212 protein-coding genes and 2 tRNA genes (2 of these 214 only partly in view) are annotated in these 225,301 nt (G+C 61.9%); 116 read left to right on the top strand and 98 right to left on the bottom strand.

Translation table 11 applies throughout. The features are described 5' to 3' along the window. The 5 genes from ACI3GR_RS03835 to ACI3GR_RS03855 form a co-directional block, all read left to right on the top strand. On the top strand, positions 1-508 hold the 3' portion of the coding sequence (locus tag ACI3GR_RS03835) for an AAA family ATPase (protein ID WP_407492716.1). Its footprint begins 401 nt before the window's first position; 508 of the gene's 909 nt are visible here — the last part of the coding sequence; the start codon falls outside the window, past its left edge; its stop codon occupies positions 506-508. A gap of 119 nt (positions 509-627) precedes the next feature. Next, positions 628-1,890: a vWA domain-containing protein gene (locus ACI3GR_RS03840; RefSeq protein WP_407492717.1), complete on the top strand. Its 1,263-nt coding sequence runs from the start codon at positions 628-630 to the stop codon at positions 1,888-1,890. A gap of 97 nt (positions 1,891-1,987) precedes the next feature. Beyond that, entirely contained in the window at positions 1,988-3,925 is a 1,938-nt protein-coding gene (locus ACI3GR_RS03845) for an OmpA family protein (RefSeq protein ID WP_407492718.1), read from the top strand. A 248-nt stretch (positions 3,926-4,173) separates the two neighbouring features. Further along, positions 4,174-5,139 (top strand): XdhC family protein, encoded by a 966-nt coding sequence (locus tag ACI3GR_RS03850; protein WP_407492719.1) that lies wholly within the window; start codon positions 4,174-4,176, stop codon positions 5,137-5,139. Next, entirely contained in the window at positions 5,136-6,137 is a 1,002-nt protein-coding gene (locus ACI3GR_RS03855; protein WP_407492720.1) for a molybdopterin-binding protein, read from the top strand. The genes ACI3GR_RS03850 and ACI3GR_RS03855 overlap by 4 nt, the downstream gene beginning before the upstream one ends. On the opposite strand, the gene ACI3GR_RS03860 is transcribed toward ACI3GR_RS03855, so the two are convergent. Continuing rightward, positions 6,134-6,727, bottom strand: coding sequence for an SAM-dependent methyltransferase (locus ACI3GR_RS03860; protein WP_407492721.1), 594 nt, complete (start codon positions 6,725-6,727; stop codon positions 6,134-6,136). The genes ACI3GR_RS03855 and ACI3GR_RS03860 overlap by 4 nt on opposite strands. Positions 6,728-6,812: 85 nt before the next feature. Further along, positions 6,813-7,307 (bottom strand): translation initiation factor IF-3, encoded by a 495-nt coding sequence (gene infC / locus ACI3GR_RS03865; RefSeq protein WP_497204825.1) that lies wholly within the window; start codon positions 7,305-7,307, stop codon positions 6,813-6,815. A 225-nt stretch (positions 7,308-7,532) separates the two neighbouring features. On the opposite strand from infC, the gene ACI3GR_RS03870 reads away from it, so the two are divergent. Further along, a complete protein-coding gene (locus ACI3GR_RS03870; RefSeq protein ID WP_407492722.1) occupies positions 7,533-8,375 on the top strand; it encodes a hypothetical protein in 843 nt (280 codons plus the stop codon). 58 nt (positions 8,376-8,433) lie between these two features. Here the strand turns inward: ACI3GR_RS03870 and ACI3GR_RS03875 are convergent, their stop codons facing one another. Further along, positions 8,434-8,895: an Lrp/AsnC family transcriptional regulator gene (locus ACI3GR_RS03875; protein ID WP_407492723.1), complete on the bottom strand. Its 462-nt coding sequence runs from the start codon at positions 8,893-8,895 to the stop codon at positions 8,434-8,436. Between the two features lie 143 nt (positions 8,896-9,038). On the opposite strand from ACI3GR_RS03875, the gene ACI3GR_RS03880 reads away from it, so the two are divergent. The 6 genes from ACI3GR_RS03880 to ACI3GR_RS03905 are packed head-to-tail and all read left to right on the top strand — an operon-like array spanning position 9,039 to position 14,017. Then, positions 9,039-10,034 (top strand): NAD(P)-dependent oxidoreductase, encoded by a 996-nt coding sequence (locus ACI3GR_RS03880; protein ID WP_407492724.1) that lies wholly within the window; start codon positions 9,039-9,041, stop codon positions 10,032-10,034. After that, positions 10,034-10,333: a DUF2849 domain-containing protein gene (locus ACI3GR_RS03885; protein ID WP_407492725.1), complete on the top strand. Its 300-nt coding sequence runs from the start codon at positions 10,034-10,036 to the stop codon at positions 10,331-10,333. The genes ACI3GR_RS03880 and ACI3GR_RS03885 overlap by 1 nt, the downstream gene beginning before the upstream one ends. A gap of 1 nt (position 10,334) precedes the next feature. Continuing rightward, positions 10,335-12,008, top strand: a complete 1,674-nt coding sequence (locus ACI3GR_RS03890; RefSeq protein ID WP_407492726.1) for a nitrite/sulfite reductase — start codon at positions 10,335-10,337, stop codon at positions 12,006-12,008. Continuing rightward, positions 11,998-12,759, top strand: a complete 762-nt coding sequence (locus tag ACI3GR_RS03895) for a phosphoadenylyl-sulfate reductase (protein WP_407492727.1) — start codon at positions 11,998-12,000, stop codon at positions 12,757-12,759. Before ACI3GR_RS03890 ends, ACI3GR_RS03895 begins: the two co-directional genes overlap by 11 nt. Then, positions 12,756-13,136 (top strand): DUF934 domain-containing protein, encoded by a 381-nt coding sequence (locus tag ACI3GR_RS03900; RefSeq protein ID WP_407492728.1) that lies wholly within the window; start codon positions 12,756-12,758, stop codon positions 13,134-13,136. Before ACI3GR_RS03895 ends, ACI3GR_RS03900 begins: the two co-directional genes overlap by 4 nt. A 53-nt stretch (positions 13,137-13,189) precedes the next feature. Continuing rightward, positions 13,190-14,017, top strand: a complete 828-nt coding sequence (locus tag ACI3GR_RS03905; RefSeq protein WP_407492729.1) for a ferredoxin--NADP reductase — start codon at positions 13,190-13,192, stop codon at positions 14,015-14,017. A gap of 238 nt (positions 14,018-14,255) precedes the next feature. On the opposite strand, the gene ACI3GR_RS03910 is transcribed toward ACI3GR_RS03905, so the two are convergent. From ACI3GR_RS03910 to ACI3GR_RS03960, 11 genes are all read right to left on the bottom strand, one after another. Then, positions 14,256-15,470, bottom strand: coding sequence for a DegT/DnrJ/EryC1/StrS family aminotransferase (locus tag ACI3GR_RS03910; RefSeq protein ID WP_407492730.1), 1,215 nt, complete (start codon positions 15,468-15,470; stop codon positions 14,256-14,258). Positions 15,471-15,560: 90 nt separating this feature from the next. Continuing rightward, positions 15,561-16,865 carry an NAD(P)/FAD-dependent oxidoreductase gene (locus ACI3GR_RS03915; RefSeq protein WP_407492731.1) on the bottom strand — a complete coding sequence of 435 codons (1,305 nt, stop codon included), beginning with the start codon at positions 16,863-16,865 and terminating at the stop codon, positions 15,561-15,563. Positions 16,866-16,944: 79 nt separating this feature from the next. Then, on the bottom strand, positions 16,945-18,306 hold the full coding sequence (locus tag ACI3GR_RS03920; protein WP_407492732.1) for a glutamine synthetase family protein: 1,362 nt from the start codon (positions 18,304-18,306) through the stop codon (positions 16,945-16,947). Further along, the gene (locus tag ACI3GR_RS03925) at positions 18,303-18,983 is read right to left on the bottom strand and encodes a type 1 glutamine amidotransferase (RefSeq protein ID WP_407492733.1); all 681 of its coding nucleotides are present in this window, start codon (positions 18,981-18,983) and stop codon (positions 18,303-18,305) included. The genes ACI3GR_RS03920 and ACI3GR_RS03925 overlap by 4 nt, the downstream gene beginning before the upstream one ends. Positions 18,984-19,047: 64 nt before the next feature. Next, a complete protein-coding gene (locus tag ACI3GR_RS03930) occupies positions 19,048-20,364 on the bottom strand; it encodes a glutamine synthetase family protein (RefSeq protein ID WP_407492734.1) in 1,317 nt (438 codons plus the stop codon). A gap of 3 nt (positions 20,365-20,367) precedes the next feature. Then, positions 20,368-21,207, bottom strand: a complete 840-nt coding sequence (locus ACI3GR_RS03935; RefSeq protein ID WP_407492735.1) for an ABC transporter permease — start codon at positions 21,205-21,207, stop codon at positions 20,368-20,370. After that, the gene (locus tag ACI3GR_RS03940) at positions 21,204-22,079 is read right to left on the bottom strand and encodes an ABC transporter permease subunit (protein ID WP_407492736.1); all 876 of its coding nucleotides are present in this window, start codon (positions 22,077-22,079) and stop codon (positions 21,204-21,206) included. Before ACI3GR_RS03940 ends, ACI3GR_RS03935 begins: the two co-directional genes overlap by 4 nt. 40 nt (positions 22,080-22,119) lie before the next feature. Next, positions 22,120-22,851: a transporter substrate-binding domain-containing protein gene (locus ACI3GR_RS03945; protein WP_407492737.1), complete on the bottom strand. Its 732-nt coding sequence runs from the start codon at positions 22,849-22,851 to the stop codon at positions 22,120-22,122. A gap of 144 nt (positions 22,852-22,995) precedes the next feature. Further along, entirely contained in the window at positions 22,996-23,787 is a 792-nt protein-coding gene (locus ACI3GR_RS03950) for an ABC transporter ATP-binding protein (protein WP_407492738.1), read from the bottom strand. A gap of 101 nt (positions 23,788-23,888) precedes the next feature. Beyond that, the gene (locus tag ACI3GR_RS03955; protein WP_407492739.1) at positions 23,889-24,641 is read right to left on the bottom strand and encodes a phosphate/phosphite/phosphonate ABC transporter substrate-binding protein; all 753 of its coding nucleotides are present in this window, start codon (positions 24,639-24,641) and stop codon (positions 23,889-23,891) included. Then, positions 24,638-25,075: a tellurite resistance TerB family protein gene (locus ACI3GR_RS03960; RefSeq protein WP_407492740.1), complete on the bottom strand. Its 438-nt coding sequence runs from the start codon at positions 25,073-25,075 to the stop codon at positions 24,638-24,640. Before ACI3GR_RS03960 ends, ACI3GR_RS03955 begins: the two co-directional genes overlap by 4 nt. Positions 25,076-25,287: 212 nt before the next feature. Here ACI3GR_RS03960 and ACI3GR_RS03965 point away from each other — a divergent pair, with 212 nt between their 5' ends. Further along, positions 25,288-25,824, top strand: a complete 537-nt coding sequence (locus tag ACI3GR_RS03965; RefSeq protein ID WP_407492741.1) for a hypothetical protein — start codon at positions 25,288-25,290, stop codon at positions 25,822-25,824. Positions 25,825-25,905: 81 nt separating this feature from the next. On the opposite strand, the gene pyrG is transcribed toward ACI3GR_RS03965, so the two are convergent. The 3 genes from pyrG to ACI3GR_RS03980 all read right to left on the bottom strand — a co-directional run bounded on the left by pyrG (position 25,906) and on the right by ACI3GR_RS03980 (position 28,627). After that, on the bottom strand, positions 25,906-27,549 hold the full coding sequence (gene pyrG / locus ACI3GR_RS03970) for a CTP synthase (RefSeq protein ID WP_407492742.1): 1,644 nt from the start codon (positions 27,547-27,549) through the stop codon (positions 25,906-25,908). Between the two features lie 170 nt (positions 27,550-27,719). Beyond that, complete coding sequence (gene secG, locus ACI3GR_RS03975; protein ID WP_407492743.1) at positions 27,720-28,088, bottom strand: preprotein translocase subunit SecG; 369 nt, start codon at positions 28,086-28,088, stop codon at positions 27,720-27,722. Positions 28,089-28,231: 143 nt separating this feature from the next. Then, positions 28,232-28,627, bottom strand: a complete 396-nt coding sequence (locus ACI3GR_RS03980; RefSeq protein WP_407492744.1) for a DUF6524 family protein — start codon at positions 28,625-28,627, stop codon at positions 28,232-28,234. 163 nt (positions 28,628-28,790) lie between these two features. Between ACI3GR_RS03980 and ACI3GR_RS03985 the strand changes: the two genes are divergently transcribed. The 3 genes from ACI3GR_RS03985 (at position 28,791) to ACI3GR_RS03995 (ending at position 31,684) form a co-directional block, all read left to right on the top strand. Then, complete coding sequence (locus ACI3GR_RS03985; protein WP_407492746.1) at positions 28,791-30,086, top strand: adenylosuccinate synthase; 1,296 nt, start codon at positions 28,791-28,793, stop codon at positions 30,084-30,086. Positions 30,087-30,174: 88 nt separating this feature from the next. Further along, positions 30,175-30,390: a DUF2842 domain-containing protein gene (locus tag ACI3GR_RS03990; protein WP_407492747.1), complete on the top strand. Its 216-nt coding sequence runs from the start codon at positions 30,175-30,177 to the stop codon at positions 30,388-30,390. Positions 30,391-30,481: 91 nt separating this feature from the next. Then, positions 30,482-31,684, top strand: coding sequence for a multidrug effflux MFS transporter (locus ACI3GR_RS03995; RefSeq protein WP_407492748.1), 1,203 nt, complete (start codon positions 30,482-30,484; stop codon positions 31,682-31,684). A gap of 8 nt (positions 31,685-31,692) precedes the next feature. Here the strand turns inward: ACI3GR_RS03995 and ACI3GR_RS04000 are convergent, their stop codons facing one another. Both ACI3GR_RS04000 and ACI3GR_RS04005 read right to left on the bottom strand, forming a co-directional pair. Further along, entirely contained in the window at positions 31,693-32,631 is a 939-nt protein-coding gene (locus ACI3GR_RS04000) for a class I SAM-dependent DNA methyltransferase (protein ID WP_407492749.1), read from the bottom strand. Between the two features lie 99 nt (positions 32,632-32,730). Beyond that, the gene (locus tag ACI3GR_RS04005) at positions 32,731-35,877 is read right to left on the bottom strand and encodes a valine--tRNA ligase (RefSeq protein WP_407492751.1); all 3,147 of its coding nucleotides are present in this window, start codon (positions 35,875-35,877) and stop codon (positions 32,731-32,733) included. A gap of 233 nt (positions 35,878-36,110) precedes the next feature. Here ACI3GR_RS04005 and ACI3GR_RS04010 point away from each other — a divergent pair, with 233 nt between their 5' ends. Continuing rightward, the gene (locus tag ACI3GR_RS04010) at positions 36,111-38,396 is read left to right on the top strand and encodes a xanthine dehydrogenase family protein molybdopterin-binding subunit (protein WP_407492752.1); all 2,286 of its coding nucleotides are present in this window, start codon (positions 36,111-36,113) and stop codon (positions 38,394-38,396) included. Beyond that, the gene (locus tag ACI3GR_RS04015) at positions 38,386-39,459 is read left to right on the top strand and encodes a T6SS phospholipase effector Tle1-like catalytic domain-containing protein (protein ID WP_407492753.1); all 1,074 of its coding nucleotides are present in this window, start codon (positions 38,386-38,388) and stop codon (positions 39,457-39,459) included. The genes ACI3GR_RS04010 and ACI3GR_RS04015 overlap by 11 nt, the downstream gene beginning before the upstream one ends. On the opposite strand, the gene ACI3GR_RS04020 is transcribed toward ACI3GR_RS04015, so the two are convergent. Both ACI3GR_RS04020 and metF read right to left on the bottom strand, forming a co-directional pair. Further along, complete coding sequence (locus ACI3GR_RS04020; RefSeq protein WP_407492754.1) at positions 39,456-39,908, bottom strand: PaaI family thioesterase; 453 nt, start codon at positions 39,906-39,908, stop codon at positions 39,456-39,458. The genes ACI3GR_RS04015 and ACI3GR_RS04020 overlap by 4 nt on opposite strands. Positions 39,909-39,976: 68 nt before the next feature. Further along, on the bottom strand, positions 39,977-40,843 hold the full coding sequence (gene metF / locus ACI3GR_RS04025) for a methylenetetrahydrofolate reductase [NAD(P)H] (protein ID WP_407492755.1): 867 nt from the start codon (positions 40,841-40,843) through the stop codon (positions 39,977-39,979). A 93-nt stretch (positions 40,844-40,936) separates the two neighbouring features. Between metF and ACI3GR_RS04030 the strand changes: the two genes are divergently transcribed. Together ACI3GR_RS04030 and ACI3GR_RS04035 are read left to right on the top strand one after the other, a co-directional pair. Then, the gene (locus ACI3GR_RS04030; RefSeq protein WP_407492756.1) at positions 40,937-41,842 is read left to right on the top strand and encodes a LysR family transcriptional regulator; all 906 of its coding nucleotides are present in this window, start codon (positions 40,937-40,939) and stop codon (positions 41,840-41,842) included. Positions 41,843-41,961: 119 nt separating this feature from the next. Further along, positions 41,962-42,750, top strand: coding sequence for an inositol monophosphatase family protein (locus ACI3GR_RS04035; protein ID WP_407492757.1), 789 nt, complete (start codon positions 41,962-41,964; stop codon positions 42,748-42,750). A gap of 77 nt (positions 42,751-42,827) precedes the next feature. Here ACI3GR_RS04035 and ACI3GR_RS04040 read toward each other — a convergent pair whose 3' ends face one another. Further along, positions 42,828-43,574, bottom strand: a complete 747-nt coding sequence (locus ACI3GR_RS04040) for a rhomboid family intramembrane serine protease (protein ID WP_407492758.1) — start codon at positions 43,572-43,574, stop codon at positions 42,828-42,830. 140 nt (positions 43,575-43,714) lie between these two features. Here ACI3GR_RS04040 and ACI3GR_RS04045 point away from each other — a divergent pair. The 3 genes from ACI3GR_RS04045 to ACI3GR_RS04055 all read left to right on the top strand — a co-directional run bounded on the left by ACI3GR_RS04045 (position 43,715) and on the right by ACI3GR_RS04055 (position 47,069). After that, positions 43,715-43,800: transfer RNA gene (locus tag ACI3GR_RS04045), tRNA-Leu, on the top strand. Between the two features lie 118 nt (positions 43,801-43,918). Further along, positions 43,919-44,482 (top strand): hypothetical protein, encoded by a 564-nt coding sequence (locus ACI3GR_RS04050; protein ID WP_407492759.1) that lies wholly within the window; start codon positions 43,919-43,921, stop codon positions 44,480-44,482. A gap of 28 nt (positions 44,483-44,510) precedes the next feature. Further along, complete coding sequence (locus ACI3GR_RS04055; protein ID WP_407492760.1) at positions 44,511-47,069, top strand: methyl-accepting chemotaxis protein; 2,559 nt, start codon at positions 44,511-44,513, stop codon at positions 47,067-47,069. A gap of 67 nt (positions 47,070-47,136) precedes the next feature. Here the strand turns inward: ACI3GR_RS04055 and metG are convergent, their stop codons facing one another. From metG to ACI3GR_RS04070, 3 genes are all read right to left on the bottom strand, one after another. Further along, entirely contained in the window at positions 47,137-48,849 is a 1,713-nt protein-coding gene (gene metG / locus ACI3GR_RS04060) for a methionine--tRNA ligase (protein WP_407492761.1), read from the bottom strand. Positions 48,850-48,940: 91 nt separating this feature from the next. Further along, the gene (locus ACI3GR_RS04065; RefSeq protein WP_407492762.1) at positions 48,941-50,170 is read right to left on the bottom strand and encodes an MFS transporter; all 1,230 of its coding nucleotides are present in this window, start codon (positions 50,168-50,170) and stop codon (positions 48,941-48,943) included. A gap of 89 nt (positions 50,171-50,259) precedes the next feature. Beyond that, a complete protein-coding gene (locus tag ACI3GR_RS04070) occupies positions 50,260-50,991 on the bottom strand; it encodes an ImuA family protein (protein WP_407492763.1) in 732 nt (243 codons plus the stop codon). Between the two features lie 135 nt (positions 50,992-51,126). Between ACI3GR_RS04070 and ACI3GR_RS04075 the strand changes: the two genes are divergently transcribed. The 4 genes from ACI3GR_RS04075 (at position 51,127) to ACI3GR_RS04090 (ending at position 55,628) form a co-directional block, all read left to right on the top strand. Beyond that, complete coding sequence (locus ACI3GR_RS04075; RefSeq protein ID WP_407492764.1) at positions 51,127-52,173, top strand: aldo/keto reductase; 1,047 nt, start codon at positions 51,127-51,129, stop codon at positions 52,171-52,173. 123 nt (positions 52,174-52,296) lie between these two features. Continuing rightward, positions 52,297-53,214, top strand: coding sequence for a beta-keto acid cleavage family enzyme (locus ACI3GR_RS04080; protein ID WP_407492765.1), 918 nt, complete (start codon positions 52,297-52,299; stop codon positions 53,212-53,214). Then, positions 53,211-54,683 carry a carnitine 3-dehydrogenase gene (locus ACI3GR_RS04085; RefSeq protein ID WP_407492766.1) on the top strand — a complete coding sequence of 491 codons (1,473 nt, stop codon included), beginning with the start codon at positions 53,211-53,213 and terminating at the stop codon, positions 54,681-54,683. Before ACI3GR_RS04080 ends, ACI3GR_RS04085 begins: the two co-directional genes overlap by 4 nt. 54 nt (positions 54,684-54,737) lie before the next feature. Beyond that, entirely contained in the window at positions 54,738-55,628 is an 891-nt protein-coding gene (locus ACI3GR_RS04090) for a DMT family transporter (RefSeq protein ID WP_407492767.1), read from the top strand. An 11-nt stretch (positions 55,629-55,639) separates the two neighbouring features. Here the strand turns inward: ACI3GR_RS04090 and ACI3GR_RS04095 are convergent, their stop codons facing one another. Together ACI3GR_RS04095 and ACI3GR_RS04100 are read right to left on the bottom strand one after the other, a co-directional pair. Next, positions 55,640-56,371, bottom strand: coding sequence for an NUDIX hydrolase (locus ACI3GR_RS04095; protein ID WP_407492768.1), 732 nt, complete (start codon positions 56,369-56,371; stop codon positions 55,640-55,642). A 39-nt stretch (positions 56,372-56,410) separates the two neighbouring features. Next, positions 56,411-56,821: a DUF983 domain-containing protein gene (locus ACI3GR_RS04100; protein WP_407492769.1), complete on the bottom strand. Its 411-nt coding sequence runs from the start codon at positions 56,819-56,821 to the stop codon at positions 56,411-56,413. Positions 56,822-57,053: 232 nt separating this feature from the next. Here ACI3GR_RS04100 and ACI3GR_RS04105 point away from each other — a divergent pair, with 232 nt between their 5' ends. The 4 genes from ACI3GR_RS04105 (at position 57,054) to ACI3GR_RS04120 (ending at position 59,197) form a co-directional block, all read left to right on the top strand. Then, entirely contained in the window at positions 57,054-57,584 is a 531-nt protein-coding gene (locus tag ACI3GR_RS04105) for an EF-hand domain-containing protein (protein WP_407492770.1), read from the top strand. A 98-nt stretch (positions 57,585-57,682) separates the two neighbouring features. Beyond that, complete coding sequence (locus ACI3GR_RS04110) at positions 57,683-58,276, top strand: RNA polymerase sigma factor (protein ID WP_407492771.1); 594 nt, start codon at positions 57,683-57,685, stop codon at positions 58,274-58,276. A gap of 7 nt (positions 58,277-58,283) precedes the next feature. Next, positions 58,284-58,667 (top strand): hypothetical protein, encoded by a 384-nt coding sequence (locus tag ACI3GR_RS04115; protein WP_407492772.1) that lies wholly within the window; start codon positions 58,284-58,286, stop codon positions 58,665-58,667. Then, positions 58,664-59,197: a periplasmic heavy metal sensor gene (locus ACI3GR_RS04120; RefSeq protein WP_407492773.1), complete on the top strand. Its 534-nt coding sequence runs from the start codon at positions 58,664-58,666 to the stop codon at positions 59,195-59,197. The genes ACI3GR_RS04115 and ACI3GR_RS04120 overlap by 4 nt, the downstream gene beginning before the upstream one ends. Before the next feature lie 106 nt (positions 59,198-59,303). Here ACI3GR_RS04120 and ACI3GR_RS04125 read toward each other — a convergent pair whose 3' ends face one another. Then, positions 59,304-60,746, bottom strand: a complete 1,443-nt coding sequence (locus ACI3GR_RS04125) for a diguanylate cyclase domain-containing protein (RefSeq protein ID WP_407492774.1) — start codon at positions 60,744-60,746, stop codon at positions 59,304-59,306. Positions 60,747-60,877: 131 nt separating this feature from the next. Here ACI3GR_RS04125 and ACI3GR_RS04130 point away from each other — a divergent pair, with 131 nt between their 5' ends. After that, positions 60,878-61,156 (top strand): DUF3572 domain-containing protein, encoded by a 279-nt coding sequence (locus ACI3GR_RS04130; protein WP_407492775.1) that lies wholly within the window; start codon positions 60,878-60,880, stop codon positions 61,154-61,156. Between the two features lie 4 nt (positions 61,157-61,160). Here the strand turns inward: ACI3GR_RS04130 and ACI3GR_RS04135 are convergent, their stop codons facing one another. After that, positions 61,161-61,631: a MarR family winged helix-turn-helix transcriptional regulator gene (locus ACI3GR_RS04135; protein ID WP_407492776.1), complete on the bottom strand. Its 471-nt coding sequence runs from the start codon at positions 61,629-61,631 to the stop codon at positions 61,161-61,163. An 89-nt stretch (positions 61,632-61,720) separates the two neighbouring features. On the opposite strand from ACI3GR_RS04135, the gene ACI3GR_RS04140 reads away from it, so the two are divergent. The 4 genes from ACI3GR_RS04140 (at position 61,721) to ACI3GR_RS04155 (ending at position 65,732) form a co-directional block, all read left to right on the top strand. Then, positions 61,721-62,416, top strand: a complete 696-nt coding sequence (locus ACI3GR_RS04140) for an HAD family hydrolase (protein WP_407492777.1) — start codon at positions 61,721-61,723, stop codon at positions 62,414-62,416. A gap of 90 nt (positions 62,417-62,506) precedes the next feature. Next, positions 62,507-64,063, top strand: coding sequence for a trimethylamine methyltransferase family protein (locus tag ACI3GR_RS04145; RefSeq protein ID WP_407492779.1), 1,557 nt, complete (start codon positions 62,507-62,509; stop codon positions 64,061-64,063). Between the two features lie 98 nt (positions 64,064-64,161). Further along, positions 64,162-64,749: a heme NO-binding domain-containing protein gene (locus ACI3GR_RS04150; RefSeq protein WP_407492780.1), complete on the top strand. Its 588-nt coding sequence runs from the start codon at positions 64,162-64,164 to the stop codon at positions 64,747-64,749. Further along, on the top strand, positions 64,746-65,732 hold the full coding sequence (locus ACI3GR_RS04155; RefSeq protein ID WP_407492781.1) for a diguanylate cyclase domain-containing protein: 987 nt from the start codon (positions 64,746-64,748) through the stop codon (positions 65,730-65,732). Before ACI3GR_RS04150 ends, ACI3GR_RS04155 begins: the two co-directional genes overlap by 4 nt. Before the next feature lie 4 nt (positions 65,733-65,736). Here the strand turns inward: ACI3GR_RS04155 and ACI3GR_RS04160 are convergent, their stop codons facing one another. Next, positions 65,737-66,750 carry a siderophore-interacting protein gene (locus ACI3GR_RS04160; RefSeq protein WP_407492782.1) on the bottom strand — a complete coding sequence of 338 codons (1,014 nt, stop codon included), beginning with the start codon at positions 66,748-66,750 and terminating at the stop codon, positions 65,737-65,739. Between the two features lie 236 nt (positions 66,751-66,986). Here ACI3GR_RS04160 and ACI3GR_RS04165 point away from each other — a divergent pair, with 236 nt between their 5' ends. Next, a complete protein-coding gene (locus tag ACI3GR_RS04165) occupies positions 66,987-68,153 on the top strand; it encodes an acyl-CoA dehydrogenase family protein (protein WP_407492783.1) in 1,167 nt (388 codons plus the stop codon). 18 nt (positions 68,154-68,171) lie between these two features. Further along, positions 68,172-69,383: an acetyl-CoA C-acetyltransferase gene (locus ACI3GR_RS04170; protein ID WP_407492784.1), complete on the top strand. Its 1,212-nt coding sequence runs from the start codon at positions 68,172-68,174 to the stop codon at positions 69,381-69,383. 56 nt (positions 69,384-69,439) lie between these two features. On the opposite strand, the gene ACI3GR_RS04175 is transcribed toward ACI3GR_RS04170, so the two are convergent. Together ACI3GR_RS04175 and ACI3GR_RS04180 are read right to left on the bottom strand one after the other, a co-directional pair. Continuing rightward, on the bottom strand, positions 69,440-70,969 hold the full coding sequence (locus tag ACI3GR_RS04175) for a long-chain-fatty-acid--CoA ligase (protein ID WP_407492785.1): 1,530 nt from the start codon (positions 70,967-70,969) through the stop codon (positions 69,440-69,442). 30 nt (positions 70,970-70,999) lie between these two features. Then, on the bottom strand, positions 71,000-72,559 hold the full coding sequence (locus ACI3GR_RS04180; protein ID WP_407492787.1) for a class I adenylate-forming enzyme family protein: 1,560 nt from the start codon (positions 72,557-72,559) through the stop codon (positions 71,000-71,002). Between the two features lie 230 nt (positions 72,560-72,789). Here ACI3GR_RS04180 and ACI3GR_RS04185 point away from each other — a divergent pair, with 230 nt between their 5' ends. Continuing rightward, entirely contained in the window at positions 72,790-73,650 is an 861-nt protein-coding gene (locus tag ACI3GR_RS04185) for an IclR family transcriptional regulator (protein WP_407492788.1), read from the top strand. An 84-nt stretch (positions 73,651-73,734) separates the two neighbouring features. Beyond that, the gene (locus ACI3GR_RS04190; protein WP_407492790.1) at positions 73,735-75,303 is read left to right on the top strand and encodes an AMP-binding protein; all 1,569 of its coding nucleotides are present in this window, start codon (positions 73,735-73,737) and stop codon (positions 75,301-75,303) included. Between the two features lie 68 nt (positions 75,304-75,371). Here the strand turns inward: ACI3GR_RS04190 and ACI3GR_RS04195 are convergent, their stop codons facing one another. After that, the gene (locus tag ACI3GR_RS04195; protein ID WP_407492792.1) at positions 75,372-76,571 is read right to left on the bottom strand and encodes an acetyl-CoA C-acetyltransferase; all 1,200 of its coding nucleotides are present in this window, start codon (positions 76,569-76,571) and stop codon (positions 75,372-75,374) included. A gap of 99 nt (positions 76,572-76,670) precedes the next feature. Between ACI3GR_RS04195 and ACI3GR_RS04200 the strand changes: the two genes are divergently transcribed. Next, the gene (locus tag ACI3GR_RS04200) at positions 76,671-78,797 is read left to right on the top strand and encodes a 3-hydroxyacyl-CoA dehydrogenase NAD-binding domain-containing protein (protein WP_407492793.1); all 2,127 of its coding nucleotides are present in this window, start codon (positions 76,671-76,673) and stop codon (positions 78,795-78,797) included. After that, positions 78,794-79,939: an acyl-CoA dehydrogenase family protein gene (locus ACI3GR_RS04205; protein WP_407492794.1), complete on the top strand. Its 1,146-nt coding sequence runs from the start codon at positions 78,794-78,796 to the stop codon at positions 79,937-79,939. The genes ACI3GR_RS04200 and ACI3GR_RS04205 overlap by 4 nt, the downstream gene beginning before the upstream one ends. Positions 79,940-79,944: 5 nt before the next feature. On the opposite strand, the gene hpaR is transcribed toward ACI3GR_RS04205, so the two are convergent. After that, positions 79,945-80,427 carry a homoprotocatechuate degradation operon regulator HpaR gene (hpaR, locus tag ACI3GR_RS04210; RefSeq protein WP_407492795.1) on the bottom strand — a complete coding sequence of 161 codons (483 nt, stop codon included), beginning with the start codon at positions 80,425-80,427 and terminating at the stop codon, positions 79,945-79,947. An 87-nt stretch (positions 80,428-80,514) separates the two neighbouring features. Between hpaR and ACI3GR_RS04215 the strand changes: the two genes are divergently transcribed. The 6 genes from ACI3GR_RS04215 (at position 80,515) to ACI3GR_RS04240 (ending at position 86,072) form a co-directional block, all read left to right on the top strand. Then, on the top strand, positions 80,515-80,895 hold the full coding sequence (locus ACI3GR_RS04215; RefSeq protein WP_407493595.1) for a 5-carboxymethyl-2-hydroxymuconate Delta-isomerase: 381 nt from the start codon (positions 80,515-80,517) through the stop codon (positions 80,893-80,895). Positions 80,896-80,898: 3 nt separating this feature from the next. Then, positions 80,899-82,410 carry a 5-carboxymethyl-2-hydroxymuconate semialdehyde dehydrogenase gene (hpaE, locus tag ACI3GR_RS04220; RefSeq protein WP_407492796.1) on the top strand — a complete coding sequence of 504 codons (1,512 nt, stop codon included), beginning with the start codon at positions 80,899-80,901 and terminating at the stop codon, positions 82,408-82,410. A gap of 56 nt (positions 82,411-82,466) precedes the next feature. After that, positions 82,467-83,447, top strand: a complete 981-nt coding sequence (hpaD, locus tag ACI3GR_RS04225; protein ID WP_407492797.1) for a 3,4-dihydroxyphenylacetate 2,3-dioxygenase — start codon at positions 82,467-82,469, stop codon at positions 83,445-83,447. 192 nt (positions 83,448-83,639) lie between these two features. Then, positions 83,640-84,506: a fumarylacetoacetate hydrolase family protein gene (locus ACI3GR_RS04230; RefSeq protein ID WP_407492798.1), complete on the top strand. Its 867-nt coding sequence runs from the start codon at positions 83,640-83,642 to the stop codon at positions 84,504-84,506. Then, the gene (gene hpaH, locus ACI3GR_RS04235) at positions 84,503-85,300 is read left to right on the top strand and encodes a 2-oxo-hept-4-ene-1,7-dioate hydratase (protein ID WP_407492799.1); all 798 of its coding nucleotides are present in this window, start codon (positions 84,503-84,505) and stop codon (positions 85,298-85,300) included. The genes ACI3GR_RS04230 and hpaH overlap by 4 nt, the downstream gene beginning before the upstream one ends. A gap of 10 nt (positions 85,301-85,310) precedes the next feature. Continuing rightward, positions 85,311-86,072 carry an aldolase/citrate lyase family protein gene (locus tag ACI3GR_RS04240; protein ID WP_407492801.1) on the top strand — a complete coding sequence of 254 codons (762 nt, stop codon included), beginning with the start codon at positions 85,311-85,313 and terminating at the stop codon, positions 86,070-86,072. Between the two features lie 52 nt (positions 86,073-86,124). Here the strand turns inward: ACI3GR_RS04240 and ACI3GR_RS04245 are convergent, their stop codons facing one another. The 7 genes from ACI3GR_RS04245 to betI form a co-directional block, all read right to left on the bottom strand. Beyond that, complete coding sequence (locus ACI3GR_RS04245) at positions 86,125-87,192, bottom strand: quaternary amine ABC transporter ATP-binding protein (protein WP_407492802.1); 1,068 nt, start codon at positions 87,190-87,192, stop codon at positions 86,125-86,127. Next, positions 87,189-88,223 carry an ABC transporter permease gene (locus tag ACI3GR_RS04250; protein ID WP_407492803.1) on the bottom strand — a complete coding sequence of 345 codons (1,035 nt, stop codon included), beginning with the start codon at positions 88,221-88,223 and terminating at the stop codon, positions 87,189-87,191. Before ACI3GR_RS04250 ends, ACI3GR_RS04245 begins: the two co-directional genes overlap by 4 nt. 59 nt (positions 88,224-88,282) lie before the next feature. Continuing rightward, entirely contained in the window at positions 88,283-89,251 is a 969-nt protein-coding gene (locus ACI3GR_RS04255; RefSeq protein ID WP_407492804.1) for an ABC transporter substrate-binding protein, read from the bottom strand. 181 nt (positions 89,252-89,432) lie between these two features. Continuing rightward, entirely contained in the window at positions 89,433-91,139 is a 1,707-nt protein-coding gene (betA, locus tag ACI3GR_RS04260; protein ID WP_407493596.1) for a choline dehydrogenase, read from the bottom strand. Positions 91,140-91,147: 8 nt separating this feature from the next. Then, on the bottom strand, positions 91,148-92,605 hold the full coding sequence (betB, locus tag ACI3GR_RS04265) for a betaine-aldehyde dehydrogenase (RefSeq protein ID WP_407492805.1): 1,458 nt from the start codon (positions 92,603-92,605) through the stop codon (positions 91,148-91,150). Beyond that, positions 92,605-94,113, bottom strand: coding sequence for a choline-sulfatase (betC, locus tag ACI3GR_RS04270; RefSeq protein ID WP_407492806.1), 1,509 nt, complete (start codon positions 94,111-94,113; stop codon positions 92,605-92,607). The genes betB and betC overlap by 1 nt, the downstream gene beginning before the upstream one ends. Next, positions 94,110-94,697, bottom strand: coding sequence for a transcriptional regulator BetI (betI, locus tag ACI3GR_RS04275; RefSeq protein WP_407492807.1), 588 nt, complete (start codon positions 94,695-94,697; stop codon positions 94,110-94,112). The genes betC and betI overlap by 4 nt, the downstream gene beginning before the upstream one ends. A gap of 257 nt (positions 94,698-94,954) precedes the next feature. On the opposite strand from betI, the gene ACI3GR_RS04280 reads away from it, so the two are divergent. After that, entirely contained in the window at positions 94,955-96,442 is a 1,488-nt protein-coding gene (locus ACI3GR_RS04280; RefSeq protein WP_407492808.1) for an aldehyde dehydrogenase, read from the top strand. Positions 96,443-96,484: 42 nt separating this feature from the next. Here ACI3GR_RS04280 and maiA read toward each other — a convergent pair whose 3' ends face one another. Both maiA and ACI3GR_RS04290 read right to left on the bottom strand, forming a co-directional pair. Continuing rightward, positions 96,485-97,102, bottom strand: coding sequence for a maleylacetoacetate isomerase (gene maiA, locus ACI3GR_RS04285; RefSeq protein WP_407492810.1), 618 nt, complete (start codon positions 97,100-97,102; stop codon positions 96,485-96,487). After that, positions 97,099-97,548, bottom strand: coding sequence for a MarR family winged helix-turn-helix transcriptional regulator (locus tag ACI3GR_RS04290; RefSeq protein ID WP_407492812.1), 450 nt, complete (start codon positions 97,546-97,548; stop codon positions 97,099-97,101). Before ACI3GR_RS04290 ends, maiA begins: the two co-directional genes overlap by 4 nt. Positions 97,549-97,721: 173 nt before the next feature. Between ACI3GR_RS04290 and hmgA the strand changes: the two genes are divergently transcribed. The 6 genes from hmgA (at position 97,722) to ACI3GR_RS04320 (ending at position 103,932) form a co-directional block, all read left to right on the top strand. Further along, on the top strand, positions 97,722-99,077 hold the full coding sequence (gene hmgA, locus ACI3GR_RS04295) for a homogentisate 1,2-dioxygenase (RefSeq protein ID WP_407492813.1): 1,356 nt from the start codon (positions 97,722-97,724) through the stop codon (positions 99,075-99,077). A 119-nt stretch (positions 99,078-99,196) separates the two neighbouring features. Beyond that, positions 99,197-100,447: a fumarylacetoacetase gene (fahA, locus tag ACI3GR_RS04300; protein ID WP_407492814.1), complete on the top strand. Its 1,251-nt coding sequence runs from the start codon at positions 99,197-99,199 to the stop codon at positions 100,445-100,447. Positions 100,448-100,526: 79 nt separating this feature from the next. Further along, complete coding sequence (locus ACI3GR_RS04305; RefSeq protein ID WP_407492815.1) at positions 100,527-101,477, top strand: MBL fold metallo-hydrolase; 951 nt, start codon at positions 100,527-100,529, stop codon at positions 101,475-101,477. Positions 101,478-101,558: 81 nt separating this feature from the next. Continuing rightward, positions 101,559-103,187, top strand: a complete 1,629-nt coding sequence (locus ACI3GR_RS04310) for an FAD-dependent oxidoreductase (RefSeq protein ID WP_407492816.1) — start codon at positions 101,559-101,561, stop codon at positions 103,185-103,187. A gap of 3 nt (positions 103,188-103,190) precedes the next feature. Continuing rightward, positions 103,191-103,412 carry a DUF2783 domain-containing protein gene (locus tag ACI3GR_RS04315; protein WP_407492817.1) on the top strand — a complete coding sequence of 74 codons (222 nt, stop codon included), beginning with the start codon at positions 103,191-103,193 and terminating at the stop codon, positions 103,410-103,412. A 16-nt stretch (positions 103,413-103,428) separates the two neighbouring features. Then, positions 103,429-103,932, top strand: coding sequence for a MarR family winged helix-turn-helix transcriptional regulator (locus ACI3GR_RS04320; RefSeq protein WP_407492818.1), 504 nt, complete (start codon positions 103,429-103,431; stop codon positions 103,930-103,932). Positions 103,933-104,067: 135 nt separating this feature from the next. On the opposite strand, the gene ACI3GR_RS04325 is transcribed toward ACI3GR_RS04320, so the two are convergent. The 4 genes from ACI3GR_RS04325 to ACI3GR_RS04340 all read right to left on the bottom strand — a co-directional run bounded on the left by ACI3GR_RS04325 (position 104,068) and on the right by ACI3GR_RS04340 (position 107,743). Then, positions 104,068-104,142: transfer RNA gene (locus tag ACI3GR_RS04325), tRNA-Glu, on the bottom strand. A 100-nt stretch (positions 104,143-104,242) separates the two neighbouring features. After that, a complete protein-coding gene (gene recJ / locus ACI3GR_RS04330) occupies positions 104,243-105,985 on the bottom strand; it encodes a single-stranded-DNA-specific exonuclease RecJ (protein WP_407493597.1) in 1,743 nt (580 codons plus the stop codon). Between the two features lie 114 nt (positions 105,986-106,099). After that, positions 106,100-107,386 carry a homoserine dehydrogenase gene (locus tag ACI3GR_RS04335; protein ID WP_407492819.1) on the bottom strand — a complete coding sequence of 429 codons (1,287 nt, stop codon included), beginning with the start codon at positions 107,384-107,386 and terminating at the stop codon, positions 106,100-106,102. 96 nt (positions 107,387-107,482) lie between these two features. Next, on the bottom strand, positions 107,483-107,743 hold the full coding sequence (locus ACI3GR_RS04340; protein ID WP_407492820.1) for a hypothetical protein: 261 nt from the start codon (positions 107,741-107,743) through the stop codon (positions 107,483-107,485). Positions 107,744-107,838: 95 nt separating this feature from the next. Between ACI3GR_RS04340 and ACI3GR_RS04345 the strand changes: the two genes are divergently transcribed. Continuing rightward, entirely contained in the window at positions 107,839-108,426 is a 588-nt protein-coding gene (locus ACI3GR_RS04345; RefSeq protein WP_407492821.1) for a TetR/AcrR family transcriptional regulator, read from the top strand. 107 nt (positions 108,427-108,533) lie between these two features. Here the strand turns inward: ACI3GR_RS04345 and ACI3GR_RS04350 are convergent, their stop codons facing one another. Next, a complete protein-coding gene (locus ACI3GR_RS04350) occupies positions 108,534-109,445 on the bottom strand; it encodes a pirin family protein (RefSeq protein ID WP_407492822.1) in 912 nt (303 codons plus the stop codon). A gap of 168 nt (positions 109,446-109,613) precedes the next feature. Here ACI3GR_RS04350 and ACI3GR_RS04355 point away from each other — a divergent pair, with 168 nt between their 5' ends. Next, positions 109,614-110,099 carry a hypothetical protein gene (locus ACI3GR_RS04355; protein WP_407492823.1) on the top strand — a complete coding sequence of 162 codons (486 nt, stop codon included), beginning with the start codon at positions 109,614-109,616 and terminating at the stop codon, positions 110,097-110,099. A gap of 15 nt (positions 110,100-110,114) precedes the next feature. Here the strand turns inward: ACI3GR_RS04355 and ACI3GR_RS04360 are convergent, their stop codons facing one another. The 3 genes from ACI3GR_RS04360 to ACI3GR_RS04370 are packed head-to-tail and all read right to left on the bottom strand — an operon-like array spanning position 110,115 to position 112,682. Next, entirely contained in the window at positions 110,115-110,723 is a 609-nt protein-coding gene (locus ACI3GR_RS04360) for a TadE/TadG family type IV pilus assembly protein (RefSeq protein WP_407492824.1), read from the bottom strand. A gap of 7 nt (positions 110,724-110,730) precedes the next feature. Further along, positions 110,731-111,270: a TadE/TadG family type IV pilus assembly protein gene (locus tag ACI3GR_RS04365; RefSeq protein ID WP_407492825.1), complete on the bottom strand. Its 540-nt coding sequence runs from the start codon at positions 111,268-111,270 to the stop codon at positions 110,731-110,733. Continuing rightward, positions 111,270-112,682 carry a TadE/TadG family type IV pilus assembly protein gene (locus ACI3GR_RS04370; protein WP_407492826.1) on the bottom strand — a complete coding sequence of 471 codons (1,413 nt, stop codon included), beginning with the start codon at positions 112,680-112,682 and terminating at the stop codon, positions 111,270-111,272. Before ACI3GR_RS04370 ends, ACI3GR_RS04365 begins: the two co-directional genes overlap by 1 nt. Positions 112,683-112,970: 288 nt before the next feature. On the opposite strand from ACI3GR_RS04370, the gene ACI3GR_RS04375 reads away from it, so the two are divergent. Continuing rightward, the gene (locus ACI3GR_RS04375) at positions 112,971-114,410 is read left to right on the top strand and encodes a Glu/Leu/Phe/Val family dehydrogenase (protein WP_407492827.1); all 1,440 of its coding nucleotides are present in this window, start codon (positions 112,971-112,973) and stop codon (positions 114,408-114,410) included. A gap of 5 nt (positions 114,411-114,415) precedes the next feature. Here the strand turns inward: ACI3GR_RS04375 and ACI3GR_RS04380 are convergent, their stop codons facing one another. After that, positions 114,416-115,165: a hypothetical protein gene (locus ACI3GR_RS04380; protein WP_407492828.1), complete on the bottom strand. Its 750-nt coding sequence runs from the start codon at positions 115,163-115,165 to the stop codon at positions 114,416-114,418. A 195-nt stretch (positions 115,166-115,360) separates the two neighbouring features. Here ACI3GR_RS04380 and ACI3GR_RS04385 point away from each other — a divergent pair, with 195 nt between their 5' ends. The 11 genes from ACI3GR_RS04385 (at position 115,361) to ribD (ending at position 127,341) form a co-directional block, all read left to right on the top strand. Next, on the top strand, positions 115,361-116,614 hold the full coding sequence (locus ACI3GR_RS04385; RefSeq protein ID WP_407492829.1) for a sarcosine oxidase subunit beta family protein: 1,254 nt from the start codon (positions 115,361-115,363) through the stop codon (positions 116,612-116,614). Between the two features lie 62 nt (positions 116,615-116,676). Next, the gene (locus ACI3GR_RS04390; RefSeq protein WP_407492830.1) at positions 116,677-116,925 is read left to right on the top strand and encodes a sarcosine oxidase subunit delta; all 249 of its coding nucleotides are present in this window, start codon (positions 116,677-116,679) and stop codon (positions 116,923-116,925) included. Then, complete coding sequence (locus ACI3GR_RS04395; protein WP_407492832.1) at positions 116,922-119,849, top strand: sarcosine oxidase subunit alpha family protein; 2,928 nt, start codon at positions 116,922-116,924, stop codon at positions 119,847-119,849. The genes ACI3GR_RS04390 and ACI3GR_RS04395 overlap by 4 nt, the downstream gene beginning before the upstream one ends. Then, complete coding sequence (locus ACI3GR_RS04400) at positions 119,842-120,393, top strand: sarcosine oxidase subunit gamma (RefSeq protein WP_407492833.1); 552 nt, start codon at positions 119,842-119,844, stop codon at positions 120,391-120,393. Before ACI3GR_RS04395 ends, ACI3GR_RS04400 begins: the two co-directional genes overlap by 8 nt. A gap of 61 nt (positions 120,394-120,454) precedes the next feature. Next, positions 120,455-122,389, top strand: a complete 1,935-nt coding sequence (dnaG, locus tag ACI3GR_RS04405; RefSeq protein WP_407492835.1) for a DNA primase — start codon at positions 120,455-120,457, stop codon at positions 122,387-122,389. A 134-nt stretch (positions 122,390-122,523) separates the two neighbouring features. Next, positions 122,524-124,506, top strand: a complete 1,983-nt coding sequence (gene rpoD, locus ACI3GR_RS04410; RefSeq protein ID WP_407492836.1) for an RNA polymerase sigma factor RpoD — start codon at positions 122,524-122,526, stop codon at positions 124,504-124,506. 115 nt (positions 124,507-124,621) lie between these two features. Continuing rightward, entirely contained in the window at positions 124,622-124,855 is a 234-nt protein-coding gene (locus ACI3GR_RS04415; protein WP_407492837.1) for an RND transporter, read from the top strand. Between the two features lie 81 nt (positions 124,856-124,936). Further along, positions 124,937-125,218, top strand: coding sequence for a hypothetical protein (locus tag ACI3GR_RS04420; protein ID WP_407492838.1), 282 nt, complete (start codon positions 124,937-124,939; stop codon positions 125,216-125,218). A gap of 38 nt (positions 125,219-125,256) precedes the next feature. After that, a complete protein-coding gene (locus ACI3GR_RS04425) occupies positions 125,257-125,670 on the top strand; it encodes a secondary thiamine-phosphate synthase enzyme YjbQ (protein ID WP_407492839.1) in 414 nt (137 codons plus the stop codon). Between the two features lie 97 nt (positions 125,671-125,767). After that, a complete protein-coding gene (gene nrdR, locus ACI3GR_RS04430; protein WP_407492841.1) occupies positions 125,768-126,235 on the top strand; it encodes a transcriptional regulator NrdR in 468 nt (155 codons plus the stop codon). A 2-nt stretch (positions 126,236-126,237) separates the two neighbouring features. Then, positions 126,238-127,341 carry a bifunctional diaminohydroxyphosphoribosylaminopyrimidine deaminase/5-amino-6-(5-phosphoribosylamino)uracil reductase RibD gene (gene ribD, locus ACI3GR_RS04435; protein WP_407492843.1) on the top strand — a complete coding sequence of 368 codons (1,104 nt, stop codon included), beginning with the start codon at positions 126,238-126,240 and terminating at the stop codon, positions 127,339-127,341. A 72-nt stretch (positions 127,342-127,413) separates the two neighbouring features. Here ribD and ACI3GR_RS04440 read toward each other — a convergent pair whose 3' ends face one another. From ACI3GR_RS04440 to ACI3GR_RS04450, 3 genes are all read right to left on the bottom strand, one after another. Next, the gene (locus ACI3GR_RS04440; RefSeq protein WP_407492844.1) at positions 127,414-129,432 is read right to left on the bottom strand and encodes a capsule polysaccharide biogenesis protein; all 2,019 of its coding nucleotides are present in this window, start codon (positions 129,430-129,432) and stop codon (positions 127,414-127,416) included. 3 nt (positions 129,433-129,435) lie between these two features. Further along, entirely contained in the window at positions 129,436-130,560 is a 1,125-nt protein-coding gene (locus ACI3GR_RS04445; protein WP_497204827.1) for a polysaccharide biosynthesis/export family protein, read from the bottom strand. A gap of 106 nt (positions 130,561-130,666) precedes the next feature. Further along, positions 130,667-131,959: a capsule polysaccharide biogenesis protein gene (locus tag ACI3GR_RS04450; protein ID WP_407492845.1), complete on the bottom strand. Its 1,293-nt coding sequence runs from the start codon at positions 131,957-131,959 to the stop codon at positions 130,667-130,669. A 136-nt stretch (positions 131,960-132,095) separates the two neighbouring features. Between ACI3GR_RS04450 and ACI3GR_RS04455 the strand changes: the two genes are divergently transcribed. From ACI3GR_RS04455 to ACI3GR_RS04465, 3 genes are all read left to right on the top strand, one after another. Continuing rightward, positions 132,096-132,689 (top strand): riboflavin synthase, encoded by a 594-nt coding sequence (locus ACI3GR_RS04455; protein WP_407492846.1) that lies wholly within the window; start codon positions 132,096-132,098, stop codon positions 132,687-132,689. Then, entirely contained in the window at positions 132,690-133,256 is a 567-nt protein-coding gene (locus ACI3GR_RS04460) for a hypothetical protein (protein WP_407492847.1), read from the top strand. A 78-nt stretch (positions 133,257-133,334) separates the two neighbouring features. Continuing rightward, the gene (locus tag ACI3GR_RS04465) at positions 133,335-134,315 is read left to right on the top strand and encodes an MBL fold metallo-hydrolase (protein ID WP_407492848.1); all 981 of its coding nucleotides are present in this window, start codon (positions 133,335-133,337) and stop codon (positions 134,313-134,315) included. A 59-nt stretch (positions 134,316-134,374) separates the two neighbouring features. On the opposite strand, the gene ACI3GR_RS04470 is transcribed toward ACI3GR_RS04465, so the two are convergent. Next, positions 134,375-135,646, bottom strand: coding sequence for a serine hydrolase domain-containing protein (locus ACI3GR_RS04470; RefSeq protein WP_407492849.1), 1,272 nt, complete (start codon positions 135,644-135,646; stop codon positions 134,375-134,377). 225 nt (positions 135,647-135,871) lie between these two features. On the opposite strand from ACI3GR_RS04470, the gene ribB reads away from it, so the two are divergent. From ribB to ACI3GR_RS04505, 7 genes are all read left to right on the top strand, one after another. Continuing rightward, entirely contained in the window at positions 135,872-137,002 is a 1,131-nt protein-coding gene (gene ribB / locus ACI3GR_RS04475; RefSeq protein ID WP_407493599.1) for a 3,4-dihydroxy-2-butanone-4-phosphate synthase, read from the top strand. After that, positions 137,003-137,527 carry a 6,7-dimethyl-8-ribityllumazine synthase gene (locus ACI3GR_RS04480; RefSeq protein ID WP_407492850.1) on the top strand — a complete coding sequence of 175 codons (525 nt, stop codon included), beginning with the start codon at positions 137,003-137,005 and terminating at the stop codon, positions 137,525-137,527. A 7-nt stretch (positions 137,528-137,534) separates the two neighbouring features. Continuing rightward, positions 137,535-138,035, top strand: coding sequence for a transcription antitermination factor NusB (nusB, locus tag ACI3GR_RS04485; RefSeq protein ID WP_407492851.1), 501 nt, complete (start codon positions 137,535-137,537; stop codon positions 138,033-138,035). 50 nt (positions 138,036-138,085) lie between these two features. Next, a complete protein-coding gene (locus tag ACI3GR_RS04490; protein ID WP_407492852.1) occupies positions 138,086-139,336 on the top strand; it encodes a sigma-54-dependent transcriptional regulator in 1,251 nt (416 codons plus the stop codon). Between the two features lie 238 nt (positions 139,337-139,574). Continuing rightward, positions 139,575-140,576, top strand: coding sequence for a DctP family TRAP transporter solute-binding subunit (locus tag ACI3GR_RS04495; RefSeq protein ID WP_407492854.1), 1,002 nt, complete (start codon positions 139,575-139,577; stop codon positions 140,574-140,576). Between the two features lie 92 nt (positions 140,577-140,668). Further along, positions 140,669-141,340, top strand: a complete 672-nt coding sequence (locus tag ACI3GR_RS04500; RefSeq protein ID WP_407492855.1) for a TRAP transporter small permease — start codon at positions 140,669-140,671, stop codon at positions 141,338-141,340. Positions 141,341-141,343: 3 nt separating this feature from the next. Next, the gene (locus tag ACI3GR_RS04505; RefSeq protein ID WP_407492856.1) at positions 141,344-142,738 is read left to right on the top strand and encodes a TRAP transporter large permease; all 1,395 of its coding nucleotides are present in this window, start codon (positions 141,344-141,346) and stop codon (positions 142,736-142,738) included. Between the two features lie 245 nt (positions 142,739-142,983). Here ACI3GR_RS04505 and tpiA read toward each other — a convergent pair whose 3' ends face one another. Then, the gene (gene tpiA / locus ACI3GR_RS04510; RefSeq protein WP_407492857.1) at positions 142,984-143,733 is read right to left on the bottom strand and encodes a triose-phosphate isomerase; all 750 of its coding nucleotides are present in this window, start codon (positions 143,731-143,733) and stop codon (positions 142,984-142,986) included. 119 nt (positions 143,734-143,852) lie between these two features. On the opposite strand from tpiA, the gene ACI3GR_RS04515 reads away from it, so the two are divergent. Further along, positions 143,853-144,752 carry an isopenicillin N synthase family dioxygenase gene (locus tag ACI3GR_RS04515; RefSeq protein ID WP_407492858.1) on the top strand — a complete coding sequence of 300 codons (900 nt, stop codon included), beginning with the start codon at positions 143,853-143,855 and terminating at the stop codon, positions 144,750-144,752. Positions 144,753-144,834: 82 nt separating this feature from the next. Here the strand turns inward: ACI3GR_RS04515 and ACI3GR_RS04520 are convergent, their stop codons facing one another. The 7 genes from ACI3GR_RS04520 to ACI3GR_RS04550 form a co-directional block, all read right to left on the bottom strand. Further along, positions 144,835-145,221, bottom strand: coding sequence for a TfoX/Sxy family protein (locus tag ACI3GR_RS04520; protein WP_407492859.1), 387 nt, complete (start codon positions 145,219-145,221; stop codon positions 144,835-144,837). Then, positions 145,221-145,571, bottom strand: a complete 351-nt coding sequence (locus tag ACI3GR_RS04525) for a HesB/IscA family protein (RefSeq protein WP_407492860.1) — start codon at positions 145,569-145,571, stop codon at positions 145,221-145,223. The genes ACI3GR_RS04520 and ACI3GR_RS04525 overlap by 1 nt, the downstream gene beginning before the upstream one ends. Positions 145,572-145,598: 27 nt before the next feature. Next, complete coding sequence (locus ACI3GR_RS04530; protein ID WP_407492861.1) at positions 145,599-146,333, bottom strand: DUF3307 domain-containing protein; 735 nt, start codon at positions 146,331-146,333, stop codon at positions 145,599-145,601. Further along, positions 146,330-146,950: a MarR family transcriptional regulator gene (locus tag ACI3GR_RS04535; protein ID WP_407492862.1), complete on the bottom strand. Its 621-nt coding sequence runs from the start codon at positions 146,948-146,950 to the stop codon at positions 146,330-146,332. Before ACI3GR_RS04535 ends, ACI3GR_RS04530 begins: the two co-directional genes overlap by 4 nt. 65 nt (positions 146,951-147,015) lie before the next feature. Continuing rightward, on the bottom strand, positions 147,016-147,378 hold the full coding sequence (locus ACI3GR_RS04540) for an SUF system Fe-S cluster assembly protein (RefSeq protein WP_407492863.1): 363 nt from the start codon (positions 147,376-147,378) through the stop codon (positions 147,016-147,018). A 102-nt stretch (positions 147,379-147,480) separates the two neighbouring features. After that, positions 147,481-148,896 (bottom strand): 30S ribosomal protein S6--L-glutamate ligase, encoded by a 1,416-nt coding sequence (rimK, locus tag ACI3GR_RS04545; RefSeq protein ID WP_407492864.1) that lies wholly within the window; start codon positions 148,894-148,896, stop codon positions 147,481-147,483. Beyond that, positions 148,893-149,090: a hypothetical protein gene (locus ACI3GR_RS04550; protein WP_407492865.1), complete on the bottom strand. Its 198-nt coding sequence runs from the start codon at positions 149,088-149,090 to the stop codon at positions 148,893-148,895. The genes rimK and ACI3GR_RS04550 overlap by 4 nt, the downstream gene beginning before the upstream one ends. Between ACI3GR_RS04550 and tgt the strand changes: the two genes are divergently transcribed. From tgt to ACI3GR_RS04580, 6 genes are all read left to right on the top strand, one after another. Further along, positions 149,089-150,219 (top strand): tRNA guanosine(34) transglycosylase Tgt, encoded by a 1,131-nt coding sequence (tgt, locus tag ACI3GR_RS04555; protein WP_407492867.1) that lies wholly within the window; start codon positions 149,089-149,091, stop codon positions 150,217-150,219. The two genes, ACI3GR_RS04550 and tgt, sit on opposite strands and share 2 nt — an antisense overlap. Positions 150,220-150,435: 216 nt before the next feature. After that, the gene (locus ACI3GR_RS04560; protein ID WP_407492868.1) at positions 150,436-151,470 is read left to right on the top strand and encodes a cobalt-precorrin-5B (C(1))-methyltransferase; all 1,035 of its coding nucleotides are present in this window, start codon (positions 150,436-150,438) and stop codon (positions 151,468-151,470) included. Between the two features lie 13 nt (positions 151,471-151,483). Continuing rightward, positions 151,484-152,209 (top strand): cobalt-precorrin-6A reductase, encoded by a 726-nt coding sequence (locus ACI3GR_RS04565; RefSeq protein ID WP_407492869.1) that lies wholly within the window; start codon positions 151,484-151,486, stop codon positions 152,207-152,209. Then, positions 152,206-152,823 carry a DNA-3-methyladenine glycosylase family protein gene (locus ACI3GR_RS04570; RefSeq protein WP_407492870.1) on the top strand — a complete coding sequence of 206 codons (618 nt, stop codon included), beginning with the start codon at positions 152,206-152,208 and terminating at the stop codon, positions 152,821-152,823. The genes ACI3GR_RS04565 and ACI3GR_RS04570 overlap by 4 nt, the downstream gene beginning before the upstream one ends. Next, positions 152,820-153,485 (top strand): alpha/beta hydrolase, encoded by a 666-nt coding sequence (locus ACI3GR_RS04575; RefSeq protein WP_407492871.1) that lies wholly within the window; start codon positions 152,820-152,822, stop codon positions 153,483-153,485. The genes ACI3GR_RS04570 and ACI3GR_RS04575 overlap by 4 nt, the downstream gene beginning before the upstream one ends. Before the next feature lie 70 nt (positions 153,486-153,555). Further along, a complete protein-coding gene (locus ACI3GR_RS04580; RefSeq protein ID WP_407492872.1) occupies positions 153,556-153,855 on the top strand; it encodes a putative quinol monooxygenase in 300 nt (99 codons plus the stop codon). Between the two features lie 36 nt (positions 153,856-153,891). On the opposite strand, the gene ACI3GR_RS04585 is transcribed toward ACI3GR_RS04580, so the two are convergent. Beyond that, positions 153,892-154,314 (bottom strand): VOC family protein, encoded by a 423-nt coding sequence (locus ACI3GR_RS04585; RefSeq protein WP_407492873.1) that lies wholly within the window; start codon positions 154,312-154,314, stop codon positions 153,892-153,894. Between the two features lie 152 nt (positions 154,315-154,466). Between ACI3GR_RS04585 and ACI3GR_RS04590 the strand changes: the two genes are divergently transcribed. Together ACI3GR_RS04590 and ACI3GR_RS04595 are read left to right on the top strand one after the other, a co-directional pair. Then, entirely contained in the window at positions 154,467-154,769 is a 303-nt protein-coding gene (locus ACI3GR_RS04590) for a DUF1330 domain-containing protein (protein WP_407492874.1), read from the top strand. Positions 154,770-154,977: 208 nt separating this feature from the next. After that, positions 154,978-155,562 (top strand): HNH endonuclease, encoded by a 585-nt coding sequence (locus tag ACI3GR_RS04595; RefSeq protein ID WP_407492876.1) that lies wholly within the window; start codon positions 154,978-154,980, stop codon positions 155,560-155,562. On the opposite strand, the gene ACI3GR_RS04600 is transcribed toward ACI3GR_RS04595, so the two are convergent. The 5 genes from ACI3GR_RS04600 to ACI3GR_RS04620 all read right to left on the bottom strand — a co-directional run bounded on the left by ACI3GR_RS04600 (position 155,529) and on the right by ACI3GR_RS04620 (position 159,547). Beyond that, entirely contained in the window at positions 155,529-155,972 is a 444-nt protein-coding gene (locus tag ACI3GR_RS04600) for a PACE efflux transporter (RefSeq protein WP_407492877.1), read from the bottom strand. The two genes, ACI3GR_RS04595 and ACI3GR_RS04600, sit on opposite strands and share 34 nt — an antisense overlap. 178 nt (positions 155,973-156,150) lie before the next feature. Then, positions 156,151-156,708: a bactofilin family protein gene (locus tag ACI3GR_RS04605; RefSeq protein WP_407492878.1), complete on the bottom strand. Its 558-nt coding sequence runs from the start codon at positions 156,706-156,708 to the stop codon at positions 156,151-156,153. Next, a complete protein-coding gene (locus tag ACI3GR_RS04610) occupies positions 156,698-158,035 on the bottom strand; it encodes a DUF5930 domain-containing protein (protein WP_407492880.1) in 1,338 nt (445 codons plus the stop codon). Before ACI3GR_RS04610 ends, ACI3GR_RS04605 begins: the two co-directional genes overlap by 11 nt. A 199-nt stretch (positions 158,036-158,234) precedes the next feature. Further along, the gene (locus tag ACI3GR_RS04615; RefSeq protein WP_407492881.1) at positions 158,235-159,062 is read right to left on the bottom strand and encodes a ferritin-like domain-containing protein; all 828 of its coding nucleotides are present in this window, start codon (positions 159,060-159,062) and stop codon (positions 158,235-158,237) included. Positions 159,063-159,073: 11 nt separating this feature from the next. After that, positions 159,074-159,547: a peroxiredoxin gene (locus ACI3GR_RS04620; protein ID WP_407492882.1), complete on the bottom strand. Its 474-nt coding sequence runs from the start codon at positions 159,545-159,547 to the stop codon at positions 159,074-159,076. Between the two features lie 84 nt (positions 159,548-159,631). On the opposite strand from ACI3GR_RS04620, the gene ACI3GR_RS04625 reads away from it, so the two are divergent. The 6 genes from ACI3GR_RS04625 (at position 159,632) to ACI3GR_RS04650 (ending at position 168,130) form a co-directional block, all read left to right on the top strand. Beyond that, a complete protein-coding gene (locus tag ACI3GR_RS04625) occupies positions 159,632-162,994 on the top strand; it encodes a YhdP family protein (protein WP_407492883.1) in 3,363 nt (1,120 codons plus the stop codon). Positions 162,995-163,002: 8 nt separating this feature from the next. Continuing rightward, positions 163,003-164,049: a tRNA preQ1(34) S-adenosylmethionine ribosyltransferase-isomerase QueA gene (gene queA / locus ACI3GR_RS04630; protein ID WP_407492884.1), complete on the top strand. Its 1,047-nt coding sequence runs from the start codon at positions 163,003-163,005 to the stop codon at positions 164,047-164,049. Positions 164,050-164,094: 45 nt separating this feature from the next. Beyond that, on the top strand, positions 164,095-165,369 hold the full coding sequence (locus ACI3GR_RS04635; protein ID WP_407492886.1) for an MFS transporter: 1,275 nt from the start codon (positions 164,095-164,097) through the stop codon (positions 165,367-165,369). Positions 165,370-165,458: 89 nt separating this feature from the next. After that, on the top strand, positions 165,459-166,037 hold the full coding sequence (locus ACI3GR_RS04640; RefSeq protein WP_407492888.1) for a DUF924 family protein: 579 nt from the start codon (positions 165,459-165,461) through the stop codon (positions 166,035-166,037). A 136-nt stretch (positions 166,038-166,173) separates the two neighbouring features. Beyond that, positions 166,174-167,565 (top strand): dihydrolipoyl dehydrogenase, encoded by a 1,392-nt coding sequence (gene lpdA, locus ACI3GR_RS04645; protein ID WP_407492889.1) that lies wholly within the window; start codon positions 166,174-166,176, stop codon positions 167,563-167,565. A gap of 4 nt (positions 167,566-167,569) precedes the next feature. Beyond that, positions 167,570-168,130 carry a methyltransferase domain-containing protein gene (locus ACI3GR_RS04650; RefSeq protein WP_407492890.1) on the top strand — a complete coding sequence of 187 codons (561 nt, stop codon included), beginning with the start codon at positions 167,570-167,572 and terminating at the stop codon, positions 168,128-168,130. A 12-nt stretch (positions 168,131-168,142) separates the two neighbouring features. Here the strand turns inward: ACI3GR_RS04650 and ACI3GR_RS04655 are convergent, their stop codons facing one another. Then, positions 168,143-168,496: a rhodanese-like domain-containing protein gene (locus ACI3GR_RS04655; protein ID WP_407492892.1), complete on the bottom strand. Its 354-nt coding sequence runs from the start codon at positions 168,494-168,496 to the stop codon at positions 168,143-168,145. Between the two features lie 161 nt (positions 168,497-168,657). Between ACI3GR_RS04655 and uvrA the strand changes: the two genes are divergently transcribed. Continuing rightward, positions 168,658-171,546 carry an excinuclease ABC subunit UvrA gene (gene uvrA / locus ACI3GR_RS04660; protein ID WP_407492894.1) on the top strand — a complete coding sequence of 963 codons (2,889 nt, stop codon included), beginning with the start codon at positions 168,658-168,660 and terminating at the stop codon, positions 171,544-171,546. Between the two features lie 38 nt (positions 171,547-171,584). On the opposite strand, the gene ACI3GR_RS04665 is transcribed toward uvrA, so the two are convergent. The 7 genes from ACI3GR_RS04665 to ACI3GR_RS04695 all read right to left on the bottom strand — a co-directional run bounded on the left by ACI3GR_RS04665 (position 171,585) and on the right by ACI3GR_RS04695 (position 177,780). Further along, complete coding sequence (locus ACI3GR_RS04665) at positions 171,585-172,022, bottom strand: hypothetical protein (protein WP_407492895.1); 438 nt, start codon at positions 172,020-172,022, stop codon at positions 171,585-171,587. An 84-nt stretch (positions 172,023-172,106) separates the two neighbouring features. Further along, entirely contained in the window at positions 172,107-172,520 is a 414-nt protein-coding gene (locus ACI3GR_RS04670; protein ID WP_407492896.1) for a hypothetical protein, read from the bottom strand. 89 nt (positions 172,521-172,609) lie between these two features. Continuing rightward, positions 172,610-173,482 (bottom strand): 3-hydroxyisobutyrate dehydrogenase, encoded by an 873-nt coding sequence (mmsB, locus tag ACI3GR_RS04675; protein ID WP_407492897.1) that lies wholly within the window; start codon positions 173,480-173,482, stop codon positions 172,610-172,612. Further along, positions 173,479-174,507: an enoyl-CoA hydratase/isomerase family protein gene (locus ACI3GR_RS04680; RefSeq protein ID WP_407492898.1), complete on the bottom strand. Its 1,029-nt coding sequence runs from the start codon at positions 174,505-174,507 to the stop codon at positions 173,479-173,481. Before ACI3GR_RS04680 ends, mmsB begins: the two co-directional genes overlap by 4 nt. Further along, positions 174,504-175,643 (bottom strand): acyl-CoA dehydrogenase family protein, encoded by a 1,140-nt coding sequence (locus tag ACI3GR_RS04685; RefSeq protein WP_407492899.1) that lies wholly within the window; start codon positions 175,641-175,643, stop codon positions 174,504-174,506. Before ACI3GR_RS04685 ends, ACI3GR_RS04680 begins: the two co-directional genes overlap by 4 nt. Before the next feature lie 84 nt (positions 175,644-175,727). After that, the gene (locus ACI3GR_RS04690; RefSeq protein ID WP_407492900.1) at positions 175,728-176,147 is read right to left on the bottom strand and encodes a hypothetical protein; all 420 of its coding nucleotides are present in this window, start codon (positions 176,145-176,147) and stop codon (positions 175,728-175,730) included. A 133-nt stretch (positions 176,148-176,280) separates the two neighbouring features. Continuing rightward, complete coding sequence (locus ACI3GR_RS04695) at positions 176,281-177,780, bottom strand: CoA-acylating methylmalonate-semialdehyde dehydrogenase (RefSeq protein ID WP_407492901.1); 1,500 nt, start codon at positions 177,778-177,780, stop codon at positions 176,281-176,283. A 101-nt stretch (positions 177,781-177,881) separates the two neighbouring features. Here ACI3GR_RS04695 and ACI3GR_RS04700 point away from each other — a divergent pair, with 101 nt between their 5' ends. The 3 genes from ACI3GR_RS04700 to coaD all read left to right on the top strand — a co-directional run bounded on the left by ACI3GR_RS04700 (position 177,882) and on the right by coaD (position 179,906). Then, on the top strand, positions 177,882-178,811 hold the full coding sequence (locus ACI3GR_RS04700) for a LysR family transcriptional regulator (protein WP_407492902.1): 930 nt from the start codon (positions 177,882-177,884) through the stop codon (positions 178,809-178,811). Positions 178,812-178,828: 17 nt separating this feature from the next. Next, positions 178,829-179,263, top strand: coding sequence for a CBS domain-containing protein (locus ACI3GR_RS04705; protein WP_407492903.1), 435 nt, complete (start codon positions 178,829-178,831; stop codon positions 179,261-179,263). Positions 179,264-179,411: 148 nt separating this feature from the next. Continuing rightward, positions 179,412-179,906 carry a pantetheine-phosphate adenylyltransferase gene (gene coaD, locus ACI3GR_RS04710; RefSeq protein WP_407492904.1) on the top strand — a complete coding sequence of 165 codons (495 nt, stop codon included), beginning with the start codon at positions 179,412-179,414 and terminating at the stop codon, positions 179,904-179,906. On the opposite strand, the gene ACI3GR_RS04715 is transcribed toward coaD, so the two are convergent. The 4 genes from ACI3GR_RS04715 to tkt form a co-directional block, all read right to left on the bottom strand. Next, positions 179,872-180,870, bottom strand: a complete 999-nt coding sequence (locus ACI3GR_RS04715; RefSeq protein WP_407492905.1) for an alpha/beta fold hydrolase — start codon at positions 180,868-180,870, stop codon at positions 179,872-179,874. The two genes, coaD and ACI3GR_RS04715, sit on opposite strands and share 35 nt — an antisense overlap. Positions 180,871-180,898: 28 nt before the next feature. Further along, a complete protein-coding gene (locus ACI3GR_RS04720; protein ID WP_407492906.1) occupies positions 180,899-181,042 on the bottom strand; it encodes a hypothetical protein in 144 nt (47 codons plus the stop codon). Positions 181,043-181,147: 105 nt separating this feature from the next. Then, a complete protein-coding gene (gene gap / locus ACI3GR_RS04725; protein ID WP_407492907.1) occupies positions 181,148-182,149 on the bottom strand; it encodes a type I glyceraldehyde-3-phosphate dehydrogenase in 1,002 nt (333 codons plus the stop codon). Positions 182,150-182,729: 580 nt separating this feature from the next. After that, positions 182,730-184,748: a transketolase gene (tkt, locus tag ACI3GR_RS04730; RefSeq protein ID WP_407492909.1), complete on the bottom strand. Its 2,019-nt coding sequence runs from the start codon at positions 184,746-184,748 to the stop codon at positions 182,730-182,732. Positions 184,749-185,021: 273 nt separating this feature from the next. On the opposite strand from tkt, the gene ACI3GR_RS04735 reads away from it, so the two are divergent. Further along, positions 185,022-185,438 carry a hypothetical protein gene (locus ACI3GR_RS04735; RefSeq protein WP_407492910.1) on the top strand — a complete coding sequence of 139 codons (417 nt, stop codon included), beginning with the start codon at positions 185,022-185,024 and terminating at the stop codon, positions 185,436-185,438. Beyond that, the gene (locus ACI3GR_RS04740) at positions 185,438-185,854 is read left to right on the top strand and encodes a cell division protein ZapA (protein ID WP_407492911.1); all 417 of its coding nucleotides are present in this window, start codon (positions 185,438-185,440) and stop codon (positions 185,852-185,854) included. The genes ACI3GR_RS04735 and ACI3GR_RS04740 overlap by 1 nt, the downstream gene beginning before the upstream one ends. Positions 185,855-185,935: 81 nt before the next feature. Here ACI3GR_RS04740 and ACI3GR_RS04745 read toward each other — a convergent pair whose 3' ends face one another. From ACI3GR_RS04745 to ACI3GR_RS04765, 5 genes are all read right to left on the bottom strand, one after another. Continuing rightward, entirely contained in the window at positions 185,936-187,270 is a 1,335-nt protein-coding gene (locus ACI3GR_RS04745) for a flavin monoamine oxidase family protein (RefSeq protein ID WP_407492913.1), read from the bottom strand. A 162-nt stretch (positions 187,271-187,432) separates the two neighbouring features. Next, positions 187,433-187,795, bottom strand: a complete 363-nt coding sequence (gene grxD, locus ACI3GR_RS04750) for a Grx4 family monothiol glutaredoxin (protein WP_407492914.1) — start codon at positions 187,793-187,795, stop codon at positions 187,433-187,435. A gap of 37 nt (positions 187,796-187,832) precedes the next feature. Beyond that, positions 187,833-188,069, bottom strand: coding sequence for a BolA family protein (locus ACI3GR_RS04755; RefSeq protein WP_407492915.1), 237 nt, complete (start codon positions 188,067-188,069; stop codon positions 187,833-187,835). Positions 188,070-188,316: 247 nt separating this feature from the next. Then, positions 188,317-190,476 (bottom strand): phosphoribosylformylglycinamidine synthase subunit PurL, encoded by a 2,160-nt coding sequence (purL, locus tag ACI3GR_RS04760; RefSeq protein WP_407492917.1) that lies wholly within the window; start codon positions 190,474-190,476, stop codon positions 188,317-188,319. A gap of 507 nt (positions 190,477-190,983) precedes the next feature. Beyond that, positions 190,984-191,889: a LysR family transcriptional regulator gene (locus ACI3GR_RS04765; protein WP_407492918.1), complete on the bottom strand. Its 906-nt coding sequence runs from the start codon at positions 191,887-191,889 to the stop codon at positions 190,984-190,986. A 153-nt stretch (positions 191,890-192,042) separates the two neighbouring features. On the opposite strand from ACI3GR_RS04765, the gene ACI3GR_RS04770 reads away from it, so the two are divergent. From ACI3GR_RS04770 to ACI3GR_RS04820, 11 genes are all read left to right on the top strand, one after another. Beyond that, positions 192,043-195,465: an indolepyruvate ferredoxin oxidoreductase family protein gene (locus ACI3GR_RS04770; protein ID WP_407492919.1), complete on the top strand. Its 3,423-nt coding sequence runs from the start codon at positions 192,043-192,045 to the stop codon at positions 195,463-195,465. A 390-nt stretch (positions 195,466-195,855) separates the two neighbouring features. After that, positions 195,856-196,782, top strand: a complete 927-nt coding sequence (locus tag ACI3GR_RS04775) for a lysophospholipid acyltransferase family protein (protein WP_407492920.1) — start codon at positions 195,856-195,858, stop codon at positions 196,780-196,782. Between the two features lie 10 nt (positions 196,783-196,792). Then, the gene (locus ACI3GR_RS04780; RefSeq protein ID WP_407492921.1) at positions 196,793-197,605 is read left to right on the top strand and encodes a glutamate racemase; all 813 of its coding nucleotides are present in this window, start codon (positions 196,793-196,795) and stop codon (positions 197,603-197,605) included. 65 nt (positions 197,606-197,670) lie between these two features. Further along, positions 197,671-198,699 (top strand): N-acetyl-gamma-glutamyl-phosphate reductase, encoded by a 1,029-nt coding sequence (gene argC / locus ACI3GR_RS04785; RefSeq protein WP_407492922.1) that lies wholly within the window; start codon positions 197,671-197,673, stop codon positions 198,697-198,699. 7 nt (positions 198,700-198,706) lie between these two features. Then, entirely contained in the window at positions 198,707-199,153 is a 447-nt protein-coding gene (gene ccmE / locus ACI3GR_RS04790; protein WP_407492923.1) for a cytochrome c maturation protein CcmE, read from the top strand. Between the two features lie 263 nt (positions 199,154-199,416). After that, positions 199,417-200,028, top strand: coding sequence for a holin-associated N-acetylmuramidase (locus tag ACI3GR_RS04795; protein ID WP_407492925.1), 612 nt, complete (start codon positions 199,417-199,419; stop codon positions 200,026-200,028). Further along, complete coding sequence (locus ACI3GR_RS04800) at positions 200,019-200,534, top strand: holin family protein (RefSeq protein ID WP_407492926.1); 516 nt, start codon at positions 200,019-200,021, stop codon at positions 200,532-200,534. Before ACI3GR_RS04795 ends, ACI3GR_RS04800 begins: the two co-directional genes overlap by 10 nt. A gap of 260 nt (positions 200,535-200,794) precedes the next feature. After that, positions 200,795-202,756 (top strand): heme lyase CcmF/NrfE family subunit, encoded by a 1,962-nt coding sequence (locus ACI3GR_RS04805; RefSeq protein WP_407492928.1) that lies wholly within the window; start codon positions 200,795-200,797, stop codon positions 202,754-202,756. Beyond that, on the top strand, positions 202,753-203,214 hold the full coding sequence (locus tag ACI3GR_RS04810; RefSeq protein WP_407492929.1) for a cytochrome c-type biogenesis protein: 462 nt from the start codon (positions 202,753-202,755) through the stop codon (positions 203,212-203,214). Before ACI3GR_RS04805 ends, ACI3GR_RS04810 begins: the two co-directional genes overlap by 4 nt. A 63-nt stretch (positions 203,215-203,277) precedes the next feature. After that, a complete protein-coding gene (locus ACI3GR_RS04815) occupies positions 203,278-204,057 on the top strand; it encodes an enoyl-CoA hydratase-related protein (protein ID WP_407492930.1) in 780 nt (259 codons plus the stop codon). 134 nt (positions 204,058-204,191) lie between these two features. After that, on the top strand, positions 204,192-205,337 hold the full coding sequence (locus tag ACI3GR_RS04820) for a Hint domain-containing protein (RefSeq protein ID WP_407492931.1): 1,146 nt from the start codon (positions 204,192-204,194) through the stop codon (positions 205,335-205,337). A gap of 336 nt (positions 205,338-205,673) precedes the next feature. On the opposite strand, the gene gltA is transcribed toward ACI3GR_RS04820, so the two are convergent. Next, positions 205,674-206,969: a citrate synthase gene (gltA, locus tag ACI3GR_RS04825; RefSeq protein WP_407492932.1), complete on the bottom strand. Its 1,296-nt coding sequence runs from the start codon at positions 206,967-206,969 to the stop codon at positions 205,674-205,676. Between the two features lie 87 nt (positions 206,970-207,056). After that, the gene (gltX, locus tag ACI3GR_RS04830) at positions 207,057-208,475 is read right to left on the bottom strand and encodes a glutamate--tRNA ligase (RefSeq protein ID WP_407492933.1); all 1,419 of its coding nucleotides are present in this window, start codon (positions 208,473-208,475) and stop codon (positions 207,057-207,059) included. A gap of 159 nt (positions 208,476-208,634) precedes the next feature. Between gltX and ACI3GR_RS04835 the strand changes: the two genes are divergently transcribed. After that, the gene (locus tag ACI3GR_RS04835) at positions 208,635-210,623 is read left to right on the top strand and encodes a ComEC/Rec2 family competence protein (protein ID WP_407492934.1); all 1,989 of its coding nucleotides are present in this window, start codon (positions 208,635-208,637) and stop codon (positions 210,621-210,623) included. Here the strand turns inward: ACI3GR_RS04835 and lexA are convergent. After that, positions 210,617-211,321, bottom strand: a complete 705-nt coding sequence (lexA, locus tag ACI3GR_RS04840) for a transcriptional repressor LexA (protein ID WP_407492935.1) — start codon at positions 211,319-211,321, stop codon at positions 210,617-210,619. The genes ACI3GR_RS04835 and lexA overlap by 7 nt on opposite strands. Before the next feature lie 195 nt (positions 211,322-211,516). On the opposite strand from lexA, the gene ACI3GR_RS04845 reads away from it, so the two are divergent. After that, complete coding sequence (locus tag ACI3GR_RS04845; protein ID WP_407492936.1) at positions 211,517-211,927, top strand: hypothetical protein; 411 nt, start codon at positions 211,517-211,519, stop codon at positions 211,925-211,927. Here ACI3GR_RS04845 and ACI3GR_RS04850 read toward each other — a convergent pair. The 6 genes from ACI3GR_RS04850 to trpD all read right to left on the bottom strand — a co-directional run bounded on the left by ACI3GR_RS04850 (position 211,924) and on the right by trpD (position 217,641). After that, positions 211,924-213,123: a CaiB/BaiF CoA transferase family protein gene (locus ACI3GR_RS04850; protein ID WP_407492937.1), complete on the bottom strand. Its 1,200-nt coding sequence runs from the start codon at positions 213,121-213,123 to the stop codon at positions 211,924-211,926. The two genes, ACI3GR_RS04845 and ACI3GR_RS04850, sit on opposite strands and share 4 nt — an antisense overlap. Positions 213,124-213,486: 363 nt before the next feature. Further along, complete coding sequence (locus ACI3GR_RS04855; protein ID WP_407492938.1) at positions 213,487-214,671, bottom strand: molybdopterin molybdotransferase MoeA; 1,185 nt, start codon at positions 214,669-214,671, stop codon at positions 213,487-213,489. After that, positions 214,668-215,144 carry a cyclic pyranopterin monophosphate synthase MoaC gene (gene moaC / locus ACI3GR_RS04860; RefSeq protein ID WP_407492939.1) on the bottom strand — a complete coding sequence of 159 codons (477 nt, stop codon included), beginning with the start codon at positions 215,142-215,144 and terminating at the stop codon, positions 214,668-214,670. Before moaC ends, ACI3GR_RS04855 begins: the two co-directional genes overlap by 4 nt. Beyond that, positions 215,141-215,965 (bottom strand): indole-3-glycerol phosphate synthase TrpC, encoded by an 825-nt coding sequence (gene trpC, locus ACI3GR_RS04865; RefSeq protein WP_407492941.1) that lies wholly within the window; start codon positions 215,963-215,965, stop codon positions 215,141-215,143. The genes moaC and trpC overlap by 4 nt, the downstream gene beginning before the upstream one ends. After that, positions 215,962-216,618, bottom strand: a complete 657-nt coding sequence (locus ACI3GR_RS04870; RefSeq protein WP_407492942.1) for a uracil-DNA glycosylase — start codon at positions 216,616-216,618, stop codon at positions 215,962-215,964. The genes trpC and ACI3GR_RS04870 overlap by 4 nt, the downstream gene beginning before the upstream one ends. 3 nt (positions 216,619-216,621) lie before the next feature. Then, the gene (trpD, locus tag ACI3GR_RS04875; protein ID WP_407492943.1) at positions 216,622-217,641 is read right to left on the bottom strand and encodes an anthranilate phosphoribosyltransferase; all 1,020 of its coding nucleotides are present in this window, start codon (positions 217,639-217,641) and stop codon (positions 216,622-216,624) included. Positions 217,642-217,926: 285 nt separating this feature from the next. On the opposite strand from trpD, the gene ACI3GR_RS04880 reads away from it, so the two are divergent. From ACI3GR_RS04880 to guaB, 3 genes are all read left to right on the top strand, one after another. Beyond that, positions 217,927-219,648 (top strand): divergent polysaccharide deacetylase family protein, encoded by a 1,722-nt coding sequence (locus ACI3GR_RS04880; protein ID WP_407492944.1) that lies wholly within the window; start codon positions 217,927-217,929, stop codon positions 219,646-219,648. Between the two features lie 81 nt (positions 219,649-219,729). Continuing rightward, positions 219,730-220,608, top strand: coding sequence for an NAD(P)-dependent oxidoreductase (locus tag ACI3GR_RS04885; protein ID WP_407492945.1), 879 nt, complete (start codon positions 219,730-219,732; stop codon positions 220,606-220,608). 379 nt (positions 220,609-220,987) lie between these two features. Further along, on the top strand, positions 220,988-222,436 hold the full coding sequence (gene guaB / locus ACI3GR_RS04890; RefSeq protein ID WP_407492946.1) for an IMP dehydrogenase: 1,449 nt from the start codon (positions 220,988-220,990) through the stop codon (positions 222,434-222,436). A 104-nt stretch (positions 222,437-222,540) separates the two neighbouring features. On the opposite strand, the gene ACI3GR_RS04895 is transcribed toward guaB, so the two are convergent. Both ACI3GR_RS04895 and gspD read right to left on the bottom strand, forming a co-directional pair. Then, positions 222,541-223,356 (bottom strand): DUF4198 domain-containing protein, encoded by an 816-nt coding sequence (locus ACI3GR_RS04895; RefSeq protein ID WP_407492947.1) that lies wholly within the window; start codon positions 223,354-223,356, stop codon positions 222,541-222,543. A 112-nt stretch (positions 223,357-223,468) separates the two neighbouring features. Continuing rightward, positions 223,469-225,301: the 3' portion of a type II secretion system secretin GspD gene (gspD, locus tag ACI3GR_RS04900; protein ID WP_407492948.1), read on the bottom strand. 99 nt of this gene lie beyond the right edge of the window; the window shows 1,833 of its 1,932 coding nt (coding positions 100-1,932); the start codon falls outside the window, past its right edge; the stop codon is at positions 223,469-223,471.

A 225,301-nucleotide genomic window follows, 5' to 3' on the forward strand; every position in this document is an offset into this window, starting at 1 on the left:
GCTGATCGACGAATTGGACCGCACCGACGAACCGTTCGAGGCCTTCCTGTTAGAGGCTTTATCGGATTTTCAGGTCACGATCCCCGAGCTTGGCACCATCAAGGCACCAGAGCCGCCGATCGTCATCGTGACCTCCAACCGGACCCGAGAGGTGCACGACGCCCTCAAACGCCGTTGCCTGTATCACTGGGTCGATTACCCCGACTTCCCGCGCGAAATGGAGATCCTCCGCGCCCGCGCGCCCGAAGCCTCTGACGCCCTGTCCCGCGAAATCGTCGCCTTCGTTCAGCGCCTGCGCACCGAAGATATCTTCAAAAAACCGGGGGTCGCGGAAACCATCGACTGGGCGAAATGCCTGCTGGCACTCGATGTGGTAGAGCTTTCCCCCCAGACCATCGCCGACACGCTGGGCGCGATCCTCAAGTATCAGGACGACATCGCCCGCCTCGAAGGATCCGAGGCCAAGCGCCTGTTGGATGAGGCGCGGGCCACGCTCGCCCCCGCCTAAGATGCCGCGCCCTCACTATACCTTCTTTGGTCCCGGAAATATCCCCGGGGGTGAATTGGCCCATGGGGCCAAGAGGGGGCAGGCAGCCCCCTTTGCTGACGGCCAAGCGGGGCAACACCATGGTTGAATACCCAACGCCCGACCTGCCCGAAAACCCGAGGCTGGCGGAAAACATCACCCATTTCGCCCGTGCCCTTCGCAAGGCAGGTCTGCCCATCGGACCTGGGCGCACGATGGATGCGATTCGTGCGGTGCAGGCGGCAGGGTTCACGGACAAACGTGATTTCTACTGGACGCTGCATGCCTGCTTCGTCTCGAAACCTCAGCATCGTCAGACATTTGCGCAATTGTTCCGGCTGTACTGGCGCGATCCGCGGTATATGGAACACATGATGTCGATGATGTTGCCGGCTGTCCGTGGTGTGCAGGAAGAACGCACCGCCGAAGCCGCGGAAAAACGCGCAGCAGAGGCATTGTTGGACGGTGCGGACGCGCCTGTGGAGCAGCCCGAAACAGACGAGACCGAAGAAGAAACCCGTATCGACATCGACGCGTCCCTGACCATGTCCGAAGAGGAACGGCTGCGCACGCTCGACTTTGAACAGATGTCCACCGAAGAAGTTGCCCGCGCCAAACGGATGTTGGCGCGCCTGACCCTGCCGGTGAAACCCATGCCTACGCGGCGCGGCAAGGCATCGCCTCGGGGCGCGCGCATCGACACGGCGCGCACGCTGCGTGCGGCCATGCGGACGGGCGGCGATATCCAGCGGCTGCATCGCACCACGCCCAGACCCCGCTGGCCTGCCCTGATCGCGCTCTGCGATATATCCGGCTCCATGTCTCAGTATTCGCGCATGGTGCTGCATTTCCTGCACGCGGTTGCGAATGAAAAGGGGGCGGGCTGGGCCAAGGTTCACGCATTCACCTTTGGCACCCGGCTGACCAATATCACCCGCCACCTGAACAACCGTGACGTCGATCAGGCGCTGGCCATGGCGGGCGCAGAAGCACAGGACTGGGAAGGCGGCACCCGGATCGGTGATTGCCTGCACGAATTCAACCGCGACTGGTCGCGCCGGGTCATGGGGCAGGGCGCCGTCGTTCTGGTCATCACCGATGGGTTGGACCGGGGCGATCCCGATGCCTTGGCGCATGAAATGAAGCGCCTGCATCTGTCAGCCAGACGATTGATCTGGTTGAACCCCCTGTTGCGGTGGGACGGGTTCGCCCCAAAGGCGCGCGGGATTGCGGCCATGCTGCCGCATGTGGACAGTTTCCGGGCAGGCCATTCGATCGGGTCTATCGAAGACCTTGCCGATGCCCTGTCCCGTCCCGACGATCGCGGAGAAAAAGACCGACTGATGTCCGCGTTAAGGGACTGATTTCATTACTGCTATCCAATAACATCGAACTTTTTGACGATGTGCGGCGTTATGCCTCCGAACACCCGCACAGAAGCGGTGTCGAAAGGATAGACAAATGAACAACAAGTTTCTGAAATCCACGACGGCGATCGTGTTGAGCCTGAGCCTCACCGTTCCGCACGTCGCCATGGCGCAGACCGCCGCCGAGCTGGAAGCCGAAATGGGCGTCAATACCGAGGGCATGACTGAAGCCCAGTTGGAAGAGCTGCGCACCCAGCTTTCCGAACAGCGCGCCGCTGCTGCCACCACGGCAGAACAGTCCGCCGATCAGGCAGAACAAACCGCAGAACAGACGGCTGAAGAGTCTGAATCGCTGCTGGACCGTGCCGTTGGGGCCGCGACCGAGCAGCTGAATGAGCTGACCGGCAACTCGGACGCTGAAGCCACCGCCGATGCGACGGCCGAAACGCCTGCAGCTGATGCGAACGCACAGGCCGAAACCTCGGCCGAAGCGGACGCAGCGCCTGAAGCCGCCGTTGAAACGACCGAAAACACCGCCGAGGCCGCCGTCGAAGCGACTGAGGAAACCGCCGAAGCTGCTGCTCAAGCAACCGAGGAAACAGCTGAAGCCGCTGCCGACGCAACCGAAGAGACGGTTGAAGAAACCGCCGATGCTGCTGCAGATGCCGCTGCCGACGTGACCGAAGAAACGACTGCAGACGCTACCGCAGAAGCCGAAGCGACCACCGCCCCGGCGGACGAGTCTGCCGTGACCGCAGAAACCACTGCAGAGCCGGTTGATGCCGACGCGGCCGCAGCCGCTGACAGCACGGCTACCGCAGACGTGGAAACGACTGCCACCGCAGACAGCACCGAAACTGCAACCGCCGAAGCGACTGCAGAAGAAACCGAAATGACGGCCGAAGCGACGACTGCCGCACAGGCTGAAACCGAAGCCGCTCAGGCGCAGGAACAAGCCGGTTCCATGGCCGCGCAGGCCGAAGGCACTGAAGGCGCACAGGTTGTCGAACAGACGCTGACCGAAGAAAACACGCGGTCTTCCTCGGAAGAATTCGAAACGACCGTGACGGCGACGGATGGCAATGCACAAGCCAACACGCAGACGACCGCAACCAACGATACTTCGTCCAACAACGACGGCTTGGATACGCTTGGTAAGATCGCTCTGTTCGGTCTGGGCGCACTTGCCGTTGGTCAGATTTTGAAAAACGGTAGCGAAGTCGTGTCGAACTCTGGCGACCGTGTGGTCGTACAGCAGCCCGACGGGTCCTACCGCGTGCTGAAAAACGATGACGTTCTGATGTTCCAGCCGGGCACGGACGTGAAGACCTATGCCTATGACGACGGCTCGACCCGCACGATCGCAACCCGCGAAGACGGCACGCAGATCGAAACCATCCGCGCCGCAGATGGTACCGTGCTGCGCCGGACCCGGATCCTTGCGGATGGGTCGACTGTGACCCTGTTCGATGACACACAAGTCGCCCAGCAGGTCGAAGTGAACGAACTGCCGCAGGTGACCGACTCTCGGAACACGATCAACTTCCAGGAAGCCGAAGCTGACGACCTGCGCCAAGCGCTGGTGGCCGCTCAGGTTCCCCAAGGTGTTGATCGCCGCTTCTCGCTTAGCCAGGTGCGCAACATCAATAGCGTGCGCGAATTGGTGCCCGAAATTGACGTGGACAACATCAATTTTGAAACCGGTTCGTCCGTCATCCGCCCTCAGGAAGCCGAAGAATTGGCTGAATTGGGTACGCTGATGCGCGAAAGCATTCGCGAAAATCCCGGTCAGGTGTTCCTGATTGAAGGTCACACCGATGCCGTCGGCTCGGCCGGGTATAACCTTGCCCTGTCTGACCGCCGCGCGGAAAGCGTCGCACTGGCACTGACCGAATACTTCGACGTGCCGCCAGAAAACATGGTTGTGCAGGGCTATGGTGAATACGACCTGAAGGTCCGTACCGCCGAAGCTGAACGCGCAAACCGTCGCGCGGCTGTGCGTAACATCACGCCGCTGCTGAGCGGGTCGTAATCGACGAGCGTTCTAAGCAAATAGCGACATAAATTTGAGGCCGGGCAATCACTTGCCCGGCCTTTTCGCGACCCATTAGGGGAGGAGGCGCATCATTTGATGCAGTCGGATCGCACGGCCTATGTCTCATATCCTGAAACTTCGCACTTTGATCTGTATCATTCCCGGGATCGCCAAACGCCGCGCCATTGCGTGCGGGCCATCGCGCCCATAGATTTGCACCAAGATTAGGGGAAGGAGGCGACCCAATGGACCAGATACCCGAACAGGCACTGGACTGGCACCGGCAAGGCAAAGGTGCGGCACTGGCCACGGTGGTCGAAACCTGGGGCAGCGCACCCCGGCGCGTCGGTGCAATGCTGGCGGTCTCGGGCGAAGGCGATCTTGCTGGGTCCGTCTCGGGCGGTTGTGTCGAGGGGGCGGTTGTCACCGAAGCCTTCGATGCGCTGGAGTCTGGCAAAAGCGTCGTGCTGAGTTATGGCGTGTCGGATGACGATGCCTTCGCGGTCGGTCTGGCCTGTGGCGGCACCATCCGCATCCTTCTGCAACCTGTTGGCGGGGCCTCTGGCCTGCCGGTCGACACGCTGGAAAACTTGGTCGAGGCGCGCGCCGCCCGCCGGCCGGTAGCGCATGTCGTCGACACCAGCGACTGGAGCGGACAGGTCGTCGAAGCCAACGTTTATCCAGACCGCTTCCGCGCCGATAGGTCCGGGTTCGAAGAAGACGGCACCACCTTCGTCGCGATCCACAACCCGCCACTGCGCATGGCCATCGTTGGTGCGGTCCACATCGCGCAGGCCCTTGTGCCGATGGCCCGCCTTGCCGGGTACGACCCGCTGATCATCGACCCGCGCCCTGCCTTCGCCTCTGACAGCCGCTTTCCCGGCGAAGACATTCGCGATGCTTACCCGGACGAAGTATTGGATGGACTTCTTGACACCCGCACCGCGCTGGTCCTGCTGACGCATGACCCCAAAATCGACGACCCCGCGCTGGAAATCGCCCTGCGCTCGGACGTGTTCTACATAGGCGCACTTGGGTCGACACGAACCCATGCCAAGCGGGTCACCCGGCTGAAGGAAAAGGGTTTTACAGAAGACGAAATCGCCCGCATCCACGCGCCTGTCGGATTGAACATCGGCGCTGCGGGCCCTGCGGAAATCGCCATCGCCACGATTGCCCAGATCACTCAGGTCTTGCGGACAGACGCATGAAATTCGGCCCCATTCCGTTGGATCAGGCCGAGGGCGCGATCCTCGCTCACTCGGTCAGCCTGCCGTCAGGGCGCCTGCGTAAAGGCGAGGTCCTGACCCAAGACCACTTGACCGAAATGGCGGGGCAGGGGATGGACAGAGTCATCACGGCGCGCCCAGACCAAGGTGATGTCACAGAGAATGAGGCCGCCGCCCGGATCGCCGCAGCTCTTGCGCCCGATCCCGCCGCGCTGAACCTGCGTGTGACAAAGGCGTTTACCGGCCGTGTGAACCTGATCGCCGAGGGGCCGGGTGTCGTAGAACTGGATGTCGAACGGCTGCAGGCGTTGAACCGGATCCACCCGATGCTGACGCTGGCGACGGTGCCGCAGTATCAGCAGATGGCAAAGGGTGGCATGATCGCGACGATCAAGATCATCGCTTACGCGCTGCCGGGCACGGCGGTCGAGACGGCCGAAAATCTCTTGGCCTCTGACCCCGCGATCCGGCTGTGCGCTCCGACCCTTGGCTCCGCGCGGCTGATCGTCACGGAAATCCCCGGCGGCGCAGGCGAAAAAGGCGTCGCAGCGATCGAGGCGCGCCTAACCGCGCTGAACATGCGGCTGACGCAGGTGGACACGGTCCCTCACGAACAATCCGCCCTGACCAAGGCGCTGCAGGCGGCGTCAGACACTGACCTGACTTTGATCCTAACCGGCTCTGCCACCTCGGACCCACACGATGTCGCGCCAGAGGCCGTCCGCCAAGCGGGCGGTCATGTGGACCGGTTCGGCATGCCCGTTGATCCGGGCAACCTTTTGTTCCTAGGGGGGGTACAGGGCCGCCCCGTCATCGGCCTGCCTGGGTGCGCACGATCACCGGCCCTGAACGGGGCGGATTGGATCCTGTCACGCGTCGCTTGCGGCATCGCAGTCACGGGCGATGACATCGCAGGCATGGGCATTGGCGGATTGCTAAAGGAAATTCCAACCCGCCCGCAGCCCCGCGCAGGGCGTTAAGGTTTGCGCGCCACGAAATCGATCAACGCCGACCGGCCAGAGTGGCCTTTGCCTTCGCTCAGTTCTTTTTCGTAATCGCGGTTTTCCACGATGTCCCACCCACCGAAAAGGTCCTCCAAAATCTCTGGCGTATAAAGGTTTTCCAACGCGCTTGGCCCGCCGGTTTTGTATTCTAGCTGTTTCGGCGTGTAGCCGTGCAGCGCGATCATCCCGCCGGGCGCCACAGCCGCCTTCATCTTGTCGAACAAACGCTTCCGATCGTCCGGGCCCACGAACTGAATGAAAACACCCAGAACATGGTCAAATTTGTCTGTAGGCCAATCCCAATTGAAAACATCCGCTTCTTCATGCGTCAGGCTGACATTCTGATCTGCTGCGAGCTTGCGGGCTTTTTCCACGGCCGAGGGCGCGAACTCCAGCGCCGTGACATTCAACCCCCGTTTCGCAAGCCAGACCGAATTCCGCCCCTCGCCATCGGCGACGCTCAACACCGACTCTCCGGCTTGGAACATCTTTTCATGGCTTTCCATGAACAGCGCCGGCGCTTTGCCGAACACATAGTCATCGGTCGAAAATCGCTCTTCCCACATCGATTTGCCCTTTAAGGTTATCAAATGAAAAACGGCCCCGCAGGGCCGTTTAATACGCGTTCATCAATCAGATAGACCGGCGGTCTTACTTTGCCACGGGCCCGATCATCATGATCATCTGGCGGCCTTCCATCTTGGGCATGTTCTCGACCTTGCCGACTTCTTTGATGTCTTCAGCCACACGTTCCAGCAATTCACGGCCAAGGTTCTGGTGGGCCATCTCGCGGCCGCGGAACCGCAGGGTCACCTTAACCTTGTCGCCTTTTTCCAAGAATTTGAAGACGTTGCGCATCTTGACTTCATAGTCGTGCGTATCGGTGTTGGGCCGGAATTTGACCTCTTTCACCTCGATGATCTTCTGTTTCTTACGCGCCTCGGATTCCCGCTTTTGCTGTTCGTATTTGAACTTGCCGAAGTCCATGATCTTGCAGACAGGCGGGTTGGCGTTGGGAGAAATCTCAACCAGATCAAGCTCGGCCTGTTCGGCCAGTTGCATTGCTTTTTCCGGGGTCACGACGCCGATATTCTCCCCTTCAGCGCCGATAAGGCGCACTTCGGGGCAGCGGATTTTTTCGTTCACGCGGGGGCCAGTATCTCGTGTCGGCGGCGCGTTGTGAGGTCTGCGAGCTATAACTAATGTCCTTTTATGGCCAAGTCTTCGTGAGCGCGTAAACTAGTGCCGCCAGCCCTTTCTTTCAAGCGGCAAATAGGCGATCTCTCCGGCGGGAGGCGAATCTTTTACGCGAACCTAAACGCGTGAAAGGTTTCGGAAATTAATGTGAACACATCATCAAGGATGAAACCAATGGGTAAAATTCTGGGAATTATCGTCGCCCTTTTGGCAGTGGGCGGCATTCTCTATGCAACGGGCAATTTGCCGTACGGCTCTGACGACATGGCAGACGCCACCGTCGCGACCGAAGAAGCAGCCATCGCAGCCCCTGAAGAACTGGAGAGCGCAGCAGAGGCCGCAGAAGACAGTGCCGCCTCGATCTCGGACGCGGTCAGCGATGCGGTCGACGCCGCCTCTGACACCGTGGCTGAGGCCGCAGGCAGCGCCGCCGCCATCGCCGCAGACACCGTCACCGACGCAGCCGAGGCCGCTGAGGATGCGGGCAACGCTGCCGCTGATGCCGCGTCCGAGGCTGCAGAAACTGCTGAATCTGCAGCCAACGCTGTTGCCGAAGCCGCTGCGGAAGCTGCTGAAGAGGTTGCCGAAACGGCAGGTGAGGCCGCCAGCGCAACGGCAGAGGCTGTCGCCGAAGCAACCGCTGAAGCAGCCGATACGGCGAGCGACGCGGCCAATGCGACGGCAGAGGCCACCGAAGCCGCAGCATCTGAGGCGGCTGAAGAAACCGCAGAGGCTGTCGACGCCGCAACTGACGCCGCTGCCAACACGACCGACGCTGTGAGTGAGGAAGCACAGGCAATTGCGGACGAAACCGGCATGACGATCGCCGAGCTGCAAGACCTGCTGACGGTCGAGGGCTTTGATTTCGACAAGGTGGCAGAGATGATCGACGCGTCGAACATCAACGGGATGCAAAAGACCATGCTGAAAACCGGGGTCGAGCAGGTTCGCAACAACCCCGATCAGCTTAACGAAATCCTGATGCAGGTGCGGGAACGCCTCGGCTTCACCGAGTAAGCTACTGACAAACAAGAAAAGGCCAGCGGTTGCGCTGGCCTTTTTTACATGTGCAGACCTACAATGGCAGCGCGCTGGTCGATTTGATCTCTTCCATCGACAATAGCGCGGTCACGTTGTGAATTTTCACTTCGGTTATCAGCGCCTGATAGAATTCGTCGTAGGCGCGGGCGTTCGGAACGCGGACCTTCAGGATATAGTCGATATCGCCCGCCAGCCGGTGCGCTTCCTGAACTTCTGGCCTTTCTTTCAACGCCTTAAGGAAGGCATTTTGCCAGCCCTGATCATGCTCTGACGTTCGGATCAGCACGAAAAAGCAGGCCTCGAACCCAAGAGCCTCGGCATCGAGTACCGCGACCTCTCTCTTGATGATGCCGCGATCGCGCATCTTGCGGATCCGATTCCACACCGGCGTCTTGGATGACCCGACAGTCTTGGCGATTTCCTCGATGGATGGGCTCGTATCCTTTTGCAGCTGCAAAAGGATTTTCCGGTCCAGATCGTCTAAACGGTCTCGCATTCCTGTTTCGTCCTTCTTCCAAGGAATCCCGTCCCTGCAGGCTATCTGCTTGGAACGCGGTTCTTATTCTGCGGGGCACCTAGCGTCCAAGCGGGAATATTTCCTATTTTGAGGGTAGTCAATCAACGTTTGAGGCCGCGCCAATGCAGCACTTCCCGATTTTTGTCGCTATGGAAAATGCCCGCGTCGTCCTGTCCGGCGGCGGTCCTGCCGCACTTGCGAAACTGCGGCTCCTGCTGAAAACCCCAGCCCGGATCGAGGTGTTCAGCGCTCGTCCAGCCGCTGAAATCGTCGCATGGGACTGGCAGGGCAAACTTCACCTGACCGATCGTGATCTTCAGCCCGATGACATTCCCGGCGCAACGCTGGTTTATGCTGCCGACGAAGACGACGACTTGGACGCCCATGTGCGCAGCATGGGACATGCTGCCGGCGTCATGGTTAACGTCGTCGACAACTTGGCCGCCTCCGACTTCATCACGCCGGCAATGGTGGATCGGTCGCCAGTCACCGTCGCCATCGGCACGGAAGGCACGGCGCCCGTTCTGGCGCGCAAGATCAAAGCCTCTCTTGAGCAGAGCCTCCCGACCAAGCTAGGAGAGCTCGCCTCTGCCGCGGCAGCGTTCCGCGGAAGGGCCGAGGTTTTGCCGCATGGCGAAGCGCGTCGTGCGTTTTGGTCTGATTGGTTCGATCGTGACGGGCCGAAAGCGTCGGCAGAGAATTCCGATTTGAACCAAACACTTACCGATTTGCTGGATCGGCACACGCAAGACACATCCCGGGCCGATCGGGTCACGCTGGCCTGGACCGGTTACGATGATCCGGACATGCTTGTCATGAAAACGCGCCGCGCGTTGGATCAGGCGGATGTTGTGGTTCACAGCGCCGGCATTTCCCCGCAAGTGCTTGAACTGGCACGTCGGGAAGCGGATTTTATCACTCTGCATCATACGGCGACTGTTCCGCCACTTCCGCGCCTTTTGGCTCAACAGGCCAAGGGGGGACGGCACGTCCTTTACCTTGCCGACGCAGAGTTCGGCCCCGCTTTGGCCGCCGCGATCCGTGCAGCCGGTGTAGAGGTGTCGGCAATCCCCGGCCTCTCTCCTCAGATTATTCCTCAAAAACAAGGGCAAGCCTGATGCCTCGCGCCTTTACCCCCAAAGTCGTTACCGCCAATGCGTTGCTGGAAGGCGACGTAGTTTATTTGACCGCCGATGACCGCTGGACCCGGGATCTGACCGAGGCCGAGCTGATCACGGACGAAGCCGTCGCTGAATTGCGTTTGCTGGACGCCGAGCGCCGCCAAGGCGAAGTGGTCGGGCCCTATCTTGCCGATATGGCGCCCGGTCAAACTGGGCCCCAACCTACTCATTTTCGGGAAGATTTCCGGCGGACCGGCCCCTCGAATTACCACCACGGCAAACAGGCAGAGGTGTAAAATGTACCGCTACAACGAATTTGACCGCGCCTTTCTGGCCGAGCGGAATGAGCAATTTCGCCAGCAGGTTGCCCGTCGCATCGACGGCTCTCTGACAGAAGAAGAGTTTCGTCCCCTGCGGCTGATGAACGGCCTTTATCTGCAGCTTCACGCTTACATGCTGCGCGTGGCAATTCCTTACGGAACGCTGAATTCAGCGCAGATGCGGCAGCTGGCCTACATTGCGGAAAAGTTCGACAAAGGTTACGGCCACTTCACCACAAGGCAAAATATTCAGTATAACTGGCCGAAATTGCCGGATGTTCCGGATATCCTCGACGCCTTGGCCGAGGTACAGCTGCACGCGATCCAGACCAGCGGCAATACGATCCGTAACGTGACCGCCGATCATTTCGCGGGCGCTACGCAAGACGAAATTGCTGACCCTCGTCCGGTCGCCGAATTGCTGCGCCAATGGTCGACGGACCACCCGGAATTTCAGTTTCTGCCGCGTAAGTTCAAGTTTGCCGTTACCGGCAGCCCGAGAGACCGTGCCGTGACCCGCGCACATGACATCGGTATTCGCATGATCCGAAACGATCAGGGCGAACCGGGCTACGAAGTGCTGGTCGGTGGTGGTCTGGGCCGCACGCCGATGATCGGCAAAGTCATCCGGGACTTCCTGCCGCCCGAGGATCTGCTCCCCTATGTGGAGGCGATCGTCAGCGTGTATAACCTGCTGGGTCGCCGCGATAACAAGTACAAGGCGCGGATCAAAATCACTGTTCACGAAAATGGTCTGGAAGTGTTCCGCGATAAAGTGGAGGCGCGCTTTGCCGAACTGAAATCGCGTTTCTCTGGCGTCGATCAAGAGAGGCTCCGCGACATCGAGGCACAGTTCGCACCTCCAGAATTTCAGATTTCTGACGTGTCGGCGTTTGACGCGGCCTATCAGGATAATCCATCGTTCAGGTCCTGGGCCGATACCAATCTGACGCCGCATAAGGCTGACGGATACGCCATTGTTACGGTATCCTTGAAAAAACAAGGGGATACGCCCGGAGATGCAACCGCGTCTCAAATGCGAACTCTTGCAGACCTAGCGCAGACCTACGGTCATGATGAACTGCGTATTAGCCATGAACAGAACGTTATCCTACCTCATGTTCACAAATCGGACCTTCCTGACGTTTATGCCGCGCTGAAGCAGGCGGGCCTTGCAACGGCCAACGTCGGGCTGATTTCGGACATCATCGCTTGCCCCGGCATGGATTACTGTGCACTGGCGACGGCGCGATCGATCCCGGTTGCGCAAGAGATTGCCAAAAAGTTTGACAGCTTGAAGCTAGAGCATGACATTGGCCCACTGAAACTGAAGATTTCGGGGTGCATTAACGCATGCGGGCATCACCACGTCGGCCATATCGGCATTCTTGGTTTGGATCGCGCAGGGGTCGAAAATTACCAGATCACATTGGGTGGAGATGGCTCCGAAACGGCAGAGATCGGCTCTAGGACGGGACCGGGGTTTGCCTATGACGAAATCACTGATGCCATTGAACGGATCGTTTACGCCTATCTGGAGCTAAGAGACTCTGCCGAGGAAACCTTTCTGATGGCTTACCGCCGTTTGGGTGCTGAACCCTTTAAGGCTGCTTTGTATCCTGAAAATAAGGGAAAAAGTCATGCCGCCTGAAGCAGCGATGGATTTTGCCGCGCAGGGTCTTCCTCATCAGGAAGAACGCGTCCGCCGTTTGAACGAGCGCTACCGCCACCATGCCGCTACGGCCGTGTTGGAGGGCGCCTTGCGCGACCCCGACGCTGGGAAAATCGCCATGGTGTCGTCGTTTGGGGCGGAAAGCGTCGCCCTGCTGCATCTGGTTTCAATGGTCGACCCTGAAACGCCGATCCTGTTTATCGACACGGAAATGCTGTTCGCGGAAACGCTCGAATACCAGATGGAATTGACCGAACGTCTGCGGTTGAAGAACCTGCGCGTGATCCGTGCGGCCGATCAGGACCTGGAAGCCGAGGACCCGGATGGGACGTTGCATCAATTCAATACCGATGCCTGCTGCGACTTGAGGAAAACCCGTCCGTTGCAACGTGCGTTGGGTGAATTCGACGGTTGGATCACTGGGCGCAAACGCTTTCAGGGCTCAACCCGCGCTACGCTAGAGTTCTTTGAGGCGGACGGTCCTCATCGCATCAAGGTTAACCCCTTGGCGCATTGGACGCCCGAGGACGTTCGCAACTATATGGACGAAAATCGCCTTCCCCGGCACCCGCTGGTCGCCAAGGGATACCCTTCGATCGGCTGTGCGCCATGCACATCGCCCGTCAAACCCGGTGAAGACCCTCGGGCAGGGCGCTGGCGGGGCGAAGACAAGAACGAATGTGGTATCCACTTCGTCGATGGAAAAATGGTCAAAGGAGACGCATCATGACTGTACTGGTTACTGACAAAGGGTTTACGCCGTTACAGTCGGACGCGCAGGCCAGCGTGCAAAGTCTTGATCTTGAACCAGACGCAAATCCAGAAAGCGTGGATTTCGGGGGCCATGACCTCATCCGCGTGAACTTTCCGAACTTTGCGGATGGCCGTGGATTTACGATTGCGGCCGTCCTTCGCCGTCGTGGCTATGAAGGAACGCTGCGGGCCGTGGGTCACGTGATCGCGGATCAATACGCAATGGCGCGCCGTTCTGGCTTTGATGCCGTTGAAATCTCTGACGATTTGGCGGCCAGACAACCAGAAGAGCAATGGGTTTTCCGATCCGATTGGAAAGCCCACGACTATCAGTCGCGCCTTCGCGCCAGCTGATACACTTTCCATTAATTGAATAAAACGTTAGAGGGGCTGCGAAGCCGAAAACCATGACCGAGGCGACCGTGACCGAAACAACCAAACCCAAGGTTCCGCTGCTGCCGGACTCTCAGACAGTCACCTACGTAAAGCATTGGACGGATAGGTTGTTTTCCTTCCGTGTGACGCGACCTGCGTCCCTGCGGTTCCGGTCAGGAGAGTTCGTGATGATCGGTCTGATGGGCGACAACGGTCGGCCGCTGTTGCGGGCCTATTCTATCGCGTCTCCGTCTTGGGACGAAGAGTTAGAGTTCTATTCAATCAAAGTTCAGGACGGTCCGCTGACGTCGCGCCTTCAACATCTTGAAGTCGGAGACGAGATCATCTTGCGCCCTAAACCTGTCGGCACCTTGGTCCACGACGCACTGCTGCCGGGCAAACGGGTTTGGTTCTTTGCCACAGGCACCGGATTTGCGCCTTTCGCATCGCTTTTGCGAGATCCGCAAACCTACGAGGACTACGATGAGGTCATCATCACGCATACCTGTCGGGAAGTCGGCGAACTGGCTTACGGCGCTGAATTGATTGAGACAATTCGCACCGATGAAATGCTGAATGAGCTGATAGGCCCCGAAAACCTTGCCAAGTTGCGGTATTATCCGACCACCACCCGAGAAGAGAGCGCCAAGATGGGGCGGATCACCGACTTGATGCGGAGTGGCGAAGTCTTTGAAGACCTTGGGATCGACCCGATCGCACCGGAAACGGACCGCGCAATGGTGTGCGGCAACTTGGCCTTCAACCTTGAGATCAAAGAGCTTTTGGAAGGCTATGGTCTGCGTGAAGGCGCGAATTCGGAGCCTAAGGAGTATGTCGTCGAAAAGGCGTTCGTCGACTAAACCCGGGTTACCAATCGGCTATTGGAAAGGCGCCCTTGGGCGCCTTTCTTTTTGCGTTACCTTATGTGGTGAAATGAATTCTTAGGTAGGATGAAGAATTCGTTTCTTCGGCTTATGCAGTGCACGAACGCCATTAGGAATTGGATCATACTGATGATCAAAGCGTTGCCGCCGTTCATGTGGAACGTGAACAAAAGGCGACCGCAGGGTCGCCTTTTGTTTGTGAGTGATCGACTGTTCAGGTGCCGTAAGCTTTTACCTGGCCCATCACGTCCTCGGCAGCGGCGACCAAAGCGTCGGCCACAACAGCGCACTGCTCCAACGTCAGACGGGCGGGGAGGCGCGTATCGCAGGCGCGCATCAACATTGCGCGCGTTTTAGGAAGGTCTGGCAGATCGCCCAGAAACTGCCAATTCCAGAAGGCGCGGGCGTTGTCGGTGGACATACCGAACACCTGAACCTTGACGCCCCGTGCGGCTGCGGCATCTTGGAAGGCACGCGTTTCATCATCCGTCAAACCGTCAAGATTGAACTGCAAGGAGTCCGGCGCACGATCCTCGGCAGCCAATTTCTCGGGTACTGTAATCCAAGGCGATTGTGAAATGATTTCAGCGACATGGTCGTGGTTGCGACGGCCATCACGCACCCGACGATCAAGCTCGGGCAGCTGGGCGCGGGCGATGGTCGCGCTCATATTAGACAGTCGCAGATTGTAGAGCGGCAGCTTGTTTTGCCAACGCTCCAATGCCTCAACCAGATCGTTGGAGTTTTCGCCGCGGCGCGCTTTGTGCTTTTTCCACATATGTTCGTAGGCGCCGGACATGATGATCGCGCGTGCGACGGCGTCGGCGTCGTCGGTGATCAGAATGCCACCTTCGCCAGAGTTCACCATTTTATAGGATTGGAACGAAAAACACCCGATTTGGCCGATGGTCCCGATTTTTCGGCCATTCCATAGCGTTCCAAGCGAATGCGCCGCGTCTTCGATGACAGGGATACCCGCGGCATCGCAGGCCTGCATGATCGCATCCATATCCGAGGTGTGACCACGCATGTGAGAGATGATAACCGCCTGAACAGACGGCAATTTTGCAAGAAAATCGTCCAGATCGATGCGGTAATTGTCACCGCATTCGCACAACACCGCCTCGCAATCCGCATGCACGATCGACGACGGAACGGCCGCGAAGGTAAAGGCGGGGATCATAACCCGCGCCCCGCGGGGTAGGCCAAGAGCCTTGAGCGACAGGAAAAGTGCCGCAGAACAAGAGGATACCGCCAAAGCGTAGCGCGTTCCCATTATTTCGGCGAATTCCGTTTCCAGAAGCGTTACGGGCGCGTTTTCCGGGGCCGTATAGCGGAACAGATCGCCTGATTGCAGCAGCCGCTCAATCTCCTCTCGGGCGGCTTCGGGGATGGGCTCTGCGTCATAGACATTCGGCGGGAGAGTCATCTTTTCGGCTTTCCTGAAGTTAGTTTTCGGGAAATCTAAACGATGCGCCTCAGACAGCCAAATGAAATCTATGCGACAGAGCCGCGCGGATCACACGCCAAGCCGGTCCCGCAGCGCGAACCAAGACATTGCCGCAGCAAGGAATGGGGTGCGCAGGGCTGGGCCGCCGGGGAAAGGCAGGTGCGGCAGTGATGCCATCGCGTCAAAGCCCGAAGCTTGTCCCTGAATCGCCTTTGCCATCAGCCAGCCCGCGTGGGTGGCGGTGCCGACGCCATGGCCGGAGTACCCCGATGCCGACAGGACGTTGGCAGATAGCCGAGCAAAATAAGGCATGCGTTTCATGGTGATAGCAAGCGTTCCGCCCCAAGCGTAATCAATTCGTACATCGCGCAGATGCGGGTAAATATCGGTCAAAGGCTTACGCACTTTAGCTGCGATATCGCGGGGGAATTTGTAGCCATAGCTTTCGCCGCCGCCAAAAATCAGACGCTTGTCGGACGACAAACGGTAGTAGTTGACGACGAACTTGCTGTCGGCGACGGCGATGTCTTCGGCCAGAACATCTGCTGCGGCATCGCCTAAAGGCTCCGTCGCGATGACGTAATTGTTAATTGGCATGACGCGAGCGGCGACACGGCGCTGCAGTGTGCCTAGGTAGCCGTTGCAGGCCAGAATGACGTGGTCCGCCGTCACATGGCCAGCGCCGGTGCGGATTGTCGCCGTGGCACCTTCGACCAGATCATGCACTTCCGATCTTTCGAAAATCTGAACGCCCGCATCACGCGTAGCACGGGCCAGCCCGAGTGCGAATTTCAAAGGATGCAGATGCGCCCCGTCGCGGTCGACCACTCCTCCGACGTAGGCGGGCGAGGGGATGATGCGGGCGAAATCGCTGTCGTTTAAAACTTCGACATGCGGGTAATCGTAGCGCGCGTTCAGGTGCGCGGCGTAATCGTGCAGATGGAGGAGGTCTGATTTGCCAAGAGCGGTCCAGGCAATTCCAGGTTGCAATTCCGCATCTATGTTATGTTTAGAAATCAGAGACTTGGTGAAGTTCTTTGCCTCTTCCCCCAAGGTCCAAAGTCGCCGGGCGTCGTCAAGGCCCACCATGGATTCCAAGGCTTGTTGATCCTGCCGCTGGCCAGAACCTAATTGACCGCCGTTTCGCCCTGAGGCGCCAAAGCCAACGCGTTGCGCCTCTAGCAGGATGACTGACAGCCCTGCCTCTGCCGCATGCAGCGCGGCGGAGAGCCCGGTGTAGCCCCCGCCGACAATGCAGACGTCTGCCTTATGCGCGCCTTTGAGTACGGGAAACGGCGGCAGGGCATCGACCGTGGCAGCGTAATAGCTGTCGGGATAGCGGCCCGGGCGATCGTTGGCGTGAAGAAGGTTCATGATCGGTTACTTGCGTTCGCCCGTGGCGGAGACACCTTTTTGCAAGGTGCTGAGAAACGGAAGAAATCACCCCAACCCATCAAACGTTCAGCAGAAGGTGTTCGCGTTCCCAAGGGGAGATTACGCCAAGGAATTCTTCGTATTCCGTGCGTTTCACGATGGAATAGACGCGGCAGAATTCTTCGCCCAACACTTCGTTAATGCCCGTCGCGTCGGTCATGGCATCCAGCGCTTCGCCCAAGGTGCGGGGGAAATCGCCGTCCCCTTCGTAGGCATCCCCACGGAATTGCTTTTCCGCCCGCTCTTCGCGCATCAAACCTAGGTAGCCAGCCGCCAGCGAGGCGGCGATGCCGAGATAGGGGTTGCAATCCATACCTGCCACACGGTTTTCGACGCGGCGCGCTTCTGGCGATGAGATGGGCACGCGGATGCCGGTGGTCCGATTGTCGCGCCCCCATTCCAGATTGATCGGGGCTGCATGGTCCTTAACGTAGCGGCGATAAGAGTTAACATAGGGTGCAAGCAGCGGGATCACTTGTGGAAGGTGATGCTGTAAGCCCCCGATAAAGCTGTAGAATGCGTCTGTTTCGCCGCCCTGAGGACCGGTAAAGATATTCTTGCCAGTCTCGGCATCTAGGATCGAATGGTGGATGTGCATGGCCGATCCCGGCTCGTCCCCGATGGGTTTCGCCATGAAGGTGGCAAAGCAATCGTGGCGCAGCGCGGCCTCGCGGATCAGGCGTTTGAAGTAGAACACTTCGTCGGCCAGCTTCACCGGATCGCCGTGGCGCAGGTTGATCTCTAGCTGTCCGGCGCCGCCTTCTTGGGTAATGCCGTCGATCTCGAACCCCTGCGCTTCGGCAAAGTCATAGATGTCGTCGATCACCGGCCCGAATTCGTCGACGGCGGTCATCGAATAGGCCTGACGCGCGGCGGCCGGACGACCCGAGCGGCCCATCATCGGCGAAATCGGCTTGGCCGGGTCGATGTTGCGGGCGACGAGGTAGAATTCCATTTCGGGCGCGACGACGGGCTTCCATCCCTGATCCGCATAAAGCTGGCACACGCGCTTGAGCACGTTGCGCGGGCTGAACGGGATCGCATTGCCCTTCCGGTCATAAGCATCGTGGATCACCTGCAGCGTCCAGTCGCCGGTCCATGGCGCGGCCGTTGCAGTGGTGTAGTCCGGGCGCAGGATCATATCCGGCTCAATAAACCCTTCCTCACCCGCGGCTTCACCCCAATCCCCTGTAATCGTTTGAAAAAAAATAGAATTTGGCAGGTGAAAGTAGGATTGCCGCGCGAATTTGGAGGCAGGGACCGCCTTGCCGCGGGCGATGCCCGGCAGGTCAGAGATGATGCATTCGACCTCGTCCAGGCGGCGGTTCGTTAGGTATTCCTGCGCCGCTTCGGGGATTTGCGTGGTCCAGTCGTCGCTCATGCGGGAACCCTTTGAAAAAATTGTGTGACGCGTTCTGCGATGGTGGGGTTGTCGACGGGGATGGCAAGGTCGGCGTGCGCTTTGGCCATGTCTTCGTCGCTCAGGACATCGACGCCTTTGATGTCCAGAAGCCCCGACATCTCGGGCGGGCCGAATTCGGGGTGCGGCTGCAGCGTGAACACGTGATCGCCGTAGGCCAGCGCAGCATAGCGACAGGTGTCGGACGAAGCGAGCAGCTTGGCCTCTGGGGGCGGCGAAACGATCTGGTCCTGATGCCAAGCATTCAGCGCGTAAGTACCTTCGGCGAAACCATAATCCTTGCGTCCAATGGCCCAGCCGCCCGCGAATTTCTCAACCTTACCGCCAAGCGCCTGCGCGATGATCTGGTGGCCGAAACAAATCCCAACCAACGGACGCTTGCTGGCGTGAATATCCCGGATCAGGGCTTCTAGCTTGGCGATCCAGGGGTGGTCTTCGTAGGCCCCATGTTTGGAGCCGGAGATCAGCCAGCCGTCACAGGCCTCGGCCCCGTCGGGAAAGACGTTGTCGCAGACAGGGTAGACGGCGAAATCGAACCCGCGCCCTGCCAGAAAGCGTTGATAAATCTCACCATAATCGCCGACCTCCCCGTGAAGATCCTCGGGAAAGTGGCCGCATTGCAGGATGCCGATCAGCATAAATCACCAGATGATTGGGGTCGCCCAGACGGTAGTAGACAGGCCGTGGCGCGACAAGGGGGGCTTAGACGGATTCCAGATAGGTTTTCCAATGCATCTGGGAAGGGATCTCGTCCAACCGCTCCATTTCCTGCCGCTTGGTCAGGGTCAGATTGTGGATCAGAGCGGGCTCAAAAATCTTGGCGATCATGGGATCGGTTTCAAACGCCTCGATCGCGGACAGCCAATCGGCTTTCAACTGCGGCAGGTCCATTTCATAGGCGTTTCCGGTGATTGGCGGCGGGGCGATCATGCCATCCTCCATCCCGGTGAGAGCGGCCCCAAGGATCGCGGCCAGCGCGAGGTAGGGGTTGTTGTCCCCCCCGGCAACACGATGTTCGATCCGGCGGGCGGCTGGGGCCCCGCCGGGAATGCGCAGCGCGGCCGTGCGGTTTTCATAGGCCCACGCCGCCCCGGTGGGTGCATGGCTGCCGGGCACGAAACGGTCGTAGGACGGCCCATGCGGCGCGAAAACCAGCGTCGATCCGGGCAGCGCCTCAAGGCAGCCAGCAACCGCCTGATCCAGCATAGGTGTGCCCTCGGGCCCGCCGTTATCGAAGATGTTGCGCCCGTCGCGGTCCATGACCGAAAAATGGACATGCATTCCCGATCCGGCCTCATCCGCCAGCGGCTTGGCCATAAACGTTCCGGCCATGCCGTGTTTGCGTGCCATCCCCTTGATCAACGCTTTAAAAAGCCAGGCGTCATCAGCGGCGCGCAGTGCTTCGCGGTGATCAAGATCGATTTCGAACTGGCCCAGACCAGCCTCGGAAATTGTGGATTGGGCGGGGATTTCCATATCCTCGCAGGCCTCATAGACGTCCGAGATGAACCCGTCGAACGCGTCCAGCTGACGCAGCGACAGGATCGCGTTGCCCTGCAGCGGGCGGCCTGACTGAGGGTTCTGCGGCGGCTGCAGCATCGCGCCGCTGTCATCGATCAGATAGAACTCCATCTCGATCCCGGCGCGCACGGTCCAGCCGTTGCGGGCGTAGCGGGCCAGCACATCGCGCAGCGCATGGCGTGGATCGCCGGGAAAGGGCGCGCCGTTGTCATAAAACATCTCCATCGGGACGAGCGCCGAAGGCGTGTCGAGCCAAGGCATCGGCACGGGCCCGCGTTCGGTGGGCAGCATGACCCCGTCCGCATCGCCGGTTTCAAACACCAATGGGCTGTTCTTGATGTCCGCCCCCCAGATGTCGACGTTCAGAACGGACAAGGGCATGCGGGTCGTCCCATCCGCCAGCTTGTCAAAAGCCGAGCGGGGCAGGCGTTTGCCGCGCATCTGACCGTTCAGATCAGACGCCGCGACGCGAAAGGTTCGAATGTGGCCGAGGCTCATGGATTAGCGCACCATCTGGGGGCGGGCCCGCAGCCGGGGCCGCTTATCTTGTGGCAGGTGTCGGTTCAGATACCGATAAACCCGACCGTAGGCAAAGATAATCAGAAGGCTTAGCAGGATGAAATAGAACGCCAAGATCGGGTAAGGAATGAATGGGTTGAAGGTCTTGTCGGCGAAATAGCTGGCGTAATACAGCGCGTCGCCTTTCTGCTGCCATGCCGGGAAAGACGAGAAAAAGACAAGCGTCGTGGCATGGGTCAGAAAGATCGCTTCGTTCGTGTAGGCGGGCCAGCCAAGACGCATCATGGTCGGGAAGGTGATGCGGCGGAATTTCTTCCAGCCGGTAAAGCCATAGGCGTCGGCGGCTTCCAGATCACCCTTGGGGACGGACCTCAGGGCGCCATAGAAGATCTCCCCTGCGTAGGCCGATGTGTTAAGGAACAGGACGATCAACGCCCCTGCGGCCGCGCGTGTCAGCCAGCGGGTTTCGGCGGTCAGCACGGTAAAGCCAAGGTTCAGCTCGATCCCGTTTTTCGGCAACAGCGTGAAGGCCTCGTAGAACAGGAAGAATTGGATAAACAGCGGCGAGCCGCGGAAGATGAAGATGAACCATTCCACCGGTTTACGCACCCATGCGGACGCAGAATTTCGCCCTAGGGCCAGCAAAACGGACATCGCAAACCCAAGCGTCAGCGCGCAGAGGGCGAAGTAGATATTCCAGATCAGGCCAGAGCCGATCAGCGTAAATTGCTGACACAGAGTGAAATCGGTCTTTGGCAACAGCCGTTCACCGATCCCGATCGACCGAAGGCCATAATCAGCAATGGTTTGAAGACAGCTCATGCGCGGGCCTCTTCCATCCCGGCCAGCGTTGCCTGTCCGCGCGTCAGGCGGCGGGTCAGGCGGGCAAAGCCAATCTCGGACACTTTGGTCAGCAGCAGGTAAAAGACCAGCAGCACAAGGAAATACCACAGCCGCCAGTCAGGGTGAGGGTATTCATAGGCACTGGTCTTCCGACCGCCCAATTCCCGCGCCCAGAAAACCACGTCTTCGATGCCCAGCAGGAACAGCAGCGGCGTGGCCTTGATCAGGATCAGCCACAGGTTGGACAGGCCGGGCAGGGCATAGACCCACATCTGCGGCACCAGAATGCGCCACGTGGCTTGGCGGCGTGTCATGCCATAGGCCTCGGCCGTTTCCATCTGCGCGCGGGGTACCGCGTTCATCGCGCCGGCCAACACGAAGGCCGCGAAGGCCCCAAACACAAAGGCAAAGGCGCCCATACCCAAAGCCACGCCGTAATATTCGTGAACCCATTGAGGAGAAGACGACAAAGGCAGCTTGGCCTGCGCACAGACGACGAAATCGCTGCCCTGCCGGATCGGTTCTTCCCAGTCGGGACATTTCGCCTTGTGCCGCAGCCATTCCAGCCCCTGATCCAGCGCCAAGGGCATAAAGAGGAAAAAGGCGATGTCAGGCACGCCGCGCACCAGTGAGGTGTAGCCAAGCCCAATCCAGCGAACCGGTGTGACATGAGAGCGAGAGGCCAGCGCACCTGCAAAGCCGACCGCCAACGCGATTGGCGCGGTCACCAGCATCAGCGCGATCACGAAAAAGAAGCTTTTATAAAACAGCAGGTGCTTGCCTGTGGTCAGGTAGCACGACAGCCACTTAAGGCCTTCCAGCGTTTTCGGATCTGCGCAGTATTCGAACATTCAGGTAAGGGGCGGGGCCGTAAAGCCCCGCCCGCTCGTCTTAGTAGGTCAGGGCGTCTTCGCCGAACCATTTGATGATCAGCGGGTTCAGCGTGCCATCGTCCTTCATGGACTGGATCGCGGCGTCGAACTTGTCGCGCAGTTCCGTGTCGCTTTCGCGCAGGCCCATGCCGACGCCACCACCAAGCGGAACGAAATCGCCGACGAAGGTGAACTCACCATCCGATTCAGCGACGAAGGGCTTCAGGTAGTCGTGGTCGGCCATGACCGCGTCCGCTTCGCCGTTCTGCACGGCCGCGATGGTTTCGTCGGGCGTTGCAAACTCCACCAGCGTCGCGCCGGTTTCAGCCACATGAGCGGCCTGAATCGTGCCGGTCTGCGCGGCGATCACGCCACCCATGATGTCGACGTCATCAGACAGCGCCATGTAGGCCGAGTTCGACGGCGGCGTGTAGTTCTGCGTGAAATCAATCACTTCGTCACGCTCGTCAGTGATGGACATGCCCGCGATGATCACGTCGTAGTTGCCCGAAACGAGGTTCGGAATAATCGAATCCCAATCGTTGGTAACCCATTCGCAGGTCAGTTCAGCGCGTTTGCACAGCTCATCGCCCAGCTCACGCTCGAAACCGTCCACTTCGCCTTGGTCGTTGATGAAGTTGAAGGGCGCATAGGCACCTTCGGTCCCCAGACGCACGGTTTTCGCGTGGCTTTCCGCCATGACCATACCCGCGCTGAGGACAAGTGCACTCGTCAGTAGAAGCGTTTTCATATCGTTTTCCCTGTTAGTATGCCGGCGTTGTGCCGGTCGTGATGGCACAGCCTTGGACGGTTTTTGCGCTATGACAAGAGGCACACGCCTCAAATTTACGCAAATCCGCCGCTGACGATGCGTCAGGCTGATTAGACAGGCAGATTAAACGCCTGTCGCGGGCTCTGGCGTTTTGGTGGCCGACAGGAACTGCTGCAGGCGTTCGGATTTGGGCGCGCCAAAGATCGCTTCGGGCGCGCCTTCCTCTTCGATCAGCCCCTGATGAAGGAACACGACTCGATCAGACACATCCGCCGCCAGACGCATGTCATGCGTCACCAGAATCATGGTGCGTCCTTCGGCAGCCAGATCCTTGATGACCTTGACCACCTCCTGTTCCAGTTCGGGATCAAGCGCCGAGGTCGGTTCGTCGAATAGCAGGGCCTCAGGCTCCATACACAGCGCACGTGCGATGGCCGCGCGTTGCTGTTGGCCGCCAGACAGTTGCGCAGGCCATGCGTCGGCCTTGTCGCCGATCCCCACCTTGGCCAGATATTCGCGCGCCTTCGGCTCGACCTCGGACTTGGACCGGCCCAGCACGGTAACCGGCGCTTCCATCACGTTTTGCAGGATCGTCATATGCGACCACAGGTTGAACTGTTGAAAAACCATCGACAGATTCGTGCGGATACGCAGCACCTGTTTGGCATCGCCCGGACGCCGCCCCATGCCCGTTCCGCGCCAATGCACGCCTTCGCCTTTGAACAGGATATCGCCCTGCTGGCTGTCCTCCAAAAGGTTGGCGCAGCGCAGTAGCGTCGATTTCCCTGATCCCGACGACCCGATCAAAGAGACGACGTCCCCCCGATGCGCGGTCAAAGAGACACCTTTCAGCACCTCCAGTGCGCCGTAGCTTTTGTGAAGGTTGCGGATTTCGATGACTGGGTCGTTTTTCAAGGCGGTCCATCCGTTTAGGTGGCCCTAACTAGGAAGCAAACTAGCCGTGAATGCAACCATTGGGGCGGGCCTTACGTCACGCCACGGGGGGCGCGTATCGATCATGCCTGCGGTGTAGGCACCGCAAGGTAGTCGTCCGCAGGCACATCGACGACATCGCGGATGTTCAGCTGCGCGCGATCATCATCCGCCATCGCTTTGACCGCAGACACCACAGCAGCATGGATCGCAGCCACCTGATCCGCATTGCGGTGTATCGCCGTGATAAGGGGCAGACCCGGGGTAGGCACGGTCTGGTCGATAACCTGCAGGTCGTTGGCCCAAGGATCATAGGCGCTGATCATCCGCCACGTCTGGGCATCGATGCAGGCAATGTCCGCCCGGCCTTCGGCCACGGCGCGCGACGCTTCGATATGCGATCCCATTTCTGTGGCAGAGGCGAAATCGGTCCCCAAATCCGCAGCATGGTTCAGCATCGCCGCCCAACCGGATTGCGACCGCAGCTCGTTAAACGCCATGCGTTTCTGGCGCCATGCTTCTGGTGCCGTGTCTTCGTCGGCCTTGCGAACAACGATCTTCGACGCGTAATGGCCGGGCGGGCAGCCTTCTAGCCCGTGATCCAGAACCGCCACGATCTGCGCCTTCCCGTGCAGACGCGCACGATAGGGCAGGCCGCAGGTCTGCGACAACAGCAGGTCCGGTGATTCCCAGTGTTCCCAAAGGTCACCATCGCGGGTGAGCTGATCGGGTGCATCAACGCCATCAGCGCGCAGCTTAGCCGCGATCACCGCCCAAAAACGATCCAGCGCCGCCGAGGTCTCGGGCCGGTCGTACATCGGCAAGGACGCGATCACCCGCGTGCAACCCGCAGCCGTGCGGCGTTGCTGTCCTGATCGGTGATGCCGAGCAGGGACGACGCCAAGCGCAACAACGCATCCTCTTCGGGATCGCGCGACCCATCGGCCAATACGACTGACCAAAGCGCTTCGATGACGCCAAGGCGGTCTTCGTAGGCGACGCTGTCCTTGATGGCGCGTGTAAAACGCACGGTATCCGGCGCTTCGGCTTCCAGTTGTTCCGCGCGGGTCAACAGGTCTGTCGTGGCCGCCGCGTCCAGCCCATAACGGGTCTGCGCGATCTGGCGAATGACCTCGCGCTCGGACGCGGCATAGACCCCGTCACTTTGCGCGACACGGACCAGAAGGGCCGTCAGCGCAAGTTGCGCATCAAGTTCGGTAAGCGGAGCGGGGTCGGGACGCACCAAGCGCGTTAAGAAGTCTGCAAACATTCTGCCGATATAATCAGAAGCAACGGAGAGGCCAATGGGTGCTGCATGACATGCCTGCGATCACACCGAAAAGAAAAGAAGGTTACTAAAGGGTAAATTTTCTCTCCCTTAGGTTGCGCTGCCCAATTTTTGCCGCAATCGCTGGTAAATGTCAGGCTCAGGTGGAACCGCCAGAATGATAAAAATAACCTCAAAGAGGGAAGGCCCCGCACATGCTTGCAGTCGTGCATAAAGACTGGATGGCCATGCCATCCGACCGCCAGATCGCAATTCTGAAAAAACTTAAGCCTGAAATGCTGTGCACTTTCGTGCGCAAGATTGATCCGCTGAAAACCGATGTATCGGTCCTGCGCTGGATCGCCGCGCGTCAGGAACTGGACCTTGGCACCGCGCTGACCTTGTTCTTTAACTTCGAACCGTCGCGTTTGAACCTGCTGCCGCGTGACAATTATCCGCGCGACCTGCGCGACTATTGCGCCGTCATGGACGTATTGTGCCAGCGGATCAATTGCGGGTTCTACATCCCCATCGCCGCCCGCCGGATGGAAGATCCGTCGCTGGTGTCCGAATGGCTGCGCCGTCAGGACGAAGATCAGAACCTGGGCCGCCGTGGTCGTTGGGTTCTGAACGGCAAGCTTCTGGCGCCGATGACCGCGCAACCGAAAACCAAAAGCTACCAGATGCGCAGCGGTCAAAAGCGCAACCTGATACAGGGGTTGTTCACACCGCTGTTCGTGGCAGGGCGCTAAGCCAACCGGGTCGTTAAGGTATCTTATCAAGCAAAAGGGCCCGCCTAGGCGGACCCTCGGGATCGGATTTACCTGTCCGGCTTAAACCAGACGCGACACGTCTTTGGCCGCGCGCACGAAGTCTTTGAACAGCGGGTGCGGATCGAAAGGCTTGGATTTCAGCTCCGGATGGAACTGCACACCGATGAACCAAGGATGGTCCTTCACCTCGACGATTTCGGGCAGGCGACCATCGGGCGACATGCCGGAAAAGTGCAGACCACAGGCCTCGAGCTTCTCACGGTATTTCACGTCCACTTCGTAACGATGGCGGTGCCGTTCTTCGATCGATGTCGTGCCATAGGCCTGCGCCACCCGCGACCCTTCGGCGAGCGTGGCGTTGTAGGCGCCCAGCCGCATTGTGCCGCCCTTGTCATCCGACACGCTCCGCTTGACCGAGTGATTGCCCTGAATCCATTCCTTTAGGTGGTAAACCACTGGCTCAAAACGCTTTTCGCCAGCCTCGTGGTCAAACTCCTCTGACCCGGCGGTTTCCAGCCCGGCCAGATTGCGGGCCGCTTCGATCACCGCCATCTGCATCCCAAGGCAGATGCCTAGGTATGGGATCTTGCGTGTCCGCGCGAATTCAGCCGCCTTGATCTTGCCTTCGGTCCCGCGTTCGCCAAAGCCGCCGGGGACAAGGATCGCGTGATAGCCTTCCAGATGGGGTGCGGCGTCTTCATCTTCGAACACCTCCGCGTCGACCCATTCGACATTCACCTTGATCCGGTTGGCCATGCCACCGTGGATCAGCGCCTCTTTGATCGATTTATAGGCGTCTTCCAACTGGGTGTACTTGCCCACGACCGCGACATTCACCGTACCATCCGTGTTGTGAATGCGGTCGTAAACGTCCTGCCAGACCGACAGATCAGGGCGGGGGGCAGGGGCGATCTGGAAGGCATCCAGAACCGCCTGATCCAACCCTTCGCGATGGTAGGCCAGCGGGGCTTCGTAGATCGATTTCAGATCATAGGCCGCGATCACCGACTCCGGGCGCACGTTACAGAAAAGCGCCAGCTTTTCGCGTTCCTTGTCCGGGATCGGCTGTTCGGAGCGACATACCAGAATGTCCGGCTGCAACCCGATCGAACGAAGTTCCTTGACCGAGTGCTGGGTCGGTTTGGTCTTCAACTCACCGCTCGCCGCCAGCCAAGGCAGCAGAGTCAGGTGCATAAAGATACACTGGCCGCGCGGTTTGTCTTGGCTGAATTGGCGGATCGCCTCAAAGAAAGGCAGACCTTCAATGTCGCCGACTGTGCCGCCGATTTCGCACAACATGAAATCAACCTCATCATCGCCGATATTGATGAAGTCTTTGATTTCATTGGTCACATGCGGGATCACTTGGATCGTTTTGCCCAGATAATCGCCGCGCCGCTCTTTCTCCAACACGTTGGAGTAGATCCGGCCCGAAGACACCGAGTCGGTCATCCGCGCCGCGACCCCCGTAAACCGTTCATAGTGACCAAGGTCCAGATCGGTTTCCGCGCCATCGTCGGTCACGAACACTTCGCCATGTTCAAAGGGCGACATCGTGCCGGGATCGACGTTCAGATAGGGGTCAAGTTTGCGCAGCCGCACCGAATATCCGCGGGCCTGCAGCAATGCGCCAAGGGCCGCCGAGGCAAGACCTTTTCCAAGGGACGACACGACACCGCCCGTGATGAAAATGTATCTCGCCATGTGCGAAAGCTCCCGTGACTAAAGTGCGAATTGTCGCAAATCTGATCGGAATGCATTGCCGAAACAACGCATACTCACGGGGTTTAAGCCCTAACAGATTCGCGAATGATTGTCCATCCGCACCGCAAGATGATGTTAACCTTGCGGGCGCATGCTCAAGGGGTGGTGGATCAGTCGGCCGAAGGTGTCAACTCGCCACCGGTCGTCGGCGACGGCGGCAACAGCGACCCGCCACCGGGCAGGGCCGGCGCGTCCTCTGCCGGTTCGCTGGTCGACGCGCCCGGCGCCAGACGATCCAGAACCGATGCGTCAGCCGATTTTTCAGCCGCAATGATCGTCAGCGCGATGGAGGTGCCGATGAAAGCCGCCGCAAGGAACCATGTCACCTTGCCCAAGGCGGTCGCCGCGGCGCGGCCCGACATGGCACCGCCACCACCGCCGCCCATCCCAAGGCCGCCGCCCTCAGACCGCTGAAGCAGCACCACGCCGATCAGCGCAAGCGCCAGAATCAGGTGGACGATAAGGACGACGTTTTCCATGTGGACGGACCTATTGTGTGTCTTGCGCAGACCATGACCCCGGATGGGCGGACCTGCGGATATGCGGTTTCGCGGCTAGATAGGCGTTTCGCGTCCGGGCCGCAAGGCTTTTGCCCCGTCCGGCGGCTTCTGTCTGCCCATGACTATTCGTCGACGTCGTCCACATCCGCCTGACCCGACAGCTTGCGCCGCACAAGGCTCCAGCTAAGGCCGATGCCCAGAACCAGCGACAGCGCAAAGATCGCCAGCCAGGTATTGGCACCGGGATTATCCAAACGGATCAGCCCGAAATCCACCAGCACCCAGATCAGCGCGGCAAAGACGGCGATCACCAGCCCCATGCCGAAAGGGCCGATCGACCGCAGGGTGGCGCGCAGATAGATGACGTAGCCTACGAACAGCAACAGCCCCAGAAGCACGGCCAGAGGCATCTGATCGGGCCAGGTGCGATCCACCCAGGCCGTGTAATTCCAAGGTGTCGGATTATAGGTGGCCGCAATCAGCCCCAATGCTGCCAGCCAGCGCAAGATAAAGCCCATGTGCCCTCCGCTTGATCGGGGGCAGAGTTCCGCAACTCGCCGCGACTGTCCAGCTTTTCCGCCCGATTTCCGGCCAATCCGACGCAGGCGTGAAATCAGGGTTTCGGTCCCCCGGGGCTTTGGCTAAAAGGACGCCGTTTGGACCAATGCCGGAGGATGATCCATGGCCAATGTCGTTGTTGTCGGTGCCCAGTGGGGTGACGAAGGAAAAGGCAAGATCGTCGACTGGCTGTCGGAACGCGCCGACGTGGTCGTGCGCTTTCAGGGCGGCCATAACGCCGGCCACACGCTGGTGATTGACGGGAAGGTCTATAAGCTGCACGCGCTGCCTTCGGGCGTTGTTCGTGGCGGCAAGCTGTCGGTGATCGGCAACGGTGTCGTGCTGGACCCTTGGCATCTGGTGAAAGAGATCGAGACGGTCCGCGAGCAGGGTGTTGAGATCACGCCCGAAACGCTGATGATCGCCGAGAACACCCCCCTGATCCTGCCGATCCACGGAGAGTTGGACCGCGCCCGCGAAGAGGCCGCGTCCAAAGGCACCAAGATCGGCACCACTGGTCGTGGCATCGGCCCGGCTTACGAAGACAAGGTCGGCCGCCGCGCCGTGCGCGTTGCCGATCTGGCGGACGAAGCGACACTGGAAGCCCGCGTAGACCGTGCGCTTCAGCACCACGATCCGCTGCGCAAAGGTCTGGGGATCGAGCCCATCGACCGCGCCGCGCTGGTCGCGCAACTCAAGGAAATTGCATCGCAAATCCTGCCTTACGCCGCTCCGGTCTGGAAGGTGATGAATGAAAAGCGCAAGGGCGGGAAACGTATCCTGTTCGAAGGCGCGCAGGGCGCGCTGCTGGACATTGATTTCGGCACCTACCCCTTTGTGACGTCGTCCAATGTGATCGCGGGTCAGGCGGCAACCGGCACCGGGATCGGCCCGGGCGCGGTGGATTTCGTTCTGGGCATCGTCAAAGCCTACACTACCCGCGTCGGCGAAGGCCCGTTCCCGACCGAGCTTCTGGACGAAGACGGCGAACGCCTTGGGACCCGTGGGCACGAGTTTGGCACGACGACAGGCCGCAAGCGTCGCTGCGGCTGGTTCGATGCGGCCCTGCTGCGTCAGACCTGCGCGACCTCGGGTGTGAACGGAATTGCCCTGACGAAATTGGACGTGCTGGACGGGTTCGAGACGCTGAAAATCTGCGTCGGCTACGATCTGGACGGCGACCGCTTGGACTATCTGCCCACCGCGGCGGACCAACAGGCGCGCTGCAAACCGATTTACGAAGAAATGCCCGGCTGGTCCGAATCCACCGAAGGCGCGCGCAGCTGGGCCGACTTGCCCGCCAATGCGATCAAATACGTCCGTCGCGTGGAAGAGCTGATCGAATGCCCCGTCGCGCTGCTGTCAACCAGCCCCGAGCGGGAAGACACGATTCTGGTCACGGACCCCTTCGCGGACTAAGTCCTGTGAGGGGGGCGATGGGGCAGGGGGCGCTGCCCCCGTCCTGCGGGCTCCCCCGGGATATTTCTGGCAAGAGGATGAGGACGGTATGGCACTGAGTTACAAAGCACGGCGCAGATGGTCGCTGATCATTCTGCTGGTGGGGTTGCCGCTTTATATCATCCTGGCTATCGGCCTGATCGGTTTGTTCGAACGGCCCTCCATCCTGCTGGAACTGGCCATCTATGTCGGCCTTGGCATCCTTTGGGCTTTGCCTTTCAAATTCGTTTTCAAAGGCGTCGGTAAAGAAGACCCCGACGCCTGAAACCCCGGGCCTGCACGGGGCGGTGGGACAATCGGTTTGCCTTTCTGACGGTTTGACGGTCTGATGCGGCATCGATTTGGAAACGTTTCACATGCGCGCCGCCTCTACGCCGCCCCATCTGTTCACGCTAATCTTGCTGACGGGCAATTCTGTTCTGACGTTGAACATGTTCCTGCCCTCTCTGCCGAACATGGCGCAGGATTTCGGCGTGAGCTACGCGATGATGAGCCTTGCTGTGGGCGGCTATCTTTTGGTCACGGCGTTCACGCAGTTGGTCATCGGGTCGCTATCGGATCGCTATGGCCGACGGCCAGTGATCTTAGTGGGGCTGGCGCTATTCACCGCAGCCTCGGTCGTTTGTGCCCTGACACAGGATTTCACGATCTTTCTGATGGCGCGGCTGTTCCAAAGCGCTTCGGCCACCGGAATGGCGTTGTCGCGGGCGATTATCCGGGATCAGTTCGACGACCGCGAATCCGCGGCCAAGATGGCTACCGTGGCGATGATCATGGCGGTGGCGCCGATGCTTGGTCCCAGTATCGGCGGGTTTCTGGATGCGGCCTTCGGATGGCGGGCCAGCTTTTGGCTATACGCGGCTTCGGGCGTTGCGCTGCTGGTCTTGACGTATGTGGATTTGGGCGAAACCCATATGCACAAATCCGCCAACTTCGGCGCGCAGTTCCGCGAATACCCCGAGTTGTTCAAATCGCGCCGCTTCTGGGGCTATGCGATCTGCGCCAGCTTTTCTGTTTCGACCTTCCACATCTTCGTATCTGGTGCGCCACTTGTCGTCGCCGCCGCCTTCGGCATGGGCCCGGCCGAGCTTGGGATGTACATGGGCACCATCACCCTAGGCTTCATCATCGGGTCGGCCATCGCACGTCGCACGTCGATGCTGTACCAATTGTCGACGATGATGATCGCGGGCCGTTTGGTTGCGGTGATCGGGCTTGGCCTTGCGGCGCTGGCAATCCTTGGCGGACAGCTGTCGGTGCCCTTGTTCTTTGGCGCGATGATCCTGTCCGGCGCGGGGAACGGGATGACCACACCCAATGCCAACGCAGGCATCATGTCGATCCGCCCGCATATCGCCGGCAGTGCGTCAGGACTGTCGTCCGCCATGATCGTCTTTGTCGGCGCCTTCGCCACGACCATCACTGGCGCATTGGTTACCGAAGAGACGGGCGCCTTCACCCTGACGGCGCTGATGTGTCTGGCCAGCGTCATCGGATTGTTCGCCGCGCTGAGCGTCCGCGCGATCGACCTTAGGGAAGCCCGAAGCCTGAGAACCTGAACCGTGCGTCAGGCGAAAGCGGCGTCCTCTCCGTCCCCTTGATGGTCGGGCGTCATGCCTGCGGTCAGACGGGCGTGAACGATCAATCCCAAAATCGGGGCGCCACGGTCCAAGCGCAGCTGCGCGGTCTGGATCGTCGCCTCAAACCCAGCCGTTTGCAGCAAGGCGGCGATGGCGCCGCGCGAATGTGCATAGCGGCGAGAGTCACGCAGGACATAGGCTTCAGGCCCATCATGCCATTCAACCGTAAAGGCAAAGTGCCCGCCGGGCTTCAATGCGCCGGCAACCCAGCTGACGATCTGTTCCAACGCCCCAAGATAGGCGAACACATCCGCTGCCGTGATCAGGTCCCATGTCGGATCGGTCGGGGGCAGGGCGGCAAGGTTGCGCTTGGCCAGGTGTTCGTACAGGCTCTTGTCCTCAGCCTCTCGCAGCATTTCGCCCGAGATGTCCCAGCCTTCCAGCCAATTGGTGATCCCGCGCAGTTCCGCGCCCATCAGTCCGGTGCCACAGCCCAAATCCAACGCGCGGTCGTAGCGTTTGGACAGGCCCGCGCGCAGCAATTGGGGCGCCCGGTAGTCCAGCCTGCCCACAAGGGCGGCGTCGAAACCCGCAGCGTATTGATCGAACAGCGTCTCCACAAAAGCTGCGGGCATCGTGTCGGCCAGCGAACGATCCCGAAGGGTATCCAGCATCAGCGCCGCACCCAGTTGGTCCTGCGGATCAAGCGTCAAGGCCCGGTCAAACGCCGCGGCCGCGGCATGGCGGTCGGTTTCTCGCAGCATTTCGCCCAGCCGATACCAGCCCGCGACCCAATCTGGGGCCAATTCCAAGGCCTGTTGCATGACCTGAGCAGCGGAAGAAATATCGTCGGGCAGCATCGCCTCGGCATAGGCGGCGCGGCGGTCGGCGATCAGATCGCCGGAGCTTAACAGTAGCGGGGTCATTCAGGGTGGCCATGGAACAGGCCGGACATCTGCGTCCGGCCCGCGCCATTTACGCCTGCGGCGGATTTAGTCAAGCGGTCTTGTCTGCCGCCGGATGGCTTAGCCGAGTTCGGCCATCCGCTTAAGTGCGGCCTGCAATTTAGCGGCCTCGTCCTGCCGTGCGGCAAGGTTTTCGCGGGCTTCCGCCACGACCTCGTCCGGGGCGCTTTCGACGAACTTGGGGTTCTTCAAACGCCCCTCAAGACCACCGATTTCCTTGTTCAGTTTCGCCAAGGATTTCCCCAACCGGTCCTTTTCGGCGCTGACGTCGATGATATCGGCCAGCGGCAGGCCAAAGGTCGCGCCCTCGGCTGCGATGGTCACGCAGCCTTTGGGGAAGGTTTCGACCCAAGTGAGGCTTTCGACACGAGCAAGCTTTTTGATCAACGCTTCGTTGCGACCCCAAGCGGCTTGTGCGGCATCGTCCCAATCGGTGACGACCAGCGACACGTGCAGACCTGCGGGCACGTGCATCTGGGCGCGGGCCGACCGGATGTCTTCGATCAGAGAGACCACCCAGTTCATTTCGCGATCCGCAGCCGCGTCGATCAGATCGCTACCATAGGTCGGCCAATCCGCATGGATCAGCATCTTGGCGCGGTCGCCGGTTTCGCCCCAAAGCTCTTCGGTGATGAAGGGCATGATGGGGTGAAGCATGATCATGCACTGGTCCAGCACCCAGCCCATCACGCGCTGGGTTTCTTCACGTTCGCCCGCGTTTTCCGCCAGCAGGGGTTTCGAGAATTCGACGTACCAGTCGCACACCTTACCCCAGACAAAGCGGTACAGCGCCTGCGCCGCGTCGTCGAAACGATAGGCCGCCAGCGCCGCATCTACCGTTTCACGGACGCGTGCGGTTTCGCCGATGATCCAGCGGTTCACCGTGGCCACCGCATCGGGAACTTCGGAAGCAGGGGCACCGCGTTCGTAGACGCCGTTCATTTCCGCAAAGCGGGTGGCGTTCCACAGCTTCGTGCCAAAGTTCCGATAGCCCGCGATCCGCTGCGCATCCAGCTTCAGCACGCCGCCAAGCGACGCCATGGCCGCATTGGCAAAGCGCAGCGCATCCGCGCCGTATTCGTCAATGATTTCTAGCGGGTCGATGACGTTGCCGACGGTTTTGGACATCTTCTTGCCCTTAGCGTCGCGCACCAGACCATGCAGATAGACATCGTGGAACGGGATCTGATCCACCACCGCCAGCTGCATCATCATCATCCGCGCGACCCAGAAGAACAGGATGTCCTGCCCGGTCACCAGCACCGACGTCGGGAAGTATTTCGCCAGCGCCTCGGTCTGATCGGGCCAGCCAAGCGTGCCGATCGGCCAAAGGCCCGAGGAAAACCACGTATCCAGCACGTCGCTGTCACGCCAGACCGGATAGACCAAGTCGATCGGGTTCTGGCTGGCGGTGTAATCGGCCAGCGACTTGGCCAGTGTTTCGCGGGCAGTGGCGCGGTCGGCCACCTCGACCACGCGGGCATGGTTCAGCGGCGTGGGCAGGCGCGACAGCACATCGTCGAACCGGCCTTTCACGGCGTCGAAGTCATGAGCGCAATGCAGGTGCTCTTCGCCGCGCATCAGGTGCTGATCGGACAGCAGGCGGGTGATTTCCACCATGTCCAGCGCGCCGTCGGCCTCGTCATCCTTGAACCCTTCACGGGCCAGATCAAAGCCGTACCAGACAGGGATCTGATGGCCCCACCACAGCTGGCGAGAGATACACCAAGGCTCAATATTCTCAAGCCAGTGGTAATAGGTCTTCTCTCCGCTCTCGGGCATGATCCGCACGTCGCCATTGCGCACGGCATCCAGTGCGGGCCCGACGATCTTTTCCGCATCCACGAACCATTGGTCGGTCAGCATCGGTTCAATCACGACCTTGGACCGGTCACCAAAGGGCTGCATGATCGCCTTCGCCTCGACCAGCGGGACGGCCATATGGGCGTCTTCGGCATCGGGTTTCAGCGCGGCCTTGCCCAGACGCGGATCATCCGCGCGGGTCATGACGGCCAGCCCTTCGGCGGTGATCTCTTCGACCACTTTCGCGCGGGCTTCCATCCGGTCCAAGCCGCGCAGATGGTCGGGGACAAGGTTCAGCGTGTCGACCTCGCTGCCCGTAAACTCAGCACCGTTGGCGATCTCCTGCGCGCGGGCAGCGCAGGTGGCGTAGTCTTCGCCAGCGTCACGCATCTGCGCACGCGCATCCATCAGACGATACAGCGGGATTCCACCACGCTGCGCGACGCCATAGTCGTTGAAATCATGCGCACCGGTGATCTTCACTGCGCCAGACCCGAAGTTTTTGTCCGGATATTCGTCGGTGATGATCGGGATCAGGCGGCGGTGCTCTTTGGGACCCACCGGAATTTCACACAGCTTGCCGACGATGGGGGCATAGCGTTCATCGCTGGGATGCACCGCAACCGCGCCGTCGCCCAGCATCGTTTCGGGCCGGGTCGTCGCGATCGAGATATAGTCCCGCGTCTCGCGCAGCGTGACGTTCCCGTCTTCGTCCTTCTCGACGTATTCGTAGGTCTCGCCTCCCGCCAGCGGGTATTTGAAGTGCCACATATGGCCTGCGACTTCGACGTTCTCGACCTCGAGGTCCGAGATCGCGGTTTCGAAATGCGGGTCCCAATTCACCAGACGCTTGCCACGATAGATCAACCCTTTATCGAACATATCGACAAAGACCTTGATGACGGCATCGTGGAAATTGGCAGTGACGGTGTCACGATCTGGATCGCCCGCGGCGCCACCCATTGTGAAGGCCTCGCGCGACCAATCAGCCGACGCGCCCAAGCGTTTCAACTGACCGATGATCGTGCCACGGGTTTTGACCTTCTGTTCCCAGACGCGTTCGATGAACTTCTCGCGGCCCATTTCGGTGCGCGAAGGCTCTCCGTTTGCGGACATTTCGCGTTCGGTCACCAGCTGGGTCGCGATGCCTGCGTGGTCGGTCCCGGGCTGCCATAGCGTGTCAAAGCCCTGCATACGTTTCCAGCGGATCAGGATGTCCTGAAGCGTATTATTGAACGCGTGCCCGACGTGCAGCGATCCGGTCACGTTCGGCGGCGGGATCATGATGGAAAACGCATCGTCCCGGCTGGCATTCGCACCGGCCTTGAACGCACCGCTGTCTTCCCACGTCTTGTAGATCCGGTCTTCGGCCTCGGCCGCGTTGAAGGTTTTTTCCATCGCCATAATCGCAACCCTTATCGTCTTTGGTCGCGCAACCGCGCGGCCCCATGCGTCTGGCACGAGATAGCGCTTATGATCCCTAAGGGGAAGGGCGGGTGGCAAATCCTTGGATCGCGCTGGAAAAGCGGCGCAAGAGGCTGTCTTTTCGCGCAAAGTAAAATTTGCGCTGCGTGACGCTGGACTCCGGGGGCCGGGCCGCTAGTCTCCGCAAGAGAGACCGAGGGAGGGAGCAGCCCGTGGAAAAGTTCGGCAAAAGTCAGTCCATTTCGCGTACCGAAGATATCCGTCTACTGACGGGGCATGGCCGTTACGTGGATGATATCCCGCCCGAAGGTGCGCTGCACCTTTACGTATTCCGGTCGTCCGTGGCGCATGCCACCATCACCGAACTGAATTTGGATGCCGCCCGCGAACTGGACGGCGTCATGCTGGTGGCAGGTGTCGAAGACCTGCACAGCTTTGGCATTACAGAAGGTCTGGGCTGCGTCACGATCAAGAACCGCGACGGCAGCCCCGCCGCCAACCCCAAGCATCCGATCCTTGCCGAAGACCGTGTCTACTGGGTCGGACAGCCGGTTGCCGTTGTCGTGGCCGAAACGCCCGAGGCCGCCCGCGACGCCGCTGAGCTGATCGAGTTCGACTACGAAGACCTGCCCGCCCAGATGCGTCTAGCCAAAGGCGATACCGACCTGCACGAAGAGGCGCCTGGCAACCTTGCTTTCGACTACCTTCTGGGGCGCGAGGCGGAAACACATGAGGCGTTCAAGGACGCCGCGCACATCGTGCGTGCCGACGTGGCCGATAACCGGGTCATGGTCGCCTCGCTAGAGCCGCGGGGCTGTTTCGCCGAATGGAAGGATGATCGCATCCACCTGTCGATGAACGGGCAGGGTGTCTGGGGTCCCAAGCGGGAACTGGCCCGCATCATGGGGCTGGAGCCGGAACAGGTTCATGTCACGACTGATGATGTGGGGGGTGGCTTTGGCATGAAGGCCAAGCTGTATCCCGAATACGTGCTGGCCGCCTATGCCGCTCGTCTGCTGGATCGGCCCGTCCGCTGGATGTCCGACCGGACCGAGGCGATGTTGTCCGACAACGGTGCCCGTGACCTGACACACCAGGTGGCGCTGGCCTTTGACGGCGATCACAAACTGATCGGCTATCACGTAAAGACCAAGGCCAACCTCGGGGCGTTCAACTCGAACTTCGGGCAACTGATCCAGACGTATCTGTTCGGCCGTGTTCTGATGGGCGTCTACGATTGCCAGAACGCCCTGCTAGAGGTCGAAGGCTACTATACCAACACCACCCCGACCGACGCTTATCGTGGCGCGGGCCGGCCCGAGGCGAACTACCTTCTGGAACGCGGCATGGAATACGCCGCGCGCGAACTGGGCGTCGACCCATGGGAACTGCGGCGCAAGAACTTCATCAAACCGCAGCAGATGCCCTACAAGACTGTCACGGATGAACTCTACGATGTGGGTGAATTCGCGCGTCTTCTGGATCACGTCGCCGAAAAAGCCGATCGCGCCGGGTTCGAAGACCGCCGCGCCCAGTCCGAGGCGAACGGCAAGCTGCGCGGGCTGGGCCTGTGCTATTACATCGAAAGTATCCTGGGCGACCCGTCCGAAGGCGCAACCGTCGAATTCAACGCCGACGGCACCGTGAACATCTACGTCGGCACGCAGTCGAACGGGCAGGGGCACGAAACTGTCTATGCCACCTTCCTGTCTGATCAGTCCGGCATCCCGATGGAGGATATCCGCGTTATCCAAGGGGACAGTGACCGCATCGCGCAGGGCGGCGGCACCGGCGGCTCGCGCTCGGTCACGACGCAATCGAATGCCACGCTGGCGGTGGTCAGCACGATGGTTGAGAAGTTCACCGCTTACCTCGCTGACAAGATGAACGTTGATCCCGAAGACGTCAGCTTTGACGACGAAGCGTTCCGGATTAAAGGATCAAACGCCGCGCCCACGATGAAAGACGTGGCCGACATGGCGCGTGACGATGGCAAGACCGAGTTGCTGAAGCACGAGGCCCGCGCGACGCTGCCGGGCCGATCCTACCCCAACGGCGCCCATGTGGCCGAGGTCGAGGTCGACCCCGACACGGGTCACACGCAGGTCGTCGCCTACACGGTCGTCGACGATTTCGGAAACCTGATCAACCCGATGCTGGCTCAGGGTCAGGTGCACGGCGGCGTTGCGCAGGGTCTTGGTCAGGCGCTGGTCGAAAACGTCACCTATGATGAAGATGGTCAGCTTTTGACCGCCAGCTTCATGGACTACGCGATGCCGCGAGCGAAGGATCTGCCCTTTATCGGATTTACCGCCGATCCTGTTCCATCGACCGCCAACCCGATGGGCATGAAAGGCTGTGGTGAGGCCGGGACCGTCGGGTCCATGGCGGCAACGGCCAACGCGGTGCTGGATGCGCTTTGGTCGCGCGGCGTGCGGCGGGCCGACATGCCTTTGACGCCACAGCGCGTGTGGGAACTTTTGGAAAATGCTCACTAGGCTCAGCAGAGGCCTCTTATCGGCGATCCGCCCGCGCTGGTTGTTTCGGGCGCAGCGGAACACGCCGGGGGTCCGACGCGGCTCTGTCACACATGTCATTATCCTTGACGGCACGATGTCGTCGCTCAAGCCCGGCGAAGAAAGCAACGCCGGGCTGATCTACAAGTTATTGTCGGAACAGACCGGCGCTGATCTGTCGGTCTACTACGAGGCCGGGATCCAGTGGCGCAACTGGCGCAACACTCAGGACGTGATGATGGGCCGAGGCATCAATCGCCAGATCCGTCGCGCCTATGGCTATCTGGCGTCGCGCTATCGCCCCGGCGACCGGATATTCCTGTTCGGCTATTCCCGCGGGGCCTATGCGGTCCGGTCGCTTGCGGGCATCCTTGATCGGGTCGGACTGTTGCGCCCCGATCAGGCGACGGAACGGAACGTGCAATTGGCCTACCGCCATTACGAGGCCGGTGGCACCAGCCCGGCCGCCCATGCCTTTGCGCGCCAGCATTGCCACGAAGATGCTGTCGTGGAAATGATCGGTGCCTTCGACACGGTGAAATCGCTGGGCCTACGCCTGCCGCTGATGTGGAAACTGACCGAACCGCGCCATTCGTTTCACAATCACGCCCTGTCGCGCTGCGTCCGGGCCGGGTTTCATGCCCTTGCGATAGAAGAACGACGCGCGGTCTATGCGCCGGTCATGTGGCACAGCGATCCCGAATGGTCGGGCCGGTTGGAGCAAGTCTGGTTCGCAGGTACCCATGGTGATGTGGGCGGCCAGCTTGGTGGCATGACCGAATCGCGGCCCTTGGCAAACCTGCCGCTGGTCTGGATGCTGGAACAGGCCGAAGCCTGCGATCTGCCTTTGCCCGAAGGCTGGCGAAGACAATTCCCCACCGACCCCGATGCGCCTTCGATCGGCATGTGGCGTGGGTGGAGCAAGCTGTTCCTGATCCGCCAGAAACGCTTTGTCATGCTCGACCCGTCAGAGCGTTTGCACGAAAGCGCCATCGCCCGGGGACTGACTGCCCCGCCCGCACCCGCACCAGTGGCGTCCGTCTAGCCGGGCAGCTTCATCACGATACAGGTGGTCGATCCGCTGGCGTAAAGCTTGCCATCTTCGACGCCCCGGATTTCACCGTTCGCGATACCGGTCGATCGGCCCACGTGTTGCGCCACGCCGCGCGCCACGATTTCCATCCCGACGGGGATCGGGCGGATAATATTCACCTTGTATTCCAACGTGGTATAGGTCGAACCCTCTGGCACCCGCGTGGCGACGGCACAGGCCATGCAGCTATCCAGAAGCACGCCGTACCAGCCCCCATGCACTGCGCCCATCGGATTGCAGAACTCGGGTTTCGGCGTGCCGGTGAATTCCACCATGCCATCTTCGACCGTCGCGATGGTGTAGTTCATGACCTCGGCGATGGGCGGCCCGGAGGTATCGCCCGTCAGCATGCCCTGCAGTGCCGCAAGGCCGTTGTGGTTCGATATATTAGATGCGCTCAATGAAAAATCCTCCCGACGTGACGCTAATTGCGCCACGCGGAAGGATCAACCGCAATGCGAAAGTGGCCTTAGGCAACGTTTTCCAGCTGGACCCGTGGGGTCACGCCAAGCGCATGGCAGACGTCGCGGGTCAGTTCCGGACGGTTCAGCGTGTAGAAATGCAGCTTGTCCACGCCTTCCGCGATCAGATCGGTGCACATCTCGGTGCACAAAGCGGTCGCCAGCAGGTCCTGACGGTTGTCACGCTCGGCCTTGTCGAACGCCTCGTCTAGCCATGCGGGAACATTGGCGCCGCAACGCAGGGCGAAATTGCGCATACCTTTCCAGTTCTCGATCGGCAGGATGCCGGGAACGATCGGTGCGGTGATCCCCGCCTTGTCACAGCGATCACGGAACCGCAGGAAGGTCTCGGTCTCGAAAAAGAACTGGGTGATGCCTTCGGCCGCGCCTGCATCCAGCTTGCGCTTAAGATAGTCGATGTCCGCTTGTTCGCTGGCCGCATCGGGGTGACGTTCGGGGTAGGCGCCGACGCGGATGGTGAACTTGCCAGTCTTGGAAAGCGCTTCAATCAGCTCGACCGAATTGGCGAAACCATCGGGATGCGGCGTGAATTTGCCCTGACCTTTCGGCGGATCGCCCCGCAGCGCAACGATTTCGGTCACGCCTGCCTCGGCAAAGCTGTCGGCGATGGCCAGCGTCTCTTCACGGGTCGCGTTCACGCAGGTCAGATGCGCAGCCACGTTCAGGCCCGCGTTCTTGTGCAGGGTGGCAACGGCGTCGCGGGTCAGGTCACGGGTCGTGCCACCGGCACCATAGGTGACCGAGACAAAGCGCGGATCAAGAGGGGCCAGAACCTGAACCGTGTCCCACAGACGGAAGGACGCTTCGAGGTTTTGCGGCGGAAAGAATTCGAACGAGACAGCAGGCGTTTTCATGTTTTTATCCCCTTGGGTTTGATCCCTTGTCTCAGATTGGCCAATGTGAGACAAGCTCATAACTTTCACGAACATCATGAAGCAAACTCACAAATGCATATCGAGTTCCGTCATCTGCGGACAATAAAAGCGATCCACGACACCGGCGGTTTGCAGAAGGCTGCGGACATGCTGCACATCACTCAATCCGCCCTGTCGCATCAGATCAAAGGGCTAGAGGATCAGGCGGGGGTCGAGCTGTTCGTTCGGCGGTCCAAACCGCTGAAACTGTCGGCAGCGGGTCAACGCATGTTGCGCCTGGCCGAAAAGATCCTTCCCGAGATCGACGCCCTGCAAGCCGAATTCGAAGCCTTGGAAGAAGGCAGCGCTGGCCGCCTGCACATCGCCATCGAATGTCACGCTTGTTACGATTGGCTCTTCCCGGTTTTGGAACAATTCCGCCGCGCCTGGCCCGAAGTGGACGTGGACATCCGGCCGGGCCTGTCCTTCGACGCGTTGACCGCCTTGCGGAAAGAAGAGGTCGACCTCGTCATCTCCTCCGACCCGGAAGAGGACGCCGGCACGACCTTCGCCCCGCTGTTCGACTATTCCCCCGTCCTGATCGCTCCGGCCACGCACCCCATGGCGCAAAAGGCCTTTGTCGAGGCTGAGGACTTTGAAGGCGAAACCCTTCTGACCTATCCCGTCGATCGCACGCGGCTGGACATCTATAAACTGCTGCTGCACCCCGCGGGCGCCGAACCCGGCGCGATCCGTCAGGTAGAGCTGACACCGATGATCCTGATGCTCGTCGCCTCTGGCCGTGGCGTAACGGTCTTGCCTGATTGGGTCATGACGTCCCAGCCACACCGCTCTGAACTCGTCACGCGTCCGCTGGGGCCCAAGGGCATGACCCGCCGCATGTACGCCGCGGCCCGCAAGGAAGAAGCAGGGAAACCCTATCTGGCGCATTTTATCCGGCTGGCCCGGACCGAGGCGGTCAAACTGCAGCGCGGATGATCCCTTCATCTTTCCAGAAATACTCTCGCCGAAGGCCTCGCGCCCATGGCGCGACCAACCCCCCTTGGCATATCGCGCCACCCGGTCTATACGCGCGACCTGATCCAACGGAGCCCGACATGACCCTGAGCGCCAATATCAACATCATGAAAAAAGCCGCCCGCAAGGCCGGCCGGTCTCTGGTCAAGGACTTCCGCGAGGTCGAGAACCTGCAGGTGTCGATGAAAGGCGCAGGCGATTTCGTCTCTCGCGCCGACATCGCAGCAGAAGAGATTATCAAGGCCGAACTGATGGAAGCCCGCCCGACATATGGTTGGGTGGCCGAAGAGGGCGGCGAAGAAACCGGCAGCGATCCGACCCGCCGCTGGATCGTCGATCCGCTGGATGGCACCACGAACTTCCTGCACGGTCTGCCGCATTGGGCGATTTCCATCGGTTTGGAGCACAAGGGTCAGATCGTGGCCGGTGTGGTCTACGACCCCGCCAAGGACGAGATGTTCTTTGCCGAAAAAGGTGAAGGCGCCTGGATGAACGAAACCCGCATCCGCGTGTCCGGTCGCCATCGCATGATTGAATCGATCTTCGCCACCGGACTGCCCTTTGGCGGTCGTAGTGATCTACCCAAAACGCTCAAGGATTTGGGCCGCATCCTGCCCGCCTGCGCCGGTGTACGCCGTTTCGGCTCTGCCGCGCTGGACTTGGCGTATGTGGCAGCAGGCCGATACGAAGGTTTCTGGGAGCGGCGTCTGAACGCTTGGGACATGGCTGCGGGGATCATCATCCTGCGCGAAGCTGGCGGTTTGGTCGAACCTTTGACCCCCGGGGCGGACATCCTGTCCAGCGGCGAGGTCATCGGCGCGAATGAAGCGATCTTTGACCAGTTTGCCAAGGTCATCCGCGACGTCTAGGCGGCAGGTTCTGGCAGGCGGATCGACGCCTCCGGCGGGGATATTTTCAGCAAGATGATGGGCGTAAACCGCGTCGATCAACGACGGCGGCGCACGCTTGGGACGTTCGTGCCCGACAACCGGTATTCCGCAGGCGGATGGTCCGGATGGCCTTCGGTGCGGTTCCAGAATTTTGTGCCACCAAGACGCAAGAAGATCGGCAAGGTCAGCGCAAAGCCCACGATGAAACCGCCCGCATGGGCCCAATACGCGACGCCCCCGGCATTCAGGTCCGCACCGACACCGTTCACGAATTGCAACGCGAACCACGCCCCCAGCATGACCCAGGCGGGCACGGGGATGATTTTGAAGAACACGATAAAGATGAACAGGATATCGACCCGCGCCTTAGGGAATAGCAGAAGATATCCCCCCATCACGCCCGCAATCGCCCCCGATGCCCCGACCATCGGCACGCCGGAATAAGGGGCTGCAAGGTACTGCGCCAGCGCCGCGCCAATCCCCGAGGCAAGATAGAAGGCCAGAAACCCACCGTGCCCCATCTCGTCTTCCATGTTGTCGCCGAAGATCCATAGAAACAGCATATTGCCACCAAGGTGCATCAAGCCGCCGTGCAGAAACATGGATGAGATGAAGGTAAAGAACCCGTCGCCCGATGAGATGCGCGCCGGGATCAGCGCATAGCTGCCAAAGAACGCATCGATCGCCCGGGGATCGGAAAACATCATCGAATAGGACAGGAAAATCAGCACATTGGCCGCAATCAGCACCCAAGTGATATAAGGTGTCCGGCCGGACGGGTTGTGATCGCGCAAAGGAAACATGCGCTCAAGCTGGGGCGGGGGGCATCAGAGGTCAAGCAAAAGCCTTCGATTGATCTTTGGCGTAGCGTTTTTTCCAGTCAATTCCCGGTCATAAGGGTCTTTTACCCGTCCCGAAGCATCGCTAATGTCGCCGGACCCGTGCCCGCGTGGTGGAATGGTAGACACAGGGGACTTAAAATCCCTAGGCCGAGAGGCCGTGCCGGTTCAAGTCCGGCCGCGGGTACCACTTTTCAGACATTTTGACGAAATATCGGGCCTTTCGGCACGGGTTTTCCATGTTGTGTTAAGTAGGCCTCAACGCTTCGCCGGGATGATGTCGTGACGAAATCCTTAGGAGTGACCCGATGAAATACGCCATTTTTGCCCTGTGCTGTGCGGCAGGGGCGGCCCAAGCCGACCAATATTCCGAAGTTATGAACAGCTATGCCCGCGAAACGGTGCAGGCGTGGACGTCGGACCCCATGCTGGTCAATGCGATCAAGTCGCAGAACGCGCGCACGGGCGGCTTGTCGCAGGACCAGATCGATGAAATGGATCGCCAGTGGCGTAACGAAGTCGGTATGTCCGACCGTCCGATTGTCGACCCGGTTCTGTTCAATCCGGTGTCAGACCACCTGCGCAATCTGGTCAGCGGGTCCGCGGGCGCCGTAACAGAAGTCTTTATCATGGACGGCAAAGGGCTGAACGTCGCCGCCTCTGACGCGACGTCTGATTACTGGCAGGGCGATGAGGAAAAGTTCACTGAAACCTATGCTGTGGGGCCGGATGCACTTCACATCAGCAATATCGAGTTTGATGAATCCACGCAGACCTATCAGGGCCAGATTTCGATGCCGATTTCCGACCCGGAAAGCGGTGCCGTGATCGGCGCAATGACCGTCGGTCTGAACGCAGAAATGCTGTTCTGACCACATTCCAATAGCATAGGCCCGTCCAATGACCGAACTTGCCGCCGTGGCGCGCCCGCCATTGTTTAAACGATCCTTCTTTGTAAGCTCCCTCGTGGTGGCGATGGCAATCCTTCTGGTCGTCACGATTGTCGAGGTGGTCTCTCACCGGCGGGCCGTCGCGACGATCGAAACGCTGGTTGCCCTGCGCGCGGCAGAGAATACGACATTCCTCGCCGATCAGGTCGCAGGCATGACCAAATTCGGCAAGATCGATCAGATCGAGGGGGCCTTTGCCAAGCTGATGGAGACCGCCAAGGACGAGGTGCAGGGCGCGCTGGTTCTTGGGGCCGAAGGCGATGTGCTGACAACTGCCGGGGACATGGCCTTGTCCCCGGCGATGACGCGTCTGGGTGAACAGGCCCTTGCGACGCGGCAGATGGTGATCAGCGATGATGGGTTTACCGTCGCTGCACCGATGAACTTTGGGCGCGATGCAGGGCTTGTCGGCGTGGCCGTCACAGCATGGTCGCCTGAACCCAAGCTGGCTTTGCTGAAGGCAGAATTGCCGTTGATGATGATCACGTCGGCTGTGGTGTTCGTCGCCGCCCTTGGTTTGGTCGCTGGCTTCTTCTGGGCTTGGGTATCGCGCCCCTTGTCGCGGACCGACCGGGCCATGCGGAAAATGGCCGGGGGAGATCTGGACACCCGCATCGGGTACCAGTCACGCTCGGATGAGATCGGGGGAATTGCGCAATCTCTGGCCGATTTTCAGGCCAAGCTGCAACAGGCCCGGATGGTTGAGGCCGAAAACGCCTTCCGCTCTGCCGCGGTCACGGGCTCCGGCTCTGCCGTGATGCTTCTTGATACGGATGGGACCGTCAATTTCGCCAACCCTGCATGTGGCGATCTGATTGACGCCTTCTCTCGCAAAGCCGGGGGCGTATGGAAAAAGGCGGGGCTATCCGGGCAGGCCCTGAAAGGCGTAGCTGCTGCCAAAATTCCCGGATTTGACGCCATCATGCGTGACCTCTCAAAAGGAGAGGTCGACCTGCCGGTGACCCGTCAGAACCGCTGGGGGCAGGCGCGTCTGATGATCCGGATCGGAGAGGTCACGGACGCCGAGGGGGATGTGATCGGCTACAATGTCGAGCTGAAGGATGTCTCGGACGAGGTTCTGAATGCCGCTATCCTGAAGGCCATCGACGAAAACCAGGTCCGCATCGATATCGGTGAGGACCGCTACGTCACGGATTGCAACGCGGCGGTTCTGGAACTGACCGGCATGTCGCTGAACGATCTTCAGAAAACTTCTGGCACGGATATGTTCAAATCTCTCAACAGTTCGGCGGATGAAAGAGACGCAAGGGCCGACGATCTGAGGCAGGGAAACCCGATCAGTGGCCGTTTCGAACTGCCGTCGATGAAGGACGTCAACCCAGTCGTCGAAGGGACACTGACGCCAATCATGGCCTCAGATGGATCGGTCCAGCGCGTAGTCTTTATCGGTACCGATATCACTCAGGCATATATGGAACGTATCGCCGCCGAAGAAAACCGTATCGCCAGAGAGCGGGAGCAGCAGGACGTCGTAAATGCGCTCAAGGTCGGCTTGGACAAGCTGGCGTCGGGTGACTTGACCATCAGCCTGCTTGAGACGTTCAGCGGCGATTACGAACAGCTCCGCAACGACTTTAACGCCGCCGTGCGCAGCCTCCACGATGCCATGGCTGCCGTCGTTACGAACGCCGCCGCCATTCGCGGGGAAGCGGGGGAAATCACGACGGCGGCTGACGATCTGGCAAGGCGCACGGAACGTCAGGCCGCGACTTTGGAAGAAACCGCGGCGGCGCTGGACCAGTTGACCGCGTCCGTCAGTTCGGCCTCCGCCGGCGCGGTCGAGGCCAGCAAGATCGCGCAGACGACCTTGGAACAGGCTGAAACAGGGGGCACGGTCGCCCGAAAAGCCGTTGACGCCATGGATGCCATCCGCGCGTCGAGCGGCGAGATCTCAAAAATCACCAGCGTCATCGACGACATCGCGTTCCAAACCAACCTTCTGGCGCTGAACGCTGGTGTCGAAGCCGCCAGAGCGGGAGAGGCGGGACGCGGGTTCGCCGTTGTGGCGACAGAGGTTCGGGCATTGGCCCAACGCTCGTCTGATGCGGCCCGAGAGATCAATGATCTGATCACGGCCTCTGGCCAGCAGGTGAAATCCGGTGTGAACCTTGTCGACCAGACAGGGGAGGCATTGGCGCGCATCGTCGAAGGGGTCTCTGACATCTCGACTCGCGTGTCCACAATTGCTGTCTCGGCACAGGAGCAATCGGTTGGCTTGAATGAAATCAACACCGCGGTGAACGATCTTGATCAGGTTACGCAACAGAACGCCGCCATGTTCGAAGAAACGACCGCCGCCAGCCATGCCCTGACGTCCGAGGCAGAGTCGCTTGTCAACGCATCCGGCCAATTCCGCTTGCTGTCTCAGCCTGCACGCGGGCGTACGCCAACGGCGTCGGGCTCAGCTCGCGCGAAGGAAAAGGTCGCGGTCAACGGGGACGCGAGGCAGATCGCGCCGGGTGATGACCGCGGTTGGGAAGAGTTCTAAGCTAGATAAAGGGGCCCGAAATCGGGCCCCTTATTTGTTTCGCTTTACGGAAGAAAATCCAAGCAGGTCACCGCGTACCAGCGTAACGCTCTTTCCACTCCGCGGTTTCTTCATCCGTGATCTTGCGGAACAGGTTTTCCGGAACAGTGAAGGCCTGACCCTCGGCCAAGGTCGACAGCGCATCACTCAAAGGAGCTTCCGGCCAATCTCGGCTGTCGATCGCCATGGCTTCGGCCAGTGAATCGCAGGCGTCGGGGATGAAGGGCGACGAAACGATCGCGTAGAACCGGATCAGGTTCAGCGATAGCCGGACAATCGCTGCTGCGCGATCCGGGTCTTCCTTGAATGCGGCCCATGGGGCGGCGGTCTGCAGATATTCATTCCCCGCGACCCACATTGCGCGCAGTTCCTGAGAGGCTTTGCGCACCTCCATGGCTTCCATGTGCGCTTCGTAGGCCGACAGGCGCGTGGTCAGTTCAGCGATCAGCGCCTCTTCGTCCGCGCCATAGCTTCCGCCCTCGGGCACCACTTCACCGAACTTCGACCGGCAGAACTTGGTCACGCGGGACACGAAGTTGCCCAGCACATCCGCAAGGTCCTTGTTCACCGAGGCTTGGAAATTCTCCCACGTAAATTCCGCATCCGAGGATTCCGGTGCATGGCTCAGCAGCCACCAGCGCCAGTAATCCGCAGGCAGGATGTCCAGCGCCTGATCCATAAAGACGCCGCGCCCGCGCGAGGTCGAGAACTGGCCGCCTTCGTAGTTCAGGTAATTGAACGACTTGATGTAATCGACCAGCTTCCACGGCTCACCTGACCCCAGCACGGTTGCGGGGAAGCTCAGCGTATGGAACGGCACGTTATCTTTGCCCATGAATTGGGTGTAGGTGACGTCATCCGCCCCTTTGTCAGTGCGCCACCAGCGTTCCCAATCCGTGCCTTTGCCAGCGTCGACCCATTCCTGCGCGCAGGCGATATATTCGATCGGTGCATCGAACCAGACGTAGAAGACTTTGCCCTCCATTCCCGGCCAATCCTCGGACCCGCGTTTGACCGGGATGCCCCAGTCCAAATCCCGCGTGATCCCGCGGTCTTGCAGACCGTCGCCGTCATTCAGCCATTTCTTGGCGATCGACGTGGTCAGGATGGGCCATCCCTCACGGGTGTCGATCCATTCTTCCAACTGGTCCTTCATCTGCGACTGGCACAGATAAAGATGCTTGGTCTCGCGCATCTCCAGGTCTTTCGAGCCGGAGATCGTCGAATGCGGATCGATCAGATCGACTGGATCAAGCTGCTTGGTGCAATTGTCACACTGGTCGCCCCGCGCCGAGTCGAAACCGCAGTTGGGGCAGGTGCCCTCGATATACCGATCTGGCAGGAAACGGCCGTCGGCATGGGAATACATCTGCGTCTCAGAGACTTCGCGGATCAACCCGGCCTCGGCCAGTCGTCCGGCGAAATGCTGCGTCAACGCATGGTTCTGCGGGCCCGAAGAGCGACCGAAATGGTCAAAAGACAGACGAAAGCCTTCGGCGATTTTGGCCTGAACCTCGTGCATCTCGGCGCAATATTCGGCGACGGGTTTGCCGGCCTTGGCGGCAGCCAGCTCAGCAGGCGTACCATGTTCGTCGGTGGCGCACAGGAACAGAACCTCGTGCCCGCGCCCACGCTGATATCGCGCGTAAAGGTCCGCGGGCAATTGCGACCCGACGAGGTTACCCAGATGCTTGATCCCGTTGATATAGGGGATGGCCGAAGTGATCAGATGCCGTGCCATGATGCGCCTTTTGTCCCGGTGTTCGGCGCTATGTAACGCCCAAGTCCCGTCAGGGCCAGAGGGTGCGGCGCGCTTGGCAGGTTTGCTTGGCCTATTCGCCGGGTTTGGCGCGCGCCCATCGGGTCAGCCGACCGATCAGGAAAGAGGTGCGCGGGGCCCAGACATAGGCGGTACGCGCCCTTGGAACTCGGCCGACGCGGATGCGGCCCAAAGAGAAGATCAGCAGGAACACATGCCCTGCAGCGATCATCACGAACAGCGCGGATGGCCCATAGCCTGTGACCAGCCACGCGGCAACGTAGGGCGCGAAAATCGCCCCGATTGCATAGTAGAAAAGCAGGGCTGCCGACAGCTCTGCCCTTTGCGTATCTTCAACAAAATCATGGGCATGGGCGGCGGCCACGGAATAGACTGGGTAGGTGGCCAGCCCAAAGAAAAAGGCGTTGATCTGTGCGGCGGATGCACTCGCCCCGCCGGTCAGGGACGAGGCCGCGCAGGACGCGATCGAGGCCAGAGAGATCCCCACAAGCACGCGGCGGCGGTCAAACCGATCGGCCAGCCAGCCCACGGGGATTTGCGCCAGCGCACCGCCCAAGACGAAAAGCGCCAGGAACCACGCGATCTGGCGTGCGTCCAACCCGACGGCCTGACCGTAAAGCGGACCAATCATACGGAAAGTCGCCGCCGACAGGGCCGACACGATGACGGCGACCGCGGCCAATGGAGAGGTCCGCCAGGCGATCACGGGCCGCAGCCGGGGTGCCTCTGGCATGGCAGGCTGGGCGGCAGTGGTCAGGGTCAGGGGCAGGATTGCCGTCATGCAGACCAGTGCGAGGATCGTGTAGGATGCATAGCTGGCCGGGGTCAGGAACCCGATCAACAGCTGCGACGTCAGCGATGCGCCCATATCCGTCAGGCGGTAAACGCCGGTCAGTCTGCCCCTTGTTTCCTTGGTGATGCGGACCATCAGCCAGCCCTCGATCACCGTGTAGCTGCCGGCGATGCACAGGCCCGACAGGATCCGCAGGCCGGCCCAGACATAGGCGTTGACGATCAGCATATGCGCCATCAGCCCGATCGCGCCAAAGACCACGAAGGCCGCGAAGGCGCGGGCGTGTCCCACGGTGCCCATCAGGCGCGGTGCCCACCAGCAGCCTAGGAAAAAGCCCAAGAAATGGGCCGAGCCGAGCAGCCCGATCTGCTGGCTGGAAAACCCTTCGGCCAAGCCAGAGAGCGCGTCCAGCGGGCCAAGCCCGCCTGATGACAGTTGCAGCAACACAACCGACAGCAAAAGGGGGGCAAGGGACAGGATCAGACGCATAGAATGTCAGTGCCGCGACTTTTTCGGCGATGCCAGCCTTATTCCGACCCGCAATGTCGTTTATGCGCGGATCGGGTAGGCCTTGGCGTTCAGGCCATGGCGGGTTCGGTCTGGGGCGGAGCAGGGGTCAGCGTCAGCCCCGCGCGGCGGCTGCCATTCTGCGGATCCTGTCCGCCCCAAGTGGCCCGCCAGCTGCGCGGCGGGTCCATCCGGGCGCGCAGTCGGTCCAACCGCCAGCCGGGTTGCCCCGCCGCATGGTCCGGCGCGCAATGCCAGCGGCTTTCCACCCCTTGGGCCCCGCCGGGCCCGGGCGTCAGGATCAGCCCAAGCGGCGCGGGTCCGTTCTCTGCCCCCGTTTCAGCCGCCAGATGCAGCCGCCGCACGGCTGTCAGGCTGGGCAGGCCGGGGATATCCGCCACCGCCAGCCGCGCAGTGCCGCTGCGCAGGATTTCTTCCAGCGTCCACAACACGTCTTCGGCCCGTTTGGGTCGGACAAAGATCAACCGCTCTGGCGGGATGAAAGAGGCCACCCCTTCGGCATGAAGCTGGTCGGACTGCCAGGCAGGTGCGATCCACCAGATCGGCCCGTCCCAGATCGCCCCGCCCGAGGTCGCCCCGGAACGGCCCCCACTGGTTCCGCCATCCATCCCGCTGACCGCCGGACCGGCCAGCATCTGTGCCGCCAACAGCATGGCAAAGCTGCGCCGCGCCGGGCCGCAGCCTTCGTGCAGCCGCGCCAGCGACAGCGTCGCACCGTGCCCCAAAATCACCGCCGGGGCAGGGCGGTGAGGGCGGCGCGACAGCAAGGGATGGGCCTGCATGGACATAGGCTAAGGGTAAAATGTTCACAAAATGTTCTCAAGATCGAAAAGCAGGAATTTTCCCGCTCTGGGCTTTCCTGTCAGACTTTCGGTAACATTTACCCGCTACACCACGATCAACAGGAAAGACCCCGGATGCAGAAAAATCGCCTTGGCCGCACGGAAATTCAGGTGTCGCACTATTGTCTGGGGTCAATGACATGGGGCCGCCAGACGGCCGCCCGTGCCGCCCATGCGCAGATTGATCTGGCGCTGGATCATGGCATCAACTTTATCGACACGGCCGAGATGTATCCCGTGAACCCCGTCAGCGCCGAAACTGTCGGGCGCACGGAACGGATCATCGGGCTTTGGTTTGATGCCAACCCATCTCGCCGCGGGGATGTGATCTTGGCCAGCAAACACACAGGTGCCGGGTCCAAGGCGGTGCGCGACGGCGCGCCCATTACCGCGAAAAGCATCCGCGACGCGATCGAAGGGTCTCTGCGGCGGCTCAAGACCGATTATATCGACATCTATCAATTCCACTGGCCCAACCGCGGCTCTTACCACTTCCGCCAGAACTGGACCTATGATCCTTCGGGGCAGGATCGGCGGCAGGTTCTGGACAACATGGCCGAATGCCTCCACCAGCTTGAGGAGGAGCGTCAGCGCGGCACCATCCGTTACTTTGGCCTCTCCAACGAAACCGCTTGGGGGGCTGTACAATGGCTGCGCCTGTCCAAGGCGACCGACACGCCGCGACCGGTGACAATTCAGAACGAATACAACCTCTTGTGTCGTCATTTCGACACGGACCTGGCCGAGGTCGCGTTGAACGAAGACCTAGGCCTGATCGCCTATTCCCCCTTGGCGGCGGGTCTGCTGACGGGCAAATATCAGGGTCATGCCGTGCCCAAGGGGTCCCGGATGGACCGCGTTCCGGAACTGGGCGGACGCAAGACGCCTCGTGCCTTTGCCGCCGTCGACGACTACCTCGACCTTGCGTTCAAACATGACCTCGACCTGATCCAGATGGCGAACCAATGGGTCGCGACACGGCCCTTCAGCACCGCCGCTATCATCGGGGCGACGACGCTGGATCAGTTGAAACTCATCCTTGCCGGCGCCGATCTGAAGCTAAGCGATGAGGTTCTGAAAGACATCGACATCGTCCATCGTGACCACCCGATGGTGTACTGATCAGGGCTACACAACCAAGAAGGGTGGCCCCGTTACAACACTTCGACGCTCTTCGCCGTGGCGGGGGCGACGGTCGCTTGCCTGCGCCTGCTCTGCGCGCCTCACTGAGGGCGGAGGGATGTCATGCCACTGTCGATGTCGTCGGAGGTGTTTATCACCTGTGCCATGACCGGATCGGGTCAGACACAGGATCGGTCCCCGCATGTCCCGCGCAGCCCAGAACAGATCGCACAGGCGTCGATCGCAGCCGCCCGCGCCGGGGCGGCCTGCGTGCATATCCACGTGCGCGACCCGAAGACGGGCGCGCCATCGCGTGATCCGCAACTGTACCGAGAGGTCACCGACCGCATCCGCGACGCTGATGTGGATGTCGTTCTGAACCTCACCGCCGGTATGGGCGGTGACCTGATCTTTGGCGGAACGGACAGCCCTTTGCCGCCAGCAGAGGGCACCGACATGATCGGCGCGGCCGAGCGTCTGGTGCATATCGCAGAGTGTCGGCCCGAGATCTGTACGCTGGATTGCGGCACAATGAACTTTGCCGAAAACGACTATGTCATGATGAACACGCCCGGGATGCTGCGCGACATGGCCCGCCGTATCGCCGATCTGGGCGTCCGTCCCGAGGTGGAATGTTTCGATACCGGCCACCTGTGGTTCGCACGCCAATTGGCCGACGAAGGCCTGCTGGAGACTCCGGCCTTGGTGCAATTGTGCATGGGCGTGCCATGGGGGGCACCGGACGACCTGACCACGCTTGGCGCGATGGTCGCGAATGTACCCCACGATTGGACCTTTTCCGCCTTTGGCCTTGGCCGCCACCAGATGCCCTACGTCGCGGCGTCCGTACTGTCGGGCGGTCACGTGCGCGTTGGGTTGGAGGACAACCTGTGGCTGGCGAAGGGTCAACTGGCGACCAATGCGGACCTGGTTGAACGCGCTGTTACGATCGTGGAGTCGCTTGGCGCGACGGTGATGACGGCGCAGCAAATGCGCGACAAATTGAGTTTGGTTAAACGGTTGCCGATGGGTGGGGCATGAAGACAGTTGCGATTATTGGGGCTGGGGTGATCGGTGCGGGCTGGGCCGCACGGTTTCTGTTAAATGGCTGGGACGTCAGGGTTTTCGACCCTGAACCGGCAGCCCGAGACAGGGTAGAGGCCGTGTTGCAGGCCGCCCGCCTTGCCCTGCCGGGCCTTGGCGATGTGGCATTGCCAGCCGAAGGGCGCCTGACATTCTGTCCGCTGATGTCCGAAGCCGTACAAAGCGCGGACTGGGTTCAGGAAAGCGTGCCAGAGCGGATCGAGCTGAAACAGAAGATGTTCCAGGCGATCCAGTCGACCCTTGATCCGGATGCGATCCTTGCCTCTTCGACGTCTGGATTTACCCCGACCGAACTGCAGGCAAGCTCCAACCGTCCCGAACAGATCATCGTCGCGCATCCCTTCAATCCGGTGTACCTGTTGCCGCTGGTCGAAGTGGTGCCAAGCGACAAGACCGCCCCCGAGGTGACAGAGCGCGCGCTTCAAGCCCTGCGCAGCATCGGCATGTCTCCCTTGCCAGTGTCGCAAGAAGTGCCCGCCCATATCGCCGACCGCCTGCTGGAAGCCGTGTGGAGAGAAGCGCTGTGGCTGGTCAAGGACGACGTGGCCACCACCGCCGACATCGATGAGGCGATCCGGCAGGGTTTTGGCCTGCGCTGGGCGCAGATGGGCCTGTTCGAAACCTATCGCATCGCGGGTGGCAACGGCGGCATGGCGCATTTCCTGTCGCAGTTTGGGCCCGCTTTGAAATGGCCGTGGTCCAAACTGACCGACGTGCCCGAGATGGACGAGGCGCTGATCCAGAAGATCGCAAGCCAGTCCGACGATCAGGCGCAGGGGCGCAGTATTGAGGCGTTAGAGGCGCAGCGGGATCGCAACCTTGTTGGCATCCTGCGGTCACTGGCGGCGCAGGGGTGGGGCGCCGGGCAGGTGGTGAATCAGGCCGACGCTGCGCATCTGGAAAAATCTCAGGTGCCGCAATCCTTTGACCAGATCGGTGATCTAACGGCCCCGGTCTGTACCCTTGACCGCGCGGTGCCCTTGGATTGGCTGGATTACAACGGCCACATGACCGAGGCGCGATACCTCCATGCCTTTGGTGACGCGACGGACCGGATGATGATCCTGATCGGCTGTGACCGGGACTATGTTGCGGCTGGGCAAAGCTTTTTCACGGTCGAGACGCATATCCGCCATATCGACGAAGTCACCGCTGGCGCGCCCCTGAAGGTAATGACCCGTGTGATCTCGGCGGGGGGTAAAAAGATGCACCTGTGGCACGAGATGCTGTCGGGCGACCGCCTTCTGGCCACGGCAGAACATATGTTGCTGCATGTGGACCTTGGCACGCGCCGGTCGACGCCGATGCCTGCCTTGCTGGCGGATCGGTTGGATCAACTGGCCAATGCGCAGGCCCATCTAGCGACACCGCAGGGGCTGGCGCGTGCGATTGGCGATCCGCTCTGACAATGCTGGCTGACGGGGCTGGCGCTTGGCCCCGCAATCGGTCATAGCGTTTACATGTTCGAGTCATGGATTTTCTTCGCCCTTGCGGCGACGGTGTTTCAGACCGCCCGCTTCATGTTGCAGAAAATCCTTGCGACGAGCGGGCTTAGCGCTGGTGGGGCGACCTTTGCGCGGTTTTTCTATTCGGCCCCGTTTGTCTGGATCGCAATCTTTCTGATCCCTGACTGGCCCGCGCTTGGCCCCACCTTCTGGCCCTTTGCCATTGCCGGTGGGCTGGCGCAAATCTTGGCGACGGTATGCGTCGTGCTGCTGTTTCAGACCCGCAACTTTGCCGTCGGGATCACGCTAAAAAAGACCGAAGTGCTGTTGACCGTTCTGGTCGGCATCGTCCTTCTGGGCGAAGGTGTCAGCTGGGCCGGATTTGGCGCCATGGTCGTCGGCGTCTTTGGCGTGCTGCTGTTGTCGGACCCGCCGAAGGTGGGGCAGGCGGGCTGGCGGTCGGTTCTGTTCAGTCGCGCCGTGGTGCTTGGCCTGATCTCTGGCGTGTTCTTCGGCGTCTCGGCTGTCAGCTATCGCGGCGCCACGCTCGAAGTCGCCGCCGACCCTGCCATCCGCGCAGTCTTTACTTTGGCCTGTGTGTTGTTGGTGCAGGTGACGTCGCTTGGCCTGTGGCTGCTGGTCCGCGAAAGCGGAGAGATCACCCGCGTCGCCCGCGACTGGAAACGTGCAGGATGGATCGGCCTGACCTCCTTGGGGGGATCGCTGTGCTGGTTCACGGCCTTCACGCTGGAAAACGCGGGCTATGTCTTTGCTGTCGGCCAGATCGAGGTGATCTTGTCGTTGATCGCCTCTGTCCTGATTTTCAACGAAAAGGTCACGTCGCGCGAAGGCATTGGCATCGCGCTGATCACCCTGTCGGTTGTTGTGTTGATCGCCGTAACCTGACGCACGACGCCTTAGTCGGCGCGCCCGGCCGAATCCACCAGACCACGCAACCGCCGGAACGCCCGGTTTTCGTTGTTGTTGGCAAAGAAGGGCACGCTGGCCGGTGGGCGCGGGTCGGCGGCACGCTGCTGCACTTCGGCCAGAACGACCTCTGTGATGAATGGCAGGTCAAAGCTGCGCGCCTCGGTCAGGGGGATCCACTGCAGGTTCGACAGCTCATCACAGGCGGCGGTGAAATCGTCCAGATCGCTGGCTACCGATTGATCCGCATCGACCACGAAGAATCGCGCATCGAACCGGCGCGGGCGTCCCGGCGGCGTGATGGCGCGGAACACGAACCGCAAGGCCGAGGCGTCGGGGATATGTCCTGTTGCCGCGAAGGTTTCCCAGTCGGGCGGCGGCGTGGTGTCCCAGCTGCCGGGACGTCCCAGCACAAGACCGGTTTCTTCCCACAACTCACGGATCGCCGCTGCGGCAAGTGCATTCACCAGATCGCCGCCCGCATCCTCTAGCAAACGATCGGCGCAGGGCTGCGGGATTGGCGCGGCCAGCGGGATGTCCGCATCGCCCGCGTCGACCGCGCCACCGGGGAACACCACCTTGTTCGGCATGAACACCGCCTTGGACCCGCGCTGGCCCATCAGAACCTTGGGGTTGGTCGCGCGGTCGCGCAGGGCGATCACGGTCGCGGCGTTACGGATTTGCGACTTATCGATCGCGGGTGCGGTTTCGGGTGATGTCATGCCTCGTCCTCCTCTGGCGCGGATTGCGCCCTCGGGGGACTATCGGCTGGCTTTTCCGAACCCATGCATCAGCCGGGCCCATTGAAACGCGACCAGTGCCCCCTTCAATCTGGGAAGAAGGTAAAGGGACAATGTGACAGTGCCAATAGCGAAACCAGTGAACAGTACCAGCGGCTCGGGCTGGTACATCGTGAAGACGGTCAGCAATGCGGGCGCCATGAGGTGGCCGACGATCAGGATCGTCATATAGGCCGGGCCATCGTCGGCGCGGTGGTGGTGCAACTCTTCGCGGCAGACGGGGCAATGATCGCGCACCGTCAGATAGCCTTTGAGCATCGGACCAGACCCGCAGTTCGGACACTTGCGCCGGAACCCGCGCCAGACCGAAGGCCACAGCTCCCGCTCTGCCACGGCGGTGTCTTCGACGTAATCGTTCTGTGTATCTTTCATGCGGGGGTCCGTTTCGGCCATGGCATCTGGGGTTCAATGCTGCAATGCGCCCCAAGATGATCAATGCGGCCCCCGATATAAAGGGGACGGAATGTCCTTGCGGCGGGATGTCGCGCAAAAAGGATGAAAAAATTTTCGACACAGGCGACGGAAACCTGTCGCTGCCCCGTTTCATAGTCACAAAGCCAGACAAGACAGGCTTTCAAACGCAGTCAAGAAACGGAGACATCCTATGAAACGAGCACTTGCCCTGAGCACCGCCATGATCATCGGTCTGACCGCAAACGCCCTGCCAGTGATGGCGCAGGACGGCCCCGGTCCCCGCGGTCCGCGCATGGACTTTGCCACCATGGACACCAACGGTGATGGCCAGATCACGCAAGAAGAGCTGACGGCCTCTGCCGCCGCACGCTTTGCCGAAGCTGACACCAACGGTGACGGCAGCCTGAGTGTCGAAGAAATGGTCGCCCGTATGCAGGCACGCGCCGAAGAACGTCAGGACGACCGCCTTCAACGCGGTGCCGAACGGATGATGAACCGCATGGATCAGAACGACGATGGCGTTCTGTCCGCAGACGAAATGCGCCCCCGCAATGCGGACCGGATGTTCGCCCGGCTGGATGCGGATGACAACGGTTCCATTTCCGAAGAAGAGCTGAGCCAGGCGCGCGAGCGTATGGGCAAGCGCCATGAAATGGGCGGCAAACGCCACGGTGGCGATCACGATCACGGTCACGGCCAAAAGCGCAAGCTTCAGGACTGACCCTGAGGACGGTCCCGGGGGCGCGTCCCCCAAGCCTTGCCCCGGGACCGATCCATCGCAGTTGCCCGCCCGCCTGAATATGGTTACGCCCGCCGGATATGACGGACATGCCCTTTGACGATCTGACGCGTTTGGACGACGATGCCCTGATGGTGTTATACGCCAACGGGGACGCCGCGGCCGCGCATGTGCTGACGCATCGTCTGGCACCGATCGTCATGGCGCACGCCACACGCCTGACTGGCAACCGGGCCGAGGCCGAGGATATCACCCAAGAGGCTATGTTGCGGCTGTGGAACGTGGCCCCGGACTGGCGGCAGGGCGAAGCGAAGGTGACCACGTGGTTGTACCGCGTGACGGCCAATCTGGTGACGGACGGGTTCCGGCGTCAGCGCGGACGCGTCGATTTCGATGCCATCCCCGAGCCCGAGGATGACCAGCCCACTGCCGATCATGTCATGCAGGACAAGGCACGGGTAGCGGCGCTGGACGCGGCTTTGCAAAGCCTGCCCGACAGGCAGCGGCAGGCGGTGGTTCTGCGGCATATCGAAGGATTGACCAACCCCGAGATCGCCGAGGTCATGGATATAGGCGTCGAAGCGGTGGAAAGCCTGACCGCGCGCGGCAAACGGGGGCTTGCAAAGGCGCTGGAGGCGGAAAAGAACACTTTGGGGTATCAGGACGATGACTAGGAAAGACATGCACGATCAGATCGATGATCAGGGGCTTGATCTCTTTTTCGACGCCGCGCGCCGAACGCCTGCGCAGCCGTCCGAGGATGTTTTGGCGCGGATCGCCGGGGATGCGGCGCGCGTCCAGGCCGGGTTCGGCGCTACTGTGCTAAGGCCTCGGCGTGCGGGACGCGTGTCGCAGTTTCTTGCGGCGATTGGCGGCTGGCCTGCCATGGCCGGTTTGGCAACCGCTGGGGTTGCCGGCCTGTGGATCGGCGCGGTGCCGCCTGCTTTTGTCGAAACCCTGACCAGCGGGGTCATCACCACCGCTGACACAGCGGACGACGATTTGTACTTGGTGGACCCTTTGCCGGGCTACGCCGTGACCTATGCGCTGGAGGATAGCCAATGACCGGAAACCCTCAGACCTCGGCCCCTCAGGGCCCGGCCTCACGCAAGCTGGGGTGGTTGCGGTGGATCCTTCTGCCTTCGCTGGCGCTGAACCTGCTGGTGCTCGGATTAATCGCCGGCCATGTGATTTTCGATGAACCCGATCGCCGTGTCCCGCGTGTCGATAGGATGGGGGGACCGCTGACCTTCGCGCTAAGCCATGAGGACCGCCGCGAAATCGGGGACGCGCTGCGCCGTGAATACCGCGACGCGCGCCCGTCGCGGGCAGAATTGCAGGCGCAATATCAAGACGTCATCGCCGCGCTGCGCCAAGACCCCTATGACCGGGCCGCGATTGAACAGGCCTTTGCCGATCAACTCGACGGTGTGACACAGCGCGTGGCCGTGGGGCAGAAGGTGCTGCTGGACCGGATCGAGTCGATGTCGGCCGACGAAAGGTCCGCCTTTGCTGATCGGTTAGAGGAAGGGTTGAAACGCCCCGGCCGTGACTTTGGCCGTGGGGACGGGCCGCCGAAACTGCCGCGACCCTAATCGGTACGGCGGATGCCGGGATCAAAACGCAAGAAGGCGCAGTATCGGGTGTCTTCGGGTCTTTCGGGGCGAGACACTGTTGACCCTCAACCCAAAGTGACCGCGCTTATCCCGCCAATTGTCCCGGGACCGTCCGGCGCCTGTCGGCAGAGCGAGCAATGGGACGCGGTCCGCCTTTCAGATGCACATCCTGCATAACGCAGTCCCGGCCCGCAGCCTTCGCGCCATAAAGCGCGCGATCCGCGCGGGTCATAAGCGTGGCTGCCGCATCCGCAGGATCGAGGGGCAGGGCGATGCTGGCATCCGCGGTTGCGACGCCGATGGACATGGTCACGCACAGCCCTTCGGGCGCGGCGGGATAGGGGGTTATCAGTTCACCAACAGCCTGACGCAGTTCACGGGCAAAGCGCGCGGCGGCGACGCGACCACAGGCGGGTAGGGCGATCAGGAATTCTTCGCCACCGATCCGGGCCGCCAGACCCATGCCCCCAAGGTGGTCCCGCATCACCCGCGCCACGGTTTGCAATACGGCATCGCCCGCAGCATGCCCGAAGGTATCGTTGATCCACTTGAAGTGATCCAGATCGCACATCAACAGGGCCGAAGGTCGGCCACTGGCGGCAACCTCTGCCATCATCGCTTCAACCCGCGGCAGGGCGTAGCGTCGGTTGAACAGCCCGGTCAGCGGGTCGGTCATCGCAGATTGCAGGCCGACGCGCAGACTGTCGCGTAACTGCGACAGCCGTTGTCGGCGGGCGTGTAGCAGGCCGATGCGCGCGATCACCTCTTCGTTCGTCGGGGGCTGACGCACCACGCCACCCGCGCCAATGTCCAAGGCCTGAGCGATCACGTCGCCCGACAGCGTGCTGGTCGCAATCAGAACTTCCGGCGCGTCATCGCCGCGCATGCCCCGCGCAGTCAGCCGCACGGTCGCTTGGGCGCCAAGGTCGTCACCGTCCAGCATAAGCACATCAAGACCCTTCGGCAGCGCCTCGATATCGTGGATCACGCGAACCTGCGCGCCACCCAATTGCCGGCCAATCTCTCGGGCCCAATCCGCAGCGGACTTCACCCGGCTAAGGATCGCCACACGCGCCGGACGGGTAAAGCCGCCAGCCGCTTCGGCCAGCCCATGTGGCCGCAGCGACCCGACACCCTGCATCGACAGATCGCTGACCCGGGCGCGATGGTCGAACAGGCGTCGCACCCGCGCCAGCATTTCCGTATCACTGCAGGACCGGCTGATGACCTCGTCCGCGCCGGATGCGATCAGCATCGCTGCGCGCGCAGGATCATCCCGGTCGGTGATCACGATCCGCAATAAATCGCTGCAATCGGACGCGCGCAGCGCCTCGCAAAGACCAGCGGCACCGGGGGCGTCCAGCCCATCGCTAAGCAGTACGGCGCCGGGGCGTTCGGTCCGGGCGATCTGCACCACTTCTGACGCGCGATCAGATTGAAGAATGTCGTAATAGGCGCCGCTGAACAGCGCGCTTAGCATCAGCCTGCTGGCAAACCTGTCGTCAGCGATCAGAATTCTTCCGGGCATCGCTTGCAGCCTCCTTCCGGTTGCGTAAGGACATGATTTGACCAAAGTGGTTAAGAAACCGTTGCCATGATCAGGTCATTGCGACAGACCGGCAAAAACCGCGCAGATGTCCGCCTAGAAGGAGACCTCAGATGCAGACAGACAGGGCCATGATCATCGCGCTGCAATCGCTGAACTGGTTGATAGCAAACGACGATCTGCGCGATGTCTTTCTGGGGTCCAGCGGTTTGTCACCCGACGATCTGAAATCCAGCGCGGGCGATCCGCACCTGCTGGGATCGGTGCTGGACTTTATCCTAATGGACGATCAATGGGTCATCGCCTGCTGCGATGCGCAATCGATACCTTACGAGGACCTGCAGCAGGCGCGGTTTTCCCTGCCCGGTGGCGAACAGGTGCACTGGACCTGACGGATCAGATCGCTGGCAGATCGGCGGGCGTGCCTTCGATGATGATGTCGAGCAGCCGCAGCAGCTCTGCATGGTCCTGATCGCTGAGCAGTTCCGCCATCAGCCGACCATTTTCGCGCGCATAGGGCGTGGCCTTGGCGACCGTCCGGCGCCCTTTGTCTGTCAGGGTAATCCGGCGCGTGCGACGGTCTTCGTGACCCGAGGCGCGCGCGACCAGCCCATCATTTTCCATCCCACGAAGCGCACGAGACGTTGCGGTGCGGTCTATGCCCACGAAGGTCGCGATATCAGAGGGTTGGGTCAGATTTTCGTTGCCGATCGCCAGCAGGATACACCATGTCGTCCGGTTCAATCCGACCATCCGAAGCCGATCCTCCAGACGCCGTTCCTGCCGCCGGGCCGCCAGCGACAGATGATAGCCAAGCGATTCATGCAGGCGGTAGGGTTGGGCAGAGGTTTCAGGCGTATCCGACATAAGCAGAGAGGGCCGCAGCCCAAGCGGCTTGTCAAGCCGATAGCCCCCCGGCAAGGTCGCCGCGACGGGATGCAACGGCGGGCGGGATCATGACCCTGGGCGGAATACTTTTTGACAAGGACGGGACGCTGTTCGATTTCGGGGCCACTTGGAACGCTTGGGCCGTAGGGTTGATCCAGCACCTGTCTGAAGGCGATCTGCGCACAGCGCGCCGGATCGCCGAGGTGACGGATTTCGATCTGGATGCCGGGGTCTTTCGACCGACCAGCCCGATCATCGCAGGCACCGGACGCGAGGCGGCGGAATGCGTTTCCCGTGCGCTGCCGGACGCGCATATCGACGCGCTCGAGGCAGTGATGAACGACCACGCCGCCCGCGCACCGCAGGTTCCGCCAACCGATCTGGTGCCATTGCTGAACGATCTGGCCGGGCGCGGGCTAAACCTGGGCGTCATGACCAACGATAGCGAATATGCCGCCCGCGCACATCTGACGGCGGCCAATGTGCTGGACCGCTTCGATTGGATCGCCGGGTTCGACAGTGGACATGGGGCGAAACCCGCGCCGACGCCCTTGCTGGCCTTCGCGTCGCAGATGGACCTTGATCCGGCGCGCGTCGCCATGGTGGGGGACAGCACCCACGACCTGATCGCAGGGCGCGCGGCGGGGATGGTGGCGATTGCCGTGCTGACGGGACTGGCTGACCATGACACTCTGGCGCCCTACGCCCACGCCGTGCTGCCGCACATCGGACACCTGCCGGACTGGCTGAACGCGTCTGGATGATGCGACAAATGCGACGGGAAACGTCGCGTTCTTAACAGAATTGCACCCGCCTCGCGCCTTTGCTGGACCCATCAGCAGGGCGAGGGCACCATGAACGATATCCCAAGGCGTAAACGCACCGGCGGCCGGACCGGACATGCCGACCGTCGCGGACCGGCGGTGATCCAGCAGGCGCCTTGGACCGTTCCTGTAAACCCCGACCGCCCGACGGAGCCGATCCCGCCCGAGGGGGTGGAGGCGATCCACGACACCGCAATGCGCGTGCTGGAGGAGATCGGGATCGCCTTTCTGAATCCAGAAGCGCGGGACATCCTGAAACAGGCGGGCTGCCGGGTTGACGGAGACATTGTCTATATGGACCGCGTTTTCGTGACTGAAATGTTGTCACACGCGCCCGAAACTTGGACGATCACGCCCCGTAACCCGGATCGGAAGATCACCATCGGCGGGTCGCATATGGTGTTTGGCAACGTCAGCTCTCCGCCCAATTACTGGGATATGATGCTGGGCCAGAAAATCCCCGGCACGCGGGCGAAGTGCGCGGATTTCTATAAGCTGACGCAGTACTACAACTGCATGCATTTCGTCGGCGGTTATCCGGTCGAGCCGGTAGATTTGCACGCATCGACCCGCCATCTGGACGTGCTCTTTGACAAGCTGACCCTGACCGACAAGGCCCCGCATGCCTATTCGCTGGGGGCCGAACGGATCGAAGACGGCATGGAAATGGTCCGCCTTGCCGCTGGCCTGTCGCAGGAAGAATTCGACGCAACGCCACGCATGTTCACGAACATCAACTCGACCTCTCCGCTAAAGCATGACTATCCGATGCTGGACGGCTGGATGCGGATGGCGCGGCGGGGGCAGGGGCTGATCGTGTCACCTTTTACGCTGGCCGGGGCCATGGCACCCGTGACGATGGTCGGGGCCGTGGCGCAATCGCTGGCCGAGGGGCTGGCGGCCATTGCGCTGGCCCAGTACATCAACCCCGGCGTACCCTGCGCCTTTGGCACCTTCACCTCGAATGTCGACATGAAATCCGGTGCGCCCGCCTTTGGCACGCCCGAATACATGCGCGCCACGCAGATCACCGGGCAGATGTGCCGGTATTACGGGTTGCCGATGCGGTCCTCGGGCGCGTGTGCGGCGAACGTGCCGGACGGTCAGGCGATGTGGGAAACGTCGAACAGCCTCTGGGCGGCGGTGCAATCGGGCAGTCATATCGTCTATCACGCGGCTGGTTGGTTAGAGGGCGGTCTGATCGCCAGTACCGAAAAGTTCGTCATGGATTGCGAGGTGATTAGCCAGATCCTGAGGTATTTCGACCCCGCGATCTGGCGCACCGACCCCGGCGATCTGGCCTTCGAGGCCATGGCAGAGGTCCGCCACGATGGCCATTTCTTCGGTATTCAGCATACGCAGGATCGGTATCAGACGGCGTTCTGGCAGCCCTCGGTCAGTGATTGGCGCAACTTTGAAGCCTGGCAGGCACAAGGCGGCGTTTGGACGGCTGAGCGCGCGCATACCATCGCCAACCGTATCCTTGCCGAATACCAGCCGCCGCCGATGGATGACGCCGCGCGGGGCGCGCTAATGGATTTTGTTGAAAAGCGCCGGGCCGAAGGCGGCGCGCCCACGGACTTTTAACCAGAATATACCGACAATTGCATCTGTTCGGCCCTTGTTAAGGCCCGTGAGTCAGACTGCGCCCAGGATTGATTTGGGGCTATGGGTCTGGGACCACGATGCACGGGCTAATGAACAGGGCAATTCAGTGTTTTGTCCGCGATACCTACGGCCCGCAGGCTTGGTCGCAGGTCGTGTCGCGCGCTGGCCTTACCATCACTGACTTTGAGGCGATGCTGACCTACGACGACCCGTTGACGGATCAGGTGCTGGACGCGATCTGTGATGTGCTGTCGAAACCTAGGGCGACGGTACTGGAAGACATCGGCACCTACCTTGTGTCGGATCCCAAACTTGAAGCGCCCCGCCGCCTTTTGCGGTTCGCCGGGATCACTTACGAAGATTTTCTGCATTCTCTGGATGATCTGCCCGGGCGTGCGCGATTGGCCGTGTCGGACCTGATCCTGCCGCGGCTGGAACTGCGCAGCCATCCCGGCGGGCGCTACATGCTGATGGTCGACGGACAGCCCAAGGGGTTTGGCCACGTGATGATCGGCATCCTGCGGGCCATGGCCGACGATTACGGGGCGCTGGTCATGCTGGACCACCGCGGTACCCGCCAGTCGCGGGAAGAGATTGAGGTAACCCTGGTCGAGGCCGCCTTTAGCGAAGGCCGCGCCTTTTCACTGGGGATCAGCGGCGCATGATCGCGGTCGATCCCTTTGATACACTTATGGCGATGGATACGCTGTGTCCGATGCACTGCATTCTGGATGCGGGTGGGCAGATCGTGCACGCTGGTCCGACGCTGCAAAAGTTGCGCCCTGATACGCCGATGCCCGGTCGCGCCTTTCTGGACCTGTTCCAGACCACGCATCCGCCGAACGTCACCACCATGCGCGACCTGCGCGCCGCCGCGGGTCGCCGCGCAAGGTTGCGCATCCGGTTTCGATCCACGCCGCGGACGGACCTGCAAGGCGTTCTGGTCCCGCACGGGCATGGCGGTGCCATCGTGAACCTGTCGTTCGGGATCTCGATCCTCGACGCGGTGCGCGACTATGCGTTGACCAACACCGATTTTGCCGCCACCGACCCCACGGTCGAAATGCTGTTTCTGGTCGAAGCAAAATCCGCCGCGATGGAGGCGTCGCGCAAGCTGACCCGACAATTGCATATCGCCAAGATCGCGGCCGAGGAGCAGGCGTTTACTGACACGCTGACCGGCTTGAAAAACCGTCGGGCGCTGGATCACGTGCTGGAAAGGATGATCGACGCGGGGCAGGAATTCGCGCTGATGCATCTGGATCTGGACTTCTTCAAGGACGTCAACGACACGCTCGGCCATGCGGCGGGCGACCACGTGCTGGAACATGTCGCGCGGATCATGGTCGAAGAAACCCGCGCCGATGATGTCGTGGCCCGCGTGGGTGGGGACGAATTCGTCCTATTATTTCACCGCCTGTGTGATCGCGCCCGGATTGATGAGATCGCCAATCGCCTGATCAATCGGCTGGAACGTCCTATCCCATGGCAGGACCAAAGCTGCCGGGTGTCGGCGTCGCTGGGGACGACCCTGTCCACCGACTATGCCGAACCAAGGGCGGATCGGATGCTGGCCGATGCAGACGTCGCCCTTTACGCCGCCAAACGGGCGGGCCGGGCGCAGCATCGGTTCCACGCCCCGGTTTAAGGTCTTAGCTTGCGCTCCAATACGACGCGGCAAGGAATTCCCCCCGCACCAGCCCTTTGGCGGTCAGCGCCTCTTTGGCGGCAGCGGCCTCTGACTTCTCGGCTGCGAACAGAACATAGCGGTCGCTATCGGGCAGGTTCAGCCGGTTCACTGCATCCACAGGCGTTTCATCCGATCCGCGCAAGACCCAGTCGATGGTTATTCCCGGCGGCGCCGTCAGGTCTTGGACGTCTTTATGGTCTTGCACGAACAGGATGACCTGTCCTTCCGCGTCTATGGGCCAATCCGCCAAAATGCGCGCGGCAACCGGAACAGCGGTTTCATCGGCGATGATCGCCAGATAGCCCGCAGGCTTGGGCATGGCAGACCCGCTGGGGCCCATAATCGCCACCTCATCCCCCGCGCCAAGGCCAGAGGCCCAGCCGGGTGTGCGCCCGCCGTCATGCAGGAACACGTCGAAGGTCAGCCGCCAGTCGTCACCTACCTGCTCCAGCGACCGGGTGGTAAAGACCGGACGATGCCAGGCCGCGATGCCTTCGGGCCAACGGGTCACGCCGCCTTCGTCCGTGTAGGGCCAGCCCGCGCCTTCGGGGCCTTGGGGTAGCGTGAAATGCAAACCGCCAGATGCGAACCGCGACAGATCGGTGCCCCGAACCACAAGGCGATGAAAGGACGGCGAAATCTGTTCCGAGGTCTCGACCGTCGTCAGGCTGAGGTTCGCAGGCAAGCCGCGATCCCGCTGAACTGCCCACTGCAAGGTCATTCCCATATCCGCCGCCATCGTATCCAACAGGTCGCGCAGAACCTGCCCGCCGATCGCGTCGACCTCGAACAGGGTGACGGAACTGCGGGACCCATCCGCATCGAGGCGGATCGTGCCGCGCGACAAGGTCACTTCGGCGTGGTCGTCATGTTCAGCCAGCTTCATGCCTTTGGACGTGACCGCCGTGCGGAACGCAGGAAGGACATCATTATAGGGCTGGTCGAATGCGGCGCGGTCGGACGGGGTAGGGGACACGTGATCCTCGGTCTTGGGGGCAGGTTTCGCCCCTATGCCGAATTCGCTGCGGTAGGTCCATCAAAGATGCGGCGGAACCTTGAAGGTAACCGACAGTCACATCGACGGCGCCGCAATTTGTTCTGCTAGGCGGTATTCCGTATTGTCATTTTGAAACTATGCTGACACAAGGTCTCAGGCTTCAGAACGCGTCGGGCCCGTCCCGCCGCCCGGATGATCAAGGTGAGGAGACGTCGATGGCGATGGATGATGACAGCTTTCAGCAGGTTCTGGATACGGTGGCGCGCTTTGCCCGCGAACGGCTGATCCCGGCGGAAAATCAGGTCGAGGCGCTGGACGACATTCCCGAGGACATCGTGCAGGAAATGCGCGATCTGGGCCTGTTCGGTCTGTCCATCCCTGAGGAATTCGGCGGGCTGGAGCTAAGCGTGCTGCAGGAAAGCCAGGTGGTTGAGGCGCTGTGTTATGCGTCGATGTCGTTTCGGTCACTGGTGGGCACGAATGTGGGCATCGGCGCGCAGGGCATCGTGATGGAGGGCACCGACGCGCAGAAACAGCAGTATCTGCCCGGCCTCGCCTCTGGCGAGTTGATCGCATCCTTCGCCCTGACCGAACCTGACAACGGGTCGGACGCGTCGCATATCAAAACCTCGGCCCGTAAGGATGGCAGCGACTATGTCATCAACGGCACCAAGCGCTATATCACCAACGCGATCCGCGCCAATGTCTTTACCTTGTTCGCCCGCACGAACCCGGACGACAAGGGCGCTGGCGGCGTTTCGGCGTTCCTGCTGCCTGCCGATACGCCGGGCATCACCATCGCGACGCCGGATCGCAAGATGGGGCAGAAGGGCACCAAGACCTCTGACGTCATTCTTGAAGACGTGCGCATCCCCGAAGAATTCATTGTCGGCGGCCCGGGCAATGTGAACCGCGGCTTCAAAACCGCGATGAAGGTGCTGGACCGTGGTCGCGTGCATGTGTCGTCGATGGCCGTCGGCACGGCGCAGCGGATGCTGGACGAGGCGCTGCATTATTCCATAGACCGCAAGCAGTTCGGCGTGCCGATCTGCGAACATCAGTTGGTGCAGGGCCTTTTGGCCGATTGTCAGGCCGATCTGGCCGCCGGGCGGGCACTGGTCCGCGATGCGGCGCGCAAATACGACGCAACCGGCGCGGCGGTGCTAGAGGCGTCCTGCGCCAAATATTTCTGTTCCGAAATGGCAGGTCGCGTGGCCGACCGTGCCGTTCAGGTGCACGGTGGTGCGGGCTACATGGCGGAATACGCGATCGAGCGGCTGTACCGTGACGCGCGCCTGCTGCGCATCTACGAAGGCACCAGCCAAATTCAGCAGATCATAATCGCGCGCAATATCGTCAAAGCCGCGCAAGACCGCATGTAAGCGGTAGGGAGAGAGCACATGCTACAAGACGTCGTTATCTGCGAACCGGTTCGCACCCCCGTCGGCCGCTTTGGTGGTCAGTTCAAAGACCTGCATGCGCATCAGCTGGGTCGCACGGTGATTGAGGGTCTTCTGGCCCGCACCAACCTGCCGGGTGACCGCGTCGATGACGTGATCTTTGCCCAGTGCTATCCGTCGATGGATGCACCGGCTTTGGGCCGCGTCGTCGGGCTGGACGCGGGCCTGCCGCAGACGGCGGGCGGCTATCAGCTGGATCGTCGTTGCGGTTCGGGTCTGCAGGCCGTGCTGAACGCGGTGATGCAGGTTGCGACCGGCGGATCGACTTTGGTGATTGCGGGCGGTGCGGAGTCCATGTCGAACGCGCCGTTCTATTCGACGAAGGGTCGCTGGGGCATCAAGGGCACCGCGATGGTCTTTGACGATGCGCTGGCTAAGGGGCGGGTCACCGCCGGCGGCATCAACCATCCTGTGCCGGGCGGCATGTTGGAAACGGCCGAGAACCTGCGCCGCGAATATCAGATCACGCGCGACGCGCAGGACGAATTCGCCGTCGAAAGTCATCGCCGTGCCGTGGCCGCGCAAGAGGGCGGGCTGTTCGATGATGAAATCATCCCGGTCACCGTGTCGTCGCGCAAGGGCGACACGACCTATGACAAGGACGAACATCCCCGTCCCGACGCCACGCTGGAAAGCATGGCCAAGCTGCGCCCGATCCGCGGCGGCGTGGACGATCAGGCCACGGTGACCGCGGGCAATGCCAGCGGTCAGAACGACGGGGCATCGGCCAGTATCGTGACGACGCGGGCCGTCGCGGATGAATTGGGTCTGAAAGCCTATGCCAGCATCAAGGCTTGGGCCGTGGCGGGCGTCGGACCCGAGGTTATGGGGATCGGTCCTGTCCCGTCGGTGAACACCGCGCTGGACCGTGCCGGTCTGACCATGTCCGACATCGATCTGATCGAACTGAACGAAGCCTTCGCCGCGCAGGTTCTGGCCTGCACCAAGGCCTTTGGCTTTGGCGATGACGACTATGCGCGGATGAACGTGAACGGGTCGGGCATCTCTTTGGGTCACCCGGTGGGGGCGACTGGCGGGCGCATCATGGCAGGCCTGCTAAGGGAGATGGAGCGTCGCGACGCCAAATACGGGATCGAGACGATGTGCATCGGCGGCGGTCAGGGGCTGGCGGCGATTTTCGAACGCGCCTAATCTGACCTATGAATTGACAAGGCCGCCTGTTCGGGCGGCCTTTTTCTATGCGCGGTTCATTTGCCTGCGATTGCGGCCCGCAGCGCGACCTTGTCGATCTTGTTGACCTTGGTCAGCGGCAGCTCTCCGTCCCAGAAGGTCACGCGGCTGGGGCATTTGTAATGCGCCAGTCGGTCACGGCAGTAGGCGATCAGATCATCTGCACTGACGGACTGCCCAGGCACCGGCTCTAGCACCGCGTGCACCCGCTCTCCCCATTTGTCGTCAGGCGACCCGATCACGGCCACGGCCCGGACGGCTGGATGGTGGGACAGCACCTGTTCCACTTCGATCGGATAGACGTTTTCGCCGCCTGTGATGATCATGTCCTTGATCCGGCCCGAGACGTAGAAATACCCGTCCTCGTCCATGTATCCGGCGTCGCCTGTATGGTACCAGCCGTCCTTCAGGACCTCGGCGGTCAGGTCCGGTTGGTCCCAGTATCCCAGCATGATGTTTGCGCCACGCGCCGCCAGCTCTCCGATTTCGTTGGGGGGCAGGGGGGTGCCATCTTCGCCAAGCGCGACCATGTCGACAAAGGGCACCGGACGCCCCACGGAATGCAGACGCGGTGACGTGGGCTCGTCGTGATCTTCGGGGTTCAGCAGCGTCAGGATCGGAGAAGCTTCGGTCATGCCGAAGGCCTGTCCAAACTTCACGCCCGGAAACGCCTTCATCGTGCGCGCCAGCAGCGCGGGCGGCATGGGGGCCGCGCCATAGGTGATCATCCGCAAGGAAGACGTGTCGTAGCGACCGAACGCAGGGTGATCGAGGATCATGGCGATCATCGTCGGCACGAATTGCGCGATCTCGATCCGGTGGCGTTCTATCAGGCGCAGCAGCCCTTCGATGTCGAAGTTGGGCTGCATGACCACATGCTGACCGGTAAAGGCCGCACCATACATGCGCGCCCCCGCGGCAGAGTGGAAGAGCGGCCCTGTCATGGCATAGGGCGTCGCCTCGCTGATGTCCCAGTTCGCCAAGATGCCCATGGCGTTTGAATAGATGTTAGTGTGTGACAGCATCACGCCCTTGGACCGGCCCGTGGTGCCACCCGTGTAGAAGATCACCAGCATCTCATCCCCGCCCGAGGGGCGGCGGTCGGCGGGTGTTGCCGTATCGCGGGCCTGCGCAAGGTCTTCCATACCGTCCAACGGCGCTTCGGACAGAACGACCTTGACCGACGGGCAGGAGGGCAGCAGCCGCGCCAGCATATCCGTATGCGTCGCATCGACGATCACCGCAGTGGGGCGGCAATCGTTCAGCATGTCGATCAACTCACCATCCGCTAAGCGATAGTTCAACGGCACCGCTGCGGCGCCGATCAAGGGTGCGGCGAACAGCGTTTCGACGCCTGAAATGCCGTTGAAGCCCAGATAGGCCACCCGGTCGCCCGTTTTCACACCCCGCGCGGCCAAAGCGTCGGCCAAGGCCCCGGCGCGCGCCGCAAGCTGTGCCCAAGTGACCGAGCCGTCGGGCCAGGACACTGCAGGGCAGTCGGGCCACTGGCGCGCGGCCTTGGTCAGAACATCCGAAAATCGGAACATGTCGGTATCTCCTGATCGGTTTGCGCGGGCTCAGAGCCTGTCTTTCAACAGTGCTTTCTGGATCTTGCCGGTCGGGCCAATGGGCATCTTGTCGATCACGATGATCTCTGAGGGGACTTTGTAGGCGGTCAGGCTGTCCCGCGCGGCGGCCATCAGGTCATCGGTGTCGATGCTGTGCCCCGGCGCGGCGGTGACGAAAGCCACGACCTCTTCATTTCCCGGAACCGCGCGGCCGATCACGGCGGCCTCCATCACGCTGTCATGGGCGGTCAGCGCGGCCTCAACATCGGTGGGATAGACGTTAAAGCCAGACCGGATGATGATCTCTTTCTGCCGTCCGACAATCGCCAGCATCCCATTGGGGCGGATCTCACCCAGATCCCCCGTCGCCAGCCAGCCGTCCGGTTTCATGACCTTGGCGCTTTCGTCAGGGTTGCGGAAATAGCCCTTCATACAGAACGGCCCCCGCGACCAGATCTCTCCGCTTTCGCCCTGCGGAACGTCGTGGCCATCGGCATCCACGATCCGCACTTCAACCCCCGGAGAGGGCAGGCCAACCACGTTGCTGTCGGCCTCCATCCCGATGGGGACGCGCGTGACCGGCACGAATTCTGTCGCGCCATAACCGTTGGACAGGGTGACGCCCATGACCTGCTTGACCCGCGCTTTCAGGGCCGGGTCCAAAGGCGCGCCGCCGGATGCGCCGACCCGCAGGCGGCAGTTCGACATATCAAGGTTTTCTTCCGCGATATATTCCAGCATCCGAGTGTAAAGCTGCGGCACCGCCACCACCATCGTGACATCCCCCGCCGCGATCTTTTGCACCAGATCGGACACGGCAAACCGGGGCGTCACATGCAGCCGCGCGCCCGAGGCAAAAGCCGACAAAAGGTTCGACGACAACCCGATCGAATGCGCCAGGGGCGACACAAGGTAGATCGCATCGTCAGCGGTCAGTTCGCGGTTGATAACCTGTGCCTCGCCCTGCGTCAGAAGCGTGCGGTTGGTCAGCATCACGCCCTTCGGCGTTCCCGTCGTGCCAGAGGTGAACATGATCAGCCCCAGATCCTCGCTAGGGTCGTCCTGCGAGGGGTTGGGGGTGGAGTCGGCCGTTGGGCAGACCTTGATCGTCCCAAAGAACGTAGAGGTGATCAGCGGCGTCGCCCCAAATTCTTCAGCCAAGGCCCCGGCCGCGTTTGATATCGCGGGATCGACCACGGGGAAGGCTATGATGCGCGGTTCGGCAAAGTCTGCGATGGCGCGGATTTCGGTGGCGGTCATGCGGGCGTTCAAGATCGAACAGCAGGCCCCAAGCCGGTTCGCCGCCGTGATCAGCACGATGGCCGAGCAGGAGTTTTCCGCAACAATCAGAATACGGTCGTTTTCGCGCAGGCCCGCATCTGACAGGCTGGCGGCGGTGTCGTTCACCAGATCGTCCAGCTGACCGTAGGTGATCGTGCGGTCGCCTTCGATCAGGGCTGGCGATTTCGGCGCGACCTCGGCCCAGTGGGCGACAAGTTCGTGAAATCTGGCAAAGCGATCGGCAAGCGGTTCTTGCCCCGCGGCCTCTTGGTGCTGCGCGTGTGTCATGTCGGTCCCCTCCTCCTGACGACCTGTCGTGATCGCTTATCATGTCCGGAAAGGCATGGCCATTGATACCGCACAGTGAAATTAAGAATTGTGTTTCTGGAACAACCCTGCCATTCATTTGGGCCGCATCTGGTGCTTTAAGCGGTATTCCGATGCCGGGGTCTGGCGTGTTCGGACCCGGGGCCGATAAGGTCTTGAAGGTCAGGCAGTCTGATCGAAAAGGGAACGGAATGACAAAGACCACCGCGCAGACCACACAGGCGGATCCGCATCCCAAAACGCCGGCGCGCGTGTTCGCGTCGCGCTCTCTCGCCTCGCTCGAAGAGGAATATGGTGAGGATCGCAAATTCATCTGGTCGGTCGCGCGGGCCATGCAGATCCTTCAGGCGTTCCGTTTGCGCGACGGGGCCATGGGCAACAACGAATTGTCCGAAAGCACCGGCATCGCCAAGGCAACGGTGACGCGGCTGACCCATACGTTGACCGAACTGGGCTATCTGAAACGCAATTCGTCGCGGAAATACTATCCTTGCCCATCGCTGCTGACGCTTGGCTACACCGTTCTGGGCAAGCTGCGAGTCCGGCAATTGGCCCAAGCGGGAATGCAGGAAATCGCTACGGCGTCCAACGCGTCCGTTGCGTTGGCATGGCCCGAAGAAGACACGATGGTCTATGTCGCCGCCAGTTCGGCCCCCGGGGCGGATGGTTTGTTGCTGGACGTCGGATCGCGCGTCAGCATGGCCAGCTCTGCCGTCGGGCGTGCCTATCTGGCCTGCCTGACCGAGGCGGAACTGCAGGAAAAGTTCGACCGCTGGGAAATCATCTATGCAGCGGAATGGCCCGCCCTGCGCGCCCGGATCGAAGCCAGCATCAAAGACGTGCGCACCAAGGGGTTCTGCGTCGTGGACCGCGAATGGCGCGCCAATGTGCGTGCGGTGGCCACGCCGATTTATGACGCGGATCACCAGACGTATATGTCCATGAACTGCGGTGGGCCGTCCTTCGTTTTGGATATCCCCCGGCTAGAGGAAGAATTCGGCCCAAGGTTGCTGCATCTGGCGGCGAAGTTGGGCTGGCGCTCTCCTTGGTAGGGCGCGCCGCGGAGGGAGATCGCAGCAGCAAAATCAATGACGGGGGACGCGCCGCTGTCAGGTGCTAGCGGAGGGAGGACCGCGATGACCGATATCGAACCACAGGTGAACCTGCAGGAAAGCCCGACCGATGCGGCGTTGGCCCTGCGGGCATTGCGGCGCTATCCTGACCGGATCGCCTTTCGCTGGGACGGAGGAGAGTTAAGCTATCGCCAGACGGAGCAACTGATTGCGGGACTTCAGGCCGAGTTGCGGGATATGGGCGTGGGCCCGGGCCGCAACGTGGCGATCCTGTCGGCCAACCGTGTCGAAGCCTGGTGCACCGTCATCGCAGCACAAGCCCTTGGCGCGGCGATCAGCAACCTGCATCCCCTTGGCGCGGCAGACATGCACGTCGCGCAGGTGCGCGAACTGGCCCCGGCCGTGGTGGTGTCCGACGCTGACAGCCATCGCGAAACCGCCGCTCAGATCGCTAAGACCTGTCCAGAACCGCACCACGTATTCTTGGGCGGTGGCGGCGCGGATGATCTGGTGGCACGGGCGAAAGCCAGAGCCGATGTCACGATCACGCTGGTTGAACGCTTCGATTTGCCGGGCACGCTGAACTTTACCGGTGGCACCACCGGGCGGCCCAAGTCGGTCGTGCGGACGCAGGGCGCTATCGGACAGATGACACTGAACATCCTTGCTGATTTCCATTTGCCCAATGCGCCGCGCTATCTGGCCGTCGCCCCGATCAGCCACGTGGGTGGGGTCAAGCTTGTGGCGACGCTGTTGCGTGGGGGGATGATCTACATGGTGCGCGGGTTTGATCCCGCGCGGGTGCTTGAGCTGATCGAGACGCAGCGCATTTCCTACACCGTTCTGGTGCCGACGATGATCTACGCCTTGCTAGACCACTCTGACATCGATCGCCGCGACCTGTCGTCGCTCGAGCTGCTGCTTTACGGGGCCTCACCCATGTCGCCATCGCGGCTGCGGCAGGGGATCGACCGTTTCGGCCCGATCTTCGCGCAGTTCTACGGTCAGACCGAATGCTATCCCATCACGTTCCTCGACCCCGAAGACCATGATCCCGACCGGCCGGAGCTGCTGCTGTCCTGTGGTCGTCCTGCGACGGGTGCCGTGGTCAAGCTGCTAGATGACGACGGACAAGAAGTCCCGGTGGGGGAGGCCGGAGAGATCTGCGTAAGATCCCCGACCGTGATGATCGATTACCGCGACCGTCCCGAAGAAACGACTAAAGCGCTGTACGGCGGGTGGCTGCACACTGGCGACATCGCCCGCGCGGATGCAGAGGGGCGGCTATATATCGTAGATCGCAAGAAGGACATGATCGTCTCGGGCGGGTTCAATATTTACCCAAAGGAACTTGAGGACGTGATCTATGAAGACCCTGCCGTGTCGATGGCCGCGGTCATCGGAGTCCCGCATGAAAAATGGGGCGAGGCGGTCGTCGCCTATGTGGTTCCGCGTGCGGGGCAGGAGATCGACACGGACCGTCTGCACCAGACGATCAAATCGACCAAAGGCGCGATCTATTGCCCCAAGGCGATCGAAGTGGTGACAGAGATGCCGCAGACGCCCTTGGGCAAGATCGACAAAGTGGCCCTGCGCGCCCCGCATTGGGAAGGGCAGGCACGGCAGGTTTAAGGTCGGCCGCACCAAACAAAAACGCCAGCCGCGACGGGCTGGCGTTTTCCGTGTCTCGGGGCTTGGCCTCAGATCCGTTCGATGACCGCTGCCGTTCCCATGCCGCCTGCAACGCAGAGCGTGACAAGGCCCACGGATTTGTCCTGACGCTCCAATTCATCCAGCACGGTCCCCAATAGCATCGCCCCAGTAGCGCCAAGCGGATGGCCAAGCGCGATGGCCCCGCCGTTCACGTTGACCTTGGCATGATCCAGCTTCAGCTCTTCCATCGTGAACAAGACGACCGAAGCGAAGGCTTCATTCACTTCGAACAGGTCGACATCCGAGATTTTCATGCCTGCCCGCTTCAATGCGGCCTCGGCAGCAGGGACGGGGCCAGTTAGCATGATCGACGGTTCTGACCCGACTGTGGCCCAAGACCGCAGGCGGGCGCGGGGTTTCTTGCCCAAGGTACCGCCCGCCGTCTCTGTACCCAGAAGAACGGCTGCCGCACCATCCACGATGCCCGACGAATTGCCGCCAGTGTGCACGTGGCTGACGGCTTCAAGTTCGGGATATTTGAACCGGATACGCTGATCGAAGGCGGCCTTGCCTGCGGCCTCAAATGCGGCGGGCAGCTTGCCCAGCTTTTCCACCGTCGTGCCGGGGCGCATGTGTTCGTCGCGATCGCATTCCACAAGACCGGCGGAATTCTTGATCGGCACGATCGACTTGTCGAAGCGTCCGCCCTGAACGGCCGCCGCTGCCCGCGCTTGGCTTTCGGCGGCATAGGCGTCCACGTCCTGACGGGAAAACCCGTATTTCGTGGCCAGAACATCCGCCCCGATTCCCTGCGGGACATAGTGCGTCATGTACGTCTCTGACGGGTCAGACGCCCAGGCCCCACGATCCGCGCCCATTGGAACGCGGCTCATGCTTTCGACGCCGCCGCCCACCGCCACATCGACCATGCCAGCCGCAACCTGACCCGCAGCCTGACCGACAGCATCAAGGCCCGATCCGCAGAATCGGTTCAACTGGACCGCCGGGACATCCTGCGACCAGCCCGCCGCCAGAACTGATGCGCGGGCGATGTCGCCGCCTTGCTCTCCGACCGGGACGACGCAGCCCAGAACCACGTCGCCGACGGTGTTATCGGCGATGTCATTCCGCTCCGCCAGCGCACGCAGGGGGGTGGCCCCCAGTTGGATCGGCGTGATCGACGCCGCCCCGCCATTGCGTTTCCCGCGCGGCGTGCGCACGGCGTCATAGATGTACACGTCGGTCATGAAATTCTCCCTTTGTGTGAAATATAAATTTCACCACGCGGTATTGCAAACAAGAAATCGGCTGGGTATCCCAATCAAAGACCGTGGAGGAGGACCATAATGTCGAAGTTTATTCGGGTTGAAACGGATGACACCGGGATCGCCACGCTGATCTGGGATATGCCCGACAGCAAGGTGAACGTTCTCTCCCCAGAGGCACGCAAAGAATTCGTCGAGGCCGCGACCGCGCTGATCGAAGATGACGCCGTGCGCGGGATCATCATCACCTCGGCCAAGGACAGCTTTATCGCGGGCGCCGATCTGCGGTTCATCCAGTCACTGCGCGGTCGCCCGGCAGAAGAGGTCGCACCATTGATGGCCCCGGTCCGGGATATGCTGCGCAAGATCGAGACCAGCGGCAAGATCACCGTGGCCGCGCTGCCCGGAACGGCACTGGGCGGCGGTTTGGAAATCGCGCTGGCCTGCCGGTATCGCATCGCCGCTGAAAACCCCAAGGCGCTGTACGGCTTGCCGGAAAGCACTCTGGGCCTGTTGCCGGGGGCAGGGGGCACGCAACGCCTGCCGCGCCTTGTGGGGATCAAGAAGGCGCTGGACATCATGCTGACCGGCAAACCATTTGATGGGCAGGCCGCCGTGGACATGGGGCTGTTCGAAAAGATTGTGCCGCAGGCCGATCTTCTGGCCGAGGCGCGGGCTCTGATCGACGCCTGTGATGACCCCGCCCAGCCGTGGGATCGCAAGGGCTGGACCCTGCCGGGCATAGACATCGAAAGCCGCGACGCTCAGGCCTATTTCCAAATGGAAAGCGCCAAGCAGCACACCAAAACGCGCGGCAATTTCCCCGCGCCCATCGCCATCCTGTCCTGCGTCTACGAGGGCCTGCGCACCAATATCGACATCGGCCTGCGGGTTGAATTTGCCAAGGTGCTGGAAATCTTCCCGGGCGATGTGGCGCAGAACACTGTGCGCACGTTCTTTTATTCCCAGAACGCCGCCCGCAAGGCCGACATGCGCCCCGATGCGCCAGAGCTGACCGTGACCAAGCTGGGCATCCTTGGCGGTGGCACCATGGGCGCAGGCATCGCCGAGGTCGCCGCCAAGGCGGGGGTCGAGGCCATCGTGATCGAGCGTGATGAAGACAGCGCCCGCGCAGCCTTTGACCGGATGAAGGCCGGGTTGGACAAAACCGTCGCTCGCGGCTTCCTGACCGAGGCAAAGCGCGACGACATGCTGGGCCGCATCACCTTTACCCATGATTTCAACGCGCTGGCCGGTGTGCAGGCGGTGATTGAGGCCGTTTTCGAAGACCGGGACGTCAAACGCGACGCCACGCAAAAGGCGCTGGCGGTCACGGGCGACGACATCTTCTTTGGGTCCAACACCTCAAAAATCCCGATCACGCAGTTGGCAGAAAATACCACCCGCCCGGATCGGTTCATCGGGATGCACTTCTTCTCTCCGGTGCCGCGCATGCCGTTGCTGGAAATTATCCGTGGGGCTGAGACGTCGGACGAAACGCTGGCGCATGCGCTGGACATCTCAAAGCTGTTGAAACGCGTGCCGATCGTGGTGAACGACGGCCCGGGCTTCTTTACCTCGCGTTGCGTGTCGTCCTTTGTGAACGAAGGCATGGCCCTGCTGCGCGACGGGGTGATGCCCGCGATGATCGAAAACGTATCTTCGGCCGCCGGGATGCCTGCGGGTCCCTTGATGCTGGCCGATGGTGTCGGGCTGGATCTGATGTTGGCCGTGCGCAAACAAGAAGCCGCCGACCGGGGCACTCCGGACGAAATCACACCCGAAATCGCCGTGCTGTCGACGTTGGTCGAGGCAGGGCGTCTGGGTCGCAAGAACGGCAAAGGGTTCTACGATTACACCGACGCGGGCGCGAAGCTGTGGCCCGGTCTGGCCGACAACTGGCCGCTGAAAAACATCCAGCCAGAGCCTGACGAGATCCGCAAACGTATCCTGCACATTCAGGGGATCGAGGCGATCAAATGCTTTGACGAAGGGGTCATTGATCGCCCTGAAACGGCGGACCTTGGTTCGGTCCTTGGCTGGAGCTTTGCCAAACATACGGGGGGCGTCTGTTCCTACATCGACATGATCGGCAGCCAGCAGTTTCTGGAAGATTGCGAGTCGCTGGCCGAGACCGCAGGCGCGCGCTTCACGCCGCCCAATACGCTGCGCCAGATGGCGGCTGACGGAAAAGGATTTTACGCATGAACTTTCTGACGTTCCCGCGCCCCTACCGTGAAGATCACGAGATGTTCCGCGACAGCGTGGCCAAATTCGTTGCCGCAGAAATCGCGCCGCACCACGACCAATGGGAACGCGACCATCGTGTGTCTCGCGAGGCGTGGCTGAAGGCCGGGCAGGCGGGCCTGTTGCTGACCTCACAGCCCGAGGAATACGGCGGCATGGGCGGCGACTTCGGTCATTCCGCGATCATCATCGAAGAATTGGCCAAGGTGAACGCCAGCGGCCCCGGCTTCAATCTGCATTCCGACATCGTCGCGCCCTATCTGATGAACTACGGCACGGAAGAGCAGAAGAAACACTGGCTGCCCCAGATGGCCCGCGGTGAGGTCATCACCGCCATCGCCATGACCGAACCCGGCGCAGGGAGCGATCTGGCCTCGATCCGGACCACGGCGACGAAGGATGGCGACGACTATGTCATCAACGGCCAAAAAACGTTCATCACCAACGGCCACAACGCCGATCTGATCATCCTTGTCACCAAGACAACCCCGGATGCGGGCCGCAAAGGCGTGTCGCTGTTTCTGGTTGAGGCGACGCGTGACGGATTTTCCCGCGGTCGATCCATCGAAAAGCTGGGCCAGCACGCGCAGGACACGGCAGAGCTGTTTTTCGACAATGTCCGGGTGCCCGCCAGCAATATGCTGGGCGAACCGGACCGCGGGTTTTACTACCTGATGGGAGAGTTGGCGCAGGAACGGCTGATTATCGCCCTGCGCGCCGTCGCGACGATGGAGGCGATGCACGCCACCACCACGGCCTACACCCATGAGCGCAAAGTCTTTGGCCAGTCGGTGTTCGATTTCCAGACGGCCAAGTATCGTCTGGCCGAAGCTGCTGCTGAAATCGCCATGTGCCGCACCTACATCGACCAATGCCTCGCCGCGCATCTGGAACGAAAGCTAAGCCCCGAACAGGCGGCGGCGGCCAAGCTGACCTCGACCGAGATGTCGGGGCGGGTGCTGGACGTCCTGCTGCAATTGCACGGCGGCTATGGCTACACCCGCGAATACGACATCGGCCGCGCCTGGGCCGATGCGCGCGTCACCCGCATCTACGGCGGCAGTTCCGAGGTGATGAGAGAGATCATCAGCCGTAAGCTGTGACCCGGCTATTTCGGGTCCGATAGCTTTACGATCAGCGTGTCGATTTCGTCGATCAGCGCCTCGATCCGGTCGCGACCGACCAGCGCCTCGATCTCGGCATAGATCTGGGCGCTTTCGGGCGCGGCCTCGGCCAGAAAGGCGCGGCCAGCGTCGGACAGGTTAATCAGCGTGCGACGCCCGTCGGCCTGATCCTTGCGCACCTCGATCAATCCGCGTGCCTCTAGCGTTTTCAGGATACGTGACAGGGACGGGGCAAGGATCGCCGCCCGCTCGGCCAGTTCAGACGCATCCAGTGCCTCGGCCTCATCCAGAACGCGCACGACCCGCCACTGCTGTTCGGTGATGTCGTGCCGATGCAGCAGCGGGCGGAACCGTTCCATCACAGTTTCCCGTGCGCGCAGCAAGGCGATCGGCAACGTCCGGCGCGTCCGGGCAAGGGTCGCCGTAGACGCGGTGCTGGGTGCGGTTGTGGAAGAGGGCTTCGTCATTCGGGTATATTATTTCACATGTTAATCATTGACAACCAATCAGATCATTAACATGTTAAGCGAAGGGAGGGGCGATTCGTGCCACATATGCACATCGAGTATTCTCGCGGCTGTGACGCCGACGACGCGATCAACCGCCTGTGCCGCGCCATCTATGACGCGATGAAAGCGGCGGGCATTTTCCCATTGGCCGGAATCCGCGTCCGTGCCTTTTGTGCTGATGTGGCCATTGTCGCCGACGACGTGCCGGAAAATGATTTCGTCGCCATGACCCTGTCGGTCGGCGCTGGTCGATCGACCGAGGTGCTGAAAGCAGCAGGCGACCAGATTTTTCAAGCCGCCCAAACGGCGCTGGCCGACCGGCTGGCCGCCCCCCATTTCGCCCTGTCGCTGGAGATCCGGGAAATCAATTCGGACCTCAGCTGGAAAGACACGCCGATCCACGCGCGGCTAAGCAAGAAGGACTAAGACATGAGTGTTCTTGACGACAATATCGCCAAAGCCCAAGGCTACATGGCCGCATTCCGCGACGGCGGCGTGATGAACCACATCGACGGCCAGTCCGTCCCGGCCGCCTCTGGCGCGACCTTCGAAACCGTGTCGCCGGTCGATCTGTCGATTCTGGCCAATGTCGCCAAGGGCGGGGCCGAAGACATCGACCGCGCTGTTGCAGCGGCCAAGGCGGCCTTTCCGGCGTGGTCCAAGACCCCCGGCGCGGACCGGCGCAAAATCCTGATCAAAGTGGCCGAGGCGATCGAAGCCCGGGCCGAGGAGATCGCCTTTACCGAATGCATGGACACCGGACAGGCCCTCCGCTTTATGTCCAAGGCGGCGATCCGCGGCGCGGCGAATTTCCGGTTCTTTGCCGATCAAGCCCCACATGCGGAAAACGGTGAGGTCACCCGCACGCCCACGCAGATGAACACCACCTCGAAACGGCCCATCGGCCCGGTCGGCGTCATCACCCCGTGGAACACGCCTTTCATGCTGTCGACGTGGAAGATCGCCCCGGCGCTCGCCTCGGGCTGTACCGTGGTGCACAAACCAGCCGAGTTCAGCCCGATGACCGCAAAGTTGCTGGTCGAGATCGCGGAAAGCGCAGGCCTGCCCAAAGGCGTGCTGAACGTCGTGAACGGCTTTGGCGAAGACGCGGGCAAACGCCTGACCGAACACCCCGACATCAAGGCCATCGCCTTTGTCGGTGAAAGCCGTACCGGTTCGATGATTATGGCGCAGGGGGCGGCGACGCTGAAGCGCGTGCACTTTGAATTAGGCGGCAAGAACCCGGTCATCGTCTTTGATGACGCCGACATCGACCGCGCCGTCGATGCCGCAACCTTCATGATCTATTCGCTGAACGGCGAACGCTGCACCTCGTCCTCGCGGCTGTTGGTTCAGGACACGATCTATGACGAAGTGACCAAGCGCGTGGCCGAGGTTGCAGGCCGGATCAAGGTGGGCCACCCGCTGGACCCGGACACCGTGGTCGGCCCGCTGATCCACCCCGAACACGAAGCCAAGGTGCTGTCCTACTTTGACAAGGCGCGGGCAGAGGGCGCGACCATCGCCGCAGGGGGCGAAAAGGTCGGCGACACAGGCTGTTTCGTGGCCCCCACGCTGTTCACCCAAGCCAGCAACGACATGTCGATTTCGCAAGAAGAGATCTTTGGCCCCGTGCTGACCGCGATCCCCTTCAAGGACGAAGACGAAGCGCTAAGCATCGCAAATGACGTGCAATATGGTCTGGCGGCGTATCTTTGGACCAACGACCTGAACCGCGCCATGCGCATGACGGACGAGTTGGAAGCCGGGATGATGTGGGTGAATTCGGAAAACATCCGTCACCTGCCCACGCCCTTCGGTGGCGTCAAAGCCAGCGGCATCGGCCGTGACGGCGGCGACTGGTCGTTCGATTTCTACATGGAAACCGTGAACGTCAGCTTCCCCCGCGCCACCCACAAAATTCCCAAGCTGGGCGGCTGATCGCCCGGCACACGTCGTCCCCACGTCTGTAAATCTTTCTAGGGAGGAGACCCAGAATGCCAATTCCAGCCCCGAACCTATACCCGCCGTTCAACATCATCCGCCTTAGCCATGTCGATTTCGGCGTCAAAGACCTGGAGGCATCCAAGGCATTCTATGTCGACACGCTTGGCCTTCAGATCACGGATGAAGACGACCAGACGGTGTATCTGCGCGCCATGGAAGAACGCGGTCACCACTGCATGGTTCTGCACAAATCCGACACGTCCCACGCGAAGTGCCTGTCCTACAAGGTGTTTGACGAAGGTGAATTGGACAAGGCGCACGATTGGTTCCTGTCCAAGGGCCATAAGGTCGAGTGGGTTGAACGCCCCTATCAGGGCCGCACGCTGGCCACCCACGATCACCTTGGCATGCCGATGGAGTTCTATTTCAAGATGGATCGCCTGCCGCCGATCCACCAGAAATACGCGCTGTACAAAGGTGTGAAGCCGCTGCGCATCGACCACTTCAACTGCTTTGTCCCCAACGTGGATGAAGCGGTGTCGTTCTACAACGAAATCGGCTTCCGCGTGACCGAATACACCGAAGACAGCGAAAGCGAACGGTTGTGGGCCGCATGGACGCATCGCAAGGGCGGCGTGCACGACATCGCCTTTACCAACGGTCTGGGCCCGCGCCTGCACCACACCGCCTTCTGGGTGCCGACGCCGCTGAACATCATCGACCTGCTCGACCTGATGGCCACCACCGGGTACGTCGACAACATCGAACGCGGGCCGGGGCGGCACGGGATTTCCAACGCCTTCTTCCTGTATATCCTCGACCCCGATGGCTACCGGATCGAGATCTACTGCTCGGACTATCAGACGGTCGACCCTGACCTAGAAGCGATCAAATGGGACCTGAAAGACCCGCAGCGCCAAACGCTCTGGGGCGCGGCTGCACCGCGGTCTTGGTTCGAACACGGCTCGACCTTCGAAGGGTTGGAGCCTGTGCCCTCGACCCTTGGCGCATCGCCGATCATCGCACCATAAGGCACCTACGCTTGGCGTTTCGCCCCGAAACGCCAGGCCCGACCTCCCCCCAGGGAGGGCCTCCCACCTTGCAAAAAGCACCGCCGCCGCACATGACACGACCTAACGCCTCATCCGCAACGAACGCCGCCCTCCCTAGGTCGGGCCTGCCGTTTCGGGGCCGGCGACGTCGAACCTAAAGGAGATCAGACCATGACCCGCCTTGCCGCTTTCCACGCTGACGGACAGGACCGTTATGGCCTTGTCACCGACGATGGGCTGATCGACCTGACGCCGGATTTCGGCGATCAGTACAAAGGCCTGAAAGAGGTGATCGAAGCCGGCGCGCTGAAGGACCTCTTCGTCGCTGCTAAGGGCCGCACACCGGATTTTACCGAAGATCAGGTGACCTACCTCATCCCCATCGCGAACCCGGAAAAGCTGATCTGCATTGGCGTGAACTTCCCCGACCGGAACGCTGAATACAAAGACGGCACCACGGACGCCAAATCCTATCCGTCCATGTTTATCCGTTTCCCCCGGTCCTTCGTCGGCCATAACGAGGCGCTGGTGCGCCCGCCAGAAAGCGAACAGCTGGATTACGAAGGCGAGGTGACCATCGTCATCGGCAAAGGCGGCCGCCGCATCGCGAAAGAGGACGCCTACGACCATATCGCGGCGATCACGCTGTGCAACGAAGGCACCATCCGCGACTGGGTGCGCCATGCGAAATTCAACGTGACCCAAGGCAAGAACTGGGACAAATCCGGCGCGATTGGCCCTTGGATCGTGCCCTTCACCCATCCCGCCCAGCTGGACGATATCAAGCTGGAAACCCGCGTGAACGGGGAGGTCCGCCAACAGGACCGCACGGGCCGGATGATGTACGATTTCCGCTATATCGTGAACTACGTCTCGACCTTCACCACTCTGGTCCCCGGCGATGTGATCGTCTGCGGCACGCCCACGGGCGCGGGCGCACGGTTCGATCCGCCGATCTGGCTGAAACCCGGTGACGTGATCGAGGTCGAGGCCGAAGGCATAGGCATCCTGCGCAACACGGTGAGGGACGAAGAATGACGCCTGACGAAATATCTGCCGCCGCAGCCGACCTGCTAAACGCCGAAGACACCCGACAGCAGATCGGTGTCTTGTCGGTGAAATACCCGGGTATCACGCTGGACGACGCCTATGCGATCCAATCTGCACAGATGGCGCAGAAACTGGCCGCAGGTCGGGACATCGTCGGCTGGAAAATCGGCTTGACCTCAAAAGTCATGCAAGAGGCGCTTGGCATCGACACGCCGGACTCGGGCGTGTTGTACGATGACATGTTGTTCGAAACCGGCGGCCGCGTCCCTGCAGGCCGCTTTATCCAACCAAGGGTAGAGGCAGAGATCGCTTTTATCATGAAAGCCCCGATCGATGGCGACGTGACCCGTGAACAGGTGCTGGCCGCGACAGAGGCCGTTGTGCCATCGTTGGAAATCCTCGACACACGCATCCTGCGGGTTGACCCGGACACCGGACAGGCGCGCAAGATTTTCGACACTGTATCCGACAATGCCGCCAACGCGGGCATCGTTCTGGGCAAGGAACGCCATGCGCCGGACGCCCAGGATTTGCGCTGGACCGGGGCCATCGTGCGCAAGAACGACGAAGTGGTCGCCACAGGGTTGGGCGCTGCCGTATTGAACGATCCGGTGATGGGCATCGTCTGGCTGGCGCGCCGGATGGGGCAATACGGCCAGCGGATCGAGGCCGGGCAGGTCATCCTTTCGGGCAGTTTCATCGCGCCGCTGGAATGCCCGTCAGGCACCGTGATCGATGCCGATTTCGGCGCCTTCGGCTCTGTCTCTATTTCTTTCGACTAAGGACGATCCCATGCCAGCACCGACCAATACGTTCAAATCGCGGCTTGCCGCCGGGGAAAAGCAAATCGGCCTTTGGGTCGGACTTGGCGATCCGTCTGTTGCCGAACTGGCCGCGGGCTGCGGATTCGACTGGCTTGTCATCGATGGGGAACACGGTCCAAACCAGTTGCGCGATGTGCTGGCGCAATTGCGTGCGGTTGGCGACAAATCCCACGCGGTCGTCCGCACCCGCGACGACAACCGGGCCGAGATCAAGCAAATGCTGGACATTGGCGCGCAGACCCTTCTGGTGCCGATGATCGAAAGCGCCGATCAGGCGCGTGAGGTGGTGAAATCCGTGCTCTACCCGCCGCAGGGCGTCCGGGGCGTTGGGGCCGCGCTGGCGCGGGCCTCTGGCTACAATGCGGTGCCCGATTATTTGCAAACAGCGAATGATCAGATTTGCCTGTTGCTTCAGGTGGAAAACGCCGCCGGGATCGCCGCGCTGGACGATATCCTGACAGTCGACGGCGTGCATGGCGTGTTCATCGGCCCCGCCGATCTGGCTGCCGACATGGGGCATCTGGGCAACCCCGGCGCGCCAGAGGTGCAGGAGGCCGTCAACGACGCCCTGCAGCGCATTCAGGCGGCAGGGAAGGCGGCGGGCATTCTGACTTCGGACCGTGCCTTGGCGCAGGGCTATCTGGATGACGGCGCGAGTTTTGTGGCCGTCGGGTCCGACGTGGGCGCGCTGCGGACCGGATTGATAGGTCTGCGCAACCACTTCGCATGAAAAAGCCTGCCCCCGACGCGCGGGGGCAGGCCATATCACTTGCCTGTGGCGCTTACTGCGCTGCGGTTTGACGTTCCTCTGATGCCGCGTCTGTGGGCACCAAGGCCAGAACCACATCCTGCATCGACAACGTCCCGACCGGTTGATCATCCTGCATAACGCGGAAGGATTTGTCGGTCCGCCCCTCTGCCAGAGAGATCACAGATTCCAGCGTCGCTTCGCTGTCGACGTCCCCGGCAACGGTGCCCGCATCGGGGATCGCGTCCGTCATCACGGTCCGCGCCCGCAGCACGCGGGCCCGGTTAATGTCGGCAATGAAGTCCACGATGTAGGGGTCTTCGGGATGCATCAGGATGCGCTGCGGTTCGCCCTGCTGCACGATCTCACCATCCTTCAGGATGACCAGATGGTCTGCCAGCTTCAGTGCCTCGTCTAGATCATGGGTGATAAAGACGATGGTCTTGTGCAGTTCGGCCTGAAGCTCCAGTAGCAGGTTCTGCATATCCGTCCGGATCAGCGGATCGAGGGCCGAGAAGGCTTCGTCCATCAGCATGATGTCCGAGTTCGACGTCAGTGCCCGGGCGATGCCCACACGCTGCTGCATCCCGCCAGATAGCTGGTGGGGATAGCTGTCTTCGAACCCGTCCAGACCGACACGCGCCAGCCATTTGCGGGCTTCGTCGTGGCGTTCCTTTTCGTCGACGTCGCGCACCTCTAGCGGCATGGCGGCGTTGTCCAGAACCGTGCGGTGCGGCAGCAACGCGAACTTCTGGAACACCATGGACATCCGCGTCTGACGCATCTCGCGCAGGGCGGCAGGGCCTTTCTGCATGACGTCTTCGCCGTCCACCATGATCTCTCCGGCGGTGGGATCGATCAGACGGTTCAGGTGGCGGATCAGGGTCGATTTACCCGACCCTGACAGCCCCATGATCACGGTCGTTTTGCCGGGCATCATATCGATGTTGATATTGCGAAGCCCGACCACGTGGCCGTATTTCGACAACAACTCGGCCTTGGACATGCCCTTGCGAACATACTGCAGCATCTCTTCGGCCCGAGAGCCGAAGATCTTGTACAGCCCGCGAATGCGGATTTGCGGTTGAACGGTATCGGTCATCGCGAGCTCCTCGAGACATCGACGCGGGCCAGCGCGGCTTTGGACACGCGATCCAGGATCACGGCCAGAAGCACGATGCCCAGACCGGCGATCAGGCCGACGCCAATTTCAAGGTTCCGAATGCCGCGCAGGACCAGAACGCCCAGACCCGGTGCAGACACCAGCGATGCGATCACGACCATGGCGAGGCTCATCATGATGGTCTGGTTCACACCAGCCATGATGTTGGGCAGGGCCAGTGGGATTTCCACCTTGAAGAGCTTCTGGCGCGAGGTCATGCCAAAGGCATTCGCGGCCTCTATCACGTCCTGATCGACCAGTCGGATGCCAAGGTCCGTCAGGCGGATCACAGGCACGATGGCATACAGGATAATGGCGATACCGTAGAGTTTGGATTCCGTCACGCTGAACAGGAAGATCAGCGGGATCAGGTACACGAAGGTTGGCAGCGTCTGCAAAAGGTCCAGCACGGGTATGCCGGATTTCTGCAATCGGTCATTTTTTGACATGGCGATGCCTATGGGCACGCCGAACAGGACGCATAGCCCCGTACAGACAAAGATGATCGAGAGCGTCTCGATCGCGACCTCAAGGTGGTCGATGGCACCAAGGAAGGCGAAGGCGATGATCACGAAGACCGTCACCGGGCGCGACCGCGAGACGTACCAGCACAGGGCCACCAGCATCGGGATCAGCACCCACCACGGGATCGAGGTGAACAGCCACAGCGCGCCGTCCAGCATCCACGACAACGGCTGTGTCAGCGGGTCCAGCACCAGTTTCAGGTTGTCCTTGATATCAAGGAAAAAGCGTTCCAGCCCGGCGGTCACTTCGCGTGTCTGCGGGATTTTGGCGCAGGCTTCGTGCAATGCGTCAAGCGACGGGAAGGGCAGTGGGCCGGTGGTGGCCCCTTCGTCCTGTCCCTGCGCGCGTGCCAGAAGTTGCGCCATTGTCATCGGGCCATCGTTACCGGCGCTGTCGCACCAGTCACGCAGTCCCAGGGCGTTAAAAACGCCGTCGTAATGAGCCATCTATCCGTCCCCTAATGGAAAAAAGGCGGGCTCTTTTCGTGGCCCGCCTTTCCGATTTTTTACTGGATCAGCGCCGCAAGCTTTTCGCGGGCTGCGTCGTTCAGCCAATTGGCCCAGACGTCCTTGTAGGTGGTCAGGAAGTAGACCGCCGCCTCATCCGGGGAGGCGTTGTTTTCTTCCTGCCATGCCAGCACGCCGTTCATCTGATCGTTGGTGAACTGCATCTTGGACAGCATGTCGGTCACCTCGGGATTGTTTTCCGAGAAGCTGTCGGTCACGACGGTCAGAACCTTGGCGGCCGGGAAGGGCGACAGTTTGGGGTCTGCGCAGTCTTCTTTGGCGTTACAGGCGTGTGCTTCGGCGTCGAATTCACCCACGTCGACGCGGGTCATCGGGTACTGACCCAGAACCGAGGTCGGGGCCCAGTAGTAGCCGAACCAAGGCTCTTTGTCCTGGAACGCTGCGGCGATCGAGGTCGCCATGGTTTCACCGGAACCGTGCTGGAAAATCTCGATGCCAGCTTCTTCCAGACCTGCGGCCTTCACGTTGTTGCCGTTCACGGTCTTACAGGCCCAGCCATCCGGGCACTGGTGGAAGCGGCCGCCGACCAGTTCGGGGTTCGCCAGAACGCCTTCCAGCGTCGCCAGTTCGGGGTGCTCTTCCACCAGATAGGTGGGCAGCCACCAGCCTTCGACGCCGCCATCGGACAGCACGTCGGTCAGCGGCTTCACTTTGCCTTCGGCGGCCAGACGGTCATAGACCGGGGCTGCGTTGACCCAAAGTTCAGTCAGAATGTCGGGCTCACCAGTTTCCGCGACCGAGGTGATGGCAGGGTTGGTGGACGACGGGATCTTGGTGACGTCGCAGCCATAGCCCTGTTCCATCAGGAACTCGCCCACGGCGGTGACAACGGCGGCGGACGCCCAGTTCATTTCGGTGATCGATACTTCACCGCAAGAGCCGTGGCTTTCGGCAAAGGCCGGTGCGGCAAGGGCGGTAAAGGCTGCGCCAAGTAGTAGCTTTTTCATGTGTTTTCCCTGTTTGGTTTTACGTTTCTATAGCACACGACCCATCTGGATCGGCACCTTGGTGTTTTTGTCGTGGCAGCTTATCAGCATGGACACGCGGAAGGTAAGTGTTCGTAAGTGTTAAACGACATTTTTTTGTCGTTTTTTGCCTAGTCTGCGCCTCCTCTCTGCTTGGTGTAGGTCATGCGACGCCTCTGTCGACGCTCTTATTGGTCAGAGTGCGATCATTTACCCGCTGGCGGGTCTGCCATTCGGGATCAATCCACGGCTCTGCGTTGTCGGGGGCAAGGCTGTTTCGCCCCAGAATGTGGTCCGATGCCTTTTCGCCGACCATGATCGACGGCGCGTTCAGATTGCCGTTGGTGATGCGCGGAAAGACCGAACTGTCGGCCAGCCGCAACCCGTCCACGCCAATCACGCGACACTCCGGATCGACGACGGCCATGGGATCATCCTTGGCCCCCATCTTGGCGGTGCCGCAGGGGTGATAGGCGCTTTCCACGTGCTGACGGATGAAATCGTCCAGCTCATCATCGGTCTGACAATCTGCGCCGGGCTGAATTTCGTGCTTGTAGAAAGGCGCGAAGGCGGGCTGGTCAAAGATTTCGCGGGTCAGGCGGATGCAGCGGCGGAAGTCTTCCCAATCCTGCGCATGCGACATGTAGTTGAAAAGGATCCGGGGCGCGTCCTTCGGATCGCTTGATCGCAACGTGACTGCGCCGCGCGACGGCGACCGCATCGGGCCAACATGCGCCTGAAACCCGTGCCCTTCGGCGCTGGCCTGACCGTCGTAACGGATGGCAATCGGCAGGAAGTGGTACTGGATGTCCGGATAATCGACACCCGCGTGGCTACGTACGAAAGCCGCGCTTTCGAACTGGTTGGACGCGCCGGGGCCTGATCGGTTCATCAACCAGCGTGCCCCGACATAGGCTTTGCCCAGCAGGTTCCAGTACTTGTAGAGGCTGACCGGCTGGCTGGCTGCGGCCTGCACGTAAAGCTCCAGATGATCCTGAAGGTTCTGTCCTACGCCCGCGCGGTCGGCGACGACATCGATCCCGTGTTCGGAAAGATGCGCGGCAGGCCCGATGCCCGACAGCATCAACAGTTTCGGAGAGTTGATGGAAGATGCCGCAAGGATCACCTCTTTCCGGGCGGTGACGACCTCGACCCGGCCGCCCCGTTCGACTTCGACGCCGACGGCGCGGCCGTCTTGCATGACGACGCGGCGGGCGAGGGCGCGGATCAGGTCACATGTGTCGCGTTGCAAGGCGGGCTTCAGGTAGGCATTGGCCGCAGACCAGCGCTGACCCTTCCAGACGGTCATGTCGAAGGGTCCGAACCCTTCCTGCTGATGCCCGTTGTAATCGCCAGTGACGGGATAGCCCGCCTGTTCCCCAGCCTCGACAAAGGCGCGCGTCAACGGGTTATCGCGCGACCCGCGCGTGACATGCAGCGGGCCGTCGGTCCCGCGCCACGCAGGATCGCCGCCATGCCCACCGTCGTGCCAGTTTTCCAGCCGTTTGAAATAGGGCAGCACATCCGCATAACCCCAGCCCTGCGCACCGCTGTCACGCCAATGGTCATAGTCCCGCGCATGGCCGCGCACGTAGATCATCCCGTTGATCGAAGACGATCCGCCGATCACCTTGCCGCGCGGGCAGGCCAGTTGGCGACCGCCCAGATGCGGCTCTGGCTCGGACTGATAGCCCCAGTCATACCGCGACATGTTCATCGGATAGGACAGGGCGCCCGGCATCTGGATGAAGGGGCCCCAGTCGGTGCCGCCATGTTCGATGACCAGCACGGATTTCCCCGCCTCGGACAACCGATAGGCCATGGCGCACCCTGCGCTGCCCGCGCCGACGATGACGTAATCTGCCTGCATCGACGCCATCAGAACGGGGCCTCCACATCGCCCATGCGGACGTAGACGGATTTCATCTGGCTGTAGTGATCCAGCGCCGCCTTGGAGTTCTCGCGCCCCACGCCCGACATCTTGACCCCGCCAAACGGCGCCTCGACCGGCGCGTCGTTGTAGGAGTTGATGAAGCAGCTGCCCGCCTGAAGACGGCCGATCACGCGATGCGCACGGGACAGATCGCGGGTAAAGACGCCCGCCGACAGGCCGTAAGGCGTGGCATTGGCGCGGGCGATGACGTCGTCTTCGTCGTCAAAGTCGAGCACGGCCATCACAGGGCCAAAGATCTCTTCCTGCGCGATGGTCATGTCGTCGGTGACGTCGGCAAAGACCGTGGGCGCTATGTAGAACCCGTCGCGATCCAGCCGTTCGCCGCCGCAGACCAGACGCGCGCCGTCTTCGCGGCCCTTGTCCAGGTAGCCCAAAACGATGTTCATCTGCGCCTCTGACACCATCGGGCCGATCGACGTCGCGTCGTCGCGCGGGTCGCCGATCACGGCCTGCGCGGTACGCTCGGCCAGACGCGTCAGGAATTTCTCTTTGATTGCGCGATGTACAAAGACTCGGGTGCCGTTCGAACAGATTTGTCCCGTCGAATAGAAGTTGCCCAAGATCGCACCGCCCACGGCGTTTTCGATATCCGCATCTTCGAAGACGATCATCGGGGATTTGCCCCCCAACTCCATCGTCACATGCTTCATCTCGGCCGCGGCGGCGGCGTAGACCTTTTTGCCCGTCGGCACCGAGCCTGTCAGCGACACCTTGTTGACGCGCGGGTCCGTCACCAGTTGCGCGCCCGTTTCGCCCATGCCTTGAACGACGTTGAACACGCCCTTCGGCAGCCCGGCCTCGATCAGGATTTCCGCGATTTTCAGCGCGCATAGGGGCGTCGTTTCCGAAGGCTTGAAGACCATCGCGTTGCCACAGGCCAGCGCGGGCGCGGCCTTCCAGCAGGCGATCTGTGTGGGGTAGTTCCACGCGCCGATCCCGACGCAGACGCCCAAGGGTTCGCGCACCGTATAGACCCAGTCTTCGCCCAAGGGGATGTGTTCGCCGGTCAGCCCGGCGGCCAATCCGCCGAAGTATTCCAGCGCATCCGCCGCGCTGGTGGCGTCGGCTACGCGGGTTTCCTGAATGGGTTTGCCGGTGTCCAGCGTTTCAAGCTGGCTCAGCTCTTCATTGCGGTCGCGTATGATCTGCGCGGCGCGGGTCAAAACGCGCCCCCGGTCCCGGGGCGACCACGCCACCCATTCGGCCTGTGCCGCCTTGGCTGCAGCCAGCGCCTGATCGACCACATCCGGCGTGCCCGCATGAACTGTGGCAATCCGTTTTCCGGTTGCGGCGAAGACCACGGGGATTTCCGCCCCGGAGGGGTCTTCGACGTACTGGCCGTTGATGAAGTGGCTGGCGGTGGGTTGGGCGTCGATGCTCATCACTCACCCCGCGGGAAGCGTTGGTTTTCTTCCACGACGTTCAGGTCCATGTGGTTGCGCATAAACCGTTCGGACGCCTTTTTCAGCGGCTGGTAATCCCACGGATAATATTCGCCGTTGCGCAGTGCCTCATAGACGATCCAGCGCCGCGCCTGAGAGCGGCGGACCTCATCGTCGAACCGCGCTAGATCCCAGCGTGCCTCGGCCTGCGCTTGGAAATCCGCCAGCGCCTCTGCATGGGCGGGGTCGTCCACAAGGTTCGTCAATTCGTGCGGGTCGGCCTCTAGGTCGAACAGTTGGTCAGGGTCCAATGCACAGCGGTTGAACTTGTACTTACCCTGCCGCAGCGACACGAGCGGGGCATAGGATGCCTCTGCCGCGTATTCCATGGCGACCGGGGTGGTCCGCTCGGCTCCGCTGGCCAGTGGCAACAGCGACTCCCCCTGCGTCCAAGGCGCAACTTCCTCCATCGAGATGCCAGCCAGATCGCACAGCGTCGGGCAGACGTCGATATTGCTGACGGGCGTGGATTCGTGGCGCGGCTCCACCCCCGGGGCGCATAGCATCATTGGTACCCGAGAGGAGCCTTCGTAAAAGCTCATCTTGAACCACAATCCACGCTCTCCCAGCATGTCGCCGTGGTCCGACACGAACAGGATCACCGCCTCCTGCCGGGTGCGTTCCAACGTGTCGAGGATCTCTCCGATCTTGTCGTCGAGGTACGAGATATTGGCGAAATACGCGCGGCGCGACCGTTTGATATCTTCTTCGGTGATATCGAATTGGCGCCAATTGTTGGCGTCGAAAATCCGCTTGGAATGCGGGTCGTGGTCGTCGTAATCCATCGCCGGGACGGGGGGCAGCAGGTGCTCGCAATCCTCGTAAAGGTCCCAGTATTTCTTGCGCGCGACGTAAGGGTCGTGCGGGTGGGTGAAGCTGACGGTCAGGCACCACGGTCGGTCATCATGGCCGCGCGACAGATCATATAGCTTGCGCGTGGCCTCATAGGCGACCTCGTCATCATACTCCATCTGGTTCGAAATCTCGGCCACGCCTGCGCCGGTCACGGACCCCATGTTGTGGTACCACCAATCAATCCGCTCTCCCGGTTTGCGATAATCCGGGGTCCAGCCGAAATCGGCGGGGTAAATGTCGGTCGTCAGGCGTTCTTCGAACCCGTGCATCTGGTCCGGGCCGACGAAATGCATCTTGCCCGACAGGCAGGTCTGATATCCCGCGCGGCGCAGATGATGCGCGTAGGTCGGCAGGTCAGACGGAAACTCTGCCGCGTTGTCATAGACGCCCGAGATCGACGGTAACTGACCCGACATGAACGACGCACGCCCCGGCGCGCAAAGGGGTGAGGCGGTATAGCAATTCTCGAACCGGACCGATTTGGCGGCCAAACGTTTCAGGTTCGGCGCATGCAACCACTCGGCAGGGCCGTCGGGAAACAAGGTCCCGTTCAGTTGGTCGACCATCAGGATCAGGATATTCGGTTGAGTCATTTTGCGTGTTCTATTTCTGCTTCTAGCGTTGCAAGGACTTGGTTCATGGCCGGCCGGCCGTCGCGGGCCGAAGACAGCGTGGCGCTGCGAAGGTACAGCCCGTCGATCAGCCCGCCGATGCGGTCGGCGATGGCGGGGGCCTTGTCGCCCACAAGGGGGCGCAGGTCATGGACCAGATTGGATTGAAGCCGCCGGTGATAGACCGCCAGCAGCCGCCGCGCCTCTTCCGAGGATTGGGCAAGTACGTAGAAATTCAGCCATGCCGAGATGACCTCGGGCCGGAAGTTGGAGGTGCTGAAGTTCGCGCCGATCAGCGCGGTCAGCCGGTCGCGCGGGGTCTGTGCGGTCAACAGCGCGCCGCGCACCTCTGCACTGTAAAGCGACATGACATGGCGCATGGCCGCAAGGAACAGATGCGTCTTGTCGCCGAAATAATGAAAGGCCAGCCCCGACGACACGCCCGCACGCTTGGCAATCTTTCCGACAGTCACGTTCAGGCTGCCGGCCTCGCCGATCTCGTGGATCGTGGCCTCTGCCAGCTGAATGCGCCGGGTCTGTTCGGATTCGATTGTGCGCGGTTTCATGGCGGGCAGGGTATCGTAATTGACTGATCAGTCAATCAATCTTTTGAGGCGCGCGGAGGTGCCTGTATTGACTGACAAACCCCAAGAGCATGGGTCTGCGAAATGATGATCCCTCAAAGGTCGTTGCAAATGCAATAAGCTGAGCTATTGTCTCGCCACCCTGTGGGAGGAGGGCGCTGCCAGCCGGGCGCAATAAGCATCTGGGTGGCCATCCCGTCTGCAGGCCTTGCAGTTCCTGAGGTCGGAGGAGGCCCCATATGCTTGACCAATCCGCAATCGAAACACTGCGCCACGCCGAAGTGGCTGCGGGTGCGCATATCATCGACGGCGAAAAGCGACCGGCCTCTGACGGTGGCACGATGGAGGTGATTTCGCCGCTGGACGGGACAGTACTGACGACGATCGCTAAAGGTACGGCCGCCGACGCCGAAGCCGCCATCGCCTCGGCCCGGGCGGCGTTCGACGATGGGCGATGGTCAGATTTGGCGCCCGCGGCACGTAAGGCCGTGCTGCTGAAATGGGCCGACCTGATCGAAGAAAACCTACTGGAGCTGGCGGTTCTGGGCGTGCGCGACAACGGGACCGAGATCGGCATGGCGATCAACGCCGAACCCCGCTCGGCTATCGGCACCATCCGCTACTATGCCGAGGCGCTGGACAAGATTTACGGCGAAATCGCCCCGACCGATCCTTCGGTTCTGGCGCTGGTCCATCGTGAACCCGTGGGCGTCGTCGGGGCCATCGTACCGTGGAACTTCCCGCTGATGATCGGCGCATGGAAACTGGCACCGGCACTGGCGGCAGGGAATTCGGTCGTGCTGAAACCGGCCGAGACCGCATCGCTGACCCTACTGAAGATCGCTGAACTGGCGCTGGAGGCAGGTCTGCCCAAGGGCGTGCTGAACGTGGTCACGGGCGAAGGCGCGGTGGTCGGCGAAGCGATCGGCATGTCGATGGACATCGATGTTCTGGTCTTTACCGGATCGGGCGGCGTGGGGCGTCGGCTGTTGGAATATTCGGCGCGTTCGAACCTTAAGCGGGTCTATCTGGAGCTGGGCGGCAAATCCCCCAACATCGTTTTTGCCGACGCGCCCGATCTGGATGTCGCGGCGCAGGTTGCGGCCATGGCGATCTTCCGCAATGCCGGACAGGTCTGTGTGGCGGGCTCTCGTCTGCTGGTCGAACGGTCTATCCACGACGCTTTTGTCGAAAAGCTGACCAAAGTGACCGAAGGCATGAAAGTCGGTGATCCACTGGATCCCTCGACCAATGCAGGGGCGGTGAATTCGCAGCGCCAGCTGGACCAGAACCTGCGATTTGTCGAAGAGGCGAAAGCGGCCGGCCTAACCATCCGAACGGGCGGTAACCGCATCCTCGAAGAGACCGGCGGCTACTTCATGGCGCCGACCATCGTCACTGGGGTCGAGGCCGATCATTCGCTGGCGCAAAAAGAGGTGTTCGGGCCTGTCCTTGCCGTCATCCCCTTCGATGATGAGGCCGACGCGGTGCGCATCGCCAATTCGACCGATTACGGCCTCGCGGCAGGCATCTGGACCAGCAATCTAAGCCGGGCACACCGAATGGTCCGCAAGGTGCAGGCGGGCGTGGTGCATGTGAATATCTATGGTGGCTCGGACAGCACCGTGCCCTTGGGCGGGGTGAAACAGTCCGGCAATGGCCATGACAAGTCGCTGCACGCGTTCGACAAATACCTCGATCTGAAGACAGCCTGGATCAAGCTGTAATGGTCTTCGGTGCCTCGCCCTTGGGCGGGGTGCTGAGGCAGATTAGTGCACGGTCTTGTCGGGGTGCGCCGCCGCAAAGGCCGGAATATCCGACAGGACGCCAGCGATATGGCGCAGCCGGGGCATGTCATCCAAGCGGATCCCCCAACGGTCTGCATTGTATAGCTGCGGCATCAGGCAGACATCGGCGAGGCTTAGGCGATCGCCGCAGCAGTAATCGCCCTCGTCGACCATGTCTTCCACAGCAGCGAGGCCCGGTGCGATGAAGCGCTGCATCCAGCTTTCCATCGTGATGCCACCGTTCGACTGGCACACGGCATAGCGCGCCGTCGATAGGTTGCAGACCGGATGGATATCAATCGCGATGGCATACGCCACGGCCCGCGTCCGCGCCTTGGCTGCAGGGTCAGACGGCAGCAGCCCCAGCCCGCGGGTTTCATCAAGATATTCAACGATGGCCAGTGATTGAGTGAACATCTGCCCGTCAATTTCGATTGCCGGAACAAGGCCCTGAGGGTTGCGCGCAAGGTGGTCGTCGCTTTTGTGTTCAGACTCCAGCAGGTTGACCGTGACCGTCTTCCACTCCACCCCCGCAAGGCCTAGTGCGATACGGACGCGGTAGCTGGCCGAGGATCGCCAATAATCGTAAAGCGTGATCATCTCGTGTCTTTCAGGAGCTCTTCCAACCCGGCCTCTAGCTGGGCGAAGGCCTTACCCAGCCGTTTCTCCAACGCCTCCTGATGCGCCTGCGCCATGGGCAGCAGTTCGGCCATCATGTCCCGCCCGGCGGGCGTCAGCGACAGGATGATCAGGCGGCGGTCGTCCGGGTTTTCCTTGCGTTCGATCAGCCCCGCCTCGCGCAGGCGTTTGGCGGCCCGCGAGACCTCGTATTTCTCCATCGCCACGCGGGCTTCGATATCGCGGACCGAGACCTTGCCCGAATGCGCCAGATGCACCAGCACCCGCCATTCCGGGATCGAAATGCCGAACCGGTCGCGATACTGGCGGGCCAATTGCTCACTGGTGTGTTTCGCGGCGACAGCCAGTCGGTAGGGCGTGAATCCGAACAGGTCGAACGCGGGCAGGGGAGGCGGATCCTCTTTCATCCTAAGTCCTTTCGTTACTGGCGACTATCAGCCGGATGGTGCGGTGTGCACAAGCACTTTCGTTGCATTTGCAATAATCATGATTGACGACGTTGCATTTGCAACGTTTACTGCGGCCATCGATTCAGACTGCTTGGCCGCAGGGCCAGGCGGACAATTCGGGAGGATCCGAGATGACGAAATACGAGCTGCCGCAAGGCATGATCCGCGCCACCGACACGACCGGAACGCACGAAGGCTACATGCCCGGTTTCGGCAATGATTTTGAAACCGAGGCGCTGCCCGGTGCCCTGCCGCATGGCATGAACTCGCCGCAGAAGTGTAACTATGGCCTATACGGCGAACAGCTTTCTGGCACGGCCTTCACGGCGCATCCGCCGGAACGCACCTGGACCTACCGCATTCGTCCCTCCGTCAAGCATTCGACCCGGTATGAGCGGATCGACCTGCCGTATTGGAAGTCCGCACCGCATACGCCCGAGAATGTGACCTCTCTGGGTCAGTACCGCTGGGACCCGGTTGAGGCGACGGGGGAGGACCTGACGTGGCTGACGGGCATGCGCACGATGACCACGGCAGGAGACGTGAACACGCAGGTCGGCATGGCTGCGCATATCTATCTGGTCACCAAGTCGATGGAAGACGCCTACTTTTATTCCGCCGACAGCGAACTGCTGGTTGTCCCGCAACAGGGTAAGCTGCGCTTCGCGACGGAACTTGGGATCGTCGATGTCGAGCCGCAGGAAATCGCCATCATCCCGCGCGGCCTTGTCTACCGTGTCGAGGTGCTGGACGGCCCCTGCCGCGGTTTCGTCTGCGAAAACTACGGCCAGAAGTTCGAGATGCCGGCCCGCGGCCCGATTGGCGCCAACGCCATGGCCAACCCGCGCGACTTCAAGGCCCCCGTCGCGGCCTATGAAGACCGCGAAGTGCCGTCGACCCTGACGATCAAATGGTGTGGCCAGTTTCACGAAACCAAGATCGCGCAGTCACCACTGGACGTGGTCGCATGGCATGGCAACTACGCGCCCTACAAGTACGATCTGAAGACCTATTGCCCGGTCGGCGCGATCCTTTTCGATCACCCGGATCCTTCGATTTTCACGGTTCTGACCGCCCCATCGGGCAGCCCGGGCACCGCAAATATCGACTTTGTGCTATTCCGCGACCGCTGGATGGTGGCTGAAAACACCTTCCGTCCGCCGTGGTACCACAAGAACATCATGTCTGAATTGATGGGCAACATCTACGGCCAGTACGACGCCAAACCGCAGGGCTTTGTCCCCGGCGGCATGTCGCTGCACAACATGATGCTGCCGCACGGGCCGGATAAACAGGCGTTCGAGGGCGCGTCGAATTCGAACCTCGGGCCGGAGAAGCTGGAGGAGACCATGTCCTTCATGTTTGAAACCCGCTTCCCGCAGCACCTGACCGAATTCGCCGGCAAGGAGGCGCCGTTGCAGGACGATTACATCGACTGCTGGGACAGCCTTGAGAAGAAGTTCGACGGCACGCCCGGTTTGAAATGAGGGCAGGGGGCGCTGCCCCCTGAGCCGTTCCGGCTTACCCCCGGAGTATTTTGGGAAAGATGAAGCAGAGTGTCGCGGCGGGAGGTGCCGGAGGCTCTGTCACAATTAAAGGAGGAGACATGCCGCTCCTGAAATCTTGGGTCGAGAGCGCCAATACGGGTGAGACCGATTTTCCCCTGAACAACCTTCCGTACGGGGTGTTCGATCCCGGTGACGGGACGATGCCGCGTTGTGGCGTGGCCATCGGGGATATGATTTTCGACCTCTGCGCGGCGGAAGGCGACGGGCTGATCGACGTCGACGGTGTCGCGGTTTTCGACGTGCCTTATTGGAACGACCTGATGGAGCTGGGACCGGAGGCCTGGGCCGATCTGCGGCGGCAGCTGACCGCGCTGCTGGCCGAGGGCGCAGAGGCGCGCCCCGAGTATCTGGTGGCGCAGGCGGATGTGACCATGGTCATGCCGATCACCGTGGCGGAATACACCGATTTCTACGCGGGCAAGAACCACGCGTTCAATGTCGGTTCGATCTTCCGCGGGCCTGAGAACGCGCTGCCGCCGAACTGGCTTTCGATCCCCATCGGCTATAATGGTCGGGCGTCTTCTGTCGTCGTGTCAGGCACAGACGTGCGCCGCCCTTGGGGCCAGTTGAAAGCTCCTGACGCGGAGATGCCGGTGTTCGCGCCCTGCAAGCGCTTCGATCTGGAACTGGAGATGGGGGCCATCGTCGGTCAATCTTCCGAAGGGCCGGTGACGGTCCAGGAAGCCGACGACATGATCTTTGGCTATGTTCTGCTGAACGATTGGTCCGCGCGCGATATCCAAGCGTGGGAATACCAGCCTCTGGGTCCGTTTCAGGCCAAAGCGACCGCGACGACGATTAGCCCATGGATCGTGACCAAGGCCGCGCTGGAGCCGTTCCGCACCTCGACGCCAGAGCGTGAGAGGGAGTTGCTGGACTACCTGAAAGAGCCGGGGCCAATGATCTATGATGTCGATCTTGAGGTCGCATTGGCCCCGGAAGGCGGGGATGAGGCCACGATTTCCCGCACCAATTTCAAGGAGCTTTACTACTCGGCGGCACAACAGTTGGCGCATCACACCACCAGCGGCTGCGCCATGCGCGTGGGCGATCTGCTGGGGTCTGGGACCATTTCGGGCACCGAAAACGACAGCCGGGGATCGCTGCTGGAGCTAAGCTGGTCGGGCAAAGAGCCGATCGAATTGCCGGGCGGCGCAACGCGTAGCTTCCTTGAGGATGGCGATACGCTGACCCTGCGCGGCGCGGCCAAAGGGGACGGCTATCGCGTCGGCTTTGGCGACTGCGCAGGCAAAGTGATCCCGGCGCTGGACGATCCATACAAACGATAAACGCGGGGCCACCCACGGCCCGCGAACCACAGACGTAGGGTGGGTTTCCAACCCACCCCCCAAGACAAAGGACAAAAACATGGCCAAGGCATTCGCATCCGCGGGCGACATGGAAGACAAGAAGATCAGCTTCACCGAAGTAGGCGAGGGGCTTTATGCCTTCACCGCCGAGGGCGATCCCAACACGGGCGTTATTATCGGCGACGACAGCGTGATGATCGTTGAGGCACAGGCGACCCCCCGTCTGGCCCGCATGGTGATCGAAAAGGTCCGCGAAGTGACCGACAAACCGATCAGCCACCTTGTGCTGACCCACTACCACGCCGTCCGCGTGCTGGGCGCATCCGCCTATGGCGCGCGCGAGATCATCATGTCCGACGTCGCCGCCGCCATGGTGGAAGAGCGCGGGCAAGAAGACTGGGACAGCGAATTCGACCGTTTCCCGCGCCTGTTCCAAGGGCACGAGGAAATCCCCGGCCTGACGCGTCCGACCACCACCTTTAGCGAGTCCATGACTGTCTACCTAGGCAAGCGCCGGGTCGACATCATGAAGCTGGGCCGCGCCCACACGGCGGGCGACGCCGTGATTTGGGTGCCGGATCAGGAGGTTATGTTCACGGGCGATATCGTCGAATACCACTCTGCCTGCTATTGCGGTGACGGTCACTATAACGATTGGGAAGACACGCTGATGAACATCGCGGCCTTTGAACCCAAGGCCATCGCGCCGGGCCGGGGTGACGCGCTTGTAGGCGAAGACATGGTGGCACAGGCGATCACCAACACCGCAGATTTCGTGAACTCGACCTACAAGCCCATCGCCAAGGTAGTCGCCCGCGGTGGCACGCTGAAAGAAGCCTGGGACGCTTGCCGCGCCGAATGCGATCCAAAGTTCAGCGACTACGCGATCTATGAACACTGCCTGCCGTTCAACGTCGCCCGCGCCTATGACGAGGCCCGCGGCATCGACACGCCCCGTGTCTGGACTGCCGAGCGGGACAAGGAAATGTGGAACGCCCTGCAGGACTAAAATCTCGCTCCGTCCAGCACCGGGCGGGGCAAACCTGTGCACCACCGGGACAGGCGTCCCGATCTTTGGGAGGAGACCCAGATGCCTTTGGATGATCGCTACCAACTCGCCTTCAAACTCTACCCTTATGAACGCAATGCCGATCAGGATGCCGATGCGCCCGTACGCCATCCGGTCGTGATCGTCGGTGGTGGGCCGATCGGGGTGGCCACGGCGCTGGACCTTGGCCTTCAGGGCATCCCGGTCGTCGTTCTGGACGACCACGAAGGTATCGGGCAGGGGTCACGGGCGATCTGTTTTGCCAAACGGTCGCTGGAAATTGCGGACCGTTATGGTTGTGCTGATCCCATGCTGGACAAGGGTGTGGTCTGGAACCTTGGCAAGGTCTTCCATGAGGACCGCATGGTCTATGAATTCAACCTGCTGCCGGAAGAAGGCCACTGCTTTCCCGCTTTCATCAATTTGCAGCAGCCCTATTTCGAGAAGTTCTTGGTCGAGCGTGTCCGCCAAGCGCAGGCCGACGGCGCGCCTATTGACCTGCGCGGCAAGAACCGCGTCGATTCAATCGAGGTCAAAGACGATCACACCGTCCTGAACATCACCACGCCGGACGGCGAATACACGATTCTTGCTGACTGGCTGATCGCGGCGGATGGCGCGGGCTCACCCCTGCGCGGAATGATGGGTCTGGATTTCGAAGGCCGTGTTTTCCAAGACAGTTTTCTGATCGCCGATATCAAGATGTTGTCGGAAAGCTTCCCTACGGAACGCTGGTTCTGGTTTGAGCCGTCGCACAAAGCTGGCGCCTCGACCCTTTTGCACAAGCAGCCCGACGACGTCTGGCGCGTCGATTTCCAGATCGGCTGGGATGTGGACCGCAAGGAAGAGTTGAAGGAAGAAAACGTCCGCAAACGCCTTGACGCGATGCTGGGCCCGGACGTCGAATATGAACTGGTCTGGACCTCGATCTACACCTTCCAGTGCCGCCGCATGAAAGAATTCCGCCATGGCCGCGTAATCTTTGCGGGCGACAGCGCGCATCAGGTCAGCCCCTTCGGGGCGCGCGGCGCAAACTCCGGCATGCAAGACGTCGACAACCTTGGGTGGAAATTGGGCATGGTGATCCGGGGCGAAGCGCCTGATGCGCTACTGGACACCTATCACGAAGAACGGGCGTATGGCGCGGATGAGAATATCCTGAATTCCACCCGCGCAACGGACTTCATCACGCCGAAATCCAAGACCAGCCACATCTTCCGCAATGCGGTGCTGGGTCTGGCCGAGCAGTTCGAATTTGCCCGTCCGTTGGTGAACTCTGGCCGGTTGTCGATGCCCTGCACCTACGACGGCTTGTCGCTGAACGGAAAAGACGCTTTGGACGGCGGCCCCACACGGACCCGGCCCGGCAGCCCGTGCCCCGATGCGCCGCTTGGGAATAGCTTTCTGCTGAAGTCCCTCGGCAACGGCTTCACCATCCTGACGATCGACGCCGAAGCGCCCGATCACCTGAGCGAAGACTGTGTAACAGCCAAACGCGTCGCAGTCTCGGCCGCTGACGATCAGACCGGTGCGCTGGCCGCGCGCTATCTGGGCGATGCGCAAAGCGCCGTCTACTTGATCCGCCCCGATCAGCACGTTGTGGCGCGTTGGGACAACTACGATGAAACCGCCCTGCGCGCCGCGCTGCGCAAAGCCTGCGGGAAGGAGTAACCGATGCCCCTGAACACAAAACCGAACATCGACGGGCCCGACGAATTCTACGCCGAACTGATCCAGTCGCACGACGGCCTGTCGGACGACGATAGCGCAGCGCTGAACGCCCGATTGGTTCTGCTGCTGGCGAACCACATCGGGGATCGCGCGATTCTGTCAGAGGCGATCAAGGCTGCCCGTCAGGATCCCCGGCTGCCCGCCACCGATCGCGGCGCCGCGTGACAGGGGACCACAGTTGATGTCAGGTGCCTCGCACGATCTGGACCGCTTCTTCCCCTATCGGCTGGCTGTCGCGGCAGAAGCGTTTTCCCGTTCGCTGGCAGAGGTTTACGGGCATGAGCACGGGCTGAGCCGCGAAGAATGGCGAATGCTGTTTCTGTTGGCCGGAGAGGACGAGGTGACCTCGACCGAATTGGCCCGCCGCACGACCTTGGACAAGGTTCAGGTCAGCCGCGCCGCGCAGCGTCTGGCGGACAAAGGCCTGATTGTCCGGGAAATCCCCGAAACCGACAAACGCCTGCGCGTGTTCCGCTGCACGCAAGAGGGGCGCGGGCTGTTTCAACGGCTGCTGCCCATGGTCGAAGCACGCGCGCACGGGGTTCTGGACCAGATGTCTGCCGCGGATCGCGCGGCCCTAATCCAAGGGCTTGGGGCCTTGCTGGACGTTGTTGCCCCGTCAGAGTCGCCGTCTGGGGATGCCGGGGTGACCCCTCAGTCTAGCGGTAGGGATATCCACCCCTAAGGATGATCCGTGACCTGCGCCGCCGATCGCTAGGGAACGTATTGCCGTCACGCCTCACGCGCGCGCCAAGGAGCGTACGGGTGCCAATTTCACGAGACGCGAAATCTGCCGAACCATTCTGTCTGGAAAGCGCCATGGCAGCCCGTAGGGGAATCGAACCCCTCTTTCCAGGTTGAAAACCTGGCGTCCTAACCGATAGACGAACGGGCCGCTCTTGGCGTGAGGGGGCTTTTAGGCAAAGCCCGGTTTCTCTGCAAGAGGGATTTCACGCTTTTCGAAGAAAATATTTGCGACACAAATTTACGCGGCCTCAGCCCGCCGGGGCCGCGTCTTCCAGACGCATCTGAACCGACTGCCGGCCACCCCAGGTGTTGATTTCGAGCCGTCCGGCAAGGTGGAACCGCTGTCCGGCTTTGTCCGACAGCGCGGGCCCAAGCGGGCCGTCGAACGCACCAAACGAAATCGCGTCCAGTGACGCCCCCATGCCGTCGCCAAAACGCAGTTTCAAATGCGACTCACCCACGCGTTTGGCAAAGCTGACGGTCACGTCGGGAAAGGCAAACCGCGGACCCGGCGCGCTGGCGCCGTAGGGGCCAGCGGCCTCGATATCGCGCACCAGCGCCACGGTGGCCGCACCGGGCATCAGCAGCCCGTCGATGCGCAGATCGGCAGCGCCCCCCTGTCCGGCCCCCTGTTTGTCCAGGAGGTCGCTCAGCCGGGCCATGGCAGGCTCCAGCTGATCCCGGGCCACGGTCAGTCCGGCCGCCATTTTGTGCCCGCCGCCTTTGATCAGCAGGCCATCGCTCGCCAGCCGCTGGATCGACGCGCCAAGGTCCACGCCAGCCACGGACCGGCCCGACCCTTTGCCTTCGTCCCCATCCAGCCCGATCACGACCGCAGGGCGGTTGGTGGCCTCTTTCAGCCGGGACGCCACGATTCCCACGACGCCCGCATGCCAGCCTTCGCCTGCGGCCCAGACCAAGGGGGCGTCCAACCCGCGCTCTTCGGCCTGCGCCATGGCGGCGGCGGTCACTGCGGCCTCGATATCGCGGCGTTCCGCGTTCAATTCGTTCAGACGGTCAGCTAATGACTGCGCCTCATGCGGATCGGTCGACGACAATAGCCGCGCCCCAAGGTCCGCCTTGCCGATCCGTCCACCCGCGTTGATCCGCGGGCCCAGCAGATAGCCCAGATGATAGGCGGCAGGCGCCGAATCCATCCGTGCCACGTCCGACAACGCCGCCAGCCCGGGCCGGGCACGGCGCGCCATGACGACAAGCCCCTGACGCACGAAGGCGCGATTGACCCCGATCAGCGGCGCGACGTCCGCAACTGTCGCCAAAGCAACCAGATCCAGCATCGCCATCAGGTCTGGCAGGGATTTCGCCCCATCCTCGCGCGCCTGTCGGTTCGCCTCGACCAGCATCAGGAATACGACCGCCGCCGCACAAAGATGCGCCAGCGCGCCATCTTCGTCTTGGCGGTTCGGATTCACGCAGGCGACGCAATCGGGCAGGGTCTCTCCGCCGAGGTGGTGATCCAGAATGACCACGTCGCAGCCAGCGGCGGCGACAGGTTCATGGCTTAGCGTGCCGCAGTCGACGCAGACGATTAGGTCGTGTTTGGACCCCAGGTCCCGCATCGCGGGCACATTGGGGCCATAGCCTTCATCGATCCGGTCAGGCACGTACAGCGTCGCCTCACGCCCCATTTGCCGCAACCAGTCGATCAACAGCGCGGCCGAGGTGCCGCCGTCCACGTCGTAATCCGCAAAGATCGCGATCCGTTCACGGCCCTTGACCGCCTTTAGGAAGCGGCTGGCGGCGGCTTCCATATCTCGTAGGGATCGCGGGTCAGGCAGCAGATCGCGCAAAGAGGGCGCCAGAAAGGCGTCGACCTCAGCATCTGTGACGCCGCGCCGGGCCAAGACCTGCGCCAAGGGGCGTTCCAACCCGCGGGCCTGCACCAGCATTTCTGCCGCGCGGTCGATTTCGACCCCCGGGCCAACCCATCGACGCCCCGTCAACGAGGCTGAGACATCCAGAAAATCCATGGCCCGTTTCTGCCCCGCAGGCTCGCGCACGGCAAGCCGATAGGCGCGGCGCCCTTCATCCTCTTGCTGCAACTATTCCGGCCGGAGGCGACCACCCGCGCCAGAGACCCGCGATCAGACTTCTTCGATCCGGATCGCCACAGGCGCGGTGACGATCACGCCGGTCTTTTCCATCGCTTCCAGCGCGCGGTCCAGCGCGTCGCGGGCGGTGGAATGGGTGACGATCAGGACGGGCGCATTCTCTCCGTCGTGGTCGTACTGGCGCATCCGGTTGATCGAAATGCCAGACTCGCCCAGCACCGTCGCGATCTTGGCTAGAGCGCCGGGTTTGTCCAACAGCGTCATCCGCAGGTAGTAGGCGGCGGGCGTCACCGATTTGGCAGGCGTTGCGGCCTGCAGCGTGTTGGCGGGCTGACCAAAGACCGGCAGGCGCAATCCGCGGGCGATATCGCAGACATCTGCCATCACGGCGCTGGCGGTCGGGCCCTCGCCCGCGCCGGGGCCGCGTAGCACGATCTGATCCACGGCGTTGCCTTCCAGCACGACCATGTTGGTGCCGCCCTCCAGCTGTCCAAGGGGCGAGGTCGCGGGCACAAGGCAGGGCGACATGCGCTGTTCCAGCCCACGACCGGTCATCCGTGCCACGCCCAGCAGCTTGATCCGGTATCCCATGTCGCCAGCGGCACGGATGTCGTCGATGGTCAGGCGGCCAATGCCTTCCAATTCCATCGCGTCAAAGGCCACCTGAGTGCCGAACGCGGCAGAGGCGAGGATCGCCAGCTTGTGGCCCGCATCGATGCCGCCCACGTCCAATTCCGGGTCAGCCTCTAGGTAGCCAAGTTGATTGGCCTCTTCAAAAACCGTCTCATAGGGCAGGCCCGCGCTTTCCATGCGCGTCAGAATGTAATTGCAGGTGCCGTTCATCACGCCCATGACGCGGGTGATGTCGTTGCCGGCCAAGCCTTCGATCAGCGACTTGATCACCGGGATGCCGCCTGCCACGGCAGCTTCATACCGGATCACGCAGCCTTTGGACTCCGCCAGTTCCGCCAGCGCCTGACCGTGCACGGCCAGCATCGCCTTGTTCGCGGTGACCACGTCTTTGCCCGCGTTCAGCGCGGCCTCGGTCGCCGCCTTGGCGGGGCCGTCAGAACCGCCCATCAGTTCGACGAAAACGTCCACGTCGTCGCGGGTGGCCAGGGCGACGGGATCGTCTTCCCAGGCGTAGTCCTTCAGGGGCACGCCGCGATCCTTGTCGCGCGTGCGGGCCGAAATGGCAGAGATCGTGATCTGAGCCCCGGTCCGGGCTGTCAGCATGGCGGCCTCGCGCCGGATGATCTTGATGACCCCGACACCCACGGTGCCCAATCCCGCAATCCCAAGCCTGATGGTCTGGCCCATGCCCTTCGTCTCCTGCTCATTCATGGCTGTGGCGGCCTTAGCCTGTTCCCCGTGTCTGCGCAACGCGGCTTTCGTCGCGGCGGGGGTATGTGGGGGCTAGTTCGCCTTCAATCGGGCAGCGCGGGCCTTGAGTGCGGCGGCCCGTGCGGCCAGCGCCTCATCTTCTTGATCCTCGATGCGGGGCTCTTCCGTCTGGGCCAGCAGACCTTCGACTGGGACAAGCGGAGGATAGGGGCCGGTCAGCGCGGCCTGTGGCACAGCGCGATCCAGATCGGGAAATTCGGCGCAGCCCGTCAGCGGCAGCATCGCGCCGCCCAGACAGAAGCCTGCCAAGATCATTCCCCGAAGTCTGCTCATCCGCGTCCCCGTTTGCACCGCGGCCAAACCTGACCGATCCGGCGCGGACAGGCAAGCGCCCTTGATCTGAACATACGTTCAGATAAAACGCTGTCATGGCCCGCACCCAAGGTTCACACTCCGCCCTGACGGCCCCCCGCATCCGCGATGCCGCGCAGCATCTGTTCGCCCGTCATGGCTATGCCGCCGTGTCGATGCGCCAGATCGCGGCCGAGGTTGGGGTTCAGGTCGGGGCGCTGTACAACTACACCGCCGACAAGCAAAGCCTGCTGTCCGATCTGATGGAAACCCATCTGGAGGAGCTGCTGAGCGCGTCTGAGCGTGAAGTCATCCCGGACGATTCCGTCGCCGCGCTGGAACATTTCACGCGGTTCCACATCCGGTTTCATGCCGAACGCCCGGACGCGGTGTTCATTGCCTACATGGAGTTGCGAAACCTGACGCCCGAGAATTTCGCCCGTGTCGAAGCGCTGCGCCATCGCTATGAAGATCGGCTGACCGATATTCTGACACGCGGGCAGGCGGCGGGGGCCTTTGACATAAGGGATGCGCGGATCACCACCATGGCGCTGATCGCCATGCTGACTGGCGTGAACACGTGGTTTCGGCAGTCTGGTCGTCTGAGCCTTGAGGAGGTCGAGGCGATCTATTGGGATATGGCGCACCGGCTGGTGGCCGGGTAGGGGGCGCTGCCCCCGTCCTGCGGACTCCCCCGGAGTATTTACGGAAAGATGAACGCGGGACGTGGGGGCGGTCTGGACCGGTTGTTACGCCGCTCCGGACCTGGTTCTTAATGCGCGGGGCGGATGAAGGTGCCGTTGCGCAGTTCCTTGAAGGCCTGCTGCAGTTCTTCGGCGGTGTTCATCACGATCGGCCCGTGCCAAGCCACGGGTTCCTGAATGGGCGCACCCGAGATCAGCAAGAAGCGCACGCCTTCTTCGCCCGCCTGCACGGTAATCTCGTCACCGGTGCCAAAGCGGATCAGCGTGCGGTTGCCGGACATGTCGCGGATGTTAACCTCCTCTCCGCGCAATTCTTTTTCCAGCAGCACGCCCGTCGGGGCCGAGGCATCAGCAAAGGCGGCAGAGCCTTCGAAGACATAGGCGAAGGCGCGACGGTACAGATCGATCGGCAGCGTCTTTTTCACGCCCGGCGGGATGTAGATGTCGAGGTACTGAGGATCGGCGGCAATGCCATCGACCGGACCACGTTTGCCCCAGAACTCCCCGACCACGACGCGGACCTTGGTGCCGTCGTCATCGATGATCTCCGGGATCTCTTTCGCCTCAACATCCTGATAGCGGGGTGCGGTCATTTTCAGATCGCGCGGCAGGTTGGCCCAAAGCTGGAAGCCGTGCATCTGACCCGAGGGCGTCCCCTGCGGCATTTCCTGATGCAGGATGCCAGACCCGGCGGTCATCCACTGCACGTCGCCTGCACCAAGCGATCCGGTGTTGCCAAGGCTGTCGGCGTGATCCACGGTGCCCGACAGAACATAGGTGATCGTTTCGATCCCACGGTGCGGGTGCCACGGGAAGCCGCGCTGGAAATCTGCCGGGTTTTCGTTACGGAAATCGTCGAACAGCAGGAAGGGGTCCAGCTCGCTTGGGTCATGGAAGCCGAAGGCGCGGTGCAGCTTGACGCCGGCGCCCTCCATGGTGGCCTGGGCTTTGCGGGTCTCTAGGGTAGGGCGGATAGACATCTTGGGTCTCCTTTCACCGTTGTAATTAGGCGTGTCGGACTGTTCGGCCAAGGGGGCCAGCCCTTCATAAGCGCGCGGTGACTGTGCACCGACCAACAGATAGCTTGCATCGGGCCCACGATGGTCTTAGCCCCGACCCGCATGCATTCATGCCAGACGGGGGACGCCATGGCAGAAACGATCCACGAATTGTCGGCCTCTTCGGGGCGGCGCGTCTTTGGCGTCGGTGTGCTGAGTTTTCTGGGGCTTTTGCTGCTGCGGATGGGGTTGATGGGCGGCGGGCCGGGCCTGCTGGACCTTGTCGTTCTGGCCATGGGCGTGATCGCACTGGTCGCTGCGTGGATCATGTACCGCGCCACGATGCGCAGCATCATCCTGACCGAAGAGGCGCTGGTCGATAGCGAAGGCGTTGTGCTGGCGCGGCTGGACGATATCTTGACCGTGGACCGCGGCACTTTTGCGTTCAAGCCATCCAACGGCTTTCTGATCCGCACCACGAAGGGCGGGCCGCGTCTGTGGCAGCCGGGGCTTTACTGGCGGTTCGGGCGCAGGATCGGTGTCGGAGGCATTACCCGCGCGGCCGAGGCCAAGCTGATGGCCGACCTGATCACCGTCAAACTGGCAGAGCGGGCAGCGGAAGAAGCGGGGGCCTAACCCTCCGCCCAGCTATTACGTCGGGGTCCCGTCGTCCCACTTCAGCTGATCCGCAAAGCGCGGGTTCATGAAGACGTGGCTTTTCATCTGCCAGTCGTCCATGCCGATCTTGAACGGCAGCTTATAGTCGTTCCAGGTCTCAAGCAGGATAAATTCGTCACCGCTGGCGATTTTGGGCAGCCAGCTGCGCAGCGAATTCACGTTGTTGTCCGTTAGAACCGAGGTGGCCGCCGCACCGCGCCGCTGCGACCAGCGGACGGTGTATTTATCGGTGTCCAGATCATAGCTGATGACCGATACGCGGAGGCCGGGGTTGCTGACGCGTGTCAGGCCCTGAAACAGGGTGAAGGTGCTGTCGACGTAGATGTCGTTGATCTTTTCCGTTTCGCGCGAATAGGCGTCCGCGATGGTGAACGCGGCCTTCTGGTTTACGCTTTTCATGCGCAGCATGTCGAAGAAGGTGAACATCGCCACATAGGTCCAGATTACCAGCGGCAGCAGGATGATCGATTCCACGGCGACCGTACCCTTGGAGTCGCGGCCGAAGTCACGGGCCGTACCGCGCAGGAATTCGGTCACGCGGGCGCGCAACAGGGCAGGGGCAGAGGGGCAGAAACGTGTCATAGCGTCCTCAGGGTTCGTTCACGAAGGCGGTGGTCGAAAACATCGCAACATCGCCGTTGCCGTCCTTGGAGACTTGGTTGCCAAGCCCCACGGTCGGGAAAATCGGGGCGATCTTGATACAGGCCCGCATGATCATCAGTTCGTTGCCCTTGCCGTGCACAAAGGCGCGGACCGGGGCGATCTCTTCGGATTTGTCGATGCAATCCGCCGAGGCCGGCAGGCTGGTGTAGCTGCGCGGATCGACCGGCTGCATCTCAAGCCGCAGGCTGTTGTCGCAATCGGGAAGGAACCCGGCATAGCGGCAGATCTCGGATTTGACCTTGGCGTGGGTCGGGTCTTCGATAAAACCAAGGCGCAGATCGCGCACGGCCATATCCAACCCGCGTTCCAGCATCGTCTGGCGGAAGGTCATCAGACCCATTTCCACCGACGACAGCATGAACATCAGGAAGACCGGGAACATCACCGCGAAATCGGCGATAACGGTCCCTTTTTCATCCTTAAGCCAATGGCGCAGACGCGCCCGAAGGGTGCGGTTCTTAGTCATCACAGGGTCAGCCTTAGTTGCTGAAGCTGGCGTGCGATCGAGGCGAAGGCGTCAGAGATGCTTACACCTTCCACGCGGTAGAAATGCGACGGGGAGGAGGCGCAGAGTTCCATCTGAGCAGCCGAGGTATCGTCGATCTCGAACCCGATCGAGTAAATGATGATGCCTTCGTTCTTGGCCGCGGTGCAGATGTTCTGCAGCAGGGAGTCCGCCATCGTGCCAGTGTAGTAGACGTCGTAAAGATCGTCGCGCACGCTGGAGTCCACATCGTATTCCCAGTCGCTCATGGCCCACTTGGCCCAATGCGCGCGCATGTCCGGCGTGTCGTAGGCGAAGTCCTTGATGCGGTTGGTTTGCGTGTTGATGCCGTCGGTCATGACCACCAGAACCTTCAGGGTCTGGCTGCCATTGTCGGCGGGACGGCCGCGGAAGGCTTCGTCAATCTTGCTGGCGTCGACAAGGCTGGTGATGACAGGACGGAATGCCTGATCCAGAAGCGCGACACCCCATTTCACACCGATGTGGATCGAGGTGCGTTCGCGGCCCGTCAGCTGGTTGATCTGTGATTTCAGCGCGCTTGCGTTCTGGCTGTGCGGGGTCACCGTTTCATAGCTTTGCGTCGGGCAGGAGATATAGTTGAAGCCGCTGTCGACGTGGCTGAAGTGCTGGCCCTGCAGATAGTGATCGCCCGGGTTGACCGCAGTGGTAGAGAAATCAGCCGGCGTCAGCTGGACGCAGTAGGAATAGCTGTGCACCTGCCGCACGTTCAGGCGGCTCATAAGATCCCAGCCGATATTCACGTCGCCAGTATAGGGGACCAAGGACAGCGACACACGATCGCGGGAGTCGCTGTTGATCACCGTGTCGACGAATTCGTTGGCCGCCGTGTGCAGGCGGGTCATGCGGTTGTTTTCATCCATGGAGCCAGAGATATCCAGAACCAGCGACACCTCGGAATTGCCGTAAGCCTGTTCCGCGCGGCCGATGGCCGGGACGGTGAAGGTCGGGAAGCCGAGGTTCTTAAGGAAGGGCGTCTGCACCTCGGCGCTCAGGTCCACGGTAACCGAGGTCGACAGGCCGACGCCGCCGATGGTGATATCGTCTTCGGAAATGTAGGACGCCAGATTTGCCTTGGCGAAGTAATCCATGACCACCTGCTTTGGCTGCAGGGTGTTGTCTTTGTGCGCGGCGGCCAGCGCAGCCGAATCGACGGTCTGCTGCAGGCGCGTCCGTTCCATTTCGGTGCGCATAAGGTCGACGCCAACGCCGGCGACGGTGAACATGATCAACATCATCATCATCACAAGCGCCAACATCACGCCGTCTTCGGCGCGGGCAAAGTGATTGATTTCATGTGCAAAACGCTGACGCAGCTTTTGGGCCAGCGGCGATGTTCCGACGGATCTGCTCATCTCGTTACCTCTCAACGTCTTGCGGGCCCGAAGTGGGGGGTGGGCGGGTGCGGACGCTCGTTCACAAAGAAATTGTTAACGATGGATTCGGGCTGAAATGGGGCGGCAATGGGGTCTGGGGATGGAAAACAGCGGGTTTTCATAACAATCCCCCAGCCGACCGACAGACTGTCCCAAGGCGGTTTTCCCAAGCCTTGGCGCGGTTAAGCTTTTCGAAAAGCCTGCCATTCCAAGCTATCGCCCAGCCGGATCGCGGTGTTACGCTGATCAAAACGGAGAGGAGTCGCCATGACAGACCAGAGCCCGAACGCCGAACCGAGTTTCCGCCAAAGCGTCGATCTGATGTTCAACCGGGCCGTGTCCCTGATGGACCTCCCTCCGGGGCTTGAGGAAAAGATCAGGGTCTGTAATGCCACCTACACCGTGCGGTTCGGTGTTCGTCTGCGAGGCCAGATCCGAACGTTCACCGGCTACCGGTCCGTCCATTCCGAACATATGGAGCCTGTGAAAGGCGGTATCCGATACTCCATGGCCGTCAATCAGGATGAGGTCGAAGCGCTCGCCGCCCTGATGACCTACAAATGCGCACTGGTCGAAGCGCCCTTCGGCGGCTCCAAGGGGGGGCTTTGCGTCGATCCTCGCGAATGGGAAGAGCATGAGCTGGAACAGATCACCCGCCGCTTTGCTTATGAACTGGCCAAGCGCGATTTGATCCACCCGGCGCAGAACGTGCCCGCCCCCGACATGGGTACGGGCGAACGCGAAATGGCATGGATCGCGGATCAATACCGCCGCATGAACACCACCGACATCAACTCTGCCGCCTGTGTCACGGGCAAACCGACCAATGCGGGTGGCATCCAGGGCCGGGTCGAGGCGACAGGCCGTGGCGTGCAATATGCCCTGCGCGAATATTTCCGTGACAGCCGGGATGTCGAAGCGGCGCATATGACCGGCACGCTTGAAGGCAAATCCGTCATCGTTCAGGGCCTTGGCAACGTGGGCTACCACGCCGCGCATTTCTTGCAGACCGAAGACGGCTGCACCATCAAGGCGATCATCGAACACGACGGCGCCCTGCTGGATCATCGCGGGTTGGACGTCGAGAAAGTGCGCGAGTGGATCAACACTCACGGCGGTGTCTCGGGCTATCCCGACGCGCGGCATTTCGAGGACGGCACCATACTGCTGGAAGAAGAATGCGACATCCTGATCCCTGCCGCGCTGGAAGGCGTGATCAACCTAAGCAACGCCGGCAATATCCAAGCCAAGCTGATCATCGAGGCCGCGAACGGCCCGATCACGGCGGGCGCGGACAATATCCTGCGCGAACGCAACGTGGTGATCATCCCGGACCTTTACGCCAACGCGGGCGGGGTCACGGTGTCCTATTTCGAATGGGTGAAAAACCTTAGCCATATCCGATTTGGCCGCATGCAACGCCGTCAGGAAGAGGCGCGGCACGAGCTGATCGTGAAAGAGCTGGAGAGGCTGGACCGCTATCTTGGCAACGCGTGGTCGCTGACACCGGACTTCAAGAACAAGTACCTGCGCGGCGCGGATGAGTTGGAACTGGTCCGCTCGGGCCTCGACGACACGATGCGCAGCGCGTTCCAATCCATGCGCGAGATCTACCACGGGCGCAGCGACGTGACCGATCTGCGCACCGCGGCCTATATCGTCGGCATCACCCGCGTGGCGGACAGCTACCGCGCCAAGGGGCTGTAGACCCGTCAGGGGCGAAACAGCACCTCGGCCAGATTGTTCATCGAGTAGTTGAAATAAAAGTCTTTGCCGGACCGCAATTTTGCCTTCAGGGCCAGTTTCGCGGTCTGGCCGCCCAATTGGGTCCAAGCCCGATGCATCTTCCAGATCGGGACTGAGGCACGCATGACAGCTAGCCGGTCTCCGTCTCCGGCGGGGACGTCGCATCCCTGTGGCCGCCCGGACGCCATTTCATAGAAATCGGCATAACAGGAGGCCTTCATCCAGCCGACATAGTCGAAGCGTCCGTATTGCGTGAACGAAACGCTGACCATAGTCGCGATCTGCGTATCGGTTCGCATGTCCAGCGCAGTAATCGCGACGATCGGGTCATCGACATTTTTCGCGTCTTCCAGATCGGTGATGAAGTCGAAAACGATGCTCGCGTCGTCCCAAGTGATATGGGCGCAGCTCATCTCGGGCTGCGGATTTGCCCCTCCGGTAGCGGCATCGCAATCGTCATGTCGGATAAACTCCCGTTTGATCGGCGGCCCGGCCCGGCGGAAATCCACGTCAGTGGCCTCGGTTCTGCCCGCCCATTTCAGGGTCGCGGCCATCACATCGTTGGTGAAGAAAGATTCACTGCCGTACTGAGCGCCGCGCGATTTGTAATTCGGCTTCTCGTGGACCGCGCGAGCATTCCATTCGGCCTGCGCCGGACTAGCCAGGGCAATCGCCGCAAGCCCCGAGCACATTGCGCGTCGTAAATAGGTTTTCATGAAGACCTCTGATAGGACAATACCGCCATAAGCGGGCATTTCGCAGACCCGGGCAAGATGGATTTCGTCCGCGCAGCGCATCACCGCGATGATCATTTAAGCAGGGTGTCGCAAACAGACCTGTCAAAGTCGGCGGCCCGTGTTGCAATCGTTTCCTTTGCTTGCTTTGCTCGGCTTTCAGAGTCGGAGGCCCAGATGCGGTTCGATGCGCTACAAATCCTGAAACAGGGCCTGACGGGCAACAAAGGCTGGGGCCCCCATTGGCGCGATCCGGCGCCCAAGGATGCCTATGACATCGTCATCATCGGCGGCGGCGGGCACGGGTTAGCAACGGCGTTCTATCTGGCCAAGGAACACGGGCTGACCAATGTCGCCGTGCTGGAAAAGGGCTATCTGGGCGGCGGTAACGTGGGTCGGAACACCACCATCGTACGCGCCAACTACTTCTTGCCCGGCAATTCCGAGTTCTATTCTCATTCGCTGAAGCTGTGGGAAAAGTTAGAGTTCGACCTGAACTACAATGTCATGCATTCGCAGCGGGGGCTGATTAACCTGTTCCATTCCGATGGTCAGCGTGATGCCGCAGTGCGCCGTGGGAACGCGATGATCAATCAGGGCGACGATGCGATTCTTTTGGACGGTGACGCGTTGCGCAAAAAACTGCCCTATCTGGATTTCGACAACGGTCGGTTCCCGATCTACGGCGGGCTGTATCACCCGCGCGGCGGTACCGCCCGGCACGATGCCGTGGCTTGGGGGTTGGCGCGGGGCGCGTCCGACCGGGGCGTCGATCTGATCCAGAACTGCGAAGTTACGGGGATCGACATCGAAGGTGGCAAGGTGACGGGGGTGCAGACCTCTCGCGGGGCGATCCGCGCGCGCAAGGTTGCCATCGTCACTGCAGGCCGGTCGGGGCAGGTGGCGGCCATGGCGGGGCTACGCCTGCCGATCGAAAGCCACATCCTGCAGGCTTTTGTCACCGAAGGGCTGAAGCCGGTGATCGACAATGTCGTCACATTCGGCATGGGCCATTTCTACATCAGCCAATCCGACAAAGGCGGGCTGGTCTTTGGTGGCGATCTGGATTTCTACCCATCCTACGCGCAGCGCGGCAACCTACCCACGGCAGAGCATGTGATGGAGGCTGGCATGACCCTGATGCCGATGATCGGACGGGCCAAGATGCTGCGATCCTGGGGCGGGATCATGGACATGACGCCCGACGGGTCCCCCATCATTGATAAGGCGCCTATCGACGGGCTCTATCTGGATTGCGGCTGGTGCTATGGCGGCTTCAAGGCGGTGCCGGGGTCGGGCTTTGCCTTGGCGCATCTGCTGGCAACGGACAGGCCCCACGACAGCGCGGCGGGCTTCCGGTTGGATCGGTTCACGACGGGGCGCGGTCTGATGGACGAAGAAGGCAAGGGGGCGCAGCACAACCTGCACTAGCGGGCTGTGGCGGGGGCGGGCGCCTCCGGCGGGAGTATTTCGGGAAAGATGAAGACAAGACCATGAGATTAACCTGCCCGCATTGCGGAGAGCGTGACCGCCGTGAATTTATGTTCGGCGGCGCGGCCTTGCCCCGACCCGCGTCCGGCGACTGGGGGCCGGAATGGGACGATTACCTGCACCTGCGCGACAACCCGGCGGGGGCCAGCCGGGAATATTGGCAACATGCCTCTGGTTGTTCCGCATGGCTGGTGGTTGAGCGTGATACCGTCACCCATGCCGTCTATTCCGTGGCCGAGGTGCCGTCATGAGACTGGGGCAGGGCGGACAGATCAATCGCGACCGGCGGGTCGATTTCACCTTTGACGGGCATGCATATCAGGGGTTTGAGGGCGACACCGTCGCCTCGGCCCTTCTTGCGAATGGCGCGCGCACCGTGGCGCGGTCATTCAAATATCACCGTCCGCGCGGCATCCTGAGTGCCGGCAGTGAAGAGCCGAACGCGCTGGTCACGCTGGGTCGCGGCGCGGGGCAGGAACCCAACGCCCGCGCCACTATGGTCGAGTTGCGCGACGGCTTGCAGGTCTTCAGCCAGAACGCCTGGCCGTCGGTCGGGTTCGACGCGCTAGAGGTCAACGACCTGATGTCGCCCTTCCTGTCTGCGGGGTTCTATTACAAGACCTTTATCGGCCCGCGTCTGCCCGGCGCGCGCCTTTGGGAACGCGTGTTCGAGCCTGCAATCCGCCGCGCAGCAGGTCTGGGGCGATTGTCCTGCGACCCGACCGGCATGGTGACGGAAAAGGCTTTTGCCTTTTGCGATCTGCTGGTGATCGGTGCCGGACCGACCGGCCTGATGGCCGCGCTGACGGCGGCTGAGGCCGGGGCGGATGTGATCCTTGTGGACGAGGATTTCCTGCCCGGCGGTCGCCTGAATGCCGAGGTCGAGGAGATCGACGGACAGACCGCCAGCGGCTGGGCGGCCGACGTCACAGCGCGGCTGGCGGCGTTGCCCAACGTGCGTCTGATGGGTCGCACGGCGGTGATCGGCGTCTATGACCAAGGCACTTATGGCGCGGTGCAAAAGCATCCCCCGGCCCCCGGAGCCCCGGAAGAAACCTTCTGGCGCATCGCGGCCAAGCGCTGCGTTCTGGCCGCAGGGGCCATCGAACGCCCCGTGGCCTTGGTGAACAACGACCGCCCAGGCGTGATGCTGGCGGGGGCGGTGCGGACTTACGTCAACCGTTATGCCGCGGCCCCGGGCCGCCGCGCCGTTGTCTTTGGTGCGAGTGATGAGGCGCATCGCACGGCAGCCGATCTGATCCGCGCGGGCGTGCATGTGGCAGCCTTGGTCGATGCGCGGGATGTGCCATGCGATCTGGACGTGCCCTATTATCGCAACGCCATGGTCGAAAGCGTTCAGGGGCGCGAGGTTGAAAGCGTTTTGATCCGCCGCGCCGATGGAAGCGACGACCGCGTGCAGGCGGACCTGCTGGCCATGTCCGGCGGGTGGAATCCCAACGTGCACCTGACCTGCCATTTGAACGGTCGCCCCGTGTGGAACGATGACCTGAATGCCTTCCTGCCCACGCCGGACGCCGTTCCCGGGATGGAGCCTGCGGGCAGTTGCAATGGCGCGCTGACGACCCAAGCCTGCCTGACCGCCGGACGCGACGCCGCGCTGCAGGCCCTGTCTGATCTGGGGATCAACGGGGCCGCACCGGACGTGCCGCAGGCATGGGACGCGGACCCGAAGGCGCAGCCGCTATGGGTTGTTCCCGGCAAGGGCCGCAAATGGATTGATTTCCAGAACGACGTGACGACCAAGGACATCGAACAGGCGGCGCGGGAAAACTTCCGCTCGGTCGAGCATATGAAGCGCTATACCACGCAAGGTATGGCCACCGATCAGGGCAAGACGGGCGGCGTCACGGCGCTGTCGGTTCTGGCCGACGCGACGGGCCGGTCGATCCCCGGCACCGGGACCACGACGTTCCGCCCGCCCTTCAGCCCCGTCCATATCGGCACGCTTGGCGCCGGGGGCGAGGGGCGTGGTTTTGCGCCCGAACGCTTTACCGCCGCGTACCCTGTGCACCTTAGCATGGGGGCCAGCATGGTCGAGGCGGGGCTGTGGTTCCGCCCGTCCTATTACCTGCGCGATGGCGAAAAGACATGGCGGCAGGCCTGCGACCGAGAGGCCCTGATGGTGCGCGATACGGTCGGGGTCTGCGATGTATCGACCCTTGGTAAAATCGACGTGCAGGGGCCGGATGCGGGCGCGTTTTTGGATTTCGTCTACGCGGGCACGATGTCGACGCTGAAGGTCGGGCGCGTGCGGTACGGTTTGATGCTGCGCGAAGACGGTCATGTAAAGGACGACGGCACCTGCGCACGTCTGGCGGACGATCATTTTCTGGTCTCGACCACGACCGCAGCGGCGGGTGACGTGATGCGCCACATGGAATTCGCGGCGCAGGTTTTGCGCCCCGATCTGGACGTGCAGCTGGTGTCGGTCACCGAACATTGGGCGCAGACGGCCATCGCCGGGCCGCAATCCCGCGACCTGCTGAACGACATTCTGGACACGCCCATCACGTCCGAGGATTGGCCCTTCATGGCCTGCGGTGATGTCAGCGTGGGGGGCATCCCCGCACGGCTGTTCCGCATCTCGTTCTCGGGCGAACACGCGTATGAAATCGCCGTGCCCGCCCGCTATGGCGAAAGCCTGTTTCGGCAGTTGGTCAGTAAGGCCGAGGCGCGCGGTGGCGGAGCCTATGGGACAGAGGCTCTGAATGTCCTTCGGGTCGAGAAGGGTTTGTTAACCCACGCGGAATTGGATGGCCGGACAACAGCTTATGATCTCAATCTGAATCAGATGATGAAGAAAGCTAATGTATTTATTGGCGCCGCTGCCGCCCGTCGTGATGCGATGATGGACCCGGACCGCCCGCGTCTGGTCGGCATCAAACCCGTGGGCGCGGTCAAACAGATCACCGCCGGTGCGCACCTGTTCGAGGCGGATGCAGAGGTGAGCCGAGAGACCTCTCAGGGCACCGTCAGCTCGGTCGCGTTTTCGCCGACGCTGGGGCATTACGTCGGGCTGGCGTTGTTGAAAGAAGGGCCAGAGCGTATGGGCGAAACCGTGCGGCTGGTGGACCACATGCGCGGGATCACCACCCTGTGCGAGGTCTGCCCCACCACCTTCTTCGACCCTGACGGAGGGCGCGCCCGTGGTTGAGCCTAAGATCACCCTGACCGCCACCGCACCGATCACCGGGGATTTGCCCCTGGCGGACGGTGGAATGACCCTGTCGCTGGCAGACCCCGGGTCGCTGACCCTGATCGCGCCGTTCAACGGGCAGGCGGTGGCCGTGTCACAGGCTTTGAACGACGCGACCGGATTAGCCCTGCCGGAAACGGGCCGGATGGAGCAGGGGGAGCGCGCCTATGTTCAATGGTTCGGGCGCGGACAGACCCTTTTGGCGGGGGGGGGCGCCCCGGATCTGCCCGGCGCAGCGATCACCGATCAAACGGATGGCTGGGTCACGCTGGACCTGACCGGGCCGAACGTCGCCCAAGTCATGGCGCGGCTGGTGCCAGTGGACCTTCGCGACGCCGCCGCGCCCGTCGGCACCGCGTTGCGCACTGATTTGCACGGGATGATGGTGGCCATATCTTGCCCCGCGCCGGACCACATCCGCATCATGGGGTTCCGGTCCATGGCCAAGACGCTGACCCACGCGATCGGCGACGCCATGGCCCATGTCGCGGCATTAACCTGAGCCGATCACAAAGCCCGCACCCCCGCTGGACAGCCCCGCGGATTGGCCGGATAATCGGCGCATGAGTCTGCCCCCCGGTTTCCTTGATGAACTGCGCAATCGCGTCAGCCTGTCTCAGGTTGTCGGGAAGAAAGTCATGTGGGACTTGCGCAAGTCCAATCAGGCCAAGGGCGACTGGTGGGCACCTTGCCCCTTCCATCAGGAAAAATCCGCGTCTTTTCATGTGGATGACCGAAAAGGGTTCTATTACTGCTTCGGCTGTCACGCCAAGGGTGATGCGATTTCGTTCATGAAAGACGCCGACAACATGTCCTTTATGGAGGCGGTCGAGGCCTTGGCGCAGGACGCCGGGATGCAGATGCCCGCGCGCGATCCCCGCGCAGCCCAAAAAGCGGAAAAGCGCGCTGAACTGGCCGATGTCATGGACATGGCGGTCAAATTCTTTCGCATGATGCTGAATTCCGGCGCGGCCGAAGGCGCGCGGGCTTACCTGTCCAAACGTGGCATGACGCCCGACCGTCTTGAACGGTTCGAAATCGGTTTCGCGCCCGAGGGGTGGCAGAACCTGTGGGATCACCTGCGCAACAAGGACGTGCCCGAAGACCTGATCCTGAAAGCGGGTCTGGCGAAATCCAGTGACAAGGGGCGCAAGCCCTATGACGTCTTCCGCAACCGGATCATTTTCCCGATCCGCGATGCTCGTGGCCGCTGCATCGCCTTCGGCGGTCGGGCCATGGACCCGAACGACAACGCAAAGTACCTGAATTCGCCGGAAACCGAACTTTTCGACAAATCCCGCAGCCTGTACAACCATGGCCCCGCGCGGGAAGCTGCGGGGAAGGGCAAGGCGCTGATCGTGGCCGAAGGCTACATGGACGTGATCGCGCTGTGCTCGGCCGGGTTCGAAGGGGCTGTCGCGCCCTTGGGCACTGCTGTCACCGAACACCAGCTTGCGATGCTGTGGGCGATCAGCCCCGAACCGATCATCGCGCTGGATGGTGACACCGCAGGCTTGCGCGCGGCGATGCGCACCATGCACGTCGCCCTGCCGCTGATGGAGGCGGGCAAATCCCTGCGCTTTGCATTGCTGCCCGAAGGCAAGGACCCGGACGACCTGATCAAGGCCGACGGGGCCGAAGCGATGCAAAAGATCATCGACGGGGCATTCCCGCTGGTCGATCTGCTCTGGCGCGAAGCAACCGAGGGCAAGACCTTTGACAGCCCGGAACGCAAGGCCGCGCTGGACCGTGACCTGCGCGAAAAGATTAAGCGTATTCCCGACCAAAGCCTGCGCCGCCACTACGGCGATGCAATCAAGGAATTGCGGTATCAGTTGTTCCGCCCGCAGCGCAGCGGCGGCACGTGGAAACAGCGCGCCCGCATTCTGAAGACCCGCGAGGTGACGAAGGCGTCGTTCCTGTCGTCCGGTGGACCGCAGGCCGAAGATCACCTGCGCGAGGCGGTGATCCTTGCCACAACGATCTGCACGCCCGACGCGGTGCAGGGGTTCGAGGGCCAGCTGGAACTGATGCGCTGCAGCGATCCCGAGCACGCCCATATGCGTGACCTGATCCTGATGCATTACCACGACGGGGCGGACGCGTTAAAAGCGGCCATTGGTGAGAATCTGGGCCCTACGCGCCTTGACGAACTCTTGGGCCAACCCCATGTGGCCATCTGCCCGACTATCCGAAACCCTGGTGATCTGGATCGCGCTCGCATGACGCTGGCCGAGGAGTTGGCCAAGCTGCGTGCACGCCGCGGACTGGCCGAAGAAATCGCCGAGGCGGAAGAGGAACTCTCGGGTGCCGCAGACGAAGCAGTGACATACCGGCTAAGCCACGCCGCCGAGGCCGCCAATCGCGCCGTCCAGCCCGTTCACAAGGATCGGGGGGATTACGAGATCGGGCAGAACGGGGCGCGAATCAGTCGGGATGAAAAGGGGGCGCTGGACGCTCTGCTGGAAACGATTCGCTTCGAAAAGGGCCGAAAGTGAACGATTTGGGTAACGGAATCCCAAAGAAATAACGTTAACCGGGTGTGCAGCGACGCGAATCACGCTATTGATTCGGGAAGCGAATCACGTCCGCCCGACGTCGTAGAACGCGACGCGAGAGACAGGAGCAGAGCATGGCCCCCAAGGATACTGATGACGACCAGCGCCAGGACGACGTTCAGGAACAGGATGTTTCCCTCGACCTGAGCCAGGCGCAGATCAAGAAAATGATCGGTGAAGCGCGCGAGCGTGGATTCATCACCTACGATCAGCTGAACCAGGTTCTGCCGCCCGATCAGGTGTCCTCGGAACAGATCGAAGACGTCATGTCGATGCTGTCCGAAATGGGCATCAACATCATCGAAGATGAAGAGGCCGAGGAAGAGGAACAGAAATCCACCGCCGTCGTGGAGACCTCCTCCAACCGCGAAGTCGCTCTTGGCTCTGGGACGCAGGAAAAACTGGACCGCACGGACGATCCAGTGCGCATGTACCTGCGCGAAATGGGCTCGGTCGAGCTGCTGTCGCGCGAAGGTGAAATCGCCATCGCCAAGCGGATCGAAGCTGGCCGGAACACCATGATCCTTGGGCTTTGTGAAAGCCCGCTGACGTTTCAGGCTATCACGATCTGGCGCGACGAACTTCTGTCCGAAGACATTCTGCTGCGCGACGTTATCGATCTGGAAACCACCTTCGGCGACCAGATGGAAGGCGACGAAGTCGCTCCGGTCGTCGAACCCGGCGCCGCCCCGGCCCCCGCCGCGAAAAAAGAAGACGACACCGAATACGACGCCGATGGCAACCCGATTGCCAGCGACGACGATGACGACGAAGACGAACAGGCCAACATGTCCCTGGCCGCGATGGAAGCCGCGCTAAAACCGCGCGTGCTGGAAACGCTGGACCAGATCGCCCGTGACTTTGCCGTTCTGTCGGAACTGCAGGACAACCGCATCAGCGCCACGCTGAACGAAGACGGCAGCTTTGGCGACAAGGACGAAGCCCAGTACCAGAAGCTGCGGTCCGAGATCGTTGAACTGGTGAACGGCCTGCACCTGCATAACAACCGTATCGAAGCGCTGATCGACCAGCTGTACGGCATCAACCGCCGCATCATGCAGATTGACAGCGCCATGGTGAAGCTGGCCGATCAGGCCCGCATCAACCGTCGTGAATTCATCGACGAATACCGCGGTCACGAACTCGACCCCAACTGGGTCGAACGGATGAGCGAAAAGTCCGGCCGCGGCTGGCAGATGTTCATCGACCGGTTCTCGGACAAGGTCGAAGAGCTGCGCACCGATATGGCGCAGGTCGGTCAGTACGTCGGTCTGGATATCAGCGAATTCCGCCGCATCGTGAACCAGGTTCAGAAGGGCGAAAAAGAAGCGCGTCAGGCCAAGAAGGAAATGGTCGAAGCCAACCTTCGCCTCGTGATCTCGATCGCCAAGAAATACACCAACCGTGGTCTGCAGTTCCTCGACCTGATTCAGGAAGGCAACATCGGCCTGATGAAGGCCGTTGATAAGTTTGAATACCGTCGCGGCTATAAATTCTCGACCTACGCGACGTGGTGGATTCGTCAGGCGATCACCCGGTCCATCGCGGATCAGGCGCGCACGATCCGTATTCCGGTCCACATGATCGAAACGATCAACAAGCTGGTCCGCACCGGTCGTCAGATGCTGCATGAAATCGGTCGCGAACCCACGCCCGAAGAACTGGCCGAGAAGCTGCAGATGCCGCTGGAAAAGGTTCGCAAGGTGATGAAGATCGCCAAGGAGCCGATTTCGCTGGAAACCCCGATTGGCGACGAAGAAGACAGCCAGCTGGGCGATTTCATCGAAGACAAGAACGCGATCCTGCCGCTGGATTCCGCCATTCAGGAAAACCTGAAGGAAACCACGACCCGCGTTCTGGCATCGCTCACCCCGCGTGAAGAACGTGTTCTGCGGATGCGTTTCGGCATCGGCATGAACACCGACCACACGCTGGAAGAAGTCGGCCAGCAGTTCAGCGTGACCCGCGAACGTATCCGTCAGATCGAAGCCAAGGCGTTGCGCAAGCTGAAGCATCCCAGCCGGTCGCGGAAGCTGCGGTCGTTCTTGGATCAGTAAGCCAGACACAAATCTTAAGAAGGGCGGTCCATCGGGCCGCCCTTAGTCATTCTGCTTGCAGCCCTGTCCCACCCCTGTCTATACAGATATGGAATTTCGAATGTGATGGGGTGACATGGCTGCGTTGCAAACCTTTCTTGATCAGCTTCCCTGGAACCTGCTGATCATTGCCTGCCTGACACTGGGCCTTGCCCCGTTTTTCCCCGAACCGCACATCTGGGAAAAGCTGAAAATGCTGGTGTCGGGCACGCTGACCAAGCCGATCGACATCTTTGACCTGTTGATGCACGGCGCGCCCTTTATCCTCGCGCTGCTTAAACTGGTGCTGGGGCGGGGTGCCGCAGGGTAACCCGTCAAAGTTGAAAAAAATACTACCGGCATGAAACCGAAATCCGGGGTCGTGCGTTGATGTCCCAACAAGGGGAACATCATGCACCGCGCACTTATTCTGTCTTTGGCCATCGTCACCGCACCGGGCATTGCGCTTGCCAGCATCAACCCGGAGCCGCTGGAAAACGACGCGCCGATTCTGACGCCAGTTCAATCCGACCGGATCGAAATCAAGGTCGCAGCAGAAGAAATCAACGCCTGCCGCGAATTGCTGTCGGCCGTATTGGGCGAACCGCCCATGACCGTCGCAACCGCAATGGGCGCAGAACCCGCACCCAGCCTGCCGGTCGTGCAGTGCGTGGTAGAGGCGCGGGCCGACTAAGACTGGACCCCGCCTGCTGGCCTTAGCATAACGAGGCGATGCAAACCCAATTCACCATCACCACCAATGGCCCCGGCCTATACGAATTCACCCGCGACGTGCGTGAATGGTGCGCGGGGCAGGGCGATGGGGTTCTGACGCTGTTCATCCGCCACACCTCTGCCAGTCTTCTGATCATGGAAAACGCCGACCCCGAGGTGCGGACTGACCTAACCGCCTTCTTCCATCGCCTTGTCCCCCCGACGACCGACCCGTCGATGAGCTATCTGACCCACACCTACGAGGGCCCGGATGATATGCCTGCCCATATCAAGGCCGCGATGATGCCGGTCAGCGTGTCGATCCCAGTGACAGACGGGAAACCTCAGTTGGGTACATGGCAGGGCATCTACGTTGTGGAACATCGCCAAGCGCCGCACCGCCGTCAGGTTGCCGCGCACTTCGGCGCTTGAATTCGCCCCTACCCAATCCCTTGCGTCTGTCTTATAGTGTCTGCGGACATATGGGGTGCAGCCCCATCAGGCGGCAGGTTTTAGGGGATTTCAGACGATGCGTTGCCCGTTTTGCGGAAATATCGACACTCAGGTGAAGGATTCGCGACCTGCCGAGGATCACGTCTCGATTCGCCGCCGCCGCTTCTGCCCGGCCTGTGGTGGGCGTTTCACCACCTATGAACGTGTGCAGCTGCGCGATCTGGTCGTCATCAAATCCTCTGGCCGCCGCGAAGACTTTGACCGGGATAAGCTGGAACGCTCGATCCGTATCTCGATGCAGAAACGTCCCGTCGATCCCGAGCGGATTGATCAAATGATTTCCGGCATTGTCCGCCGTCTGGAGAGCATGGGCGAAACCGACATCTCGTCCAAGGTGATCGGGGAAATCGTAATGGAAGCCCTGGCCCGGATTGACACGGTTGCTTACGTCCGGTTTGCCAGCGTTTACAAGAACTTCCAAGCCGCCGACGACTTTGACAAGTTTGTCAGCGAACTGCGCCCCGACGCGTCTCCCGACGAATAAGCATGTCTGCGGCTCAAGACCGCCGCTATCTGGCGCTGGCCCTGTCTTTGGGTCGGCGCGGGCAGGGGCGGACCTGGCCCAACCCGGCTGTCGGCTGCGTGATCGTGAACGATGGTCGCATCGTCGGTCGTGGCTGGACGGCCCCCGGCGGGCGTCCCCATGCGGAACCTCAGGCTCTGGCCCAAGCTGGCGATGCCGCGCGCGGCGCAACCGCTTACGTATCGCTGGAACCTTGTGCGCACCACGGTAAGACACCGCCTTGTTCGCAGGCTTTGATCGACGCCGGGATCGCCCGCGTGGTGGCCCCGCTGGAAGACACCGATCCGCGCGTCAGCGGGCAGGGCTTTGCGCAGTTGCGCGCGGCGGGGATCGAGGTCACGACTGGCCTGCTGGCCGATCAGGCCGAAGCGGACCATGCAGGTTTTTTCATCCGCACAGAACAGGGCCGCCCCTTTGTCACGCTGAAGCTGGCCAATTCCTTTGACGGACGCATCGCGACGGCGACCGGTGACAGCCAGTGGATCACCGGACCTGTCGCGCGCCGGGCCGTCCATGCCATGCGGATGCGCAACGACGCGGTCATGGTGGGCGCGGGCACGGCGCGGGGGGATGACCCGTCGCTGACCGTGCGCGACATGGGCGTGGACCATCAGCCGGTGCGCGTGGTGGTGTCGCGGAGGCTGGATTTGCCGTTGTCAGGCTTATTGGCCCGGACGGCCAAGGACGTGCCGGTTTGGCTGTGCCACGGGGCGGACGCGGACGATATGTTGCAACAGACCTGGGACGGGCTGGGGGCAGAGCTTATCCGCTGCGACGTCACGGGCGGCCATCTGGACCCGCGATCCGTGCTGCAGGGCCTTGGCGCGGCAGGCCTGACCCGTGTCTTCTGCGAAGGGGGCGGGGCCTTGGCCGCGTCGCTGCTGGCTGCGGATTTGGTGGATGAACTGGTGGGCTTTTCGGCCGGGGTCGTGATCGGGGCAGAGGGTACGCCTGCGATCGGGGCCATGGGGCTGGCCCGTCTGGTGGAAGCCCCGCGGTTCGAGTTGATCGAGACGCGCGATCTGGGCGGTGACGTGCTGCACCGGTGGCGGCGGTCTGGCGGCTAGGCGGGGGAGGGCGCTGCCCTCTTGTCGCTGCGCGCCAAGTCATCCGGGAATATTTACTGCAAGAGGAAGAGCCTAGCGGCGCCACAGCCATGCGGCCCCGGCCAGCGCCCCTTGGGCCTTGGCCAGTAGGCGCAGGGTCGGGGCGCGCGGCGTTTGCCCGTCTGACAGGCGCTTGATGGCGGTTTCGACCGCGCAGGCTTGACTGGTCAGGGGATCGAAATAGCGCGGGTAGTCGATCAGGGTGGCATGGACCAACCCATGCAGCGACGGGCGTGCCTGACGACGGGCGGGCACCCGGCCCAGATCTCGGGTCAGGCCCCAGCCCGCGTAAAAGGGCGTGCCGGTCGTGGTCACGGGCACATTGCGGATCAGCGCTTCGAACCCAAGGAGGGAGGTCATGGTCCAGACCTCTTGGACATGGGGCAGCAGCATCGCCGTGTCGGCATCCGGCAGCACCATATCCGCCCATTGGCTGGCATCGTCGACCACGCCGGGGCGCAGGCCTGCGACCACGTCGGGATGCGGTTTGTACAGGATGACGGCGTCGGGATTTTCGGCGCGAACACGCTCTAGCAGCGCGGCATTGGTGGCGATCTCACCAGCGCCGAGCCGGATTGAGGCGTCGTCTTCGACCTGTCCGGGTACCAGAATGCGGTGGCCAACGGGCAGGTCGGGCAGGGTGCCGCCAAGGTTATATTTGGTAAGCCCAAGCGCGATCAGCTGTCCGATCAGATGTTCCGCCCGAAGGTCCTGATCGGGGCGCAGGGTGGCGCGCGCGGCGATAAGGCGTTCAAGGCGGCTTTCGCGGGTGGGGTCGTAGTAGATACCAAGGTCATCGCAGGCCAGCGACAGGGGCGGCACCAGTTGCGCGCCCAGCCCACGGGATCGTAGGAACCCGTCCTCGATCCGTGTAGCTGTGCTGCCCTCGGCCGCCTGACCGGCCCAAACCATCGCGCGGCGGGGCGGTGTGGGCGGACCGTCGGAAAAGGTGACGCGGGTTTCTGCACCGAACACCTGTTGCAGTGTCGGACGTTTCCACAACCGCATGCCCGCCGCTTGCCAGCCGTGCCGATCCTCGCGGTAGGCGCGGGTACGGGCTTCTAGCCAATCGACGGCCTCTTCGAAGGAACACAGGCGGTCTTCGCATGGGTGGTACCACGTCGGGTAGAGGATCATCGCGCAGGCAAATAGCTGTGCCTTGGTCAAACGCCGTCCCCGGCGTGCGGCGGGGAACTGGATCGGGTGGCGGTCGTCGGTCAGGCCCCAGCCAGCGTAAAAGGGCCGCCCGAAGGTGACGGGGGTGTGGCCAGCCAAAATCGCCTCGAACCCCATCTGAGAGGTCACGACATAGACGGCCACCGCGCCCTCCATCAGGGTCCATGGGTCTACGGCCGCGTCGCACAGGCTGATGCGGTCGGTTTCATCGTCAGCGGTGAAATAGCCGGGGCGATGGCCTGCCGTGCTTTCGGGGTGGGTCTTGATGACGATCCGGGCGGCAGGGTGATCTTCCTGCGCCCAATAGAGCATTTCGCGAAACGAATTCGCATCTGTGCCGCCATGGGTGACGCTGGCATCGCCGCGGGTCTGGTCGATCACCAGCACATAGCCGGGGGTGGGCCCGTCCAGTTCGGTGTCATGCGCGTTGTATTTCGACAGCCGCGCCTCGCGAAGGCGGGCGATCCCGGCACGGGCGCGATCCATCAGGGCGGTGTCGTCCAGCGGATGCGTGCGCAGCAGGTTTTCCAGATCGGAGGGCGTTTCGGCGTCGAAATAGATGCCGCTCTGATCGATGCTGAGGCCTAGGGGAGGCTCTCCATCCCGGCCGGGATGGATCGAGCGTAGAAAGGCATCCTCAATCCTGACCAGCGGCGCGCCGGTCGCCTCGCTTACTGCTTCGCCGCGATGGGCATAGGGGGATCGGCCCCAGACCACGACGCCGTCATCCTCGGACGGTTTGCCCAGACGCAGGTCATATCCGGCCAGCGACAGGATACGCCGGACCCGCCGTTGTTTCAGAAAGCCCGCGTTGAAATAGCGAAGCCGCCGGGGGGCGACCCCGGCGGCGTCATCAGGTTCGGACCCGAAGGTCATGGATTAGTTTCCGAGCGCGGTATTCACCGTGTTCACCGACGACAGCGATCCGGTTAGTGCGGAAATCGCCTTGTCCCACTGGGTAAACGGCGCTTCGGTGACGTAAAGCGTATCGCCATCCCGGATCGCGAAGTCACGCGCGTGGAACATGCCGTTGGGCTGCGTCAGGTCCAGAACATAGACCATACGCTGTGCGCCGATCAGATCATCGCGGCCCAGCACCTGGTTGGCGATCTCGGCCGGTTCGTTCCGCAGCACGAAGACACCCGTGGGGTCGGCCGCGTTCGACAGCAAGCCGCCGACCTGCGCGATGGCTTCCAGCCCCGACAAAGTCTGCGTTTCAAACGGCACCAGCGATTGAGAGCCGGTTGCGCCAAGGGCGGTGAACTTACGGGTGTCCGCTTCGACCAGAACCTTGTCACCACCGCGCAGGGCGATGTCCAGTTCGGGGTTCTTATAGAGGTCTTCGAACCAAATCGTGCCCTTGTGGTTGCCGCGGATCACGGTGATGCGGGCAATTTCGGGCTGGATGGTCACGCCACCGGCGCGGGCAATCATGGCGGCCAGCGTGCGGGTGGGGCGTTCGATGGCAAAGACGCCCTGACCGCCGATCGCCCCGACCAGCGATACGGTCGAGCCGTCGCCGGCCAGACGACGCACCTGAACCTGCGGATCGGGCGTCTGGTCTTCGAGTTTCGCGGTGATGATGCGGCGGACGGCTTCGGGCGTGTTGCCCGCGGCGCGGATGCGGCCTGCGTAAGGCACAAAGATAAAGCCCGCGCCATCAACCTGCACTTCTTCCAGCAGGGTGGCGTTGGCGCCTTCAGACGCCAGCAAGCCGTCATCGACGTTTTCCCAGATCGTCAGACCCAGAGTATCGCCCGGCCGGATCGTATCCGACCCAAGCGCCGCAGCGTTGATAAACCCCTGAGAGAACCCAAGGGCAGGGGCCACGGCGGTGGCACGCGTTACGCGGTCGTTGACGGACACGACAAAGGCGTCGCCCTGTTGCATCACCGACCCGGCAAAGATTTCGCGTTTGTTCGGGCCGACGCGCGGCAACACCGCACAGGCGGACACGGACGTCATAACGGCCAGCATAACAACGGGCCGCGCCCATTTGGACATGGGGGAATTCACTGCTCGGTCTCCTCGACCTATTTTCTGCCTCGGTCTTTTTTTCTTAAAATAGCGGAATCCTGTGGATAACGCTAGTTGTTTGATGGCTTGGGCCTTAATGCACCACGCGCAACTGTTGCCTCGGGGTCGCGGTGCCGGATTTCAGCGCGTCATAGGGATCTTCGGGCGCCAGCATCATATCGACCACTTGCCGCAACAGCTGACGACGGGCACGGGCCGAATAGAACCCGCCGGCCACCTGCGATGTCTCTAGCAGGAAGCGTCGATAATCCTGATAGGCCTTGCGGTCAGGGCGCGCGGGCGTTGCGAAGAATTCTGGCAGCGGCTGGGTCGAAACGAACTCTGGCTTGGCGTAGACAGCCGATCCGAACGTTTTCAATGGGATACCTCGGAACAATACCTGCTGCGCGGCGGTTGAGTTCACGGTGACGGCAGTCCGCGCATCGGCCAGCAATTGCGCCAGCTTGCCGCCACGCACGAAATGCACGCGGTTCGCGACGCCAGCTTCTTTTGCAAGGCGGCGGATATCGCGACGCACGGGGACGCGGCCATCCTCTAGCGGGTGGGCCTTAAAGACCAGATGATGGTGACGCGGCGCGCCTTCGGCAAAGCCTTTGATCACCACGTCCAGAAAATCGCTCATCGTGTTGAACGGGCTGTGGGCCTGAAACGATGCGTCGTGTTCCAGTTGCAGCAGCGCCAGATGGTAGGGAAAGCCGCCATGGCGGATGCGCCAGGATGCCAGCCCACGTTCGATCGCGTGAAAGGGCATCATCAGCAACCGCTTGAGGTACAAGCGGAACTCCGTCGCGACGCCAAGCGCACGGTGCGGTTGGAAGTTGCGGTATGCGCCGTTCCGGAACATCACGAACCAATGGTACAGCGCGCCATAGAACACATGCTGCCGTGTATCGCCCCATTTGGCCGGGGGCAGGGCGGTGTCCAGATCGGATTGTTCCAGCATCTTGCGCATTCCGCGCACGGACATGGCCATCAGGCGCGAATGCCCGTTCGATCCGCCGCGTTCGTAGGTCACCCAATAGGGTCGGATGTAGCCCTCTTCGAACACGTGGATACACAGGCCCATCTTACGGGCACGGGCAATGGCTTCGGCGTGGATTTGGCGGATGTCACCGTAAAGGACGATATCGGTGACGCCCTTTTCTTCGACCAGATCAGAGAAGTAGTCGCCCCAGTCATCCGTGGTGCCGCGGTAGGGCAGGTAGCTTTTGGAATGGAACCAGAAGGCCCGGTCGCCCGCGTTGAAGCCGACACGCCAGACCTCGGCCCCGGCAAAGCGCAGCATCTTGGCCAGCCGATGAAAGAACGGCCCATGCGGTCCCTGAAGGAACAGGAAGACGCGGTTTTCTCCTATATCTGCTGGCATCACACGTGCCACCCTTGTTGCCTGCTGCGTATTGTTGGGGCTTTGTTAATATCCTAAACGGGCAAAACTATGGCGCGGTCAAGGGATTGCATGCCGCAGCGGGCAGAGATAGCCCTTGATCCGAAGGAGATTTCGCATGTTCACAGGCATCATCACAGACGTTGGCACCATCAAAGAGGTTGAAAAACGCGGCGATCTGCGGGCGCGGATCGGCACGTCCTATGCGACCGATACGATTGATCTGGGCGCCTCCATTGCCTGTGACGGGGTCTGTCTGACCGTGATCGAAACCGGGGATGATTGGTTCGACGTCGAAATCAGTGCGGAAACGGTGTCCAAAACGAACCTCAGCCATAACACCTGGACCCAAGGCCGTCGGGTCAATCTGGAACGCGCGCTTAAGGTCGGGGACGAACTGGGCGGGCACATCGTGTCGGGCCATGTCGATGGCGTGGCCGAGTTGATCGCGCTGACCGACGACGGCGACAGCACCCGCGCCACGTTCCGTGCGCCTGATGAACTGGCGAAATTCATAGCACCCAAGGGGTCGGTGACCCTGAATGGCACGTCGCTGACGGTGAATGATGTTGACGGGGCCACCTTTGGTATCAACATGATCCCACATACGAAATCCGTGACGACATGGGGTCAGGCAAAGGTCGGCGATCAGATCAATCTGGAAATCGACACTCTGGCCCGTTACGTCGCCCGCCTTCAGGACTGGATGTAAATGACGGACACGCCTGCAGGGATCGGTCACAACAACGGCCCTACGATGGAGGCCGGCCGGACATGGCGGGTCCACGCATGGCGACGGGCCAAGGCCAACATGCCCTCCGCGCGCCTCTCGCCCACGACGGTGAAGCGCCACGTGGCGCGGGCTAAGGAATTGGGCCTGTCCTATCGTGACTACGCCTCCATTCAAGCCTCGGCTGGGCGCGACGTCTGCGGGTTCCTGTTTTCTTCCAACGCTTTGGATCTGGCCTTTGGCCGCCACCGTGTGTCCCAACCCAAAGCGGACCAGATCGAAGCGATCCGCCATGCCACCCGCGTCGCCTTGGTCCATGCGCCCCTGACGCCCGAAGAGGTGGCAAAGGCGAACACCATGCTGGACGCGGTCCACAATGCCCCGCGGTTTCTGTCCACTGTCCCCGAAATGCGCGCGGCGCTGGCTGGCGCGCAGGGCAGGCTGCCCGCCAACGGTCTGGTGGTCATCGGCATGGGGCTAGAGTCCGAATGGGTCACCGCCGGACGTCTTGGGGCCTTTATCCCTGCCGACCGCTATTTCGGCACCTGACACCCGTACATATTCGCACCTGTTGTTGCGTTAGTCCCGCGCGCTACCTATCCTCGCACCAAAGAGGAGGAGCCGCCCATGTCGTCAAAAACGTCACCCACCCGCCGCGACCTGTTGAAACTGGCCGCCGTCGCCCCGGCCGTTGCGCCGATGCTGGCGCTGCCCACAGCCGCCCGCGCCAAGATCGGAGCGCCGACGGGCGGGAACCCTGCGCATTTCAGCTTTACGCTGGGGGATACCAAGCTGACGGTGATCTCGGACGGGTACTTCAGTCTGCCGCTAAACATGTTTGGCATCAACGCCACCCCGGAAGAGGTGCAGGCCTTCATGGTCGCGCATTATCTTCCCACGGACAGCAATTATTCCCACACCAACCACCTGCTGGTCGAAAAGGGCGATCAAAAGCTGCTGGTCGATGTAGGATCCGGCCACCGGTTCTTTGACACTGCCGGGCGTCTGGCGGCGAACCTTGACGCCATTGGGATCGGTCTGGACGACATCACCCATGTCGTCATCACTCATGCCCACCCGGATCACATCTGGGGCATCCGCGACGAATTTGACGAACCGCTGTTCCCAAGTGCCGAATACACGCTGGGTCAGGTAGAACATGATTACTGGATGCAGGACGGTCTGGTGGACCGCGTTGCGCCCGAGGATCAGCAGTTCGTGCTGGGCGCCGTAAATTCGATCACCGCCGATGGGGTGGACTGGCGTCTGCTGACCGATCAGGACGAGGTCATCCCCGGTGTCACGGTTATCGACACGCCCGGGCACACGCCGGGCCATATGTCAGTACTGATCACCGACGGCGATCAAAGCCTGCTGGCTTTGGGCGACTCGATGAACCACGCTTGGATGAACTTCGCCCATCCCGATTGGTACAATTCGTCAGATACGGATGGCCCGCTGGCGGCGGAAACGCGCAAAAGGTTGCTTGATATGGCTGTTGCCGATCGCATTCCCGTGCTGGGCTACCACTTCCCCTTCCCGGGGGTCGGGCATGTCATGGCCGAAGGCGACAGCTATCGCTTTATCCCGGCGCTATGGCAGTTCTAATCGCATGAAAAAGGGGCCGCACCTCAGGCGCGGCCCCTTAGGATGTCATGCGACGCTGATCAGTCGATCTTGCTGTCGACGATGGTCGGATAAACAAGGTTGGTGAAGGTCAGACGCACCGGAACCCGGTTCTTGGGCGACTGGATGAACAGCAACGCGATGAAATCTTCCTTAGGGTCGGTGACATAGTAGGTGCCAGCCGCACCGCCCCAGTAGTATTCGCCGACACTGCCGAACGACGGCGCGCCTTCGTCGACACGAACGCCGTAGCCAAGGCCAAAGCCATAGCCTGCACCGGGCAGATAGTATTTGCCGGGCTCAATGCCGTTCATGTGGTTGGCGGTCATCAACTGGACCGTTTTGGGCGACAGCAGGCGCGTGCCATTCAACTCGCCCCCATTCAGCATCATCTGAGCGAACAGCGCGTAATCATGCGCGGTCGACACCAGACCACCGCCACCGGACTGTGACGGCATCCGTTCACGCGGGTTGAACATGTCGAAAGGCCCGATCTTGGCATGATCCGGGAAGGCCTCGGCGATGCGGCCATGCTTGGACGCGTCATCGACGTAGAAATCCGTGTCTTCCATGCCAAGCGGATCAAAGATGCGCGCCTTCAGGAATTCACCCAATGGGGCGCCAGTGACCGCTTCGATCACGCCGCCCAGCACATCCGTTGACCGAGAATATTCCCATTTGGTGCCCGGCTCATGCTCCAGAGGCAATGTTGCCAGCAGTTTGGCCTGTTCCAGCCCCGTCATCTCGGGGTTCGCAACGCCTGCCTTGTTATAGGCGTCCCGCGCTGGACCCGCGCCAAAGAACCCGTAGGTCAGGCCCGAGGTGTGGCGCAGTAGGTCCTGAATGGTCATCGCCCGTGTGGCGGGCGTGGTGACAGGATTGCCTTCGCCATCGACTTCGCCCGTGGCGACGGTCATCTCGGCAAATTCAGGGATGTAGGTCGCGACTGGGGCGTTCAGGATCAAACGGCCTTCTTCGACCAGCATCATTGCCGCAGCGCTGACGATCGGTTTGGTCATGGAATAGATGCGGAAGATCGAATCTTCGCTCATCTCGGGGCCATCAGGGCCTTGCTGACCCATCGCCGACAAATGCGCGATCTGGCCATCGCGGATCAGCATGACAACCGCGCCGGGCATCATGCCATTGGCGACCATCGCGTTCATCGTGCCGTCCAACCGCGCAATACGTGCCGGATCCAGCCCCAGTTCGGTGGCGTCGCCCGTGGGCAGCTGATCGGCCCAGGCGGGGAAAGAAATACTAGATACAACAGCACAAAGGCCCGCCAAAAGGTGGGTTTTAAAGTGATTCATGGTGTCCTCCCGTTGCTGTCCATACTGGACAGTATGAAAAGGGTAGCAGCGGAATAAATTTCCGCACAACCAATTTTATGCATCGCTGTGTTTGCACGTTGCGTCACAACCTTCGCGGGAAGGGCGCACATGAGCTCTGCATTTTTGCTGTCAGCGGACGCAGCGGATCTCTGGCCTTTCCGCGCCCAAGGCCTTATCTGCGTGACCAAGCAAGCGGAGGACGCCATGGACAGCACCACCTATGAAACGCCCGGCCCGGTCGAGGAAAGCTGGTCTGACGCCATCAGCAGCATCGAAGAAATCATCGAAGATGCGCGCAATGGCCGGATGTTCATCTTGGTCGACCACGAAGATCGCGAAAACGAAGGCGATCTGGTGATCCCCGCACAGATGGCCACGCCCGAGGCGATCAACTTCATGGCCACGCATGGGCGCGGGCTGATCTGCCTGTCGATGACCGGGGATCGTGTGGATCAGCTGGGGCTGCCGCTGATGGCCTCTCAGAACTCGTCGCGTCATGAAACCGCGTTCACCGTATCGATTGAGGCGCGCGAAGGCGTGTCCACCGGCATCTCGGCCCACGACCGTGCGCGCACCGTTGCCGTCGCCATCGACGCTGGCAAAAGCGCGCAGGACATCGCAACGCCGGGCCACGTCTTCCCGCTGCGTGCCAAGGACGGCGGCGTTCTGGTCCGCGCGGGCCATACCGAAGCCGCGGTGGACGTGTCGCGCCTTGCGGGTCTGAACCCATCGGGCGTGATCTGCGAGATCATGAACGAAGACGGCACCATGTCGCGCCTGCCGGAACTGATCGCGTTCGCGCAGAAACATAACCTCAAGATCGGCACGATCAGCGACCTGATTTCCTATCGCCGTCGCCACGACAACCTTGTCCGCGTCCGTCAGGAAGAAACCATCACGACCGAATTCGGTGGTGAGTGGACGATGCGCATCTACACGGATGAGACCCAAGGCGCGGAACACATCGTTCTGATCAAGGGCGACGTAGAAGGCGACGACCCGGTGCTGGTGCGGATGCACGCGATGGACCCGATGAAGGACGTCGTCGGCATGGGCGGCGAAGCCCGCGCCGATCTGTTCCGCGATGCTATGCGCGCCGTCGCGAAAGAGGGCAGGGGCGTCGTGGTTCTGCTGCGTGACCTGACCATGCAGATCGCGGCCGAACACGAAGTGTCGCCCCAGACCCTGCGTCAGTACGGTCTTGGCGCGCAGATCCTGTCGTCACTGGGTATTCACAAGCTGGAACTGCTGACCAACTCTCCGCGTCCGAACGTGGTGGGCTTGGATGCCTATGGTCTGGAAATCGTCGGCACGCGCCCGATCAAGGGGGAATAAATGGCTGGAAACGAACAACACTACGTCATGCCCCGCGGCACGGTGGACAAACCGACCAAAGTGCTGCTGGTCGTTGCGCCCTATTACCGCGACATCGCTGACAACATGATCGCCGGTGCCAAGGCCGAGATCGAGGCCTGGGGCGCCACGCACGAGCTGATCGAGGTTCCCGGCGCATTGGAAGTGCCGACAGCCATCGCCATGGCCGCGCGCATGTCGAACTACGACGCCTTTGTCGCCATCGGCTGTGTGATCCGGGGCGAGACGACACACTATGACACGGTCTGCAACGACAGTTCGCGCGGGATCACGCTGCTGGGGCTTCAGGGCCTGTGCATCGGCAATGGCATCCTGACGGTGGAAAACCGCAAACAGGCCGAGGTCCGCGCCGATCCCGCCGATCAGAACAAAGGCGGCGGCGCTGCGGCTGCGGCCTTGCATCTGCTGGCGCTTTCGCGCAAATGGGGCGCTCCGAAGGGCGCGGTTGGCTTTAAGCCCGCGTCCGAGGAATACAAACTCGCCTGAGGCTTTCATGACCGACGACACCCCCACGCCCCAAGCGCCGCTGCCGATCTCTGGCAACCAGCGGCGCAAGATGAAAAGCGCTTCGCGGCTTTACGCGGTGCAGGCGCTGTTCCAGATGGAGCATTCGGCCCAGACGGTTCAGAAGGTGGTGAGCGAATTCGAAGACCACCGATTTGGGGCGGTCTACGAAGGCGACGAAATGGCCGAAGGCGATGTGGACCTGTTCCGTCAGACAGTGGCGGATGCGGTGAATTATCAGGCGAAGATCGACCAGATGACCGACCGTGCGCTGGTGGCCAAATGGCCCATCGCGCGGATCGATCCGACCCTGCGCGCCCTGTTCCGCGCCGCCGGGGCCGAATTGGTCCAGACCGACACGCCGCCCAAGATCGTTATCAAGGAATATGTCGACGTGGCCGCGGCCTTCTTTCCCGACGGCAAGGAGCCGAAGTTCGTCAACGCCGTTCTGGACCACATGGCGCGCGAGGCGAAGCCGGAAGCGTTCTAAGCCGGTAAATCCGCACTGGCATTCCTGCGCATCCTCCGCATGATACGCTCATGCCGAACCAACCGCCGCCCCGCAAAGTCCTGCTTGTCGATGATGACGCCGCCGTGCGCGAAGCACTGGCGCAGACCCTTGATCTGGCCGACCTTGACCCGCTGACCTGCGGGTCGTTCATCGAGGCTAAGGATCACATCACACCCGATTTCCAAGGCGTTGTCCTGTCTGACATCCGTATGCCGGGACGCGACGGCTTTTTCCTGCTGGACCACGCGCAACAGACCGATCCCGACCTGCCGGTGATCCTGCTGACCGGCGAAGGGGATATTCCCATGGCGGTGTCGGCGATGGATCGCGGGGCCTTTGGGTTTCTGGAAAAACCTTGCGCGTCTCGTGACATGCTAGAGGTTCTTGAGAAGGCGCTGCACACCCGTCAACTAATTCTTGAGAACCGCCGCCTGAAGGCCCAGCTGGAATCCGGCGACCCGGCGGCGCGTCTGATATTCGGCACATCTCAGGCCGCACATGCCCTGCGCGATCAGGCCCGAAAGGCGGCCAGCACGGCGGCCGAGGTTCTGATCTCTGGCCCGCCGGGCTCCGGCATCAGCAAGATCGCCGAGGTGATCCACCTGTCCTCGCCCCAATCCAAGGGACCGTTCTTGAAACGGGCTGCCGCGGGCCTGACGCGGGCGGAGTTCGATACAACGTGGGAGGCCAGCCGAGGCGGGGCGTTGTTTCTGGATGAAATCGGCAACCTGCCAGAGGATACGCAACTGGCGCTCGGCGACGCGTTGGAACAGGGCGGTGCCCGCCTGATCGCCGGGACCACCCGCGACTTGGCGCAATTGGTCGAAGATGGCCAATTGTCCCCCGACATCTTTTATCGGCTCGAGGTTTGCCGCGTCTATATCCCCAGCCTTGCCGACCGGCCCGAGGATATTCCGGTGCTATTCCGCCATTACGTGGCGCAGGCTGCTGAACAGGCCGGGATCGACGCGCCAGAGGTGACGGCGGAATATTCCAGCGCGCTGATGGCTCAGGACTGGCCCGGCAACGCGCGGTCAGTCATGTCCGCTGCGATGCGGTTCGTCCTTGGCATGCCGGAAGAGGCGACTGCCGCCCGCGATCTGGGGCTGGCCGAACAGATGGCGCAGGTCGAACGTTCGCTTCTGGCGGCGGCTTTGGGGCGGCACAATGGACACGCGTCAGAGGCTGCAAAATCGCTCAAGCTGCCGCGAAAGACCTTTTACGACAAGCTGACCAAATACGGTCTTAAGCCCGAGGATTTCCGGCGCGGCGGCGGGTAAGGTCTGGCTGTGCGGATTTCCGCACATCCCGGCCAATCGCCCGTGTGGAATTCCGCACATTGCTGCTTTGCAGCATTCGAGGTCCGCTGGAAATTTGACGGCAACATTCTGTAATTAATATGAAAATTCCGTCTCTCGACACCACGATCACGCGCGCTTGAGGCTTCTCTCCCCAAGGCGCAATTCTTCCTTCGGAAACGTGACTTCACGATTCGTCACCCAATGAGGAGGAAACCACATGAAATTCCTGACCACTGCCGCAACGGCTCTGGCCCTGTCCGTCACCGCGACCGCTGGCTTTGCGGCCTGCGACGACGGCGAAATCGTCGTCAAGTTCGCGCACGTCACCAACACCGACAAGCACCCCAAAGGGATCGCCGCGTCGCTGCTGGAACAGCGTGTGAACGACGAAATGAACGGCAAGATGTGCATGGAAGTTTACCCGAACTCCACGCTTTACAACGATGACCAGGTTCTCGAAGCGATGCTGCAGGGCGACGTCCAGCTGGCCGCACCGTCCCTGTCCAAGTTCGAAACCTTCACCAAGAAGTTCCGCCTGTTCGACCTGCCGTTCATGTTCAAAGACATCAACGCCGTCGACGCCTTCCAGAACTCTGACACCGGTCAGGCGATGCTGGATTCGATGCAGAAGCGCGGCCTGCAGGGTCTAGGCTACTGGCACAATGGCATGAAGCAGATGTCGGCCAACAAGCCGCTGCTGCTGCCCACCGACGCAAACGGCCTGAAGTTCCGCGTTCAGCCCTCCGAAGTTCTGGTCGCCCAGATGGAAGCCATCGGTGGCTCTCCGCAGAAAATGGCCTTCTCCGAAGTGTACGGCGCGCTGCAGCAGGGCGTTGTGGACGGTCAGGAAAACACCTGGTCCAACGTCTACGGCCAGAAGTTCTTTGAAGTTCAGGACGGCACCACCGAAACCAACCACGGCGTGATCGACTATCTGGTCGTGACCTCGGTTGACTGGCTAGACAGCCTGGACGCAGACGTCCGTGACCAGTTCATGACCATCCTGGACGAAGTGACCGCAACCCGGAACGCCGAATCCACCAAGGTGAATAACGAAGCCAAGGAAGCGATCATCGCAGCCGGTGGCGAAGTACGCCAGCTGACCGCCGAACAGCGTCAGGCTTGGGTCGACGCGATGAAGCCCGTCTGGGAAAAGTTCGTCGGTGACGTCGGCCAGGAAAACATCGACGCGGCACAGGAAATCAACGCCTCGATGTAATCGCCGGTTTGGCATGAAAGATCGGGGCGCGGGCGACATGCTCGCGCCCCTTTTAACACCCGCCATCCGGCGGGGAGGGTAGGGGGACAGACATGCATTCACGGTCAAGTCACAGCAGCGCCATCGACCGGATCGAGGAAACGGCCATCGCGGCCATCCTTGGCCTGATGACGCTGATCACATTCGCCAACGTCGTGGCGCGCTACGTATTCAACGCGAATATCCTTTGGGCGCTGGAAATGACGGTGTTCCTGTTCGCATGGCTGGCGCTTCTGGGCGCATGTTACGCGGTCAAGAAGGGCGCGCATCTGGGCGTGGACGCCATCATCGACATCCTGCCACCGGCACCGCGCCGTGTGCTGGCGCTGATGTCGATCACCGTGTGCATCGCCTTCGCTTTCCTTCTGCTGAAAGGCGCATGGGATTACTGGGCGAATTTCGCCAACCTGCCGCAGACCGAAGGCCGCTGGTTCCCGCTTGGGTTCCAGGACAAATTCCGCCCGCAGGCGTGGTACGAAGTCAACGACATCCCCATGCCCGATTTCCTTCGCTGGATCGAGCCGCTGATGAACGACGGCGACAGCTATGAAAAGCTGCCGCGCTTCATTCCTTACGCCATCCTCCCCTTCACCATGGCCCTGCTTCTGTTCCGCTTTGTCATGGCGGGCGTTGCGATCTGGCAAGGCAAGATTGACCGCATCGTGGCCAGCCACGAGGTCGAAGACGAAATCGCCGAAGTACAGGCACAGCGGGGCGAGGGCTGATCCATGGACGTCGCAATTCTTTTCATCATGGTCGTGGGCCTGATGCTGATCGGCGTGCCGATCGCTGTATCCCTCGGCACGTCGTCGATCCTGTTCCTGCTCTGGTTTTCGGACACCTCCCTGGCGTCCATCGCCCAGACCCTGATGCAGGCCTTCGTTGGCCACTACACGCTGCTGGCCATCCCGTTCTTCATTCTGGCCTCGTCCTTCATGTCGACGGGCGGCGTGGCGAAACGCATCATCCGCTTTTCCATCGCTTGCGTGGGGCACTTGCGCGGCGGTCTGGCGATTGCGGGCGTTTTCGCCTGTATGATCTTCGCCGCCCTGTCCGGGTCGTCGCCGGCGACCGTTGTGGCCATCGGCTCTATCGTGATCGGGGCCATGACGCAGGCGGGCTATACCAAGGACTTTGCCGCAGGTGTGATCTGTAACGCAGGGACCCTTGGCATCCTGATCCCGCCGTCCATCGTGATGGTGGTCTATGCGACCGCAACGGACGTGTCTGTGGGCCGGATGTTTCTGGCTGGCGTGATCCCGGGCCTTCTGGCGGGCGGTATGCTGATGGCGGCCATCTACATCATGGCGCGTATCCGCAACATGCCCGCAGGCGAATGGAAAGGGTTCGGAGAGATCTGGCTGTCGTTCAAAGATGCCTTCTGGGGCCTGATGCTGATCGTTATCATCATGGTCGGTATCTACGGTATCCCCGGCATCACTGGCGCGATCTTTACCCCGACCGAAGCCGCCGCTGTCGCCTCTGTCTACGCCTTCATCGCGGCTGTGTTCATCTACCGCGACATGGGCCCGCTTAGCACCGAAGGCGACGCGCCGAACCTGCCGCTCTACAAAAAACCGATTGCGCTGGTCACCGCATGGTTCCACCGCGACACACAGCAGACCCTCTTCGAGGCTGGCAAGCTGACGGTTACCCTGATGTTCGTCATCGCCAACGCGCTAATCCTAAAGCACGTTCTGACGGACGAGCAGGTTCCCCAGACCGTGGCCGAGGCGATGTTAAACGCAGGCTTTGGTCCGGTCATGTTCCTTGTGATCGTGAACATCATTCTGCTGATCGGCGGCCAGTTCATGGAGCCGTCGGGTCTTCTGGTCATCGTCGCGCCGCTGGTCTTCCCCATCGCGATCGAACTGGGCATCGACCCGATCCATCTGGGCATCATCATGGTCGTGAACATGGAGATCGGGATGATCACCCCGCCGGTTGGTCTGAACCTCTTCGTGACCTCCGGGGTTGCGGGGATGCCGATGATGCGGGTGGTCAAAGCCGCCGCGCCCTTCCTTGCGGTACTCTTCGTGTTCCTGATCTTGGTGACCTACGTGCCGTGGATTTCCACATGGCTTCCGACCAGCGTCATGGGGCCAGAGATCATCACCAACTAAGGTTGGTCGGTTTGAAACTAGAAACGGCGCCTTTCAGGGCGCCGTTTTTTGTGGTGCGGAGCCGTGCCAGCGCTGGACCGGGGGACGGCGCATTAACCCCGAGACATAGGCGCTTTATCGAGGTCAAATGCATCGAACGACTGATCCTTGAGCGACGTGCATCAAAGCGCCGGCCCATCGGGCCGGTCCGGCGCTGGCACGGCGGGCCTTCGGCCCTTGATTCCGTGCCGGAAGGAGCCCTCAGCTTAGGCCTTCTCCAAAGCCTCGATGATCGGCGAAAAATCGGCATTGGTCAGCGACGCGCCGCCCACCAGCGCCCCGTCCACGTTGGAGATCGAGAAGATCTCGGCGGCGTTGTCAGGCTTGACCGATCCACCATACAGCAATCGGACCGACCGCCCGACACCGGGGCCAAAGCGGCTTTCCAACCGGGTGCGGATAAAGTCGTGCACCTCTCCGATCTGATCGGCGGTCGGGGTCATGCCCGATCCGATGGCCCAGATCGGCTCATACGCCACGACAAGGTTTTCGCCGGTTGAGCTATCCGGCACCGACAAAGACAACTGCGCCCCGATGATGTCGAGCGTATTGGTCGCCTCGCGCTGGCCAAGACTTTCGCCAAGACAGATCACTGTCATCAGGCCCGCGGCCTGTGCCGTGCGGGCCTTGGCCCGGACGTCCTCTGACGTCTCGTGATGGCCTGCCCGACGCTCAGAATGTCCAAGGATCACTGCCTTTGCGCCCGCGTCCCGCAGCATCGCGGCCGAGATATCGCCGGTATGCGCGCCATCAGACTTTTCGTGGCTGTCCTGTCCGCCGATCATCACCGGACCGCCCTGACAGGTCTGGGCCGCGGCGGCGATCAATGTCGCCGGGGGGCAGATCAGAATATCCACATTCGGGTCCGAATGCGTGGCTTGCAGCGCGGACAGCTCTTGCAGCGCCTCTGTCGTGCCGTTCATCTTCCAGTTTCCGGCCGCCAGTTTCCGCCGCATGCTCACCTCCGCTTTACGTATCGCGCCATCATCGAATTTTGGCCGCTGCCGTCAAGGGATGGCTTGCCCTTTGTTGCGCGGACGGGCAGGTAAGGCGCACGGAAATTGGGGGCGGTCTCATGGTACCCAGATTGGATATGTCGCGTCTGCTGGCAGGCGACCCGGAAGAATTGGAAACCCTGCGTGCCGGTGCGCACGAGGTCGGGTTTCTGGTGGTTCACAACACCGCGCTGTCGGCCGAAGACGTTCAGGCCGTAATTGCCGCCTATCGCAGCTTTTTCCGCCTGACTGTGGCGGAAAAAGAAGCTGTAGACATGGCGCGCACGGGATCGAACCGGGGGTGGGGCGGACCGCAGTCGGAACGCGTCGATCCCATGGCCAACCCCGATTACAAAGAGGTTTTCGACTGCGGCTTTGAACTGCCCGACGGCGATCCATTGTCAGACCTGCCGGTCTATGCTCCGAACCTATGGCCCGATGTGCCGGGGTTCCGGCAAACGGTTCAGGGCTATTACCGGGCGGCAACGGGTGTGGCGATGGATATGCTGCGCTGTATCGCGGGGGCGATCGGTGAAAACCCCAGCTATTTCGATGACAAATTCGACCGTCCCATGGCCTTGCTACGCGGGAACTATTATCCCGAGCGGCCCGATTGGGCGGGGGACAAGGATTTCGGCATCGCGGCGCACACCGATTACGGTTGCCTGACGCTGCTGGCCAGCGATGGCGTTCCGGGATTGGAAGTGCAGGGCCGCGACGGGTCCTGGGCCGCTGTCACGGCCCAGCCGGGGGAATTCGTTATCAACTTTGGCGAGATGCTGGAGATGTGGACCGAAGGCCGCGTGAAAGCCACGCTTCACCGCGTGAAAGGCAGCGCCGAGGAACGGATTTCCGTGCCGCTGTTCTTTAACCCCAATCACGACGCCAATGTCGCGCCGGAAGGGCAGGACGCCATTCAAGCGGGCGATCATCTGGCCAAACGGTTCAACGAGACGTACCTGCATCTGGCCAAGGCCTAAGACGACGGCCGGCGACGGATCAGGGGACTTTGCCCCCCGGCGCGTTGGGCCTCCCCCAAGGATATTTCTGGCATGAGGATAATCAGGTCGCTTTGCGGGCGGCTTTGCGAGCTTTGTCTGCGCGTTTCTTGTCCGCCGCGACGCGGGCCGGGCCGAGTGACAGCTGGGCCCAATGATGTGCCTCGTCGGCGTCGTCCAGCGCGCTGTCGGGCAGGGACATCAGCGAGGTCACCTGCCGGTCGCCGGTGGCGCGGGTGTAGGTGAAGGGTTCTGATCCCGCGTCAAGAAACTGCTGTTCGGTGGTCGCGTCGGATTTCATGTAGATCGTACCCGAAGACGCGATCATCGCAAACATCACGTCGTCTTCGACGTAAAGCGCCGCGCCGGAAAACATCCGGCCAGTGCGGATCGGCCCCAAGGTGCGGAAAAGGTCCAGAGCATGCTCCAGCACCTCGTCCGAGACGGCCATCAGACGTCAGCGAATTTGATGGATTCGCCGCAGCCGCAGGCTTCGACCACGTTCGGGTTGTTGAACTTGAAACCCGATTCCAGCAACGAGACTTCGTAGTCGATCTCGGTCCCGAACAGGAACATCTGCGCCATGGGGGCGATCATCACCCGCGCGCCGTCCTGCTCAACGACTTCGTCGTTGGGATCGACCTCGTCCACGTAGTCCATGGTATATTCCATGCCAGCGCAGCCGCCCTTCTTGACGCCGATACGCAAGCCCTGACGCCCGTCGCGGGCCATCAGCTTGGAAATCTGCGCCGAGGCGCGGGGGGTCATGGATACGGCCTGTTTGCCGGGGATGCCGAACATCGAAACTACTCCTGTTGCCCTTGTAATCTAAGGGCGCGCGGCCCCGATGCCAAGGGGTGGTACCTGTTCAAGAAGCGCCAGCGTTGCATAGGCGCATATGACGGCCCAGCCAAAAGACGCCAAAGTGCCGATGATCACGTATTCCGCCGCCTTCTGTTTGCGTTTGGACGCATCGAACCGCAGCACCGATTTCGCCGCGATCAGGAAACCGACGGCACTGGGCTGGCCGACGAGGATAAAGAAATAGATCAGCCCGCGCTCCAAAAGGCCAATCAACTGGCCGCCTTTTGGTAGCCCCTCGGCCCGAAAACTGCGGCCGTAGGGGCGCACCAGAAGGCCGATGGCATAGCCGCCCGCCTGCGTCGCGATTACAGCCCCGGCCAGCAGGGCCATGAGGGCGGGCAAGGGGGTGATCCCACCCCAAGCGCCTGTCGCGGCGAGGTCTGGGATCAAGATCGTAAGGGCGATCAGCGATGCCAAATGCGCCACCTGATCCAGCAGAAATGCGCGTAGGCTGGTGGGGTTGGCCCACGTCTTGGCGATGTCGATCAACAGGTGCACGCCGGTCAGGGCCAGAAGCGGGATCACCCCGGCGGCGTCCTTAGGGGCCAGCGTCGCGGTGGCGGTCGCCAAAACGATGACCCCATGCAGCAACAGCGCCAGCGGCGCGCGGCGCTGTTTGGCCTGCGCTAGATCGTCGGGCTGCAGCAGGAAATCGGCGCAGACATGGGCCAGCAACAGGGCGATGAAGGTCTCGATCATGGGGACTCCAGCATATCCAGCGCCAGCGACAGGGCGGGGAATCCGGCGGCGATCAGGGATTGTCGGACGGCTTGTCGTGTGATGCCAAGGTCTTGGGCCACCTGATCCTGTGTCGGGCGATCGGGGGCGAGCATCGGCAGCATGCTGCGCGCCTGTGCCATGCTCCACCCCGAGGAGATGTGATCGGCCAGCGCCGCCGCTGCCCCCTGTGGCCCGCCGCGGGCATCTGCGATCGTGGCGGAGCCCGTCAGCTGATCCAAAGCCCGGCCCGAGGCGACGAAGGCCCCTCCGCTGGCGTGGTTCAGATCCCCATGTTCGGGGATCTCCCCGGGGCCTAAGGCCAGTGCCATTCGGCTTTGCGCCGCCTTGTCGGTCTGGCGGAGTGCGGCGCGCATGGTCAGCGCGGCGCGTAAGGGGGCCATCGACGCGGCGGGGAGGGCGATCTGCCAGCCATCGCCGCGATGGCGGGTCAGGGGCACCGGGGCCTTGATCCAAGACGCCAGCCGATCAGCGCCCAAGCGAAGCGCGTCGAAACAGGCCTCTAGCCGATCGGCGTCGAGAGCGGTCGAGGATACGATATCCCCGGTGATCACCAAAATGTTGGATGTGGCGGGCAATCGGGCCTCCTGATCGCGCAAGCTATATCACTTGCATATAGAAAAGGAAACCGTTTTGACTTGCCTTACATGAAGCCGAGTTCCAGCCGTGCTTCGTCGGACATCATATCCATACCCCACGGCGGTTCCCACGTCAGTTCCACGTCGACCTGCTTTACACCGTCCAGCGGTTCGACCGCATCGGCGACCCAACCGGGCATGTCGCCGGCCACGGGGCAGCCGGGGGCGGTCAGGGTCATGACCACTTTCACCTCGTTTTCGGGCGAAATGTCGATCGTGTAGATCAGGCCAAGGTCATAGATATTCACAGGAATTTCAGGGTCATAGACCGTCCGGCACGCGTCTTGCACCGCGTCGTACAGCGGGTGGTCCGTCGTTGATGGCGCGATCAGGGGCGCGCCTTCCATTGGCTCTTGTTGGTCGCTCATGTCGTCCTGCCTTGTTCCTGAGCGAATATATAGGTTTTAGCCGCGCCGAGGTCCAGAGGCTGTGGCCTCTCAACCCTGTTGCAGTTCACGGGAAGGGCAAGCTCAGCTTGCCGACCCACCCCGCGTTTTGCGCCGTGGCACAGGCGCGGGCCGCACCCGCGTTTCGATCTGGTCATAAAGCGGGGCGACCACGTCCTTGCCGCTGGCTTTCTCGACCCCCTCGAAACCGGGAGAAGAGTTCACTTCCAGCACCTTGGGCCCCGTCTCGGACCGCAGCAGATCGACGCCCGCCATGTTCAGCCCAAAGGCCTTGGCGGACCGCAGCGCGGTTTCGCGTTCTTCCTTGGTGATCCGCACGGGCGTGGCCTTCCCGCCCAAGTGCAGGTTCGACCGGAAATCGCCCCCTTCAGAGGTGCGTTTGATCGCCGCGACGACCTTACCGCCGATCACCAGACAACGGATGTCTTCGCCCGCCGCCTCTTTGACGAAGTGCTGCACCAGAAAGTTCGCCTTGAGCCCCCGGAAAGCCGAGATCACCGAATCCGCAGCCTTGCGCGTTTCGGCCAGCACGACGCCGCGCCCTTGGGTGGATTCCAGCAGCTTCAGGATCAGCGGGGCAGAGCCCACCAGCCCGACAAGGTTCCCGGTATCTTTTGGAGAGTTCGCAAAGGCCGTCGCCGGCATCCCGATCCGATGCCGCGCCAGAACCTGATGCGCGTGCAGCTTGTCCCGGCTGGCGGTGATTCCCGCACTGCCGTTCACGCAAAAGGTGCCGACCGTTTCGAACTGACGAATAACGGCGGTGCCATAGGCGGTGATTGATGCGCCAATGCGCGGGATCACGGCATCATAGCGGGGCAGCTTCTTGCCATCGTAATGCACGCCGGGGGCAAGCGCGTTGATTTCCATGTAGCAGCGGGTGGTGTCGATCACCTCGACCGCGTGACCGCGTGCTTCGCCTTCTTCGACCAGACGGCGGGTGGAATAATTATCCTCGCGGCTTAGCACGGCGATGCGCAGCACCCGGTTCGGCGCGGCCTTGCGCACCTTGGCCGAATGATAGACGTCATAGCTAAGTTCCGGCTGGCAGAACCGCTCGCCCGGCACCACCGTGACGTTATCTCCCAAGGCCTGACGGCCTAGCAGCATGTGGCTTTGCATGCCCCGGCGATCGGTCAGCGTCAGCTCGATCTCGCGGGATTCGCCCCCTACGACCATCGGCGTGCGGATCACATAACGCATCTCCGTCTCGCCGTTGGACGATGTTACCTCGCGGCGGTCCACCACTTCGGCGGAACAGGGGATCACCAGATCCTCGCGGCCGGGGATCGGATGCACCGTAAAGCGGACCTGAGGTTTCTCTGCCCGCCCGAACGTCTCGATCTCGGTCGCATGCAGCGCCGAGGTCCGCGCGCCCGTGTCGACCTTGACCCGCAGCGCGGGCAGTCCCAGGTCTGGCAGGGCGACCCATTCTTCCCAACCCAGACGCAGGGGCTCTTGTTCGGGCGTATCACTCATGTCGGCTCCTTCTGATCTTGGGCTGTGATCCGGGGGCCAGTCACAGGCGTCGCGACGCCTTGATCGATTTCTTTGCGCAGGTCCAGCACAGAAATCATGTCAGCCCCGCGCGCCCAATCCGATCCGACCAGCACCACATCTTCACAATCGCGGGCGTTTCCGTCACAAGCACACCTAACACGAAGGACCGCCATGACCACCCGTTTCCGTTTCACCAAGCACGCCCAGGACGGCAAGGCCCGCACCGGGACCATCGACACCCCGCGTGGAGAGATCCGCACCCCCGCCTTCATGCCTGTGGGCACTGCGGCGACGGTTAAGGCGATGATGCCGGAAAGCGTGGCGGCAACCGGCGCGGACATTCTGCTGGGCAACACCTACCACCTGATGCTGCGCCCCACGGCGGAACGGATCGATAACCTTGGTGGTCTGCACAAGTTCATGAACTGGTCAAAGCCGATCCTGACAGACTCGGGCGGGTTTCAGGTGATGTCACTGGCATCGCTTAGAAAACTGACCGAAGACGGCGTGACCTTCAAATCCCATATCGATGGGTCGAAACACATGCTGTCGCCCGAACGCTCGATGGAGATTCAGCGATTGCTCGGCTCCGACATCGTGATGTGTTTCGACGAATGCCCCGCGCTGCCCGCCGACCGCGCCCGGATCGAAGAGTCGATGCGCCTGTCCATGCGTTGGGCCGAACGCTCCCGCGAGGCCTTTGGCGATCGCCCCGGCTATGCGTTGTTCGGGATCCAACAGGGCGGGCTGGAAGAAGACCTGCGGGCCGAGAGCGCCAAGGCGCTGACCAAGATCGGCTTTGAAGGCTACGCCATCGGCGGTCTGGCCGTGGGCGAGGGGCAGGAGGCGATGTTCGCCTGCCTCGACTATGCGCCCGATCAACTGCCCGAGGATAAGCCGCGCTACCTGATGGGCGTCGGTAAACCCGATGACATCGTGGGCGCGGTGAAACGCGGTGTGGACATGATGGATTGCGTTCTGCCTTCCCGCTCGGGCCGGACGGGGCAGGCGTTCACGCGCAAAGGCGTGGTGAATATCAAGAACGCCCGCCACGCCGACGACCCGCGGCCATTGGATGAAAACTGCTCCTGTCCCGCCTGCCGCAATTATTCCCGCGCCTATCTGCATCATGTGTTCCGGGCGCAGGAAATGATCTCGGGTATGCTGCTGACATGGCATAACCTGCAATATTATCAGGACATCATGGCTGGCATGCGCGATGCCATCGCGTCGGGCACCTTCGCAGATTGGGAACAGGCCTTCCACGACGGCCGCGCCGAAGGTGACATCCCTGCGCTATGACGGTTCGGGAAAACGGTCCTGCGGCCCATACGAGAGGCTCTGCCTCTCGCGCTCTCCGAGGTATTTCTGACCAGAAGAAGAAGGGACGCGGCTTTTGTCTGATTGCGGACGCTTCGGGGTGGGCAGGTCGGCCCGGGCTTCATCTTTCCAGAAATACTCCCGCCGGAGGCATCCGCCCTCTGGTCTCGCGCCGCACCTCAGGCCATTGTGGCGCCGATGACTGATGCCCCCAAACCCCTGCGCCGCGGCTGGACCACAGGCGCCTGTGCCACCGCCGCCACCAAGGCCGCGCTGATTGCGCTGTGGCGCGGGGAAGAGGTCGCGTCAGTTCGGATTACGCTGCCCAAAGGTGAGAAGCCGGAGTTCGCCATTGCTCACCGAAAGCGAGGCGACGGCTGGGCCGAAGCCGGGATCATCAAGGACGCGGGGGACGATCCCGACGTGACCCATGGCGCGTTGATCATCGCGCGGGTCGAAGAGACGGGACAGGGCGTCACCTTTCGTGCGGGCGAAGGCGTGGGCATAGTGACCCGCCCCGGACTGCCGATCGCACCCGGAGAGCCGGCGATCAATCTCGTGCCGCGCCAGATGATGCAGGCGGTGGTCGCCGATCTGGCAGATCGTGAAGCGCGTCCGGCAAACATAGAGATCACGATTTCCGTTCCGGGCGGAGAGGCGCTGGCCGACAAGACGTGGAACCCGCGTCTGGGTATCAAGGGCGGTCTGTCGATCCTTGGCACCACTGGCATCGTGCGGCCGTTTTCCTGTGCGGCGTGGATCGCCTCGATCCACCGGGGTATCGACGTGGCGCGCGCAGGGGGGCTGACCCATGTGGCGGGCTGTACCGGGGCGACCTCTGAGAAGGCGGTGCAGGCCTTTTATGACCTGCCGGACATGGCGATGCTGGACATGGGCGATTTTGCGGGCGGGATGCTGAAATACCTGCGCCGACATCCTGTCGATCGGATCACCATCGGCGGCGGTCTGGGCAAGCTGACCAAGTTGGCGCAGGGGGCGGTGGATTTGCACTCCGGTCGCTCGACCGTGGATTTCGAGGCATTGGCGCAGGCCTTGGGCCAGCCTCAGGTGGCGCAGGCCAATACGGTGATGGAGGTGCATCAGATGGTGGGCGCAGCGTTGGTCGATTGGGTTGTGACGCAGGCTAGGGCCAAGGCGCAGGCGATGGTGCCCGATGCGCAGGTCGACATTATCGCCATCGACCGCGCGGGTAATATCGTGGGGCAGGCGTAAGCATGGGGGCAGCATGATCCTGTTGCTGGCTGGAACGGCAGAGGCGCGCGATCTTGCGCGGCGTTTGGCCAAGGCGGGCGTCGACGCGCAGGCCAGTGTTGCGGGGGCCGTGGCGCAGATAGACGCGATGCCCTTGCCCTCGCGTGTCGGGGGCTTTGGCGGGGATGCCGGGTTCGCCGCGTATCTGGACGAGACACAGCCCACTGCAATCATCGACGCCACACACCCCTTTGCCGCGCGGATCACTGACCGAACGGCCCGCATCTGTGCGGACCGGGGCATTCCCTACCTACGGCTAGACCGACCCGCGTGGGAGCCGGGCGAGGGGGATCAATGGCACGACCTGCCGGACCCGGATGCACTTGCGTCACTCATCCCCGAAGGCGCGGCAATCTTTCTGTCTGTCGGTCGGAAAGACCTGCCGCGTTACGCAGGCCTGTCAGGGCGCAAGGTCGTCATCCGCAGTATCGACCCGCCGGGCGATCTGCCGGATGGATGGATCAGTGTCCTTGGCAAGCCGCCGTTTCCCTTGCAGGAAGAGGTCGCGCTGTTTCAGGACCACGCCATCGACTGGCTGGTGACCAAGAATGCGGGCGGGGCATCTTCGGCCACGAAACTGATCGCGGCCCGGCATTTGAAGCTGCCCGTCGCCATGATTGCCCGTCCGCCTTTGCCCAACGGCATCGACACCGTCGCCACTGCCGAAGAGGCGCTGATCTGGGCCTTGCGGCACGCATGATCCTGATCGAGACCACAGAGGATATCTCCGAAGGGTTCACCGAACTGGTCCGGCTGGACCCCACCTTTGCCCGCCTGTCCGATCTGACTCCACCACTGCGCCGCAAACCGCAGGGGTTCGCCACGTTGCTACAGGCTATTGTCGGGCAACAGGTGTCCACCGCCTCTGCCGCTGCGATCTGGGCGCGGGTCGAAACCGCAGGGTTGACCACGCCTAATGCCGTGACTGAGGCGGGCGAAGATGGCCTGCGAAGCATCGGGTTTTCCCGGCCCAAAATCAGATATGCGCTGGCTTTGGCCACATCTGAAACCGATTTCGACGCGCTGGACCACCTGCCAGACGACGCTGCGATTGCCAGCCTGACCGCGCTGAAAGGCATCGGGACGTGGACGGCGGAACTTTACCTGCTGTCTGCCATGGGACGCCCCGATATCCTGCCCGCCGGAGATCTGGCCTTGCAGGAGGCGGCGCGCATCCTCTACCACCTAGACCAACGCCCGGATGAACGCGGCCTGCGCCAGATGGCACAGCGCTGGTCCCCGTGGCGGGCCGTTGCCGCCCGCTATCTGTGGGAGTTCTACAGGGCCGAAAAACAGAGGGAAGGGACCCTATGACCCGAGTATTGAACGCCGAACGCAAAGAGCCGGTCTCCGGCACCACAAGGTCCGTCGTGGTCTTTCTGCACGGATACGGGGCCAACGGTGCCGACCTGTTGGGGCTTGCCGATCCTTTGGGCGAACACCTGCCCGATACGCTTTTCGTCGCGCCCGACGCGCCGGAATCGGTGCCGGGCGCGCCCTTTGGCTACCAATGGTTCCCGATCCCATGGCTGGACGGGTCATCTGAGGAAGAGGCAGAGCGAGGCATGGCCCAAGCGGTCGAAGACCTGAACGCCTTCCTCGATGCGCTGATGGTGGATGAAGACGTTTTGCCAGAGCAGGTCGTTCTGTTCGGCTTCTCTCAGGGCACGATGATGTCCCTGCACGTCGCCCCGCGCCGCGAAGACGAAGTGGCCGGGATCGTCGCCTTTTCGGGCCGCTTGCTGAAGCCCGAGCTGCTGGAAGACGAAGCCATCAGCCGTCCGCCCGTCCTGCTGGTGCACGGGGATCAGGACGACGTGGTGCCGCCGCAATCGCTGCCCCAAGCGGCCGAGGCGCTGCAGGGCGCGGGCTGGAAAGAGGTCTACGCCCACGTCATGAAAGGCACTGCCCACGGGATCGCCCCTGACGGTCTGTCCGTGGCGCTGGCCTTCATGCGGGACAAATGCGGTCTTTGATCGGTCAGTAAGTCTCTTTACCCTGCGGTCGGTTCGTGGAAGTCTGCGCCCGATTTCAGGAGGAGAAACCATGATCATCATCACCGGCACGATGGAAGTCGCTGAGGGCAACGAAGAGCAGGCGAAAGCCAACTTTGCCTTAGCGGCCGAGAACTGCAAAACCGAACGCGGCTGCATCGAATACCGGTTTTGGCAAAGCGTCGATCAGCCCAACCTGTTCCGTGTCTACGAGGAATGGGAAGACAAGGACTGCCTACGCGAACATTCGGCTCACCCGAACTTTAAGGCCCACGGCGAACGCATGGCACCTTTGGGCGTGTCGAAACGTCAGTTGAAGATGATCGAACCCGACCGGATCAAGGACCTGTAGATCTGATCAATGCGGCCTTACGCCCGTTGCTCTGTACTATTGATTGAACCACAAACGCGGCTCGGCCAATTCAAGCGAATTGCCCGCCGGGTCGCGGAAGTAGATTGATCGCGCCCCATTGGGCCAATGAAAATCCGCTTCAATCGCGACCCCTTCAGCGGTCAGCGCGTCGCACCATGCTGCTATTTGTGGCGCGCTGGCGCGGAAACACAGGTGGCCCTGTCCATGCGCCCCATGCGCCGGGACGGGCATCTGAGTGCTGGTAGACCCCAGAACAGTCTGGGTAGGGTTGAATATCAGCAGAACCATCTGGCCGACGCGGTAGAATACGTGACGTTCTTCGACGCGGGCGATCTGCTCCAGACCTAGGACGCCGCCGTAAAAACGTTCGGCTGCGTCCAGATCCTCTGCATAAAGCGCGGCCTCCAAAAGCCCTTCGATCTTTGGTTTGTCTGTCATCCTGTTCCTCCGGACATCGTGCGGCTTGATCGGTGCGCAGTCTACTGCATTGGATCGGATCAAAAACCGGTGGAGGTAATCCAAGGCGGGGTGTTGCTTTATCTGCGGGTCGTCGCCCAGTATGGGCGGAACCTGCTGAAAAGGAAAAGCCAATGACCGCCTATGTGATCGGACGGATGCAAATCCACAGCCGCGACTGGATGGACGAGTATTTCAAGGCGATCCCGGGGGTCGTTGCCGCGCATTCGGGACGGTTCATCGTACGTGGCGGCGATCCTGCCGGGCTGGAAGGCGATGACCCGCTGCCCGACGCCGCCTTTATCATCGAGTTTCCGGACCGCCAGCACGCACAGGATTTCTGGGCTTCTGACGCGTTTCAAAAGCTCGCTGTTTTGCGCCGCTCAGGCTCCACCCTGAATGCATTTGTCGTCGACGCACTGCCGGTTGATCCGTAACAGCCGCACGTCCCACATTGTCTTGCTGTCGGGTGGTCGAAACTGCCCATTGTCACGGCAGTGTCACGGAATCCGACTAGCCCTGTGGATAAGCTGCATATCGGGGGCTTGTCTTGTGTCAGACCCGATATATAGTTGATATAAGGCAGGGGCGGTTTACCTCGCCCTGGCGCCAACAAGGGCAGACCGGGCGGGAGTGGTTGCGCAGATGGACGGTGATTTCAGAACGGACTTCGTACGGGAACCAGCCGCTTTAAAGCAGCATCCAGCCTTGGTTCTGAACGCGGATTATCGACCGTTATCCTACTACCCCCTCAGCCTTTGGCCATGGCAGGAGGCGGTCAAGGCGGCCTTCCTCGACAGGGTGGACATCGTGGCGGAATATGACGCCTATGTCCGAAGCCCGAGTACCGAAATACGGATACCGTCGGTCGTCGTTCTGAAAGATTATGTAAGACCTCAAAAGCGCGTGGCCTTCACGCGCTTTAATTTATTTCTAAGGGACCAATTCCGCTGTCAGTATTGCGGGGCCAAGGGCGATCTGACCTTTGACCATGTGGTTCCAAGGGCCAGCGGCGGGATCACGTCATGGGAAAACGTCGTCGCGGCTTGCAGCCCGTGTAACCTGCGCAAAGGGTCGAAATCCCTGCGCCGTGCCAACATGAGCCTGCGCAAGCCCCCACGCGCCCCCGGCGCGGAAGAGCTGCGCAACATGGGGCGCAAATTCCCGCCCGGCCACCTGCATGAAAGCTGGATCGATTACCTGTATTGGGACGCCGAGCTAGAGGCCTGATCCGGCAGCGGAAACAGCGCGTCGTAGGCCCAGTTATAGGCAAAGCTGTAGACCAAGTAGAAAACGACAATCGCCGCGTCCATGATCAACGCCTGCCACAGGCCAATGCCCAGATAGGCGGCGATGAAGGGCAGGGTGACGACCAGCAGGCCCAGTTCGAACAACAGCGAATGCAGCACCCGTAGCCCGACGCCCTTGCGCGCGTGCCCCCGTCTGCGGATCAACAGGCGGTCGAACCCCAGATTGTACAGATAGGTCCACCCCGTCGCGAGCAGCGACGTGAACAGCGCCACGACGCCGATGTGGTGAAAGGGAAGCCCGAACAGCAGCGAGCCGATCGGCACGATCAGCATTAGGCCAATCAGTTCAAACAATAGGGCGTGGCGGATACGGTCAAAGGTACTGCGCATGGTGGTCCTGCAAATCTGCGGGCCGTCCCGTGCGGTTTCCCAGGATGGGGGAGGTCGTCCTCTCTGGCTTCAGCTATATCCGCCCGATCCCGAAATCCACCCTGGCCCAAAGAAAAACCCCGAACCGAAGGTCCGGGGTCTGAAACTTTGCTATCCGGGGTCGCGCCCCGGAGCAGACCTAGCTGTCGGTGCTGCCAGTTGCCGGCTTGGACGCCGGGGCAGGGGACGGTGCAGCCGCGGTCGGCGCCGAAGCCGCCGGGGCAGACGCCTTGGATTTGTTGCCGGACAGCGGATCGTCCTGACGCTGGACCGACCCTTCGAAATGCGCACCGCTTTCGATGGCGATGGTCTTGTGGATGATGTCGCCTTCGACCTGCGCGGTCGAGGTCAGGCGCACCTTCAGGCCGCGCACACGGCCCACGATGCGGCCGTTGATTACGACGTCATCGGCAATGATTTCGCCGCGGATGGTGGCGCTTTCGCCGACGGTCAGCAGATGTGCGCGGATGTCACCGTCGATCGTGCCTTCGATGTTGATATCACCGGTGGTCTTCAGGTTGCCCGTCACGTGCAGATCGGCCGAAAGGACAGACGCCGCAGGTTTGGCCTTTGGGGCCGAGGGTTTGAAGTCCGACGTAGCGGTCTTGGACGGAATGGAATCGGACGCCGGAGCAGATGCCGGGGACGTATCGCTGGCCTTGGGACCGGGTTCGTTGATTTTGCTTTTAGAAAACATCGTTAGCAGCCTTGATATAGATCATCGGGTTAACAGCTTTGCCCCCGACGCGAACTTCGTAATGCAGGTGGGGGCCGGTCACCCGTCCGGATGCCCCCATATCACCGATCCGGTCCCCGCGCGAGACTCTTTGTCCAACCTTCACCCGAAGGCGTGACATATGGGCATAGCGCGTCTCGATCCCGAACTGGTGCTGAATCTTGACCAGACGACCATAGCCGGATTGCCAGCCCGCATGAGTCACAACACCGTCACCGGCGGAATACAGCGGCGTGCCGACGGGGCCCGCGAAATCCACGCCCGAATGCATCCGGCGTCCACCGTTCTTGGGGTCACGGCGATAACCAAAACCCGAGGTAAAGCGATAGCTGGCCTTAACCGGCACAGCGAAGGGCGCTTTTTCGGCGGCGATGCGGTACAGGTTCATCCGGTCCATCTGGTCCAGAATGCGGTTGGCACGGCTGGCGTCCAGCGACGGCTCATCCCCCATGGTGGACAGCGTGATCGGAGACAGCGGGCCGCCCTGACCGGAATAGCCGCGGCGCACCTGTTCGATAATACGGTCGGTGTTCATGCCCGCGCTGCGGAACATTTTGTCCAGCGGCTTGATCGACACCGACATCGCTTCTTCCAACTGGCGGAAGATACGGTCGTTCTGGTCGTTCATCATGGCGATCTGCTGGCGCAGATCATCGGCATCGTTAAAGGCGTCCTGCGCGTCGGCGGTCACCTGATCGCGTTCCTGCGCGGTCTGGGCCAGCGCGGCGGTCATGAATTCCAGCGCTTCTTTGTTCACGGCTGCGGCGGTCGATCCGGGCAGGGGCGCATCGCTGTCGTCCAACTGCGCGGTCAGCATGCCAGCCTTTTCGCGCGCAGTATCGCGTTCCTTGATCGTGCGGCGCAGGGTGGATTGCACAACGCCAAGGCCGGTTTCAGCCTCGCGCAGGCGGGTTTCAGCATCCAGCAGTTGCGACTGCATCACCGAAATCTGTTCCAGCGCAAAGTTAAAGCGTTCCTGCGCGGCCAAGGCCTCTTCGGCGCGCATGTCACGTTCTTCGGCCACAGCGTTCAGGCGCTGTTGGTAGACGCGCTGGTCACGTTTCGCCTGTTCACGGAAGTTGCCGGACCCGATCGAGTCGATCAGCAGCACAGCGGTCGCAATGATCGTCCAGGCCACCACTGCGGCAGAGCCGGAGAAGGCGATCAACTGTGTCAGGGGTTTTAGTCGGATGAACCGAGTGTCGGTGTCGGACCGCAGGAAAAGCCGTCTTTCAGGAAAGTGCTTTTCCAACAAAGCATGTGCACGAATAGCAAGTCGTGTCCGCAACTGACCCGTCCTCTGTCCCGTTTCCCTATTTAAACAGCACCTTATGTCCCCGTGGTGCGGTTTAGAGAGGTGTTAACGAACCGGGTCAGACCGGGCAAGCTATTTGGCCGTGAAGTCCTGAAATCAGGAGATTTTTCGCCGATTTGGCGGATTTTCGCCGAAGGTGAGTCCCATCCGCCACGGTTTTTCGGCCCTTTTCCTATCCTTTCGGAGGGGTCTGATCCGCCAAGGGCCAATAGAAATCCGGCGGCAATCCAGCCTCGGCCCGCTTTTCTTCGTTGAACGGCGGCTTAAGCGCGCCGTGGAAATATTTGCGCACCAGATCGTGGAACGCAGGCTTGGGGTCCAGCCCATCGCGCCCGCACATCCAGTGAAACCACTTGGAACCATAGGCGACGTGGTGCACTTCTTCGGAATAGATGACCTTCAGCGCCTCAACCGCTTGAGTGATGCCCGCCTTTTCGTAAATCTGGATCATCCCCGGCGTCACATCGAGCCCGCGCGCCTCCAGCACCATGGGCACAACGGCCAGCCGGCCAAAGATGTCGTCCACCGTGTCTTCGGCCGCGCGCCACATGCCCGCATGCGCCGGCAGGTCGCCGTAGAACGATCCAAGCGCTTCAAGACAGTCGCACACCAGATTGAAATGCTTGGCTTCTTCATCCCCGGCCTGCACCCAATCGTCGTAAAACCCCAAGGGCCAGTCCAGATGCGAAAACCGCGCGATGATATCCCAATGCAGATCGACCGCGTTCAATTCGATATGCGCCACGGCGTGCAGGATGGCGATCTGCCCTTTCAGGCTGCCGGGACGGCGGCGCGGCACGTCGCGCGGGTCCAGCAGCTCGGGCTTGTCCGGGCGCGCGGGCTTTAGCGGGGGCAAGGCCGTGCCAATCGCAATATCCGGCCCGTCGCCCGATCGATACGCCCGCCATGCAGCGGCATGTCTATGCGCCAGCGCGGTTTTCGCACGTCCATCGGCAGTGGTTAGAACCTCTACCGCCATCTCTGCAAGGGTCTGGGGCATGGGGCGCGGACCTACAGCGCTCGAACCGCGTCCAGCACCTCTTCGACGTGACCGGCGACCTTCACCTTGGGCCAGACCTTCGCGATCTTACCCTCGCCATCGATCAGGAACGTCGCGCGGTTGATGCCCATGAAGGTCTTGCCGTACATCTTTTTCTCGGCCCAGACGCCATAGCGTTCGCAGACATCGCCTTCGGCATCCGACAAAAGGATCGCCGTCAGATCGTGCTTTGCGCGGAATTTCGCGTGTTTCTCCACCGTGTCCTTCGACACGCCCAGCAACACCGCGCCCGCAGTGGCGAACTGGTCGCCCATGGCGGTAAAATCCTTGTTTTCGGTCGTGCAGCCGGGCGTGTCGTCCCTAGGATAAAAGAACAAGACCACCGGCGCGGGTTTCAGCGACGACAGGGTAACCGGCTCTCCACCGTCCTGTGGTAAGGTGAAATCGGGGGCGGTCTGACCGACCTCTGGCAAAGCTTGAGACATTGTGAGCGGCTTCCCTCTATCTGTTGGTCGCTTTCCATAATAGATCACGTTACCAGCAGGGAAAGAGCAGGAGCACAGCAAAGGGTGAGCGAACCTTCCGACACGCCGGACAATCAGCCGCCTCAGGGTCAGCCGCAAGGCACCGCCCCACGGCGCAGACGTCGCGTGGGCAAATGGGTCGCGGCCATCCTTGCGATCAAGCTTCTGGTGGTCGTCGTCGCGCTGGCGGCCCTGATGTGGTACGCCCGCGGACGCGATTTTCAGGCCCCCGAATGGGTCAACGACCGGATCGAGGCGCGGCTGGCCACGGCGCTTCCGGATGTTGAGGTCACTTACGGGAACCTGACGCTAAGCATCGCGCTGGATTATCAGCCCAGCCTTCACCTTGTCGATGTGCGCATCCATCCCCTGAACGGGGGGGATCCGATCCTGATGGCTGATGTGACCGGCAGTTTCGATGGCCGCGCCCTGCTGGATCGGCAGATCAGACCTAAGACAATTTCGGTGACTGGTGCGCGGATTCATGTGGATCGCGATATTGACGGTCAGATCGGCGTGGCCTTCGGGGCCAGTCAGCGCCAGCCCGGCGACGGGTCCGTGCGCCCGCGCCTTCGGCCCGGCCCGGCGCAGGGTGACGCGATCAGTGACGATCCCATCGATCAGATCAGCGCCTTTCTGGATCGTCCGGCCTTCTCCGCGCTGACCCAGATCGAAGGTGCGGGCCTGACGGTGCAATACAACGACAGTCTGGCCGGTCGGTCGTGGACGGTGGACGGCGGCCAGCTGGCCCTGACGCGCGACGGTCAGGACTTGCGACTGGCCGGAAACTTTGCGCTGCTGGGCGGGCACGCCTACGCCACCACGATCGAGATGAGCGTTGAGACAGCAATGTATTCCCGCGCCGCCACCTTGTCGCTGCGGGTCGAGGATGCGCCGTCCCGCGACATCGCCACACAAAGCCCCGGTCTGGCATGGCTTGGCGTGCTGGACGCACCGATTTCCGGTGCCCTTCGCGTGGCCACCGACGAAGACGGTGCCTTTGGTCCGATGAACGCCACGCTGCAGATCGGGCAGGGGGCCGTCGCGCCGGATGACGCCATCGAACCGATCCCGTTCGAAAGCGCCCGGACCTATTTCCACTATGATCCGCAGGCGCAGCGTCTGACCTTTGATGAAATCGCCGTGCAAAGCGCCTGGGTCACGGGCACGGCCGAGGGGCGGATCGATCTGAAGGGCGTGGACACCAGCGGCACCGGCATCCCCGAGGCGATGGTGGGCCAGCTGCGCCTGACCGAGATTACCACCAATCCTCTGGGCATTTTTCCGTCATCGCTGGTGCTTGAACGGGCCGAAACGGACGTGCGGCTGCAATTTGATCCCTTCCGCCTGCAGTTGGGCCGGTTCGAGGTGCGCGATCTGGGCGAAGTGATGACCCTGTCCGGCTGGGTGAACGCAAAGCCTGAGGGCTGGGACCTAAGCCTGACCGGACGCATGGCGCAGCTTAGTACCGATCATCTGCTGGCGCTTTGGCCGCCCGTCGCTGTCAACAAGACCCGTGAATGGATCGCCAAGAACGTGGTCACGGGCGATATGCGCAATATCCAACTGGGCGTGCGATCGACCCCGAACGACAGGCCGCGCATTATGATGGGGTTTGATTTCGAAAACCTCACCTCCGTATTCAACAAGGGAATGCCGCCGGTTCAGAATGCCACGGGTCGCGCCGAACTGCGAAACGAACGCTTCGCGATCACCTTCGAATCCGGGCGCATCTACCCCCGGGAAGAGGCGGGCGAGGGGTTGGATGTGGCCGGGAGCTCTTTCGTTTATGAAAACGTTCGCCAGAAACGCGGCCCTGCGGAGGTTCGGGTGAATGCGACGGGTGATCTGCAAGACGTGCTGACCCTGATCGATTCAAAGCCGCTGAACCTCCTGTCGAAGTCTGGCCGCAGCCCTGATCTGGCGCAGGGGCGCGCACAGGTCAGCGCGCAGCTGAATTTCAACCTGATTAAGAACCTGCCCCCCGATCAGATCGACGTGTCGTTTGAGGCTGAACTGACCGACGTGACCAGCGACGTGATCGTGCCAAAGCGCACCTTCCGCGCACCGTCGATTAAGGTCAAAGGCACGCAAAGCCAGATCAGTGCCACGGGCCGTGCCGATCTGGGCGGCATTCCGGTCAGCGGCACGTGGTCCTCGGCCTTCGGGCCAGAGGCGGGGGGCGGCAGCAAGGTCGAAGGATATGTCACCTTTAATCAGCAGGTCGCAAATGCCCTGAACCTCGGCCTGCCTCCGGGGTCGATCGGCGGCGAAGGTCAGGCCAAGATCGCCCTGACCTTGCCCAAGGGCGGGGTGCCAAAGTTTGACCTGACCAGTGATCTGGCGGGCATTTCGGCCAATATCGCCGCGCTGAACTGGGGCATGTCCCGCGGCCAGACGGGCGATCTGCGCGTGTCTGGCACCTTGGGGCAACCCGCCAACATCGACCGGATCAGCCTTGATGCACCGGGTCTGTCCGCCGCGGGTTCGATCACCCTGCAAAATGGCGGCGGGTTAGAGCGCGCCCGCTTTGACCGGGTCCGTCTGGGCGGATGGTTGGACGCGCCGGTGACGCTGACCGGCCGCGGCAAAGGTGTGCCACCGCGCGTCGCGGTCACCGGAGGCAGCGTGGATCTGCGGCGTGCCAAGCTGGCCGGGAAGGGCGGCGACGGTGGTCCGCTGGTTCTGACGCTGGACAGGCTGACGGTATCGGATACGATTGCGCTGACGGGGATGCGTGGCGAATTCACCAACAAGGGCGGGCTGAACGGCCAATTCGTGGGTCGCGTGAACGGCGCAGCCCCGATCAGCGGCACCATCGTCCCCCGCAACGGACAAAGCGCGGTACGTATCTCGGCCGACAATGCCGGGGCCGCTCTGGCGGCGGCCGGTCTGCTGAAAAAGGGCCGGGGCGGCGCACTGTCCCTGACGCTGAACCCCACCGGGGCTGACGGCACCTATGACGGGATGCTGAGGGTTGAAAACATCTGGCTGCAGGATGCGCCCGCCATGGCATCGCTTTTGTCGGCTTTGTCGGTCGTCGGCCTGCTAGAGCAGATGTCCGGCAACGGCATCCATTTTACCGAGGTCGAGGCCGACTTTCGGCTAAGCCCGCAACTGGTCACCATCCGCAAATCCAGCGCGGTCGGCGCCTCGATGGGGATTTCGATGGACGGCTATTACAACCTGAACACCAAATCCGTGGATATGCAGGGGGTCGTGTCGCCGGTGTATGCGATCAATGGCATTGGGCAGATTTTCACCCGCAAGGGCGAAGGGCTGTTGGGCTTTAACTATAATCTGAAAGGCCCCGCCGCGCAGCCTGCCGTCAACGTAAACCCGCTTTCGATCTTTACACCCGGCATGTTCCGAGAGATTTTCCGCCGCCCGGCGCCGCAAACAAACTGACCCAAGACATGCAGTTAAGTGATTTTGATTTCGACCTTCCCGAAGGCCTGATTGCCACGCGCCCCGCGCGGCCGCGATCCTCAGCCCGGCTGCTGGTCGCCGACGGTGATGCAATCCATGACGCGGTGGTGCGCGATCTGACCGACTGGCTGCGGCCCGGTGACCGGCTTGTCCTGAATGACACCCGCGTGATCCCGGCCCGCCTGTCGGGCACCCGCGCCCGCGATGGCGCGCAGGGCCTGACCGAAGCCCGGATCGAGGTCACGCTGCTGGAACCCCAGCCCAACGGCCAATGGGCCGCGCTTCTTAAGCCATTGAAGAAGATCAAAGAAGGAGAGGTCGTCCGCTTTTCCGACGCGCTAAGCGCCACGCTGATCGGCAAGGACGGCGGGCAGGGTGTGTTGGAATTCAACCTGACCGGCGACGATTTCGACACGGCCTTGGCCGAGGCGGGCGCAATGCCCTTGCCCCCCTACATCGCCGCGCTGCGTGCGCCGGATGATCAGGACAAGGACGATTATCAGACGATCTGGGCCAAGAATTCAGGCGCCGTCGCCGCCCCGACCGCCTCGCTCCATTTCGACGACCCGCTGATCGACCGTATCCGCGCCATGGGGGTGACCATTACCTATGTTACGCTGCACGTTGGCGCGGGCACATTTCTGCCAGTGAAGGTAGACGACGTCACCACGCACAAGATGCACGCCGAATGGGGCGAGGTGACCGCGCAAGCCGCAGCCGATATCGCCGCGACCAAGGCCGCCGGGGGCCGCGTGATCCCCGTGGGGACCACCGCATTGCGCCTGATCGAAAGTGCTGCGCGCAGCGGTCAGATAGAACCATGGCAGGGCGAGACGGACATTTTCATCTATCCCGGTTTCACCTTCCACGTGGCCGATGCGCTGATGACGAATTTCCACCTGCCCAAGTCGACGCTGATGATGCTGGTGTCGGCATTGATCGGGCAGGACCGGATCAAACGCATCTATGCCCACGCGGTGGAAGAGAAATACCGCTTTTTCTCTTACGGGGACGCCTCTTTGTTGATCCCGTGACCTTGCCTGTGTCAGCAGGGGGGTAACACGAAGGGAATCGTCATCATGCTACAGGTTTTGGGATCCGCTTGGGCGCTGCTGCTGGGACTGTGTCTGCTGATGGTTGGCAACGGGCTGCAGGGCACGTTGCTGGGGGTGCGCGGTAGCCTTGAAGGGTTTTCAACCTTCGAGATGTCGATTGTCATGTCAGCCTATTTCCTTGGCTTTCTTGGCGGGTCGCGGCTTGCGCCTGAAATGATCCGCCGGGTCGGCCACGTCCGCGTCTTTGCGGCGCTTGGGTCTTTCATATCGGCCGTGCTGATCCTGTATCCCGCTTTTGCCGATCCCTGGGCCTGGACCGTGGGCCGTGTGATCATCGGCTTCTGTTTTTCGGGCGTCTACGTCACGGCAGAAAGCTGGCTGAACAACGCGGCCTCTAACGAAAACCGGGGCAAGGCGCTGTCGCTTTACATGATGGTGCAGATGGTGGGCATCGTGGCGGCGCAGGGCGTGCTGCTGCTGGGTGATCCGTCTGGCTTTATTCTGTTCATCATCCCGTCGGTGCTGGTTTCGATCTCTTTCGCGCCGATCCTTTTGTCGATCTCGCCCACGCCAGCGTTCGAAAGCACGACGCCCATGACGCTGAAGGAGTTGTTTCACGTCTCGCCCCTGTCTTGTGTCGGCGTGTTCCTGTTGGGCGGGGCCTTCTCGGCCCAGTTCGGCATGGCAGCGGTTTACGGGGCGCAGGCGGGGCTTAGCCTGACGCAGATCTCGATCTTTATCGCGACCTTCTACATCGGGGCGACCGTGGCCCAGTACCCGATCGGCTGGATTTCCGACCGGATGGACCGTCGTCGGTTGATCATGATCACGTCGATCATCGGCGGGATCGGCGCGATCATCGGCTTGGCGGTGTCCAATCAGGTGGGGCTGCTGATTGCCGCGTTTCTGGTGGGCGGCATGTCCAACCCTCTGTATTCGCTTCTGATTTCTTACGCCAACGACTTCTTGCAACCCGAAGACATGGCCTCTGCCTCTGGCGGGATGATCTTTCTCAACGGTCTGGGCGCAATCTCGGGGCCAATTGTGACCGGCTATATCATGACCGTGATGGGGCCGGGGGGGTTCTGGTTGTTTATCGGCGTGCTGCTGTTCGCGATGGCGGCCTACGCGCTTTATCGGATGACGCAACGTGCGGCACCGTCTGTTGAAGATTCGGCCAGCTACACGCCTGTGATGATGTCTGCATCGCCTGTGGCCGTGGAATGGGCGCAGGAATGGGCGGTCGAACAGGCCGAATCCGATGAGGAGGCAGGCAATGAGGTCACACCTGCGTCATGATAGCGCCTAACATCCTGAAAATACGTGTTGAACCGTGTGAAACTTTTGCGACACTTGGCGTTAACCGCTGCCAGTGACCGGAGGAGACCATGGTAAGCCCCGAAGAGATCCTAGCCTTTTGGCTTGATGAGGTCGGCCCGAAGGGCTGGTACAATCCCACCGAAGAGCTGGACGAAACCATACGCCAGCGGTTTGGCGCGGCGCATGAGGCCGCGATGCAGGGAACTTATGGCCTGTGGCTGACTTACCCGTCGGGTGTTCTGGCCTATCTGATCCTGATGGATCAGTTTCCGCGCAACATGTACCGCGGTCAGGGCAAGGCCTTCGCCTCTGACGACGTGGCCCGTGCGGCGGCGAAACTGGCGATCGAAAAAGGCTGGGACATGCGGATCGACGAACCGGCGCGCCAGTTCTTCTATCTGCCGCTGATGCATTCGGAAAATCTGGCCGATCAGGAACGCTGTGTTCGCTTGATGAAGGAACGGATGCCGCAGGCGGGCGACGACAACCTGCTGCACGCGCAGGCCCACCGTAAGGTGATCCGTCTGTTCGGCCGCTTCCCGTATCGCAACGAAGCACTGGACCGCACCGCCACGGCGGGTGAGGCGGCCTACCTTGATCAAGGGGGCTATGGTCACACGGTCCGCGAACTACAGGCGGCGCAGTAAAGGCGCCGACGCCCATTTTTCGACCGACACATCTCACGGCCTCGCAGCAATCCACTGCGGGGCCGTTTTGCTGTGTTGAGGCTGTTTGAGAAATAGTTTAACGTCAAACTATCTTGCCGGACAAAGGGGAAAAGCCATGGCCGCAACCTACGATTTCCTTGTCATCGGGGCCGGTCCCGGTGGTTACGTCGCCGCCATCCGCGCCGCACAGCTGGGCTTAAAGGCCGCCGTGGTCGAACGCGAACATCTGGGTGGCATCTGCCTGAACTGGGGCTGTATTCCGACCAAGGCGCTGCTGCGGTCGTCCGAGGTGTTCCACCTAATGCACCGCGCCAAGGATTTCGGCCTGTCCGCGGACAAGATCGACTATGACCTTCCGGCTGTGGTGAAACGGTCGCGCGGGGTGGCCGCGCAGATGGAAGGCGGGGTGAAACACCTGCTGAAAAAGAACAAGGTCGACGTGATCATGGGCACCGCGAAACTGGCGGGCAAAGGCAAGGTCAGCGTCAAATCCGAAAAAGACAGCAAAGAGATCACGGCCAAACACATCGTCATCGCCACCGGCGCGCGTGCGCGTGAGCTTCCCGGGCTAGAGGCCGACGGCGATCTGGTCTGGACCTACAAACACGCCCTGAACCCGTCGCGGATGCCCAAGAAGCTGCTGGTCATCGGCTCGGGCGCGATCGGCATCGAATTCGCCAGTTTCTACAACACACTTGGTGCCGACACGACTGTGGTCGAAGTGCTGGACCGCGTCCTGCCTGTCGAAGATGCCGAGATCAGCGCCTTCGCCAAAAAGCAGTTCGAAAAGCAAGGCATGAAGATCATGGAGAAGTCCATGGTCAAGCAATTGGACCGTGCCAAAGGCAAAGTCACCGCCCATATCGAAACCGGCGGAAAAGTTGAAAAAATGGAGTTCGACACGGTAATTTCCGCCGTGGGTATCGTCGGAAATGTTGAGGATATGGGAGTGGACGACCTCGGCATCAAGGTCGATCGCACCCATATCGTGACCGATGAATACTGCCGTACTGGCGTCGATGGTGTCTATGCCATTGGCGATGTGGCAGGCGCCCCTTGGTTGGCGCACAAGGCCAGCCATGAAGGCGTCATGGTCGCCGAACTGGCTGCAGGCGGACATCCCCACGCGGTCGATCCATCCTCGATCGCGGGGTGCACCTATTGCCACCCGCAGGTCGCCAGCGTCGGCCTGACCGAAGCCAAGGCGAAAGAGCAGGGGTACAAGGTCAAGGTCGGCAAATTCCCCTTCATTGGTAACGGCAAGGCCGTCGCCTTGGGAGAACCAGAGGGCATGGTAAAGACCGTGTTCGACGAAAAGACCGGCGAATTGCTGGGCGCCCACATGGTCGGCGCCGAAGTGACCGAGCTGATCCAAGGCTATGTCGTAGGCCGCGCGCTTGAGACGACCGAAGAAGACCTAATGAACACCGTCTTCCCGCACCCGACGCTGTCGGAAATGATGCATGAATCGGTGCTGGCCGCCTACGGTCGCGCCATCCACATCTGATCCGATGCCCAGCATCAACCGCGTCGCGATGCGGCAGATCAGCCGCCAATGGATCAAGGACCTCGGCCCGCAGCAACTGCGCGTGGCCGAGATCAGTGGCAAGTGGGGCAGCTACTTCAACTTCAAGACGTACGAGCAGTTTCGCTATCCCCAGTACGACATCTGCGAAGGCCCGTTCCGGGACGATGACGGCAAGCCGCGCAAGTTTGATCTGGTGATTGCCGATCAGGTTTGGGAACATCTTGATCGGCCCTATGCGGCGACCAAGAACGTTCTGAAAATGCTGAAGAAGGGCGGGTTCTTCTATATCGCGACGCCGTTCTACATCCCGTATCACGGCGCCCCGATCGATTGTTCGCGCTGGTCAGCGCGGGGCCTGACGAACCTGCTGATCGAGGCAGGGTTTGACGCCGACCATATCCGGGCCGATCAGTGGGGCAACCGCGCCGCAGCGGCCCGTAATCTGGAAACGCCCTGGCCGCCTCAATATGATGAGGCGACCGATGATCTGACGAACGATCCGGATTTTCCAATCACGGCCTGGGCGCTCGCGAAAAAGGCGTAGGTCGAAAAAGCCTTAGGCCTCGACCGCGCCACCGGCCTGAACCCAGTGACCAAAGCCACCGATGTTGTGCACGTTGGTATAGCCCAGCCGCTCAAGGATCATCTTGGCCGATTGCGACCGCCCGCCGGACGCACAATAGACGCCGATCGTGGCATCCCTGGACAGCAGCGGTTCATAATCCGGGTGTGCCGGATCGGCGCGAAACTGCAGCATCATCAGGGGGATATGTAGTGCGCCCTTGGCCTTGCCGGACATGGACACTTCGCCATGTTCGCGCACATCCAGCACGATCTTGCCGTCTGGGGCGGTGACGAAATCCTGCGCGGTGACTGCGGGCGCGGCGGAGCGGTTAAGAATGTTGAACATGGGGGGACTCCGGTTCAGGGGTAGCTTGTTAAATCAGCACATAACATTCGTTTTTATGAATGTGAAGGGGTGACGTGAGATGTTCCTAAAATGTTCTTGATTTTCTCTTGGAAGATCCGCACCCGTAACCTAAATCTTAGGCATTCAGTGCTGGGGGGCCTATGGCCGAGTTAAAGAACATCGAAGTGCGCGGCGCGCGCGAACACAACCTCAAGAACATTGACGTGGATATCCCGCGCAATGAACTGGTTGTAATCACAGGGCTTTCCGGCTCTGGCAAGTCGTCTTTGGCCTTCGACACGATCTATGCCGAAGGGCAGCGCCGCTATGTGGAATCGCTGTCGGCCTATGCGCGTCAATTCCTCGACATGATGGAAAAGCCGGACGTCGATCACATCTCGGGCTTGTCACCCGCGATTTCGATCGAACAGAAGACCACGTCGAAGAACCCCCGCTCGACCGTTGGCACGGTGACCGAGATCTACGACTACCTCCGCCTGCTGTTCGCCCGCGTCGGCACACCCTATTCCCCTGCCACCGGCGACCCGATTGAGGCGCAGCAGGTTCAAGACATGGTCGACCGTGTCATGGGCATGGAGGAAGGCACGCGCGGCTACCTTCTGGCGCCCATCATTCGTGACCGGAAGGGCGAATATAAGAAAGAATTTCAAGAGCTTCGCAAGCAAGGTTTCCAACGCGTCAAGGTCGATGGCCAGTTCTATGAGCTGGACGAACCGCCGACGCTGGACAAGAAGTTCCGCCATGACATCGACGTCGTGGTCGACCGGATCGTCGTGCGCGAAGGCATGGAAACCCGGCTGGCCGATAGCTTCCGCACGGCGTTGGATCTGGCCGATGGGATCGCCATCTTAGAAACCGCGCCCAAAGCGGATGACAACGGCGAAACGCCGGAACCCGAACGCTACACCTTCAGCGAAAAATTCGCCTGTCCCGTCAGCGGATTCACCATCCCCGAGATCGAGCCGCGCCTGTTTTCCTTCAACGCTCCCTTCGGCGCCTGTCCGGATTGCGGCGGCCTTGGGGTTGAGCTGTTTTTCGACGAACGTCTTGTCGTGCCCGATGCGACGCTCAAGATCGCCGATGGCGCGCTGGCCCCGTGGCGCAAGGGCAAGTCGCCGTATTTCCTGCAGACCATCGAAGCCATCGCAAAGCATTACGAATTCGACAAAAAATCCCGTTGGAAAGATTTGCCCGCGCATGTCCAGCAGGTCTTCCTCTATGGTTCCGGCGATGAAGAAATCCCCTTCCGCTATGACGAAGGGGGCCGCGTCTATCAGGTCAGCCGCACCTTCGAAGGCGTCATTCCCAACATGGAACGCCGCTACCGCGAAACCGACAGCAACTGGATTCGCGAAGAATTCGAGCAATATCAGAACAACCGCTCCTGTGGGACCTGCGACGGTTACCGTCTGAAGGCCGAGGCGCTGGCGGTTAAAATCGGCCCGCGCGACAATCTGCTGCACATCGGTCAGGTCGTTCAGATGTCCATCCGGGAGGCGTATGACTGGTGCCAGACCGTGCCCGACGCGCTGACCAACCAGAAGAACGAAATCGCCCGTGCGATCCTGAAGGAAATCCGCGAACGCCTTGGATTCCTGAACAACGTTGGCCTTGAGTACCTGACCCTTAGCCGCAATTCCGGCACGCTTAGCGGCGGGGAAAGCCAGCGTATCCGTCTGGCCAGCCAGATCGGGTCGGGCCTGACGGGCGTGCTCTACGTGCTTGATGAGCCGTCGATTGGTCTGCACCAGCGCGATAACGGCCGCCTTCTGACCACGCTGAAGAACCTGCGCGATCAGGGCAACACGGTGATCGTCGTCGAACACGACGAAGAGGCAATCCGAGAGGCGGATTACGTCTTTGACATCGGTCCGGGGGCAGGGGTCCATGGCGGGTCGGTCGTGTCCCACGGCACGCCTGATGCGATCACCAAAGATGCGGCCAGCCTGACCGGCCAATACCTTGCGGGCACACGCGAAATCGCCGTTCCGGCGACCCGTCGTAAGGGGAACAAGAAAAAGCTGTCGGTGGTCAAAGCCACGGGCAACAACCTGAAAAACGTCACCGCTGATTTCCCTCTGGGCAAGTTCGTCTGCGTGACTGGCGTTTCGGGCGGCGGCAAGTCCACCCTGACGATTGAGACGCTGTTCAAAACCGCGTCGATGCGCCTGAACGGTGCCCGTCAGACGCCCGCGCCGTGTGAGACGATCAAGGGGTTGGAGCACCTCGACAAAGTCATCGACATTGACCAACGTCCCATCGGCCGGACGCCCCGATCAAACCCCGCGACCTATACCGGGGCCTTCACCCCGATCCGCGATTGGTTTGCCGGTCTGCCCGAAGCCAAGGCGCGCGGCTACAAACCCGGGCGCTTCAGCTTCAACGTCAAAGGCGGACGGTGCGAAGCCTGTCAGGGCGACGGCGTCATCAAGATCGAGATGCATTTCCTGCCCGACGTCTACGTGACCTGTGAGACCTGTCAGGGCGCGCGCTATAACCGCGAAACGCTTGAGATCAAGTTCAAGGGCAAGTCCATCGCAGACGTGCTGGATATGACGGTTGAGGACGCGCAGGACTTTTTCCAGGCCGTCCCGTCGATCCGAGAGAAAATGGACGCGCTTGTCCGTGTGGGCCTTGGCTATATCAAGGTGGGCCAGCAGGCGACGACCCTGTCAGGCGGCGAAGCACAGCGCGTCAAACTGTCGAAGGAGCTGGCGAAGCGCTCCACAGGCCGCACGCTCTATATCCTCGATGAGCCGACCACTGGTCTGCACTTCGAAGACGTGCGCAAGTTGTTGGAAGTGCTTCATGAACTGGTGGATCAGGGGAATTCGGTCATCGTGATTGAACACAACCTCGACGTCATCAAGACCGCCGACTGGCTGATCGATATCGGTCCCGAAGGCGGCGATGGCGGCGGTGAAGTCGTGGCCACAGGCACCCCCGAAGACGTGGCCAAGGTCGAACGTAGCCATACGGGCCACTATCTGATCCCAATGCTGAACCCGAAAAAGGTCGCGGCGGAGTAACCGCCCGACCGTGGGTCGCGTCAGCGAAAGCTGAACGTTCAGTACAATGAGATGTGCGGGTTTACGAAATCCAGCACCTGCCGGCTGCGCAGGTCGGCGCGGTACACCTCGCGCCCGACGGTGAAATACGTCCAGCCGTCGCGCGGCCGGGGCAGGCCGTGCCGCACTGGGTTCAGCATAATCAACACATCCGCCGGGAGGGTATCGCCGGGTTTGTACGTCGGCTCCATCGGGGTGACGCGGCGGGCGGCCACGGTCTTGAACCGCTGCGCCACGGCCTCTGCGCTATTGCGCTGGTTGGCCGTGACGAACCGGGCAGAGATGCGTTCAGGCGCATCCTCGCCCGGTTGTTCGATTTCAACCTTGTCGTCCCCCACGTAGATGCAGCGCACGCGCAGCCCGTCGGTAGCGCAATCCGCCAGCACAGGGGCGGCGGTTGCCATTAGCAGAACGGTCAGGCTGGTTACGCGGATCATCATAGGCCCCAATTCAATGCCCCTAGTATGCCACAGCAGAGGCTATTGAAAAAAGGGGGGTATTACGGACGATTTTGGAAACAATCAGTTCAGAATGTCCGTTACGGCACCGATCAGCGCAACAACCTCGCGCGTTTCGCGGTCAACCTGAAACACGTCGCCGCCAATGCGGTAATAGGTACCGTAGGGGTCGAGGGCATAGCGCTCAGGGTCGCGGACAAGGATATAACGTTCCCCGAAGTATGCCCCGTCCAGAACGTCACCCACTTCGACAACGCGGTCACGGGTTGCATTCTTTGCCAGACCGGGCGGCACGCAAGCGGGGTCTTTCTTGGCCAACCCCGGGGGGCAGGCAGCGGTCTGACCCGGCACGGTTTTGGCCATGTGCTTGGCAGCGCCGTGCCCGTTTCCATTGCCATTCCCGTTGCCGGGTTTGGCGATTGCGGCGGCGGGCATGGCCAGTGCGAGGCCCAGAAGGGGAATCGTGAGCAGTTTCATGTCAAACTCCTTTTGTTTGACAGTCAACGTGCCGCGAAGCTGCGGGGTTCCAGCCAGTAGCGAACCCCGCACAATCCCGCCGAAAGGCCTTAACCCCGTCCGCGCTTTTCGAACCGGGGCAACATGGCGCTGAAATCCTTGCCTGCGCCGTCCTCTCCTTCGACAAACTGCGCGTACAGCGCCGCCGCCGCCTGACCCATGGGCGTATCCGCATCTGCCGCCTCTGCCGCTTGCTGTGACAGGCGCAGGTCCTTCAGCATCAGGTCCGCCGCAAATCCCGGTTTGTACCCGTTATCGGCGGGCGACTGAGGCCCCACACCCGGTGCCGGGCAATAGGCGTTCATCGTCCAAGAATACCCCGACGAGGTCGAGACGACGTCGAACATCGCCTGACGGTCCAGCCCCAGTTTGTCAGCCAAAGCAAAGGCTTCGCAGGTGGCGATCATGGTGACGCCAAGGATCATGTTGTTGCAGATCTTGGCCGCCTGACCGTTGCCCGACGGGCCGCAATGCACGGCCTTCTGGCCCATGATGTCGAACAGCGGCTTGGCCTTGGCAAAGGCATCCTCGGACCCGCCGACCATGAAGGTCAGTGTCCCGCCTTGCGCGCCGCCGATGCCGCCCGACACAGGCGCATCCAGTGCCAGCAGTCCCGCCGCCATGGCCTGATCCGCCACTGCGCGGGCACTGTCCACGTCCACGGTCGAACAATCCAGCAGCACGGAGCCGGATGCCATCGCAGGCACGATCTGGTCTGCGACGGTACGCAGGATCTGGCCGTTGGGCAGCATGGTGATGACCACCTCGGCGCCCGCGGCAGCCTCTTCCGCGCTTTTGGCAATGGTGACGCCCTCAACTGCGACGTCGACCATGTCAAAGCCCGTGACCTCGTGGCCTGCCTTGGCAAGGTTGGTGGCCATGGGACCACCCATGTTGCCCAAACCGATAAATCCGATCTTCATGCTGTCTCCTCCTCAAAATCCAGCTCATCGGGCAGGGGGGACAGCATCATCTCGATCTCGTCCTCACTCACAACCTGATGTTTCCATTGCGGGTTTCTGTCCCGGTCGATGATCTGCGCCCGGATGCCTTCCAGAAAATCCCCATGCTCCATCGCGCGTGCGGTAAAGCGATACTCCAGCGTCAGTGCCTCGCGGATGTCCGCGTCCGGCCCCAGCCTTTTCAGCATCTCCAGCGCCACCGCCATCGCCAGCGGAGAGTTCCGACCAAGCGCCTTCAGCGCCTGCGCGGAGATGTCTTCGTCATGCTCAGCCAGCTTGGCTTTGATCTGCTCCAGCGTGCCGGTGAAACACGCATCAATCAGTGCCTGATCATCGGCCAAGGGCGTGGGCAGGTCGGTCGTGCCGTCTGGCAAGGCCACTGTCGTGCCGGTGTCCTCAAGCTCCGCGATGATCTGCGGCCAATCGGCCCGCGCGATATGCCGGTCGGCAAATCCCGCGCGGATCGCATCACCCGGACCCATGCGCGCTGCCGTCAGGCCCAGATAGGCCCCCAGCTGGCCCGGCGCGTGGGCAAGGATCATCGACCCACCCACATCCGGCACCAGCCCGATGCCGCATTCCGGCATGGCGATCTGGGTGCTGTCATCGACGATCCGATGGGACACATGGCACCCGACGCCAACGCCGCCGCCCATGACGAACCCCTGCATAAAGGACACGATGGGTTTGTGATATTCCGCGAGCCGCGCATTCAGGCGATATTCATCGCGCCAGAACTTTTGGCCATAGGCGAAATCACCAGCGGTCCCAGTATCATAGAGGTCCTGAATATCCCCGCCCGCGCAGAACGCCTTGTCCCCCTCGGCGTCGATCACAACCAGTTGGACAGTGTCGTTGTCGGCCCAGTCCTTCAGCGCGGCATAGATCGCCATCGCCATATCATAGGTCAATGCATTCAGCGCCTTGGGACGCTGCAGCGTGATCCGACCGGTGCGTCCTTTGATGCGGATGTCGATATCGCTCATGCCGCGACCATCTGACGGGCGACGATCAGGCGCATGATCTCGTTCGTGCCCTCAAGGATTTCGTGCACCCGCAGATCGCGTACGAGCTTTTCGATGCCGTAATCCGCCAGATAGCCGTAGCCGCCATGCAATTGCAGACACTGGTTCACGACCTTCGATCCCGTCTCGGTCACGAACTTCTTGGCCATGGCGCAGAACTTGGTTGCATCCGGCGCGCCCTGATCCAGCTTCCACGCGGCCTGCCGCAGGAAGGTGCGGGCGGCCTGAAGCTCGATCTCCAAATCCGCCAGCCGGAATTGCAGCGCCTGAAACTGGTTGATCGACTGACCAAAGGCCTTCCGTTCGGCCATGTAATCCAGCGTCATGTTCAGCCCGGCCTGCGCAGCCCCCAGAGAACAGGCCGCGATGTTCAAACGGCCGCCGTCGAGGCCCATCATCGCATAAGTGAAACCTTTACCCTCTTCACCAACCAGATTTCCGCCATCAACATCGCAATTGTCAAACTGCACTTGGCGGGTCGGCTGGCTCTTCCAGCCCATTTTGTCTTCCAGTCCGCCAAAGGACAAACCGGGAGTGCCGTCTTCGACATAAAGCGTGCTGATCCCCTTTGGCCCGTTCTCTCCGGTCCGGGCCATCACGACGTAAGCGTCGGAATACCCCCCGCCCGAGATGAAGGCCTTGGTCCCATTCAGCCGATAACCTTCGTTGGTCCGGTCGGCCCGCGTGCGCAGTGCGGCAGCATCCGATCCCGATCCCGGTTCGGTCAGGCAGTAGGACAGCACCTTGTTCATCGGCAGCGCCTCGGCCAGCACGCGGTCGCGCAGTTCGGGCGCGGCAAAGGTGTCGATCATCTTGGCGCACATGTTGTGGATGGACAGGAACGCCGCAACAGAAGGGCAGGCCATCGACAGCGCTTCGAACACCAGCGTGGCGTCCAGCCGCCCCAGACCCGCGCCACCGTTTTCTTCGCTGACATACAGGCCGCCAAAGCCCAGTTCACCGATCTCAGGCCACAGCGACTTGGGGATCGTGCCCTCGGCTTCCCACTGACGGGCAAAGGGGGCGATCTTTTCCTGCCCAAAGGCATGGGCCATGTCGAAAATCGCGGATTGCTCCTCGCTCAGATCAAATTCCATTCTCTCCTCCTTGCGAATGGACAGCGACGGCAGCAGGGGCAGGCCCCGCGCCGGACGCGTAGATTTTATAAGATGTATAGCGGATCAGGCCGTGCGTTTGCGCAGGTTGGCAAAGTTTTCTTCGTCCACGCCCAGCATCGACAGCGCCTCGGCTTCGGATTGGGCGATCCGGCCCACGACCGCGCCCAGCCCGTCCCATGATTTCAGGATTGACCGTGCCATGGTCAGGCTGATCCGGGTCGGCGCGTGATAGACCATCATCGTCGGGGCCCGGGACCGGGTGACCGTATCGGCCTTGCGCGCCTGCAACTTCATCAGCTCGGGAAAGGACCGTTCGTATTCCACCACTTCGCGCAGATCGACCAGATGCCGTTGATCGGGGTGATACTCCGGGTCGGCGGAATACTGGCCGAAAACCTCCATCGTTTCCGCAACGTTGGTGACGCCCCAGTACCGCACGTAGACCAGATTCAGATCGCCATGGATCGCATATTTCAGCGGCATCAAAAGTCCCCGTTACCCCACACCCGCACGTGACGCCAAAGCGCCTCAGATTCAGACAAGCATACTTGACCAATCGGTTCAATCCTGCGGCCTCACCTGATGGGTTGCGGGGTAACTGGTTAACTTTTCTGGCTTAATCCATGGGCTTGAAGTGGAACTCTCCGCCTTCTTTCAGACCCGAGGGCCAGCGCGCCGTCACCGTTTTCGTCCGGGTGTAGAACTTGAACGCGTCAGGACCGTGCTGGTTCAGGTCACCAAAGGCCGACTTCTTCCAGCCGCCAAAGGTGTGATAGGCCAGCGGCACCGGGATCGGCACGTTCACACCCACCATCCCGATGTTGATCCGGTTGGCAAAATCACGCGCGGTATCGCCATCGCGGGTAAAGATCGCGGTGCCGTTGCCGTACTCGTGGTCCATTGCGTAGCCAAGCGCCTCTTCGTAGGTCTTGGCGCGGACGGTGGACAGGACGGGGCCAAAGATCTCGGTCTTGTAGATGTCCATGTCGGTGGTGACGTGGTCGAACAAATGCGCGCCGACAAAGAACCCGTCTTCATAGCCCTGCAGGCTGAAGTCGCGGCCATCGACGACCAGCTTCGCCCCCTGATCCACTCCGGTTTGGACCAGCCGCAGGATGTTTTCCTTGGCCGCTTTGGTGACGACAGGGCCGTAATCCACGTCGTCGCCCGCGGTGTAGGGGCCGACCTTCAGCTTTTCGACCCGCGGGATCAGCTTCTCGATCAGGCGGTCCGCCGTCTCGTCACCCACAGGCACAGCCACGGAAATCGCCATGCAACGTTCACCTGCCGCGCCGTACCCGGCACCGACCAGCGCGTCCGCCGCCTGATCCATGTCCGCGTCAGGCATGATGATCATGTGGTTCTTGGCGCCGCCAAAGCACTGCACGCGCTTGCCGGCCGCACAGCCGCGCGAATAGATGTATTCCGCGATCGGGGTCGATCCGACAAAGCCGACCGACTGGATCACCTCGTTATCAAGGATCGCGTCCACCGATTCCTTGTCGCCGTTCACGACCTGAATGATGCCCTTGGGCAGCCCGGCCTCGTCCAACAGTTCCGCCAGCATCAGCGGGACCGAAGGGTCACGCTCCGACGGCTTCAGGATGAACGCGTTGCCGCAGGCGATGGCCGGGGCGAACATCCACATCGGGATCATGGCGGGAAAGTTGAAAGGCGTGATACCCGCGGTGACGCCAAGCGCCTGACGCATCGAATAGATGTCGATGCCGGGGCCGGCGCTGTCGGTGTATTCGCCCTTCAGCATCTGCGGCGCGCCGATGCAGTATTCCACCACTTCCAGACCACGCTGCACGTCGCCTTTGGCATCCGGGAAGGTCTTGCCATGTTCGCGGCTCAGCGCCTCGGCCAGCTTGTCCATGTCGCGGTTCAGCAGGCCAACAAAGGCCATCAGCACGCGGGCGCGGCGCTGCGGGTTCACTGCGGCCCAGGCGGGCTGGGCGGCTGCGGCGATTTCCACCGCGCGGTCCAGCTCGTCCTTGGATGCCAGCGGCACCTTGGCCTGCACTTCGCCGGTGGCGGGGTTCATGACGTCCGCAAAGCGGCCCGAGGTGCCTTTGACATGGGCGCCGTCGATGTAATGGGTCAGTTCCTGCATGGGATCCTCCTAAATTTGCGCGCAGGATAGGCCTGCGGGATTGCGTAAGACAGGGGAAATCGGGCAAATAGGTTTTGCGTTTTTGCAAAGGGTGGGCCGCAATGCATTGGGATGATCTGCGAATATTCCTTGCCGTCGCGCGGGATGAAAGCCTGTCTGCCGCCGGACGTCGCCTGCGGATCGACCCCGCCACAGTGGGCCGCCGTATTGGCCGGCTAGAGGAACAGATCGGCCATGCCCTGTTCGCCAAATCGCCCCAAGGCTACGCCCTGACCGAAGCGGGCCAGCGCCTGATCGCCCATGCCCAACGCGCTGAACAGGCCGTGCTGGAGGCGGGCGAAGAGATCACGGGCCAGACAGGCGGCCTGTCGGGCCAAATTCGCATCGGCGCGCCCGATGGCGTCGCGAACTTCCTGCTGCCTCAGGTCTGCGCCGCCATCCAAGCCGATAACCCGGAACTGGAACTGCAAATTGTCGCCCTGCCGCGCCTGTTCAACCTGTCCCGACGCGAGGCCGATATGGCCGTCACCGTCAGCGCGCCGTCAGCCGGTCGGTTGTTGGTGCAGCGCATCACCGATTATCACCTGCATCTGGCGGCCTCGGCCCGCTACCTTAATCGCCACGGGCCCATCACCGACCTTGCCGAGCTTAGGCACCACCGGATCACCGGCTATATCCCCGACATGATCTTTGACAGGGAGTTGGATTACCTAAGCGAACTTGGCGTCGACCACGTCGCGCTGGCCTCGAATTCCGTGCTGGTGCAGTTCAACTGGCTGCGCCACGGGGCAGGGGTGGGGATCGTGCATGACTTTGCGCTGCCCTCCGCCCCGGACCTGCGCCGCATCCTGACAGATCGCATCAGCCTGCGCCGCAGCTTTTACCTTGTGCGTCATGCGGATGACGCGCGGCTGGAAAGGATGAACCGTTTCGCCGCGCTTCTGTCGGATGGTTTGCGCCACGAAGTCGCCCGGTTAGAGGCCGAGCTTGACAAAATGTCGCAGGGCGCGGACGCTGAGGGGACGGAATAGCCAAGGGAGGAATGGCCATGATCGTCCAGCAGATCCTGACGTCCAAAAGCAATCAGACCGTGGTGACGGTGCGCCCCGACACGCCCGTGTCAGAGGTCACGCAGGTCCTGACCGAAAACCGGATCGGTGGTGTGATCGTGTCTGCTTCGGGGGATACGGCGGATGGGATCCTGTCGGAACGGGATATCGTGCGCGCCCTGTCCAAGCGCGGCCCCAGCTGCCTAAGCGATACGGCCGATCAGATGATGACCAAGAACCCCGTCTGCTGCGCGCGCGGCGACACCGCCGATCAGGTGCTGCAAGGTATGACCGATGGCCGGTTCCGCCACATGCCCGTGGTCGAAGATGGCAAGCTGGTCGGCATCGTCACGATCGGTGACGTGGTCAAAGCCCGCCTAAGCCAACTGTCGATGGAACGTGACGCATTGGAAGGAATGGTCGCAGGGCACTGACCCGGCAAATACGCGGCGGTCCTATATCACAGGGGCCACCGACCGCGCCCGATGCTGCACTGCGCGAATATTTGTCCCAAAGCCTTGCATTCCATCGCGCAATAATGTTGCGTGCGCAGAACCCAGATAGCGACAGCGAGAGGACGCCATGCGCATCGGCCTTTATCCCGGCACCTTCGATCCCATCACCCTTGGCCATGTGGATGTGATCCGTCGCGCCGCCTCGCTGGTCGACCGTCTTGTCATCGGCGTCGCCATCAACCGCGACAAGGGCCCGCTGTTCGATCTGGAAGAACGCGTGGCCATGATCGAATACGAATGTGCCAAGCTGTCTGAACAGACCGGGACCGAAATCGTCGCCCATCCGTTTGAAAATCTGCTGATCCACTGCGCCCGCGATGTAGGCGCATCCGTGATCGTGCGCGGCCTGCGCGCCGTGGCGGATTTTGAGTACGAATATCAGATGGTTGGCATGAACAGGTCCCTCGACAGCTCGGTCGAGACGGTCTTTCTGATGGCAGACGCCAAGCATCAGGCCATCGCATCGAAACTGGTCAAGGAAATCTGCCGCCTGGGTGGCGACGTGACCAAGTTCGTGACGCCTGCAGTTAACGATAAACTTCTGGCGAAGCTCGGGAAATAAACTTCCGGTCCTTCATCGCCTCGGCTGCGTCGCGGATGAACCGCACGCAGGCCTCGGGATGCGTGACGGGCAGCATATGCCCGCCATCGATCATCTTCAGCCCGATCTGAGGGTAGCGGCGCACCAGCACCTCTCCGTGATGCTCGGGGTCCAGAATACGGTCGTCGCGCCCGAACAGCACCCGCACCGGCACAGCAAGCTTGGCATATTCGCGCGACATGCCCGGCAGATCATCGCCGGACGCGCGGTAATCGCGGCTGGTGTTGATGAAAGCCTTGGGCCGCATCGACAGCACACCACCGCCTTTCAGCGCGAACTCTGGCGGGATCTCGTCAGGCCCGAACACTTGCTGGCGAACGGGCTCCGGGTGGCGGATCATATGCGGTACGGCGGTGGTCCATGCGATGATGCGGCGGAACCAGTCGGATTTGATGTCCAACCCGGAAAACGCTTCGGGCGCGTCGTTGATGGGCAGCGTCAAGGGGGCCAGAAGGGCAAGGCCGCGCACCAGTTCGGGCTTTTCCAATGCTAGGGCCAGCGAAATCGCACCGCCCAAGGAATGGCCGACGAGCAAGGGGTTATCCAGTTCCAGCCGTTGAATGACCTCGGCCACCAACCGGGCTTGCGCACGCACATTGGCGGGGTGGTCTTCGGGCCGTTCGGAATAGCCTGCGCCGGGGCGGTCAATGGCCACCACTCGGAAATTCTTGGCCAGCTCGTCGATGACGCCGCAATCGAAATGGCCAAGGTTGCCCGACAGCCCGTGAATCATCAGGATCGCGGGGCCTTCGCCGCAATCCACGTAGTGCAGCCGCCCGGTCGAAATATTGGTAAACGCCCCCCGCGGCGGCACCAGTTTTTCGTACCGCTTGGCCTGCCGGTAAGAGAACGCGACATAGCCCAACGTCATCAGCACGTAGAGCGCGATGAGCAGCAGGATGATATTGGGAAGATAGTCGATCATAATCCGATTTTTCTAAGCCTGATACGGCTTATCGCCAAAAGGCGACCCATTCCAGAAGCTCTGCAAACTTTCTGGCAAGAAACAGGCTGTTGGACAGGTCATAGACCTGCCAATCGGCAATCAGCAGCGCAATGATGATGGCCGCAAGGCCTGCAGCAATCTGATTGGTCACCCGAAACTCCCCTCACCACTACTGGCGCTATGCCCTAGCGGAAGGTTGGGATCAAGGGCGGCGGCGCGCCGCCCCTGAGAGATTGGGCAGTGGGACAGGCTGGACTTAGCCGATCTGACCCATCTTGGCGGCCACATCGGCCATCCGGACCGAGAAGCCCCATTCGTTGTCGTACCACGCCAGAACGCGGACCAGACGGCCGCCGATGACCTTGGTCTGGTCGGGGGCAAAGATCGACGATTCCTCGGTATGCGTGAAATCGACCGACACTTTGGGTTCGGGGTCATAGGACATGACGCGGCCCATATCGCCCGCAACCGCCTTGCGCACGATGTCGTTCACCTCGTCCTCGGACACGTCGCGCGCGGCAACAAAGGTCAGGTCCACGGCGGAGACGTTCGGCGTGGGCACCCGGATCGCCGATCCGTCCAGCTTGCCCTTCAACTCGGGCAGCACTTCGCCCAAGGCTTTCGCCGCCCCGGTCGAGGTCGGGATCATCGACATCGCCGCGGCGCGGGCGCGGTACAGGTCCTTGTGACGACGGTCCAGCGTCGGCTGGTCGCCGGTATAGGCGTGGATCGTGGTCATGATGCCCGATTCAATGCCGATGCCGTCGTTCAGCACCTTGGCCAGCGGGGCCAAGCAGTTCGTCGTGCACGAGCCGTTCGAAATCATCGTGTCGCCAGCCGCCAGCTGATCGTCGTTAACACCGAAGACGATGGTCTTTTCCACGTTCTTCGCCGGGGCCGAGATCAGGACCTTCTTGGCCCCACGCTCCAGATGCACCTTGGCCTTTTCGCCGTCGTTGAATTTGCCCGTGCATTCCAGAACCACGTCCACGCCGGACCAGTCCAGTTCCTGCGGGTCATAGGTCGAAAAGACCTCGATCGGGCCTTTGCCCACGTCCATTGTGTTGCCATCGATGGTGATGTCGTTGGCGAACCGTCCATGGACTGAGTCGTAGCGCAGCAGGTGGGCGCTGGTCTCGATCGGGCCGGTGGCGTTCATCTTGACGACGCGCACATCGTCGCGAACGCTTTGCGCGATATGGGCAAGGGTGCAGCGGCCGATCCGGCCAAATCCGTTAATGCCGAGCGTCACGGTCATGCGGGCGTCTCCTGTCTTGATGTTTGCCAGCGCTATAGCGGGGTTGGGGGCAGAACATAAGATGGAGAAGCGGGGATTTAGGCCGCTGTTAGCGTTATTATCGGGTGGTTGCGCTAACGCGCGCAGGACCAAGAGCGATCTTTCGCAAACGCCACTTAATTCCGGTGTGCCACATAAACCAGGCGCTCCGCCCGGCGTTTACGCCGGGCAACGCCCGACCTCCCCCCGGAGGGCGTTCTTGGCGATGGCTTAAACCGCACATGGAACATTGATGCTTTTTAAGCGCGGACCTGACACAATTGTCGGCAACGCCCTCCAGGTCGGGCGCTGCCCTCTGCATGATGTCCCGGCGCGGAATCAAGGCCGCAGGCCGCCGCGCATCGTCGTGCCGCCCCCCGGCACGGCGAATGGCTGACGTTGCCGCCACGCTCGACAGATGCGCTACCACGGCAAGCATAAAGCGCACTGCTCAACGGTCGGATCGCCGTCCCGCGGCACGACGCTCCGCGGCTCATCTAACATCCACAAAAGAAAACGGCCCGCCGAAGCGAGCCGTTTCAATCTCTCAGGCCTCAATGCCTTACAGCATCGCTTTGACCTTCTCGACCACCGCCTCTGCGGTGATCCCGAAATGTTCGTACAGAACCTCTGCCGGGGCCGAGGCACCAAACGACGACATGCCGACGAAATCCGCCTTGGCCTCGCGACCGCGTTCCCCCAGCAGCCAACGATCCCAGCCCTGACGCACGCCAGCCTCGATCGCGACACGCACCGGACCCGCAGGCAGCACGCGCTTGCGATAGCTCTCGGGCTGATCGGCGAACAGCTCCATGCAGGGCATGGACACAACGCGACATCCGATCCCTTCAGCTTCCAACGTGTCCCGCGCGGCCAAGGCGATCTCGACCTCCGATCCGGAGGCCATCAGGATTACCTGACGCTTGCCCGCTTCGGCATCCTTCAGGACATAAGCGCCCTGTTCCACCAGGTTCTTCGTCTTATGCTCCAACCGCACGGCAGGAACGTTCTGACGGGTCAAAGACAGAACCGACGGCGTCGCGGATTGCGTCAACGCGATCTCCCAGGCCTCTGCCGTCTCGACCACATCCGCCGGACGGAACACCAGCGTGTTCGGCGTCGCGCGCGAAATCGCCAGATGTTCAACCGGCTGGTGGGTCGGACCGTCTTCGCCCAGACCGATCGAGTCGTGGGTCATCACGTAAACCACCGGCTGCTGCATCAGCGCCGACAGACGCATCGCGGGGCGGGCGTAGTCGGTGAAACACATGAACGTGCCAGAGTAGGGGCGCACACCGCCGTGCAGCGCCATGCCGTTCATCGCTGCGGCCATACCGTGTTCACGGATGCCGTAGTGGATGAAACGACCGTCGCGGCTATCCACGTCGAAAATGCCCAGATCGCCGGTCTTGGTGTTGTTCGATCCGGTCAGGTCAGCCGACCCGCCGATGGTTTCCGGCATCACCGGGTTGATGACCTCCAGCACCATTTCCGATGCCTTCCGCGTCGCGACCTTCTGCGCCGCTTCGCTGGCCTGCTTCTTCAGCGCCTTGATGACCGACGACAGCTTTTTCGGTGCCTCGCCAGACATCGTGCGCTCAAACTCGCCACGTTTGCGGTCGGACACTTCGGCCAGACGGCCTTCCCATGCGAACCGCTCCTCGGTGCCGCGGCGGCCGATCTCTTCCCACGCGGATTTCACGTCGGCGGGCACTTCGAACGGGCCGGTGGTCCAGCCATAGGCCTGCTTGGCCGCGGCCATCTGATCCGCATCCGTCAGCGCGCCGTGCCCCTTAGAGGTATCCTGCGCCGCATGGCCTAGGGCGATATGCGTTTTGCAGGCGATCATCTGCGGGCGCTTACCCTTTTTCGCCTGGGCAATCGCCGCATCGATCGCTTCGGGGTCGTGCCCGTCGATTTCCTGCACGTCCCAGCCAGAGGCCTGAAAGCGCGCGACCTGATCGGTGCGATCAGACAGCTCGACCGTGCCGTCGATGGTGATGTTGTTGTTGTCCCAGAAGACGATCAGCTTGGACAGCTCCAGCCGGCCCGCCAGCGCAATCGCCTCTTGGCTCACGCCCTCCATCAGACAGCCGTCGCCGGCGATCACATAGGTATGGTGATCCACCAGCTTCTTGGTAAACCGCGCCCGCAGCGCTTCCTCGGCAATCGCGAAACCTACGGCGTTGGAAATGCCCTGACCCAGAGGCCCGGTCGTGGTTTCAATTCCATGCGCCAGGAAGTTCTCGGGGTGGCCCGCCGTCTTGGCGCCCAGTTGGCGGAAATTCTTCACCTCTTCCAGCGGGAAATCCTCATAGCCCGTCAGGTGCAGCAGCGAATACAGCAGCATGGAGCCATGGCCCGCCGACAGGATGAACCGGTCCCGGTCGTGCCACAGCGGGGCAGAGGCGTCGAATTTCAGGTGCTTTTCGAACAGCACCGTCGCCACGTCGGCCATCCCCATGGGCATGCCAGAGTGGCCAGAGTTCGCAGCAGCAACGGCATCCAGCGTCAGGGCCCGGATCGCGGTGGCCTTGGACCAGTGATCGGGATGGGCGGAACGGAGGGCATCAATATCCACGGACGAAGGGCTCCTTTTTACCCGTGTTTGCGTTACCGGGGTGAATGGCCCACCGCGACGTCAGTTGCAAGCCGCGCGTGGCCGCACCCACGCGTCGCGCCAGCGATAAGCCGCGCCCCGAACGGGAAATTCTACAAACTTTACAGACAGATTTGGGCAAACCTTCATGTTTTGGATAGAGTTGTGCAAAATCAGCTACGGCCAGTGATTCGAATGGCCATGTCCAAAAGCCCGGAAAGGGCGGGACCGGAACGGTAAAGGGGCGGCCCGGCAATGAGTGATATCGACCAGCTTCAGCAAAGGCTAAGCGCGGCAATGGACCGGATTTCGGTCGGTGTCGGCGTGCTTGGCGACGGTGCCGAGGCCGCGAAGTCCTCGGCCCAAACCATTGATACGCTGAAGAAAACCATCGAAGACGCCAAGAAGACCACAACCGCGCTGCAGACCCGTCTGTCCGACCTGAGCCAAGAGGCCGACCGCCTGCGTCAGGCCAACGAAGACCTGCGCGACACCATTCAGGCCCTGCGCGAAGCAGGCGAAGAAAAGCTGGGTGACCCGGCCAAGATCGACACCGCCATGGCGTCCGAGCTCGAATCCCTGCGCGCCCTGCAATCCACCAGCGAAGCCGAAGCACGCGCGATTCTCGACGCGCTGGCCCCGCTGCTGGCCGAGAAGAAAGAGGACGCCTGATGCCCGAGTTGGAAATTAACATCGGCGGCCGCACTTTTGAGGTCGCCTGCCAGGAGGGCGAGGAGCACTATCTTCAGTCCGCCGCCGAGATGCTGAATGTCGAAGCGCAAAGCCTGATCTCTCAGACCGGCCGCATTCCTGAGGCGCGGATGCTGCTGATGTCCGGCCTGATGCTGGCCGACCGCACCGCAGGCGTCGAAGACCGCCTGAAGGTCATGGACGACGAGGCCGAGGCCCTGCGCGCCGAAATCGACCGCCTGAAGACCGCGCTGAAACGCTCCGAAATCCGGTCGCAGGAACTGGCGAAAGCGGCTGAGAACCCGATGCCCGAGGGGCTGATGGACAAGCTGGCGGCGATGACTGAAAGGGCCGAAGCGCTGGCGGAAGAGGTCGAGGCGAAGACCAAGGCGGGCTAACCCAACCTTGGGCCTGCGTCGCCGGTACCTGATCGCGCCGCATGCCCGGACCCGTCTTTCCGACTGATCCGGTGCATCCCATCACAAGGACAGAATAGCCTTCGCCACGCGACGGCCCGACAGGATCGCCCCATGTGTGGTGCCCCAATACTCCCGACTGGTGTGTTCGCCCGCCATGAACACGCGGCCGCCAATCGGCTTGTGAAACACGTCGATCTGCGACAGCGATCCGCCAGCCTTGGCATAGGAATACGCCCCGTAGAACAAAGGATCCTGCGACCATCTGGTGCTGAGAACCATGCGCGGGGTCCCGACGTCCGATCCCCAGACGGATCGCAGCACATCCAAAGCATCGTCGGTTTTCTCTGCCTCTGACATCCGATCCGCGACCAAGGCATAATTGCCCACCGACAGGCCCAGCAGGATGTTTTCATCGCTGAAGGTGCGATAGTTCAGCCAGTAATTCCAACGCCCTTTTGGGTCGGTCATCATCCCGAAATACTGCGTGTCGACGTCCCAGAAAGGCGTGTCGAACTTCAGCGCGATCTTTGTGACGGACCCAAAGCCTGTTCGCGCAATCGCCTGCTGCAGATCACCCGGCAGGGGCGGATCGAACGCGATCGCGCCCGATTTCAAGACGCCCAGAGGCACGGTGCACACAGCGTAATCTGCGTCGATCCCGTTGATGCGGACCCCTGTTGCGTCTTGCGAAATCTCGGTGACAGGCGAGCTAAGCCGGATATCCAAACCTTCCGCCAAAGGGGCAAGGATCGCATCATATCCATTCACGAAAACAACGTCTTCGCCAGAAAACTCCTCGGACGCAAAGCCATTGGCCGCCGAGATGTCTTCGATCCCCGCACCGATATCGAACTCGAAAAACGCCGATAACATCCAGCGGGATATCGGGTCTCTCAGCAGGTCAGGCGCGCGATCTGCCAGCATCTGCTTAACACTGAAGGCTTCCGACACATCGGGGTCGTACAGCAGATCTTCCAGCGCTTCATACATCTCTTCCAGACGCTCGTAGTCGTCATCCGACAGGTCGGCCCCGTCGGATGTGAACACGTCCAGGCTTTCGTCATCGGTGATCACGGTCCGAGCTTTGACCTGTTGCGCCAGCTGTTGCGTCGGGTTGTGACGGCTTGGCCCATGAATCCAGCCAGCCCCAAATTCGAAAGGTGCCCCCATCGACATATCGGTATGGACCCGCCCGCCAATACGTTGGCCTGCCTCTACAACGATGACCTCTGCGCCATTGGCCTGCAGATCACGTGCCGCAGCAAGACCCGATAGCCCTGCGCCCACGACAATGACCTTGGTGCCGGACAAGGCTTGGGCCTGCGCCTTGCCCGCCAGAACACTCAGGTAGCCTGCGATACTCAGTCTCAGCGCGTCGCGACGGGTCAAGCTCATTGGGTTTCTCCAGCGACAGGGCGGCGGTTGGCAAATCATAGCCATTTCCGCGCTTCCGTCACGAAACTTCGACGGGGCAGAGGCGGGCGCTATGCGTCGGTCACCCAAAACAAAAAGGCCGGGCATTACACCCGGCCTTCTCAATTCAGACTGTCAGCAGGCTCAGCCGTTCGCCGCCCGGATCTTCTCGGCCGCGTCTTTGTCGTAGCTCACGCCATTTTCTTCGAACAACGTGTCCAACTCTCCGGACAGGGTCATTTCGGTGATGATGTCGCAGCCGCCGACAAATTCACCCTTCACGTAAAGCTGCGGGATGGTCGGCCAATCGGAATACTCTTTGATGCCCTGACGGATTTCTTCGTCCGCCAGCACGTTCACGTCGGAATACTCCACGCCCATGTAGTTCAGCACACCCGCCACGCGGGACGAAAACCCGCACTGAGGCATGGACTTGGTGCCCTTCATATACAGCACCACGTCGTTGGATTTCACGGTCTCGTCGATGCGGGTCTTGGCGTCGCTCATTGTCTCGTCCTTTCTCGGCCCCATGCGGGGGCGGTGATTATTCGGGCGCGCGGGTGGTCAGCGCCAGCGCGTGCAATTCTCCGGCAGAACCGTCCATCTTGCCCTTCAGCGCAGCATAAACGGCGCGCTGTTGCTGTACGCGGTTCTTGCCACGAAAGCTTTCGTCCACGACCGTGGCCGCGAAATGCTGGCCGTCATCGCCCTGCACGGCGATTTGCGCGTCGGGGAAGGTTTCGCGGATAAGGTCTTCGATGTCCTGGGCCGTAATGGGCATGGTAAGCCTGTCGTTGATGTCTTTGAGAAAGATGTAATCGTGCGGGGGATGCGTTGCAAGCTGGTGGAGGTGGCTGAAAAGCCCTCTTGCGGGCAAGTCGATCATAGGTCCCGCCCGGCGTTTAAGCCGGGCTGCGCCGTCCCGCCCCAATGGGGCGGCGCAAATGCCCCCCCCCCTCGGGACGGCGCAGCCCTAATTTTCTAAGTCTAGCGTCGGATAACAACCAGCGAGAAAGGCGATCGAGGCCTCAGCTGAAATGCCCGCCGAACGCCCCGCGATAGATCTCCGACAGCTCTTCCAGCGTGGCCGAAGACCCGCCCATGCTGACCGTGTCGCCGGTGAACTTGCCCACGGTGGTGATCTTTACGCCTGCCTGACCGGCGGCAACCATCAGCGCCTCGGCCTGATCAAAGTTGCAGGCGATCAGATACCGGCCCTGATCTTCGCCAAACAGCTGCCCCTGATCGCTGTCGTCCAGCACGACGCCCACGCCCGACGCTTCGGCCATCTCGAACGCCGCCAGCGCCAGACCACCGTCCGACAGGTCGGTGCAGGCTTTGATGTGCTCTCGGTTCGCCAGAATGAAATCACCCGCCGCGCGTTCAGCCGCCAGATCGACATGGGGCGCATCGCCCTCGACCCGGCCAAAGACCTCGGCCAAAAGCGCCGACTGGCCCAGATGGCCCGCCGTTTCACCCACCAGCAGCGCGACGTGACCGTCACGCGCAATCCCGGTGATCGCTTGGTCCGCATCCTCGATGAGGCCCACCGCGCCAATCGTCGGCGTCGGCAGGATCGCCTGACCATCGGTTTCGTTATACAGCGACACGTTGCCCGACACGATCGGCATGTCCAGCGCGGTACACGCCGCGCCAATGCCCTGAATGGCGCCGACGAACTGGCCCATGATCTCGGGCTTTTCCGGGTTGCCAAAGTTCAGGTTGTCGGTGCTTGCCAAAGGCTTCGCGCCTGCGGCGATCAGGTTGCGGAACGCCTCGGCCACGGCCTGCTTGCCGCCTTCGACCGGGTTCGCTTTGACATACCGCGGCGTCACGTCCGACGTGAACGCCAGCGCCTTTTTCGTGCCGTGCACCCGGATCACGCCCGCGCCAAAGCCGGGAATCCGCATCGTGTCGGCCATCACCTGGCTGTCGTACTGCTCATAGACCCACTGGCGCGAACAATAGTTGGGCGAAGCGATCAGCGCCTTCAGCCCGTCGATCGGATCGACCGCCGGAATATCGTCCAGATCGGCGTTCACATCCGTCGGCTGGTGCGGACGGTCATACTCCGGCGCCATGGACGACAGTTTGGACAGGGGCAGGTCGGCCCATGTCTTGCCCTGATACTGGATCAGGAACCGGTCTTCGGGGATCGTTTCGCCCACGATAGCGAAGTCGAGGTCCCATTTGTCGAACACGGCCTTGGCTTCGGCTTCCTTCTCGGGACGCAGAACCATCAGCATCCGTTCCTGCGATTCCGACAGCATCATCTCATACGCGGTCATCGCCTGTTCGCGGCAGGGGACAGAATCCAGATCCAGCCGGATGCCCAGACCACCCTTGTCGCCCATTTCCACGGCCGAACAGGTCAGACCCGCCGCGCCCATGTCTTGGATAGAGATCACCGCGCCCGTCTGCATCAGCTCAAGCGTCGCTTCCATCAGGCGCTTTTCGGTGAAAGGGTCGCCAACCTGAACGGTGGGGCGCTTTTCCTCGATCGTCTCGTCGAACTCGGCCGAGGCCATGGTGGCCCCGCCAACCCCGTCGCGGCCCGTTTTGGCGCCAAGGTAGACCACAGGCATCCCAACGCCCGATGCGGCGGAATAGAAAATGTTGTCCGTCTCGGCCAGACCGGCGGCAAAGGCGTTCACCAGACAGTTGCCGTTGTAGGCGGGATCAAACCGGACCTCACCGCCCACGGTCGGCACGCCAAAGCAGTTGCCGTATCCGCCGACACCTTCGACCACGCCATGCACCAGCTGCCGCGTTTTCCAGTGGTCCTTTTCCCCGAACGACAGCGAGTTCATCGCAGCGATGGGGCGCGCACCCATGGTGAACACGTCGCGCAGGATGCCACCCACGCCGGTGGCCGCGCCCTGATAGGGTTCGATATAGGACGGGTGGTTGTGGCTCTCCATCTTGAAGACGACGCACTGGCCGTCACCGATGTCCACGATGCCTGCGTTCTCACCGGGGCCGCAGATGACCTGAGGGCCTTCGGTCGGCAGGGTACGCAGCCATTTCTTCGACGATTTGTAGGAACAATGCTCGTTCCACATGGCCGAAAAGATGCCAAGTTCTGTGAACGTCGGTTCCCGGTTCAGGATGCGCAGGATCTCGGCGTATTCATCGGGCTTGATCCCGTGGCTTGCGATCAGCTCTTCGGTAATGGCCGGTTCCTGCATGTGATCCCCCAAATCCAGTTTGGGTGGTCTTTACGACAGGTGAGCCGAGGGGGGAAGGGGGCGACTGTATATATAGTGGTCCAGGATGTTGAAGGATGTTTCCGCGACCTTTTTTAACGTTTATCGGCTGTCCCGCCCGGCGGTTGCGCCGGGCAGCGCCCGACCCGCCCCCATGGGCGGGCGCTTTTGCGCCCCCCCTCGGGTCGGGCGCTGCCCTACTTAAGCAGGGCGAACAAGTTACAGGTCGCGAATAAACATTGAAACCGCCCGTTATCGCCCGCCACAAAAACCGCAAGCGCAAAAAAAAAGGCCGGACATAAAGTCCGGCCAAGTCCAACAGGGAGGTATGATGGTGATGAAACCTTAGGCATCATCACCTTCGAAAGCCGAGATATGAGCGACCCCTGAGTCGCGCAAGCTCCAAAATGCCGCAGCAGCAGCAAAGCTGATATGCGTGTGGCGCAAGAGTCGCGGTGAGCGCTACCAGTTAGCGCTGCGGCCCGAAGATCACTCTCCGGCCTGTTCCCGCAGGTTTCGACGCAGCGTGATGATCTCTTCCTGAACGAAATCCCGAAAGGCCGCGACGCGTTTGGAATGGCGCAGCTCTTCAGGGAAGGCGAGGAAGATCGGCACCTCTTGCGATTCCACCTCTGGCAGCACGCGTTCCAATTGCGGGAAATCCTCGACCAGATAATCCGGCAGCACGCCGATCCCCAGATCGTTCAGCACCGCCTGCAACACCCCGAAGTAGTTGTTCACCGTCAGGGTCGAGGCGACATCATAGGTCATCAACTCCTGCACAAGCTGCGCGCCCGCGCCAACCTGCGGCGTGGCGGGGTTCTGACAGATCAGACGATGCTTGGCGATGTCTTCGATCTGATCCAGCCGTCCACGCCGATCCAGATACCCGGGGCTAGCGTAAAGCCGCATCCGCAGGGACATCAGACGTTTGCGGATCAGGTCCGCCTGGCTGGGTTCCTTCATCCGGATCGCAACGTCAGCTTCGCGCATCGGCAGGTCCAGCACGCGTTCTTCCAGCATCAGGTCGATCTTCAGATCGGGGTACTTTTCGTACAGCTTGGGCAGGCGCGGGGCCAGCCACAGCGATCCGAACCCGATGGTCGTGGTCACGCGCAATTCGCCGAACACCTCTTCTTCGCTGTCGCGAATGCGCGCGGTCGCGGCGTCCAGACGTTTCGCCATGGCGCGGGTAGCATCGAACAGCAATTCGCCCTGTTCGGTAAGAATCAGTCCCCGTGCGTGGCGGTGAAACAGGGTGGTGTTCAGCGATTCCTCAAGCCCGCGGATTTGGCGGGACACCGCCGATTGCGACAGGTGCAGCGCATCGCCCGCATGGGTCAGGCTGCCCGCATCGGCCACCGCGTGAAAGATTCTAAGCTTGTCCCAGTCCATACCCGTAACTTTCTGCCTGTCCTTATACCATGCTGGTAATTAACGTTCCCATACCGACTTAGCACCGAAGCGTTAAGGTTAAACTGGGGCATTTCTCATAATGGTCATGTTTTATGACCTTTTTATGCGCTATCATTAAGCAGGGAGGACATCATGACAAAACAAGACATTTCGCTGTCTGATCGCTTTGATCTGACGAAAAGCCCCGTCCTGTTGAACGGCACCCAGGCCTTGGTCCGGTTGATGCTGATCCAGAAGGAGCGTGACCGGCTGGCAGGCTTGAACACCGCCGGCTATGTCACCGGCTACCGCGGGTCCCCCTTGGGCGCGGTCGATATGCAGATGACCCGCGCGGCCAAACAACTGGCCGAAGCGGACGTGAAATTTCAGGAAGGTCTGAACGAAGATCTCGCCGCCACGGCGCTGTGGGGCGCACAACAGGCTGAACTGCGTGGCGAAGGGCGCTTTGATGGCGTCTTTGGCCTTTGGTATGGCAAGGGGCCGGGCGTCGACCGCTCCGGCGATGCGATGAAACACGCCAACATGGCAGGCACGTCGCCCAACGGCGGTGTGCTGATGGCCATGGGGGACGACCACACCGGTGAATCCTCGACCGTGCTGCACCAGTCCGAATGGGCGCTGGTCGATGCCTATATGCCCATCGTCAGCCCCGCGGGCGTTCAGGAAATCCTTGACCTTGGCGTATATGGCTACGCGCTTAGCCGCTACTCTGGCCTTTGGGTGGGCCTCAAGACGATGAAAGACACGGTTGAAGCCACGGCCGTCGTCGATGGCCGCCCCGACCGGATGAACCTTGTCCTGCCCACTGACTACGACATGCCCGACGGCGGGTTGAACATCCGCCTCGTCGATTCTCCGCCTGAACAAGAGGCGCGGATGATCGATCACAAACGCTTTGCCGCCGAGGCCTTTGCCCGCGCCAACAAGATCGACAAACGCGTCTGGGGCAAACCCGGCGCCAAGATCGGCTTTGTGGCCGCTGGCAAGAACTGGCTCGACCTCGTGCACGCCCTGTCGCTGCTTGGAATTGATGAGGCCGAGGCCGAACGCCTTGGCATCACCACCTACAAAGTCGCGCAGGTCTGGCCGCTGGATATGGCGGGCTTTCACGACTGGGCCGAGGGGCTCGACCTGATCGTCGTGGTCGAGGAAAAGCGCAAACTGATCGAAGTGCAGATCAAAGAAGCCATCTTCGACGATCGCAATGGCCGCCGCGTCTGGGGCTGGCACATGGGCGGCGGCGCAGGCTCCATGCACGGGCCGGAGCTGTTCCAGACCAAACAGGCGCTGGACCCGATCATGATCGCCCAGAAACTTGGCGCGATCCTGATCGGAGAGGGGCGCGACACCGACCGCATCCGCGCGGGCCTCACCGCTCTGGAAGAGGCCAAGCGCAACGACAACGCGCCCGAAATCGCGGCGCGCCTGCCGTACTTCTGCTCTGGCTGCCCGCACAACACCTCGACCAAGGTGCCGGACGGGTCGCGGGCCTATGCGGGGATCGGCTGTCATTATATGGTGCAGTGGATGGACCGCTCCACCCTTGGGTTCACCCATATGGGCGCCGAAGGGGCCAACTGGATCGGCGAAGCGCCGTTCAGCGAACGGGGCCATGTGTTCCAGAACCTTGGCGACGGCACCTACAACCACTCTGGCATTCAGGCGATCCGCGCGGCCTTGGCCAGCGGTGTGAACATCACCTACAAGATCCTCTTCAACGACGCGGTCGCAATGACCGGCGGGCAAAAGAACGAAGGCGGGCTGACCGCCGACAAGATCGCCCGCGAGCTTAGCGCCATGGGCGTCAAACGGATCGAAGTGGTCTTTGACGAAAAGGAAGAACCGCGCCGCGAAGATTTCCCTGCCGATGTCGGTTGGCATGAACGGGCCGAAATGGACTCGGTGCAGCAGGACCTGACCAAGGTCGAAGGCGTCAGCGCGATCCTCTACATCCAGACCTGCGCCGCCGAAAAACGCCGCCGCCGCAAGCGCGGCCAATTCCCCGACCCGGATCAGCGTGTGTTCATCAACTCTGACGTCTGCGAAGGCTGCGGCGACTGCGGGGTGCAATCGAACTGCGTGTCGATCGTACCTAAGGAAACCGAATTTGGCCGCAAGCGTCAGATCGACCAATCCTCCTGCAACAAGGACTTCAGCTGTCTCAAGGGCTTCTGCCCGTCTTTCGTGACGCTTGAAGGGGCCAAGGTGAAAAAGGCCATCGGGCAGGGGATCGACCTGCCGGACCTGCCAGCCCCCACGCTGCCCGCGATCAATGGCACCCATAACGTCGTCATCACCGGCGTTGGCGGCACGGGCGTCGTCACGGTCGGCGCGCTGCTGGCGCAGGCCGCGCAACTGGACGGCAAAGGCGCTGGCATGATGGAGATGGCCGGGTTGGCCCAGAAGGGCGGCGCGGTGCACATCCACGTCCGTCTGGCGGAAAAGCCCGAAGATATCAGCGCCATACGCGTCGCCACGGGCGAAGCACACGCGCTGATCGGCGGTGATCTGGTCGTCAGCGCCGGGGCGAAAACGCTGGGCCTGACCAAACAGGGGCAGACCGGCGCTGTGGTGAACTCTCACCAGATCATCACCGGTGATTTCACCCGCGACACCGAATTCCAGATCCCCTTTGATCGGTTAGAGCTTCAGCTGCAGGCCCGTCTGGGCGACCGCGCGGCCCTGTTCGATGCGTCGGAACTGGCGCGGGTGGTCATGGGCGACTCGATCTTCTCCAACATCATGGTGCTGGGCGCTGCGTGGCAAAACGGCCTGCTGCCCCTGTCGCTGGACGCCATCGAAGGCGCGATCCGTCTGAACGGGGCCGCCATCGACAAGAACCTGCAGGCCTTCGCCATCGGCCGCTGGGCCGCGCTGCATCCCGAAGAGGCCGCGAAACGCGCCACCGCCACGGTGACTGACCTGCCGCCCACCATCGCGGACCAGATCGCCACCCGCGCCGACCACCTGCGCGCCCATACCGGGCGGCGGCTGGCCAAGCGGTATCGCAAACTGGTCGACGGGATCGAAGATGACACGCTGCGTCTGGCGGTCGCCAAGGGCTATCACAAGCTATTGGGATACAAGGACGAATACGAAGTGGCGCGCCTGCTGCTATCGACCGAAGAGAAGGCCCGGGCAGAGTTCGATGGCGATTTCCGCATGTCCTATCACATGTCCCCACCGATCCTTGCCAAGACCGGCCCCGACGGTCGCCCGGAAAAGCGCAAGTTCGGCCCGTGGATGCGGACGCCACTGCGTGTGCTCGCGGGGCTGAAGGGCTTGCGCGGCACTCCGCTTGACCCCTTTGGCCGGACCGAGGAGCGTAAGATGGAGCGCGCCCTGATCAAGCAGTACGAGACCGACATGAAAGAGGTCTTGGGCGCCGTCACCCCGGCCACGCATGACGTGGCGGTGGCCATCGCCGAACTGCCGCTGAAGATCCGCGGCTTCGGCCCGGTGAAACAGGCCAACGAAGCCAAAGCGGCGAAAGAACGGGAAGCTCTGCTGGCGACATTCCGGTCTGGCGGCGCGATGGATAAGGCGGCGGAGTAATGGTCGATTTCGTTTTTCGAACACAGCGCGGAGGGCAGCGTCCGACCTGGAGGGCGCTAGCTCGGCTTGGGATATGCAATCTCTCAAAAGCATAAAAGGTATATGAGCCGCGAATGACATCGCCAAAGCGCCCTCCGGGGGGAGGTCCCTTCTCGGAGTTTGCCTGCAAACACCTGCCAGGCAACGGGGCGCTGCCCGGTGTTTCACACCGGGCGGTACGTTTGATTGGGATCGCTGCGCCATTCGACTGTCGAGCAGATGGTCCCCTGCGCCTCCGGCGGGAGTATTTTTGGAAAGATGAAGGCAGGACGCTGCCCTAAGCGGCCCCTCGCATACCCCCTAGATCGGACCGCACGAACCCACTACATCTAAGGGAAGGAGAGAGGCCAAATGACCGCCCAGACCCCGCCCGATAAACCCACCAACCGCCAGATCGCGCGCGACATATCCTATGCCCATTCCGCCGCCACGCGCGGGGGGCGCACCCTGATCCGGGTGATGGAGAATGTGACGGGCCGCCCCGGCCTGATCAAACGCGCCGATGGCTACGCGGCCGAGGTGGAAAGCGGAAAGGACTTCTGGCAGGTCATGGTCGACCGCTACCGCCTGTCGCTGTCCGTCGCGGGCGGCGCGTTGGAGAATATCTCCGAAACTGGCCCGCTGATCCTGATCGCCAACCACCCTTACGGGATCCTCGACGGGTTGATGATGGGCCACCTTCTGCAACAAAGGCGCGGCGATTTCCGCATCCTCGCGAACTCGGTCTTTCGCAAAGCCGAGGATATCAACCGCGTGATCCTGCCGATCTCTTTTGATGAAACGAAAGAGGCCGTTCAGCAGAACATTGAAACCCGCAAGACTGCGCTGAAATACCTTGCCGATGGCGGCGCGATCGGGGTCTTTCCCGGCGGCACCGTCTCGACCGGCCTGAAACCCTTTTCACGCCCCATGGACCCCGGCTGGCGCGGCTTTACCGCCCGCATGATCACCAAGTCCGAAGCGACCGTGGTTCCGATGTTCTTCGCGGGCCATACCTCGCGCCTGTTCCAACTGGCCAGCCACCTGCATTCAACCCTGCGCATGGGCCTGCTGATCAAGGAGTTCCGGTCCCGCATCGGCACGCCCGTCGAGGTCGTCATCGGCGACCCGATTTCGCGCGACGATATCAATCAGCACGCCGGTGACACCCGTGCCCTGATGGATTTCCTGCGCCGCCGCACCTACGCCCTGTCACCCGAGCCGCTTAAATCCTTTGAATACGGCTTCGAATTCGAGGATAAGCACCGCAGCGGGGATGCCCCGCGCAAGGTTTACTAAGGGCAAAGCAATGGCAGTAGGCATTTTCGACAGCGGCCTTGGCGGGCTGACCGTACTGGATGCGGTGTCCAAACGCCTGCCTGACGTGCCCTTCATCTACTTCGGCGATAACGCCAACGCGCCCTATGGCGTGCGCGATGCCGACGATATTTATGATCTGACCTGCAGCGCCGTGGCCAAGATGTTCGACCACGGCTGCGATCTGGTGATCCTTGCCTGCAATACCGCCGCGTCGGCCGCATTGCGCCGGATGCAGGAAAACTGGGTGCCATCAGACAAACGCGTGCTGGGCGTCATGGTCCCCCTGATCGAGGCGCTGACCGAACGGCAATGGGGCGACAACTCTCCGCCCCGGCAGGTCGCGGTGAACAACGTGGCCCTGTTTGCGACGCCCGCGACCGTGGCCAGCCGCGCGTTCCAGCGTGAACTGGCCTTCCGCGCCATCGGCGTCGACGTCGAAGCGCAGGCCTGCGGCGGTGTGGTCGATGCGATTGAAGAAGGCGATATGATCCTTGCCGAAGCGCTGGTCCGGTCCCACGTCGACGCGCTGAAACGCAAGATGCCGCGCCCCGAGGCCGCGATCCTTGGCTGCACCCATTACCCTTTGATGGAAAAGGAATTTCAGGACGCGCTTGGCCCCGATGTGACCGTCTACTCTCAGGCGAACCTCGTGGCCTCCAGCCTTGCGGATTACCTGACCCGGCGGCCCGAGTTTGTGGGCGAGGGGACAGAGTCGATGTTCCTGACCACCGGCGATCCCGCCCGTGTGTCGGCCCGTGCGACGCAATTCCTGCGACGAAAAATCACGTTCACCGCAGCGTAACTGGCGCGACGCGCCAAGACTTCCTATTTTGACGTCAGACGACGTCCGACCCCAAGGGTTACACTATGACCAAGAAAATCGCGATCATCGGCGCATCCGGCTACACGGGCGCTGAACTTATCCGGCTCATCTCCTCCCATCCGGGGATGGAGATTGCAGCGCTGGCCGCCAATTCCAAGGCGGGCATGAAAATGGCGGATGTCTTCCCGTTCCTGCGCCATCTGGACCTGCCGGAACTGGTGACGTGGGAACAGATTGATTTCTCCGCCATCGATCTGGCCTTCTGCGCCCTGCCGCACAAAACCTCGCAAGAGGTGATCTCTCAGCTTCCTACGACGCTGAAGATCGTGGATCTTTCCGCCGATTTCCGGCTGCGCGACCCCGAGGCTTATAAGAAGTGGTACGGAAACGACCACGCCGCCGTCGAGATGCAGAAAGAGGCCGTCTATGGCCTGACCGAATTCTACCGCGACGACATTGCCAAAGCGCGTCTGGTGGCGGGCACGGGCTGTAACGCGGCGACGGGTCAGTTCACCCTGCGGCCGTTGATCAGCGCGGGCGTGATCGGATTGGACGACATCATCCTCGACATGAAATGCGCCGTCTCCGGGGCAGGGCGGTCGCTGAAGGAGAACCTGCTGCACGCCGAACTGTCCGAAGGCTACAACGCCTATGCCGTGGGCGGCACGCACCGTCACCAAGGCGAATTCGATCAGGAATTCAGCCTCTTGGCCGGTCGACCGGTGCAAATCCAGTTCACCCCGCACCTGCTGCCGGTGAACCGGGGGATCCTTTCCACCGGCTACGTTTCGGGCAATCCGCAGGCCGTCTATGACGCGCTGGTCGCCGCCTATCAGGACGAACCCTTCGTTCAGGTTCTGCCCTTCGGCCAGACGCCCTCGACCCACGATGTGCGCGGCTCGAACTTCGTGCATATCGGCGTGACGGGCGACCGGATCGACGGCCGCGCCATCGTTGTCACCGCGCTGGACAACCTGTGCAAAGGTTCCTCGGGGCAGGCGTTGCAGAACGCCAACCTGATGCTGGGCCTGCCGGAAACCCAGGGGCTGATGATGGCCCCGCTGTTCCCGTGAGGTTCTGATGAAGGGTCTGAAGAAACAACGCCGTATCCAGATCATCGTGCTGGCCTTCGTGGCCTTGGCCGTGGCGACCGGGCTGGTCGGATACGCGATGAAGGACGGCATCAACTTCTTCCGCTCGCCCACTCAGGTCGCCGAAGAGCCGCCCGCCCCGAACGAGGTGTTCCGCATCGGTGGTCTGGTCTCTGAAGGGTCGCTGCAGCGTGGGCAGGGCGAAACGATCAGCTTTTCGGTCACGGATGGCAATGCCACGATCCCGGTGACCTTCACCGGGATCCTGCCCGATCTGTTTGCCGAAAACCAAGGCATGATCGGCACGGGCCGTTACGTGGGCGGGACGTTTGAAGCCACTGAAATCCTTGCGAAACACGACGAAAGCTACATGCCGAAAGAGGTCGTGGACGCGTTGAAGGAACAGGGCGTTTATCAGGAACCTGAAACGAACTGATCGGGCACAGGTGGGTTACAAACCCACCCTACACCGGCCCGTAGGGTGGGTTTTCAACCCACCTTACACGACGCTTAGGCGGGCTGAAGCCCGCCCTACACCAAGCCCCACCGGATCGCGCCGCGCCCCGTAGGGCGGGGTTCACCCCGCCATGCCCCCCCACCAAAAATCCCAACCGCCCCAGCACCCTACCGCACGCACCCATAACCACTCATTCACCATCTCCCGGCATCCTTCCTCGCATAACAACAAAGAGGCAGAACATGCTCCATATCAGGCAGATGGCATCCGATATCGTCGCCCGCGAAGGCGGCTATGTGAACGACCCGGACGACCCCGGCGGCGCGACCAATCACGGCGTCACGATCCACACCATGCGGCAACTGGGCCTCGACCTGACAGGCGATGGCCAGATCACCCCCGACGATGTCCGCGCGCTGAGCCGGGATCGCGCGATCGACATCTACATGGACCGCTATTTCCATCGGCCCCGCATCGCGGAACTGCCCGAGGTTTTGTGGGAAACCGTCTTCGACATGCAGGTCAACGCGGGCAGTAACGCGGTGCAGATCCTTCAGCGGCTGCTGACCCAGATGGGTTACCCGCTGGCCGACGACGGTGTCATCGGCCCCGCGACGATCCAGGCCGCGCATCAGGCGGCCGAGGCCGCACCCGATCATCTGGCCGACGCCTATGGGATTGCGCGCCGAAATTACTACTTCGCATTGGCCGACCGCCGTCCCGCCAGCCGCAAATTCGCGCGGACCCGCGCCGGCGGGAAGGGCGGCTGGATCAAAAGGGCCGAACACTTCATTTCCCCCCGCTATCACATGACAGAACAGAAGTTCCGCGAAAGGGTCGCGCAATGGGATTGATCGGCACGCTTCTGAACACGGTCTTCGGCGGCGGGCGCAATGCCATTGTTGAGACCGCGCAAGTCTTTCGAGAGAATGCAGAATCCGCAGGCGCCCGCGAACTGGATCGCCTTGGCGCGGCGCTGGATCAGCACAGGGCAGAGTTCCGCGCCACGCGGTCCCTGTTCGACACGTTGATGGACGCGGTCAACCGATTGCCGCGTCCCGCGCTCGCTCTCGGAACGATTGGTCTGTTTGTGATGGCCATGGTCGATCCGCTGTGGTTCGCCGAACGCATGCAGGGGCTGGCCTTGGTGCCAGAGCCGCTGTGGTGGCTGATGGGCGCGGTGGTCAGTTTCTACTTTGGCGCACGGCACCAGCTGAAGGGGCAAGAGTTTCAGCGCGACATCGCACGGACCTTGGCCCGCGTGCCCGTGGTGATCGACAACACCAAGGCGATCCGGGCACTGAACGAAGATGGCCCGAACGCGGCGCTCGAGGACTGGCGGGCGAGGGACGCGTCGTAGGTGCGATTCACTACGCGTTTCACCTACACAAAGCCTTCCTCGATCATGGGATCCGCCCGGCGGAAACGCCGGGCAGCGCCCGCCCCGCCCCCATGGGCGGGCGCTTTTGCGCCCACCCTCGGGCCGGGCGCTGCCCTTAGCGCTCTTGCAACATGTCAGTTGGGTTACTGCGCTCGCATCACGCCCCCCGCGACAATGTGAACCTACATATCCAACGGAAGTTATTGGCCATGCCTGAACACATCTTTATAACCGCATCCATGGTTACTGAACTCGGTCATTTCGCCCTGATCCTCGCGCTTTGCGTCGCGCTGATTCAGACTGTCGTCCCCTTGATCGGCGCGCATAAGCGCTGGCCCGGCTGGATGGCCGTCGCGGACCCTGCGGCGAACGCCCAGTTCCTGCTGGTGGCGTTTTCCTTCGCCGCGCTGACCTATGCCTTCGTGACCTCGGATTTCTCTTTGCGCCTGGTGATGCAGAACTCCCACTCGCTGAAACCGATGCTCTATAAGGTCACGGGCGTCTGGGGGAACCACGAAGGCTCAATGCTGCTGTGGATCCTGATCCTTGCGCTGTTCGGCGCCTCGGCGTCGTGGTTCGGAGCCGCGCTGCCCCCGACGCTCAAGGCGCGGGTGCTGGCGGTGCAGGGGGGCATCGGGCTGGCGTTTCTGGCGTTTCTTCTGTTCACTTCGAACCCGTTCCTGCGCCTCGTGGTGCCGCCGCTGGACGGCAAAGACCTGAACCCGCTTTTGCAGGACCCCGGTCTGGCGTTCCATCCGCCGTTCCTTTACCTCGGCTACGTGGGCCTGAGCATGGCGTTCAGCTTCGCCGTCGCTGCCCTGATCGAAGGCCGCGTCGACGCCGCATGGGGCCGTTGGGTGCGCCCCTGGACGCTGGCGGCCTGGGTGTTCCTGACCATCGGTATCGCATTGGGATCGTGGTGGGCCTATTACGAATTGGGTTGGGGCGGCTTCTGGTTCTGGGATCCGGTCGAAAACGCATCCTTCATGCCATGGCTGATTGCTGCGGCGCTGTTGCATTCCGCCATCGTGGTCGAAAAACGCGAAAGCCTGAAAAGCTGGACCATCCTTCTGGCCATTGTCGCCTTTGGCTTTTCGCTGATCGGGGCCTTCATCACCCGCTCTGGCATCATCACATCGGTCCACGCCTTCGCCACGGACCCCGAGCGGGGCGTCTTCCTGCTGGGCATCACCGCGCTGTTCATGGGCGGGGCGCTGACCCTCTTCGCCGCCCGGGCCGAGGTGCTGTCCTCCAAGGGTGTCTTTGCCATCACCAGCCGCGAGTCGATGCTGGTGCTGAACAACATCCTGCTGGCCGTGTCCGCGTTGGTCGTCTTTGTCGGCACCATCTGGCCGCTGGTCAGTGAACTGCTGTTCGACCGCAAACTCTCGGTCGGAGAGCCGTTCTTCAACATGGCCTTCACGCCCTTCTTCGTGGCGCTTGGCATGGCCTTGCCCATCGGGGCCATGATGCCGTGGAAGCGCGGCAAAATGGGCCGCGTACTGCGCAAACTGGTGCCGGCTTTCGCACTGTCTGTGGCTGTTCTGGCGCTGGTCTACGCGATGCAGACCGGCAACAGCGCCATGGGCCCGATCGGGCTGATGCTGGGCGCGTGGCTGGTGACGGGCGCGCTGACCGACCTGTGGTCCAAGAAGGGCAATTCCCCGATCTCGCGCCTGTTGCGGCTGCAGCGCTCGGACTACGGCCGGGTGATCGCTCATGCCGGTCTGGGGGTGACCATCGCAGGAATCGCAGGCCTGTTGGCGTGGCAATCCGAAGACATCCGCGTCATGCAGGAAGGCGACAGCCTGACGCTGGCGGGGTATGACATCACGCTGGACAGCGTCGAACGGGTGCAGGGGCCGAACTATATCTCGACCACCGGGCATGTCAGCCTGTCGCGCAACGGCACTTTCATCGCGAAGCTCGACCCCGAAAAACGCTTCTACCCCGTGGCGCAGATGCCCACGACCGAAGCGGGGATCGACAACGGGTTCCTGCGCGACGTCTATGTGGTCATTGGTGATCCACAGGACGGCGGCGGCTGGGCCTTCCGGTCCTATGTCAAACCCTTGGCCAACTGGATCTGGGGGGGCGCGATCCTGATGGCGATCGGCGGGGCGTTCAGCCTGTCGGACCGCCGCTACCGCGTCGCCGCTGGTGCACGCAAAACCCGGATGCAAGGGGTGCCTGCGGAATGACCCGGCTGATGAAATCTGTCTTCCTGATCGTGATGCTGGCATTGGCCCCCGTGACCGCAGGGGCCGTACAACCCGATGAAATTCTTGACGATCCGGTGTTGGAAGAACGCGCCCGCGACCTGTCCAAAGGGCTGCGCTGCCTTGTCTGCCGGAACGAGAACATCGACGACAGCAACGCCGAACTGGCCCGCGACCTGCGCCTGCTGGTCCGCGAACGTCTTGTGGCAGGCGATACGGATGACGAGGTGATCGAGTTTGTCACCGACCGCTACGGCGAATACGTGCTGCTGAACCCGCGCACCGGCGGGTCGAACTGGGTGCTTTGGGGGGCGGGGCCTGTGATGCTGATCCTTGCCCTCCTGATCGGGTTCACCTACCTGCGCCGCCGGTCCCAAGCGACCGAAGATGCGCTGAGCGATGATGAGCGATCCAAGCTGGACGAAATTCTGAACCGCTGACGTGATGTTCCTCTTGCGCGCGGGGGCCCCAACGGGTGTGCTGCGCGCAAAGAGGAGACAGCGATGACCGACTACCAGACCATCACCTGCGATATCACCGACGGCAAGGCGGTGATCCGTCTGAACCGCCCCGATAAGTACAACGCCCTGAACGCCCAGATGCGGGCCGAGCTGGCGGATGCCGTGCGCAAATCCGCCAAGGACGCGCGGGTCATCGTGCTGACGGGCAATGGTCCGGCCTTTTGTTCGGGGCAGGATCTGAGCGACGGGACGGATATCGCCAACCCCGATCTGGAGCGGGTGTTGCGCGACGAATACCAGCCGCTGATCCGCGCCATCGATGAGGCCGAGGTTCCCGTCATCGCCGCCGTCAACGGTCCGGCCGCCGGGGCAGGGGCCAACATTGCGCTGTCCTGCGACGTGGTGATCGCGACCGAGTCCGCCTATTTCCTGCAGGCTTTCAGTCGCATCGGCCTGATCCCCGACGCGGGCGGCACCTATTGGCTGCCCCGGTCCATCGGTGCGCCCAAGGCCATGGGCGCGGCGCTGTTTGCCGACAAGATCAGCGCCCGCGACGCCGACGCCTGGGGCATGATCTGGGAAGCGGTGCCGGATACCGAGTTTGAAGCCAACTGGAACGCCCGTGCGGATTATCTGGCCAATGGCCCGACCATCGCCTTCGGGATGATCAAGAAATCCATCCGCGAAAACTGGGGCAACGACCTTGGCGATCAGCTTGACCTAGAGGGCAAGTTGCAGGGCAAGGCTGGTCAGTCGCGCGATTTCAAAGAGGGCGTGTTGGCCTTCATCGAGAAGCGACCGGCCAGGTTCGAGGGGCGCTAAGCCACTTAAAATCTGACACAAATTGCTACAATTCTGCAAAGGCGCCTTTGCCCCCTGCCACAGTTCTGCCTTATTTGATCGTTAGTTTCTAGGTGCCTGTACACAGGCGTGGGAAGTGAGATTAGAGCAGACCTGTGGCAAATAACGTCACCATATCAGCCCTTTATCTCGGTACGTTCGCCGATCTGGATACGGACGAAACCGACAAGGATATGGAAGGCCAAGCCAGCCTGATCGGGACCTACGGATCGGCAGGCTCTCCGCTTTACAAAGACCGTCTGGACATCGTTACGAACTCTCCTACCGACGGGTCGGGGACCGACACCGACAACGTCCTGACGATGGACCACAGCGACAACGGCACGCCGGATACGATCAGCTACACGCTGAACGGCACGCCCGTCACGACGCAGCCCGACTCGGCGGCGGTTGTCACGGGCACCGTCACCTATGCCGATGGCACGACGCTGACGGACACCTTCGTAGTGTTTCAGGATCAGACCGGCGCGCTGTTCCTGACGATCTACAACACGCAGACGAGCTTGGACGACAAGGGCGTCAGTTCGTTCGAGATCACCGGGATTACCAGTTCGTCCTACGACGGGATGGACCAGTTCAACCGGGACCAATTAAGCTTTGTCGCCTGTTTCAGTGACGACGCGCTGATCCTGACAGCCTATGGCATGGTGCCGATCACCGATCTGAAAGTGGGCGACATGGTCATGACCCGCGACAACGGCCTGCAACCGATCCGCTGGATCGGCGCGACCGAACTGTCGCTGGAAGACCTGAAGGCCAAACCGCACCTGAGCCCGTATAAGGTAAAATCGGGATGTTTCGGCCCCGGTATGCCGATGACCGACCTGACCCTGTCACCGCAGCACCGGTTGCTGATCGGCGGGCGGCTGATGGCCAAGATGTTCGGCGATGAAGAGCTGCTGATCGCGGTCAAGCATTTGGAAAAGCTGCGTTATATCCAAAAGCCGCGGGTCAAGGCTGGCGTCACCTATCGCCATATCCTGCTGGACCGCCACGAGGTCATCTATGCCAACGGCCTGCCGACCGAGAGCCTATTGATCGGGGATGAGGCGCGGCGGAAATTGCCAATTGAGCTGCGTCAGGAGATCGAAGAGATCCTGCCAGAGCTTGCAATGGGCCCCGCCGCCCAGCCGCCCGCACGGGTACTGGCCCGCGGGCATCATGCGCGCGTCATCAACGAACGCCTGCGCCGCCGCCGGGCCAACGGGCGCAGCCATGATGGGTCTGTGCTGGGGGCTTAGGGCTCGGCTTGGCCTGCTAAACCTGCGGTCATCGCTAACCGAAAGGGTTTCTAATTTCGCTAATTATGTGTCCCGCCCGGCGGCACGCCGGGCAGTGTCCCATTGCCCGGCAGGGGATTGCGAAGCAATCGCCCGAGAGGGGCCCGCCCCATGGGCGGCGCTATGGCGCCACCCCGGGTCGGCGCAGCCCTCAGTAATATGACAAAACGGCTGCAATCGATGCCCGGCGTATCGAAACCTAGCCACAACGGACTAAGCGACACCAAGAAAATGAGTATCCAAACAAAAACCGCCGGGTTTTCGACCCGGCGGTTTCAAATCTAGCGCGCTAAGTACTCAGCGCTTTTCGACGTCCACGTAATCGCGCTGCGTCTCGCCAGTGTAAAGCTGACGGGGGCGGCCGATCTTCATCGCCGGATCCTCGATCATCTCTTTCCACTGGGAAATCCAGCCAACGGTGCGCGACAGCGCAAAGATCGGCGTGAACATCGAAGTGGGGAAGCCCATCGCCTCAAGGATGATGCCGGAATAGAAGTCCACGTTCGGGAACAGCTTCTTCTCGGCAAAGTACGGATCGTCCAGCGCCTGTTTTTCCAGTTCCTTCGCGGTGGCGAGGATCGGGTTGTTTTCGACACCCAGAAGCTCCAGCACCTCGTCTGCGGATTCCTTCATCACCGTCGCGCGCGGGTCGAAGTTCTTGTAGACGCGGTGGCCAAAGCCCATCAGGCGGAACGGATCGTTCTTGTCCTTGGCGCGGGCGATGAATTCGGGAATGCGATCGGGCGTGCCGATTTCCTTGAGCATTTCCAGACATGCCTGGTTCGCGCCACCGTGGGCAGGGCCCCAGAGACATGCGATACCAGCCGCGATACAGGCGAACGGGTTCGCACCCGAAGACGACGCCAGACGCACGGTCGAGGTCGAGGCGTTCTGTTCGTGGTCCGCGTGCAGGGTAAAGATACGGTCCATCGCGCGGCTCAGGATCGGGTCGACGACATAGTCTTCGGCCGGAACGCTGAAACACATACGCAGGAAGTTGGACGCATAGTCCAGATCGTTGCGCGGGTACACGAAGGGCTGACCGATGTTGTACTTATAGGCCATCGCAGCGATCGTCGGCATCTTGGCGATCAGGCGGATCGAGGCGACCTCGCGCTGCCAGGGATCGTGGATGTCGGTGCTGTCGTGGTAGAAGGCCGACATGGCGCCGACGACGCCGGTCATCACGGCCATCGGGTGCGCATCACGGCGGAAGCCGGTGAAGAAGCGGTGCATCTGTTCGTGCACCATCGTGTGGTTCGTCACGCGGCTTTCGAAATCTTCCAACTGCGCGGCGGTGGGCAGGGCACCGTACAGCAGCAGGTAGCACACTTCGAGGAAGTGGGACTGGCTGGCCAGTTGATCGATCGGATAGCCGCGGTGCAGCAAGACGCCCGCTTCGCCATCGATATAGGTGATCGAGCTGTCGCAGGACGCGGTCGAGGTGAACCCCGGGTCAAACGTGAACACATCTGCCTGGCTGTACAGCTTGCGAATATCAAGCACATCCGGACCCGCAGTCGGTGAAAGGATCGGCAGTTCGTAGGTTTCGCCCTTAAGGCTTAGCGTTGCCGTTTTGTTCGTATCTGTCATAGCTTCCCTTCCTCTTGTCGCGCGCGGGTCAATTCCATCGCGCCCCTTCTATCGTGCTCCAGGTAACCGGAACGTTACGGTGCCGAATTATCCGGCGGCATCCTTGATCCTGGCGCAGGATTCCTCCTGCCCGAGAACCATCATCATATCAAAAACACTGGGTGTGGCCGCCCGTCCGGCGAGCGCCGCGCGCAAGGGGCCTGCCAATTGGCCGAACTTCACTCCGCGCTCTTCAGCAAAGCTGTTCAATAAGGCCTCCAAATCCTGACGTGTCCACGTAGCATTTTGCAGGTGCGGCGTCAAATCCGACAGCATGGCCCGGTTGTCATCACCCAGATTCTTGGCGGCTTTCTCTTCCACCTCGATGGGGCGTTCGGCAATGCAGAAGTGAGCCTTTTCAAGAAGTTGAGGGAACGTCTTGGCCCCCGTTTTCAGGAACGGCAGGGCCTGCGAAATTTTGTGTTCCACGGTATGCAAAAGCGGGCCAGCCCCTGTCGCGTCGAGATAGGATTTCAACTCTTGCAGCAGCGCAGCATCGTCGGCCGCTGCCATGTGCTGACCACAGATGTTTTCCAGCTTCTTGAAGTCAAGTCGCGCGGGCGATTTCCCGATGCCTTTCAGGTCGAACCAGTCTTTGGCCTGCACGTCGGTAAAGAATTCATCGTCGCCATGGCTCCACCCCAAGCGGGTGAGGTAATTGCGCATCCCAGCAGCCAGATATCCCATGTCGCGGTATTCCTCGACGCCCAGGGCGCCGTGACGCTTGGACAGCTTCTTGCCATCGGGGCCATGGATGAGGGGGATGTGAGCATAGGTCGGCACGGGCCAGCCCATCGCCTGAATGATCGCCATCTGGCGCGCCGCGTTGTTCAGGTGGTCGTCGCCCCGGATCACATGGGTCACGCCCATATCGTGATCGTCCACCACCACGGCCAGCATATAGACCGGGTTCCCGTCAGAGCGCAGCAGGATCAGATCGTCCAGCTGGTCGTTGCGGATGGTCACGTCGCCCTGCACCTCGTCCTTGATGACGGTTTCACCATCGCGGGGGGCCTTCAGGCGCACGGCATAAGGCGCGTCGGGGTGGGTCGACGGATCGGCATCGCGCCACGGCGATTGGAACAGGGTCGATTTGCCCTCGGCCCGCGCCTGATCGCGGAACGCCTGAATTTCTTCCTGGGTCGAAAAGCACTTGTAGGCTTTGCCGGCGTCCAGCAGTTCCAGCGCGACGGCGCGGTGACGGTCGGCCTGTTCGTATTGGGAAACCGCCTCGCCATCATAATCCAGACCCAGCCAATCCATGCCTGCAAGGATCGCCGCCGTCGCTTCGGGGGTCGAACGTTCGCGGTCCGTGTCTTCGATGCGCAACAGGAACTTGCCGCCACGGCCCCGGGCATAAAGCCAGTTGAACAGCGCCGTGCGCGCCCCGCCGATGTGCAAAAAGCCGGTGGGCGAGGGGGCGAAGCGGGTGACGACAGGGGGCTGGGAAGCCGCGGTATCCGACATGGGAGAAAGTAACCTTTCCTTTACCAGGTTGCGCCCATGCTGGGGGAGAGCGCCAATCGCGCGTTATCTATCTGGCCCATAAGGGGGTGACAAGTGCCGCAGCGGGGGCTGAGCTGGTCTGGTCCTTATCTTTCAATGCCTTTCGTCTGGTTAGCGGGGGTGATCCTGCGCCAGCGCGGGGCCTTATTTCCATGGTCTCCGGTCGCCTTGGCGGTGGGGATTGGCCTGTATTTCGCCGCCCCCACCGAACCCGACGGCAAGCTGGTCGCATTGCTGGGGGTGGGGGCCTTGGTCGTGGCTGGACTGGCCTTAAGGGCGGGGCCTGTGCGTGGCCCACCGCTGTGGGCCGCGGCGCTGGTTTTGCTGGGTGTGACACTGGCGGCGGCGCGGGCGCAATCTGTGGCGGCCCCTGTGCTAGGCTGGCGGCATTACGGGCCGGTGCAGGGTAGGGTGGTGCAGATCGACCGATCGGCATCGGACGCGGTGCGTCTGACCTTGGACAGGGTCTACCTGCCGGGGGTGTCGCCCGCGAAGACGCCCGCCCGGGTGCGCATATCGCTGCATGGCGATCAGGCGATCCAGCCCGCACCGGGGCAGTTGATCCTAAGCACGGCGCATCTGTCGCCCCCGGGCGGGCCGGTGGAACCCGGCGGGTTCGATTTCCAACGCCACACATGGTTCGACCGGCTGGGGGCCATCGGCTATACCCGCGTGCCCGTCATGGTCTGGTCCCCGGCACAGCCGCGCGCGCTGCCTGTGTTCCGCGCCCGCATGGCACTGTCGAGCCGCATCCGCGACGTGTTGCCGGGCGACACCGGAGCCTTTGCCGCCGCCATCACCGCAGGCGACCGATCCGCGCTAAGCGATCAGGTCACAACCCGCCTGCGCCGTACCAATCTGGCGCATCTTCTGGCGATCTCGGGCCTGCACATGGGGCTGGTGGCAGGGTTCGTCTTTGCGCTGGTTCGGGTGGCGGGGGCGGCGGTGCCTTACACGGCGCTGAACTGGCCCATCCGGTCGATTGCCGCACTGACCGCCGTGGCGGCGGGGGCGGGCTATCTGGCGTTGTCGGGCGGGGCGATCGCGACGGAACGGGCCTTTGTCATGGCGACGGTGGCCTTTGTCGCGCTGGTGCTGGGGCGGCGCGCGATTTCCCTGCGGGGGCTGGCGATGGCGGCTTTGGTCGTGCTGATCCTGAGGCCAGAAGCGCTGTTGTCGCCGGGGTTCCAGATGTCCTTTGCCGCGACCACCGCCCTTGTCGCGGTCTTTGCCGCGCTGCGGGGCGTGGGATCGCACTGGCCGAAATGGGCCAAGGGGCTGTTTGCGCTGGTCGTATCGTCAACCGTTGCGGGGCTGGCAACGGCGCCGGTCGGGGCGGCACATTTCAACACGCTGTCGCACTATGGCTTGATCGCCAACCTGACGGCGGTGCCTGTCATGGGCCTGCTGGTGATGCCCGCCGCCGTGCTGGCGGTGATCGTCATGCCCTTGGGGCTGGAGGCGCTGCCGCTGACCGTCATGGGATGGGGGCTGAACTGGATCCTCTGGGTCGCGGCGCAGGTGGCGGACCTGCCGGGCGCGGTGGGGTATGTGGTGGCCCCGAACGCTTGGGTGCTGCCCTTGTTCGCAGGTGGCGGGCTGGTGATCGCCCTGTGGCAGGGTCGGGGACGCTGGACCGGCGTGGTGCCCCTGATCGCGGCGGGCGTGCTGTGGGCGCAGGCCGAAAGGCCCGACATTCTGATCGAAGATCGCGGCATGTTGGTCGGCGTGATGACAGACCAAGGCCGCGCGGTCAGCCGAGAAAAATCGGCCAGCTTCACCGCGCGGGTTTGGTTGGAAAACGATGGCGACGGGGCAGAGCAGATCAGGGCAGCCGCGCGCTGGCCGGGGCAGGGCATCCATCACCTGACGGGCAAACGCGCGGCAGCGGTGGCCAAGTGTGATCCGACGGAGATCTTGATCCTGAACCACGACCCACCTGCGCCGCTGCCCTGTCAGGTCTTTGCGCCCGCCACCCTGCGCGACACCGGCGCGGTGGCCATCTGGATCACGCCAGAGGGGCGCAAACTGCAAACGGCCCGCGCAGTGGCGGGCCGAAGGCTTTGGAATGACGCGATTATTCGCGCCGAACGGCTGTGGCGTCAGTAGGTGCGGATGAGCCCGACCAGACGGCCCTGCACCTTGACGCGGTTGTCGGGCAGCACGCGGGTTTCATAGGCAGGGTTCGCCGCGACCAGTTCGATCTGGCCCGAGCGGCGGAAAAAGCGTTTCAGCGTCGCCTCTTGGTCATCGACCAGCGCGACCACGATGTCGCCGTTGTCGGCCGAGGTCGTTTCCCGCACCACCACGACGTCGCCGTCGTTGATGCCCGCGTCGATCATGGAATCGCCCCGCACCTCAAGCGCGAAGTGGCTGCCCGAACCTGACAGCATCGATCCCGGCACCGCGACGTGATGCGACACTTGGTTGATTGCCTCGATCGGCACACCGGCGGCGATCCGGCCCATGACCGGCAGTTCCAGCGCATGCACCGCTTCGACCGCCATGGTGTCGCCCAACGGCTGCTTGGCCGAGGATTGGCCACCCTCGATCACGCGCGGGGTAAAGCCTGCGTCGCCACCACCGCCCATGCTGTCGGGCAGTTTCACGATCTCGATCGCCCGCGCACGGTGGGCCAGACGGCGAATAAATCCGCGTTCCTCAAGCGCCGTAATCAGACGGTGGATGCCGGATTTCGACCGCAGATCAAGAGCTTCTTTCATTTCGTCAAAGGACGGGGGCACGCCATCGCGCTGCACCCGTTTATGAATGAACTCTAGCAGGTCGAGTTGTTTCTTGGTCAGCACTGCTCTGCTCCTTCAAGAGACTGTTGTTAACCTTTGTTCTACACCTGTTCACGTTTTGTGTCAACATGCGCCTCTGGCAGAAATTGTGGTGGGTCACCGCGGCAGCCCCAAGATCGTCGCACCATACCGTAGTTTCGATCTTTTCCGCCGCTGTCCAATGGGATAGGCTGGCCGCAGGTCATTAAAGGTCTGTGGATGCCCGAACCCGTTCTTGTTCCCGTCGTTTTCCGTAAAGCCGACAGTGGCATAGACGTATTGCTGCGTCAGACGGGCGATGGTCCGGTGCATTTCCCGACGTTCCTTCCCGATCCCGGCGCGGATCCGATCGGCGCCGCGCGTCAGGCCATCGCGCCGCTAATCACCATGATCCGCCCCGGCCAGCCCGAGCGTCTGGGCCTGTTGCCGATCGGCGACCCCGAGGTCTGGGACGTCGTGCTGATCCCGCTGACGCCAAAGTCCAAGGCAACGCTGACTGACGGGGAGGGGATGCTTTGGCAACCGCTGACCGCGGAAACGGACGGATGGGCCGCGCCATCGCGATCGCTGCACGAGGTTCTGCAAGGTTGCGCCAGCGATCTGGAACGTCTGAGCCTGATCGAGGCCTAGATCACACCTTTGCTACGCAGCGCGGCAATGTCGTCAGCGCTGTAGCCAAGCCCTTGAAGAATATCGTCATTATCTTCGCCCAAGCGGCGCGACGGCAGGTAGCTGACCGGATCGACCCCGGCATAGCGCATCGGCGTCTGCATCAGAACCATGCGCCCATATTCCGGGTGATCGACGTGGTGCAGAAGGCCGCGGTCGTGCAAGTGGGGATCGCGCAGCACCTCGGTCAGTTTCATGACGGGGGCGCAGATGGCCCCGTTGTCCGACAGCAGGTGGCGCAGGTCGTCCCGGGTATGCTGCGCGGTGGTCCGGCCGAGTTCGGCATCAAACGCATCCATATTGGCGCAGCGGGTTTTCAGGTTTTCGAACCTTGGGTCTGTCAGCATGTCTTCGCGCTTCAGCGCGCGGGCGGTGGCGTGCCAATGGTGTTCCGCGACCGCGATGATCGCGACGTATCCATCAGCGGCGGGATAGACGTTGTAGGGCGCAAGGCTCATCCCCCCGTGGCGGCTGCCGGTGCGGGCCTCGAAGGTGGGGTCGTCGCGGTTGGCCCATGCGGCGGCAAGGTTCGACATCAGCGTCGGCAGGTTGGTATCCATCATCGAGATATCGGGCGACAGGATCTCTCCGGTCCGGTCCCGGTGCCAGAGCGCGGTGACAATCGCCCCGTAAAGGTGTGTGCCTGCAACGAAATCTGTCATCGCAGGGCCAGCTTTGACAGGCGTTTCGCCGGGAAACCCGGTGCTGTCGATGATCCCCACGGCGGCCTGTACCGTCAGGTCCATGGCAAGGTAATCGCGGTAGGGGCCCGTCTGCCCATAGCCGGAATTGCGCGCGACGATCAGCTGCGGGTTGATCTGAGAGAGCCTTTCGGCGCCAAGGCCCAAACGGTCCAATACGCCGGGGCGGAAGTTTTCGATCAGCACATCGGCGTCGGCGATCAGACGCTCCATCATCGCCAGCCCTTCGGGCGTTTTGAAATCACAGGTCACGCTGCGCTTGTTGGCGTTGAGGAAGGCAAAGGGCAGGGCCGCGCCGCCTGTGGCATGGCGTTTGCGCACGGATTCCCCGTCGGTCGGTTCGACCTTGATAACCTCGGCCCCGGCCTGTGCCATGAGGAAGGCGCAATAGGGGCCGGAATAGACGCGGGTCAGGTCGATGACCTTCACGCCCGCCAGCGGGGTATTGGATGGCATTGCGCGTCCTCCTCCTGACGCTGTGTCCCTTGGGGTTCCGGCAGGCTATGGAGGCGGGGGTGGGGCGTCAATGTTTACTTACCGGTGGGTAAGTGGGGGCGCTTGCTTTTGGCTGGGCAAACACGAGGAGGGCAGCGACCGGCCCGAGGGTGGGCGCAAAAGCGCCCGCCCATGGGGGCGGGTCGGGCGCTGCCCGGCGTATCCGCCGGGCGGACCACTTGATCGGTGTGGGTGTTGAAATTGTAGGGCTTTGCGGTCACTGCGAACGGTGAAGCAAAGGGGCTGAGGCCATCGGCCCGCTGCCCGGTGTTTCACTCCGCGCGGAGCTTAGGAACAAAGGTTTTTTCTTTGGGTACAGGCTACTCAAATCGCCAGATACTCGACCGTATCCCCGGCCGTCGCCGCAGGCGCATTCGGCGCACGCACCAATAATGCGCCCGACCCGGATAGCACGGACAACAAAGCGGAATCCTGACGTGTTGCCGGAACGATACCGTCGTCCGTCACCTCGGCCCGCATGTAGTGTTCGCGCCCGCCGTTTGCCTCCACATCCACGGCCAGTACTCCGGTCCGACGCGGCGCGGGGGCGGCGCCAAGACCCAGCATGTGCCGCAGCATCGGCACCACGAAGATATGGCCGCAGACCATGGCCGACACCGGATTTCCCGGCAGGCCGACCATCGCCGCGCTGCCCAGCCGCCCCGCCATCAGCGGTTTGCCGGGGCGCATCGCGACCTTGTAGAAGGATTGTTCCATCCCCATGCCTGCCGCGGCCTTGGCCACAAGGTCATGGTCCCCCACCGACGCGCCGCCGATGGTGACGATCAGATCGGCAGGCGCCGCGCCTTCGCGGGTCAGGGCGAAGACGGTTTCCAGTGCGTCGATCCGGTCGCGGGCGATGGGCAGCAGGCGCACCTCGGCCCCTGCAGCGGTGAACAGCGCGTGCAGCCCGTAGGAATTCGACGCAACAATCTGGTCGGGGCCGGGGGTTTCGCCGGGCTGGACCAATTCGTCACCCGTCGCGATCAGCGCCACACGGGGGCGGCGGGTGACGGGCACGCGGGGGATGTTCATCGACGCCATCAACGCCACATCCGCGGCCGAGATCACGCGCGGCGCGCTGATCTGGTCACCGATGCGGAAATCGCCGCCAGCAGGGCGGATGTTGGCGCCGTCGCCGGGGGTGCCTGTTATGGTGATGCGGTCGCCGTCGCGGGTGACGTCCTCTTGGATAACTACGACATCCGCGCCCTCTGGAACCGGCGCACCGGTGAAGATGCGCACCGCTTGGCCTGCGCCGACAGACCCGTCGAACCCTGTTCCGGCTGCCGCTTCGCCGATCACATCAAAACCCGCGCCGTCGCCCATATCCGCCGAACGCACCGCATATCCGTCCATGGCCGAGGCGGCAAAGGGCGGCTGGTCGCGACGCGCCTGAACCGGGGTGTTCAGCACCCGACCAGCGGCCTGGATCAGCGGAACCTCTTCCCCGTCGAGCGTGGCAGAAATTGCAAATAAGTGATCAAGCGCCTCAGCGACGGTGATCATAACTTCGCCTCATAACGCCCTGACTTACCGCCATCTTTCAGCGCCACCTGTAGTCCGCCAACCTGCATGCCGCGATCCACGGCCTTGCACATATCGTACACAGTTAGCGCGGCGGTGCTTGCGGCTGTCAGCGCTTCCATCTCGACCCCGGTCTTGCCGGTTGTCTTAACGGTCGCTTCGATCTGGACGCCCGGAAGATCGGCGTCAGGCGTCAAATCGACGGTCACTTTGGTGATCGGCAGGGGGTGGCACAGCGGGATCAGATCAGAGGTCTTCTTGGCCCCCATAATCCCCGCCAGCCGCGCGATTCCTAGCACGTCACCCTTTTTCGCCGTGCCGCTTTCGATCAGCGCCAGCGTTTCGGGCAGCATCTTGATATGGCAGACCGCAACGGCGATCCGGTCGGTGTCGGCCTTGTCCGAGACATCGACCATATGCGCCTGACCGGCGGCGTCGAAATGCGTCAGGCTCATAGCCCGCCCCCTTGGCCCAGACCCCCGGCAGGGTTGGCCAGCAGTTCGCGGGCTGCGGCTTCGACGTCGTCCTTCCGCATCAGGCTTTCGCCGATCAGGAAGCAACGCGCGCCGTATTGTGCCATGTCCGCCAGATCGTCCGGCGTGAAAAGGCCGGACTCAGAGATCAGCATGCGATCTTCGGGCGCCAGCCGCGACAGGGTACGCGTGGTGTCGAGCGAGGTTTCAAAGGTCTTGAGGTTGCGGTTGTTGATCCCCAGCAGGGGCGATTTCAGATTGACCGCGCGCTCCAGCTCTTCTTCGTTGTGCACTTCGATCAGCACGTCCATGCCCCAGTCAAAGGCCGCGGCCTCCAACTCGGCCGCCTGACCGTCTTCGAGCGAGGCCATGATCAGCAGGATACAATCGGCCCCAAGCGCGCGGGCTTCGGCAACCTGATAGGTGTCGTACATGAAATCCTTGCGCAGGACGGGCAGGTCACAGGCCGCGCGGGCCTGCACCAAGAAGTCTTTGGCGCCTTGGAAGGACGGCGTGTCCGTCAGCACCGACAGGCAGGTCGCGCCACCGGCGGCATAGGCTTCGGCCAGCGCGGCGGGGTCGAAATCTTCGCGGATCAAGCCTTTGGAAGGGCTGGCCTTTTTCACTTCGGCGATCAGGCCATAGCCCTTGCGCATCGCCTTTTGCAGGGCCTTTGCAAAGGGTCGTACGTCGCCAGCATCGCGCGCGGCGGCTTCGACGTCCGACAGGGGGCGGGCCTCTTTGTCGGCGGCCACTTCGTCAAGTTTGTAGGCCTTGATACGGTCCAGAACAGTTTCGGTCATTGGGGGCCTATCCAGTCGATCGGGGGCAGTCCCCTTTCACTAAGCCAGTTGTTTACCGATGAAAATGGGCGCGAGTCGAAAAATCCCCTGCGGGCGGACAGGGGCGAGGGATGGGGCGACCGCAGGATCAGGTGATCGGGGCCTGATGTTGGCGGCGTGATGTAGCGGTCAAAGGATTGCGCGGGCTTGCCCCAAAGGACAAAGGCCCGCGGTGCGTCGGACAGCCGGGTCAGCACTTGGCGGGTCAGATCGCTCCACCCCAGTTTGGCGTGACCGCCTGCGTTGCCCGCGGGCACTGTCAGCGCGGTGTTCAGCAGCAGTACGCCCTGCCGGGCCCAGTGGCGCAGATCGCCCGTGGCGGGGTGTCCGCCCAGATCGCTGTCCATCTCTTTGTAGATATTCGACAAAGATCGGGGCAGGGGCCGGACGTCGGGTTCAACCGAAAAGGCCAGCCCATGCGCATGGCCCGGCGTCGGATAAGGATCCTGACCCAAGATCACGACGCGGGTGTCATCTGGCGCACAGGCGTCCAGCGCCGCAAAGCGTTGAGGCGCGGGGGGCAGGATGTCGGGACCGTCGGCCAGCGCCGCGATCGCCGGGTAGCTATCGGTGAAAAAGGGCAGATCGGCCCAAGCGGCGGGGGGCTGGGTCATGCCTCAGCCCGCCGAGGTGATCCGCGCCAGCCCTTCGATCTTTTCCTGTGCCCGGCCGCTATCGATGCTTTCCGCGGCCAGCGCCACGCCATCGGGCAGGGCATCGACCTTGCCCGCGACCAGCAGCGCCGCCGCGGCGTTCAGCAACACCGCATCGCGATAGGCCGAGGGTTCGCCCGCCAGAAGCGCGCGGAAAGCGCGGCCGTTCTCTTCGGGGGTGCCGCCTAGGATCGCTTCGAACGGATGGGGGGACAGGCCCGCGTCTTCTGGGTGGATTTCCATGTCGTGCACCGTGCCGTCGCCATTCAGCGCAGCCACCCAAGACACGCCCGAAATCGCCAGTTCGTCCGTGCCGTCCGATCCGTGTACCAGCCAGGCGCACTCGGCCCCCAACTGGCCAAGGGTTTCGGCCATGGGGCGGATCAGGTCGCGCGAAAATGCCCCCGTTAGCTGGCGTTTGACGCCTGCGGGGTTGGTCAGCGGCCCAAGGATGTTGAAGATCGTCCGCGTGCCCAATTCCTGCCGCGCGGGCATGACGTGTTTGATCGCGGGATGGTGCATCGGCGCCATCATGAAACCGATCCCCACCTGATCCAGCGCCTTTTGCACCACGTCCGGCCCTACCATGACGTCCACGCCCATGGCCGACAGCGCATCCGCCGCGCCGGATTTCGACGACAGGTTGCGGTTGCCGTGTTTGGCCACGACGACACCTGCGCCCGCCACCACAAAGGCCGTCGCGGTTGAAATGTTCAGCGTCCCCTTGCCGTCGCCCCCGGTGCCGACGATGTCGATCGCTCCGTCCGGGGCGCTGACCGGGTTGCATTTCATCCGCATGACGCGGGCGGCTGCGGCGTATTCTTCGACCGTTTCGCCCCGCGTGCGCAGCGCCATCAGGAATCCGCCGATCTGCGCAGGCGTCGCCTGACCTTCGAACAGGATGTCAAAGGCGGCCTCGGCCTCGTTCCGGGTCAGTGGGCGTTCGGGCGCGGCTGCGATCATCGGTTTCAAAGCGTCGCTCATGGCTGTCCTTTTCGCGTCTTCTTGGCCACCCGGCGGGCGGTACAGGGGTATGGGGCCGACCCACTGGCCTAGGCTGGAATTCGTGGTATCATACTCTGGCGCCACGGCAAATTTTACCTCAGGGCCGGTCAGACGGGTATGACCCGCTTGCGCGGCGGCCCTGCGGGGCCTAGATGATCCGCGGCCCGTGGCAAGGTCAAGCCCGGTGGCGGTCGCAAGGTCGCTAATCTGGCGCAGGGCGAAACGCCAAGACCGGGCCGACCCGGCGAAACAGGAGAGCAGAGCGTGCTACGCGGTATCATTTTGGGAGGCGTTTCCGGACTGGCCATCGCCCTGGTGGTCGGCGGCGTTCTGTCGCTGTCCATTCCGGTGCTGAAATCCAGCCCCGAAACCGTCGATACGCCCGAGGGGCCAGAGACGAGCGCTCTGGATCAGACCACGGGCAACGCCCCGGTCAAATTGCCCGCGCCCACCGATACGCCCGACCGCCCCGACATGACGCGCCCCGAACGGCCCGAAGGCGACACGCTGGAACTGGCGGCCGAGGCGCTGCAATCCATCGACACGCCAGAACTGAGCGCGCCGGTCACCGATATGGCCGGTGCGGATGCGGACGCGCCCCGTCCGACCGAAGACATGGCGCAGGCCGATCCGATCACACCGGTCTATCCCAGCCCGCAGGCCCCCGCGCCCGAAGCCCCTGAGGCCGAAGCGCAGGCCGACGTCGACAAGGACACGCCCGTTCCCCCGCGCGCAGAACCGGGGCAAGAGGTCACGGGCTTCCCGACCACGGATCTGGAAGACATGGCCGTGGTGTCCCCACAGGTCGTGGGCGTGACAGAGGATGTAGCGGGGCAGGAAAGCGAGGCGGCTGAGGTCCCGGCGACAAACGATGCGACGGCTGAGGTCGCGGCGGAAACTGATGCCGCCGATCCCACGGATCAGATCGCAGAGCAGGTGGCCGAGATCGCTGAAGAGGCCGGAGAGGCCTTGGCAGCGGCAGAGCAGAGGGGGGAGACTGCGCCCACTCAAGACGGCTCCGATGATGCGGAAGCGACTGCCGAGGCGCAGCCCGCTGAGGCTGAGACGACCGCGCCCGCTGAAACCCGCCCCGCGCCGCCCACCGGGTTTGTCGGTGTGTTGCCGCCTGACACCCCGAGGGCAGAGCCGGCTGAAACGCCAGCCCCCGCCACGGACACCACGGACACGGCCCAGACCGCCCCCGGCACCACTGCTATGCCCGGCACGCCCGGCACGCGGCTGATTGCCCCTGTCGCGGTGCCCACGGAAACGCAGGCCACGCCAGCAGAGGCTCAGCCCGCGCAATCTGACAACCTGCCGCCCATCGACGCCTATGCGGTTGATTTCGACAATCCCGAGGCCAAGCCGATCCTGTCCATTGTGATGATCGACGACGGCACAGCCACCGACCCGCTGCCCGCGAATTTCCCCTATCCGCTGTCCATCGCCGTACCCGTCATCCGCGACGACGCGGCAGAGGCCATGCGCAAATATCGCGCTGACGGCTACGAGGTGCTGGCGCTGGCCAGCGTGCCATCTGGCGCGACGCCGCCTGATCTGGAAAACGCAGCACAAGCTTGGCTGTCGACCATGGACGAAGTGGTGGCCGTAATGGAAACGCCCGATCTGGGGCTGCAATCCGACCGGGCGATGGGCGAACAACTGGCCGCCATTCTGGCTGAAACTGGACATGGGCTGTTGCTGTATCCCGACGGGCTGGATACGACGCGCAAGCTGGCCTCGCGCCGCGATGTGCCCGCCGCGACCGTGTTCCGCGATCTGGACGGCGAAGGCCAAGACAGCGCTGTGATCCGCCGGTTTCTGGACAATTCCGCCTTTAAGGCCGGGGTCGAGGGCACGGTGATCCTTGTCACCCGCCTGCGCCCCGAAACGGTCGAGGCGCTTTTGGTCTGGGGTCTTGCCGACCGCGCATCCCGCGTGGCGCTGGCCCCGGTGTCGGCCGCGCTGAAGGCCTCGGCCCCCTGAACCTCGCGACACGATTGCCTAAGGGGCGCTGGCGTATTACTCCTTACCGATCGGTTAGTTGAGGACGTAATGGGGGGAGCCATGTCGGATACACCAACCTTGGGATTCATCGGTCTGGGTGTGATGGGGGAACCTATCTGCCGGAATATGCTGCAAAAATCCGGCGCAAAGATGCTGGTGTCGGACCTGTCGCCTGACCCGGTGGCGCGGTTGACCGCCTTCGGCGCGGAGGAGGCCAGCGCAGACGAGATCGCCGCCCGCGCCGACATCCTGTTCCTGTCACTGCCCGGCGGCCCGCAGGTCGAAAAGGTGGCAGGCGCGCTGATCCCCAAGATGCAGTCCGGTGCGACACTGGTCGACATGTCCACCGCGCCCGTGGGCCTGACCCGAGAGCTTGCGGCCCAGGCAAATGCGCGCGGCATCCACTACGCCGACGCCCCCGTCGCCCGCACCCGTGCGGCGGCCGAGGCGGGCACTCTGGCCATCATGGTCGGCGCGGATCAGGCCACCCACGACCGCATTCTGCCGATCCTGTCCCATGCTGGCGACACGATCCTGCACTGCGGCCCTGTGGGCTGTGGTCAGGTGGCCAAGATCCTGAACAACATGGTGCTGTTCCAGAATGTCGTCGCCCTGTCCGAAGCGCTGGCGCTGGGGCAGGCGGCTGGCATGGAGGGCGCGACCTTGTTCGACATCATCTCTCAGGGGTCGGGCGACAGCTTTGCGCTGCGCAACCACGGGCAAAAGGCGATGATCCCCGACACCTTTCCGAAACAGGCGTTTCCCACGGATTACGCGTTGAAGGACGTGTCCTACGCGCTTGATCTGGCACGGGAATACGGGCTGTCCGCGCCCGGGGCGGAACTGGCCGAGGCGCGAATGCAGATGGCCAAGGCGGCGGGCTTTGCGGAGGAGTATTTTCCTGTGCTGGCAAGGTTGGCGGGGAAGCCGTCTGAGTAATATTATCGTAGTAGCGTCGATCAAGGGTCCCGCCCGGCGGTAACGCCGGGCAGCGCCGACCCGCCCCCATGGGCGGCGCTTATGCGCCACCCCGGGTCGGTCGCTGCCCTCGGCGATGACCAGCTCGGCACAGCGATCCAAACAATTGTGCGATCACGTAAAGCGTGTCTGCATCAGTACCAAAAATCGCAGACCACCAGCCTTTTTCGCCCACCCGGCGAACCTGCGCTGGACGTAGGCTAAAGTTTGGACCGCCCCCCAACACCGCCTCCAACATCTATCCCGATACACTCCGCCGCACACCGGATTTACCCCTTTTCCCCATCCCCCATCCATGTAATAGGGAAGCGCCAAGTGATCCCATCCAAGGAGAGACCCCATGGAGATTCGCGCGGCCCTGACCTTCGACGACGTCCTGCTGGTTCCTGCAGCGTCCTCAGTCCTGCCCTCAACCGCAGACACACGCACTAAGGTCACCAAGTCGATCTCGATGAATATCCCCTTGCTGAGTTCTGCGATGGACACGGTGACCGAAGCCCGCATGGCCATCTGCATGGCCCAAGCCGGCGGCATTGGCGTGATCCACAAGAACCTTGATACCGAAGCGCAGGCGAATGAAGTCCGCCGCGTCAAACGGTTCGAATCCGGGATCGTCTACAACCCCGTGACCCTGACCCCCGATCAGACCCTGGCCGACGCCAAGGAATTGACCGAACGCTATGGCTTTACCGGCTTCCCGGTGGTCGACGAACAGCGCCGCGTCGTGGGCATCGTGACGAACCGCGACATGCGCTTTGCCCAAAAGGACGAAACGCCCGTATCGGTGATGATGTCGGGCGACAATCTAGCAATTCTCGTCGAACCCGCAGATCGTCAGCAAGCCATTGAAATGATGCGCGAACGCCGGATCGAAAAACTGCTGGTCACCGATGGCGCGGGCAAGCTGACAGGCCTGTTGACCCTGAAAGACACCGAGAAATCGGTACTGAACCCCACCGCCTGCAAGGACGAGTTGGGCCGCCTGCGCGTGGCGGCGGCGTCGGGCGTGGGCGACGCCGGGTTCGAACGGTCCGAGGCGCTGATCGACGCGGGCGTCGATGTCGTGGTCGTCGATACCGCGCACGGCCACTCCGCAGGCGTGCTAGAGGCCGTGACCCGCATCAAGAAACTGTCGAACGAAGTGCAGGTCATCGCCGGCAACGTCGCTACCGCCGACGCCACCAAGGCGTTGATCGACGCAGGCGCTGACGCGGTCAAAGTTGGCATCGGTCCGGGCTCCATCTGCACCACCCGTATGGTTGCGGGCGTGGGCGTGCCCCAGCTGACCGCCATCATGGATTGCGCAGGCGCAGCCGGAGACACCCCGGTGATCGCCGACGGCGGCATCAAATTCTCGGGCGATTTCGCCAAGGCCATAGCGGCAGGTGCCTCCTGCGCCATGGTCGGGTCGATGATCGCAGGCACGGATGAATCCCCGGGCGAGGTGATCCTGTACCAAGGCCGGTCTTTCAAATCCTACCGCGGCATGGGGTCTTTGGGCGCCATGGCGCGCGGCTCTGCCGACCGATATTTCCAGAAGGACGCCGCCAGCGACAAACTGGTCCCCGAAGGCATCGAGGGCCAGGTGCCCTACAAAGGCTCTGCCGGCGCGGTGATCCACCAGCTGGTCGGAGGCCTCCGCGCCGCCATGGGCTACACCGGCTGCGCCACGGTCGACGAAATGCGCAAGGACTGCCAGTTCGTGCAGATCACCGGGGCAGGGCTGAAGGAAAGCCACGTGCACGACGTTCAGATCACCCGCGAAAGCCCGAACTATCGGATTGGGTAGGGCGCCCGTCAAACGCAGAACGCTCAAGATTTGACATGTTGGCTGACCCTGCGGTGAGCCTGCGACCGTTCAATTCGGAAAGCATGCGCTGCCAGCAAAGCCCGTTAGCGGGCAGGAACGCCGAAGGTCAGAGCGGCCCAGTTTGACTTCCAGATCGCGCCAAAGGTGCCCATCTCTTTGGCGCTTGCACGCTGCAGGTAGACCGTATCGACAAGGTAGTCATAGCCCGGTTTGACCGGAAAACTTGCACGGCCATCAGCGTCGGTCTGCAGGGTGATCAAGTCAACCTGCATCTCTGGGCTGCGTTCGAACACAGTGACCCGTGCGTCAGGGCGGGGCTTATCGTCGTGATAGACACGCACCTCCATGGGTTGGTCTGCCGCCATGGTGTAGGGGTTGGTTGTGGTCACGATCTCATGCGTCATGCCGCGATAGGCGTCTTCGCCCGCGCCGTCGCCGACGGCGATCAACGCTTTGACGTGACGATCATAGACTTCGGCCAAGTTTTCTTGGGGATAGCCTTCGGCAAGATGTTGCTCCAGCACGGAGGGCCAGCCCTTTTCTTCAGTGAACTCCCGGAAAAGGTCAAAGCTGTCATAGGTCAGGCGTGTCGTCTTTGTCTCATAGATCAGCCCGTAAAGGCCCGGTGTGTCGGTCTGGACCTGAAACGCGGGCAGATCGCCCGGCAGACCTGCGAAAGGGGCGCTTCCGTCAGGGGAAAAGACTTCGGCACGCGTCGCTCTTGCGTCGATCCAGGGGTAGGCGGGGCCTTCCATTTCGATGCCGTTGCGGATGTCGGCCTGTATCGGTTCCCCGGCTTCGACCTGCCAATCCGCCGCCTCGATCCATAGCTCATGGGCCGTCAGTTGCTGCGTTGAAAGGGCAACAAATAGCCCCGCGAGTACCGTTTTCAGTGTCATGAGACCTCCCGCACTGCGACGTCACAACCCGTGCTTGGTCAAGGCGGGTTGGTTTCATGGAAAGGTACGGCGCACATAGGGGAAGAGTTTCAGCCCCGGAACGGCGGATCGGTCAGTAGAGCCCGTTAATCTCTAGCGGTAGCTTATCCACCTTGCGCTCTTTCAGCAGGTTACGCGGCGGCTCGGCCGCGTCGGCGGCGCGCAGGCGCTGGTATTGGCGTTTCGCAACGGCCTTGGCCTTGTGCGAACTGTCGATGATTGTCGGACGCATGAACACGAATAGCGTCCGGCGGGTCTGCGATTTGTTCTTGGCACGGAACAAGCCGCCGATCACAGGCACATCGCCCAGACCCGGCACTTTGGATTTCACGTTCTGCTGGTCATCGGTGATCAGACCGCCAAGGACCACGGTGCCGCCATCTTGCGCCTGAACGGTCGTCTCTATGACGCGACGGTTGGTGATCAAATCCGCCGCGCCCTGCACGTTCGTATTAACGAGAGAGGAGACCTCTTGTGCAATTTCAAGCCGGACAATGCCGTTTGAGGTAACGCGCGGCAGCACTTGCATGGTGATCCCGACATCGCGCCGTTCGATCGTGGTGAAGGGCGCGACAGTGTTGCCGTCGGTGGCGAAATTCCCGGTGCGGAACGGGACATTCTGACCGACCACGATGGTGGCGGACTTGTTGTCCATCGTCGTGATCGACGGGGTGGACAGCAAGTTGGCGCTGGTCGATTGCGACAGTGCCTGAATGAGAATGCCAAAGTTGTCGGCCGTCCCAGCAACCGTCAGCCCCGTCGTCAGAGCGGAGCCCTGTGGTACGCCAAGCGCCCCAAGCACAGCCGCCAGACTGGTGCCCCCTTCGGAGAAGGACGTCGCAGCAATGCCTTGCGTCGGCTGGCTGGGGCCAAGGCCCAACTGCACGCCAAGCCGGTCCGCCACATCGCCCGACACTTCGACAATTGCGGCCTCGATCATAACTTGTGCGCGGCGTTGGTCTAGCGACCGGATGATCTGGATCACCTCTTCGATCTGACGCGACGTGCCGCGGATCACGATGGAATTGGTGGCGGTCGAAGCCTGAACCGAGATTTCGGGGGCAGGGCCGTTATCGACGGGCGGTGGCGCATCCTCATCAGCGGCGGCCGCGACCGGGTTGGTGATGTCCGTGCCGCCCTGCAGGGTTTGCGACGCGATTTCCGCCACGACCTCGGCATCGGCATATTGCAGCTCGTATACATGGGTACGCAGGGTCGCCTGCGGGTTCCGGCGTGGTGCCACATCCATGTTGCGCGCCAGATCGCGGATCTGGGCGATATCTTCCGGCATGCCCCGCACCAGCAGAACGTTCGACGCCGGATCGACCGACAGACGCGCCCCGGTGCCAGAGGTGCCCAGCACCTCGTTCAGGGCCTGCAGCACGGCGGTTGCATCGGCATAGTTGAAGCGCAGGACTTCGGTCTGCAATACCGTCCGACCGTCGAAGGTCCGAGCGATTTCGGTGATCCGGTCAACGTTGGCCTGCGTGTCGGTGATGATGATCGCGTTGGGATCGGTCAAAGCCTCGATATAGCCTTCGTCCGCCACCAGCGGACGCAAAACCCGCACCGCTTCTGCCGATGGCAGGCGGTCCAGCGGCAAAAGCTTGGTTACGACGTCCAGGCTTCCGGCATCAGCGGAATCAAGCGACATGCCTTTGGACCGGGCGCTGGTTTCCGTCACAATTTCCCAGACGACGCCGTTTTCCACGGCGACGAAGCCACGCACACGCAGGATCGACTGGAACAGCGCCCAGACACCTTCTTGGGTCAGCGGCTCGGACGAAATGACAGAAACCGCCCCCGACAGCGCAGGGTCGATGACAAGCGTGCGGCGGGTGATTTCCGACACCTGTTCGGCCAGAACCGAGATATCTGCATTCCGCAGGTTGATGACATAATCGCC

The organism is Pseudooceanicola aestuariicola (genome assembly GCF_045763785.1).
Lineage (GTDB): Bacteria > Pseudomonadota > Alphaproteobacteria > Rhodobacterales > Rhodobacteraceae > Pseudooceanicola.

Excerpts from the sequence above, each read along its gene's own strand:
- ACI3GR_RS03840 (WP_407492717.1), top strand. The coding sequence starts at position 628 with ATGGTTGAATACCCAACGCCCGACCTGCCCGAAAACCCGAGGCTGGCG.
- ACI3GR_RS03845 (WP_407492718.1), top strand. The coding sequence starts at position 1,988 with ATGAACAACAAGTTTCTGAAATCCACGACGGCGATCGTGTTGAGCCTG.
- ACI3GR_RS03850 (WP_407492719.1), top strand. The coding sequence starts at position 4,174 with ATGGACCAGATACCCGAACAGGCACTGGACTGGCACCGGCAAGGCAAA.
- ACI3GR_RS03855 (WP_407492720.1), top strand. The coding sequence starts at position 5,136 with ATGAAATTCGGCCCCATTCCGTTGGATCAGGCCGAGGGCGCGATCCTC.
- ACI3GR_RS03860 (WP_407492721.1), bottom strand. The coding sequence starts at position 6,727 with ATGTGGGAAGAGCGATTTTCGACCGATGACTATGTGTTCGGCAAAGCG.
- ACI3GR_RS03870 (WP_407492722.1), top strand. The coding sequence starts at position 7,533 with ATGGGTAAAATTCTGGGAATTATCGTCGCCCTTTTGGCAGTGGGCGGC.
- ACI3GR_RS03875 (WP_407492723.1), bottom strand. The coding sequence starts at position 8,895 with ATGCGAGACCGTTTAGACGATCTGGACCGGAAAATCCTTTTGCAGCTG.
- ACI3GR_RS03880 (WP_407492724.1), top strand. The coding sequence starts at position 9,039 with ATGCAGCACTTCCCGATTTTTGTCGCTATGGAAAATGCCCGCGTCGTC.
- ACI3GR_RS03885 (WP_407492725.1), top strand. The coding sequence starts at position 10,034 with ATGCCTCGCGCCTTTACCCCCAAAGTCGTTACCGCCAATGCGTTGCTG.
- ACI3GR_RS03890 (WP_407492726.1), top strand. The coding sequence starts at position 10,335 with ATGTACCGCTACAACGAATTTGACCGCGCCTTTCTGGCCGAGCGGAAT.
- ACI3GR_RS03895 (WP_407492727.1), top strand. The coding sequence starts at position 11,998 with ATGCCGCCTGAAGCAGCGATGGATTTTGCCGCGCAGGGTCTTCCTCAT.
- ACI3GR_RS03900 (WP_407492728.1), top strand. The coding sequence starts at position 12,756 with ATGACTGTACTGGTTACTGACAAAGGGTTTACGCCGTTACAGTCGGAC.
- ACI3GR_RS03905 (WP_407492729.1), top strand. The coding sequence starts at position 13,190 with ATGACCGAGGCGACCGTGACCGAAACAACCAAACCCAAGGTTCCGCTG.
- ACI3GR_RS03910 (WP_407492730.1), bottom strand. The coding sequence starts at position 15,470 with ATGACTCTCCCGCCGAATGTCTATGACGCAGAGCCCATCCCCGAAGCC.
- ACI3GR_RS03915 (WP_407492731.1), bottom strand. The coding sequence starts at position 16,865 with ATGAACCTTCTTCACGCCAACGATCGCCCGGGCCGCTATCCCGACAGC.
- ACI3GR_RS03920 (WP_407492732.1), bottom strand. The coding sequence starts at position 18,306 with ATGAGCGACGACTGGACCACGCAAATCCCCGAAGCGGCGCAGGAATAC.
- ACI3GR_RS03925 (WP_407492733.1), bottom strand. The coding sequence starts at position 18,983 with ATGCTGATCGGCATCCTGCAATGCGGCCACTTTCCCGAGGATCTTCAC.
- ACI3GR_RS03930 (WP_407492734.1), bottom strand. The coding sequence starts at position 20,364 with ATGAGCCTCGGCCACATTCGAACCTTTCGCGTCGCGGCGTCTGATCTG.
- ACI3GR_RS03935 (WP_407492735.1), bottom strand. The coding sequence starts at position 21,207 with ATGAGCTGTCTTCAAACCATTGCTGATTATGGCCTTCGGTCGATCGGG.
- ACI3GR_RS03940 (WP_407492736.1), bottom strand. The coding sequence starts at position 22,079 with ATGTTCGAATACTGCGCAGATCCGAAAACGCTGGAAGGCCTTAAGTGG.
- ACI3GR_RS03945 (WP_407492737.1), bottom strand. The coding sequence starts at position 22,851 with ATGAAAACGCTTCTACTGACGAGTGCACTTGTCCTCAGCGCGGGTATG.
- ACI3GR_RS03960 (WP_407492740.1), bottom strand. The coding sequence starts at position 25,075 with ATGTTTGCAGACTTCTTAACGCGCTTGGTGCGTCCCGACCCCGCTCCG.
- ACI3GR_RS03965 (WP_407492741.1), top strand. The coding sequence starts at position 25,288 with ATGCTTGCAGTCGTGCATAAAGACTGGATGGCCATGCCATCCGACCGC.
- pyrG (WP_407492742.1), bottom strand. The coding sequence starts at position 27,549 with ATGGCGAGATACATTTTCATCACGGGCGGTGTCGTGTCGTCCCTTGGA.
- secG (WP_407492743.1), bottom strand. The coding sequence starts at position 28,088 with ATGGAAAACGTCGTCCTTATCGTCCACCTGATTCTGGCGCTTGCGCTG.
- ACI3GR_RS03980 (WP_407492744.1), bottom strand. The coding sequence starts at position 28,627 with ATGGGCTTTATCTTGCGCTGGCTGGCAGCATTGGGGCTGATTGCGGCC.
- ACI3GR_RS03985 (WP_407492746.1), top strand. The coding sequence starts at position 28,791 with ATGGCCAATGTCGTTGTTGTCGGTGCCCAGTGGGGTGACGAAGGAAAA.
- ACI3GR_RS03990 (WP_407492747.1), top strand. The coding sequence starts at position 30,175 with ATGGCACTGAGTTACAAAGCACGGCGCAGATGGTCGCTGATCATTCTG.
- ACI3GR_RS03995 (WP_407492748.1), top strand. The coding sequence starts at position 30,482 with ATGCGCGCCGCCTCTACGCCGCCCCATCTGTTCACGCTAATCTTGCTG.
- ACI3GR_RS04000 (WP_407492749.1), bottom strand. The coding sequence starts at position 32,631 with ATGACCCCGCTACTGTTAAGCTCCGGCGATCTGATCGCCGACCGCCGC.
- ACI3GR_RS04005 (WP_407492751.1), bottom strand. The coding sequence starts at position 35,877 with ATGGCGATGGAAAAAACCTTCAACGCGGCCGAGGCCGAAGACCGGATC.
- ACI3GR_RS04015 (WP_407492753.1), top strand. The coding sequence starts at position 38,386 with ATGCTCACTAGGCTCAGCAGAGGCCTCTTATCGGCGATCCGCCCGCGC.
- metF (WP_407492755.1), bottom strand. The coding sequence starts at position 40,843 with ATGAAAACGCCTGCTGTCTCGTTCGAATTCTTTCCGCCGCAAAACCTC.
- ACI3GR_RS04030 (WP_407492756.1), top strand. The coding sequence starts at position 40,937 with ATGCATATCGAGTTCCGTCATCTGCGGACAATAAAAGCGATCCACGAC.
- ACI3GR_RS04035 (WP_407492757.1), top strand. The coding sequence starts at position 41,962 with ATGACCCTGAGCGCCAATATCAACATCATGAAAAAAGCCGCCCGCAAG.
- ACI3GR_RS04040 (WP_407492758.1), bottom strand. The coding sequence starts at position 43,574 with ATGTTTCCTTTGCGCGATCACAACCCGTCCGGCCGGACACCTTATATC.
- ACI3GR_RS04050 (WP_407492759.1), top strand. The coding sequence starts at position 43,919 with ATGAAATACGCCATTTTTGCCCTGTGCTGTGCGGCAGGGGCGGCCCAA.
- ACI3GR_RS04055 (WP_407492760.1), top strand. The coding sequence starts at position 44,511 with ATGACCGAACTTGCCGCCGTGGCGCGCCCGCCATTGTTTAAACGATCC.
- metG (WP_407492761.1), bottom strand. The coding sequence starts at position 48,849 with ATGGCACGGCATCTGATCACTTCGGCCATCCCCTATATCAACGGGATC.
- ACI3GR_RS04065 (WP_407492762.1), bottom strand. The coding sequence starts at position 50,170 with ATGCGTCTGATCCTGTCCCTTGCCCCCCTTTTGCTGTCGGTTGTGTTG.
- ACI3GR_RS04070 (WP_407492763.1), bottom strand. The coding sequence starts at position 50,991 with ATGCAGGCCCATCCCTTGCTGTCGCGCCGCCCTCACCGCCCTGCCCCG.
- ACI3GR_RS04075 (WP_407492764.1), top strand. The coding sequence starts at position 51,127 with ATGCAGAAAAATCGCCTTGGCCGCACGGAAATTCAGGTGTCGCACTAT.
- ACI3GR_RS04080 (WP_407492765.1), top strand. The coding sequence starts at position 52,297 with ATGCCACTGTCGATGTCGTCGGAGGTGTTTATCACCTGTGCCATGACC.
- ACI3GR_RS04085 (WP_407492766.1), top strand. The coding sequence starts at position 53,211 with ATGAAGACAGTTGCGATTATTGGGGCTGGGGTGATCGGTGCGGGCTGG.
- ACI3GR_RS04090 (WP_407492767.1), top strand. The coding sequence starts at position 54,738 with ATGTTCGAGTCATGGATTTTCTTCGCCCTTGCGGCGACGGTGTTTCAG.
- ACI3GR_RS04095 (WP_407492768.1), bottom strand. The coding sequence starts at position 56,371 with ATGACATCACCCGAAACCGCACCCGCGATCGATAAGTCGCAAATCCGT.
- ACI3GR_RS04100 (WP_407492769.1), bottom strand. The coding sequence starts at position 56,821 with ATGAAAGATACACAGAACGATTACGTCGAAGACACCGCCGTGGCAGAG.
- ACI3GR_RS04105 (WP_407492770.1), top strand. The coding sequence starts at position 57,054 with ATGAAACGAGCACTTGCCCTGAGCACCGCCATGATCATCGGTCTGACC.
- ACI3GR_RS04110 (WP_407492771.1), top strand. The coding sequence starts at position 57,683 with ATGACGGACATGCCCTTTGACGATCTGACGCGTTTGGACGACGATGCC.
- ACI3GR_RS04115 (WP_407492772.1), top strand. The coding sequence starts at position 58,284 with ATGCACGATCAGATCGATGATCAGGGGCTTGATCTCTTTTTCGACGCC.
- ACI3GR_RS04120 (WP_407492773.1), top strand. The coding sequence starts at position 58,664 with ATGACCGGAAACCCTCAGACCTCGGCCCCTCAGGGCCCGGCCTCACGC.
- ACI3GR_RS04125 (WP_407492774.1), bottom strand. The coding sequence starts at position 60,746 with ATGCCCGGAAGAATTCTGATCGCTGACGACAGGTTTGCCAGCAGGCTG.
- ACI3GR_RS04130 (WP_407492775.1), top strand. The coding sequence starts at position 60,878 with ATGCAGACAGACAGGGCCATGATCATCGCGCTGCAATCGCTGAACTGG.
- ACI3GR_RS04135 (WP_407492776.1), bottom strand. The coding sequence starts at position 61,631 with ATGTCGGATACGCCTGAAACCTCTGCCCAACCCTACCGCCTGCATGAA.
- ACI3GR_RS04140 (WP_407492777.1), top strand. The coding sequence starts at position 61,721 with ATGACCCTGGGCGGAATACTTTTTGACAAGGACGGGACGCTGTTCGAT.
- ACI3GR_RS04145 (WP_407492779.1), top strand. The coding sequence starts at position 62,507 with ATGAACGATATCCCAAGGCGTAAACGCACCGGCGGCCGGACCGGACAT.
- ACI3GR_RS04150 (WP_407492780.1), top strand. The coding sequence starts at position 64,162 with ATGCACGGGCTAATGAACAGGGCAATTCAGTGTTTTGTCCGCGATACC.
- ACI3GR_RS04155 (WP_407492781.1), top strand. The coding sequence starts at position 64,746 with ATGATCGCGGTCGATCCCTTTGATACACTTATGGCGATGGATACGCTG.
- ACI3GR_RS04165 (WP_407492783.1), top strand. The coding sequence starts at position 66,987 with ATGGCGATGGATGATGACAGCTTTCAGCAGGTTCTGGATACGGTGGCG.
- ACI3GR_RS04170 (WP_407492784.1), top strand. The coding sequence starts at position 68,172 with ATGCTACAAGACGTCGTTATCTGCGAACCGGTTCGCACCCCCGTCGGC.
- ACI3GR_RS04175 (WP_407492785.1), bottom strand. The coding sequence starts at position 70,969 with ATGTTCCGATTTTCGGATGTTCTGACCAAGGCCGCGCGCCAGTGGCCC.
- ACI3GR_RS04180 (WP_407492787.1), bottom strand. The coding sequence starts at position 72,559 with ATGACACACGCGCAGCACCAAGAGGCCGCGGGGCAAGAACCGCTTGCC.
- ACI3GR_RS04185 (WP_407492788.1), top strand. The coding sequence starts at position 72,790 with ATGACAAAGACCACCGCGCAGACCACACAGGCGGATCCGCATCCCAAA.
- ACI3GR_RS04190 (WP_407492790.1), top strand. The coding sequence starts at position 73,735 with ATGACCGATATCGAACCACAGGTGAACCTGCAGGAAAGCCCGACCGAT.
- ACI3GR_RS04195 (WP_407492792.1), bottom strand. The coding sequence starts at position 76,571 with ATGACCGACGTGTACATCTATGACGCCGTGCGCACGCCGCGCGGGAAA.
- ACI3GR_RS04200 (WP_407492793.1), top strand. The coding sequence starts at position 76,671 with ATGTCGAAGTTTATTCGGGTTGAAACGGATGACACCGGGATCGCCACG.
- ACI3GR_RS04205 (WP_407492794.1), top strand. The coding sequence starts at position 78,794 with ATGAACTTTCTGACGTTCCCGCGCCCCTACCGTGAAGATCACGAGATG.
- hpaR (WP_407492795.1), bottom strand. The coding sequence starts at position 80,427 with ATGACGAAGCCCTCTTCCACAACCGCACCCAGCACCGCGTCTACGGCG.
- ACI3GR_RS04215 (WP_407493595.1), top strand. The coding sequence starts at position 80,515 with ATGCACATCGAGTATTCTCGCGGCTGTGACGCCGACGACGCGATCAAC.
- hpaE (WP_407492796.1), top strand. The coding sequence starts at position 80,899 with ATGAGTGTTCTTGACGACAATATCGCCAAAGCCCAAGGCTACATGGCC.
- hpaD (WP_407492797.1), top strand. The coding sequence starts at position 82,467 with ATGCCAATTCCAGCCCCGAACCTATACCCGCCGTTCAACATCATCCGC.
- ACI3GR_RS04230 (WP_407492798.1), top strand. The coding sequence starts at position 83,640 with ATGACCCGCCTTGCCGCTTTCCACGCTGACGGACAGGACCGTTATGGC.
- hpaH (WP_407492799.1), top strand. The coding sequence starts at position 84,503 with ATGACGCCTGACGAAATATCTGCCGCCGCAGCCGACCTGCTAAACGCC.
- ACI3GR_RS04240 (WP_407492801.1), top strand. The coding sequence starts at position 85,311 with ATGCCAGCACCGACCAATACGTTCAAATCGCGGCTTGCCGCCGGGGAA.
- ACI3GR_RS04245 (WP_407492802.1), bottom strand. The coding sequence starts at position 87,192 with ATGACCGATACCGTTCAACCGCAAATCCGCATTCGCGGGCTGTACAAG.
- ACI3GR_RS04250 (WP_407492803.1), bottom strand. The coding sequence starts at position 88,223 with ATGGCTCATTACGACGGCGTTTTTAACGCCCTGGGACTGCGTGACTGG.
- ACI3GR_RS04255 (WP_407492804.1), bottom strand. The coding sequence starts at position 89,251 with ATGAAAAAGCTACTACTTGGCGCAGCCTTTACCGCCCTTGCCGCACCG.
- betA (WP_407493596.1), bottom strand. The coding sequence starts at position 91,139 with ATGCAGGCAGATTACGTCATCGTCGGCGCGGGCAGCGCAGGGTGCGCC.
- betB (WP_407492805.1), bottom strand. The coding sequence starts at position 92,605 with ATGAGCATCGACGCCCAACCCACCGCCAGCCACTTCATCAACGGCCAG.
- betC (WP_407492806.1), bottom strand. The coding sequence starts at position 94,113 with ATGACTCAACCGAATATCCTGATCCTGATGGTCGACCAACTGAACGGG.
- betI (WP_407492807.1), bottom strand. The coding sequence starts at position 94,697 with ATGAAACCGCGCACAATCGAATCCGAACAGACCCGGCGCATTCAGCTG.
- ACI3GR_RS04280 (WP_407492808.1), top strand. The coding sequence starts at position 94,955 with ATGCTTGACCAATCCGCAATCGAAACACTGCGCCACGCCGAAGTGGCT.
- maiA (WP_407492810.1), bottom strand. The coding sequence starts at position 97,102 with ATGATCACGCTTTACGATTATTGGCGATCCTCGGCCAGCTACCGCGTC.
- ACI3GR_RS04290 (WP_407492812.1), bottom strand. The coding sequence starts at position 97,548 with ATGAAAGAGGATCCGCCTCCCCTGCCCGCGTTCGACCTGTTCGGATTC.
- hmgA (WP_407492813.1), top strand. The coding sequence starts at position 97,722 with ATGACGAAATACGAGCTGCCGCAAGGCATGATCCGCGCCACCGACACG.
- fahA (WP_407492814.1), top strand. The coding sequence starts at position 99,197 with ATGCCGCTCCTGAAATCTTGGGTCGAGAGCGCCAATACGGGTGAGACC.
- ACI3GR_RS04305 (WP_407492815.1), top strand. The coding sequence starts at position 100,527 with ATGGCCAAGGCATTCGCATCCGCGGGCGACATGGAAGACAAGAAGATC.
- ACI3GR_RS04310 (WP_407492816.1), top strand. The coding sequence starts at position 101,559 with ATGCCTTTGGATGATCGCTACCAACTCGCCTTCAAACTCTACCCTTAT.
- ACI3GR_RS04315 (WP_407492817.1), top strand. The coding sequence starts at position 103,191 with ATGCCCCTGAACACAAAACCGAACATCGACGGGCCCGACGAATTCTAC.
- ACI3GR_RS04320 (WP_407492818.1), top strand. The coding sequence starts at position 103,429 with ATGTCAGGTGCCTCGCACGATCTGGACCGCTTCTTCCCCTATCGGCTG.
- recJ (WP_407493597.1), bottom strand. The coding sequence starts at position 105,985 with ATGGATTTTCTGGATGTCTCAGCCTCGTTGACGGGGCGTCGATGGGTT.
- ACI3GR_RS04335 (WP_407492819.1), bottom strand. The coding sequence starts at position 107,386 with ATGGGCCAGACCATCAGGCTTGGGATTGCGGGATTGGGCACCGTGGGT.
- ACI3GR_RS04340 (WP_407492820.1), bottom strand. The coding sequence starts at position 107,743 with ATGAGCAGACTTCGGGGAATGATCTTGGCAGGCTTCTGTCTGGGCGGC.
- ACI3GR_RS04345 (WP_407492821.1), top strand. The coding sequence starts at position 107,839 with ATGGCCCGCACCCAAGGTTCACACTCCGCCCTGACGGCCCCCCGCATC.
- ACI3GR_RS04350 (WP_407492822.1), bottom strand. The coding sequence starts at position 109,445 with ATGTCTATCCGCCCTACCCTAGAGACCCGCAAAGCCCAGGCCACCATG.
- ACI3GR_RS04355 (WP_407492823.1), top strand. The coding sequence starts at position 109,614 with ATGGCAGAAACGATCCACGAATTGTCGGCCTCTTCGGGGCGGCGCGTC.
- ACI3GR_RS04360 (WP_407492824.1), bottom strand. The coding sequence starts at position 110,723 with ATGACACGTTTCTGCCCCTCTGCCCCTGCCCTGTTGCGCGCCCGCGTG.
- ACI3GR_RS04365 (WP_407492825.1), bottom strand. The coding sequence starts at position 111,270 with ATGACTAAGAACCGCACCCTTCGGGCGCGTCTGCGCCATTGGCTTAAG.
- ACI3GR_RS04370 (WP_407492826.1), bottom strand. The coding sequence starts at position 112,682 with ATGAGCAGATCCGTCGGAACATCGCCGCTGGCCCAAAAGCTGCGTCAG.
- ACI3GR_RS04375 (WP_407492827.1), top strand. The coding sequence starts at position 112,971 with ATGACAGACCAGAGCCCGAACGCCGAACCGAGTTTCCGCCAAAGCGTC.
- ACI3GR_RS04380 (WP_407492828.1), bottom strand. The coding sequence starts at position 115,165 with ATGAAAACCTATTTACGACGCGCAATGTGCTCGGGGCTTGCGGCGATT.
- ACI3GR_RS04385 (WP_407492829.1), top strand. The coding sequence starts at position 115,361 with ATGCGGTTCGATGCGCTACAAATCCTGAAACAGGGCCTGACGGGCAAC.
- ACI3GR_RS04390 (WP_407492830.1), top strand. The coding sequence starts at position 116,677 with ATGAGATTAACCTGCCCGCATTGCGGAGAGCGTGACCGCCGTGAATTT.
- ACI3GR_RS04395 (WP_407492832.1), top strand. The coding sequence starts at position 116,922 with ATGAGACTGGGGCAGGGCGGACAGATCAATCGCGACCGGCGGGTCGAT.
- dnaG (WP_407492835.1), top strand. The coding sequence starts at position 120,455 with ATGAGTCTGCCCCCCGGTTTCCTTGATGAACTGCGCAATCGCGTCAGC.
- rpoD (WP_407492836.1), top strand. The coding sequence starts at position 122,524 with ATGGCCCCCAAGGATACTGATGACGACCAGCGCCAGGACGACGTTCAG.
- ACI3GR_RS04415 (WP_407492837.1), top strand. The coding sequence starts at position 124,622 with ATGGCTGCGTTGCAAACCTTTCTTGATCAGCTTCCCTGGAACCTGCTG.
- ACI3GR_RS04420 (WP_407492838.1), top strand. The coding sequence starts at position 124,937 with ATGCACCGCGCACTTATTCTGTCTTTGGCCATCGTCACCGCACCGGGC.
- ACI3GR_RS04425 (WP_407492839.1), top strand. The coding sequence starts at position 125,257 with ATGCAAACCCAATTCACCATCACCACCAATGGCCCCGGCCTATACGAA.
- nrdR (WP_407492841.1), top strand. The coding sequence starts at position 125,768 with ATGCGTTGCCCGTTTTGCGGAAATATCGACACTCAGGTGAAGGATTCG.
- ribD (WP_407492843.1), top strand. The coding sequence starts at position 126,238 with ATGTCTGCGGCTCAAGACCGCCGCTATCTGGCGCTGGCCCTGTCTTTG.
- ACI3GR_RS04440 (WP_407492844.1), bottom strand. The coding sequence starts at position 129,432 with ATGACCTTCGGGTCCGAACCTGATGACGCCGCCGGGGTCGCCCCCCGG.
- ACI3GR_RS04445 (WP_497204827.1), bottom strand. The coding sequence starts at position 130,560 with ATGTCCAAATGGGCGCGGCCCGTTGTTATGCTGGCCGTTATGACGTCC.
- ACI3GR_RS04450 (WP_407492845.1), bottom strand. The coding sequence starts at position 131,959 with ATGCCAGCAGATATAGGAGAAAACCGCGTCTTCCTGTTCCTTCAGGGA.
- ACI3GR_RS04455 (WP_407492846.1), top strand. The coding sequence starts at position 132,096 with ATGTTCACAGGCATCATCACAGACGTTGGCACCATCAAAGAGGTTGAA.
- ACI3GR_RS04460 (WP_407492847.1), top strand. The coding sequence starts at position 132,690 with ATGACGGACACGCCTGCAGGGATCGGTCACAACAACGGCCCTACGATG.
- ACI3GR_RS04465 (WP_407492848.1), top strand. The coding sequence starts at position 133,335 with ATGTCGTCAAAAACGTCACCCACCCGCCGCGACCTGTTGAAACTGGCC.
- ACI3GR_RS04470 (WP_407492849.1), bottom strand. The coding sequence starts at position 135,646 with ATGAATCACTTTAAAACCCACCTTTTGGCGGGCCTTTGTGCTGTTGTA.
- ribB (WP_407493599.1), top strand. The coding sequence starts at position 135,872 with ATGGACAGCACCACCTATGAAACGCCCGGCCCGGTCGAGGAAAGCTGG.
- ACI3GR_RS04480 (WP_407492850.1), top strand. The coding sequence starts at position 137,003 with ATGGCTGGAAACGAACAACACTACGTCATGCCCCGCGGCACGGTGGAC.
- nusB (WP_407492851.1), top strand. The coding sequence starts at position 137,535 with ATGACCGACGACACCCCCACGCCCCAAGCGCCGCTGCCGATCTCTGGC.
- ACI3GR_RS04490 (WP_407492852.1), top strand. The coding sequence starts at position 138,086 with ATGCCGAACCAACCGCCGCCCCGCAAAGTCCTGCTTGTCGATGATGAC.
- ACI3GR_RS04495 (WP_407492854.1), top strand. The coding sequence starts at position 139,575 with ATGAAATTCCTGACCACTGCCGCAACGGCTCTGGCCCTGTCCGTCACC.
- ACI3GR_RS04500 (WP_407492855.1), top strand. The coding sequence starts at position 140,669 with ATGCATTCACGGTCAAGTCACAGCAGCGCCATCGACCGGATCGAGGAA.
- ACI3GR_RS04505 (WP_407492856.1), top strand. The coding sequence starts at position 141,344 with ATGGACGTCGCAATTCTTTTCATCATGGTCGTGGGCCTGATGCTGATC.
- tpiA (WP_407492857.1), bottom strand. The coding sequence starts at position 143,733 with ATGCGGCGGAAACTGGCGGCCGGAAACTGGAAGATGAACGGCACGACA.
- ACI3GR_RS04515 (WP_407492858.1), top strand. The coding sequence starts at position 143,853 with ATGGTACCCAGATTGGATATGTCGCGTCTGCTGGCAGGCGACCCGGAA.
- ACI3GR_RS04520 (WP_407492859.1), bottom strand. The coding sequence starts at position 145,221 with ATGGCCGTCTCGGACGAGGTGCTGGAGCATGCTCTGGACCTTTTCCGC.
- ACI3GR_RS04525 (WP_407492860.1), bottom strand. The coding sequence starts at position 145,571 with ATGTTCGGCATCCCCGGCAAACAGGCCGTATCCATGACCCCCCGCGCC.
- ACI3GR_RS04530 (WP_407492861.1), bottom strand. The coding sequence starts at position 146,333 with ATGATCGAGACCTTCATCGCCCTGTTGCTGGCCCATGTCTGCGCCGAT.
- ACI3GR_RS04540 (WP_407492863.1), bottom strand. The coding sequence starts at position 147,378 with ATGAGCGACCAACAAGAGCCAATGGAAGGCGCGCCCCTGATCGCGCCA.
- rimK (WP_407492864.1), bottom strand. The coding sequence starts at position 148,896 with ATGAGTGATACGCCCGAACAAGAGCCCCTGCGTCTGGGTTGGGAAGAA.
- tgt (WP_407492867.1), top strand. The coding sequence starts at position 149,089 with ATGACCACCCGTTTCCGTTTCACCAAGCACGCCCAGGACGGCAAGGCC.
- ACI3GR_RS04550 (WP_407492865.1), bottom strand. The coding sequence starts at position 149,090 with ATGGCGGTCCTTCGTGTTAGGTGTGCTTGTGACGGAAACGCCCGCGAT.
- ACI3GR_RS04560 (WP_407492868.1), top strand. The coding sequence starts at position 150,436 with ATGACTGATGCCCCCAAACCCCTGCGCCGCGGCTGGACCACAGGCGCC.
- ACI3GR_RS04565 (WP_407492869.1), top strand. The coding sequence starts at position 151,484 with ATGATCCTGTTGCTGGCTGGAACGGCAGAGGCGCGCGATCTTGCGCGG.
- ACI3GR_RS04570 (WP_407492870.1), top strand. The coding sequence starts at position 152,206 with ATGATCCTGATCGAGACCACAGAGGATATCTCCGAAGGGTTCACCGAA.
- ACI3GR_RS04575 (WP_407492871.1), top strand. The coding sequence starts at position 152,820 with ATGACCCGAGTATTGAACGCCGAACGCAAAGAGCCGGTCTCCGGCACC.
- ACI3GR_RS04580 (WP_407492872.1), top strand. The coding sequence starts at position 153,556 with ATGATCATCATCACCGGCACGATGGAAGTCGCTGAGGGCAACGAAGAG.
- ACI3GR_RS04585 (WP_407492873.1), bottom strand. The coding sequence starts at position 154,314 with ATGACAGACAAACCAAAGATCGAAGGGCTTTTGGAGGCCGCGCTTTAT.
- ACI3GR_RS04590 (WP_407492874.1), top strand. The coding sequence starts at position 154,467 with ATGACCGCCTATGTGATCGGACGGATGCAAATCCACAGCCGCGACTGG.
- ACI3GR_RS04595 (WP_407492876.1), top strand. The coding sequence starts at position 154,978 with ATGGACGGTGATTTCAGAACGGACTTCGTACGGGAACCAGCCGCTTTA.
- ACI3GR_RS04600 (WP_407492877.1), bottom strand. The coding sequence starts at position 155,972 with ATGCGCAGTACCTTTGACCGTATCCGCCACGCCCTATTGTTTGAACTG.
- ACI3GR_RS04605 (WP_407492878.1), bottom strand. The coding sequence starts at position 156,708 with ATGTTTTCTAAAAGCAAAATCAACGAACCCGGTCCCAAGGCCAGCGAT.
- ACI3GR_RS04615 (WP_407492881.1), bottom strand. The coding sequence starts at position 159,062 with ATGCCCCAGACCCTTGCAGAGATGGCGGTAGAGGTTCTAACCACTGCC.
- ACI3GR_RS04620 (WP_407492882.1), bottom strand. The coding sequence starts at position 159,547 with ATGTCTCAAGCTTTGCCAGAGGTCGGTCAGACCGCCCCCGATTTCACC.
- queA (WP_407492884.1), top strand. The coding sequence starts at position 163,003 with ATGCAGTTAAGTGATTTTGATTTCGACCTTCCCGAAGGCCTGATTGCC.
- ACI3GR_RS04635 (WP_407492886.1), top strand. The coding sequence starts at position 164,095 with ATGCTACAGGTTTTGGGATCCGCTTGGGCGCTGCTGCTGGGACTGTGT.
- ACI3GR_RS04640 (WP_407492888.1), top strand. The coding sequence starts at position 165,459 with ATGGTAAGCCCCGAAGAGATCCTAGCCTTTTGGCTTGATGAGGTCGGC.
- lpdA (WP_407492889.1), top strand. The coding sequence starts at position 166,174 with ATGGCCGCAACCTACGATTTCCTTGTCATCGGGGCCGGTCCCGGTGGT.
- ACI3GR_RS04650 (WP_407492890.1), top strand. The coding sequence starts at position 167,570 with ATGCCCAGCATCAACCGCGTCGCGATGCGGCAGATCAGCCGCCAATGG.
- ACI3GR_RS04655 (WP_407492892.1), bottom strand. The coding sequence starts at position 168,496 with ATGTTCAACATTCTTAACCGCTCCGCCGCGCCCGCAGTCACCGCGCAG.
- uvrA (WP_407492894.1), top strand. The coding sequence starts at position 168,658 with ATGGCCGAGTTAAAGAACATCGAAGTGCGCGGCGCGCGCGAACACAAC.
- ACI3GR_RS04665 (WP_407492895.1), bottom strand. The coding sequence starts at position 172,022 with ATGATCCGCGTAACCAGCCTGACCGTTCTGCTAATGGCAACCGCCGCC.
- ACI3GR_RS04670 (WP_407492896.1), bottom strand. The coding sequence starts at position 172,520 with ATGAAACTGCTCACGATTCCCCTTCTGGGCCTCGCACTGGCCATGCCC.
- mmsB (WP_407492897.1), bottom strand. The coding sequence starts at position 173,482 with ATGAAGATCGGATTTATCGGTTTGGGCAACATGGGTGGTCCCATGGCC.
- ACI3GR_RS04680 (WP_407492898.1), bottom strand. The coding sequence starts at position 174,507 with ATGAGCGATATCGACATCCGCATCAAAGGACGCACCGGTCGGATCACG.
- ACI3GR_RS04685 (WP_407492899.1), bottom strand. The coding sequence starts at position 175,643 with ATGGAATTTGATCTGAGCGAGGAGCAATCCGCGATTTTCGACATGGCC.
- ACI3GR_RS04690 (WP_407492900.1), bottom strand. The coding sequence starts at position 176,147 with ATGCCGCTGAAATATGCGATCCATGGCGATCTGAATCTGGTCTACGTG.
- ACI3GR_RS04695 (WP_407492901.1), bottom strand. The coding sequence starts at position 177,780 with ATGCAGGAACTGACCCATTACATCGACGGCGCCCATGTCAAAGGCACC.
- ACI3GR_RS04700 (WP_407492902.1), top strand. The coding sequence starts at position 177,882 with ATGCATTGGGATGATCTGCGAATATTCCTTGCCGTCGCGCGGGATGAA.
- ACI3GR_RS04705 (WP_407492903.1), top strand. The coding sequence starts at position 178,829 with ATGATCGTCCAGCAGATCCTGACGTCCAAAAGCAATCAGACCGTGGTG.
- coaD (WP_407492904.1), top strand. The coding sequence starts at position 179,412 with ATGCGCATCGGCCTTTATCCCGGCACCTTCGATCCCATCACCCTTGGC.
- ACI3GR_RS04715 (WP_407492905.1), bottom strand. The coding sequence starts at position 180,870 with ATGATCGACTATCTTCCCAATATCATCCTGCTGCTCATCGCGCTCTAC.
- gap (WP_407492907.1), bottom strand. The coding sequence starts at position 182,149 with ATGACCGTGACGCTCGGCATTAACGGATTTGGCCGGATCGGCCGCTGC.
- ACI3GR_RS04735 (WP_407492910.1), top strand. The coding sequence starts at position 185,022 with ATGAGTGATATCGACCAGCTTCAGCAAAGGCTAAGCGCGGCAATGGAC.
- ACI3GR_RS04740 (WP_407492911.1), top strand. The coding sequence starts at position 185,438 with ATGCCCGAGTTGGAAATTAACATCGGCGGCCGCACTTTTGAGGTCGCC.
- ACI3GR_RS04745 (WP_407492913.1), bottom strand. The coding sequence starts at position 187,270 with ATGAGCTTGACCCGTCGCGACGCGCTGAGACTGAGTATCGCAGGCTAC.
- grxD (WP_407492914.1), bottom strand. The coding sequence starts at position 187,795 with ATGAGCGACGCCAAGACCCGCATCGACGAGACCGTGAAATCCAACGAC.
- ACI3GR_RS04755 (WP_407492915.1), bottom strand. The coding sequence starts at position 188,069 with ATGCCCATTACGGCCCAGGACATCGAAGACCTTATCCGCGAAACCTTC.
- purL (WP_407492917.1), bottom strand. The coding sequence starts at position 190,476 with ATGCAGGAACCGGCCATTACCGAAGAGCTGATCGCAAGCCACGGGATC.
- ACI3GR_RS04765 (WP_407492918.1), bottom strand. The coding sequence starts at position 191,889 with ATGGACTGGGACAAGCTTAGAATCTTTCACGCGGTGGCCGATGCGGGC.
- ACI3GR_RS04770 (WP_407492919.1), top strand. The coding sequence starts at position 192,043 with ATGACAAAACAAGACATTTCGCTGTCTGATCGCTTTGATCTGACGAAA.
- ACI3GR_RS04775 (WP_407492920.1), top strand. The coding sequence starts at position 195,856 with ATGACCGCCCAGACCCCGCCCGATAAACCCACCAACCGCCAGATCGCG.
- ACI3GR_RS04780 (WP_407492921.1), top strand. The coding sequence starts at position 196,793 with ATGGCAGTAGGCATTTTCGACAGCGGCCTTGGCGGGCTGACCGTACTG.
- argC (WP_407492922.1), top strand. The coding sequence starts at position 197,671 with ATGACCAAGAAAATCGCGATCATCGGCGCATCCGGCTACACGGGCGCT.
- ccmE (WP_407492923.1), top strand. The coding sequence starts at position 198,707 with ATGAAGGGTCTGAAGAAACAACGCCGTATCCAGATCATCGTGCTGGCC.
- ACI3GR_RS04795 (WP_407492925.1), top strand. The coding sequence starts at position 199,417 with ATGCTCCATATCAGGCAGATGGCATCCGATATCGTCGCCCGCGAAGGC.
- ACI3GR_RS04800 (WP_407492926.1), top strand. The coding sequence starts at position 200,019 with ATGGGATTGATCGGCACGCTTCTGAACACGGTCTTCGGCGGCGGGCGC.
- ACI3GR_RS04805 (WP_407492928.1), top strand. The coding sequence starts at position 200,795 with ATGGTTACTGAACTCGGTCATTTCGCCCTGATCCTCGCGCTTTGCGTC.
- ACI3GR_RS04810 (WP_407492929.1), top strand. The coding sequence starts at position 202,753 with ATGACCCGGCTGATGAAATCTGTCTTCCTGATCGTGATGCTGGCATTG.
- ACI3GR_RS04815 (WP_407492930.1), top strand. The coding sequence starts at position 203,278 with ATGACCGACTACCAGACCATCACCTGCGATATCACCGACGGCAAGGCG.
- gltA (WP_407492932.1), bottom strand. The coding sequence starts at position 206,969 with ATGACAGATACGAACAAAACGGCAACGCTAAGCCTTAAGGGCGAAACC.
- gltX (WP_407492933.1), bottom strand. The coding sequence starts at position 208,475 with ATGTCGGATACCGCGGCTTCCCAGCCCCCTGTCGTCACCCGCTTCGCC.
- ACI3GR_RS04845 (WP_407492936.1), top strand. The coding sequence starts at position 211,517 with ATGCCCGAACCCGTTCTTGTTCCCGTCGTTTTCCGTAAAGCCGACAGT.
- ACI3GR_RS04850 (WP_407492937.1), bottom strand. The coding sequence starts at position 213,123 with ATGCCATCCAATACCCCGCTGGCGGGCGTGAAGGTCATCGACCTGACC.
- ACI3GR_RS04855 (WP_407492938.1), bottom strand. The coding sequence starts at position 214,671 with ATGATCACCGTCGCTGAGGCGCTTGATCACTTATTTGCAATTTCTGCC.
- moaC (WP_407492939.1), bottom strand. The coding sequence starts at position 215,144 with ATGAGCCTGACGCATTTCGACGCCGCCGGTCAGGCGCATATGGTCGAT.
- trpC (WP_407492941.1), bottom strand. The coding sequence starts at position 215,965 with ATGACCGAAACTGTTCTGGACCGTATCAAGGCCTACAAACTTGACGAA.
- ACI3GR_RS04870 (WP_407492942.1), bottom strand. The coding sequence starts at position 216,618 with ATGACCCAGCCCCCCGCCGCTTGGGCCGATCTGCCCTTTTTCACCGAT.
- trpD (WP_407492943.1), bottom strand. The coding sequence starts at position 217,641 with ATGAGCGACGCTTTGAAACCGATGATCGCAGCCGCGCCCGAACGCCCA.
- ACI3GR_RS04885 (WP_407492945.1), top strand. The coding sequence starts at position 219,730 with ATGTCGGATACACCAACCTTGGGATTCATCGGTCTGGGTGTGATGGGG.
- guaB (WP_407492946.1), top strand. The coding sequence starts at position 220,988 with ATGGAGATTCGCGCGGCCCTGACCTTCGACGACGTCCTGCTGGTTCCT.
- ACI3GR_RS04895 (WP_407492947.1), bottom strand. The coding sequence starts at position 223,356 with ATGACACTGAAAACGGTACTCGCGGGGCTATTTGTTGCCCTTTCAACG.